Source organism: Micrococcus terreus (assembly GCF_900116905.1).
Classification (GTDB): domain Bacteria; phylum Actinomycetota; class Actinomycetes; order Actinomycetales; family Micrococcaceae; genus Citricoccus; species Citricoccus terreus.
Genome location: NZ_FPCG01000008.1, coordinates 1 through 175,683 on the forward strand (window position 1 = coordinate 1; position 175,683 = coordinate 175,683).

The following is a 175,683-nucleotide window of genomic DNA, read 5'->3' on the forward strand; positions in this document are numbered from 1 at the left end:
TCGAGCACTACAACAATGAACGCCGTCACAGCGCACTAGGAGGCCGCCCACCCGCCAGCCGGCTGCCACCAACCTGATGGCCGGGTACATCTAGGCGTGATGACTGCGCGGTACTGTCGTGCGCAGGACCCGGTCATCTCCGATCGGGCCAGCGGGCGGCGAGGGTTGAACATGGATGCATCACATCAGGACAACGCAGGTGGCGGTCCGGCTCCGTCCGGGGCGGAATTCTCAGGCCTCGACCGTGAGCTGATGCTGCAGGTCGCCCGGTACCTGGAGCATGCCAACCAGCTGGCCGGGGCCGCTGAAGGACGACGACGGCGCACTCCCCTGGGACAGGTCGTCTCGGATCATCTGGGCGTGGACGCCGAGACCGTGCCCGTCACCCAGGACTCCTTCCCCGAGCACCGCCTCGCCGATGCCGACATCGCCCTGAACAAGCTGGCGGAGGACTCCGGCGGAACCCTGATCGGGGTCCAGGGAAGCGATCGCGTGCACCACGCCTTCAGCGACCTGGTCAGCAGTCCACACCACCCCTTCGAGCCAGGGCCGGTGGACTACTCCTCGCGTCCCACAGGGCCGGACAGCACCCGGCAGGTGGTCACCTTCGGCATCTGGCTGCTCGCCGTGGACGGGGTCCCCAGCGCCGTGCTGCTGCGCGGTGCGCGGCCGGAGTCGGGCCGGATGGCCGCCGAGCTGGAAGTGCTCTCGCCCTCGGCGGGGGCATCGACGGCCCTGTTGCAGCGCGTGCGTGCGTTGATGACCGAGCACAGCGTCCTGCGCGGCCAGGTCCTCTCCTTCGCGATGAGCGACTACGGAGCGACGGCGGGCGCCACCCTGCTTCCACGGCCAGAGATCTCCCGCGATGACGTGGTGCTGCCAACAGGGGTGATGGACCAGATCACCGCGCATGTAGTGGGGATCGGCGAACAACGTCAGGCCCTGCGCGCAGCTGGACAGCATCTCAAGCGCGGCGTGCTCCTTTACGGCCCTCCGGGCACCGGCAAGACCTTGACCGTGCGCCACCTGGTCTCGGTCACGCCCGGCGTCACGGTGGTCCTGCTGACCGGCTCGACTATCCAGCTCGTCACCGAAGCGGCCAGCCTGGCCCGTGCGCTCCAACCCAGCATCGTGGTCCTGGAGGACGTAGACCTGGTCGCCATGGAGCGAGGCCATTCTCCGCAGCCGTTGCTGTTCGAGGTGCTGGATGCGCTGGACGGTCTTGACGGCGATGCCGATGTGACGTTCCTGATGACCACCAACCGGGTCGAGGTCCTGGAGCGGGCGTTGGTTCAGCGTCCAGGCCGGGTGGACCTGGCCGTGGAGATCCCCCTGCCTGCTCGCGCCGAGCGTCGACGACTGGTGGAGCTCTATGCGGGCGAGTTGCCCTTCTCCGCCGATGCCCTCGACGCCGTAGCCGGCCAGAGTGAGGGAACCACCGGAACCTTCGCCAAGGAGCTGGTGCGCCGAGCTGTCCTACGGGCGGCCCTGCGAGACGGTGCCGATCCTGTGCCAACGGACGAGGACCTGAAGTCTGCTCTGGACGAGCTGAACTCGGCCCAACACACCCTCACTCGACGCCTGCTCTCCGGCTCCCCCGAGCCAGATGATGCCCACGACGACATCACGCAGTATGGCGGCGGCTATGACTTCGGCTTCGTCGCCGGCGGTCCGATGCCTCGTGACATGCCCTACAGCAGCACAGTGTCCTTCGTCGGGGACGATTCCAGCCAGGAGCAGTGGTCCGACCAAGCCGACGAGGGATGGAACGACGACTCCCGAGCCTGAGGTCACCGGCCAGGCACTCTGGATATTCCGTCCTGAGCGTGAACAATGGGTGCATGGAACATCACGCACCTGCCAACCCCACTGACCATCCGGCACCGCTGCAGATCCGCGATGAGTCCATCAAGCTCGGCCAGGCACTGAAGCTGGCCAACCTGGTGGAGGACGGCGCCGATGCGCGCGCGGTCATCGACGCCGGGCTGGTGCACGTCAACGGCACCCCGCAGATGCGCCGCGGCCATCAGCTGCGCCACGGTGACGTGGTGGACTACTCCGGCGAGGCGTTCAAGATCGTCTCTGCCCTGCAGCAGTGACCGGCGTGGCCTGACCGGCCGGTCATCACCTGACCATGTAGTCCAGGTACTCACCGACGTGCCGTAGCTCCTGCGGCCCGATCCCGTGGCCGATGCCTGCGTAGAGCACCTTGGTCAGGTCCACATGCTGGGTCACCCAGGCGTGCGTGTACTCGATCTTCTCAGGGGAGATCACCGGGTCCTCCTGGTCACGGCCCCAGAACATCTTTGGCTGGGCCTGGGCCACAGCTGCGTCATCGAAGAACCCTGCCAGCGGACCGGTCCCCCGCTGTGCCGGCTCCAGGCCCGCATCGGGGTCGATGGCGAATCCTGACAGCCCCACGGTGCAGGCGTAGGCGGTGGGGTCCAGACGCATCAGCGAGGTCGCCATGGACATGCCCATGGAGAACCCCAGGAGCGAGACGCTGGAGAACTTGGGCGCCTGGTCCAACACCCACGCCCGGAGGTCTTCGATCGACGCCCGCACCTGCAGCGGATCCGCCATCAGGGTCTGCGTCACCGGGAACCAGGTGTATCCGCCGTAGTCCAGTGCCATGGGCGCCCGCACAGAGGCGACGGTGAACTTGGACGGCAGCTCCGGAACGATCCCAAACAGGTCGTTCTCATCGGCACCGAGACCGTGCAGCATCACCAGCAGGTGGCTGCCCTCACGCTCCTCCTCCGGGCGGGACCAGCGGACAGTGGGCTCTCGGTGTGCTTCAGGGCTCGATGTCATGCACACCAGCCTAGTGATCCGTTCACCATGGTGGGTCTGGGTGGTCGGCCCAGTACTGGTTGCGGGTCAGCTCCGGCTCAGCACCGGTCCTCGAGCTGGCCTGCCTGGACCGGGCGGTGGGGCTGGTGTCTTCGAACCAGGGGACCCCGTGGCGCATATGGATCCGGTACTGGTCATGGTGCACCGCCTGGTGGTGGTGCTCGCACAGCAGCACCCCGTTCTCCACCGTGGTCGGACCCCCATGCTCATAGTGCTGAACATGATGGACCTGACAGCAGGTCGCCGGCTGCCCACACCCCGGGGCAGCACATCCCCGGTCCCGGGCGATGATCGCCCTGCGCAACGGGGCCGGGAACACCCTGCGGGCCGGCCCGGCATCCACGATCTGACCCTGAGCACCCAGCACCACCGGCAGGATCTTGGCGTCACAGGCCCACGCCCTGATGACCCTGGGGTCGATCGGACCCGTGAACCCCGCCGTGGACACCAAAGACCCCCGTAAGTCCACCCCACCCGGCGGTGGCTTCCCCGGAGGCTCATACCCCGGCTCACCTGGCCGCAGCAGCTCCGTCGGGACCTCAGGTTGTGGTGGCGGGTCCGGGTGGTCCAGGATCCGCCCGGCCAGGGTGTCGTAGTCGATCACCGCCATCACCTGCGGGGCATACCCACCGGTGTCCGGCAACCCCGAATCCCTCACGCGCAGCGCCGCGGTCAGGGCGGTGATCACCGCATCGACCTGACGACGATTCCGCTCCTCCGCCCGCTCCACCCACGGTGCCACACCAGCACAGAACACCTCGTCCTCGTCCTCTGATGCGCCGCTGGCATCAGCAGCAGGAACAGCCTGGCCGTTGTGGTTCTCGTGGGCCTCGTGGCCACGGGCCTGCTGGGCGCGCTGGGCCTGGTCGAACAGACTGAACAGGTCCTGGCCCCGCCCGGACGTGTTGGCAGCGCTCTCGGCCCCCTCCGGGGACGATTCACTCCTACCCCGCTGGTTCTTCCTGGCCCGAGGGTTGGCACCAGCCGAGGCCACGGTCTTGAAGATCTCATGCTGGGACTGAGTCAGGAACAGGTGCCACAGGAACAACCCGTTCTCCTCACGCACGAACCGGGCCGCACGACCCTGATCCACCACCCCAGCCGGTGGCTCACCGGTGGTCCGCTCCAACGCGTCCTTGAACCTCACCAGCCAGCGCTTGCAGACTTGGACCATCACCCCCGGCGGCTCCCGACGCGCCCGACCCATCAACTCCACCTCACCAGAGGAAACCTTCTCCAGCACCCACTCCTTCGGTGCCCGCGCCGCCGCCGCGGCACGACGGGCATCCCCCAGAGTCCGGGTGATCACATCCACCACCACCGGATCCACAGCACCGGACCACAATGCACCAGAGACCTCACCCAGAGTGGTGGTGTTCGGTGTGCCGTCTGCTGCCGGTGCAGGAGCCAAGTGTTGAGCCGCCCTGTTCTCCCGATCCCGGGTCTGACGCGCCGGAGTATGCAACGTCTTCTCCACGAAATCAGCCGAGGACCGGAACCCGGTCTTGCCCTGCGGCAACCCCAACCACCGGCGCCGGGCCTGAGGATCCTCAAACACCCGGGCCGTATGCCCCGCCACCGCCGTCGCCGCACCCTCCACCACCCGCACCAGAGCAGCCACCTGTTCCTGCACCACCGGCAACGTCACCGCCTCCGCGGACGAGACCACCTCGGAAGGAGTGACCGGATCCAACGACTCCACAAAGTCCGGGCGCGCCAGGCGCCCCGTCAACTCTCGAGTCAGGTGTTGAGTCAGCGACAGCAGCTCACCCAGACACAGAGCAGAGGCATCGACATGCTGAGCCGAAGGCAGCACACCTGCCACCTCATCCACCACCGCTGCCACGACCACCACCTCCTCCAGCTGCTCCGAGCAATACCCGTTCTTCTCGTACTGATATTCGACCAGACCCCACGGACACCTTAAGGTCCACCCCGCCAACTGGGGACGAGAACGCCGAGCGTGTCACCTGTGCAGGGCTGGCCCCTCGACCGATCCCAGGAGTACCTGAGACGGCCCTTCCCTTCTCCCCTGACTCAGCTAGGGTGGTGTGCCGTGCCACAGTCTGAACAGCCCCCGCAGCCCGCCCTCACCGCCGATCACCCTGACCAGGGACCCCACCCGTGGCGCCGCTATGTGGCCCTGGGCGACTCCTTCACCGAGGGCATCGGTGACCCGGATCCTCGCCACCCCGGCTATCACCGCGGCTGGGCGGACCGGGTGGCCCAGGAGCTGGCACGGCAGGTCCCGACGACGGCCGGCGCCACCCCGGAGCAGCGCCAGTTCGCGTATGCGAACCTCGCGGTGCGCGGCAAGCTGATCGACCAGATCGCCGCCGACCAGACTGAGCCGGCGGTCGCCCTGAACCCGGACCTGATCTCGCTGTGTGCCGGCGGCAATGACGTCATCCGCCCCAGTGGCGACCCGGACCGCACCGCCGAGAAGCTCGACGAGCTGGTCGGCCGCCTGGCTGTCACCGGCGCCACGATCGTCCTGTTCAACGGGGCAGACATCCGTGACACCCCGGTGATGGGCAAGATCCGCGGCCGCGTGGCGATCTTCAACGAGAACATCAGGGTGGTCGCCCGCCGGCATGACGCCGTGGTCGCGGACATGTGGGCGCTGCGTGAGCTGACCCGCCCGGAGATGTGGGATGCCGACCGCCTGCACTTCTCCAGCATCGGCCACCACACGATCGCCCGGATGGTCCTGGACACCCTGAACGTGCCCCACGCCCTGAACCCCGCCGTGCCGGCACCGGTCGAGCCCCGCACCTGGCGGCAGGCCCGCGCCGAGGATGCCCGGTGGGCGCGCGAGCATCTGGGCCCGTGGGTGCTGCGTCGCCTGCGCGGCCAGTCCTCCGGGGACGGCCGCGCGGCCAAACGTCCGGAGGCTGGTCCCATCACCGATCTGGTCGAGGCGAACTTCGGTCAGTCGATGCCGTTGGGCACCGGACCGGACGGGGACTGACCACTCACGAAGCCACCGGACCGGAGGACCCCTACAGCTCCAACGTCTGCACGAGTTCTGGGTAGACCTGTTCCAGGTCGGTCAGGAAGCCGTCATGCCCGATCGGTGAGTTGATCAGGTGCAGGGGAACGTCTCGCCCCTCTGCCCGGCTGGCGGAACCGGTCAGCTGCCGCGCCAGCTCCTGGGACTGCTCGGGCCAGTACAGCCGGTCCGAGTCGACCGCGGCCACGAAGGCGCGCGCGGTGACCCCAGCGAGCGCCGCGCCCTCTCCGCCCCGCCCCCGGCCGACGTCGTGACTCATCAGGGCCTCGGTGAGCACCAGGTAGCTGTTGGCGTCGAACCGCCTGGCCAGCTTGCCGGCCTGGTGGTCCAGGTAGGACTCCACCTGGTAGCGCCCCCCGCGGGCCACGGGCGCCCCGAAGGGGTCCTCACCGGGCTGAGGGGACCGCCCGAATCGGCCCTGCAGCTCAGCCTCCGAGCGGTAGGTGATGTGCGCGATCCGCCGGGCGATGCCCAGGCCGCCCTCCGGCGCGGGGCCTCCGTAGTAGTCCCCGCCGGCGAAATGCGGGTCCAGGCGGATGGCGGCGGTCTGGGACTGGGCGAAGGCGATCTGCTCGGCGGTGGAGTGCGCCCCACAGGCGATCACCGCCACTCCGGCCACCCGGTCCGGGAACGTGGCGGCCCACTCCAGCGCCCGGGCGCCGCCCATGGATCCCCCGACGACGGCATGGAACCTCTCGATGCCCAGGACATCGGCCAGCAGGGCCTCCGCGCGCACCGAGTCGCGGATGGTGGTGAAGGGGAAGCGTGAGCCCCAGGGGCTCCCGTCAGGATCCAACGACGACGGCCCGGTGGTCCCATAGCAGCCGCCCAGCATGTTGGGGGCCAGGACGAACCACTTCTCCGTGTCCAGGGGGCGTCCCGGACCGACCAGTCCTTCCCACCACCCCGGCTCCGGGTCCGCCGCGGTGGCGGCCACGTGGGTGGACCCGGTGAGGGCGTGCAGGATCAGCACCGCGTTGGAGCGGTCCGCGTTCAGGGTGCCCCAGGTCTCGTAGGCGATCTCCACGTTCGGCAGCCGTCCGCCGGTCTCGAACTCGAAGGGGCCGATGCTGTGCGTGCGCAGGGCGCTCTCCGGCACGGGCGGGCCGTCCTTCACGGGCGTGCTGCGCGTCAGGGTGTCCGTCATGGCGCTCCCGTTCCTCAGGCTCCGGCCCCGGAACCCGCCGCGGCGAACCCACGGTCCAGGTCGGCCAGGATGTCCTGGATGCTCTCCAGGCCCACCGAGAGCCGGACCAGCCCGGGGGTGACTCCGGCGGCGCGCTGTTCGGCCTCGGTCAGCTGGGAATGGGTGGTGGAGGCCGGGTGGATGACCAGGGAGCGGACATCGCCCACATTGGCCACATGGTGGTGCAGGGTCAGCGCGTCCACGAACCGCGCACCGGCCTCGCGGCCCCCCTCGATCTCGAAGGACAGCACCGCCCCGGTCCCGTTCGGCAGGTAGGTCTGGGCCCGCTCGTGCCAGCGGCTGGAGGCCAGCCCCGGGTAGGTCACCCCGCTGGCCTGGGGGTGGTCCTCCAGGTACTGGGCCACGCGCTGGGCGTTGGCCACATGCCGTTCCATGCGCAGGCTCAGCGTCTCCAGACCGAGGTTGATCAGGAAGGCGTTGAAGGGGCTGATGGTGCTGCCGTAGTCGCGCAGCAGCTGCACGCGGGCCTTGAGGATGAAGGACAGGTTCGCCCCGAAGGCGCTGCCCACGCCCAGGTCCCGGGCGAAGACCAGCCCATTGTAGGACTCGTCGGGCTGGTTGAACCCGGGGAACCGGTCCGGGTGCTGGGCGTAGTCGAAGCTGCCGCCGTCCACCAGCACCCCGCCCATGGCAGCGGCGTGTCCTCCGAGGTACTTGGTGGCCGAATGGACCACGATGTCCGCGCCGTGCTCGAACGGGCGCACCAGGTAGGGCGTGGTCAGCGTGGAGTCCACGGCCAGCGGCACCCCGGCCTCGTGGGCCACCTGAGCCACGCCGGCGATGTCCAGCACGTCTCCACGGGGGTTGCCCAGCACCTCACCGAAGAGCAGCTTGGTGTTCTCCTGGACGGCGCCGCGCCACTCGTCCAGGTCGTCCGGGTCCTGGATGAACGTGGTGCTGATCCCGATCTTGGCCAGCGTGTGCTTGAACAGGTTCTGGGTGCCTCCGTACAGGGAGGCCGAGGCCACCACATGATCACCCGCACCGGCCACGTTGAGCACGGCGAAGGTGCTGGCGGACTGGCCGGAGGCGAGCAGCAGGGCGCCGACCCCACCCTCGAGTGCGGCGATCTTGTCCTCCACTGCGCCGGTGGTGGGATTGCCGATCCGGGTGTAGATCGGCCCCAGGTCCTGCAGGGCGAAGCGGTCCGCCGCGGTCTGGGCCGAGGGGAAGTCGAAGGAGGTGGTCTGGAAGATCGGCAGCGCCGTGGCCCCGGTGGTGGGGTCGGAGTGCGCGCCAGCGTGGACCTGACGGGTCTCGAAGCCCCAGCTCTCGGGCCCTGCAGTCTGCGCGGTCTCTGCAGTCTCTGCAGCCTGCTGCTCGGGGGTGTGCTCCTGGGTCATGGTGACTCCTGATCTCTCAGGGCCTGTCCGCCAGCTGCGGTTACCGCCCCTGGATCAGTCCGCGTCCGAGGATCACCCGGAGCGCGCTGTGGAGCGGCTCACCGGCAGCCAGGGCGTGGGCCCGCGCTTGCCTGCACCGTTGTGGTGCCTGCCTGGTCCTCACCCGGGGCACCCCACCGCGAGTTGGAGGGTTGCCGGCCAGCGAGCCGGGGCTTGACGCTGACACTCATGACCTGCCCTCAGTGTGCCAGATCCACCCGGTCCGGATCACCCCGTGGAGCCCATGCGACACACTGTGACGCAGCTCGCAAAGTTAGGTGACCCTAAGTCGTCGCCTCCCCCTGAAAGTGGGACGATGAACACATGATGCGCCTGGACCACGTCTCGTACGCCGCCGGACCGGAAGGCCTGACGGGCACCGTCGCCCGAGTGGCCGATGCCCTGGGCATTGAACGCGTCAAGGGCGGCATCCACCCCCGCTTCGGCACCCGCAATGCGATCTTCCCCCTGGCCAACCGCCAGTACCTGGAGGTCGTGGAGGTGCTGGACCACCCCGCTTCGGAGAAGGCGGCGTTCGGCCAGGCCGTGCGTGCCCGCTCGGAGATGGGCGGCGGCTGGATGGGCTGGGTCGTCGCCGTGGACGACCTCTCCCCGTTCGAGCAGCGCCTGGAGCGCAACGCCGTGCCGGGCAACCGCAAGTTCCCGGACGGCCGGGAGCTGACCTGGCAGCAGATCGGACTCAAGGGCCTGATCGCCGATCCCCAGGTCCCCTTCATCATCAAGTGGGATGAGGGCACCGCGGATCTGCATCCCTCCTTGGCGGCCCCCGCAGAGGCCGCCCTGAAGACCGTGACCATCGGCGGCTCCCGCGATCGGGTCCGCTCCTGGCTGGGCCTGGAGAACTCCGATCAGCTCGTCGAGGACCTGGACATCGAGTACGTGGCCCCCTCCGGCACCCCGGGCATCATGTCCGTGAGCTTCGAGACGCCGAAGGGCACCATCACCCTGTGAGTCCCTGCCGGTCCGGTGCCAGTTCAGGTGCCGAACCAGCCCAGCTGTGCCAGCAGCGGGTATCCGACGAACCCGGCCACGTCCAACAGCAGGTGGGCCACCACGAGCGGCATCACCCTGCGGTACTTCAGGTAGAAGACGGCGAAGACCAGTCCCATGACCAGGTTGCCGATTCCCGGGCCCAGACCTTGATACAGGTGGTAGCTGGCGCGCACCAATGAGGAGATCACGACGACGGCCCACGGGTTCACCGGCCAGAAGGCACCGGAGGTGCCCGCCGAGTGAACGCCTGAGCGCAGCCGCTGCAGGTAGGACAGGCGGTCGATCAGCCAGGCCACCACGATCACCTCCTCCAGCAGGGAGTGGCGCAGGGCGGAGAGGATCAGCACCGGCGTGGTCCACCAGTGCTCGTTCATGGCACTGCCCACCACGGCGGTGGTCACACCTGCCGAGCGCCCCACCGCATAGACCAGCAGCGTGCCCAGCCCCATGGCCAGGAACAGCAGGGCGCCCCAGCCAAGATCGCGTGCGGGCCGGCGCAGGTCCAGTCCGAAGGTCCGGAAGGGGTTGCGCCCGTGGATCCAGAGCAGGTGGAAGACCAGCAGGACCGGGACCAGGGCGAAGCCGATCCCCAGCAGCTGATAGGTCAGATCGAACAGGGGCCGGGGAGCCAGGGGCGGGTTGAGCGTGGTGACCTGGTCCCGGAGCGGTGCACGGGTGATCTTCTCGATCAGGTCCACGATCGCGTAGACGCCCGAACGGCCCAGGGACAGGGCCAGCACGATCCCGATCTCCCAGCCCACGGCGCGTGCGGACGGAGCAGGCAGGGCTCGGACCGGCTGGCCGGGCAGGTGCCCGGCGGACTGTTCGGAAGATGCATGACGGTGGTGGCTCACCCGGACAGTGTAGGAGCAGGCCCTGACAAGAGAGGACAGGACGAGACAGGACGTGGGGCTACGGTGGGGGCATGGCCTCTGCACCGACCCCCGCTGACCTGGAGCTGGCCGTCCGCACCGCTGCCCGGCCCCTCCCCTGGCTCTCCGCCGAGGCCCGCGATCGACTGGCCCGAGTGGACTGGTCCGAGGGCACCGTGGAGGAGGGCGGACAGTTCCACCGCGTGCTGGTGGTCCCCGGCCAGGGCGTGCTGCGGATGACCCGGAGCCCCCAGGCCGCCGGGCTGCTCCCGCGGCGCGTGGCTCTGCTGGAGGCGCTGGCCGCCCAGGACCTGGCCATCTCCCTCCCCCGCGCCCTGACCGAGGTGACCTCGAATGAGAAGGGGACGGCCGCCGTCGTGCAGGACTATGTCCCGGGGACCGCACACCCGCCGCATTCCGGTGACCCCCGCGTGCTGCGGGAGCTGTGTGAGCGCCTGGCCCGCGTGGACGTGGAGCCGCTGCGCCCGCATCTGGCCGAGGCGTTCTCCTTCCGCGGTCCGTGGACCCCGGAGAAGTCGGCGGCGGTGCGGTTGCTGCCGGATGTGCTCGGCGAGCGCTGGCCGGACTGGTTCGAGGCCACTCTGCCTGGCTCCTGGGGTAGCACGGTGGACGCGCTGACGGATGCCGCACGGCGCTGGACCGCAGAGCCGGTGGTGGAGCCGTCCCTGGTGCACGGAGATCTGGCCGGGCACAACATGCACTGGGCGCCCGTGGGGAGCCCGGCGGTGCGGCAGCTGGTGGAACGGGAGGGACCGGACGTGCGGCGACTGGGCCTGGCGGCGGGCGGTCGGGACGAGGCGAGTGGTCAGGGCGAGGCCTCCGGCTGGGTGCTGCTGGGCATCCTGGACTGGGACCTGGCCTGCGTGTGGGACCCGGCGCTGAACCCGGCGTACCTCTCACTCTGGCACGGCGAGGAGAAGCTCGAGGCGATCGCTCGGGATGCGTTCGAAGCCCAGCGAGGACGCGTGTGGCTGGGCGTGATGGCGCTGGAGTCGCTGTACGACGCCTCCCTGCGTGAGGGCACTCCGAGTCCGGCGAACTGGGGGAAGCTGCTGCGCAAGACCCTGCCGAGGATCGGCCGGGCCATGGACGCCCTGCGCTGAAAGTGGAACCTTCAACTACACTGGTGAGCAACCTCACTTCTACTGACGAGTACCCCCCCCCCGGTCGCCCGTCACCCGCTGTCATCGCGCCTGCTGTGAGGTCATCGCATCTGAGAGGACCTCATCATGGCCGCCCGCCTGAACGCGCCCTTCGCGTCGCTCGCCTCTGCCGCACTGGCGGCGTCGATCACCGTGGGGATGGCTCCGCCCGCTCTCGCTCTGGCTTCGGTCTCCATCACCGCGCCCGTGGTGTCCGCCGTCCCGGCCACCGTCACCTCCACCCCCGGCTGGACCACGAAGAACGTGAACCTGCGCACCGGCCCCTCCACCAGCTACACCTCCCTGGCCACGATCCCTGCCGGCACCCCCATCACCATCCACTCCACCCGCTCCGGCGTCTGGAACCGCGTCACCACACCCCGCGGCGACGGCTGGATGTCCTCCAACCTCTTCACCACCACCCCACCGGCCACCGTCACCTCCACCCCCGGCTGGACCACGACGAACGTGAACCTGCGCACAGGCCCCTCCACCAGCTACACCTCCCTGGCCACGATCCCTGCCGGCACCCCCATCACCATCCACTCCACCCGCTCCGGCGTCTGGAACCGCGTCACCACACCCCGCGGCGACGGCTGGATGTCCTCCAACCTCTTCACGACCACCCCACCGGCCACACTGCGTCCTGCCGCGCCGAGCACCACCCCGGTCGCCAACCTCACGGGCGCACGCTTCTCCGCCGCGGGCATGACCTCGACGTACCACGTCCGGACCCAGGGCATCGACTACTCCAAGCCGGTCGGAGCACTGTTCTACTTCGACGGCGACTACTACGGCAGAGCGGCCTCCATCACCGAGAATCCCACGAGCCAGGACTTCACCGCCCTGGCAGCCGAGGCCAACCGGCGCAATCTGGTCTTCATCGCCCCGGTCACCCCGTCATCCGCCACCTCGGCCAACGGCTACACCTGGTGGGAACGGGTGAATCAGAACGGCGACTGGCAGCGCGCCTTCGCCCGGGACATCCTGGGCAGGAACCCCTCGATCAGCCCCGACCGGATCCACTTGATGGGATACTCCGGAGGCGCCGAATTCATCTCCGGTGAGCTGTCCAAGGACCGCCCTGAGACCTGGATGCGCACCGGCTCGGCGATCATGGTCGCCGGCGGCGGCCACTTCAACGGGCCGATCCCCTCCACCACCCCGTCCGCAACATTCCGTCAGAGCGTGAACCTGCGCTGGTACGCGGGTTCGCTGGACGTGGCCGGACAGACCAATCCACCCACCTGGTCGGCCCTCAGCGCGGCACAGAAGGGGTCCGCTGCCTACCGCGCCGCAGGATTCTCCCGTGCCCGGCTGGTCACCCTGCAGGGACTGGGCCATCACGACTACGTGCTGCACAGCATCATGGCCCAGCACTTCAACGCGATCGGGGTCCAGCGCCTGCGCTGATCAGTCTGAACGCCGGACTCGGGTCTCAGCGCGCGAGCGGGAACCGTCGCGGGTCCAGCGCCTGAGCCGCCCATGCCGGGCACCAGTCCCCCACGGCACCGTCCACCAGCAGGTCGGTGGCCACGCGGGCCAGTGCCGAACAGGTCTGGAAGCCGTAGCCGGACTGACCGGCCAGCCAGAACAGCCCGGGCACCTCTGGGTCCGGTCCCACTACGGGCACGCCGTCCGGGGATTCGGTGCGCAGCCCGGTCCACGCGCGCTGAACGGGACCGATCTGCAGTGTGGTGTCCTGGCGGATCAGCTCGATCACCGCCTCCACCTCGGCCAAGATCGGCTGGGCGTCCTCCGCAGGCGAGGGGACCGCCTCAGACGGGGAGATCAGCAGGTGCTCCCCTTCAGGCCGGTAGTAGTACGCCTCATCAGCTCGGTCCAGCAGCGGATGCTCCGGCGCGAGTGGCTCCGCCAGGGTCACGACGGCGGCCGTTCGCCTCAGCGGGGTCAGCTCCAGGGGCGCTGCGCCCGCCAGGGAGGCCACGTGGTCCGCCCAGGCGCCGGCCGCGTTGACCACGACGCGTGCGTGGATCCGCTCGGTGCCGGTCTCGGTCTGCACGCTCACCTCGAACCCGTCTCCCGCAGGACGCGGCTCGATCCCGGTCACCCGTGCACCGGTCCGCAGCTGTGCGCCGGCGGACCGGGCCCGTTCGGCGTGCCAGTGGATCAGCCGTGGGGCGTTGCTGCGCACGGCGGTGGTGTCCAGTCCGGCGGCCTCGAACCGTTCGATCCGCAGCTCCGGCGCCAGCTGAGCCAGCTCGTCCAGGCTGATCCGCCGCATGGCCTCTGAGGCTCCTGCAGCGACCTGCTCCTCGGTCCCAGCCATCAGGAACCCACTGGGCCAGACCACGGGATGCGCCAGCTCTGCCTGAGTCCGGTCCAGTTCCTCCAGTGTGAGCCGCGTCAGCTCGCGCACGGCATCGGGTCCGTAGGAGGGGATCAGCTGCTGGGCGGAACGCCCGGAGGTGTGGTGGGCCAGGATGGGTTCGGCCTCGAGCAGCAGCACGTCGGCCCGCTCATGGGCTGCCCGCTCACGCTCAGCCAGGTGCGCGGCCAGACTCACCCCGGCCACGCCTCCACCGATGATCAGGTGCTCCACCCTGGTCGTGCTCACGCCCGGGCCTCGATCACTCCGCACCTTCCCGTGCCGCCATGAACGCCTGCACGCAGGCCTGGATGTCCTCCTCGGTGTGCGCCGCGGAGAGCTGGACCCGGATCCGGGCCTGTCCCTTGGGCACCACCGGGTAGCTGAATGCGGTCACGTACACGCCTTGGTCCAGCATGCGGTCGGCCACCCGGGCGGCCTCCACGGCATCGCCGAACATGACCGGGATGATGGCGTGCTCGCCGTCCAGCAGCTCGAAGCCCTCCTCGGTCATCCGGCGGCGGAACAGGGCGGCGTTGGACTCCAGCTGCGCGCGCAGGTCCGCCGAGCCCTCCAGCAGGTCCAGAGCGGTCAGCGTGGCGGCCACGATCGAGGGGGCCAGCGAGTTGGAGAACAGGTACGGCCGAGCCCGCTGCCGCAGCATCGCCACGATCTCCGCCCGTCCGGACACATAACCGCCGGAGGCACCGCCCAAGGCCTTGCCGAAGGTGCCGGTGTAGATGTCCACCCGGTCCGTGACACCCGCATGCTCCGGCGTGCCCGCTCCGGTCTGCCCCATGAATCCCACCGCGTGGGAGTCGTCCACCATCACCAGGGCCCCGAACTCCTCGGCGAGATCGCAGATCTCCTGCAACGGCGCGAGGTAGCCGTCCATGGAGAACACGCCATCGGTGACGATGACCACCCGACGTGCCCCGCCGCCGTCGTGCAGGGCCTTGGTCTTCTCCAGCTGGGCCCGCAGGTCGGCCATGTCCCGGTTGGCATAGCGGAACCGGGCCGCCTTGGAGAGCCGGATGCCGTCGATGATCGAGGCGTGGTTCAGGGCGTCGGAGACGATGGCGTCCTCAGGGCCGAACAGGGACTCGAAGACACCCCCGTTGGCGTCGAAACAGGAGGAGAACAGGATGGTGTCCTCGGTGCCCAGGAACTCGGAGAGCCGGCGCTCCAGCTCCAGGTGGGTGTCCTGGGTGCCGCAGATGAACCGCACGGAGGCCATGCCGAAGCCGCGCTCGTCCAGGGCACGCTTGGCGGACTCGATCAGCCGGGGGTCATCGGCCAGGCCGAGGTAGTTGTTGGCGCAGAAGTTCAGCACGTCCCGGCTCTCCCCGTCCACGGGTCCGGCCTGGATGCGGTTGGACTGTGGGGAGTCGATCCGACGCTCGCGCTTGGTCAGGCCGTCGGCCTCGATCTGCGCCAGTTCGGCGACCAGCTGGTCCTTCACGGTGTACATCAGATGTTCCTCCAGTCCAGGACGACCTTGCCGGTGCTGCCGGACCGGGCCGTCTCGAATGCCCGCTCCCAGTCCGGGGCGGGGATGACGTCGGTGACCACTCCGGCCACGTGTTCGCGCAGTGTGGGGTTCGAGGAGAGCATGGCGCTCATGGCGTACCAGGTCTCGAACATCTCCCGGCCGTAGATCCCCTTGATGGTCAGCATGTGGGTGACCACCTTGGTCCAGTCCACCTCGATGGGCTGATCCGGCAGGCCCAGCAGGGCGATCTTGCCGCCGTGGTTCATGTTGTCGATCATCTCGCGCAGAGCGCTGGGCCGGCCGGACATCTCCAGCCCCACGTCGAAGCCCTCCAGCATGCCCAGCTGCCGCTGCGCCTCGGAGATCCGGGTGGTGGAGACGTCCACGGCCAGGTCGGCGCCGATCGCCCGGGCCAGTTCGAGCCGTTCGGCGGAGACATCGGTGATGGCGATCTTGCGCGCACCGGCATGACGGGCCACAGCGATGGCCATCAGCCCAATCGGACCGGCACCGGTGATCAGCACGTCCTCGCCGACCAGTGGGAAGGACAGGGCGGTGTGCACGGCATTGCCGAAGGGGTCGAAGATCGCGCCGAGCTCGGCGGTGATGCTCGGATCCTGGTGCACCCACACATTGGACTCGGGGATGACCACGTACTCGGCGAACGCGCCGTCCCGCTGCACGCCCACGGAACGGGTGTTGATGCACATCTGGCGGCGCCCGGCCCGGCAGTTCCGGCACATCCCGCACACCACATGACCCTCGCCGGAGACCTTGTCCCCCACCTTCACGTGGGTGGCGAGGTAGCCGACCTCCACGACCTCCCCGTAGAACTCGTGGCCCGGGATCATCGGGGCCTGGATCATCGCCTGCGCGGCGGCGTCATAGGACTCGATGTGCAGGTCGGTGCCGCAGATGCCGGTGGTGTGCACGCGGATCTTCACGTCGTGCGGGCCGCACTCGGGCTCCGGGCGGTCGGTGAACTCGAAGCCGGCGTGGGGGCCGGACTTGTACAGGGCCTTCATGGGGCGGCGGTGCCTCTCCGCAGGGGCACCGCCGGGGTGGTGCGGCGCCGGGATACAGGGAACGACGACGGCCAGGCAGGTGTGTGCCCGACCGTCGCCTTCACTGTAACCGCCTTCACAGACGCGCTACGAGTCAAGGACCTCGAGCATGCGTCCTCCGGCGCGGCGCAGGTCCTCCGGACGGTGAAGGTCCAGATAGATCAGGGCATAGTGCACGGCCCAGCCACGAGCACGGGTCCAGAGGGCCTGGTCGTCCTCAGCAGTCAGCCCTCGAGCCTGCCCGTACGCCGCCCGGAACCGTTCCCGTCCAGCACTGGTGAAGTGGTCCCAGGACTGCCCCAGATCAGAGGCGGGGTCTCCGACGCAGAGGTCACCGAAGTCCACCAGCTGGGGGCTGCCTGGGCCCTCATCCTGAGGGGCCGCGGTCAGCACGGTGTTCCGCGGGTGGGGATCGCCGTGCAGCCACCGGGGCGGTCCTTCGTGCGGTCTCGCGTCCAACGCCTGCTGGATCAGGTCACCCAGGTGTCCCACCTGTCGTTCTCCCAGCTCGGCGGTCCGGTCCCGGAGTCGCTCCCGCACCCGGTCCAGGACGGTCTCGATCCCCTGGCCCCGCCCCACGGGACTCACCGGGGCTCCCGCAGCTCCGGGCACATGCAGGGCGGCCAGCGTCCTCGCGAACGGCTCGGCATAGGCGTCTCTGGTCTGCGTGAGCAGCTCCCCTGCGGATCGGCCGGCCGTCCACGGCACCACCGCCCAGCGGTACGGATAACCGGGGCCGTCCGGGCTCGTGGCCAGGGGCACCCCGGTCCACACGGCAGCCGGCACCCGCACACCGGTCTGCAGCCCCAGCACTGGAAGCCACTGGATCTCCTGCCCCAGCAGTCGCTCCCCCATCTCGTGTCGAGGCAGGCGCAGGGCCAGCTCATCACCGAGGCGGACCATGGTGTTGTCCCATCCCTGGACGATCTCTCCGACCTTCAGCTCCCCCAGGTCCGGATGCTGCTCCTGAAGCAGCCTCCGGACCAGCGTCGGGGTGATGACCGGTTCACTGCCCACTGCTGGGCCTCCGGGATCCGCCGACCAGGTTCTCGGCGGCGCGGATGACGCCCTCGATCGGCCCGGCCGACCACGGTGCACGGCGTACCCCGGTCCGCCACAGCAGCGCGACCATCACAGCTCCCAGCATCAGCGTGCCCAACACGAGCCAGGAATCGTCGTACCGCCCGCTGACCTGCCACGGCCCCGGATGGCGTGCCACCCACCCCAGGAACGCCGTGTGGGCCACGTACAGGGACAGCGTCATGGACCCGGGCACGGCCAGCAGCCGAGTCAGCCCGAGCGGCAGCAGCGGCACCACAGCGGCGCACCCGGCCACCACCGCCACCACGAGCGCAGTGTTGAACACCACCTCCGCCTGCTCACCGGTGTAAGGCACCAGGAAGCTGCCACGCTCCCACCGGATCCACACCATCACGACGACGGCCACAACAGTTCCCGCTGCGCAGACCACCAGGGCGCGGGGCCGGGAGGCCTTCCCACCGCGTCCGCGGGTGAGGCTGTCGAGGACCAGGCTGCCCACCAACGCCCAGAGCAGCAGGCTGGGCAGTCGGTAGTACGGCCCGGCGGCCAGATCCTGGATGCCACTCGCCAGCGCAGGATCAAGCCCCGACTGTGTCAGGGACAGCACCAGTCGGCCGGCTCCCCAGGTCGACTGCAGCAGCGGGGCAACTGCCATCAGGAGGGCGGCGAGGCCCGCTCGGACCATCCAGGGCAGTCCTGCCAGCAGCGCTGCAAGCAGCGTGACGACAGCCAGAAATCCCAGGATGTCCACCACGCCGGCACCGAACTGGACGTTGAGCAGTGTCAGTGCCACCAGCACGGCACCGCGCCACAGCGACCTCAGCAGTGCTGGGCCGAGACCGGTCCTCCCTGCCTCCAGCCGCGCCGAGACCCCGATGAGCGCGGCGAACAGTGCCGCGGTCAAGTGCTCGGTGAGGTTCAGGACCCCGGCCGGGCCACCGGACGGCGCCGTGTGGGCGACGAACATGGAGAACAGGGCCACGCCGCGAGCGGCATCGATCCACTCGATGCGCTCACGGCGCGGCCCTGTACGGGTGCTGCCCATGTCAGCGGGCGGCTGTTGCCGAGGTCACTCCTGGACGCCCAGCTGCTCCAGGACGATCTCGCGCACACGCGCGGCATCGGCCTGGCCTCGGGTGGCCTTCATGACCGGGCCGATCAGTGCGCCGACGGCCTGCAGCTTGCCGCCCTTGATCTTCTCCACCACACCGGGGTTCTGCTCGATCGCCTCCTGGACGGCGGTGGTGAGGGCGCCGTCGTCGGAGACCACGGCCAGGCCCTTGGCCTCGACGATCTGACGAGGCGTGCCCTCCCCGGCGGCGACGAACCCGAGCACCTGCTTGGCGATCTTGTCGTTGATCGTCTTCTCACCGATCAGCGTCTCGATCTCCACCACGTGCTCCGGAGTCACGCCCAGGTCGGCGATGTCCTTCTCGGCGACGTTGGCCAGGCGGGCGATCTCACCCATCCACCACTTGCGGGCGGCGGACGCGGTGGCGCCGGCCTCCACGGTCGCAGCGATCTCCTCGGTCACACCGGCGTTGACCACATCGCGGAACTCCTCATCAGAGTATCCCCACTCGGCCTTCAGGCGCTTGCGGCGCTCGGCGGGAGGCTCGGGCAGCTCGGCGCGCAGTCGCTCGATCCACTCGGGCGTGGTGTGGACCGGCACCAGGTCCGGCTCCGGGAAGTACCGGTAGTCGTCGGCATCGGACTTGGGACGACCCGAGGTGGTGGTGCGGGTGTCCTCGTGCCAGTGACGGGTCTCCTGGACGATGCTGCCGCCGGACTGCAGCACGGCGGCCTGACGCTGGATCTCGAAGGTGACCGCGTGGGCCACGGCCCGCGTGGAGTTCACGTTCTTGGTCTCGGTGCGGGTGCCGAAGGTGGTGGAGCCCTTGGGCATCAGCGAGACGTTGGCGTCGCAGCGGACGTTGCCGCGCTCCATCCGGGCGTCGGAGATGTCCAGGTTCTTCACGATGTCCCGGATGGCGGTCACGTAGGCGCGAGCCAGCTCCGGGGCACGTTCACCGGCGCCGACGATCGGCTTGGTGACGATCTCCACCAGGGGCACACCGGCGCGGTTGTAGTCCACCAGGGAGTAGGCGGCGTCCTGGATGCGGCCGGAGGCACCGCCCACGTGGGTGAGCTTGCCGGCGTCCTCCTCCATGTGGGCGCGTTCGATCTCCACGCGGAAGACGGTCCCATCCTCCAGCTCCACGTCCAGCCAGCCGTCGAAGGCGATCGGCTCGTCGTACTGGGAGGTCTGGAAGTTCTTCGGGGTGTCCGGGTAGAAGTAGTTCTTCCGCGCGAACCGGCAGGTCTCGGCGATCTGGCAGTTCAGGGCCAGGCCGAGCTTGATGGAGTACTCCACGGCCTCGCCGTTGACCACCGGCAGGACGCCGGGCAGGCCCAGGCACACCGGGGAGACGTTGGTGTTCGGCACGTCTCCGAAGGCGTTGGGCGCCGGGGAGAACATCTTGGTCTTGGTGTTCAGCTCCACGTGCACCTCGAACCCCAGGACGGGGTCGAAGGCGGCCATGGCCTCGTCGAAGCTGAGCACTTCGTCGGTGACGGCTGCCATCAGCGATCTCCTCCTGCGGTCTGAGAGTGGTCGGTGGCGGCGAGGCGTTCGCTCTGCTGCCAGATCGGTCCGCCCCACTGCTGCTCGAGGCGGGACTCCAGGGCTGCTGCGGCGCGGTACATCACGGCGTCCCCGCGCACGGGCGCCAGGAACTGCACGCCCACCGGCAGGCCCTCGGAGAGGCCACCGGGCACCGAGATGCCCGGGATGCCGGCCAGGTTCGCCGGGATGGTGGCCACGTCGTTGAGGTACATGGCGAGTGGATCGTCCAGCTTCTCGCCGAAGGCGAAGGCGGTGGTCGGCGAGGTGGGTGAGATCAGCACGTCCACCTGATCGAACGCGGCCTCCAGGTCACGCTGGATCAGGGTGCGCACCTTCTGGGCCGAACCGTAGTAGGCGTCGTAGTAGCCGGCGGAGAGAGCGTAGGTGCCCAGGATGATGCGGCGCTTGACCTCTTCGCCGAAGCCAGCCGCGCGCGTGGCGCCCATGACCTGCTCGATGGTGCCGCCGCCGTCGGGAACCACCCGGTTGCCGTAGCGCACGCCATCGAACTTGGCCAGGTTGGAGGAGACCTCCGAGGGCATGATCAGGTAGTAGGCGCCCAGGGCGTAGCCGAAGTGCGGGCAGGAGACCTCCTGGACCACCGCACCGGCATCCTCCAGGACCTTCACGGCCTCCTGGAAGCGCTCCAGCACGCCGGCCTGGTAGCCCTCGCCCTGCAGCTCCTTGACGATGCCGATCCGCAGGCCGGTGATGTCCTGCTGCTGGGCCGCGGTGAGCAGGCCCTCCAGCGGCTTGGGCAGAGAGGTGGAGTCGCGGGGGTCGTGTCCGCCGATCAGCTCCTGCAGGGCGGCGGAGTCCTGGACGGTGCGGGTCACGGGTCCCACCTGGTCCAGGGAGGAGGCCATGGCGATCACGCCGTAGCGGGAGACGCCGCCGTAAGTGGGCTTGGCGCCGACCGTCCCGGTGACGGCACCGGGCTGGCGGATGGAGCCGCCGGTGTCGGTGCCCAGGGCCAACGGGGCCATGAACGCCGCCACGGCAGCGGCTGAGCCGCCTCCGGAGCCACCGGGGATCCGTGCCGGGTCCCAGGGGTTCAGGGTGTTGCCGAAGGCGGAGTGCTCGGTGGAGGAGCCCATGGCGAACTCATCCAGGTTGGTCTTGCCCAGGATCGGCAGCCGGGCCGTGCGGATCTTCTCCACCACGGTGGCGTCGTAGGGGCTCATCCAGCCCTCGAGCATCTTCGAGCCCGCCGTGGTGGGCTGTCCGATGGTGACGATCAGGTCCTTGACGGCGATCGGCACACCGGCCAGCGGGTGCAGGGCATCGGCCTCGAGTCCGCCTGCGGCGCGGATGGCGTCCACCTCGGCGGCCACGGCCAGTGCCTCGTCCGTGTTGACGTGGAGGAAGGCATGGATGCCGCTCTCTCCCCCGTCCACATCGGCGATCCGGTCCAGGTGCGCCTGGGTCAGCTCCACTGAGGTGATGGTGCCGGCCCGCAGCAGATCGGCCATCTGCAGGGCGGAGAGCCGGATCAGCTGGTCAGGGGTGTAGTTCTGCTCAGTCATGTCTGCTCCGCTCACTCGCCGTCCAGGATGGCCGGGACCTTGAACTGTCCGTCCTCGGCATCGGGGGCCATGGCCAGGGCCTGCTCCTGGGTGAGCATCCCGTGGGGGGTGTCCTCGCGGAACACGTTGTTCAACGGGATGGGGTGCGAGGTGGCCGGCACGTCCTGCGAGGCGACCTCGCTGACGGAGGCGATGGCGTCGACGATGACATCGAGCTCACCGGCCATCCGGTCCAGCTCCTCACCGTCCATCTGGATGTGGGCGAGCCGCGCCAGGTGGGCGACGTCCTCACGGGTGATGGCAGACATAGATCTCCTGTGGTCTCCTGCTGCGGATGGTGTGGTTCGGTGACTCAGTCTAGTGCCGGTGGGTCACACCGGACGCCGGTAGACCGGGAAGCACTTGTCCGGTTGACCGGGGGTGAGGGTCATGATCTCGGAGAGGCACCAGTCGCGCTCCGGGGTGCGCACGAATCCCTCGGACTCGTAGAGCCGGTGGGCTCCCAGCATGGTCTCCATGGTGGTGAGCACGACGGCGGAGATCGCCTCGTGCGCCTCGGCGCGGGCGATCACGGTGCGCACCAGGGCGCGGGCCACTCCCTTGCGGTGGTGATCCGGGTGGACGGCGAGCATCCTGAACTCCAGCTCCCCGTCCTGGGCGAGCTCGGACATCTCCATGCCGGGCAGGCTCAGGACCACGGATCCGGCCACCACGGGGGTGCCGTCCGGTCCGGGGACCTCGGCGACCAGCACCCGGGCAGCGGCCGCACGCGTGGCCACATCGGCCAGGTTCTCCAGGTAGTGGTCGCCCTCCTGCAGGTGTCCGCCGTCGATGTAGGCGCGGACGGTGAGCTCACCGATCGCCCCGAAATCCGCCTCCACGGCGTCACGGACGGTGACGTGTCCATGCTGCAGGATCGGCTCGGTGGGACGGGGGCCGTGCAGGTCGATGGGTGTGCTGTTCATGCTCTCTCGGCGGGAGTGGCGGTGCGGATGGTCTCCACGGCGGCGGCAGTGTCGGTGGCGACCACGTGGCCGGCGGAGGTGACGAGGGTGGGGACAGTCTCGTTGCCGTCGTTGTAGCTGCGCAGGCGTTCAGCGGCCTCCGGCTCATCCCAGATGTTCACCCAGTACGGGCTGTTGCGCAGTTCAGGTCCCAGGGCTCGGATCAGTGCGCCGCAGTAGGGGCAGCCGGGCCGCCAGAAGACGACGGCTCCGCCCTGGGCGAGATGGGCGTCCACCCCGGCAACGGGGCGGGATTGGATGGTGGCGTCCACGAAGTACCTCACGGTGAAGAAGATGAACAGTGCCGCGATCAGCCAGCTGACCCAGTCACCCTGCAGGATGGCCCGGGCGAGGAACAGCAGCGCCCCGGCCGCGAACGCCATGGGGAGCAGGGCTGGAACCTTCAGCACCCGTCGCATCACCCCAGTCTGTCACGCGGTGGCCCCACACCCGCACGCCCCACCCCCTCGGATCACGTGCGCAGAAGTTCGTGCGACACGCCGTGCCGGAGCCGAGTTGGCGTGATCGTGATCAGGGGTTGGGAGGGATGAGGGGCGGCAGCAGGGACAGGTCGATGTCCCCGGCCACGGACCAGTCGGGGTGCTCGTTGCCGTTGGGGTGGGCCGGACGGTGCACGGACACCCCGGCCTCCTCGGCGATCAGCGCTCCCCCGGCCCAGTCGTACTCCATGGTCCCGATCTCCGCATAGGCGTCCAGGGTGCCGTCCGCCACCATGCACAGGTCCAGGGCCGCCGAGCCGATCCTGCGCACGTCCCCGAACGCCGGCATGATCTGGGCCAGCACCCTCTGCTGGAAGGCGCGGCGCTCGGCGTCATACCCGAAGCCGGTGCCCAGCAGCCGTCCGGAGCGGCCGAGCACGGGACCGGCGAGTCGCACCGGCTCCAGGGGCTCACCCTCCTCTCCGGTCACCCCCAGTGAGGGGTCCAGCGCGGTGAAGGCACCCTGACCGGCGCTGGCCCACCAGATCCGACCCAGCACGGGCGCGACGACGGCACTCGCCAGCCAGCGCCGCTCACCGGTGTCCTCGGCCGGGCCTTCCACGGCGACGGAGGTGCAGAACTGCGGGATGCCCCGGATGAAGTTCGTGGTCCCGTCCAGCGGGTCGATCGCCCACCGGTACCCGGAGGGGTGCTCGGGGGCGGTGTGCCCGTACTCCTCGCCGCTGATCTCATCGTGCGGACGGTAGCCGGTGATGACCTGGCGGACGGCGTCCTCGGCCCGGCGGTCATAGTCGGTGACCCAGTCGGAGCCGGAGGTCTTGGTCTCAGCTCTCAGTTCGTCCCGGGTGGCCGGGACCAGGGTGACCGGACGCTGGGCCAGCACGGCGGCTCCGGCCTTCGCGGCGCTCTTGGCCACCACCAGCAGCCCACTGAGCGTGCTCATGAGGTCTCCTCCTGCACCTCAGGCGAGGCGCCGTCGTCGGGAAGGTCTTCGTCTGTGCGGCCGCTGACCGCCTCGGCCCCGCCGGCCAGCAGAGCCTGGAACCCGGCCTCGTCCAGCACCGGGACGCCCAGGGACTCGGCCTTGTCCAGCTTGGAGCCGGCGTTCTCCCCGGCCACCACGAAGTCCGTCTTCTTGGACACCGAGCCCGAGGCCTTGCCGCCGCGCAGGATGATGGCCTCCTTGGCGGAGTCGCGGCTGAAGCCCTCCAGCGAGCCCGTGACCACCACGGTCAGGCCCTCCAGGGTGCGGGGCATGTCCGGGTCCTGCTCGTCCTCCATCACCACACCGGCCGTGCGCCAGCGCTCCACGATCTGCCGGTGCCAGTCCTCGGCGAACCACTCGATGACGGCGTCGGCGATGATCGGGCCCACACCGTCCACATCCGCCAGGCGGGTGCGCGCGACCTCGGTGTCCTCCTGGGTGACCAGCTGGACCAGGGCGTCCATGGATCCGAACGCGGTGGCCAGCGAGCGCGCGGCGGTGGGACCCACGTGCCGGATGGACAGGGCTACGAGCACCCGCCAGAGCGGCTGGGTCTTGGCCTTGTGCAGCTCCTGGAACAGGCGCCGGGTGTTGGCGGTGGGCTCGGAGGGCTTCTTGGCGGTGCCCTGGGTCCAGAAGTAGGGCTTGAGCTCCCACTGCCCCGAGGGGACGAGCTTCCCGGTCTCCGGGTCCTTGGTGCGCTTCTCCCGCCAGACCTGGACCGCGGCGAGACGGGCCTGCAGCTCGTTGAGCTCCTCAGGGGTGTGGGGAGCCTTGGGGTCCTTCTCCTCCGCATCGGCCAGGTCGAACACCTGAGCGTCAGAGGTGATCACGCCGGGGCCCTCCGGCTGGACGCGTCCGCCGTTCTCAGCAGGGTCCGGGCCGGGGCCGTTGGTCAGCCAGGTGGCCGCCTCCTCGCCCAGGGCCTCGACGTCGAAGGCACCGCGGGAGGCCAGGTGCTCCACGCGTCCGGTCAGCTGTGCGGGGCAGGACTGGGCGTTGGGGCAGCGCAGGTCCACGTCGCCCTCCTTGGCCGGGGCCAGTTCGGTGCCGCAGGAGGGGCAGTGGGTGGGCATGACGAACTCGCGCAGCTCGTCTGCCCCCAGCGGGCCGTCTCCGGTCACGGTCTTCTTGCCCTCGCGCAGGGGCAGCACCGGCCCCACGACCTCGGGGATCACGTCCCCGGCCTTGCGCAGGACCACGGTGTCCCCGATCAGCACGTTCTTGAGCTTGACCACGTCCTGGTTGTGCAGGGTGGCCATGGAGACGGTGGATCCGGCCACCACCACGGGCTCCATCACCGCGTAGGGGGTGACCCGGCCGGTGCGGCCCACGTTGACCTCGATGGAGAGCAGCTTGGTGTGGACCTCCTCCGGCGGGTACTTGTAGGCGGCGGCCCAGCGTGGGACGCGGGAGGTGTGGCCCAGGGCGCGCTGCAGGGCGAAGGAGTCGACCTTGACCACGATCCCGTCGATCTCGTGGACCAGCCCGTGGCGCTGCTGCCCGTACTGCTCGATGTACTCCAGGATCCCAGGCTTCGTGGCGGTGCCCTCGAGCGCGGTGAGCAGGGAGGTGTAGGGGCTGACGGGCAGGCCCCAGGAGGCGAGCAGCTCGTAGGTGGCGTGCTGGCTCTGGGCGTCCAGTCCGGTGTGCGCGCCGATGCCGTGCACGAACATCTTCAGCGGACGCTTGGCGGTCTCCGCGGGGTCCTTCTGGCGCAGGGATCCGGCGGCGGAGTTGCGGGGGTTGGCGAATGGGGCCAGCCCGGCCTCCACCCGCTGTTCGTTGAACGCCCGGAAGTCGGCGGTGGAGATGTAGACCTCGCCGCGCACCTCCATCTCCTCCGGCCAGCCCGAGCCGCTCAGCTGCTGCGGGATGTCCCCGATGGTCATCACATTGTGCGTGACGTCCTCACCGGTGGTGCCGTCACCGCGAGTGGCCGCGCGGACCAGCCTGCCCTCGCGGTAGAGCAGGTTCACGGCCAGTCCGTCGATCTTGACCTCGGCCAGCCACTGCGGGGTGGTTCCGGGCGCGATGTTCTCGATCGAGGCGGCGGTGCGCTGGTACCAGGTGCGCAGCTCCTCCACGGAGAACACGTCCTCCAGGGAGTACATCCGGGCCAGGTGGGTCACGGGCGCGAAGGCCTCGGACACTTCACCGCCGACCTCCTGGGTGGGAGAGTCGTTGGCGACGATCTCCGGGTGCATCGCCTCCAGATCCTCGAGCCGCCGGTACAGGGCGTCGTACTCGGCGTCGGAGATCTCCGGGGCGTCGTTCTGGTAGTACGCCGTGCGGTGACGGCGCACCTCATCCACGAGGTGCTCGTACTCCTCCCGCAGGGACCCGGTGGGGATCTCCTCGGCATCCGGCTGGAGGTCCGGGTCCACGGCAGGGTCGACGGCGGCCGGTGCGTTCTTCGAGTCAGCGCGAGTCTGGTCTGTGGTCACCCGGTCAGCCTAGTGCTGGGCCCGGACACGGGAGGAGTCGCCGGGGCCCTCCGGTGAGCAGAACCATCCGTTCCCCTGCGAGAGTCCACGCGCTACCGTTCAGCACAAGAGGTGGACCGCCCACACTCGGACAGGAGTCCTCCAGTGGAGCTCAACACCGTGGGGATCATCGTGCTGGCGATCTGGGCGGCAGGGATCGTCTGCGGGCTGATCGCCGTCCGTCGGTTCGGCCCAGCCTGGCGCGGCCCTCTGATGCTTGCCGCCGCTCACGGTCAACGTGGGGCTGAATATCCGGGGTTGCGAGGCCGATGAACCCCCGATTCTCGGCCACACGTTAGAGGGCGAGGGCGAGGGGAGGCCAAGGGCAGGGACAATGGCGGGGACTGCCCGCCCGGTCCAGTCAGACCCAGCGCACCCCGGGCCCCTCAGTCCTCTTCGTCCACCTGCTGGTCCAGCAGGGGCAGGTCCTCCGGAGTGATCAGGTGTGAGGTCACGGCGTGCTCCACCAGGCGGGCCCGGCGATTGGTGGCCAGTTTGCCGCCGCCTCCGCGCAGCCCGGCCACACCCACACGGTCGAGTTTGTCGCAGACATTGTCCAGCTTCCGGTTGAACCGGGTGATCGGCCAGCCCAGACGTTTGGCGGCATCGGCCGAGGATGGAACAGTGGAGAACCCGGTGCCGCCACGGCGAAGGATCGGTTCGGCCAGGGCCACGATCACCGCCTTCTGGGACGGGGTGAACACCACGGGCCCGATGGTGGTCTCCCCCACCGCGTCACTGCCGCCGCCCTGCTGCAGGAAGGACGGGGTCTTCAGATGCACCGAGAACTCATACGTGGTGGGGCCTGCGGTGAAGACCACGTTCAGCTGACCGAACACCAGCGGGATCCGGGACCCGGGCGAGACCCAGGCCTGCATGCCGCCGGAGGAGTCGGCCACGGTCGCCGAGATCATCGAGCCGACATTGGAGAGCCACCAGATCCCGCCGAGCTCCTGGATCTCCATGAACCGCCGGTGCAGGTACGGGTTGTCGTCGATCTCCAGATCGCCCTCACGCCCGATCGTGAAGGTGGACCCCGGTTCGACCTCGTACCACTCCCCGCAGAAGTCGATGGAGAGCTGGCCGGCAGCCTGCTCCGGTCTCGTCTGCTCTGTCATGGACGTTCCCCCGCCTCTCGTTCTGTCCTGTGCACCATCTAGTCCACGCAGCCCACGGCCGGCTCCGACTGCTTGCCGTTGGACCGCACCACCACCACCTCGACGCAGGTGCGGTCATCCTCCAGCACGGGCGTGGTGGCAGTGGGCTCCTCCACCCCGGTGATCCGTCCCTTGCCGGTGGCGGTGGTGGTGCGCCACAGGTAGGTGTCGCCCTCGCGCTGCTCCGGATTCTCCCAGGTGAACACGGCCTCGTCCCCGGAGACCTCAGCGGTGATCCCCGCGGCGGGCTGGACGGGCTTCTCCGGTTCGGGCAGCGGCAGGGCCGGAGTTTCACTGATCAGACCGCCCTCCGGCGAACGGTCCGGCCCAGACCCGCCCAGGGTGTTGGCCAGCCAGATCGCGGCCACCACGCCCAGCACGAGCACCACCACCGAGGCGATCACCCCCACTCGGTTCTCCGCAAACCAGGCCTGGGCGCCGCCGGTCTTCTGCCGCACCTCGACCCGCTGGGCGGTGACGCCCGAGGTCTCCCAGGTGCCGTCGTCGGGAACTCGCTGCGCGGGACGCGACCGGGACCGCGAGCCGGCCAGGGCACCGCCGACCCGTCCACCCATGATGGTGGGGTCGTCATCCGGTCCGCCCGGAGGCTGCGGCGTCCAGGGCTGCGCAGGTCCGCGGGAGGGACGCATGACAGTGGCGTCGTCCGCGTGCGTGTCCAGCTCCGTGCCCGCCCCGGGAGGCGACGACGGCGGCAGCGGCGGGAAGCGATGGGAGCCTCCGGTGGCGCCCTGCTCGGGATCGATGGAGACGATCTGCCGGACCCGAGTGGCGTCCCCGCCCAGGTCCTCAGCCTCGTCCTCGGCCTCCAGGGCACCGGACTCGTCCATCACCTCGAAGGGAGTGACGGACAGGCCCAGCTCGGTCTGCACCCGCTGCAGGGCCAGGGCCAGGGCGTGCGCGGAGGGGAAGCGCGAGGTGGGCGTCTTGGCCATGGTGGTGGCCAGCACCTGTTCCAGGGAGGCCGGCACGTCCGCCCGGTTCAGCGGAGGCAGCGGGTCTTTCCCGATCCGGGCGATCAGCGCCTTCTGCGAGTTGTCCGCCCCCGGCCGCACGAACGGAGACCGCCCGGCCAGCAGCGTGTATAGGGTGGCGCCCAGGGACCACACGTCCATGGCCACCCCGTCCGGGGAGTCCGAGGTGAAGGCCTCCGGGGCGGACCACGGAATGGACATGCCGGCGTCCTCGTCCAAGGCGTCCGTGGTGCCGGAGATGCCGAAGTCGGTCAGGGCCGGACGGTTGTAGTCCGTGGTGAGCACGTTGGCCGGCTTGATGTCCCGGTGCACGATCCCGGCGCGGTGGGCCGACTCCACTGCGGAGGCCACCTGGATCCCGATCGCCAGGACCTCGTCCACGCCCAGCCGGGAGCGGCGGTAGCGCACATCCAGCGAGGGGCGCGAGCAGTACTCCATGGCCAGGTAGGAGTGCCCGTCCTCGGTGATGTCCGCCTCGTAGATCGTCACGATGTACGGGTGCGAGGAGAGCTGGGCCATCAGGTTGGCCTCGGACTCGAAGGAGCGGCGGGCCCGTTCGGTCTTCAGCCCGGAGAGCAGCACCTTGATGGCCACCTTGCGGCGCGGACGGTCCTGCTCATACAGGTACACGTCCGAGAATCCGCCCGATCCCAGCAGGGAGACGTACTTGTACCCCGGGATGTGCGGCGGCGGTGCGGGAGGTCTCTTGGAGCTCATCGGCGGCTCACCACAGGCCTTCGAAGCGCGCGGACACGCCGTCGCCCAGGTCCGCGATGTCCCCGTCCAGCAGCATGATCTGCTCACCCTGGCCCAGGCGGCGCGGCGGGCGACCCTCCCGGATCAGCACGGTGCCGTTGGTGGCCTTGAGGTCCTTGAGCTGGACATGCCAGCCCTCCAGGACGACCTCGCAGTGGTTGCGGGAGATGTCCCCGTGGGGGCTGCGCACCTGGATCATCCGCGGCATGGTGCCCGGACCCACCCGGTGGGCCTGCGGCTGACGTCCGATCACCACGGGACGGTCCAGCTCGATCACCTCTCCGGTGGACATGCGCATCCGCCCCAGGGAGGGCCGGCGCACCTGCGCGGCCTCTCCGTCCAGGGTCTGTCCGCACACCGCGCACTGGCTGGTGGTGGGCGGGTTGGCATGCCCTTCCGAGCAGGAGCGCGCGAGCACCATGGGCCCGGTGGCGGGCGGGGCGGGTGCCGCTTGGGCAGGGGGCAAAGGGGCAGTCCCGACGTCAGCCAGGTCACCGAGGTCTGACTTCATCACGGTGTGCCCGTCATGGTCGGCCTCGTCCAGACCGTCCGAGCCCTGGGGACCCGGGGGCATGGCGGGTGACGCCGGTGGTGCGGACGGAGCGGGCGGGACGGATGCCGAGCCGGGGCTCATCACGGTGTCGGCGTCGTCCGGGTCTTGGGATGGGGCCGGGGCCGGTGCGGGGACACTGAGCACGGTGTCCTGATCGTCGGCGTCCTGATCATCAGCGTCCTCGCCCGGGGCTGCACCGTTCTCGCCACCGGCGCCGGTCTCGGAGGTGTCCCCGGAGCCGTCGTGGTCGGGGCGGACCGTCTGGTCGAGATCGGCGGGCATCTCCAGCAGTTCGGGGACCTGGGTGGCTGCATCGTCCGGGTCCTCAGTCTGACCTGGTGCCGGGTCGAGCTGGGTGGCCTGGCGGGCGGCGGCCAGCCACGGCACGGAGTCGATCAGCTCCTGCGGCCCGGGGACCGTGGTGCGCGAGGCCTCCTGCTGCGCCTGCTGCCCGGCGGGCGAGATCACCGTGTGCTCGTCGTCGGGGTCGTCCTGAGCCTCCGGAGCCGAGACCTCGCCTGGACCGTCTGGAGCGTCTAGGTCGTCGCTGTCGTCGCTGTCGTCGCTGTCGTCGCGATCATCCTGGGCGGGCTCATCCTCGGGATCGACCGGCGCCACGGCGGTGTCCGCGTCCCGGAGAGTGGACGTCTCATCGGCCTGCTCGTCAGCGGACTCGCGGCTGTCAGCGGAGTCCTCGACGGGCTCCTCAGCGATCTCCGCGTCATCGCCAGCCTCCGGTGCCGGTGTGGTCTCCGGTTCAGCCGCTGGCTCGAGCTCCACCTCCACCGGTTCCGGCGCCGACTCCGGTTCCACGTCCGGCTCCGGTTCCAGAACCGGTTCTGAGTCCGGCTCGGACTCCGCCTCGGACTCCGCCTCCTCTGCCGGCGCGGACTCGGTCTCGGATTCCGGGGCCGGCTCCGGATCGCGCTGCGGCGGGGCCGGCTCGGACACGAGCAGGGGGGCGGTGGCCGGAGCCCGCGTCCCCACTCCCCCGCTCACGCCGCCCACCGCCTCAGCCGCGGGCTGTGCAGACGGTGCGTGGCCGTCGTCGGGAAGGTCTGCCTCCAGGGCGCTCAGACGCACCGCGCCCTGCAGCAGCGGGAGGGTCTCGGAGTGGAACTCGTCCTCGTCCACGGCGAACCGCAGTGCCGTGACGCCGCCGAGCATCCGCTCGTTCCAGGTGGCCACACCGGTGCCCCGCAGGGTCTGCTCGGTGCCGTCGGCCAGGGTCACCTGCAGGCTGACCGGACCGCGCAGGATCGAGTGGACCTCACCGCCGCGGAAGGCCACCAGTGCGAAGGAGGGCAGACCGGTCAGGTCCAGGCGCCCGGAGAGGATCGTGGCCAGCAGCCGGTCCACACCTGGCGTCTCTGCCATCAGGTCCCAGACGATCGCGGCCGTCTCCTCGCTGGCGTCCGCAGGGAGGGCCACCAGGCAGTCGCCCCGCACCATGCCCAGCCAGGGTCCGGCCGAGTAGCGGATCAGGGTGGAGTCGCTCATGAGGGGGCCTCCGTGGGCGTGCTGGTCGGTGCGACCTCATGGTCGCGGGGTCGAGTGGTGCCACGTTCCTCGCCATCGCGCGGGGAGGTGTCATTCCGATCCGACTCGGCGGCAGAGTCCTCCACATCCACCACGACGACGGTGATGTTGTCCCGGCCGCCCCCGCGCAGGGCCAGGCCGATCAGCCCGTCCACCGCATCCTGGGCGGTGTGACGGGATTGCAGCTCCTGCCGGATCCGCTCGTCCTCCACCTCGGTGGTGAGTCCGTCCGAGCAGATCATCAGGCGGTCCCCGTCATGCACCGGGAGCATCCAGAAGTCCGCGTCCGGGGCCTCCCCGGTGCCCAGGGCACGCGTGATGACATGGCGCCGAGGGTGGTGCTGGGCCTCGGCCTGGGAGATGTACCCGCGGTCCACCATCTCCTGGACCTCAGAATGATCCACGCTGACCTGGCTGAACTCGTCCTCGGAGAGGCGGTAGACCCGCGAGTCCCCCACGTTGAAGACCATCCAGTACAGGCCCTGGTGCTCCCTGACGATCGCCACTCCGGCCAGGGTGGTCCCGGCACGGGCCCCGGAGGCCTCCCGGATCGCCTCATCGGCGCGCACCATCAGGTGCTGCAGGTCCTCGGCCGTGAGGTCGTCCTGGACCTCCTTCACACCAGCGGCCAGGGTCTCCACGCAGATGCGGCTGGCGACCTCACCGGCCTCGTGTCCGCCCATGCCGTCCGCCACGGCGAAGAGGTTCCCCGTCACCACCAGGGAGTCCTCGTTGAGCTGACGGCGCAGCCCACGGTGCGAGCCGAACCCGTAGTTCAGCCGGAAGGGACGCGGTGCCGCTGCTTCGCCTGTCATGCAGCAGCCACCGTGAAGTGGCGGTCACCGAAGTGCACCGTGGCCCCAGGGGCGGCCAGGACCGGCTGTCCCGGTTCGAGCCGCTGACGCTCGCCGCCCTTCGGGGTGAGAGCCGATCCGTTGGTGGAATTGCGGTCCGTGACCCAGACACCGGAGGAGTCCACGGTCAGGTGCAGATGGGTCTTGGACACCGAACGCCCCATGTCCGCGAAGGGGATCAGCTCATCGACGGTCTCCCCGGCTGCTCCGGCGGGGTTGCGTCCCACCAGCACGACCCCGGAGATCGTATGGACCTGTCCGTCGTCGAAGGTCAGCTTCATGGCGCGCGGCCGGGCGACCTCGCTGCGCAGCTGGGTGCTTCCCATCTCACGGTCCGGATCCGCGTCGACGGGATCGGCCGCGCCGCCCACCATCACGACCTGCCCGTCCTGGAAGCCGGTGGAGCTCCCGGACCGGGCCGGAGCATCCTGGGACGGCTGCGGTGGGGCGGCGACCGGGTTCTGCGGAGCAGCCGGGGCCGGCGTGGATGCAGGGGCCGGCTGGGCCGCCGGGCGCCCGGGGACCGCCGTGATGGGTCCGTCGGCCACAGCGGCATTGAACTCGGGCCAGCGTGATCCGGCCGGCACCGCCTCCGTGCCGGTGTCCGGGTGGCCGGGCTGCCCCGGCTGGAGCATGCCGCCGGGAGCGAACGTGGATGGGCCGAACAGCCCGCCGGTGGTCAGCGGGTTCCGTCCGGCCTTCACGTCCACCACGAGCGTGTGTGCGACCTTGTCGTGCCAGCCCTGGCGCTGATGATGCGGGTCCCAGATGTTGGAGATCATCATCAGGATCGATCCCACCACCGGGACCAGGCCGCTCAGAGCGATGATCAGCCCGCGCAGGAAGATCGCGCCCCAACCGGCCGGCATTCCGTCCTCCGAGGTGGTGCGGATGCCCATGATCAGGTTGCCGGGGGTCTTCCCGGCGGTGGCCTCCCAGCCCCACAGCCACACGGTGTAGGCCAGCGAGACCACGGAGGCGCCCAACAGGGCCATCCAGAAGGTGAAGAGGGCGTCGTCCTGGGCGCTGCCGGCGGTCTCCAGCACCTCCGGCAGGGTGATGCCGGTGGCCAGGCCCACGGCCAGCGCGGGTACGATCCGGTCGATCAGCCAGGCCGCCAGTCGTTTCCCGGCCGTGGCGTTGACCAGATTGAGCGTCTTCTGCACGGTGTCCTGTCCCGTCCTGTTCCTGGTGCTGCGATCGTCGAAAGTGGTGCGGCTGGGTCAGTCCCGGCCGGAGGTGTCCGGTCCAGTCGCCGTGTCCGTGGCCTGCTGGTCCACTGTACGGACCTCCGAGCCGCCTCCGCCACGCCGTGTGGCTCGGGCGGCACGTTCCAGGGCACGGCGCTGCTCGCGGGCCTCGGCTCGGCTCTGCCGTGCAGCGTCCCGCTCGCGCCGGCGCTGGGCCTGCTTGAGCTGGCGCCGGTGCTTGGCCTCCACCATGAGTGAGCGCGGCGAGTACTTGGCCCGGAGCCGTCTCCAGCCGGACACCGATCCGCGCATGTCCTGCACCTGGGACTCCACCATGGTCCAGTAGTCGGCGACCTGCGCCTCGGTCGGCTCGTCCGGACCGAACACGGCTGCGTCGGCCCGCCGGGCCAGCAGCGTGGTGCCGGCAGCCGCCGGGAAGGTGCTGCTCAGCGCCCCGGCGTGCTCCTTCCGGGTGCCGGAGCGCAGGGGCTCGGCGCCCAGATCGGTGGCGTAGCTCATCACCTCGGACCAACCGCCGGAGACCTGGTCGGACGGGGTCTGGGCCTGGCGGCGGCGCTTGCGGCGGCGCAGTTTGAGCCAGGCGATGATCAGCAGCGGGATCAACAGGATCAGCAGCGGGATCAGCGAGTAGATGATCGCCCGGATCAGTTCGCCCCAGATCTCCCAGAAGTCCCGTTCACGCTGTTCTGCATCCTGGGGCTCCGGCGCGGTGTCCGGGGGCAGGTCGGCCTGCTCCTGCGGCGGGGGCGGGGGCTGCAGCACCTGAGGCTTGGGTGTGGACTTGGGCTCCTGCTGGGGCGGCGTGGGCTCGTTGTCCTTGTCCGGGGTGGGGTCCAGCGGCACCCATCCGATGTTCCCGAAGTGGACCTCCACCCAGGCGTGCACGTCCTTGCCCTTGATCTGCACCGGGCCGCCGTCGGCCGGCAGGTTCTCGGGGTAGAAGCCCATCACCACGCGTGCGGGGATGTCCAGGGACCGGGCCATCAGGGCCATCGCCACGGCGTACTGTTCGTCGTCGCCGATCATCTGTTCGGCATCGAGCAGCGCCGAGATCCGGCCCGCGTAGTGCCCGGAGAGCGAGGTGACCTCTCCCTCACGTCCATTGGAGAAGGCACCGGACTCGTGCAGCGTGGAAGCCAGTCCGCTGACCCGTTCCCAGGGCTGCTGGCGGTCGCCCACCAGTTCCTGGGCGCGTTCGGGGACGATCTGCGGGACGTTGAGCAGCTCGGGCATCACGATCCGCCCGAAGTCCTGCCCCTCGAGCTCACCGGAGTCGATCTGCACAGGGAAGACCACATCGGCCACGTACGAGTCCCCCTCCTGCAGCGGGATCGTGGACAGCGCGGTCTCGTTCTCGTCGTTGTAGTACAGGCTGCGGGAGAGCTGGTCGGCTCGAGGACCGGAGGCCTCCAGGCCGCGCAGCCGCCCGCCGCCGGGCAGCCAGACGCCCTCGTAGCCTTCGATCGTCACCTCCAGGGTGCCGGCCTGCCGGTGCTCGGGCAGGTTCTCGTCGGTCCCGGTGAGCCGGGAGGCGTCTCCCACGGGCGAGAAGTTGCCTCCGGCCATCGGATTCACGTTGTAGACCATGCCGTCGTAGGCGTCCAGAGCCGCCAGGCGCACTCGTTGGCCCTCACCCAGTCCGTCCACGGTGAACAGCACGGTCTCGTGCTCGTCCTTGACGTACTGACGGAACTTCATCAGCGGGCTGGGGTAGTCGAAGAGCTCGATCGGCGGCTCCACCACATCGCGCAGCACCCGCCGGTCCTCGGCCTGGGTGAGCAGAGGTGCGGCCGCCGCAGTCAGCAGGGTGGCCACGGCCAGCACCGCCGCTCCCATGCCCACGCGGCGCAGCAGCAGCCGGCGTGCCGACTCCGGGCTGGAGACGGTGGCGGTGTCCTCCTGGACGCGGGTGCCCCGGGTGCGCATCATGTGCCGCCGCCAGGCCAGCCAGGCCACGGTGGCCATGACCAGCACGGTGCCCCGCAGCAGCGGCATGGGGGCGTCCTTGGTGCCGAACATGATCCCGACCACGAACATCACGGTGATCGGCAGCACGGTCCAGTACGGCTGTTTCACCCGCCAGGCCAGCAGGCCGGCCACCAGGGCGGTCACCAGACCGGACAGATAGGGAGCCACCAGCATTCCGCCGTGCACCCCCACCGGGGCGGCCACGGTCAGGATGTCCTTCCAGGTGGTCACCGGCCCCAGGGCCAGCACCTGCAGGGCTGGCAGGGAGGGGAGGAATCCTGCTGCGGCCTCGAGAGGCGCAGCCAGGGCCGAGCCGAAGAGCAGGTACCCGACGACGGTCAGGCCGGCGGTGAGCCAGGCGTTCAGCCGCCAGTGAGCCGAGGCCACGGCGATGGCCAGTCCCAGCACGATCCCGCCGAGGCCGGCGACGAGGTACCGGATGTCGCCACCGAACGTGGCGTGGAAGCCCAGCAGGCCCAGGGTGAGCAGCACCAGCAGGACGGCGGCGTCCATGCCCACATGGGACCAGGGCTGGCGCAGTCCGCTCTCTCTGCGCGCCATCATGCTGCCGCCTTCCTCAGGGCCAGGCCCAGGTCCTGCAGGTCCCCGACCGAGACGACGGTCAGGTCCCCGATGTTCGCGCGGGAGGTCTCCACACCGTGGGCACACCGGATGGCGAAGGCACGCACTCCGGGAGGCACGTGGTTGGTGGCCTTGCGCAGATCCGTGGCGGTGGGCTGGTCTCCGGTGATCAGGAAGAACACGGAGGCGTTGGGCACGTTGTCAGCGGTGGACCGGGCCACGTCGATGCTGGTCTCCCGCAGGACCTTGCCCTCCACCCGGGTCAGGTCATCGAGCATGTTCCGTCCCGTCTCGGTGTGCACCGGCCCGGCGTGGGTGCGGATGGAGAGGTTGCGTTGCTCCTTGAAGGCCTCCAGTCCGATCGAGGCGGCCACGGACACGGCGAGCTCGAAGTCGTGGTCGGTGGCGTACTCCGCGGTGTTGGTGGACAGGGCGATCGCCAGGTGGGCCCGGCGGGTCTCCTCGAACTGGCGGACCATGAGCTTGTTCGTGCGGGCCACGGTCTTCCAGTGGATGTGACGGCGGTCGTCCCCGGGAACGTAGTCCCGCAGGGCGTGGAAGGAGACGTCGGCACTGGAGAGGTCCTTGGTGGGCAGGCCCTCGAGATCGCGGATGAACCCGGCCGAGGAGCCCTGCAGGGCCACCGTGCGGGGGTGCACATAGAGGTCTTCAGGATCGGTCCACTCCAGCTGGCGGCGCAGCAGCCCGAGCGGATCCTGCCGCACCGAACGGACCGGCCCGACGACGATGACCGCGCGCCGGTGCGTCGGGATCGTGAACAGGTCCTCGTGCGTGGCCGCTGCACGCATGCGGGGCAGCTGGAACACCGCGGTGGCCCGGCCCACGGGCAGCTCCATGGCGGCTGGCATCAGGGTGCGGTCGGAGGAATTGGTGACTTCGATCCCGCCCACGGCGCGGTCTCCCACGGCCACGCGGGTCCGGGCCAAGTCCAGGCGCACCTGGTAGGCCGAACGGCCCAGGATGAACCCGATGCCCATCAGCAGCAGCAGCACGCCCATGAATCCGGCGATGCGTGCCTCGACCCATCCCAGGGCCAGCCCGGCGATCCAGGCGCAGACGGTGATGACGATGACCAGCCAGCCGAGCGGGCTGATGATGGACAGCGCCGGGCGCCCGGTGGCCCTCCACCAGCCCTGGGTCGATTCCCGTGCCGGTGCGGTGGCCACGCTCCCCCACTCGGAGAACTCTCGCCAGAGCTGTTTGGGGTGGGTGCGCACGCGGGCTGCCCGGCGCTCACCCGAACGCTGGCTGCGGTTGGTCGAGTCCGATGTGGGCCGCTGTGCCGGATCCGGGGTCGGACCGGGTCCAGGCGCGGCCGTGCCGGGTGCGGACTGTTCAGTGGACATGGATGCGCTGATCCTCAGGACTCAGTGGTTCCGGCGGAGGCCGGCGCCGCGGAACGCTGCTGCGGTGCAGGGACCTGGGCGAGGACTCGAGTGATCACCGCAGGCGCGGTGGCGCCGGCGAACTCGGCCTCCGGGTCCAGCACGAGTCGGTGGGTCCACACATGCGGGACCAGGTCCTTGACGTCGTCGGGAAGCACATAGTTCCGCCCCTGGGAGGCGGCCCAGACCTTGGCGGCGCGCACCATGGCCATGGCACCGCGCACCGAGACGCCGAGGCGGGTCTCATCGGCCTCACGGGTCTTCTCCGCCAGTTCGGCGATGTAGTCCAGCACCGCTCCGTCCACGTGGACCGTGGTCCCCAGATCGATCATGTCCCGCACCGCCTGAGTGGTGATGATGGGGCTGAGCGCACCGGAGCGGTCCTTGGTGGCGGCACCGGAGAGCAGCTCGACCGTGGAGCTGCGGTCCGGGTAGCCGATCGAGGTCTTGATCAGGAAACGGTCCAGCTGAGCCTCGGGCAGCTTGTAGGTGCCCGCCTGCTCGATGGGGTTCTGGGTGGCGATGACCATGAAGGGACGCTCGTTGGCGTGGGTGATGCCGTCCACGGTGACCCGGCCCTCCTCCATGACCTCGAGCAATGCCGACTGGGTCTTGGGTGAGGCACGGTTGATCTCATCGGCCAGGACGATGTTGGCGAAGATCGGGCCCTTGTGGAACTCGAACTCCTGGGTCTTCTGGTCGTAGATCGTCACACCGGTCACGTCCGAGGGCAGCAGGTCAGGGGTGAACTGGATGCGGGAGTGAGTCCCCTTGACGGTGGCCGCCAGCGACCGGGCGAGCATGGTCTTGCCGGTGCCCGGTGCATCCTCGAGCAGCACGTGGCCGTCGGTGAGCATGGAGGTGAGCACCAGGGCGATCACGTTCTCCTTGCCCAGGATGGCCTGGCCGACGTTGTCCGAGATCTTCTCGAACGTCCCGGCGAACCATTCGGCCTGTTCGGTGGTCATGGTCATGGTGCGATGTCCCTCTGTTCGTGCTGTTCGTGGTCAAGGTCGAGTGGGGGTCGTGTCAGCGCGGCGGCGCGGTCGTCCTGGTCACCAGGGGCTGCGGATCTCGTTGGACTTCACGCCGTTGATGACCACCCAGAGCCGATCAACGTAGTCGCCTTCGATCATGCAGCCGGTGGAACCGGAGAACGAACCATTGGAGCCCACCCGGATGCTATTGGCGGTGGAGAAGCGGTAGTCCTGGTTCGGGTACCTCCAGGAGTTGTGGTACCAGCATTCGACCGTATAGGTCCCCGGGTCCATGTTCTGCACGGTCGCGTTGATCACCGAGCAGCCCAGGTCACCTGAGCACTGGCCCGGACGATCGATCGGGGCACCCCGGGAGATCCGCACGCTCGGCGGAGTGGGCGGCGGCGGGGCCGGGTCGGAGGTGGCGCTGGCTGTCCAGGACCGGGTCTGCCCGGCGCTGTCCTTGGCGGTGACCGTGATGGTGCGCTGGGTGTCGTGCCCCACCTTCACCGACTGAGAGCCGTCATTCGGCGTGCTGGAACCGTTGACGGAGACCGAGAGTGTCACCGGACGGCCGTTCGCATAGGCGTCGGCACTCGAGTTCCAGGAAAAGTCGACCTTCTCCTTCCCGCCGGTCGCCCGCACGTTGGCGGCGTCCCGCAGGGGCCCGTAGGCACTGTCCTGGTTGGACACCGCCGAGGGGTCGCCGGCACCGGCGGCGTTGATCGCCCGGACCCTCACCGTGACGTTGGTGCCGTTGCCGCCCACGTTCACGCTGGCCCCAGACCCTCCTGGGAAGGCTTGCCAGGACCCGCCGCTGACCGAGTACTGGTACCCGGTGATGGGTGAGCCGTTGGCCGAGCCTGCGGTGAAGTCCACCGTGAGCTCGTTGTTGCGTCCGGTGGCCGTCAGCTTCGGTGTCCCCGGTGCCTTCGGCCGGCCGTAGGGCGTGACCGCGGTGGAGCGTGCCGAGGCCTCCGAGGAGCCGACGCGGTTGGTGGCGATCACGGCGAAGGAGTACGCCGAAGTCGTCTTCAGATCGGTGACCTGCTGGGAGGTCCCGCTGATGCCGCGGATCGTGCGCACCAGGGTGCCTCCCTCGAAGACCTGAAGGTCGTACCCGGTGATGGTGGCGCCGTTGGCGTTCGGTACCGTCCAGCTGACATTGGCCACGCCACCGTTCACCGCGGACTCAGCACGGGAGGCCGAGGGCGCCAGCGGGCGCATGGGCTTGCCGGCAGGGGTCACGGACGAGGACCAGCCGGAGAACTCCGACGGGCGGTCAGCATCGTTCACGGCCTGCACCCGGAACTGGTAGGCCGTGCCGTTGACCAGACCGTCCCAGCTCAGTGAGGTGCCGCCGGTCTGCCGCTGGGTGATCCCGTTCGGCGGGGCCGGGGAGATCTCCACCGTATAGGCGGTGATGGGTGAGCCGCGGTTCACCGGCGGGGTCCAGGTCAGGTCCACCTTCCGGTCTCCGTCGGTACCCCGCGGCGGCGCGGGCTGCTCCGGCTCCACATCCGGACGGGCTGGCGCCGAGGCCGCAGAGGGCTCGGATTCGCCGACGTCGTTGGTGGCGGTGACGGTGAAGGTGTACTCGGTGTTGTTGGTCAGCCCGCTGATGGTGCAGGTGGTGGCCGGGCACGCCTGGTTCACCCCGGAAGCCTTGACGGTGTAGCCGGTGATGGGTGATCCGTTGTTCGCCGGGGCATCCCAGGTCAGCACGACCTGACCGTCCGAGACGGACTCCACGCGAGGCACACCCGGGGCATCCGGGCGACCCTTCACGTTCAGGGTGACCATGCCGGTGACATCACGGGCCGGATCCATGGAGGCATCGCCCACTGTGTACTGCACGCGCATCTGACCGACATAGTCCTCACCCGGGGTGATGACCAGGCTGGACCCGGAGACCTCGGCCACGCCCTGTCCTTCGGCCATGTCCGCCGCGAGCAGCCGCAGCGGACCGACGTCCTCGAAGAAGTTGCGATCGTTGGCCAGCACATCGACCGTCACCGGCTCACCCTGGCGGGCCTCCGCCACGGTGTCCGGATTGGCGATCGTCAGCGGACGGTCCGAGGCGTTGACGGTGACCGTCACCTGGGCGTTGACCGGATCGGACTTGCCGTCGGTCACGGAGACCGGCAGGTTGCCGCGGCTGCCCTTGGGCGTGTCGGCATCGGCCTGAACGGTCAGGATCGAGCCCTCCAGCGAGGCGCTCACCCCCTCCAGCTCCTGCTCTCCGAGGGCGAACTCGAGCAGCTCGTTGTCACCGGGATCGGGGTCGTTGGCGGCCTGGCGCAGATCCAGCCGGGCGGGATCGCCGCCGGCCGAGACCTCGAGGGTGTTGGACTGCAGGGTCGGGGGCTTGTTCTCCTCGGGACGCGGCAGCACGCGGATGGGCTGGGTCAGCACGGACTTGAGCCCCTCGGGGTCGTCCGGCCCGCTGCCGTCGGTGACCTCGAAGGTGACGGAGGCGGCACCGGCGTAGTCATCGGCGGAGGTGAACGTGAGCTCGGTGGCCGAACCGACCAGGGATCCCTGCGACTGCGGGGAGGAGGTGACCCGAGACTCATCGGTGATCCGGGGCGAGCGCCCGTCCCGGACCACGACCAGATCAGACAGCGCCATGGTCAGGGTCTCCCCCGCCATGATCTCCAGGGGCGTGTCCGAGGCCAGGGCCGGACGAGCCTCTCCCGCACCGGGAACCACCACGAAGCCGTAGGTTCTCAGATCGTCCACGTCGGTGAGCTGGTAGGTGATCACCTGCGGGTTGGAGGTCACCGGCACCACCAGCTGGCGATCATCGGTCAGCTCCACGCCGTCCGGTGCGTCCGGCAGGGAGACCTGCAGGTCCTCCACGGTGCCGTCCGGGTCCTCGTCGTTCTTGAGGATCTCCACGGTGACCTCATCACGGTCCACGGTCTCCTGGAAGGACACCCGGTCGTCGCGGGCGATCGGCGCGCGCAGCGGCGCCTCGGGGTCGGACTCCACGGTCAGTGTGGCCGTGTCCTGTCCACCTCGGCCATCGGTGATCTTGTAGGTGACCGAGACGAAGCCGGGCTCGGCGGGAGCGGTGAGCAGGATGCGGCCGTCCACCAGGGCGGCGTCGGAGCCCTCAGAGGCCTCCAGCCAGTCCACGAAGCTGAGCTCGTCGCCATCGGCGTCGGTGTCGTTGGAGAGCACGTCCACCGCCACGGGGCGGTCCGGGCGGACGCGGATGGAGTCGTTGACGGCCACCGGCGGGGTGTTGCGTGAGGAGACCGGTGCGATGCCCACCTGGATGGTGCCCACAGCACGGGCGCCCAGCCGGTCCTCGACCACATAGCTGAACGAGTCCGTCCCGGAGCTGCCCTCGGAGGCGGAGTACTCGATGGAGTCGGCGGTGACCTTGGCGGTGCCCTGCGTGGGCGGGGTCTCCAGCTGGACCAGGGAGACGGAGTCCCCGTCCGGGTCGATCCCGTTCAGCGGGATCGGGACCGCCACGGTGTTGCCGGCAAACACGCGGGCCTCCACGCGTTCGGGGGCCGGCGGGGAGTTGTTCTCCAGGTCCTCCGGCTGGATGTGGAACGTCACCCGGGCCGAGGCCTCCTGCCCGTCCGGACCGGAGACGGTGTACACCGCGGAGACGGTCTTGGCCTCCTGTCCGGCGCGGAAGCGGATGGTGTCGTCGGCCACGGAGATCAGGCCGTCCTCCGCGTCCACGGTCTCGGCCAGCTCCGGCTCCAGGGTCAGCTCGGCCCCATTGGGATGGACGTCGTTCTCCAGGACAGGAACCGTCACCACATCACCGGCACGGACCACGGCGGTGTCCGGGTTGGGACGGGGCGGCTCCAGCTTCTCGGGGGCGGGGATCGGAATCACCGTCACCTCGCCCACCGAGGTCGCCGACCCGTTGGTGACCGTGTAGGTGAAGGTCAACGGCTCGCGCAGACCCTGCTGATCGGTGACCCGGATCAAGGCATTGCGTTCCACGGCCACGGTCACCGGGGACTCCTCCGGCAGGCTCACCTGCTGCACCACCAGCACGCCTCCAGCGGGATCGGAGTCGTTGCCCAGGACATTGACGAGCACGTCCTCGTTGGCCGGCAGCAGAGCGACGTCCCGCACGGCCACGGGGGCGCCGGTGTTCTTCTCCGGGTCCTTGACGTCCACCCGGACCAGCCCGGGAGCCGAGGCCGGGCCGTTGGTGGCCACGTACTTCAGGTAGTGGGTCTTCTCCTGGTCTCCCCGGAAGGTGACCGTGCCGGTGTCGGCGTTCAGGGAGACGTCGGCGTCATTGGGCTGGTCCACGTGGGCCAGCCGCAGGGAGGTGCCGGTGGGGTCGAAGTCGTTGGTGAGCGGGGAGAACTGGGCCTCCTCTCCCACGTTGACCGTCACGTGGTCGGTGGCCGTCACCGGTGGAGCGGAGCCGCGCGGCAGCACCTCGACCATGACGCGCCCGGTGGTGGACTCGCGCCGGTCTGAGACGGAGACCTCCAGCTCCTTCATCCCCGTGGTCTTCCCGACGTCCTCGAAGGTGAGGACGCCGTCCGGGCGGACACGGACCACGTCGCCGTCCTCGGACGTGGCGCCGAGCAGCTGAAGGTCGTCCCCATCCGGGTCACGCCAGTCCGTGAGGATGTTCTGGGAGACCTCGGTGCCGGCCTGGACCCGCAGGGTGGTGACCCGTTCCTGCTTCGGCGGGGTGTTCTCGTCCTCGGGCACCACGCGCAGGTTGACCCGTGCGTCGTCGGTGCCGGTGCGTCCGTCATCGGCACGGTAGGTGAAGCTGGCCCGCCCCGTGGCGTCGTCGGGGACCACGATCTGGAAACCGGTGCCGTCATAGATGGGCTGGACGGTGCCCAGCTCAGGCTGGTCCCCGCGCAGCGTGGCGGTGAGCAGGTCGCCGTCCGGGTCCACGTCGTTGAACAGCACGGGCAGCGCGGTGGTGCGCCCGGCCCGCACGCCGAAGCTGTCATCCCGGGCGATCGGCTTCTGGTTCTCCTCCTGACGGTCAGGCAGCTCGATGGCGTCGGTGACCTCGTCGGACTCCTCTTCCTCCTGCTCGCCCTCGCCCTTGGGCGGTTCCAGATCGGCCCAGTTGTTCACGATCTTCATCGCGTCCTGCACCAGCCAGGTGTTGCCCTCGTTGATGTCGTTGAGCACCACCACGTCCCGGTTCACCCGGAACACCAGCTGGGCTTCGGCAGGCAGCTCGGGGATCTGCTCGGTGGTGTCCTGGGAGTCGTCGTCGCAGTCCCGCAGATAGGTCCCGGATCCGGTCCACGCCGAGTGCGTGCAGGAGCCCACGCGCACCGGCTGGACGGGGGTGCCGGTGCTCTCCACCGGAGCGTACTGCGGCTCGCCGCCGCCCAACGGCACCAGGGCGTTCTTGTTCGCCAGGGAGATCACGGCCGAGTCGGCATCCGGACCGGGGGCCTGCAGCCTGCCTTCAGCCGGGTCGACGACGGCCGAGGAGTTCCCCTCGGAGGTCACCACGGTGCCACTGGCCGGATCGAAGACCACCGCGGTGTCCCCCACAGCGGTGATCTGCGGTTCGGTCAGGCCCTGAAGCCCGTCCACCTCGGTGTCGGCGATCTGACGGAACCCGGCAGGATCCTCACTCCCATCCTCACCGGATGCCGAGCCGTCCTGCTCAGGCGAGGAGCCGTCGTCGGGAGATCCGCCGTCTCCCACCTGCTCGGTGCCCTCCTGCTGACGCTCCTCATCGGTGAGGGGGCGGAAGCCGAGGATCCGGTTGCCGTCCAGATCGGCCACCCAGACGGAGTCGTCCCGGCCGACGGCAGAGATGACCCGTCCCTCGCCCTCGAAGATCGGCTCGGCGCCTTCGGCCGCCAGGCTGCCCAGAGCACTGGACTCGGCGGCGTAGACCCGTCCCTGGCCGGTGTCCGAGACAGCGACCATGGACTCGCCAAAGGAGAAGCTTCCGTTGGTGGGGAGCATGTTCTCGTCCGTGAGCTCGAACGCGGCTGGGTCCACGGTGGTGAGGGCGGCCTGCTCGAGGTTGCGGAGGTAGACCTGGCTGCCGTGCTGGGCGAGGTCGTACTCCGTCATGGTGGTGGTGACGCCGCCGTCCAGGGTCCCCGACTGATAGTTCAGATGGGCGACCTTGTTCTCCTGGGCGTTGACCACCCACACGCCGCCGTCATTGAGGTCCACGTCGGCGGTCTGGAAACCGGGGTACAGGACAGCACCGGTGACGGCAAGCGCCGACGCACCCACGAAGGCCGTGGTCTTGACGGTCCCGGACCGTCCTGCGAACAGACGTGCACTCAACGTATGCCCCTCGTTTCCCCTGGATTCCCGTCCTGGCCGCAGGAGACGCACGGGGATCCATCCGTGTGCAGGTCAGGACGAACACTCCGGCTGAGACGCGCCGGATCTTCGCTCCCAGTGTACCCAGGGCTGAGTCAGGCTGAGGCCGAGCGGTATGGGGAGTTCTCCCCTGCCACAGGACGGCAGTGGCGCCGATCAGGTGTCACTGCCACCCGGCGTTGGCATAGACCGCCATGCCTCCGCCCCAGGGGTCCTCCACCCCGAACGGCAACGGACCGGAGATGAAGTCGCCACCGCTGGGCTCCGTGCCAATCGAGCTGCCCGTGCAGATGGTCCCTGTGAACCGGCCTCGGCTGTCCGATGTGAACGAACTGGTCGTGTAGTACTGACTCCTCCCTGGGAAGCAGTCGAACAGGTAGCTGGTATTCGGCGGGGCGTTCTCCACGGTCAGCACTGAGCTGGTGGCCGTCACATCCCACCGGGCGCGAGGACCTGCCGGCGCGGTGGGTGTCGGCGTGGGCGTGGGGGCCGGCGCTGTCGTCGGTGGTGGCGGAGCCGGCGCTGTCGTCGGTGGTGGCGGAGCCGGTGCAGTGGTGGGCGGCGGAGGTGGCGGAGCCGGTGCAGTGGTGGGCGGCGGTGGCGGCGGAGGGGTGGGCGTGGGAGCCGGAACAGCGCGGGCCACTCCATCTCCGGTGAACGTGCGGCAGGGGGTGTCCTGCGCGCACACCGTGATCGCCAGCGTGTGCGTACCGCCGTTGGGGGAACTGACCGTGGTGGACCCGGAGTTCGCCACGGTCCGGCCGTCGGCAGTGACCTTGATGGAGGTGATCGGGCGCCCGTTGGCGTAGTCGGAGGTACGGGAGTTCCATCGGAAGGCCACCGCTCCGGTCTGCGTGGTGGAGCTGATGTTGGAGGCATCCCGAATCGGCCCGTAGGCGGTGTCCGTGGTGACTGCGGCAGATGGTTCCCCGGCTCCGATGGTGTTCAGGGCCCGCACCTGCAGTCGATAGGCGGTGCCGTTGGCTGGAACGGTGATCGCCGAGCCGCTGGCCCCGAGGGCCTGCCAACCACCGCCGTTGAGTGAGTACTGGTATCCGCTGATCCGGCTTCCGTTGGCGGCGGCTGCCGCGTAGCTGACCGTCAGCTGACGGTCCGTACCTGTGGCACGGGTGCTGACACCGGTGACAGCCTGGGGTCGACCGAACGGGGTCACCACGGCGGACCGTCCTGAGGCTGGGGAGGTCCCCACCCGGTTGGTGGCACGGACGGTGAAGGAGTAGCTGCCTCCGGGGTCCAGTCCGGTGAAACGCAGGGAGGTCGTGGCTCCTGTCACCGTGCGGGAGTCAGCCGTGGTCTGCCCCTGGTAGGCAGTGACCACATAGGACTCGATCGCCGCCCCGTGGGTCTCCGGCATGGTCCAGTCCACCTGGACCGCCCCGCCGTCCACCACGGAGGTGATGTGGGTGGCCGTGGGTGCAGCCGGGGCGGCCGGTGCGCCCGCCGGTGCCACAGCCGCAGAGAACGGCCCCCAGTCGGAGGGGTCGTCGGCATCGTTGATGGCCTGCAGCCTGAACTGATAGCGCACGCCGTTCTGCAGTCCGTCCCAGCGCAGTGCTGTGGACGGTCCGGTGGTGCGGACGGTGCCACCCCCCGGTGCCGCAGGCGAGATCTGCACTCGGTAACCGGTGATGGGGCTGCCTGGGTTCTCCGGTGGCGTCCAGGACAGGTTCACGACGGCGTCACCTGGGTCAGTCGCGGGCGCTGCGGGAGCCAGGGGGCGTACGTCTGGGGTGATGGGGGCCGACGGTGCCGACGGGTCGGATTCACCGATCGCGTTGACGGCAGTGGCGGTGAAGCGATGCTGCACTCCGTTGCTCAGTCCGGTGACCGTGCAGCTGGTGGCGGGACACTGGATGGTCCGATCTGAGGCCACCTCACGCAGCAGGTAGTGGGTGATGGGCGAGCCCTGGTCGCTGGGGGCAGACCAGCTGAGGACCGCGGTGCCGTCGTTGACGCCGTCGGCTTGGGGTACCCCGGGTATGCCGGGCACGCCGGCCACCACCACGGTGATGACCGCAGTGGAGGATCGCGCCGGGTCCCCGGAGGCGTCGCGGATCTCATAGGTGGCCCGCAGCCGCCCGGAGAAGCCTGCTGCAGGGGTGATGGCCACCTGGTCCCCCTGGACCGTGGCAGTGCCCTGGCCGGCCACCACACTGGTGGTCATCAGGCGCAGGGGCTCGTCATCCCCGGCGGGATTGATGTCGTTGGCCAGCACGTCCACCAGGACCTGCTGTCCGGCACGGGCGTCCTCCACCAGGTCGTCCACCGCTTCAGGCGGGTCCACCTCGTCGCGGATCACCGTCACCTCCACCGTGACCGGGACCGGCTCGGCGGACCCGTCCGAGACGCTGAGGCCGATCTCCTCGGTGTGGCCGGCAGACGTGTCCGGCCCGGCGCTCACCAGCAGCAGCGCGCCGGACAGGTCCGCCTGGATCTGGTCCCCGGGTTCCTCGACCCGGAAGGACAGCTCGTCCCCGTCCGGGTCCTCGGCCAGGCGTGAGAGGTCCACGGAGGTCGGCTCGGCGCCGGCGGTCACCTCGACGGCCGTGGAGCGCACTCGAGGCGGCGAGTTCTGCTCGGGACGAGGCAGCACGGTGATCGGCAGGGTCAGGGTGGAGGTCAGCCCCGTGGGGTCCTCGGCGCTGGAGCCGTCGGTGATCACCATGTTCACCGACGCCGAACCCCAGTAGTCCGCCGGTGCGGAGAAGGTCACTGCTGTGGCCGAGCCGATCTGGACCGAGGCGGTCGAGGGTGAGGCGATCACCGCGTCGTCCCGCAGCAGCCGCGGCTGGCGCCCTTCGCGGACTCCCACCAATGCTGTCAGGTCCAAGGCCAGCGATTCCCCGGCCATCACCTCGCGCGGTGTGCTGTCCAGCAGCCACGGCGGCGTGGACGAGGTTCCCGGAACGGTGATGAAGGCCGTGGCCGTTTCGCCGTCCGGATCCGTCACGCGGTACGGGATGATCTGCGGCGCATCGGTCAGCTGGATCTGGACCTGACCGGTGTCCGTGACGGAGGCGGTGGAGGCGACCCCTGAAACGGACGGGACGCTCACGGTCAGATCCTCCACAGAGCCGTCCGGGTCCTCATCATTGGCCGACACCGAGACGTCCACTGCCGTCTGACCGCGGGCCTGGTCCATGCTGATGTGGTCGTCGCGGGCGATGGGCGGCATCAGCGCAGCCTCGGGATCCACCCGCACGGACAGGGTCCCCGTGTCCGTGGCGCCCAGCGGATCGGCGATCGTGTAGCGGATGTTGAGATGGCCGGGCTGATCCGGCGCGGTGACAGCCAGGCGCCCGTCTCGCAGCTCGACCTGCACGGCGGGATCCTGGCTGGAGAATCCGCCCTCGACCAGGGCGACGGGATCCCCGTCCGGATCGGCGTCATTGCGGAGCACATCCACGGTGAACGTTCGCGCAGGTCGCACGGTGAGGGAGTCGTCCACTGCCGTGGGCGGGGTGTTGCTGGTGGGCGGCTGAGCTATGCCCACAGAGACCGTTCCCACGGACTGTGCACCCAGACGGTCCTCGGCCAGGTAGGTGAAGCTGTCCGTGCCGGTGGCCCCCTCCGAGGCGGTGTAGACCAGCTGGCCGGCATCGATCTGGACGGTGCCCTGGGCCGGCGTTCCCTCCAGGCCCGTCAGGGACACCCAGTCCCCGTCCGGATCAGTGCCTTGCAGTCGCACCGGGATCCTGACCGTCTGCCCGGCCAGCACCCGAGAGGTCACCTCCGGCAGCACGGGCGGGGAGTTGGTCTCCCGGTCCATGGGGACCACGGTGAACTGCACGCGTGCTGAGGCCTGCTGGCCATCCGGCCCGGTCACCGTGTAGGCCACCGACGTCCGTCCGGGTCGCTCCGAGGCCAGGAAAGCCACGCGACCGTCAGACACGGTGGCGAATCCATGCTCCTCAGGCACGGTCTCGGCCAGCTCCGGCTCCAGGGCCAGCTCAGCCCCCTGGGGGTGGAGGTCGTTGGCGAGCACGTCCACGCTGACCATGTCCCCCACTCGCACCACGGCGGTGTCCGCCACGGCGATCGGGGGCTGGAGGGTCTCGGGCTCTGGCAACGGGATGACGGTGATCTCGCCCCGCGTGGTGCCCTGGGCGTTGGCCACGCTGTAGTGGAGCGTCAGCGGAGCGCTGCGGGCGCCCGTGTCCACCACTCGCACGACGGAGTACCCCTCGACGGAGGCCTTGACGAGTGGCCGTGAACCGTCAGCGGTGGCGGGGACCTGGACGCCGTGGACCACCAGCACGCCTCCCCCCGGATCGGTGTCGTTGGCAGTGACGTCCACCAGGGTCTGTCCACCAGCCGGCAGCAGCGCGATGTCCCGCACGGCGATCGGCAGTCCCTCGCTGCCGTCCTGGCCCATGACATCCACTCGGATCAGTCCGGGTGTGGAGTCAGCCTCGTTGGCCGCCACATAGTCCAGGTAGTACGTCCCCGGCGTGCGTGAGGCGAAACTGACGGTCCCGGCCTCGGTGTTGAACTGGCTCTGGGTGTTCGGCGCCGTGCCCACGTAGGCCAGACGCAGGGTTCCACCGAGCGGGTCTTCATCGTTGGCCAGGGGGCGGATGACGGTCTCCTGGCCGGCCACGGCCACCACGTGGTCGGCCACGGTCACCGGTGGTGTGGCCAGGCCGTCGATCACCTTCACCTGCACGGTGCCCTGGGCTGTCTCTCGCCCGTCGGTGACGGTGATCGCGACCGTTCGCGTGCCCGTGACCCCCTGTCCGTCCTGGAAGGTCAGCTGGCCGTCCGGTCGGATCCGGACGCTGTCCGGGTCCTCGGCCACGGCATCGACGAGCCGGACGTCGTCTCCGTCCGGATCCAGCCAGTCCGTGATGACCTGGCCGGTGACGGACTGTCCCGCCCGGACGGTCAGGGTGGGCACCCGGAGCTGTTCGGGCTCTCGGTTGATCTCGTCCGGCACCACTCGCACCGTGACGGTGGCGCTGTCCTTGCCGCCCCGACCGTCATCGGCGGTGTACTCGAAGCTCGAGTCGCCGGTGGCGTCATCGGGGACCACCAGCTGGAACGCCACTCCGTCGTGGGTGCGTTGGACCTCGCCGACGCTGGGCTGGGGCCCGGTCACGGACACCGTGAGCACATCCCCATCCGGATCGGAGTCGTTCAGCAGCGTCTGGAGCGGGACGGTGCGGCCGGCGCGCACACCGAACTCGTCGCCCACGGCGACGGGGTCCCTGTTCTCCTCCCGCCGCTCGGGCGGAGCGGTGTCGCGGGTGATCTCCTCGGATTCCTCCGTGTCCCGCTCATCCTCGGACGACGGCGGTTCCAGATCCTCCCAGTTGGTCACCATGCGCATGTCCTGGGTGACGATCCACGAGGTGCCCTCCTGGACGTCGTTCAGGACCACAGCCGTGCGATTGGTGCGGAAGACCAGCTCGGCGTCAGTGGAGAGTCGGGGCACGGCTTGGAGGACGTCGTCCGTCTCATCCGGGCAGTCGCGCAGGTACGTGCCTGTGGCGGCTGACGCCGCATGGACGCACTCGCCCACCACCACGGGCTCGGCAGCGGAGGTCCGCGAGCCGGACTGGGACTGGGCCTGGGCGGGATCGGTCAGGTCGGTGGCCTGGATCTGACCGCGATCCAGCGAGACTGTCAGGTGAGTGCGCGGTCCTGTCAGGGCCACCTCCGGCCTCTCGGGGCCCGGAGCCTGGAGACGGGCTCCGCGCAGGGACTGGTCCTCCACAGATCCCCCGGGCCAGACCAGGGTGCCCCGTGAGGGGTCGAGCACGACGGCGGTCCCGCCCACCGCGGTCAGCTGCGGCTCGTCGAGGTCCGCGACTCCAGCGAGGGGCTCCGGCTCGGAGGCGACCAGGTCAGCGGCGGGCGAGTCTTCTCCGCCCGACGGGGCGAGGCGGTGCAGGGTCTGCTGCTCCACGTCCACGGCCAGCACCACTCCGTCCACCGTGGTGGTGGCCAGCACGGGACCGTCGACATTCAGCAGCGGCTCGACGCCGTCCACCTCCGGCACCGGATCCGCCCGCATCCCGAAGACCTCACCGGTCTGGGGGTTCGTGGCCGAGAGGGTTCCCCCGCCCAGCCGGAAGCCGTGGGTGGCCGGCAGGATGGCCTGTTCGGCCAACACCATGCCCGCCGGGTCCACGCGGGCCAGTACGCCGGAGGCCGGCTCGAGCAGCAGGACCTGTTCCTGGTCCTGGTGAAGTTCGTAGTCGGTGAACGGGGAGGCCAGTCCTCCGTCCAAGGTGCCGGACTGCACGTTGAGGTGGCCCACCGAGTCGTCCTGGGCAGAGGTCACCCACACACCGCCGTCATGCAGGTCCACCGTGGTGCTCTCGAATCCGGGGTACAGCACCGCCCCGGTCACCACCAGGCCGCTGACCGCAGTGAAGGTCGCGCTGGTACGCCAGGGACGTCGTCGGGATGCGCCCGGTCGCTGACCGGATGCCGCCTGTGTCCGTGGTGCCCTGCTCACGTTGCCGTACTCCCCTGCACTGGTCGCGCCCCTACGCGGTTGACCGCAGTGTAGCCGCGCCAGGTGACGTCACCGTGACGTGTGACACCGTGATGGCGGCTCAGTCCAGGACTAGGCCCTCCCCGCTGCCGCTCATCAGGATGGAGGGCCGGATCTCGCCGAAGCCACGGACCAGCCGTGGGGGCTGCGGGATGAGGATGAACCGCTCGTCATCGCCCAGGGCGGCGGCCGTCAGGGCGTCCACCAGGACGGTGCCGGGATCGGCCAGCGAGGTCAGGCGGGAGGCCAGGTTCACGGTGGGGCCGTAGATGTCCCCGAGCCGGGAGAGCACCCGGCCCCACACCAGGGAGACGCGGGCCGAGGGCAGCACCGGATCCTCGGACATGGCCCGGGCCAGGGCCAAGGAGATCTGGGCACCGGCCTCCGGGGTCTCGGCGTTGAAGAGCACCTCGTCGCCGATGGTCTTGACCAGGCGTCCGCCGCCGATCGAGATGATCTCGGCGCACTTGTTCTCGAAGCGCTGGACCATCTGGGCCAGGGTGCGCTCGTTCATCTGACGGGACAGGGAGGTGTAGGAGACCATGTCCGCGAAGCCGACGGCGCGGGCCAGGGGCAGCGGTGCGTCATCCTCGGTGCCGTCGCGCAGGTGGTCTGAGGCGGCCAGGCCGGCCTCCACCCGCACGGCCAGGCGCTGCAGTGCGGAGTTGAGCTGACGGCGGTAGGAGTAGGCCATGACCTGTTCGAGGGGCTCGACGATGCTGTTGAGCATCTGTACCACCTCGCGCCGGGCCTGGGGGTCGGTCATGCCCTGGCTGCTGATCTTGTCCTCCACCAGGGCCTCGATCTGCCAGACCACCATGCGGTCGGTCATCTGCCCGATCGAGCGGGTCAGGGAGATCGCGGTCTCCTCGTTGAGCACCCCCTGGCGGACGAGGTCGATCATGGTGTCCATGGCGGCCACGTCCTGGTCGTTGAACACCTTCTCCCCCTCCGGCACGTTGGGGAAGCCCAGGGCACGCCAGAGCTTGCGGGCGGAGACCATGGAGACGCCGAGCTCGGCGGCCATCTCACGCCGGTCCAGGGAGCGCGGTCCGCCCAGCAGCTCCTCGTCCAGCACGCGGATGGCCTGGGTCCAGGTGGCCCGTTCGGCGCCGGTCAAGGGGACGGGGTCGGTGGAGTCCGTGGTGTCGGCGGGATCGACCAGGGCGCCCAGGGACTCGTCGGCATCGGCCGGGCCGGCACTGACGGCGGGGATGGTGCCGGTGGCGATGTCCCCTACGGGCAGGTCCACGGGCACCTCCATGGGGAGGTCCAGCGGCAGCGTGCGCGGTCCGGTGGTGAACCCGTCCGGTCCGGGCTCGATCTCGGCCTCGGGCCAGTGCTCGGGATCGTGGTGCTCGTCTCGAGGCGTTCCACCGGTCATCGGGCGCTGGTCCATGTGGCCTCCTGTCGGTACGGTCCGGCGGCTCGGGCGGGGTCAGCCGTGCCGTGCGGCGGTGCGCCGTAGGGCTGGGCCTGCTGCGCGATCTGCCGGCGCAGGGTCCCCAGTTCAGCCAGGATCAGGGCGCGGAACCGTTCAGCCTCGGGCATCTCTGTGAGCACCCATCGAGTCCCGGTGGCGTGGTCCAGGAGCAGGTCCCCGGATCCGGCCCGGCGCTGCCCGCGGCGCTGCCGCACGCTCACATCCGCCAGGGAGAGCAGGTGCACGGTGCGCTCACGGGACCGTCCCCATCCGGCCCGCTGGATCACCCGGTGGGTGGTCAGCAGGGTCTTTCGCGTCAGCCACCGCACGAGTGGACGGACGGTGCCCAGCAGCAGGGCCAGGCCGGCCAGCGCCCACACCAGGGTCACCAGCCAGGGCCGGGCCTCGATCAGCGCCGGCTGTTCATGCGGACGGGCCAGCAGCCCCTGCAGGTACCCGGTGGCGGCGGCGACCAGCAGCATCCGGACCATGGGCAGGGTCAGGGCACGCGGATGGGATCGAGTGCGCACCCGCACCTGCTCCCCCGGGGCCAGCTTGACCGCCACGTCTCCTCCTGAGTGCTCCTGCCGCGTCCACCTGCCGTGTCATGCCAGGTCACCGGCCGCTTCAGCGCGGCCGCAGATGCACGACGTCGGCCGCCGAGATCTCCACTCGCCTCACCTCAGCGGGGCGCGAGGGTGCAGAGTCAGCGGACTCCTCCATCATTCCATGCTCGGGCTGTGCGTGACCTGCGCGCTCGCTGGTCGGTGCGTGACCGTCGTCGGGATGCGCTGTGCCCTGCCCCGTCTCCAGCAGCAGGGTGCCGCCCGCCCCCAGCCCGACGGCACGGCCGGTGAGGGTGGATCCGTCTGGCTGCTCGGCTCGGACCTGTTGGCCGAGAGTGGCGAGTCGGTCGGCGATGTGGCGGACGGCGGGGTGGGATCCGTCCACGGGCTCGGGCTCGTGGGCGAGGCCGTCCTGCAGCGTGTCCACAGCGGCCACCACGGCGTCGCGCAGACGCTGGGCCAGGGTGGGGCGGTCCAGGGTGGCGGCATCGGCCCACCAGTGGGTCAGATCGGCGGCGGTGGGCACGGGCGGTCCGGCGGGGCCGAAGTCCAGGTTCAGGCCGATGCCCAGCACGAGTCCGGAGCGGTCCGGCACCACGGTGGCCAGGATGCCGCTGACCTTGCGGCCGTCCTCCACCAGGACGTCATTGGGCCACTTGATCTGCGCCGGGACGCCCTGTTCACGCAGCAGATCGGTGAGGGTGGCCGCCGCGGCAAGGGTGATCCAGCTCCAGTGCGCCGGTGCGACTGTGGGACGCAGGAGCACCGAGAGGGCCAGAGCGCTGCCGGCGGGGGCCATCCACGTCCGGCCGAGCCGACCGCGGCCAGAGCGCTGGTCCGCTGTGGCCGCTGCTGCCCCGTGGGGCCACGTCTGGGGGTCCTGGGCAGCGCCGTCCAGCACCACCTGTTGCGTGGAGTCGGTGTGCTCGAGCCAGGTCAGACTGGAGTCCGGAGTCGTGTTGCTCTGCGCGTCGGTCATGTCCTCAGGTATACCCCTCGCCGCGGACCCCCAGAGGCCTGGGGGATCTCGACGGGCAGTCTGGCTGCGCCGCGCTGTGATTCCGGCGAGGACCGCAGCTCCGTCCCCGAAGGTCAGGCGTGGCGGTGGATGCACTCGGAGGCTCGGATCAACAGGGCCTGCAACGGAAGCCGGCCGAGGGAGATCAGCTGGAACTTCCAGGGGCGGTGGCGCCAGCGGCGGGCCATCACCAGATTGCCCGGGAAGACCGCCAGGAACAGCAGGGTGGCCACGCGCCCGCCGAGACGCCGGGTGGCCGGCACGGCCAGGAGTGCAGCCGTGCCCAGCTCGGCCACTCCGGAGGCGTAGGTGTAGGTGCGCGGTGAGCCCGGCAGCTTCCGCGGGATCAGCCCGTCGAAGGGGCGGGGCTTGGCGAAATGGAGTACCCCCATGCCGGTGAGAAAGGTGGACATGACGCGGGCCGAGGCGTGGGCGCGGCGCTGCTGTGAAGTCTGCATCACCTGATCCTGCCCTACCCCTGAGAATCCACCGAACTTTGTGCGGTTCCTACAAGCGCGGTCCCTGCCTGCCTCAGTAGAGTAATCTTCTGCGTGCGGATCTGCGCGCCGAAGCCTGCGCGACCTTGTGCGAACCATCCAAAAGCACCGCCGCCTCCCGCGGCGGATCGGAGGATCCATGACCCCCTCACCCCAGGAGCTGTCCGGAGAACCCGGCCTGCCGTCGTCGGGAAGGTCTGAGACGTCCGCGCCTGCCGGGCCGGACCTGACCACCACCGCCGGAAAGCTCGAGGATCTGCGCAACCGGCTGGCCGAGTCAGCCCTGCCCTCCGGCCAGGACGCCGTGGACCGTCAGCACGCCCGGGGCAAGCACACCGCCCGCGAGCGGATCGAGATGCTGGTGGACGAGAACTCCTTCGTGGAGTTCGACGCCCTGGCCGTGCACCGCACCTCGGCGTTCGGCATGGACCGCAAGCGCCCCCTCGGGGACGGTGTGGTCTCCGGCTACGGCACCGTGGACGGGCGCCTGGTGGCCGTGTACTCGCAGGACTTCACCGTGTACGGCGGTTCGCTGAGCAAGGTCAACGGCGAGAAGATCGTCAAGGTCCAGGAGTTCGCCGCCCGCAACGGCTGCCCGGTGATCGGGATCAACGACGGCGGCGGCGCGCGCATCCAGGAGGGTGTGTCCTCGCTGGCCATGTTCGCCGACATCTTCCGGAACAACGTGATGGCCTCCGGCGTGGTCCCGCAGATCTCCCTGATCATGGGTCCCTGCGCCGGCGGCGCCGCCTACTCCCCCGCGCTGACGGACTTCATCGTCATGGTGGACCAGACCTCCCACATGTTCATCACCGGCCCGGACGTGATCAAGACCGTCACCGGCGAGGACGTGGACATGGAGACCCTGGGCGGAGCGCGGCAGCACAACGCCTCCACCGGCACCGCCTCCTACCTCGCCGCCAATGAAGAGGACGCGATCGAGTACGTGCGGGAGCTGCTGGAGTTCCTGCCGGCCAACAACCTCGCCGAGGCCCCGATCGAGCCGTTCGTGGAGGAGCTGGAGGTGCTGGACGAGGACCTCGAACTGGACACCTTGATCCCGGACTCGGCGAACCAGCCCTATGACATGCTCACCGTGATCGAGCGCCTGGTGGACGAGGGCCATTTCCTGCAGACCCAGGAGCTCTACGCCCCCAACGTGATCACCGGGCTGGGCCGGATCGAGGGCCGGACCGTGGGCGTGGTGGCCAACCAGCCGCTGCAGTTCGCCGGGACCCTGGACATCGCCGCCTCGGAGAAGGCCGCCCGGTTCGTGCGGTTCTGCGACGCCTTCAACATCCCGATCATCACCCTGGTGGACGTGCCCGGCTTCCTGCCCGGCACCGATCAGGAGTTCTCCGGCATCATCCGCCGCGGGGCCAAGCTGATCTACGCCTACGCCGAGGCCACCGTGCCCAAGCTGACCGTGATCACCCGCAAGGCCTACGGCGGCGCGTACATCGTGATGGGCTCCAAGAAGCTCGGTGCCGACCTGAACCTGGCCTGGCCCACCGCGCAGATCGGCGTGATGGGTGCCCAGGGCGCGGTGAACATCCTGTACCGCCGCGACCTTAAAGCCACCGAGGAGGCCGGCGGCGACGTGGATGCCCGCCGCGCCGAGATCGTCCAGGACTACGAGGCCGAGCTGCTCAACCCCTACCAGGCGGCCGAACTGGGGTACGTGGATGCGGTCATCCCCCCGTCGGAGACCCGCGTCCAGCTGGTCCGCGCCCTGCGGGCCACCTTCCACAAGCGCGAGGCCCGCCCCGCCAAGAAGCACGGGAACATGCCGCTGTGACGGCTGCCCAGCACCGACCCGAAGGAACCGAGACCATGACCGCAGTCACCGAGACCACCGCTGCCGAGGCATGCGAACTGATGATCCGAGGGAACCTGACCCCGGAGGAGACCGCCGCGCTGACCGCGATCGTGCAGGCCGCCGTCGTGGAGGCCCAGCAGGCGGGCGGTGAGGACACCTCCGCCGTGGACCGCACCCTCGACCGCCGCCGTCGCCTGGGCCTGTGGGACCGCCCGGGCTCGGGGTCGTGGAAGAACTCCGCCGGCTGGAACTGAGCTCCTGACCCGGGCGGGTGACCGCTGGGCGTGCTGCTGACCCAGGGTTTCTGAGCTGCACTGATCGGCGCTACGTGGGTCTCGGTTGCACGTATTGCCGAGAGGCGAAACCGTGATGCACAGTTCGACGGTTTCGACCCCGGAACTGGTCAAGTGGTGCAACAGCCCCTCGGATTCCGTCACACGGTGCAGCAGGGATCAGCGTCCTCCCAGCGCCCTCCGCGCCGGACTCCCGTCCTGCACAGGAGTCCGGCGCTCTCGGCTGATCAACAGGATGCCCGCCCGCCCATGCGACCTCACGCCCCGCAGGGTCTGCTGGGGGCATGGCACCACGTTCGTCCCCACTGCTGTCCCCCGTCTTCACACTCGATGAGGCCCGTGCCCACGGACTGACCGACTACGACCTCTACCGTGCTGGCTTGGAATCCCCGAAGCCCGGCCTGCGGATGGCTGCCGGGCATCAACCGGACCCGTTGCAGGTGGCCGGCAAACTGGCCACGCGCGACCCCTCCCTCATCCTGACCCACCAGACCGCCGCGCACCTCTGGGGACTCTGGCTGCCCTCCTCCATGCGGGAGCCCACCATTCACCTGGCACGGAGGCGTGGTCACGGCGGGATTCCGCGGGTCGACGGCACCACCGGCCACCTCACCGCCGCGCAGGACCAGGACCTCCGCATGATCCGCGGCGTGGCCATCACCTCTCCTGCCTGGACCTGGACCGACCTGGCCTCAGAACGTCTCACGCTCCGAGAACTGGTGGCGGCGGGAGACTCCCTGCTCCAACGCCCCGATGGGCCACCCCGCTCTGGACGCCACGAGGGGATGAACCCGTTGTCCACCCTGGCCGAGATGCGCGAGCTGGTGGGGCGGCGTCCAGGAATCTGCGGCGCACCCCTGCTTCGCGAGGCACTGGAGCTCGTCCGCACCGGAGTGGATTCGTCGCCGGAGTCGTGGGTGCGGACCGGTCTGCTGGACGAAGGATGGCCCGAGCCCGAAGTGAATCCTCTGCTCTCATTCGAGGACGGGTGGTCTGTTCGCCCGGATCTGGCCTACCGCCAGTGGCGGATCGCCATCCAGTACGAGGGCCAGCACCATTTCACCGAGGCTCAGCAGTACGCCTCGGACATCCACCGGGACGATCGGCTGTCACAACGAGGCTGGGAGACCATTCGCCTCTCCTCCCGTGTGCTGACGCCGGTGGGGTGGGGCGAGTTCACCGACGGACTGCGTCGCGCCGTCCAGCGGCAGACCCGGTGAAGCAGCTCTGGTGGGGCCGCCCCCGCGAGCACAGGTGGAACTCCTGCGGATTCAGCGGGACCCTGTCACGCCGTTGGACTTTTCGCTGAGCTGCGTTGCACACCTCGGCGAGATCAGCCTCAGTTCCCGCCATGTCATGCAACATTGACTGCGCTGGCGCCGAACATCGCATCACAGAGGACCACCTCGACGATGTGTGCAGCAGGGAATCGACGTTCCGCGATCAAGAGCGTCCGCACGAACCCTAGGATGGCCACCATGACTTCTACCGAGCGTCCTGACCAGGAAGCGGCCCTCACCCCGGCCTTCCCCTCCACCCGTGAGCCGTCACAGATCGATGCGCTGGCGAACCAGTACGTCAAGGACGTGCTCGCCCTGGACCCGGAGATGGCCACCTCCATGGGCCTGCCCGGGCACGAGACCGAGTACGGGGATTACTCCCCCGCCGGGGTGCAGGCCAAGGACGAGCTGAATCGCCGCCTGCTGGCTGACCTGGACTCCGCCGAGCCGCAGGACGACGTGGACCGGGTGACTGTGGCGGCCATGCGAGAGCGCATCGGTCTGGAGCGCGAGATCGTGGCCACCGGCCGCACCGAGCTGAACAACATCGCCTCCGCCGCCCAGGGCATCCGCGCCGTGTTCGACCTGATGCCCACGGACACCGCCGAGCAGTGGGAGCACATCGCCGGCCGGCTGAAGAACCTGCCCGCGGCCCTCACCGGGTACCGCGAGTCGCTGGAGGCCTCGCGCCAGGCCGGCCTGGCCCCTGCCCAGCGCCAGGTGGACATCGTGATCGAGCAGGCCCGTGCCCACGGCGAGCACCACGGATTCTTCCCCGGCCTGGTGGAGCGAGCCGCGGGGGCCGGCGTCGTGCCCTCCTCCCTGATGACCGAGCTGGAGGCCAACGCCATCAGCGCAGGTCATGCCTACAAGGAGTTCGCAGACTGGCTGCAGGACGATCTGCGCCCGCACGCACCGGAACAGGACGCCGTGGGCCGCGAGCGCTACGCCCTGGCCTCTCGCGAGTTCCTGGGCGCCACGATCGACCTGGAGGAGACCTACGAGTGGGGTCTGGAGGAGCTGCGCCGGATCGTGGCCGCCCAGCAGACCGATGCGGAGGCCATCCAGCCCGGAGCCAGCATCGAGGAGGCCCGTCAGATCCTGAACCAGGACCCGGCCCGCCGCCTCGAGGGCACGGATGCGCTGCGCACCTGGATGCAGGGCAAGTCGGACATGGCCCTGACCGCCATGCAGGAGTACTTCCACATCCCCGCGCCCATGGACCGCGTGGAGTGCATGATCGCCCCCACCCAGGAGGGCGGCGTGTACTACACGGCTCCGTCCGAGGACTTCTCCCGCCCGGGCCGGATGTGGTGGTCCGTGCCGGCGGGCGAGGACTCGTTCACCACTTGGGGCGAGACCACCACGGTCTTCCATGAGGGCGTGCCGGGCCACCACCTGCAGATCGCCACCGCCATGCTCAACCCTGATCTGAACGACTGGCGCCGCCACCTGTGCTGGACCTCCGGCCACGGTGAGGGCTGGGCCCTGTACGCCGAGCGGCTGATGGAGGAGTTCGGCTTCCTGCAGGATCCGGGCGACCACCTGGGCATGCTGGACGGCCAACGGATGCGCGCGGCCCGCGTGGTGTTCGACATCGGCGTGCACTGCGGCTTCCGTGCCCCGCAGGAGTACGGCGGCGAGGTCTGGACCCCCGAGTCCGGCTTCGCGTTCCTGCAGCAGCACCTCAACGACTCCCCCGGCCAGGTCCGCTTCGAGTTCCTCCGCTACCTGGGCTGGCCCGGACAGGCGCCGTCCTACAAGATCGGGCAGCGCCACTGGGAGCAGATCCGCGCCGACCACCAGCGCCGTGCCGCTGACGCCGGCCAGGACTTCGACCTCAAAGCCTTCCACACGCGCGCACTGCTGCTGGGCTCCATGGGCCTGGACACCCTGCGCGAGGCCATGGCCTGAGGCGGCGGTTCCAGCATGGTCAGCAGTGAGGCATTCCCGACGCCGGCTCCCTCACCGTCCAGCGCACCGCGCCTGATCCTGGCCTCGGCATCGCCGGCACGGGCCAGGATCCTTCAGGCGGCAGGCATCCCGTTCACCGTGCTGGTCTCGGACGTGGACGAGGATGCCGTGGCCGCACGGCACCCCGAGGCCACCCCGGAGCAGACGGCGCTGCTGCTGGCCCAGGCCAAGGCGCGGGATGTGGCGCAGCGCTCGGTTGCGGCTGATGCTCTGGTGGTGGGCTGCGATTCCGTGTTCGAGCTGGACGGGGTGCCTTACGGCAAGCCCTGGGAGCCCGAGGTCGCTGTGGAGCGGTGGCTGATGCAGTCAGGCCGGTCCGGGGTGCTGCACACCGGACACTGGGTGGTGGACACGCGCAGCGACTCCCAGGCCGGCGGGACCAGTTCGGCCACGGTCACCTTCGCCCCGGTGGACGAGGACCAGATCCGTGCCTACGTGGCGACCCAGGAGCCGCTGCAGTGCGCGGGAGCGTTCACCATCGACGGCCGGGGTGCGGCGTTCATCGAGTCTGTCCAGGGCGATCCGAACGCGGTGATCGGCCTGTCCGTGTCCGCTCTGAGGTCTGTGCTGGGCCAGCTCGGGGTGGATCTGACGGCCTACTGGGGCTTTGGAGGAAACCTACAACCCTGAGGGCGCGGCGCGGGGATGTGCCGCGGTTTCCTGTAGGAATCCCACCGAGGGGATAGTGTCGGCACGTTGAGTTCCGTTCCGAAGGAGTCCCTCCCGCATGACCGAGTCGACACACCCGTCCTCCCCCGCCGCCCGCCCGTTCTCCCGGGTGCTGGTGGCCAACCGCGGAGAGATCGCCGTCCGGGTCATCCGGGCCGCCCATGACGAGGGCCTGACGGCCGTCGCCGTGTATGCCGAACCGGACCGGGACGCACTGCATGTGCGGATGGCCGATGAGGCCATCTCCCTGGGCGGCTCCACCGCCGGGGACTCCTACCTGGTGATCGAGAAGATCATCGAGGCCGCTCGCACCGCTGAGGCCGATGCCGTCCACCCGGGATACGGATTCCTCTCGGAGAACGCCGACTTCGCCCGTGCCGTGGAGGCGGCGGGCCTGGTCTGGATCGGACCTCCCGCCGAGGCGATCGAGCAGCTCGGGGACAAGGTCTCTGCGCGCCACCTGGCCCAGAAGGTCGGCGCTCCCCTGGTGCCGGGCACGGCAGATCCGGTCACCAGTGCAGATGAGGTCCTGGCCTTCGCTGACGAGCACGGTCTGCCCCTGGCCATCAAGGCCGCCCACGGTGGCGGTGGCCGCGGCATCAAGGTGGTCCGCGAACGCGAGGACATCACCGAGCTGTACGAATCCGCCGTGCGTGAGGCCACGGCCGCGTTCGGCCGTGGAGAGTGCTTCGTGGAGCGCTTCCTGGACGCCCCGCGCCACGTGGAGACTCAGTGCCTGGCCGATGCCGCCGGCAACGTGGTGGTGGTCTCCACGCGTGACTGCTCCCTGCAGCGCCGGAACCAGAAGCTCGTGGAGGAGGCACCGGCCCCGTTCCTGACCGCCGAGCAGCAGGAGCGTCTGTACAGCTCCTCGAAGGCGATCCTGCGTGAGGCCGGGTACCGCGGTGCGGGCACCTGCGAGTTCCTGGTGGGCGTGGACGGGACCATCTCGTTCCTGGAGGTCAACACCCGTCTGCAGGTGGAGCATCCGGTCTCCGAGGAGGTCACCGGGCTGGACCTGGTGCGGGAGCAGTTCCGGATCGCCCGCGGCGAGGAGCTGGGCTACGGGGACCCCGAGGTCCGCGGCCACTCCTTCGAGTTCCGGATCAACGGCGAGGACCCGGGCCGCGGCTTCATGCCTGCCCCTGGCACCCTGAGCACGTTCCGCCTGCCCGCCGGCCCCGGCGTGCGCGTGGACACCGGCGTGGAGGAGGGCGAGACCATCTCCGGCGCGTTCGACTCCATGGTGGCCAAGGTGATCGTCACCGGCGCCACCCGCGAGCAGGCCCTGCAGCGCTCCCGCCGTGCCCTGGCCGAGATGCAGGTCGAAGGGATGCCCACGGTGCTGCCTTTCCACCGTGCGGTGGTGTCCGATCCCGCGTTCGCCCCGCAGGACGGCAGCGCCTTCACCGTCCACACCCGCTGGATCGAGACCGACTTCCAGAACACTCTGGAGCCCTACCAGGGTGGGATCCCGGCCGCACCGGACGCCCCCACCGCGGAGGAGCGCCGCACCATGACCGTGGAGGTCAACGGCAAGCGCGTGGAGGTGACCATTCCAGCCATCTTCGGGGCGATCTCCACCTCGGTGACCAATACGGCCAAGCAGGCCGGCCGTCGTCGTGGTGGGCGCGGACGCAGCCGTGGCGGTGCCGCAGCCGCCGCGGCCAACGGGGACACCCTGACCTCGCCCATGCAGGGCACCATCGTCAAGGTGGCCGCCTCCGTGGGCGACACCGTGGCCGAGGGTGACCTGATCGTGGTGCTGGAGGCGATGAAGATGGAGCAGCCGCTGACCGCGCACAAGTCCGGCACCCTCACCGAGCTCAATGCCGAGGCCGGCGCCACGGTGACGGCTGGTGCCGCCATCGCCACCATCGAAGACTGACTCCACCGGCTCGACCGGCGGGGATCTCCGATGCAGCCTTCGTCCCTGCGGTGATCCTGGTTGCACACATCGTCGACTCCTCTGCCTGAGTTGCACGGTTCGTCCTGATCCCCCCTGATCGTGGACACCTCGTGCAACCCATCGCCCCGAGTCGACCAGTGCTGCAACAGGGTTCTCCAGCGCCACCGGCCGGGGATCGACCGCCCGCCCAGGCCAGCCCTTCGGCCTCCGCATGTCCACTATGTGGAACGAGTGGATCCGCATCGTGGACCGCGGTTTACGATCAATCGTCGCTTCGCACACGAACGACGACTGAACGATCCTGACCTGGAGGGATGCCCCCGATGAGCACTGACCTGTCCACGCCGAGCACGGACGGCCGCCGTCCGGACGGGCGCCGCATCAAGGACGACGGCACCGCCGAGCTGGGGGTCCCCCGCTCGCGCATCGTGATCGCCTCGCTCATGGGCACCTCGATCGAGTTCTACGACTTCTACATCTACGCCACCGCCGCGGTCTCGGTGTTCCCGCTGATCTTCTTCGCGCAGGGCGACGACAGTGCGGCGCTGCTGGCCTCCATGGCCACCTTCGGCGCGGCGTTCGTGGCCCGCCCGGTCGGCTCGGTGCTCTTCGGCCACTTCGGGGACCGGATCGGGCGCAAGGCCACCCTGATCGGCTCGCTGCTGACCATGGGCATCGCCACGTTCCTGATCGGCCTGCTGCCCACGTATTACCAGATCGGCCTGTGGGCCCCGGCCATGCTGACCCTGATGCGCTTCTGCCAGGGACTGGGCCTGGGCGGCGAGTGGTCCGGAGCGGCACTGCTGGCCACGGAGACCGCCAAGGAGGGCAAGCGCGCCTGGGCGGCCATGTGGCCCCAGCTGGGCGCCCCCATCGGCTTCCTGCTGGCCAACGGCCTGTTCCTGGCCCTGACCCTGGCCTTCGACCACGACTCCACCAACCCGGACATGGACGGTGCGTTCCTGACCTGGGTCTGGCGCCTGCCGTTCCTGCTCTCCCTGGTGATGGTGGCCATCGGCCTCTACGTGCGCGTGAAGCTGGAGGAGACCCCGGTGTTCCAGCGCGCCGTGGACAATGACGAGCGCGTCAAGGCCCCGCTGGGCGAGGTGTTCCGCCGCAACTGGTGGGAGCTGATCCTGGGCACGTTCATCATGCTGGCCACGTACGTGCTGTTCTACCTGATGACCACCTGGATCCTGTCCTACGCGATCGGCTCTGCCGCCACCGGCGGTCTGGCCGTGCCCTACGCCGACTTCCTGGTCCTGCAGCTGATCGGCATCCTGTTCTTCGCCGCGTTCGTCCCGATCTCCGGCCTGCTCGCGGACCGCTTCGGCCGCCGTCCCACCCTGATGGTCATCACCCTGGGCGTGATCGCCTTCGGCCTGACCTTCGGCACTTGGCTCAACTCGGACTCGATCGGCTCCGGCGAGGGTCTGAACACCTTCCAGATGCTCGCGTTCCTGGCCGTGGGCATGACCCTGATGGGTCTGACCTTCGGCCCCATGTCCGCCGTGCTGCCGGAGCTGTTCCCCACCAACACCCGGTACACCGGCTCCGGCATCTCCTACAACGTGTCCTCCATCCTCGGCGCTGCCCTGACCCCGTTCGTGGCGGCCTGGCTGGTCAAGGAGTACTCGGTGGCGCATGTGGGCTACTACCTGGCCGCCGCCTCGGTGCTGACCCTGATCGCGCTCTGGCTCTCCCCGGAGACCAAGAGCCGTTCGCTGGACTCGGACTCCCGCGTGATCGCCGAGGAGATCTCCACGGAGCCGTGATCCACCCGCTCTGACCGGCCCGGCACGACGACGGCCCGGCACCTTCCAGCATCACGCTGGCCAGGTGCCGGGCCGCTTCGCTGTCAGGACAGCAACCTCGACCTGCTGCCCCTCTACAGGTGCACGTGCAGGCGGCGGGCCGCCTCGGAGATCGATCCGCTGATCGAGGGGTAGACAGTGTAGGTGTTGGCCAGGTCGTCCACATGGAGCTTGTGCACGACCGCCAGCGAGATCGGGAAGATCAGCTCGGAGGCACGCGGGGCCACCACCACCCCGCCGATCACGGTGCCCGAGCCCTTGCGGGAGAAGATCTTCACAAAGCCGTGCGTCACGTTCATCATCTTGGCCCGGGGGTTGGTGTCCAGGTCCAGCTTGATCACATCGGCCTGGTACTTCCCGGAGGCCACCATCGCCTCGGTGATGCCCACGGTGGCGATCTCCGGGGAGGTGAAGATGTTGGAGGAGACCAGGTGCGGCTGGAACGGCTTGACCGCATCTCCCATCAGGTGCGCCACGGCCGTGCGGCCCTGCATGGCGGCCACCGAGGCCAGCGGGAACACGCCCGTGCAGTCGCCGGCGGCGTACACGGTGGGCACGGAGGTGCGGGAGACACCGTCCACCGCGATGTGCCCGGACTCGGTGGTCGTCACCCCAGCGGCCTCCAGCCCCAGGTCCGCGGTGTTGGGGATGCCGCCCACGGCCAGCAGGCAGTGGCTGCCCTCCACCACGTCACCCCCGGAGAGCGTCACCCTCACGCCGTCCTCTGTGCGCTCCACGGACTCGGCGCGGGTCTGGCTGAGCACGTTCACCCCGTTCTGGGCGAACACCTCCTCCAGCACTGCCGCGGCGTCCGGGTCCTCGCCGGGCAGCACGCGGTCGCGGGAGGAGACCAAGGTGACCTTGGCCCCCAGCAGGTTGTAGGCGGAGGCGAACTCCGCGCCGGTCACGCCGGAGCCCACCACGATCATGTGCTCGGGGATGTCGGTGAGCGTGTAGACCTGGGTCCAGTTGAAGATGCGCTCCCCGTCCGGCTGGGCACTGGGCAGCTCACGCGGGCTGGCACCCACGGCCAGCAGCACGGCGGTGGACTCCAGCTCGTAGGGCTCGCCCTCGTCCGGGGTGACCTCCACGGTGGTGGGGCTGAGCATGCGCCCTGTCCCGATCACCACGGTCACCCCGCGGCGCTCCAGTCCACGCCGGATGTCGGCGGACTGCTGGGAGGCCAGCTCGAGCAGCCGCTTGTCCACCTCGCGCATGTTCGCCGAGGGGGTCGCACCGTCCAGGTCCACGCCCAGGGTCGGGGCCTTGACCACGCGGCGCATGGAGTCGGCGGTGGCGATCAGGGTCTTGGAGGGGACCACATCGGTCAGCACGGCGGAGCCGCCCATGCCCTTGGACTCGATCACGGTCACCTCCGCTCCGGCCTTGGCCGCCACCAGGGCAGCCTCGTAGCCGCCGGGGCCGCCGCCGATGATCGTCAGGACAGGACGCTGGAGAATCTGGTTCACACTCACCGGTCCATTCTGACCGATCCGTCCGGCCCGGGCGAACGCAGCCGCCGGTAGGATGACGCCCGTGACTGAGACGAACCAGACCTCCAGCCCCTCCACCGCCTCCGCCCTGCAGGGCGACCACCCCGGTTTCGAGCAGGCCCGCCAGGCCGCCGCCGCGCTCGCGCAGGCCACGGGTGTGGACCGCCACCGGATCGCCGTGGTCCTGGGCTCGGGCTGGGGCGGTGCCGCCGAGCTGATCGGCGAGACGACTGCCACCGTGCCCACCGCCGAGCTGCCGGGCTTCGCCGCTCCCTCGGTCCCGGGGCACAACCCCACGGTGCGCTCGGTCCGCCTCAAGGACGGCTCTCAGGCCCTGGTCTTCGGCTCGCGCACCCACTTCTACGAGCACCGCGACGCCCAGGCCGTGGCCCACACCGTGCGCACCGCAGCGGCGGCCGGGGCCGAGATCGTGGTGCTGACCAACGGCTGCGGCGGCCTGAACCCGGACTGGGCCCCGGGCACTCCGGTCCTGGTGGCCGACCACATCAACCTCACCGGCGCCACTCCCCTGTCCGGCGCCACCTTCGTGGACCTGACCGACCTCTACTCCCCGCGCATCCGCCAGATCGCCCGTGAGGTGGACCCGGAGCTGCCGGAGGGCGTCTACGTCCAGTTCTCCGGCCCGCAGTACGAGACCCCCGCCGAGGTCAACTACGCCCGCACCATCGGCGGTGACCTGGTGGGCATGTCCACCGCGCTGGACGCCATCGCCGCCCGCCACGCCGGACTGGAGGTCTTCGGCATCTCCCTGGTGACCAACGCCGCCGCCGGCATCAGCGGCGATCCGCTCTCCCACGAGGAGGTCGTGGAGGCAGGTCAGGCGGCCGGACCGCGCATCTCGGCCCTGCTGGCCGGCATCATCGAGAAGCTCTGAGTCCGTCTCTGAGCCCAGCACTCCTCTTCCACGGAAAGGACCGAACGGTGACCACCACACCTGCCCCCCCGTCAGAGCTTCCCGACGACGGCCTCCTCCTTCTCCTGGAGCAGGCCGAGGCCTGGGCCCGCCAGGATCCGGACGAGGCCGACCGGGCCACCCTGGAGGCCGAGATCGCGGCGGCACGGGCCGGAGACGCCACCGCCGCTCGAACGCTGGCCAGCCGGTTCTCCGGTCCCCTGGCCTTCGGCACCGCCGGGCTGCGTGCCGCCGAAGGGCCGGGCCCGGCCCGGATGAACCGCGTGGTGGTGCGCCGCACCGCCGCTGGGCTGGCCCGCTACCTGGTGGACCAGGTGCCCTCCGCTGACGGTGCACCCAGGCCGCGTGTCGTCGTCGGGTATGACGCCCGCCGTGGGTCCCGGGGGTTCGCGCTGGACTCTGCCGCCGTGTTCACCGCGGCGGGACTGGAGACCATCCTGCTGCCCGGTCCCCTGCCCACGCCGGTGCTGGCCTTCGCGGTGCGTCATCTGGAGGCGGAGGCCGGAGTGATGGTCACCGCCAGCCACAACCCACCGGAGGACAACGGCTACAAGGTCTATCTGGGCGGCCGCGCCACGGACGAGCACGGGCGGGGCGCCCAGATCGTGGCCCCGGCGGACCGGGAGATCGCGGCGCGAATCGACCATGAGGCCACGGTGGACTCCATCCCGCTGGCCGCCGAGGGCTGGTCGGTGGCCGGGGATGAGCTGCTGGAGGCCTACCGTCAGGCGGCGCTGGGCGTGCTGGATCCCGAGCACACCGCGCACCGGGACCTGCGGATCGTCTTCACCCCGCTGCACGGCTTGGGCGGCGCGGTGTTCCCGGATCTGCTGCAGCTGGCCGGATTCGGCGCACCCACGGCGGTGACGGAGCAGGCCGAGCCGGATCCGGCCTTCCCCACCGTCACCTTCCCCAACCCGGAGGAGCCCGGGGCCATGGACTTGGCCCTGGCCACCGCTGAGCGCGAAGGTGCCGACCTGGTGATCGCCCATGACCCTGATGCCGACCGCTGCGCGCTGGCCGTGCAGGAGCGGGACGGGTCCTGGCGGATGCTGCGCGGGGATGAGACCGGGGTGCTGCTGGGCCATCATCTGATGCAGCGGCTCCAGCAGTCCGGAGCCGCCGCGGCCAACTCCGTGGTGTCCTCGCGGCAGCTGAGCCGGATGGCGCAGGCAGCCGGCGTGGAGCACCAGACCACGCTGACCGGATTCAAGTGGATCTCGCGGGTCCCGGGGCTGGGCTTCGGCTACGAGGAGGCCCTGGGCTACTGCGTGGACCCGGCGAACGTGCGGGACAAGGACGGGGTGACCGCCGCCCTGGTGGCCGCCGAGCTGGCCGCCACCCTGAAGTCCCAGGGCCGGAGCCTGCTGGACCTGTTGGACTCCCTGGCTGTGCAGCACGGACTGTACGCCACCGGGCAGCTGTCCATCCGGGTGGCGGACCTGTCCCTGCTGGACGCCATGATGTCCCGTCTGCGCCAGGCACCGCCGTCCTCGCTGGGCGGTCAGCGGGTGATCGAGTCGGCGGATCTGGCCGAGGGGCACCGAGGTCTGCCGCCCACGGACGGGGTGCTGTACCTGACCGAGGGCGACTCCCGGGTGATCATCCGCCCCTCCGGCACCGAGCCCAAGCTCAAGTGCTACCTGGAGACCGTGCTGCCCGTGGAGGACGCCTCCCGGGTGGCCGAGGCTCGAGTGCAGGCACAGCAGGTGCTGGACCGGGTGACCGCGGACGTGGACCTGGCACTGGGCCGGTAGGCTCTCTGACATGGATCTGAGCACCGCCGAGCTGGCCAAGTACATCGACCACACCCTGCTCAAGCCCCAGGCACGCCGTGAGGACATCCTCGCCCTGTGCCGCGAGGCCGCCCAGGCTCAGGTGATGAGCGTGTGCGTGAACCCCGTGTGGGTCTCCACCGTGCACACCGCCCTGAAGGACACCGGTGTGCTGACCTGCTCGGTGGTCGGCTTCCCGCTGGGCGCCACCACCACCGAGTCCAAGGTGTTCGAGGCCCGCGGTGCCGTGGCGGACGGCGCGGACGAGATCGACATGGTGATCGACATCGCCGCCGCCCTGGAGGGTGACGAGGACGCGCTGGTCGAGGACATCGGCGCCGTGGCCGCCGCCGTCCATGAGGGCGGGGCCATCCTGAAGGTCATCATCGAGACCTGCCTGCTGGACGAGGCCGCCAAGGAGCTGGCCTGCCGCGCCTCAGTGACCGCCGGCGCGGACTTCGTCAAGACCTCCACCGGCTTCTCCACCGGGGGCGCCACCGTGGAGGACATCGCCCTGATGCGCCGCGTGGTCGGCCCGGACCTGGGGGTCAAGGCCTCCGGCGGGGTCCGCTCCCGTCAGGACGCCCTGGCCATGATCGAGGCCGGCGCCACGCGCATCGGCGCCAGCTCGGCCCTTGCTATCCTGGGTACCGAGTAAGTCATCCGCGTCATCAGCTTTTCGTCGCACCACCTGTCACAGGCCTGAGGAGTCCCCATGATCGAGAACGGCAGAGTCAAGAACCACTCCGGAGAGGGTGCCTTCTGGGGCAACCTGATCGCCTGGGCTGTCAGCTTCATCGCGTTCGTCGCCTCCCTGTACGCCATGGGCTTCTGGTCCCTGGAGTCCGTGTGGATCCCGGGCGTGATCGCCATGGTGCTGGCCGTGGTGGCCTTCATCATCCCCAAGGAGATCCTGGGCCGGGGTGACAGCGTGGACGAGGAGCGCATCCATGCCCGTCACACCGCTGTGCAGCACCACAGCCACTGACCCTCGGGGACCACGGAGCCACCATCCCCACCCCCGAAGCACAGCTTCAGCACACAGGACGTCCACCCCGGTTACGCAACACCGGCGTGGACGTCCTTCGTGTGTTCTCCATCGCCGCCGTGGTCCTGGGCCACGCCTACGGACCCAGGATCGAGGGAACCCAGTTCCTGGAGATCTGGCGGATGCCGCTGTTCTTCTTCCTGACCGGCTACTTCTGGACCTCGGGACGCACCTTCGCCTTTGAGGTCCGGTACCGATGGACCACGCTGGGCATCCCCTATCTGCTGTGGGCCGTGCTGATGAGCGTGGCCGCCTGGTTCTGGACCCTGGACGCCCCTGAGGAGCTGACCGGTCTGCTGCAGGCCGGCTGGTACGGCGGTGCGGACCAGCCCCCGCCGTGGTGGGCGTTCTGGTTCATCTCGGTGCTGTTCTTCGTGACCGTGCTGCGCCGGTTCCTGGAGCGGTTCCCGGACTGGGTGGGCTGGGTGGTGGCCCTGGCGGGACTGGGACTGGCCGAGCTGCCGGACTCACTGCTGGGCCGCACTCCCCTGGGCATCGGCCTGGCCCTGCCGTGTCTGTTCTTCGTGCTGTGCGGGGAGCTGTTCCGTACCCGCATCCAGCCACGGATCCCTCGGTTCCGGGCACTGATCGGCGCCCTGGTGGTGGCCGCCGGACTGGGTGCGGTGTGGCTGGGCCTGGAGCCGATGAACATCAAGTTCTCCGGGTTCGGCCTGTTCCTGCTCTCGCCTCTCGTCGGCGCGCTGATGGCCGCCGGCATGGTGCTGCTGTTCAGCACCGTGGTGGACCGTGTCACCCGCCCCGTGGCCGCACTGGTGACCCCGCTGGTCCGCACGGGCACCGTGGTGGTCCTCTTCCACGGCTGGCTGCTGGAGACCCTGGTCCACCAGGGCATCCTGGAGGACGACCACAAGTTCTGGATCACCCTGCTCACCAGCTGGGCTGTGGGTCTGGTGATCGTGTTCAGCCCGTTGGCCCCGTGGCTGGCCGGCGTGCCCGAGCCCCGCTGGATGGACCGCTGGCGCGGCCGTCAGCCCAGCGCCCCCGCCTGATCGCGCGGGAGGCGACCGTCCGTCGTCGGGAAGTGCAGGCCCATCTGCCCGCCCAGGCTGCTCAGGCTGTGGGGTCCTCGCTGTAGATGGCACGGACCACCTGGGCTGCCCACTCCAGCAGGGGCAGATCGGTGAGGTCCTTGCCGCCCACGGGTGCGGTCTTGGGGCGCGGGATGAGCACGGCGTTCAGGGCCGGCTTGACCTGGGCACCCTTGTACATCCGCTGCAGGCGCATCACGCGGGACTCGGGAAGATCGGCGGCGGGGGCGAACTTGATGGCCGGTCCCATCAGCATCACCTCGGTGACACCGGCGGCGCGGGCCACATTGCGGAACCGGGCCACCGCCACCAGGGACAGAGCGGGCTCGGGCAGGGCGCCGTAGCGGTCCTGCAGCTCCTCCACCACGGCGTCCACGGCGGCGTCGTCCGAGGCCTGGGCCAGGTTGCGGTAGGCCTCCAGACGCAGCCGCTCCCCCGGCACGTAGTCGTGGGGCAGGTGGGCGTTGACCGGCAGCTCCACCTTGACCTCGGCCGGACCGGAGTCCGCCTCACCCTTGAAGTCGGCCACGGCCTCACCCACCATGCGCAGATAGAGGTCGAAGCCCACCCCGGCGATGTGCCCGGACTGCTCGCCGCCCAGCAGGTTGCCGGCACCGCGGATCTCCAGGTCCTTCATGGCCAGCTGCATGCCCGAGCCGAGCTCGTTGTGAGCCGCTACGGCCTTGAGGCGCTCCAGGGCGGTCTCGCTCAGCGCCTTCTCCGGGCTGTACAGGAAGTACGCGTAGGCGCGCTCACGGCCACGTCCCACCCGGCCGCGCAGCTGGTGCAGCTGGCTCAGCCCGTAGGCGTCGGCGCGGTCGATGATCAGGGTGTTCGCGTTGGCGATGTCCAGTCCGGTCTCGATGATGGTGGTGGAGACCAGCACATCGAACCGCTTCTCCCAGAAGTCCACCATGATCTGTTCCAGGCGGGACTCGCCCATCTTGCCGTGGGCCACCTCCACCCGGGCCTCCGGCACGAGTTCGCGGAGGTGCGCGGCGACCTTGTCGATCGAGGAGACGCGGTTGTGCACGAAGAACACCTGCCCCTCGCGCATCAGCTCACGGAGGATCGCGGCGGTGACCTGCTGGTCCGTGTTCGGCCCCACGTAGGTCAGCACCGGGTGGCGCTCCTCCGGCGCGGTGGCCAGGGTGGAGGTCTCGCGGATGCCGGTCAGGGACATCTCCAGGGTGCGCGGGATGGGCGTGGCGGACATGGCCAGCACATCCACGTTGGTGCGCAGCTTCTTGAGCGCCTCCTTGTGCTCCACGCCGAAGCGCTGCTCCTCGTCGATCACCACCAGGCCCAGGTCCTTGAACTGCACCCCCTGGGAGAGCAGCCGGTGGGTGCCGATCACCACGTCCACGGAGCCGTCGGCCATCCCGGCCATGATCTCCTTGGACTCCTTGGCGGACTGGAACCGGGAGAGCGCCGCGACCTGCACCGGGAATCCGGCAAACCGCTCGGTGAAGGTCTCGTGGTGCTGCCGGGCCAGCAGGGTGGTGGGCACCAGCACGGCCACCTGTTTCCCGTCCTGCACCGCTTTGAACGCGGCCCGCACGGCCACCTCGGTCTTGCCGAAGCCGACGTCGCCGGAGACCAGCCGGTCCATGGGGACGGTGGCCTCCATGTCCTTCTTGACCTCGTTGACGGTGGTGAGCTGGTCCGGGGTCTCGATGAACGGGAAGGACTCCTCCAGCTCCCGCTGCCACGGGGTGTCCGGGGCGAAGGAGTGTCCCCGGGAGGCCATCCGCGCGGAGTAGAGCCGGATCAGCTCCCCGGCGATCTGCTTGGTGGCGCGCTTGGCCTTGGACTTGGTGTTGGACCAGTCCGAGCCGCCCATCTTGGACAGGCTGGGGGTCTCCCCGCCCACGTAGCGGGAGATCTGGTCCAGCTGGTCGGTGGGGACGAACAGCCGGTCCCCCGGGGCTCCGCGCTTGGACGGGGCGTACTCCAGGACCAGGTACTCCCGGTAGGAGTCGGCGGCGGCACCGCCAGCCGCACCGGCCACCTTGCGCCGCTGCAGCTCCACGAACTTGGCGATGCCGTGCTGGGAGTGGACCACGTAGTCCCCCTCGGTGAGGGAGAGAGGGTCGACGGCGTTGCGCCGCTTGCGTGCCAGGGTGCGAGTCCCTGCCCGGCTGGCCGCAGTGCGGTGACGTCCGAACAGATCCTGTTCGGTGAGCAGGGCGACCTTGGTCTCCGGAGCGGCGAAGCCATGGCCGGCCACCGCGGTGGTGATGACCACCTGACCGGGAGCGGGCTCCTCGGAGACCCGGTCCACACTGACGGCGGTGATGCCGGCCTCCCCGAACAGCTCGGCCAGACGCCGGGCCGGACCAGGACCGTCGGTGACCACCACGCACTGCCAGCCTTCGGAGGTGCGCTGGGAGACATGGGCGATCATCGCCTCCACGTCCGCGGAGAAGCCCTGAGGTTCACGCAGGGCGGTGCGCAGGCTGGAGGCGTCGGCCAGCAGCTCGGTGTCCGCTCCCAGAGAGGTCATCTGCCACCAGCCCTGGTGCCGGGCCAGCGACTGGTTGCGGGTCTCGGCCAGGGTGGCGAAGCCGCCGGCCCCGGACTGCCCCTCGCCGAACACCTGGGCCATGTCCACGGGGGCAGCGCCACCCTGGCCAGCGGTGGCCCAGGCGGCGGTGAGGAACTCCTCGTTGGTGGCCAGAAGGTCATCGGCACGGTGCCGGATCTTCTCCGGCTCCACCAGCACGGTGAGCGAACCCTCCGGCAGCAGGTCCACCAGCGGGACCATGCCGTCGGCCAGGACCGGAGCCAGGGACTCCATGCCCTCCACGGCGATCCCCTCGGCGATCTTCTCCAACATGTCCACGGCGCCGGGCATGGAGGACTGCAGCTCCTGGGCCCGGCGCTGGACGGACTCGGTCAGCAGCAGCTCCCGGCACGGCGGCGCGTAGAGGGCCTGCGGGTGGCCGCTGCCGTCCTCGGTGGTGTCCTGCAGGGAGCGCTGGTCCGCCACGGAGAAGTAGCGCATCTGCTCCACGGTGTCCCCGAAGAACTCGATGCGCAGCGGGTGGTCCTCGGTGGGCGGGAAGACGTCCAGCAGGCCGCCGCGCACGGCGTACTCACCGCGCCGGGAGACCATGTCCACCCGGGAGTAGGCGGCGTCGGCCAGGGCCTGGACCACCTCGTCGAAGTCGCGGTCCTCGTCCACGCGCAGGTGCACCGGCTCCAGGTCTCCCAGTCCCTGCACCAGCGGCTGCAGCACCGAACGGATGGGGGCCGTCACCACGGCCAGCGGCGGCTTCCCGTCGGCACCGGGGTGGACCAGTCGGCGCAGCACGGCCAGGCGGGCACCCACGGTGTCCGAGCGGGGTGAGAGCCGCTCATGCGGCAGGGTCTCCCAGGAGGGCAGGTGGGCCACGGTGTCCGGGTCCATCCAGCAGCCCAGCTCAGCGGCCAGGTCATCGGCTTCGCGCGCGGTGGCGGTGACCAGCAGCAGCACGGAGGGCCGTTCCAGGCCCCGCCCGGCTGCCCCGGCGGAGGAGTCCGGACCGTCTTCCCCTCGGCACGCTCCGGCGAGCAGAGCTGTCATGGCCGGCCGGGCGCCGTCGGGAAGGCTGATCTCCAGGTCCGGGGTGCGGTCGGCACCGGACCGTGCCGCGGAGGTCGCGGCAGCACTGACGGCCCGGTCCTGCAGCAGGACGGGGAACAGCCCGGAGAGGGGACGGGGGGCGGCAGTGCTCACGCAGAGGTTCCTTCAGGAGTGGTGGCGGCAAGGGTGCGCTGGTCGCTGAAGACCTCACGCACCTCATTGACCAGGGCCATGACATCGTCGTATCCGTGGGCGGGGCCGCCGGCGGTCAGGTCGTCCGTGCCGAGCAGGACGGCCGTGGGATAGCCGGACAGTCCCAACGCGGTCACGGTGGCCCCGCCCGGGTCGCGCATGATCATCTGCTGGGGGAACTCATCGAAACCGTGGATGCCCTGTTCAGGCGCGCCGACGGGGACCATGATGCGCAGGGCGATGGGGCCGATGGCTTCGCCCCAGCCACGCAGCTGCTCAATGATGGAGGCGCAGCTGCCACACCCAGGGCTCAGTCGGAAGACGAGCATGGCCTGGCCGTGAGCGAGCACGGCGAGGTCGTGGTACTGCCGGTTCCAGTGCACGGCGGTACTGGGGATCGGGTGGCGCGGCACCTCCTCCTCCACCACCTCACCAGCGAGGGCCTGACCCTCCGCGAAGACGGGCTGCGGCGCAGCGGCGGGTGCCGGGGCCGGGAACGGATCCGTCTCGGCAGGCTGCGGAGCGGACTCACGGCCGATGATCAACGCGGTCCCGGCCAGCAGCAGCGCCACCAGGACCAGCCAGGCCAGATCCGCCCAGGTTCCGGTGGCCAGCCCGGGGGTCTGTGCCCCGTCCAGGACCAGGTGCCGGACGGCCTCGATGACGGCCAGCACGGACAGGATCAGGAACAGGACATTGCGCCCGATCGTGGCAGTGGTGACCGGCCGGGTGGAGGCGGCACCGAAGCAGTGGCAGGCTTCCCCGGTCTGGCGGGCTCCGCGCACCAGGACCAGGAACACCACCATCATCACGACGGCGGCGCCCCCGGCGATGGTCTGCAGCAGGGGCAGGGGCAGGACCAGGGCCACGGCGAGGACGATCTCTGCGAACGGGAACGAGCGGACGATCCATGGCGTGTTCAGCGCGCGAGGGACCTTGAGTCCGTCGAAGGCGGCCTGGGCACTGCCGGGGGTCAGCAGCTTGGCCGCTCCGCTCAACAGGAAGATCAGGGCGAGAGCCCACAGTGCCGGCATCTGGATACCTCGTCCTCGACTGGAAAACATGACGGTCGGCAGGGCGGAACGGGTGCGGTCTCCCCCGGGCCAGGACCGCCTTCCAGCATATAGGCTCAGGGTCAGGCCGTCCCCGTGACGGCAGTGACACCGCGCACGCCCCGGACCGGCTGTGCGCACACCTCGACTGCACTCAGGAGGCAGAGACCATGGCATTCCATGAGACCACCACCATCGCCCACCCGGCAGCGGACGTCAGCGCTGCGCTGCTGGACGAGCTGTTCCACCGTCACATCACCGAGCAGATGGGCGGGGAGGTCGCCGCCTTCGAGAAGCAGGGCACCGATGACGGGCCGGTGACCATCACCATGGTCCGCACGGTCCCGGCGAACCGGCTGCCGGACATGGCCCGCAAGTTCGTGGGAGACAAGCTGCGCGTAGAGCAGGTGGAGGTCTGGTCCGCACCGGCCGAGGACGGCTCCCGCACCGCCCAGATCACCCTGACCGTCCCCACGGCCAAGGTCAGCTCCGAGGTCCAGCAGACGGTGGAGGCCCAGGGCGAGGGCACGCAGATCACCGTGGAGGGCTCGGTCAACTGCCGTATCCCCCTGGTGGGCGGCAAGCTCGCGCAGGCGGCAGAGCCCATGGTCAACAAGGTGCTGGGCAAGCAGGCACAGGGCCTGTCCGCCTGGCTGAGCCGCTGAGGCAGGGCTCCGGATGACTGCCGCCCCGGGAAAGGTCCTGTTCCTGTGCACCGGGAACATCTGCCGGTCCGCGTTCGGTCAGCACCAGCTGGCCAGGACTCTGGATCAGCAAGTGCCCGGTGCCTATGAGGTGACCAGTGCCGGGACGCACATGAACCCTCGGCTGCGTCCACCCCAGCAGATCCTGGATCTCGCGGACGGCACTGTGCTGGAGGCGCTCCAGGCACACGCTCCCACTCAGCTGCAGCCTCGTCTGGCTCAGCAGGCGGATCTGATCTTGGCCGCCACGGAAGAGCATCTGGAGACCGTCCTGCAGGAGACCCCCGCGGCGCTGAACCGGACGTTCACCATCCTGGAGTTCGCCGCGTTGGCCGAGCTGATGGCCGAGCAGGGCACCGTAGTGGAGGGCGACCTGCGGTCTGTGGCCCGCACCGCCGCCCGGATGCGTTCACGGGTCCGGTCCCGCCCGGGATCCCTGGACCTGGCCGACCCCTACGGGGGGCCAGACTCCGGCTATCCCGTCATGGCGGAGCAGCTGAACCCCGCTGTGGAGAGCATCGCCAAGCTCCTGGTGCGCGTCTCTCAGGGCTGAGCGGTTGATCTGACGAGATGTGAGAGGGCGGCTGCCGAAACCGGCAGCCGCCCTCTCACATCTGGTGCAGCACCTGTGTCAGTGCACGGAGTTCTGGGCCGCGGTCAGACCGCCCGTGATCAGCTTCTCCACAGCATCTGCTGCCCGGTCCAGGTGGACGGGGAGCAGCTCACGTTCTTCGGTGCTGAACGGGCGCAGCACGTAGTCTGCGGCATCCATCCGACCTGGCGGACGTCCGACGCCCACCCGCACCCGGTGGTAGTCCTTGGTGCCCAGGGTCTGGGAGATGGACTTGAGTCCGTTGTGGCCGCCCTCTCCCCCACCGATCTTGAGCTTGAGGGTGTCGAAGGGGATGTCCAGCTCGTCATGGACCACCACGACGGCCGCCGGGTCCACAGAGTAGAACGCGGCCAGTGCCGCGGTGGGCCGGCCGGAGACATTCATGTAGGTGGCCGGCTTGGCCAGGACGACCCGTGGGCCACCGGGAGAGAGCCTCCCGGTGGCCACGGCGGCACCGGCCTTGTGGGCGGTGAATCCGCTGCCGACCCTGCCGGCGAGCTCGTCCACCACCATCTGTCCGATGTTGTGACGGGTGCGTGCATACTGCGGACCTGGATTGCCCAGGCCCACGATCAGCCACGTCTGCGGCGTGGAGAAGCTCGCAGAAGTCGCACCCGTGGTCATCAGTCCTCGGACTTCTCGGCGTCGCCCTCAGGGGCCTCTGCCTCAGCGGTCTCTGCCTCAGCGCCCTCCTCGGCCTCCGGCTCCTCGCCCAGGTCCTGGACGATCGGCTCGGAGACGGTGGCGATGACGTAGTCGTCCTCCAGCTGCAGGGTGGTGCCGGCAGGCAGCTGCACGTCCTTGCCGTAGACGTGGTCGCCGACCTCGCGGCCCTCAATGTTGATGGTGACGAACTCGGGCAGGTGGGTGGCCTCGGCCTCGACCGGTACGGTGGCCTCCTCGAGGTTGAACGCGGCGCCGTGAGCGGCCTCGCCCTCCACGTGCACGGTGACGTCCACAATGACCTTCTCGCCGCGGCGGACCTCGATCAGATCGAGGTGATCCACGGTCTGCTTCAGCGGGTTGCGCTGGATGTCCTTGGGCAGCACCATGTGCTCCTCGCCGTCGGAGACCACGGTCAGCAGGGCGTTGGGGTTGCGGACGGCCAGGGAGGTCTCCTGGGCCGGCATCAGCAGGTGCACGGGCTCGGCACCGTGGCCGTAGACCACAGCGGGGATGAAGCCGTCGCGGCGGGCCTGGCGGGATGCGCCCTTACCGAAGTCGGTGCGCTTGGTGACCTGGATCTTGATCTTGTCGCTCATGAGTCCTCCTGAACTGTCTCGGGCCGCCGGTCCGCAGGGTGCAGTGGGCGGGCTTTCCAGGCAGAAGGGCTGATACAGACACGGCCTCAGATGGGAGTCCCACGGAGACGGTGGAGCGTCAGCGGCCTCGTCGATCACGGAGCGGTGTGCTCCCTCGCCTGGGCAACGCGGACCATCATAGCACTGCAGTGCTAGGTGTTCTGCCTCGGGAGGTTGGTGACAGTCGGCGTGGGTGATTGACGTAGGAGAGCCTTCCCTGAATCGGTGGATGTGGACGCAAACACCAATGGAAGGGAAGGCTCTCATGTCCCACCGTAACGCCCCGTTGACTCCTGAAGGACGTCGTCGCCTGTGCCAGCGAGTTGATGCTGGCCGTCCGATCTGTCACGTCGCCGCTGAAGTTGGCATCGCCCGACAGACTCTGGGCAAGTGGTATGCCCGTTGGAGTTGAGTCCCGCATAGTGGTGTAACGCTCGGTGGCCCGATGCGTCGTCTCAGACGTGGACGCGGCCACCGTGTGATCCTTCGAGTCAACCTCTCACAGAATCCTCGAATGGAGTCATCACGATGACCGCTCCTCATATTCTCGACCCTGCCGGCCTGCTCGGCGAAGCCCTGTCCGAAGCGTCGCCGGACATGATGCGCCATCTGCTGCAGACGATGATCAACACCCTGCTCTCCGCTGTCGCCGATGCGGTGATTGGCGCCGAATGGGGCAAGCCCAGCTCCTCCCGCACGGCACAGCGCAACGGGTATCGCCACCGGGACCTGGACACCCGAGTTGGCACCCTGGATGTGGCCATCCCCAAGCTCAGATCGGGCACGTACTTCCCGGACTGGCTAATTGAACGCAGGAAGAGAGCGGCGTCGGCGCTGATCACCGTGGTAGCGGACTGCTACCTGGCCGGGGTCTCGACCCGACGGATGGCTCCCCCGCTGCACGCTTCGCGATAATCGCAGCGGGCGGTACCCCCAAGCTGGTCAACACCCTGGGCATCAACGCCCTATCGAAATCCCAGGTGAGCCGGATGGCCACCGAACTGGACGAACAGGTCGAGTCCTTCCGGCACCGGCCCCTGGGCCAGGCCGGCCCGTTCACTTCTCACTGCCGCCGATGCGCTGACCATGAAAGTCCGCGAGGGCGGCCGGGTCGTCAACGCCGTGGTCTTGCTGGCCACCGGGGTCAACGGCGATGGCCGCCGCGAGGTCCTCGGCCTGCGGGTGGCCACCAGTGAGACCGGGGCGGCGTGGAATGAGTTCTTCGCCGATCTGGTCGCCCGCGGCCTGGCCGGGGTCCGCCTGGTCACCTCCGACGCCCACACCGGGTTGAAAGATGCGATCGCGGCGAACCTGCCCGGGGCGGTGTGGCAGCGCTGTCGCACCCACTACGCGGCGAACCTGATGGCCACCACCCCGAAGAACATGTGGCCGGCTGTCAAGGCCATGCTGCACAGCGTGTACGACCAGCCCGACGCCACAGCGGTCAACGCCCAATTCGACCGGATCATCGATGACGTCACCGAGAAGTTGCCGGCCGTGGCCGAGCATCTCGACGCCGCGCGGGCGGACATCCTGGCCTTCACCACGTTCCCCAAGGACGTCTGGACCCAGATCTGGTCCAACAACCCGGCCGAACGGCTCAACCGAGAGATCCGCCGCCGCACCGACTCCGTAGGCATCTTCCCCAACCGGGCAGCGATAGTGCGCCTGGTCGGGGCGGTGCTGGCCGAGCAGGCCGGCAGGGTCGAGAATATGAGGAGCGGTCATCGTGATGACTCCATTCGAGGATTCTGTGGAAGGTTGACTCGAAGGATCACACGGTGGCCGCGTCCACGTCTGAGACGACGCATCGGGCCACCGAGCGTTGCACCACTATGCGGGACTCAACTCTGCGGCATCGTCTCAGGCGGCACCCGACCGAGGCACGTCACCCACTCGGGCAATGACCGGTTAGGAGTACCCACGACGGTCAGTTCCGGCGGTGTCTGAGCGATGCGACGAGCTCGTGCGACAGCTTCGACGACATCGTCACCGGCCTTGCGCTCCCAATTGCTCGCCACAAGCAGAATGCGACGGTGACTGCGAGGAGGTCGTGCAACGTATTCCCGTGGCTCCATTCGCGGACCGAATGGAATGACATGAACATCACTGGGATTCGCTCCTGCGGCAACAGTCCCGTCAGCTGCCCAGGAAGTGCTGACTACATGAGCGGCCACTGTGCGGGCCAGGCGTCTGTCCACTGCACGAGCCTGAACAGTGGACAGAGGGTGAAGCCCCGTCGTCTCGGGGTAGAAGTCATGCACGAGATCGAACGTCGCGTCGGATACGTGGATCACCGGTGCGGGTGACTGCATGAGCGCCACATCGACGGAAGCCACGGCAGCCAACACGACGTCTGGCTTCTCTGCCTTGACACGAGCGTCCGCCCTCGCTGCACGGCGCTTGGCAGTGGACACTCCCAACTGTGCGCGGTAGTTCCCGCCGAGATGAGGACCCAGTGCACGTTCCAAAGAACGATCGATGAGGGCAGGGCGGACATCGGCGGAAGACCACGGAATGAGACGCAACCCCGGCAGAGCGGAGAGTGATCGGAACTGTCGATGGATCATGCCCGACCAGGCTGCGGGATCGTCATGCCGCCAAGGGCTCAGGAACGCCACGGTCAAGGGACGAATCTTCTCCACCGTGTCAAACTGCCGTTGCACGTCCGCCCCCTTCGGCAGAGGTCAGGAGCAGGCCAGCCCCCAATACCAGGGCACCGGTGACGGTGATGAACACCTCGCCCAGCTGCGAGGCACAGACGAGAAAGATGAGTGTCGAGGCTTCGACGGCCACTCGTGAAGGAGTCCGGACAGCGTGGCGGAAAGGTCTCATGCCAAGGACGACGTAGGCGGACAGCACGATGACCAGAAATGGCCAGCCTCCTTCAGCCAACAGTCCCCAGAACGAATTGTGGAAGAACCATGTCGCCTCGTCCAGGTGGACGTGTGCCTCGCCGAGCCCCCGCCCATACCAGGGTGCCTCTGCCGCCTTCTCCCAGGATGCTGTTTGAATGCGCTCGCGCAGCAGATCGCTCCCCAAGCGGTCATCAAAGTACCCACCCAGACGCGGCAGTGACTCAGACAGCCAATAGACACCGAGTCCGAGACCGATAGCCAGAATCCAGCGGACAGTCAATCCCAGCCGAGGTGAGACGATCATCCAGATCAAGGCGCAGGCCAGACCCGCCAAACTGGTTCGAGAACCAGTGAGGGCCGTGCCCCCGAAGGCGAAGGCGAAGAGAAGCACTTGATGGCGCCGACTCGTTGTCGTCGCGATCAAGAGGACAGGAATCACGGCGTAGTACAACCCCGCAACGTTCTTGTCTCCTAGGATGCCCGTCAGGACACCGCCATAGGTGTCCGGGGCCAGGCCGGCGTAGAACAACGGGATGTTGATGACCAGTGCTGTGATCATTCCGTGCAGTGCACCCCGCAGATCGAGTCGCCCACTGGCGAATGACCCTGCCAGACACATGAGGACCGCGATCCGGAAGATCCTCCTCACCCAATCTTCATCGTCAATGCCGTTGACAGTCGACGACACGGCAAGGAACGTCAGCAGGCCAAAGGCCAAGACTGCCAGGACCCCGAAGTTGGCCAAGGACCGTCGTGGACGTCGGAATCCTGCCAACAGAACAAGAGCAAGGCCTGCGGCCTCGGCAATGGGCAGACGAAAGGCCCCGGCGCCCACACTGATGCCGTCCACGACCAGCAGGGCACCGAGCAAGACGTCGAGGATTCGACTGGAGGACGTGTCCAGGAGCGGATGAGCCTTCTGCGCCTCCCGACGGGTCAGCACCGGGACAAGGCCGACAGCACGCATGCGTTGTGCTTGATCTGCCTCGTTCACATCTGGTCCTTAATCCGGTTGAGCGCCTCTGACGACACACTCTAGTTCCCGTCACACTCGAAGTCCCTCGGCTTCTCCGAGCGTCGACCTCGCGAGCCGCCGGTTGCCCAGTAGGGTGGCCTCTGGGGACCGCCGTCACATATGGAGTGACCGTCCTGGCGAAAGAATGGGGAATTCGATGACTGTTCTGGATTTAGTCAAGCTGTTGCGGGCGAATCTCGTACTGCTTGCCGTGTCCACCCTGGTGGGCATTTTGGCAGGATGGGGCCTGTCCCTGGCGCAGAAACCGCTCTACACCTCCGAGTCCACCGGCTTCGTGGTGGTCGACGCCCAGGGAGATGGTCAGACTGGGGCCCCATCTCAGGTGCTGTCGGGCAGTGATCTTGCCCAAGAACGCGCACAGTCCTATCTTCCGCTGATCCACAGTCGTGCTGTGCAGGAGGAAATTCTCCACGTCACCGGTCAACCTGTTGAGCAGGGCAGGCTCAGTGCGCGCGTGGAGCCCAACTCGAATCTCATCACGGTGGCGGCGACCGCGACCGACCCCCAGGCGGCGGCAGACCTGGCCAATTCAGCACTCCAGGCCACGGCTGCCGTCGCCAACCGACTTGAGGGTGGATCCGTAGTCCGGGTGGAGGCACTGGAGGATGCGCTGGTCCCGTCAGCGCCTTCAACCCCCAACACTCTGCGCAATGTGGTCTACGGAGCTGGCATCGGACTGTTGGCCGGTCTGGTCGTGGCATTCCTGCGGCGCCTTCTCGACGTGAATATCCGAACGACCACAGACGTGCAGAAGTCGGCTGGTGCGGGGCTGCTGGGCACGTTGCCCAAAGACGAGAGCTTCACCGGCACCGCAGCGGGAATTGAAAACGGTTCGCCCCGAGCGCTGGAGGCGGTGCGCCAACTGCGGACCAACTTGAAGTTCGTCAGTATCGACAATCCGCCTCGCACGATCTCGTTCACCAGTGCCAATCCTGGTGAAGGCAAGTCGACCGTCGTCTCGTCGCTGGGGTTGGCCCTGACAGCAGCGGGAGACCGTGTCATGATCATCGATGCCGACCTTCGTCGTCCGCGACAGCACACGCTGTTCGATGTCGACGGACGTGTCGGCCTCTCGGAGGTCTTGGCGGGACAGGTGGGTCTCGAGGACGCGTTACTGGAAGTCGGCGATGACGGGCTGAAGCTCCTGCCTGCGGGGCGAACACCCCCTAACCCTTCCGAGCTGCTTGGTTCAGCGCGCATGAAAACCCTTCTGGAACAAGTTTCTCGGGACCACCTCGTGATCGTCGATGCCCCTCCTGTCCTGCCTGTGACGGACTCCACCCTGCTCGCTACCTCGGTGGACGGCACCGTCCTCGTGGTGAAGCACGCCAAGACACGGCGCGAACATGTCGAAGTCGCACGTGACATGCTGGGCAAGGTGCAGGCGAACGTCATCGGCGTCGTCCTCAACGGAACTCCGGCGAAGGGTGTGGGGTCCGATTACTACGGCGGGGGGTACGGCGCGACCCATCAGGCGTACGATGCCTACTTGGATGCGTCACGCCAGGCGCGCGGTGGTCCACGGCTGCTGAAGAATCGGCGTCCGGGCCGCCGCGCGCGCGACTGATCACACCGCAACGTAGGTATGGCAAAGGCCCGGGGAGATCTCCCCGGGCCTTCGCCATATGCCTTCTCAGCTACAGATCACGGCTGCTGTCTCTGCGTCTCGGTTGCGGCGACCTCAGGCGAGGCGGTCGGTGAGGCCGGGGCAGTTGTTTCTGCTGCTGAGGCCGGGGCGGCAGTCTCAGTGGTGGCGGGAGCTGCCGCCTGGCTGGACTCAGCGCCAGGCACGGCTTCAGGAGTCACCGGTGTGGACTCCTGAGCGGCAGGGGCATCGGATTCGGTGGAACCACTGCCAGGCAAAACAGTCTCGCACTTCGGCGGAGTGGAGTCGAAGGCGACCCGGACTGTCTTTTCATCCTTTCGTCCGGTCTCGGCCCCGGTTCCCAGGAACGTACCAACCGCAGTACCAGACTCGTTGGCGCTGTTGCCCGTGTCATCGACGACATAGAAGTAGGTCTCAGATTCGCCCACGGGAATGCACACGGTGTCTGGGGCAAGGACACCACCCTTGTGCGGGGGCTTAGAGTACCACTCCGGATCACCATCTTTTCGACCGCTGTCGAAGGTGACAATACCCGAGACGATTTGGACACACACTTCTTCAGTGGCGACGTTGGTGAGCGTCAGCGGGAACATGTAGGCATGCTTGACGCCTTTGACCTTTTCGCCTGGGTACTTGCAGACATTGTCCGTGGACACGGTGTACAGCGGCGACACCGTCGCAGCAGGTGCAGCCGATGCAAAGGCAATCGCGGGCACGGTCCAAGCCATACCGCCAGCAACGGCACGGCGCGAGATGGTCTTCTTGTTGTTCTCTGTCATTTTGACCCCAGAGTCTCCTGATCGACTGGACTCCCGGTGGAGGATGTCACCGAGATCTCCCCTGAAAAGACAGCCTGAAGGACGATTCTCCAGCTGAGCAGACGAACAAGGGCAAGCCCAGGTGAACGTCGCGCCAAGTTCAACGTACCCTACCGATGTGACAAACATCAAATGCTGAACGTTACCTGAGAGTAGGCGAAATGCCCGACAAATATGCGGATAGATTAGCCCGCATATCTCCCGGAGAAATGCCCAGATCCTTGATCATGTGTATGTCCAGCGCACTGTTCGAGGGGCGCGGTGCCTGCCCCGGCTTGTCCTGGGTGTAGTCGGCTGTACTGATGGGGCTGACCCGGTCAGGGTCGTGTCTGGTGTCCTCATAGACCCAGCGGGCAATCTCGTACCAAGAGACCACGGGACCATCGCTGGTGTAGTGGTATGTGCCGGAGGGAGCGTCGCCGAGGACCATCTGCAGCAGGGCTGAGGCCAGGTCGCTGGCGAAGGTGAGTCGGCCGTGTTGGTCATCGACGACGGTGGGGTCCACGCCGTTGGCGGCCAGGCGGGCCATGGTGGCCACGAAGTTGTTGCCCTCGCCGATGACCCAGCTGGTGCGCACGATCCAATGGCGTCTCAGAGCACGGACGGCGGATTCTCCGGCGGCCTTGGACTGCCCGTAGACACTGACCGGGGCCACGGCTGCCTCGACCGGGTACTCCTGGCCCAGTGGCAGGGTGCCGTCGAAGACGTAGTCGGTGGAGACGTGGGCCAGCGGGACGCCGGCGTGCTGGCAGGCCGCGGCCAGCGCGCTCACGCCAGTGGAGTTGACTGCCCAGGCCAGGGTCCGCCCTTCAGGGATCTGGGCGGCGTCGACCTGGGTGTGTGCGGCGGCGTTGATGACCGCTCGCGCTCCGCGCAGTGACTTCAGGGGCCAGCCGCTGGGCTCGGCGAGGTCCCACGTGGAGCGGTCGTAGGCCTGGTAGGGGATCTGCTGGCTGTCGCACTGGGCGGTGAGGGCTCGTCCGAGCTGGCCGTTGGCGCCCAGGATGATCACCGGCGCCGGGTCCATGGGGGTGACGGCGTCCAGGTAGGGGTGGTTGCGGTCCTTCTCGGAGAGCACCACCTGGTCCAGGGGAATCGGCCAGTCGATGGCCACCGTGGGGTCGGCCAGGTTCAGGAAGGTGTAGAGCTGCTGAGCGTCGGCAGACCAGTGGTCATTGACCAGGTAGGTGTAGGCGGTGTTCTCCTCCAGGGTCTGGAAGGAGTTGCCCACCCCCCGGGGGACGAACACGGCCTGGCCCGGGGTGATCTCGGTGGTGAAGACGGTGCCGAAGTTCTCTCCGGCGCGCAGGTCCACCCAGGCTCCGAAGATCTTTCCGGTGGCCACGGAGACGTACTTGTCCCAGGGTTCGGCGTGGATCCCCCGGGTGGTTCCCACCGAGGCGTTGAAGGAGATGTTGTTCTGCACGGGCCCGAAGTCCGGCAGCCCGGCGGCCACCATCTTCTCCCGCTGCCAGTTCTCCTTGAACCAGCCCCGGGCATCCCCGTGCACCGGCAGCTGGACCAGCAGCAGTCCCGGGATCTGCGTGGTGGTGATGGTCAGTTCTGCAGCAGCCATGGTCTGGGCGATCCCTTACTGTCCGGTGCGGGCGTACTTGGCTTCTGTGGCCTGCTTCTGGGGTCGCCACCAGTCCTGGTTCTCCTGGTACCAGGCGATGGTCGCGGCCAGGCCGTCCCGGAAGGAGGTGTACTTGGGGGTCCATCCCAGCTCGGTCATCGCGGCCGGGTCGATCGCGTAGCGCAGATCGTGCCCTGAACGGTCGTTGACATGGTCGTAGGCATCGGTGGGCTGGCCCATCAGTTCCAGGATCAGCTCGACGACGGACTTGTTGTCCTTCTCCCCGTCTGCACCGATCAGATAGGTCCGCCCGATCTGACCGGATTCCAGGATCGCCAGCACCGCCGAGGAATGGTCCTCAGCATGGATCCAGTCCCGCACGTTCAGTCCCGCTCCGTAGAGCTTGGGACGGACCCCGTCGATCACATTGGTGATCTGCCGGGGGATGAACTTCTCCACATGCTGGAAGGGTCCGTAGTTGTTGGAGCAGTTGGACACGGTGGCCGCCACCCCGAAGGAGCGCACCCAGGCCCGCACCAGATGATCCGAACCGGCCTTGGAGGCCGAGTACGGGCTGGAGGGGTTGTATGCGGTGGTGGGGGTGAACCTGGCCGGATCATCCAGCTCCAGATCCCCGTACACCTCATCGGTGGAGACGTGATGGAACCTCACCCCGTGGGCCCGCACCGCCTCCAACAGCGTGTAGGTGCCCACGATGTTGGTCTGGATGAACGGGGAGGGGTCATTCAGGGAGTTGTCGTTATGGGACTCAGCAGCGTAGTGCACCACGGCATCCGCCTCGGATACGAGCTCATCGACCAGGGGCGCATCACAGATGTCACCCTGGACGAAGCGCAGCCGGGACTGGTCCAGTCCCGCCAGAGAGGCACGGTTCCCGGCATAGGTGAGCTTGTCCAGCACCGTCACCCGGTGCTGGGTCTGGCGCAGCACGTGATGGACGAAGTTGGACCCGATGAAACCGGCTCCGCCGGTGACCAGAAGATCTTTCACCTCTCCAGCCTAAACCGCATACGACTAGGCTGAACCTCATGAAGGGCATCATCCTGGCCGGGGGCACCGGTTCGCGTCTGCATCCGATCACCTGGGGCATCTCCAAGCAGCTGGTCCCGGTCTATGACAAGCCGATGATCTACTACCCTCTCTCCACACTGCTGCTGGCCGGGATCCGTGAGATCCTGATCATCACCACCCCGCATGACGCCGAGCAGTTCCAGCGTCTGCTCGGCGACGGCTCCAGGTTCGGAGTCGACCTGAGCTACCTCCAGCAGCCCTCCCCAGATGGCCTGGCCCAGGCCTTCACCCTCGGCGCCGAGCACATCGGCACGGACAAGGTCGCCCTGGTGCTCGGTGACAACATCTTCTACGGCCCCGGCATGGGCACCCAGCTCACCCGCCACACTGACGTGAACGGCGCCACCGTCTTCGGCTACTGGGTGGCCGACCCCACTGCCTACGGCGTGGTCGAGTTCAATGATGCCGGCAAGGCCATCAGCCTGGAGGAGAAGCCAGCCCAGCCACGGAGCAACTACGCCGTGCCAGGCCTGTACTTCTACGACAACGACGTCATCGAGATCGCCCGGAACCTGAAGCCCTCAGCCCGCGGAGAGCTGGAGATCACCGACGTCAACCGCACCTACCTTCAAGCCGGGACCCTGAACGTGGAAGTGTTCCCCCGCGGCACCGCCTGGCTGGACACCGGCACCTTCACCGACCTCAACGACGCCTCCAACTTCATCCGCACCGTGGAGAACCGCCAGGGCCTGAAGGTCGGCGCACCGGAGGAGATCGCCTGGCGCCAAGGATTCCTCACCGACGACCAGCTGCGCGAACGCGCCGAGCCTCTCGTCAAGAGCGGCTACGGCCAGTACCTCCTCGACCTGTTGCAGCGCTGAGCTGACGACCAGACCGCGGGTGATCAGCCACGCAGCTGCTCCACCTCGCGGTGGATCTGCTCAGCGAAGCGGTGCTCGGCGAACTGATCAGCGTGAGCCCGGATGGCCTCGCTGTCCCAGCTGCGTGCCATGGCGCGCTGAATGCCATCGGCGACTGAGCCGGCGTCGTGCGCGTCGATGAAGACCCCATTCACGCCCTCCTGGATGCTGTCCAGATACCCTCCGGCGCGCAGGGCGATGGTGGGCAGACCCCAGGAGGACGCCTCCAGGGGCGTGATCCCGAAGTCTTCGAAGCTGGCGGCCACCAACGCAGTGGCGTTCGCATACGCCCACCGCAGCTGGGCCTCGGAGAGGTCACGGGCGAAGTGCACGTTCGGGCCGGCCATGGCCTCCAGCCGCTGCTGCTCCGGACCGCGTCCCACCACGAGCAGTCGGTGACCGGTCTGCTCGGCGGCGCGGATGACCTGGTCCACGTTCTTGTAGGGCATCAGCCGGGAGACCACCAGCAGGTACCCCTGGCTGTCGGCCAGATGGTCCAGTCCACGGATCGGTTCTCGCTCTCCAGAGGTGTCCACCGAGTGCGGCGGGAACACCACGTCGACCTCGTCCATCCCGTAGACCGACCGGATGCGCTCCCCCACCACAGTGGAGTTGCCCAGGTACCGCTCACGGCGCTGGGCCGCTCGGTGGTCCCAGCGGCGCAGGAAGGGCTTCATGGCGGTGACGATGATTCCCTTGGGGGACCTCCACCACGGCCCGCCCAGGTACTGCTCGGTCAGGTACACCCACCGCGCCGGGGTGTGGCAGTAGACGAGGGTCCGCCCGGAGAAGCGGAAGCCATGCGCCCAGCCGGAGGAGGAGACCACAGCGATCTTCCCCGGGACCTGCAGCAGGGAGGAGGCCACGGGCAGCAGCGGGAGCGCCTTGCGGTGGTCCTTGCGGAAGGCGGCGATGCGGTTGAGCGGGGTGGTGATGACGGTGGCGTCCCGGAACTCCGGGAACGTGCCGTCCGGGTCGTGCAGGGTGGTGTAGATCGGCGCGTCCGGGTACATCCGGTGCAGGGCCAGCACCACGCGCTCGGCTCCCCCACGCTGCGTGAGGTAGTCGTGGGCGATGACGATCTCCGGCTCGGTCATCAGAATCTTCCCTGGATGCGCTCGGGGTGCTGGATGCCGGTCCGCCCCGCGGCTTCCACTCCTAGCGCGATGGCCTTGCGCGCTACGGATGTGGGCAGGACCTTGGCCAGACGGTCGACGACAGCTCCGTAGCGTTGGTACGTGTTCTCACCGGAGACTGCAGCCAGACCTCGGACGGCCAGATTCCAGGGGCCTCGACCAGGCGTGCCCTCCATCAGCGGTCGAGCCTCGGGAAACTTCTGCAGGAACCGTTCGCGTGCGGCTCCGGAATGCAGGGCGCGACGGGCACGGATGGCCGTGGTGGTGGCAGCGACGTGGTGGTCGGTAGTCAGCTCCGGGTGGATTCGCACCGGGATGCCAGCGCGGTGGAGCCGGTATCCGTAGTCCACGTCCTCCCAACCGTAACGGCGGTAGCCCTCGTCATAAGGCCCGATCAGCTCCCAGGTGTCGCGAGTGACGGAGACGTTGCCGGCCCAGTAGCGCCACTGAATATCCACCGGTGATGCCAATGCAGACGCACTGTGTAGACGATCCGCGTCGCGCCCGTAAGCGTGAGCATACGGAGTATTCGGGAGGACGTTTCTGTAGAGTCCAATTGCGCCCGCCGGACCGTCAGCATGCGCGGCTCGGTGCAAAGCGATGAAGTCACGTGCCGGTTCGAGATCGTCATCGCATCGAATCAGCACACGTCCTTGGGCTGCATCGTGGCCGGCATTGAGGGCCGCGGAGCGACCTCGGTTCTCACCAAAATCGATCACTCGGAGTGAGGGAACCAAAGACCGCATCTCCTGTCCGGCCAGGAGTTCAGCGCTTCCATCGATATCGCCGTCGACTACGACGATGACCTCGAAGTCTTGGTCATTCTGCTGAGAGAGGGCATTCAGGAGGACAGGTAATCGGAAAGCCCCACCACGAGAAGGGACAATGACCGAAGTTCCTAGGCGGGTGGGTTCAGCCTCAGGATCGACCTGGAGAAAGTTCTTCGTGCTCATTGACAGTCACTTCCTGTTTGGGAAAAAGATAAACCCAACTGCGCTAGCAAAGACTTGATACGAACTCGGCCTGCCTCTGGCGACCACTTCTGCTGCCACCGCGCGTGCTGACGTTCCACCAGGTCTGTGAGGTCCAGGTCCTCCACCGTCCGGATCACGCGTGCCAGGTCCTGTGCGTCCCCCGGCTCCGCGATCAGCGGATGGTCAGTGCCAACGACCTCGGGCAGTGCCCCAGCGCGCGTGACGATCACCGGCACGCCGGCGGCCATCGCCTCGGCGGCCACCAGCCCGAAAGGCTCCTGCCATGTCGACGGGCAGACCAGCACGTCGATGGAGGAGAGGAAGGCATAGGTCTCCTGCCATCCCAGCAGTGTCACGGTGTCGCCGGCCTCGTCCAGCGCACGGCCGATCCGAGCGGCTTCCTCGTCCTCGACGAATCGTGGCTCCCCTGCCACACGCACGGTGTACCTGCCGGGGTCCTGAGATTCCAGCAGGGAGAGCGCGTCCAGCAGGACATGGATGCCCTTGTCCTTGGACAGGCGACCGATGAATCCGAGGGTCAGCCCGGTGTCCGGCTCTCGGAGATGCTCTGGTGAACCGTCCGATGAAGCACCGGCCGGTCCCCCGACCCAGTTGTCCAGGACACGAGCACCGCGAATGCGCGTGGCCATGAACGGCGACGGCACGAGAGTCATCCGTGCACCGGCACGCGCCAGGGCTGTGGCCACCCGCTGAAGGGCGGACTGCGGCTCCTGGTGGAGGTGGACGATCCTATGACGCACAGCAGTCAGTGCCGCTGCCGGGAGGAGGCCGTTGCACCACACCAGACCGGGCGGACGCCGCAGGGCCCACCGTCGGAGTCCCAGGGCATAGGCCTTGCGGTCCTCACCGGGTATCCGGGTCACGGAGAAGCCGTCCGATTCCAACCGGTCGGCCACCTCAGAGGGGGACGCGGGGGCCACGACGGATACGTCCTGGCCTTCCGCACGCAGCGCAGCTGCGATGTGGTGGAGCATGACCTCTCCCCCGCCCACGGCTCCCTGGTTGGCGATCAGGTGGATCACGGAATCATGGTTGGCAGTGTGCCGTGTCATGGCACCCTGTCCAGACGCTGTTCATTGGTTCCTAGACTCATCAGCCCTTGAATCTGTTCGAGGCGACGCTTCTCCATCGACCGCACAACCAATGTGGTTCCCAGAGCAAGCGCACCGACGATGGTGATGAATACTTCACCGAGTTTGAGCGCACAGAACAAGATCGCAACGGTTGCAGATTCGCAGGCGATGATCGCTGGCGTTCGGGGCAGACGACTGAAGGGTCGAAAGGCGATCATGACGTAGATGGCGACAATGGCAATGACCAGGATCCAACCGCCTTCTGTCGCCAGTGCCCGATACGAGTCGTGATAGAAGAACTGCTGCTCGCCTTGAAGCAGAACTGTCGATTCACTGGCACCAAGTCCCCATGGCAACGCTTCGTCGGTTTTCACACGGGCGGCCTCGTCGATTCGAGCGCGCAGGTGGTCCGTTCCGTCTCGATCTTCGAAGATCAACGAACGCGCGAAATTGTCCTCCAGCCAGGTGAAGACCCAGAAGTACAGGCCCAACACCGCACCCCGAATCACTGGACCTCGGCGCGGAGTGAGAACCATCCACAACACGGCCAAACCGAATGCCGTGAGACTGGTTCGTGAGCCCGTCAGAGAAAGAAGACCGAACCCCAGCAGCAATACCGTCGGCACCATCCACTGGCGTTTGAGGAAAGGGACCACCAGGAGCGGAATGATGGCGTGCATCAACCCGGCGACGTTCTTGTCCCCAGTGAAACCTGTCAGAACGCCACCATAGGTATCCGGCGCTATCCCCAGGTAGAAGAGTCCTGCATTGACGGCCAGACCACCTGCCATACCCATCACGACGGATCTTGCACCGAGCCGCCCCCAGGCAAGACAGGTGACGAAGAGAATCAGCAGGACGATACGGGTGACCCGGCGAGTCCAGTCCACATCAGGCATCTCCGATGCGATCACCATGGACCCCACCGCCACCACAGCGAGCGGTACGAGATACGCGAAAGGAGCCTGCCGATATCGTGACTGGCCCACGAGCGAGAGGGCAATCAGCCCGATCATGATGATCTCAGGCAACGGGAGATTCATTGGAGTACCCGGAAGGGCCACTCCATCAGCGATCAGGAACGCTCCCAACAGGACCTGCAGCCAGCTGATCGGCTGTTCGACCTTGAAGTGGGCGAACACGGACTGGCGATGTTGATCTCGCGTGCGAGCAGCTGCGCGTAGCCGGGTGATGGCCGTCGTCATGGGGTCTGTCCTGTTCCTGCAGTGGACAGATGCCGCCGGTAGACCTCGGCGATGCCTCGAGTCATCTGCTCCACCGTGGTCAGCTGCGCGTCCGCGCTCTCTCCCGCAGCCTCTCTCAGCGTGGTGAGGCGCTCCAGGATGGACGGGGGCGTCGGGTCGGTCACCAGCGACTGGGGGCCGACGATCTCACGGTTGCCCCCCACGTCCGTGGCCACCACATCGAGACCGGCCGCCACAGCGTCCAGCAGGGTGTAGCTCAGGTTCTCCCAGGCTGAGAGCTGCACGACGACGTCATGGTCACGCATGGCCTCCCACGGATCCACGAACCCCGGGAAGCGGACGGAGTCTGCCACCCCGAGATCTGAGGCCAGATCCTTCAGCGCCTGCGCCTCAGGACCCGTCCCGGCGACAGTGAGCGTGGCGCGCGCGTCGCGGTCCAGCAGAGCGGGCATGGTGCGCAGCAGTGCATCGATCCGCTTCTCCGGGGAGAGACGAGACAGGCTCAGCAGCCGAAGGCCCTCCCCCAGCGCACGGCGCTCAGGCGCCCCGACGACGTCCCGGACGGCCTCGATGTCCACGCCGTTGGGGATGACGGTCACCGGGCAGGACGGAGCCCACCTCCGTGACATGACCTCGCGGGTGGAGTTCGAGACGGCGATGACCTCGTCCGCACGGCGCAGGCGAGCGTGGTGGACGGCGGCCGTCATCTTCGCCTTCACCGGACTGCGGTGATAGACCGAGGCGTCGGCGGCGATGCCGTGCTCCGTGGAGATCAGGGTGACCGAGCGGTCGGCTGCCAGCACCCCGGCGGCGATGATGTCCGCGTAGGCCAGATGGGTGTGCACCACCGCCGGACGCAAAGTGCGCACCGCCCTGCGGAGCGTGCGCGCGGAGGCGACCGGGCCGGCGTCGGGACCGAAGGCTCCGGTGAGGACCGGAGCACCGATCTGACGCAGACGCTCGGCCAGGGGGCCCTCCGGGCACAGGACGACCAGACGGTGCCCGGGGATTCCCGCGCGTGCCGTGTCCACCACGTGTCGAGCCACCCCGCCGAAGTCGCCGACGGGGATGACCCACAGGGCCAGGGGTGGAGGGGTCACAGCCACTGCTCGAGCCGATCCAGTGCAGTCCAGAAGCCCTCTCCGTTGTTGATGTGCCCCTGCCAGATCTCCGGGATGAACGGTGCTCCGGGGACCAGACGGTCCAGCTGTTCGGCCAGGGCCGGCCAGTCCACGTCTCCCTCGCCGACCTGCACGCCCTCACCGTCCACGCCGGTGGCGTCCACCAGGTGCAGGTGGATGGTGTGGGGTGCCAGCAGCTCCACGGTCTCCGAGAACGGGATGTTCAGGAAGGTGGCGGCCAGTTTGGTGTGGGAGATGTCCAAGCAGAGATCGGTGCCGGTGGAGCGGGCGAACTCTGCGGTGTCCCGGGGGTCCAGGAACAGGTTGTGGTACTGCTGACCGCCCATCAGCCAGGGGAACGGGGGCAGGGTCTGCGCGGCGATCCGCACTCCGCTGGAGTCCAGGCGCTTCAGGGCCTCGGCGATGCGCTCGTACTTCGGCGTGCGCTCTTCCGGGGAGATGTGACGGTCCGTGGTGAAGCCGCCCATGGTGACCACCATGATCGGCTCCTGCTCGGAGGGGAACCACCTGGTCAGCTGGCGGGTGATGTCGATGGTGCGCTGGACCTCGGCGATGGACCGCTCCCAGTGCTCCTGGTCCTGGGAGGCCAGGTCCACCAGGAAGTCACCGGCGAACAGGTCCGGCAGGTGGGTGGTGAACCCCATGGGCAGCGGCTGGGAGAAGACCGAGTCGACGTCGATCTCCAGGTCCTTGTAGGAGAAGTGGAACTCCAGGAAGTCCGGAGTGCAGTCCTTCGTCAGTGCCTCGACGTCGTGGTAGCGCACGGGCAGGCCCCAGGGCCGGTTGAACTGGAACTGCCGTCCCGTGGGAACGGTCTCCTTGAGGTCGCCCTCGAAGAAGAAGTCGCCCTCAGCCATCGCCCGGCGGACGGTGCGACCCACCAGCTGGGGCAGGGCGTTGGGCTGCAGGCCACGGCCCGGGCTCTTCACGGCCACATCAGACTCACTGATCACCGCACCGATCTCCAGCGGGCCGGCCGCCACCAAGGACTTGGCCAGGTTGATCCGGTTCATCGCCTCACCGGTGGAGACCACCCGCTCCGCCGAGGTGCCCAAGGACTCCTCCACCTCGCGGATCTGCTGCACCATGGCCGCGAACTCATCCGGCAGCAGCGAGACCTTGTGGTCATTGCCCTCCAGGGAACGGTCCACGGTCAGGTGCTTCTCGATGATCCGGGCACCACGGGCCACGGCGGCGACCGGGACGTGGATCCCACGCTCGTGACCGGAGTACCCCACGGGAGCCTGAGCGATCTCCTCCAAGCGGTCCATGTAGGCCAGGTTCACGTCCTTGAACGGCGCCGGATAGGTGGACTGGCAGTGCAGCATGGCGAAGGGGACGCCCAGAGAGCGCACCAGTTCGGCGGTCTCCCGGATCTCCTCCTCCCGGCTCATGCCGGTGGAGAGGATCAGGGGACGGCCGTGCCGGCCGGCCTCCCGCAGCAGGTCATGGTTGGTCAGGTCAGCCGAGGCGATCTTGAATGCGGGGATCCCGTAGTCCACCAGGGCCTGGACAGAGGGAAGGTCCCACGGAGTGCACATGACCTCGATGCCGCGGTCCCGGGCATGGTCGAAGAGTTGGAACAGCTCCTGAGCCGGCAGGGAGTACTTGGCCAGCAGGTCCAGGGTGTACTGGGCGCCCAGGTCCTCGCCGCCGCTGGCCGATCCGGACTGGCGGTAGAGGGCGTCCATGTCCCGCAGCTGGAACTTCACGCAGTCAGCACCGGCATCGGCAGCGGCATCCACGAGCCGACGGCCCAGTTCGAGGTCACCCTGATGGTTGTTGCCGATCTCGGCAATGATGAAGGAAGGCTGATTCTCACCGATCCGGTGGTCGCCGATCCTCAGTTCAGAGGCACGGTTGATGGCCAGTGCCGTCAGGCGGCCCCGATCATCCAGCAGCGGCAGGTGCGAGGCGCCTGCGGGGAGCAGCTCAAGGATCTCCTCGGTGGTGGATCCCAACGGCGCCGAGGCCACCGAGGTGTTGGCGACCTGCGCCGAGGCGACCTCCAGGTCAGCGTCGGGGTTCGCCACGATCCACCGCCGGAAGTCGCCGTCGGACAGCGATCCCTTGAGCAGACCGTTGCTGTCCACGCAGAAGACGATGCGCTCACGGTTCTCGGTCATCTTGCGCAGCGCGACGAGCACGGAATCGTCCGCGAAGACGAGGTAGGGCGACAGGTGCCGTTCGATGATCATGGAATCAGTCCTTCTGCCGGTGGGGGATGGATGCTGACGCAGCCCGGTGTTTCTCCATCTGCAGCTCAGCGAGTTGGAAGTCCAGTTCGGTGTCGATGTCCACGCCCTCCAGTTCATGGAGAATGAACAGTCCGATCGCTCCCCCGAGACGGTTGTGGTGACGATCGTAGACATCGGGCCTGGTCAGGTACAGAGACCCGTTCTCTCGGTACCGGAGGTCCGAGCGCGTCATGTCCTGACGGCGCTTGCGGTGGTCAACGTCATAGGAGGCCCGAGGCGCGGCGTTCTCAGAGTCGCCGTGCTGCCAGATGAACGGTGGAGTGGGGACCACGCCAACCAGCGAATCCACGCCGGTCTCACGGAACTGCCGCACGGCCCGATCCAGGGTGTCCGGCAGCCGCAGTGGGCTGGTCGCCTGGAGCAGCATGACGCCCTCCGGCTCTCCATGGTGCGTGCGGAAATGCTCCAACGCGTGCTCGACGACGGGTTCGGTGGCGGTGGTGTCCAGGGCGAGCTCTGCGGGCCTCAGGAACGGCACGTCCGCGCCGTGCTCGCGGGACACCTGGGCGATCTCCTCTGAGTCGGTGGAGACCATCACGTGCAGGTCCTCCTGCGCATTCAGGGCCGACTCGATGGTCCACGCCACCAGGGGTTTGCCACCGAGATCTCTGATGTTCTTGCCCGGCACTCCCTTGGAGCCGCCGCGGACGGGAATGATGCAGAGGATGCTCACGGAGTCTCCGTTCCGAAGAGGTGGTCGGCAATGGAACGCGCTGGTGCAGTCGCGGGCAGCTCTGGTGGCCTGGTCGGAGCGGGCGCCGGCTCGTGTGGTGTCCACCGGGACAGGCCGTATCGGTCCCAGAATCCTTCCAGCCAGGCAGGAGGATCACGGTGCACCGCCCAGGCGTCTCGCCCTGCATATGCGGCCTCCAGCACACCGGTGGAGAACACCGCTGCCACCGGGCCTCGCGTCTGCTTCAGGGGTCGGCCAGATCGGTCTATCCGTACCCCCCGCTTCTCCCACCATGCGTGCATCATGCGAGACAACCGATCGGTCTCCGCAGGATGGGGACGGTAGACGGCCCCAGTGGCCCGGCAGTACTCCAGGGCGGCACGGGCGAAGTCGCCTCGAGAGAGTTCAGCTCCATGCAACTGTCCCAGGAAGACACCCGGGGCATCATGCGGACTCACCGTCTCTGGCTCACTGGATGTCCTGTCGACGGCGTTCCAGAGGATCTGGAGGCCCACAGTTCTCGTCTGGACGTCCGGGCGGCCAGTCGTCCACCATGCCGCGTCCTGGTCGGTGTACGCCATCAGTTCACAGTCAGCGGGCAACGGCGGTGCTTGGTGAGCCAAGAGCCCATGTTGAGCGACGACGAATCGGGCTCCTGTCTGCAGTGCCCAGTGGCGTGCGAGTCGGCCCGATCCGAGATAGTCGCCCACAGCAAGGACCTGTGCAAGGTCGACCAACGCCACCGGGGGCAGGCCTGGCGCGTCAGCCACCTCCTCGCGCTTGATGTGCTCGCCGAGTCCGGGAAGCTCTGGGTGGTCTGGCGAGGGGACCAGATATCCGATGCCGCTGAGCCCCGGACGAGCTGCCATGGGCTCCACCAAGGCAGACAGCTGAGTTGGACCGAAGGATTCCAACGCCACCAGGGTATGGATCGGCTCTCCACCCGTGACCAGCCATCGTGTGCCCTGGCTGGCAGGACGCAGCCTGGACTTGATCCTGCGCGCCCACGGTTGCTGGGACCGTTGCCACTGATGCCAGGCAGGCAGGTCATGTGGCTGCCGGAACAGCGGTCCCCCGTCAGGCAGCGTCATCGGTCCCACCAGCGGTCTGCGGTCTGAGCGCGATGGGCAAAGGTGTGCTCCTGTTCCGAACGACGCTGACCGGCCTCACGGATCTGTTCGCCCCACGCAGGTTCGCTGATGACGCGACGGCTGAGCTCGATCAGCTCCTCCGTGCCCTCGAACACCAACACCTCATGCCCTGGTTCGTAGAACTCCGCCACGTCTGGGCGGTCGATGAGCTGCAGACCACCCATTCCCGGCACCTCGAAGGTGCGCATCGCCAGGCCCGCCTGGAGTCCGTGGATGTTGATCGCCGCAGCAGCTTCGGCCTGCACTCGATAGGCATCCTCCAACGGGATGTCTCGCTCAGCGGGCACTCGAGGACGGGCCACTTCCCACGTCCGAAGCCGGTCCACCGGGTGGTGGCTCCACTGACGCCCGTAGGCCCGCACCGGCAGGCCAGCATCCACGAGCGCCTCCATCAGATCCACCCGATTGGGATAGCGGGATCCCACGAAGACGATCTCACCGGAGCGGCGCATCGTCGGTGCAGTCAGATTCGGGTCAAAGCCGTTGGGCAGATAGTGGGCGTTGACACCATGAGCGCTGAGCTCTGCCGCCCCCGACCGTGCGTAGCTGATCACCGGTCCCACACTTCTCAGGAACTCCATGCTGTAGTCGTGCCGATGGAGGTCGTCGTAGAGCCACAGCATCACAGGAATGCCGAGCGCAAGAGCCGCCTCCCAGAATGCCTGTCCCAGGGAGTCACCTTTGATGACCAGCAGGCGGTCCGGACGAGCCTCCGTCAAGGCCCTGAGGGCCCTGGCCGTGTCCCATCGGCGCCGCTCACCGGTGCGGTCCACCCCCACCTTCTCCGGAAGCTCCAGGGCCACCTTGTTGCGCAGCTTCATGGGCACCGTCGAGTAGTGGTCATAGCAGTGTGTGACGACCTCGTATCCGATCTGCTCGAAGCCAGCCGCGATCGAGCGATGGTACCCATGGAAGACAGGCGAGACCAGAAGCAGTCGAGGTCGGCGCGCGGTCATCGGAGCAACCCCAGTTCCTGGCGCAGCACGGCGCGCGCATCCACATCGGTGCCCCTCAGCTGACGGACCGTGTTCACGGCGAAATTCACACCGGTGGCCGCCAAGAGAGACCCCTTCAGGACCCGAGGGTGACCCCATTTGCGGGCATAGTGGGCCCGGGAGTCCACCAGCCAGCGCCGTCTCCTGGCAGGGTCCGAAGAGCCGCCTCCGGCATGGACGACGCGGATCTGTGGAATGACGACGGAGGGGACTCCGAGCTCGCGCAGGCGTCGCTGCAGGTCGACCTCTTCGCTGTTCATGTGGAAGTCCTCATCGAACCCACCCACCTCCTGCACCTGGTCCAGAGGCAGGAGCATCACCGCCCCCATGACCCAGTCCACGGCGACGGGGTGGTCTGACGCGGCTGCCACGACGTCATGTCCCACAGCCTCGTGGAGCTGGGGCAGGTGACGGAAGCGGGCCAGCGGAGTGAGCCATTCCACGGTCTGGTGCAGGATCGTGGGGAAATGCCGTCCCGACCACTGGGGTGTCCCGTCCTCGTTCACGACCTGCGGGCTGACGACTGCCGGCTGCCACGGCTGCGCGCCGGCGACGAGAGCCTCGATGTCCTGTCCCGTGATCTCCACGTCGGAGTTCAGGACCAAGGCCAAGGGTGTATGGACCTGGTCCAGACCGGTGTTGACAGCTGAGCCGAAGCCCCCGTTCTCCGGCCGACGGGCCACGGTGACCGCAAGCCCGGGATCACCCTCGACCGGGAGGGAAGGAAAGGGGACTGGTGACGCATCGTCCACGACGATGATCTCGGCCAGGCAGGGCGGCGGGTCGGTGCGCAGCTGCGCGATGAGGCGGAGAGTGTCCCCGGGGTCTCCGTAGAACGGAATGACAGCGGTCACCGAGGGCACACAGAAGACAGTCCCCTCCATTGTCGACGATCGTCCTCGGGTGTCCATGGCCCCTTTCCTGGTGCACCGATGCACTGCGCACCGTCCGGCGAGGCCGGTGCGCCATGCAGGTCCATGCTATCTAACCGGTCATCGCCCCGATTCCGCTGACCTGGCAGGATGGAAGCAGCCTCGCTCAGGACGACGCGATGGCGCGTGGCCGTGACACGCGCGGAACCACTCGATGGAGGGACACAGAGATGCAGACTTCCCCGACGGTCGTTCTCCGTCCGGTGACCAGGCCATGACATCTGTCCCGAGAGAAGACATCCTGCTGTCGACGGGCCTGGGGACCACCCTCGCCCGCGGCCTCTCGCGTGAGGAGGCCGTCGAAGTGCGCCAGGCCTGGGCCGGCTGTCTGGCTGAGCCGGATCGCGCCGAGCCGTCCGGCCAGACCCCGACGGCTGAGCTCGCCCGGGGAGCGCACGGCTGGCTGCTGCATCACGAGCATCTGGTCTACACCGCCACGCAATCCGCGATCACCGCCGGCATCGGGACGCACCTGTTGCTCCACGGGGCATCCCTGGCCGATCCTGAGGGCAGGGCCATCGCCTTGGCGGCCGCCTCGGGGACGGGCAAGTCCACCGCCACCCGAACGCTGGCACGGCACCTGGGCTACGTCACGGACGAGACGGTCATCGTCCATCCGGTGACCCGAGTCGTGACGCCGTTCGCCAAGCCCCTGTCCCTCTTCGTGGACTCGGATACCCGCCCCAAGACCCAGTTCTCACCGCGGGAGCTCGGACTGCTCTCGGCTCCCCAAGACCTGAGGCTGCACGCTCTGGCGGTCCTGGACCGGGTCCGCGAACCGTCTGAGCGCATCACGGCCACCGCTTCCCGGTTGAGCCTGCTGGACGCCCTGGAGCTGATCATCCCGCAGACCTCCTCGCTGGCACAGCTGGATCGCGGGCTGGTGCAGCTGGCCGGGCTTCTGGATCAGCTGGGCGGCGCCGTGCGTCTGCACTACAGCGAGGCCGAGGATCTGCTTCCTCTGGTCAAGGAGCTGCTGGACGCGCCGAACATCCCGGCCCTGGACAGACGCATCTGGCGTCCCGCTGACCCGTCTCTGCTGACGCCGGCACCGGGCCCAGAGGTCTCAGAGGTCCCGGCGGGCCTCTACCGACGGTCCCCGCTCTCTGATGCCCTGGTGGTGGAGGAGGGCACGTCGCTCGCCGTGCTGCAGGAGACCTCCTACCACGTCGTCTCCGGGCTCGGCCCCGTGCTGTGGGAACTGCTGGCGGACTGGGTCAGCGAAGAGGACCTCGTGGGCTCGCTCCTGCAGACCGGTGACGCCCCGGCGGATGCCGCAGACCGCATCCATGGTGCACTGACGGCCCTGTGCTACGAAGGACTGGCGGTTCGGTCCGACGCGCAACGGTGACACCACGGGCCGACACCATGAGGGTGCCGGCCCGCGGTGGAGCGTGATTCGATCGATCAGGCGTTGCCGTCGAACAGGCTGGTGACCGAGCCGTCCTCGAAGACCTCACGGATCGCACGGGCGATCAACGGGGCGATGGAGAGCACCGTCAGGGAGTCGAAGCGCTTTCCGGCCGGGATCGGCAGGGTGTTGGTCACCACGATCTCCCGGGCGCCGCACTCAGCCAGTCGCTGCGCGGCGGGGTCGGAGAACACGGCGTGGGTGGCGGCGATGATCACGTCCTTGGCACCGGCCTCCTTCAGCACGCGCACAGCGCCGGCGATGGTGCCGCCGGTGTCGATCATGTCGTCGATCAGCACGCAGGTGCGGCCCTCGACCTGACCTACGACCTGCTTGGACACAGCCTGGTTCGGCACGGTCAAGTCACGGGACTTGTGCACGAACGCCAGCGGAGCCCCACCCAGGCGCTCGGCCCATTGCTCGGCCACCCGCACGCGGCCGGTGTCCGGGGAGACCACGGTGATCTCGTCCGTGGAGACCCGGGAGCGGATGTAGTCGGCCAGCAGCGGCACGGCGAACAGGTGGTCCACCGGGCCATCGAAGAAGCCCTGGATCTGGGCGGTGTGCAGGTCCACGCTCATGATCCGGTCGGCGCCAGCGGTGCGCAGCAGGTCGGCCACCAGGCGGGCAGAGATCGGCTCGCGGCCACGGCCCTTCTTGTCCTGACGGGCGTAGGGGTAGAACGGAGCCACCGCAGTGATCCGCTTGGCCGAGGCGCGCTTGAACGAGTCGATCATCAGCAGCTGTTCCATCAGCCAGTTGTTCAACGGCGCGGGGTGAGCCTGGATGACGAAGATGTCCTTGCCGCGCACGGACTCGCCGGAGCGCACGTAGATCTCCCCGTTGGCGAAGTCGTAGGCGCTCATGGGCAGCAGCTCGGTGCCCAGCTCGTCGGCCACCTCCTGGGCCAGCTCGGGGTGGGCCCGGCCGGAGGCCAGGACCAGGGTCTTCTCGCCGTGCAGGGTGATCTCATTCATCGGTGTGGTGTCCTCTGGTGCTCGGGTCTGCTGTGTCTGGAGGGGGCTGGAAGGTGAGGTGGAAGCGGGTCAGGACCGGCCGTCGTCGGGCTGGCCGTTCTCGGCGGCCTGACGGGACCGGGCGGCGGCCTCGGCGGCGGGGGAACCCGGACGCTTCTGCTCCGTCCATCCCTCCGCGTTGCGCTGCGGGGCCACGGTCAGGGCCAGGGAACCGGCGGGGACGTCCTTGCGGACCACGGCTCCGGCACCGGTGTAGGCGCCGTCGCCCACGGTCACGGGGGCGATGAACACGGTGTTGGAGCTGGTGCGGACGTGGTCGCCGATCACGGTGCGGTGCTTGTTGACGCCGTCGTAGTTGGCGGTGATGTTGCCGCAGCCGATGTTGGTGAACTCGCCGATCTCCGCGTCCCCGGCGTAGCCCAGGTGGGAGAGCTTGGAACCGCGGCCGATGGTCACGTTCTTGGTCTCGTAGAACGCTCCGATCTTGCCCTGCTCTCCCAGCACGGTGCCGGGGCGGATGTAGGCGAAGGGCCCGACGGCGGCTCCCTCGCCGATGCGTGCCCCGGCCGCCTGGGTGCGGGTGACCTTCGCTCCAGCGCCCACGTGGGTGTCCACCAGGGTGGTGTCCGGGCCGATCACGGCGTCCTCGCTGATGTGGGTGGTGCCCTGCAGGTGGGTGTTGGGCAGGATGGTGGTGTCCTGCTCCAGGGTGACGGTGGAGTCGATCCAGGTGGTGGCCGGGTCCACGATGGTGGTGCCCGCGCGCATGTGCCGTTCCAGGGTGCGGCGGTTCATCTCGGCGCCGAGGGCCTGCAGCTGGACGCGGTCGTTGGCGCCCTCCACCTGCCAGCGGTCCTGGGTGGCCACGGCGGCCACGCGGCCACCGGCGGCGCGGGCCAGGCCGAGCACGTCGGTCAGGTACATCTCCCCCTGGGCGTTGTCCGTGGTGACCTGGGACAGCGCGGAGACCAGGGTGGCGCCGTCGAAGGCGTAGATCCCGGAGTTGACCTCGTTGATCAGGCGCTGTTCCTCCGTGGCGTCCTTGTGCTCCACGATCCCGGCCACGGAGCCGTCCGCCTCACGCAGGATGCGGCCGTAGCCGGTGGGGTCCTCCAGCAGCGCGGTCAGCACGGTGACGGCGTTGCCGTCCTGCTGGTGGGTGGCGACCAGTTCACGCAGCAGTTCGGAGGTGAGCAGCGGGACATCGCCGTAGGTGACCACCACGGTCCCCCCCACCGACTGCTCGGCCTGCTGCAGCGCTTCCAGCCCGGCCTGCACGGCACGGCCGGTGCCCGGGACCTCATCCTGGTCCGCGACCAGCAGCCGCCACTGGTGCTGCTCGGCCAGCTCGTCCAGATGGGCGGCCACCTTGTCCCGCTGGTGCCGGACCACGGCCACCAGGTGCTGGGGATCCAGGCCGTTCGCCGCGGCGAGCGCATGGCCCACCATGGAGGTCCCGCCGATCGGGTGCATGATCTTGGGGGTCTTGGACTTCATCCGCGTGCCAGCGCCGGCTGCGAGGACGATGACGGCTGCCGGTGCAGAAGTGGCGTCGGACAAGTTCGACCCTCCCGGTCTTGAGGTGGCGTGAGTGTTCAGTGACCGGCTGACGCCGTCACCAACCAGTCCAGTGTAGACCGCTGACGCCACGGCCCGGAGGGGACTGGAACCTGGCTCACAGGAGTTCCGCCCATAGGATTCGAACCTATACTGCACAGCTCCAAAGGCTGGCGTGCTGCCGTTACACCAGGGCGGATCGGTCCACCATTGTTCCACAGCCGGTACGGCGTCTCAGTCACCGTGCCAGGGGGCCGCTGGTCAGCGATAGCGTGCCAGTCTCTCTGGGACCACTCCTGTCGGCACTGTCCGAAGTGCGCGCCGGACAGCACGTTTAGCCACCGGCCTTGCCTTCCACCATGCTCTGCGCGCCATGAGTTCGGCCTGGGGAATCGGGTTCCGCACCCGCACGCTCAACCGATCGAGGATCTCCTCCGGCACCAGTTCGTGGCCCAGACCGAGTCTCTCCGCGAACAGGATGACGCCCATGGTCTTGTCGGGGTATCCCGCGAAGTGGCAGATGAACGCGTCCTGCGGGGAGGTCTCATAGTGATGCGGCCGGGCGTTCAGTTCGCGGTAGCCGACCACTCGTGTCCGCTCCCAGAGGTCGGGCGCCTCATACTTCAGTACCCACGTCATGACATCCTGGTCGCCGCCGGTGAACGTCCCATCGGCTGCAGAATCCCAGCGCTCCTCCACCGCAGGGACCTTGATCTCACGCATCAGCGCAAGGAGGCGTTCAGACTCCGTGCCGCGTCGAAGGGCGAACACGCCTGTGTTGATGGTGGACCAGAAGCCGTTGGGCTCCTCGGGCCCCTCAGCGATCACCAGGAAGTCCCCCTCCTCTTCTGCTCGAAGAATGAACTCGCGGAGAGCATCTGAGGTGAAGTCCGTGAAGTAGCAGTCATCGTCGACCCAGACGATCCAGTCGTACCGCGGCAGGACCCGTTCGATCGCATTGATCTTGTAATAGAACTTGTTGACGATGCCCTCACCGATCCCGCACTCCAGTCGGTAGTCAAGATCATGGGTCCGGGCATAGGCTGCGTGATTCACATAAGAGCGGTAGCGGATCTCGTCGCCGCCGGAGACGATGCAGATATCGGGCATGGAGATCCTCCCACAGACCTGTCAGACGACCTTGTCAGCCGCCACTGTGGCCGATACTACGGGAGTCAGACCAGTGCAGACGCAGCCCTCCGGCAGTCGGGACCCTAGAGTGTTCGGGTGGCACATCTCCTCGGCGCTGAAGCCCTGCACCTCGAATACCCCACCCGCACTGTCTTCGACTCCGTGACCATCGGGGTGGATGAAGGCGACCGGATCGGGATCGTCGGCCGCAATGGCGACGGCAAGTCCAGCCTGCTCGGCATGCTCGCGGGCACCGTCGAGCCTGACTCGGGCCGCGTCACCCGCCGCGGCGGGGTGCGGTTCGGCGTCCTGGACCAGACCGACTCCCTGGTGCCGGAGCAGACCGTGGGACAGGCCGTCGTCGGGGACCGTGCGGAGCACGAATGGGCCGGTGACCCGCGCGTGCGCGACGTGATCGGCGGACTGGTCTCGGACATTCCCTGGGACGCGCAGATCGCCAGCCTCAGCGGTGGCCAGCGTCGCCGCGTGGCCCTGGCCGCGCTGCTGGTGGAGGACTGGGATCTGATCGCCCTGGACGAGCCCACCAACCATCTGGACGTGGAGGGCATCACCTGGCTGGCCGGGCACCTGAACCGTCGGTGGAGCGCGAACTCAGGCGGACTGCTGGTGGTCACCCACGACCGCTGGTTCCTGGACGCTGTCTGCACCACCACCTGGGAGGTGCACGATCGGATCGTCGAGCCCTTCGAGGGCGGCTATGCGGCCTATGTGCTGCAGCGCGTGGAGCGTGACCGTCAGGCAGCGGTGGTGGAGCAGAAGCGGCAGAACCTGATGAAGAAGGAGCTGGCCTGGCTGCGCCGCGGCGCTCCCGCGCGGACCTCCAAGCCCAAGTTCCGCATCGAGGCCGCCAATCAGCTGATCAGTGACGTCCCTCCCCCACGCAATCCGTTGGAGCTCAAGCGCCTGGCCACAGCGCGCCTGGGCAAGGACGTCATCGACGTCCTGGACGCCTCGGTCGCCTTCCCCACTCCCGACGGCGGCTCGCGCACCATCCTGAAGGACGTCACCTGGCGCATCGCCCCGGCCGAGCGCACGGGGATCCTGGGTGCCAACGGAGCCGGCAAGTCCACCCTGCTGAATCTGGTGGCGGGACTGATCGAGCCCACGCAGGGCCGCGTCAAGCGCGGCAAGACGGTCAAGCTGGCGGTGCTGGACCAGCAGTTCTCCCAGCTGGCGGAGATCGAGGGCGACCGGGTGCGTGAGGTGCTGGCACGGCAGAAGACCACCGTGGAGGTGGAGGGCAAGGAGATGACGCCGGCCCAGCTGCTGGAGCGTCTGGGCTTCTCCCGGGAGCATCTCTCCGCCCGGGTCGGCGATCTCTCCGGTGGCCAGCGCAGGCGGCTGCAGCTGCTGCTGGTGCTGCTGGACGAGCCGAACGTGATGATCCTGGACGAGCCCACCAACGATCTGGACATCGAGATGCTCTCGGTGATGGAGGACCTGCTGGACTCCTGGCCCGGGACGCTGCTGGTGGTCTCCCACGACCGGTACCTGCTGGAGCGGGTGACGGACCAGCAGTATGCGGTGCTCAACGGCCGGTTCCAGCATCTGCCGGGAGGCGTGGACCAGTACCTGGACCTGGCGCACGCTGCTGATACCGGAGCCGGAGCCGGAAGCTCTCCGCTGGCGGCACAGGAGCCGTCCTCGGCCGCGACGTCGGCATCGTCCGGGTCCGGCTCAGGGCTGAGCGGTGCGGAGCGCCGTGCCGCGCAAAAGGAGCTGACCGCCACCGAGCGCAGGATGGAGAAGCTGAGCTCTGAGGTGGATCGACTCCACGAGAAGATCGCCGCCCATGATCAGTCCGACTTCGAAGGGCTCGCCGTGATCACCCAGGAACTGAACGCCGTGGAGGTCGAACTGGCCGAACTCGAAGAACGGTGGCTGGAGCTCTCGGAGCTGGTGGGGTGAGCTCCCGCGTATCCTGAAGTCGTTGCGCAGGTTTCATTCAACGAAAACGTAAGGGGAAGACGGCACGTGCGGTGGAAGAAGCACCTGCGGGAGTTGCAGGCCCGGGCACTGGCGGTCATTAGAACCGGGCCGAATTCGGTCCTGTGGACCAACGACGGTATGCGTGGGGGGAATCTTCTTTACTACTGGTTGCACGCGTTCGCAGAAACTACTGCAGGCCGCCCGACAAGAGTCCTTTACCAGGTGACCATGGATCCCTGGCTCCGCATGTTTCCTGCACTTGAGGACCTGACTATCGATCAACATCAGCTTGGGCTGAGGGATCGGCGTAGGGCGTTCTGGGATCCGGATGTTCGTCCCTCTGCAGCATCTGGAACCTTGGGATCTTTCATTGAGAAAACAATCCTTTCGTCTCCGTCATTCACCGATCGACTGCACCAGTGGTCTTCCTTCCTCGACACCTCAACGGCTGTCTTGAACATCCGGCGAGGAGATTATCTTGACGCCCGTTATTTCGAGGAGTATGCAATGCACGTGCCCGACTATTTCGGTCAGGCTGAACGCGTACTTTCGGAGCACTCAGATTCACAAAGTGCGCTTTTCGTCTCTGACGACATCTCTTGGTGCCATTCCCACAAAGGAGAGTTGACGACTCTCACCTTCGCAGAAGCCGCTCCCGACCGCTTCGACATGTTCGACGACCTAGCTGCCTTGGCCGCAACTGGCATCGTCGTGCTATCCAATTCCACCTTCGCCTACTGGGGAGGGCTCATCGGCGATCTCCTTTCACCAGATCGACTCGTAGTAGCGCCTCGATTCCATTCTCGTCTGCCGAACGGCTATCTTGAATGGCCACACCCGCAGCACTGGGTGCTCGTCGACAATCGGTTCCGTTCGGACGTGAAATCACCATGACGGGTCATCTGGTGCACTACGGCTCACATCCCGAGGTGTCTGTGATTGTTCCTGCATTTAATGCAGCCAAGACCCTGCGCCAACAGTTGCTCGCACTGACCGACCAGATCGATGCTCCATCCACAGAGATTCTGGTGGTGGACAATGGATCCACCGATTCAACAGTCGAGGTCGTCCACGGCTTCATCCAAGAGCTCAACTCGGGCAGCCGTGCCGGACTGCGGCTAGTTTCCGCGCCAGAACGCACTGGCGCGTCACATGCTCGCAACGTCGGCGCTTCGCTTGCCCTGGCTAAGAAGTTTGCGTTTTGTGATTCCGACGATGTCGTCTCCCAATACTGGCTTCGAGATATTGCAGAAGCCCTTGACACAGTCGCCGTGATTTCTGGCGCCGCTATCCCCATCCGCGACGCAGATTTCGTTGCGTCCGATCTTCTCACCCTTCGCCGCCTGATGGGCGATCGGCCGGATCGGCAGAACCTGGAAGTCAAGAGGGGCCAGATTTTTCCAATTCTCATGGGAGGCAACTTCGCAGTTACCCGAGAGGTCTACCGAAGGCTGGGCGGTTTCGACGAGAGCTTTCCATCAGCCGCAGAGGATAACGACCTCGGAATTCGTGCCAACGCACTCCTGGGCTACTCCGCTTATAGCACGGCCATGCGTATTGCCTACCGCACCAGGACTGCGCCGTCGGCCCGGCGACGACTCGCGTACACAACAGGCCGTGCACACGTACAGTTGTGCGTGCGTCACGGCCTCATCAGGTCATCCGAGCTAGTTCCAGCACCACAGCTGACTAAAGTGGTCCTCAGAACAGCTGCCGCGTTCGCGCGTGGTGTGCTCCGCCCTCGCTCCGCTGACTGGCCAGCGATCCAGGAACGATGGGCTCTGGTCGCTGGTCTCATCTCAGGAACCCTGTCCTATCGTGTCGGTCTTCCAGAAGCCGTCAAGCTAGCGTCCGCACGCCCGCCCCAGAGGAGCATCGGCCATGACTGATCTGCGCTCAATACAGAATGACCATGACTCTGCGGCGGATATGAGGCCGACGGCTGATGTCACGGTCATCGTCGTCGCTTACTCACACGCACAGTTCATCGAGGAGTGCTTGGACAATATCCGCGCCCAGACGACTCCCCCGCGCCGCGTTCTCATTGCGGATGACGCCTCCCCTGATGCAACCGACACAGTCATTCGGGAGTATCTAGAACAGCACCCGGGGTGGGCTGAGTATCACCCGAATGCTGAGAATCGTGGGCTGAATCCGACGCTAAACGCCATGCTGGCCATCACACACACGCAGTACGTAACGTACATCGCCGCCGACGACTTCATGTATCCACATCGGATCGAGGAACATGTGAAGTTGATGGAATCCGACCCCTGTGCAGTACTGGCCTATAGCGACGCGGCTGTGGTCGATGAGCACTCAAATCTACTATCGGAGTCTTCCCAGGATGAATTTCCTTGGCCTGAGGATGAATGGAATCGCAGGTACCCGTTCGAAGAACTACTCAGTACAAATTGGATGCCAGCTGCGTCCCTCTTCCTCAGAACCGATCGGTTGAAGGCCCTTGGCTCTTACCATGACCATCTCTTCTATGAGGATTTCGAGCTGCTCGTCCGGCTGTCGAAGCAGGCTCCGTTCGCGTTCACTGAAGAACCCCTCGTCGCTGTGCGTCGACTCTCTACGAGCCTGGGCGCAATCGGGTTTCGCGGCGATAGCCCTCGTTTCATCACGGCTCTGGACACGGCATTACGTCACTACGAGGGGACATCAAAGGAGATTCAACGCACGGCGTTCGAGAAGCGCTGGGCTCTGGCGAAACGGGCCATCGCCACAGACATGCCCCGTCGCAATGCTATGCAGCTTCTCTGGCACTCTCGCCGGGGTGCCTCATCGCCTGCGGCCTTCGTCAAGCATATGGTTCGGGCCGTCTGGACTGTGTGGAGGCCTCCTGCCTGATTGAGACCCCGAGGGGTAGCACATCAATACAGCCGTCACAGAAGTCTGGCACCCGGATACGGACCGTGCACGGGTACGGCGGCGATCCCGGTGCGGTCCTGGATGCGTCCGGCCAGCTGCATGGAGTCCTCGGCCGAGCGCGCCACGAACATGATCGTCGGACCCGATCCGGAGACCTGGCCGGCCAGCGCGCCCTCCTCCATGCCGATCTCGATCATCTCCGAGAGTTCCGGCACCATGGTCGTCGCGGGGACCTGGAGATCGTTGGACATCAGCAGCGCCACGGACTCAGCATGTCCTGCCACCAGTGCCTGGATCAGCTCCGGCGACACGTCCGGTGCGGTCTCGGGTGTATCCAGGACACCATCGGCGCGCAACGTGTCCAGGGTGGTGTAGACCTGGGGGGTGGAGAGGCCCTGCGACGCGGGCACCAGCACCAGGTGCAGGGGATCTCTAGAGAGCAACGGCGTGAGTTCATCGCCGACGCCTCGGCCCACTGCCGCACCACCGGTCACAGCGAACGGCACATCAGCACCGAGGGGAGCACCGATGCGGGCCAGTTCGTCGCGAGAGAGCCCGGCTTCCCACAGACCGGCACAGGCCGCCAAGGCCGCGGCGGCGTCTGCTGACCCGCCGCCCATCCCCCCGGCGACCGGGACCTGTTTGGTGATCTCCAGATGGACTCCGTGCGTCTCTGCATCCAGTCCGAGGTGGTCACGAAGAAGCCGAGAAGCTCTCACCGCCAGGTTTGTCTCGTCCAGAGGGATGGTGTCAGGGTCGGCGAAGGCACTGGAGGCGTCGGAGATCGAGACGGTGATCAGGCCGTCGGCCCGGTGTGTGGCGGTGACCTCCTCGACCATCGATACAGCCAAGAACAAGGTCGCCAGCGGGTGGTACCCGTCCTCACGTGGCTCGCCCACGGCCAGTGATAGGTTCACCTTGCCAGGAGCCTGGGCAGTGGCATGCCCGAACAATTGGGCCGACGACGTGTAGGCGCTCACGAGGTGCTCTCCTGGTTATGCGGGTCCGGCCGATGTTGAGCGATCCGAGCAAAGTCCTCGATGCCCAAGACCTCTCCGCGGGCCTTGGGATCGACGCCGGCCGCCACCAGGGCGGCCTCCGCCCCTGCGGCGGATCCGGCCCATCCGGCCAACGCGGCACGAAGTGTCTTCCGGCGTTGAGCGAAGGCCGCGTCCACCACGGCGAACACCTCTTGGCGGGAGGCCGAAGTGACTGGTGGCTCCCGGCGGGTGAATGCCACGAGCCCGGAGTGGATCTTGGGTGCTGGCCAGAAGACGTTCATACCGATGGTCCCTGCCTTGCGCACTTGCGAGTACCAGGCAGCTTTGGCCGAGGGCACGCCGTAGGTCTTGGAGCCGGGGGCTGCCGCCAAGCGGTCAGCTACTTCGTCCTGGACCATCACCAGACCCTGCTTCAGGGACGGCAGCTCGGCCAGCAGGTGGAGCAGCACGGGCACCGCGACGTTGTATGGCAGATTGGCCACCAACGCAGTGGGAGACAGCTCTGTGGTTGAAGGCCGCACCTCAGCAAGGTCTTGTTCGGACACTGCCATGGCGTCTGCGGTCAGGACACTGAACCCGTCCACCGAGCCCGGACGGAACTCCTCCACGGTCTGCGGGAGACGCGCCGCGGGACCCGGGTCGATCTCCACAGCGGTCACCGCAGCGGCGGCATCCAACAGCCCGAGGGTCAGAGAACCCAGCCCTGGTCCGACCTCAAGGACATGGTCGTCTGCAGAGAGGTCAGCCGCCGCCACGATGCGCCGAATGGTGTTGGGATCGATCACGTAGTTCTGCCCCAAGGTCTTGGTGGGACGCAGATCGATCTCGGCTGCGATGCGGCGGATGTCCGCCGCGCTCAGCAGGGGGGCAGGAGTCTCAGGCACGCCTGTCATCCTACGTGGGGGGACAGACGAGTCTCCGATGCCTCAGAACTCCCCGTACACCCGCGTGGTGTTCTCCATGATCTGTGCTGCCATCTCCTCCGCGTCCAGTCCACGCACCTCGGCCAGGTGCCGCAGCGTCAGCGGCATCAGGTATGGGGCGTTGGGCCGTCCTCGGTGGGGGTGGGGTGTCAGGAAGGGCGCATCCGTCTCGACCAGGATCAGCTCCGGACGGGCCACTCTCAGCGCCTCGCGGAGCTCATCGTTGGCCTTGAAGGTCACCGGCCCGGCGAAGGACATGTACCACCCGTGCTCGTTGCAGATCCGGGCCAGCTCCGGCCCCCCGGAGAAGCAGTGGAACACCACGTGCTCGGGCAGCTCGGGGGCGGACAGCAGCAGCTCGACCACGTCATCGTGGGCGTCCCGGTCATGGATCTGCAGGGCCTTGCACAGCCGCACGGCCAGATCCAGGTGCCAGCGGAAGGACTCCTTCTGCACGTCCACGCCCTCGGGGCCAGTCCGGAAGTAGTCCAGCCCGGTCTCCCCCACCGCACGCACACGCGGGTGGTCAGCCAGCCGCTCGATCTCCGCCAGCGCCTCCTCCAGCCCACCGCGCTCAGCCAGCCGGGCGGCGTCATTGGGGTGGATGGCGACCGCCCCGAGCAGGCGAGGCTCGGCCTCGATCGCCTCGATGGTGAACCTGGCCGCCTCCACATTGCAGCCCACCTGGACCGCTCCGATCACCCCGACGGCGGCGGCCGCGTCCATCGCCTGCGTCACCGTGACCTTCACCAGACCATCGCGGAAGTCCAGGTGGGTGTGGTTGTCGACCACGGGAACCGGGAGCGGCTCCGGGGCAGGCGGGTACTCCAGGCGGCGACGGCGGCCTGACTTCTCCTCGGTGGCCGCGCGCTGAGGTCCGTCCTCGTCCGTAGACACGCCGTTGACCTCCGGCAGGTAGGCCGCCGGGACGGCTGAGTCGACGCGCTGGTGATCTGAAGTGCTCATGGTTTCCACTGTAGAACGGCGGCGATGCACCTATAGAGTGAACGGAACGCCCGCCCTCAGGAGGATCTGTGGACCACCCGCCCATCCAGCCCGGCACGGCGGCGTTCAGCGCCATCACCGCAGAGATCACGCGCGCCATGAACTCAGTGGTGGACGGCAAACAGGATGCTGTGCGCACCGCCCTGCGGGTGCTGCTGGCCGGTGGCCATCTGCTGATCGAGGACGTCCCCGGGGTGGGCAAGACCCTGCTGGCTCGGGCCCTGGCCAAGACGGTGGGCGGCTCGGTGAACCGCATCCAGTTCACTCCTGACCTGCTGCCGTCGGACATCACCGGTGTCTCGGTGTTCCACCAGGAACGGCATGCCTTCGAGTTCAGGCCGGGACCGGTCTTCGCGCACATCGTCATCGGAGACGAGATCAATCGCGCGTCGGCCAAGACCCAGTCCGCTCTGCTCGAGTGCATGGAGGAGCACCAGGTGACCGTGGACGGGACCACCCACCGGCTGCAGGAGCCCTTCATGGTGGTGGCCACGCAGAACCCGGCTGAATCCGAGGGGACCTACCCCTTGCCGGAGGCCCAGCGTGACCGGTTCATGGCTCGCATCACCATGGGCTATCCGGACAGTGCAGCTGAAGTCGCCATGCTCAAGCACCACATGGATCCTCTGGCAGAGCACTCGCCCCTGCAGCTGCTCCGGCAGGTCACCTCTCCAGACCAGGTGCTCCGCATGGTGGAGGCCGTGGCTCAGGTGCACGTCTCTGATGCCGTGGCGCAGTATGTGGTGGCACTGGGCAGGGCCACTCGTGAGCACCCGGAGGTCCGCGTCGGCGCCAGTCCGCGTTCCCTGCTCCAGCTGCTGCGTGCGGCCAAGGCCGAGGCCGCCCTGTCTGAACGGGATTACGTCACCCCGGAGGACGTGGTCACGGTGTCGGTCTCGGTCCTGGCCCACCGGCTGATCCTGCAACGGCGCAGCGGCGCCGACGAGGACCATGCCGAGAGGATCGTGGCCCAAGCCCTGCACATGGTTCCGGCTCCCACCCCGAACGCCCAGCGTTGACGGTCAGCCCTGTTCATCCATGACCGCCGCCTCGAATCCCCCCTCCGATCTGTGGTCCAGACTGCGTGCCAGCGCCCCGCGTCCCACGCTGCGCGGCGCGGCGGTGGCCGCCGTCGGCCTTCTCCTGGTGATCGCAGGTCCAGTGCTGGGACGGCGTGAGGCTGTGTCCATCGGTCTCTTCCTCCTGACAGCCTCAGCGCTCTCCCTGATCCTGTTGGCGTTGCGTTCAGCACTGAGCCGCGAGGCGGCTCACCACCGTGTGCTGATCCCGGACTCGGCCGCCGTCGGTGAACGGGTCCAGGTCAGATTCCTCTCAGCCGGCGGAGAGCAGCACGGGGGCCTCTCCCCCGTCGATCAGCTTCCGCCAACGCTGACGCGACGCTCGCAGCCGACCCGCCAGGCGGACGGCCCCGCGCCCGGGTACACCCTCATGGCCGGGCAGAGAGGCGTGTTCTCCGTGGGTCCGGCCACGGAACTGAGGAAGGGACCGCTGGGTCTGGCGCGCGGCCGCATCCTCCGTGCAGGCGTCTCACGGCTGAGGGTCCTGCCCCAGCTTCATGACGAGCAGGTCCTGGAAGAGCTGTTCCGCACCGGCCTGGGCGACGACCGATCGGCTGACCTGTTCGGTGTCCGCGGCTCGGCTGACGACCTGCTGGTGCGCGAGCACCGCCCCCGCGATCCGCTCTCTCGCATCCATTGGGGTGCCACCGCTCGGACCCGGCAGCTCATGGTCCGTCAGGAGGAGAGCACCGAGGACCCCCGGGCGGTGGTGGTCCTGGACCGCCGCGGGCGGTCCTACCCCCAGGGGCATCACACCGTGGACGCCGGGGACGGCACCAGCTGGATCACCGCTCCGCAGTTCGAAGAGGCTGTTCGGTTGGCGGCCTCCCTCCACCACGTGTTGGAACGCTCCGGTCAGGACGTGACGCTGCTCGACCACGAAGGCACCGTCCTGTCCTCGGACCTGGCGGATGTGCAGCTGGCACCCAGCACCCGTGAGGCCTCATGGATGGAGCGCCTGCCGCGGGGCACCACCACGGTGTTCGCCGTCCTGGGAGCCGGAGCCGATGCCGACCTCCCCCACCTTCGGCACCTGCCGGGCGTCACCCAGCGCACCGCGCTGCTGATGGGGCCCTCGTCCGCTCTCGAAGGCTGGCACCAGGCTGGGTGGGCGACTGTGGATGCGTCCGAAGGTGCACGGTGACCGCGCTGCGCTGGGCCAGCTCCCTGAGCGGAGGTCTGTTCGTGGCCGTCATGGTCATCGCTGCCACGGCCTCGCTGGACCATGTCTTCTCCGACGCCTGGCTGCCCGGCGTGGCCTTCCCCACGGTGATCGCATTGATCGTGGCCGAGGTGGTGAGAGGACTGGGCGGACGCCTCTGGCTGCCCGTGCTGGCCGGTGCCGCTGCGGGGGCCGTGACCGCTGTCCGGACCTGGTGGTCGGGCACCCTCGCAGGTGATCTGATCCCCACCCGGGACACGGTCTCTGCACTGCTGGCTGATCTGGAGCGGACCCAGCACACCGTCCGGGTCGAGCAGAGTCCCATCGAGCCGCACCTGCACGTCTTGGCGATCCTGTCCTTGGTCGTCCTGCTCATCGCCCTGATCGTCGAGCTGATCGCCCTGGGTCTGCGCAGCCCTGCAGTGGCCGGGGTGCCCGCCCTGGGGATCATCGCTGCGGGGGCAGTCCTCTCCGGTGAGATGACGCCGTTGCCTGCTCTCCTCTTGGCCGCCGCGGCCTGGCTCGGCCTGCTCGTGGCCGGGGACCACGCCTCGTTGCACCGCAGCGTCTCCAGCCCAGCTTCGCGCGGGCAGCCCGAGGACACCGGGGCCCCCTTGGGCCCGCTTCCCCCACGCCCGCCGCTGCGCGACCGGCTCACCTCGTTGACCGGAGCCGTCCTGGCGGGGGTCACCGCCCTGGCCGTGCTCGCGATGGGAGCCACACAGCTGGCCCCGATCACCACAGGCCTGGCACCCGAGGGCCACCGATTCCTGATCCAGGACGGTCCCGTCGACCCAGCCTCCGATCTCGGCGAGGCCCTGCGCCAGGGGTCAGGCCCGGTGGGCATCGAGTACCGGTCCAGCACCGGTCTGGGTGTCTACCTGCGCACGGCGGTCATCCATGATGTCACCGCTTCCCAGTGGGTTCCCCGAGAGACCGCAGGTGGAATGCCGCCCAATGGCACGGTGTTCACTCCCAGCGGCAGGAATCTGCGGAACATGGGTCCGACGGTCGGAATCCAGTACCCACCTGAGCTGGAGGAGGCCGTGATGCGCCCCTCGGAACAGTCAGTGGACATCGCGTTGACGCAGTACCGGGGCTCCTGGCTTCCGCTGGCTGACCAGCCCGTCGGCCAGACCGGCGTGCTGGCTGAGCAGGGCTGGGAATCGTACCCCCGCGCCTCCACGGTCCAGCGCAGCTCGAACCCCGCCGTGGACGCCCAGTACCGGTCTCGGTACTGGACGCTGCCTCTGTCCGCAGGGGAGATCTCCGAGCTCTCCGCGGGCTTCGGCATACCTCCGCCTGAGGCCTACCTCGGGCTGGAGGCCCCCGACGAATCGGCGGTGGGAACGCTGGTCTCTGATCCAGAGCTGGAGGGCGGCGAGATCCACCGCCTCGCCCAGGAGATCGCCGCTGAGGCCACCAGCCCCATTGAGATCGGACAGCTGCTCCAAGAGCACTTCCAGTCCGGCACGTACCGGTACTCAGAGACCGCCCCGGTGGACGAGGGGTACGACGGCACCGGGATCGAGATCACCGAGCAGTTCCTGCAGGCCCAGTCCGGCTACTGCATCCACTTCGCCTCAGCCATGGCCCTGATGGCCCGCTCCCTCGACGTGCCGGCCCGCATTGTGGTCGGCTACGCGCCCACCGGCGCAGACGCTGACGGTGTGCACCGCGTGGAGGCCGGATCAGCACACGCCTGGCCGGAGCTGTACATTTACGGTCTGGGATGGGTCCCTTTCGAACCGACTCCCACCGTGGGACGCGCCCCCACCTACACCCAGTCCGACTCCGGGCCCGCGCCGGAGGAGGTGCCCACCCCTACATCGGCACCGGCCCCAGCCTCAGAGCCCACACCCACGCAGACCTCTGCCGCACTGGATCCAGGATCCGATGCCGGAGACACGCCTGGGCCCGGCGTCGACACCCGAGCGGTGCTCACGGTGCTGATCATCGTGATCGGTGTGGCCGCAGTCGCCCTCCTGGCCCTGGCCCCTCACCTGGTCAGATCACGACGACGGCGCCGCAGGCTGGGCAGGCCCGCCTCGCCCTCCGCGGTGGACCGGTCCGCGGTCATCGCCTCCTGGCAGGAGGTCGAAGACACGGCCCTGGACCTGGGATGGGCACGCCATGGCCACGAGTCCGAGGAGGCCTTCGCCCGCCGCGTGAGCCGGGATGTGGGATCGGCCATGGGTCCTGGGTCGCAGACAGATCTGCTGCACCAGTTGGCCGTGGCCGCGCAGTGGGCGCGCTATGCGTCCGTGGACTCGCTTGCTCCCCCGGCTGCCGATGACGCTTCCAGTCACGCGGCCGCCGTCGTGGACCTTCTGGAATCCTCTGCGGAGTCTGCGTCAAGGCGCCGGGCCTGGTGGCTGCCGAAGTCCATGCTGAGACAGTGACAGACACCGCAGACCCGACCTCCTTTGAGGGGGGGAAGCGACTACGCGCTGAACACCGCCTTCTGAATATGATCCATCCGCCGTTGTGTCGTCACCTCGAACGAGTTGTCGGCAACCAAGTTAAGACCACGTTCTCTTGTATCTGCAAGCACCTCAGGATCGCCGATGATTCTGCGAAGTTCGGTTAGAAGTGCATCTACGTCTCGCTTCTTCACCGTCCACCCGATGTCGTGCTCCTCAACTAGTGGCGTCAAGGTTTCGTTATCAAAGCCAAGAATTGGTGCGCCACTACCCAATGATTCAAAGTACGTGCAGGAGGGATCTCCCTGCACATGCGGCATCACCATGACATCGATTCCTTCTTGGACAGCTGGCAGCCACTCAGTTCGAAAGTTCTTAAAGCCCTCGAAGTAGACATTGTCACCTGCTTCAGCTCGGAGGCGGTTCTCGAGCGCTCCTGCACCGAAAACGTACAACTCCACTGGGAGACCAGCTTCGGCAGCCCGGTTGGCAAGCTCGACTGCGAACTCGGGCCCCTTTATCGAGATCAAACGACCTGAAAAACCCAGCCGGAGCGGACGTGACCCATCCCACGGAGATACCGAACGAGCGGCTGAGATGTCACGGGACAGAACTCGGTGGTCTTGGAAAACCAATGGCTCGTTCACGAGGCCCCCATAGGACTTCATAGAAGCCGGGCCGTTGAACTGCGCCGACAGCGCGTGACGAAGGAGCCCACGCAGACGTTTCTCCATGCGGATCAACCCCAATGAGGCTCGCATCAATGAGATTCCGCGCAAGTGCGACCTGTTGATTCCGTGACGAATGCTCATAGTTTGCTCGCTAGTCAATACCACCGGTGTTCTCAGGTGCCTGACGAAGTCCATCTTCGGTGAGTGAAGTGCGGTGACGACATCAAGGTTCAAGTCTTCCACCGCTTCTACCGTCAAAGGTGTCATGACAATCTCGAACGGCAACTGAGACGCAGATACGAGCGTGGAATCAACCGACACTGCCGCAGAGGTCTCCCCTTCGGGCGCGACGACGACGATGGATCCGTCCCAGACTTCGGCCGCCGCGATCAATCCACTCAGGGCCCTGTCCTCGATCGCGTACTCTTCCCCATGCCGAACAATAGGAGCTGGGAGGACATGCCCCATTCTCAGTGTCATCATTCAAGCGTAATCGCTCATCCTCTGTCTCAATCTTCTGGCTCTAGCACAAGACGGGCCCGGCCTCCTCAGAGGAGACCGGGCCCGGTGCTCAGGGCGTCCGTGGACGCCGGGGGTTACTTCTTGGCCGCGTAGGGATCGGCGATCCCGATGTACTGCACGGTGGTGTACTCCTCGATGCCCTCAGCTCCACCTTCGCGCCCCAGACCGGACTGCTTCACTCCGCCGAAGGGGGCTGCGGCGTTGGAGATGACACCGGCGTTGAAGCCCACCATGCCGAACTCGATCTGCTCAGAGACCCGGAACATGCGGTTGACGTCGCGGGTGTAGAGGTAGGAGGCCAGACCGTACTCGGAGGCGTTGGCCAGCTCGATGGCCTCCTCCTCGGTGGAGAAGGTGGTCACCGGCGCCACCGGGCCGAAGATCTCCTGGCCCAGGATCGGGCAGTCATTGGGGACCTTCAGGACGGTGGGCTGGTAGAAGTAGCCCTCGCCCTCCATCTTGTCGCCACCCACGGCCACCTCTGCACCGGCTTGCACTGCCTCGGTCACCAGGGCGTGCACGTCGTCTCGGGCTCCGCCGTCGATCAGCGGGCCGACGGTGGCATCAGGCTCGGTGCCGCGGGCGGGCTTCTGTGCCTTCATGGCCTCGGCGAACTTGGCGGTGAACTCCTCGGCCACGGACTCGTGGACCAGGAAGCGGTTGGCGGCGGTGCAGGCCTCACCCATGTTGCGCATCTTGGCGGCGAGGGCGCCCTCCACAGCGGCATCCAGTTCAGCGTCCTCGAACACCAGGAACGGAGCATTGCCGCCCAGTTCCATGGAGGTCCGCAGCACGTTCTCGGCGGCATCGGCCATCAACCGGCGACCCACCGGAGTGGATCCGGTGAAGGAGACCTTGCGCAGACGACGGTCCTTCATCAGCGGCCCGGAGATGGCCGAGGCGGAGGAACCGGCCACCACGTTCAGCACGCCGGCAGGCAGGCCCGCCTCCTGCATGACCTGAGCGAAGAGCAGGGAGGTCAGCGGGGTCAGCTTGGCCGGCTTGAGCACCATGGTGCAGCCAGCGGCCACTGCAGGGGCGACCTTGCGGGTGGCCATGGCCAGCGGGAAGTTCCACGGAGTGATCAGCAGGGCAGGGCCGACCGGCTTGTGCTGGACCAAGATCTTGTTCTTGCCCTCCGGGGTGGTCAGGTAGCGCCCGTAGTGACGCACCGTCTCCTCGGAGAACCAGCGCAGGAACTCAGCACCGTAGGTGACCTCGCCACGGGCCTCGGCCAGCGGCTTGCCCATCTCCAGGGTCATCAGCAGGGCGAAGTCATCGGCCCGCTCGATCACCAGGTCGAAGGCCCGGCGCAGGATCTCAGCACGCTCACGCGGAGCCGTCAGCGCCCAGTCCTTCTGCGCAGCGGCAGCGGCGTCCAGAGCGGCCATGGCGTCATCGGTGTTGGCATCCTGGATGCTCAACAGCACCTTGCCGGTGGCCGGGTCCTCCACATCCAAGGTCTTGCCGGAGGAGGCATCACGCCACTCCCCGTTGATCAACAGTCCAGTCGGGATGGACTTCAGCAGCTCCTGCTCGCGCTCAGCGGTGACAGTCATGGGAACCTCTTTCCGGTCAGGTCGATCCAGTTCAGATTACTGACCAACGTAGTGGTGATCGGAAAGTAGGAGCAATGCGACAGGGCACTAAAGAAGTCCGCCTGTCCTGTGCATCCGCACCTCGTCTTTCAAGCGGGAGCCTTCGTTGGTGGAATCAAGCACCCCTGCACTGTTGAATGGGGGCATGAGCACAGCGGCACCAACATGGAGTGGGAAAAGAGTCGGCCTGGTCGCCGTAGGTGACCCACGTGACGCGAACGTTTGGTCCGGCACACCTGCAGGATTGCTGTCAGGTCTAACTCAGCTTGGGGCCAGCGTAGTGCCGATTAATGCTGCGCCACCGACGAAATTAGGAAATATTTGGGCTCGAATATGTGCGGGGGAAACGGCACCCACGCTGGAAAAGCTTGTCCAGGAGACGCGTCATTCGACAGAGTACGGACGAATTTACTCTGCAATGGCGCAACTTCGTTTGCCCAAGAATGTTGACGCTGTTCTCCAGCTGGGCACGGGGTATAGAGTCCGCCATGCCAACGTCGGCACCTTCGAGGACATGACTGTCCCTCAAGCTGTTCGGTACGGATGGGGACCGTTCGCTACCCTCCCGTCCAACATCACCGCAGGACGCCTAGCTCGCCAGAAGGAAGCACACGGATCAGCCCGGATTTGCTTCGCAGCGACGAGTTGGGCTGCTCAGTCGATAGTTGATGAATGCAACGTCCATCCAAACAAGGTCCATGTAGCAGGACTTGGGATCAACAGAACTCCCTCACATCCACAAGACCGGGACTGGTCTACTCCACACTTTCTCTTTGTAGGGAATGACTGGGAGCGTAAGAACGGTCAAAGTGTCGTTGACGCGTTTCAAATTGTGCAGAAATCGCATCCCCTTGCTCAGTTGAGTTTGGTAGGTGAGAACCAGCCTCGCATCTCACACCCGGGAGTGCATCAGTTCGGGCCTCTTCCGCTAAACGACGAACAGGCGCAGAACACCCTGAAGGATCTGTTCAGACGAGCTACTTGCCTCGTCCTTCCAAGCAGGCTGGAACCTGCCGGACTCGTGTACGCCGAGGCGGGAAGCTTTGGCGTTCCCTCAATTGGAACGACTATCGGTGGAGCAGGGGACATGATTGGCCCGGGAGGAATCCTGGTCAATCCCTTCAATACCCGAGACTTGACAGACGCCATGTTCACGATGAGCCGTCCAGCAGTCGTTCAGAACTACGGAGTTCTTGCCGAGAAACATTCCGCGAATTTAACTTGGAAATCAGTAGCAGAAACAATCCTTCAGAATCTGTTGCCGCCGAGTCACAGGCATTCATTCAAGGTTTGAATGGCCACGCTGTCTTGACCAAACCATATGAACTTGGTGTATGGCACGAAATCCACCTCACCAGACACGTCATCAACACCCCCTAGGGACACAATTACACACTGTTTGCTGTCATCGAATAGTCCTGCCCAGAATCCATGGGCTTCCCGACTATCGTCGGATACGACATTCGACTGAGAGTTGAATCCGACCCAGGCAAAGCCAGCGTCGATGTGACGAGCGGGCGTCGAATCGGACACGAGGCCTTGCGCGGTTGCCCAAATCGCAGCACTACTTGCCCATGCATTGGTGGCAATAAGTGCGGAAACTATTGCAAGGCCCAGCTGGCCGGCAAGAACAAGGCCAAATCTTCTTCGATGCAGATGCACACCTCTCAAGAGGAGTATTGCCAAAGGTGCCAAAAGTGGGTACAAGTACCTCTCGAACATGCCCTGACCAATTGCTGTCTGAGCGAAAATTCCCACCGCGTATATTCCGATGAACACCAGCAGGAGTACCGAAGCTGGGACGAACGGACGTGCTCTGATTTCCGTAACGCGTGAGGCAACGACTGCAGCACTAACTACCGACACACCCGCAAGGCCGGCCATGACTGCACTCGGAATCACATCTCTGGTTCCGTGAAACATGGCCACGTAGGCACCGCTACTGGACAAGTAGTTGCCCAGGAGTAGCCCGTCTCCGAACCGGATCAACACAAGAACTCCTGCAGCAGCCGCAACCGCACTAGCGATCCAACCAGCCCGACTAGCTGGTAGACGGGCTGAACCCCAGATTAGAGGAGCGCAGATCAGAAGCAATGTGCACCAAGCCATAATATTCGAGCTAATAGCATAATTGAATGCCAGGGAAACTTCAGGTGGATCATCGGAAGGAATGCTTCTGCGCCAAACCTCGAATCCGACGAAAGAGATCACGCAAACCACAGCCGCAACTGATAGCAGAAGGCGCTTCTCACGACGCTTCGCCCACCCAACAATGACGACCGCGGCAAGCGCGGCCAGCGCCTGCTCCCGGATCGTCACGCCCCACAAACCAAAACCGGTGGACATCCATAGATTCACAGCGCGCCCATAAGTTATGAACCGCACACCAAAGAACAGGCTTCCAGCCACGGCTGCCATCATCGGCACATCTGTCATATATGATGTCGCAAGTAATGCGAAGCCCGGCGCGAGTACGACTGTCGAAGATACGAGTAGACTGCCAATTCGAGGCAGAAATTCTCTCGCAGTTGCATAAGTGAATCCAACCACCAAGCCTGCGCACACAACAACGAATAGGTGCTGGGCTGTTATAGAGCCTGCAACTATACCCAATGGAATCATCATTCCAACCATGGATGCCCTGTTGAATCCGACCAAGTGAAATTGACCTGATTCAGCGAACTGTTGAGCAATCCGGCTGTGCGCCCAGGAATCATTATGTGGGATCCACGCGGCGCCCGCATATATTGCAACCACTAGGGGTAACAGGGCCCCCACCCCGATTAATGACACCAGCCAAAGAAGGTCCCTGTGTGACCACTGAGGTACGAATATGTTCCTCTCTTCTGCAACTCCCGCTGGACGTCGATTGACGTGCCGACTCATCTCGAGATGTTCCTCCCTCAGGGCCACTCGCGGGTGACTTTTGCCCGCGGTGATTCGCGACTAGCACCTCCATATGCGCTTATGCGCTGCCTCAATCGTGCTGCACCATGAATCACTGCGGTGGTGCTGACCCGTAGACTGATCGAGTCAAACCACAGAGACATCGACATCTGGCTGAGGATTTCAGAAGGCGCAAGAGGAGATATATGCCGAACGTTACAGCCAGCACTTCTCGAAATAAACGACGACACGGATTGGGCCTGTTGCTCAATCGCCGCACTCGCGCACGCCTAATCCTTGCTTTCATCGGCTCAGGAATCGTCGCCTCCACCGAGATCGTCGCCCTCGCCGTGGTGGTCCCCATCATGTCCATCATGGCTGGCGAGGAACCGACCTTGGGACCCTTGGGTCCGGCGAACGAGTTCTTCGGCATTACTTCTGAGCAGACCGCCATCTGGCTGGCGGCGATCCTCTTCGGCGCGTATCTGATCAAGGGCATCGTGGGATTGGGATACCGGTGGTGGGTCGGAGGCTTCCTGGCACGGCAACAGGTCGACACCTCCTCCAAGCTCTTCAGCTACTTCCTTCGAGCGGACTACTCACTCCATCTGCGTCGCACGCAGGGTGACTTCATCCGCAGAATGAACGATGCGGTCAACGCCACCTACTCGGGCGTAATCATGGGCGTCGTCTCCATTGCCACCGAGTCCTTGACCGTTCTGGCGATTCTGGCAGCCCTCCTGATCGCTGACCCCATCCCTGCCCTGGGCATGCTGCTGTATTTCGGCGTCACCTCGTTGATCCTGTACAGCTTCACCAAGCGCTATGCACATGCCACAGGCCTCAAGCTGCTGTCCTCCGCTGAGCAGATCTTCAACTTCGCTGTGCAGCCTTTGGCCAACATCAAAGATGTCAAGCTCCGTGACAACTCTGCGGTGTTCGTGGAGAAGTACCGCGGTGCCCGCTGGATCTCTGCCCACGCCGGACGTGTCTCCGCGTTCCTGACGGAGCTTCCCAAGTTCGTCCTGGAGATCCTCTTCATCGGCGGTGTGGCGTTGCTGACGGTGTTCCTGTTCGCCTCGCAGAACTCCGGCGCCGCTGTAGCAACCTTGGCGCTGTTCGCCGTCGCAGGATTCCGTCTGCTCCCGTCGCTCACGCGGCTGATGGCCTCAGTCAATCTGGCCAGGGTGAACCTCCCCAGCCTGGACATGGTGGTGGACGAGTTCATCACCATGGACAAGAAACTCGTAGTGCGGACTTCAGCTCCAGAGCCCATCACCTTGACCTCAGACATCACGCTGCAGGACGTGGACTTCCACTACGAAGGCAGTGAGCACGCTGTCCTGTCTGACATCTCCGTGACCATTCCCGTGGGCACCTCCATGGGAATCGTCGGCACCAGTGGCGCCGGCAAGTCCACTCTGGTCGATCTCATCATGGGGTTCCATCGTCCGAGTGGTGGCGTGGTCACGGCCGACGGTGCGGATATCCATGCGAACATCCGCGGGTGGCAGCAGCTGATCGGCCTGGTTCCCCAGGACGTGCACACCCTGAGCGCCACGGTCCTGGAGAACATAACCTTCCTGGACGACCATCCGGATCGTGACCGAGCCGTCCTGGCCGCCGAGCGCGCGCAGCTCGCGCCGGTCATCGAGAACCTCCCGCAGGGATACGAGACCCCGATCGGGCCCGGCGGAACCGGGCTCAGCGGTGGGCAGCGGCAGCGCCTCGGACTGGCCCGTGCCCTCTACCGCGACCCGTCGCTGCTCGTTCTGGACGAGGCCACGTCAGCGCTGGACAACGAGACCGAGCACCATGTCACCCAGGCAATCCAGAACCTCAGCGGTGAGACCACTGTCCTGGTCATCGCCCACCGCCTGTCCACGGTTCGCCACTGCGACCGCATTGCCTTCATGGAGAACGGGCGGATCGTGGCCTACGGGACCTTCGACGAGGTGGTCTCCCAGAGCCCGTCTTTCGCGCGGCTGGTCGAGTTGGCAAGTCTGTCCAAGGACGACGAACTCTGACCCTCAGCCGTTCTTCCGCCCCGCCACCACCGCGTTGTACAGCTCCTTCTTGTTGGCCCCGCGGGCCGCCGCCACCGTGGCCACGGCGTCCTTGAGACGTGTCCCGGAGGCCACCAGCACCTCCACGTCCTGCACCTGTCCGGTCACGTCCGTGTCCGGTGCGGCGGTGTGCCCCTCGGTCACGATCACGATCTCGCCGCGCACCTCGCCCTCCCCCGCCCAGCTGCACAGCTCCTCCAGGCTGCCTCGCCGGACCTCTTCGTAGAGCTTGGTCAGCTCGCGAGCCACGCACGCGCGCCGGTCAGCCCCGAAGGCCTCCCGCAGCGCCTCGAGCGACGAGGCCAGCCGCCGGGGCGATTCGAAGAACACCAGCGTCCGGGCCTCCCGCGCCAGCTCCCCCAGCAGCCGCGCCCGCTCTCCGTCCTTGCGCGGCAGGAACCCCTCGAAGGCGAACCGGTCCGTGGGCAGGCCGGACAGGGCCAGCGCCGTGGTCACCGCGCTGGCCCCGGGCGCACACGTCACGGGCACCCCGGCCTCAGCGGCCGCACTGACCACGCGGTAGCCCGGGTCAGAGACCAGCGGCATGCCGGCATCCGTCACGACGACGACCAGGTCACCGGAGCGGGCGGCCTCCAGCAGGTCCTGGGTGGACTCGCGCTCGTTGTGCTCATGGTGGCTGACCACCCTGCCGGTGATCTTCACTCCCAGCCCCTGGGCCAGGTGGTGTGCCCGGCGGGTGTCCTCGGCGGCCACGATGTCCGCGGTGGCCAACAGCTGCTTGAGCCGATCGGTGGCATCGGCCAGGTTCCCCAGCGGGGTGGCCGCCAGCACGATCTGTCCGCCGCCGTCAGGACGCTCCACGCTCTGTGCACTCATGCCCTTCATGCTGGCACAGCCCGTACCATGACAGGGTGCGCCCGCCCGAGACCTCCACCGTGCTGACCCCGGCCCAGGCGTACACCGAGACCACGCTGCGGCTCCGGCTGCTCGGCGAGCGCTTCCACCCCGGCCACTGGGGCTGGATCGTCCCCCTGGTGGTCACCGTGGTCGCGGGGATCCTGAGGTTCACCCGCCTGGACCACCCCGACTCCCTGATCTTCGACGAGACCTACTACGTCAAGGACGCCTTCACCCTCCTGCAGGCCGGATACGAGCTGAACTGGCCGGACGACGCCAATGAGGCCTTCGCCGCCGGAACCGCCTCCCCGGAGGACACCGCCGAGTACGTGGTCCACCCTCCCTTGGGCAAGTGGCTGATCGCGCTGGGCATGGCCGCTTTCGGGACCGACCACGGCTTCGGCTGGCGCTTCTCGGCGGCGCTGGCCGGCACCCTGTCCGTCCTGCTCACCGCCCTGATCGCCCAGCGGATGTTCCGCTCGGTGTTCCTGGGCGGTGTGGCCGGGATCCTGTTGGCCGTGGAAGGTCACCACCTGGTGCTCTCCCGCACCGGCCTGCTGGACATCTTCCTCTCCTTCTTCGTCCTCGCAGCGTTCGGCGCGCTGCTGATGGACCGGCACCACGGCCGATCCCACCTGGCCACACGCCTGGCCGCCGCGGCCGAGCGCGGAGGCGGGGTGCCGTCGTCGGGAATGCTGGCCTGGGGCCCCTGGTTGGGGTGGCGGCCCTGGCGCCTGCTGGCCGGGATCCTGCTGGGGGCCGCCTGCGGCGTGAAGCTCTCCGGGCTGGCGTTCATGGCCGTGTTCGGGCTGATGACCGTGCTGTGGGACATGAACGCGCGCCGTGTGGCCGGGATCCGGAACTGGCTGGCCGCTGGGGTGGTCAAGGACGGGCTGTTCGCGTTCGTGGCGGTCGTGGTGGTGGGCGCCATGGCCTATCTGGCCACCTGGACCGGCTGGCTGCTCACCCAGGGCGGCTACAACCGCCAGTGGCACACCACCCACCCGCCGCAGCAGTGGTGGGAGCACCTGCTCCCCGGGCCGCTGCGCTCCCTGGCCGACTACCACCTGCAGTCCACGAGATTCCACGGCGGCCTGGCCAGCCCCCACGACTACGCCTCCAACGCCTGGACCTGGCCCTTCATGGGCCGGCCCACCTCCTTCTACTACGAAGGGCACGACGACGGCTCCGGCACCTGCGGGGCGACGACCTGTTCCGAGGCCATCACCGACCTGGCCAACCCGATCATCTGGTGGGCCGGACTGCTGGCGTTCCTGGTGCTCGTGCTGGTGTGGCTGGGCCGGCGCGACTGGCGGGCCGGTGCGCTGCTGGGCGCCTACGCCGCCGGACAGCTGGTGTGGTCCCTCTGGCCGGACCGCACCATGTTCTTCTTCTACACCGTGGCCTACGCCCCGTTCCTGGTGCTGGCCGTGACCATGGTGCTCGGGCTGCTGATGCGCCTGGGCGGAGAGCCGATGCGCCGGCGCAACACCGTGCTGGTGCTGCTGTTCGTGGCTGGTGCCGTGGCCCTGAGCGCGTTCTTCATGCCGGTGTGGACCGGTGAACAGATCCCCTATGAACACTGGCGCATGCGGATGTGGATGAACAGCTGGATCTGAGTGGGGCGATACGCTGGAGGAGATCATCCCACCGCCAGACCAGCGCAGTGCACTGCGTGGAGAGTTGAGCCCGTTCCATGAAGGAAACCAGCACCGAGCAGGCGGCGCAGCTGCCAGCAGACTCGAACATCACCGACCTGGTCCTGCAGGCAGCTGCTGCAGATCCGCACGCCGCCGCCTATGCGGTGCGCAACGGCGCCGGCGGCTGGCTGGACGTGTCCTACACGGCGTTCCTGGACCAGGTGCGCGCGGTGGCCAAGGGGCTGATCGCCCACGGCGTGACCCCGCACTCGCGCGTGGGCATCATGGCACCCACCAGCTATGAATGGGCGGTGATCGACCAGGCCACCTGGTTCGCCGGGGCCGTCTCCGTGCCGATCTACGAGACCTCATCTCCCCACCAGGTTCAGCACGTGCTCACCGACTCCCAGACGCGGGTGGTCTTCACCTCCGCCGAGAAGCAGTCCACCGCCGTGCGCAGGGCCGCCGAGGCCATGGGCGCAGACGGTGAGGGCGTGACGGTGGTCCCCCTGACCGCGGACGGCCTGGCGGAGCTGGTGCAATACGGCGAGCAGGTCAGCGACGAGCAGCTCGAGGCCGCGCGCAGCACCCCGGTGCTGTCCGACACCGCCTCCCTGGTCTACACCTCCGGGACCACCGGACGGCCCAAGGGCACCCGGATCACCCACGGCAACTTCGCCGAGGGAGCGGTCAACATCCTGCCGTTCGCCTCCGAGATCGTGGGCATGGAGGACTCCCGCACCCTGATGTTCCTCCCTCTGGCCCACGTGCTCGCCCACGCCGTCCAGGTGATCTGCCTGGTCGGACGCATCCAGATCGCCCACGCCTCGGACCTGAAGACCCTGACCGCAGACCTGGCCTCCTTCCACCCGACCTGGCTGCTGGCCGTGCCACGCGTATTCGAGAAGCTGGACGCCGGGGCCCTGGAGAACGCACGGCAGGGCGGCAAGGAGAAGATCTTCACCGCCGCCCGCACCACCGCGATCCAGTACTCCGAGGCCCTGGATGCCCAGTCACGGGGAGAGGGATCCGGCCCCGGGATGGCCCTGCGCGCCAAGCACGCCCTGTTCAACAAGCTCGTCTACCCCAAGATCCGGGGCATCCTGGGCGGCAGCGCCCGGTTCACCGTCTCCGGTGCGAGCCCGCTGAACCCTGAGCTGGCGCATTTCTTCCGCGGCGCCGGGCTGGGCATGCAGGAGGGCTACGGTCTGACCGAGACCACCGCCCCGGCCACCCTGAACATCCCCGGCATGACCCGGGTGGGCTCCGTGGGCCTGCCGATCCCCGGCACCACGGTGCGGATCGCCGATGACGGCGAGGTCTGGGTCAAGGGGATCACCGTGTTCTCCGGGTACCACAACCTGCCCGAGGAGACCGAGGCCTCGTTCGAGGACGGCTACTTCAAGACCGGTGACATCGGGGAGCTGGACGAGGACGGCTTCCTGTACATCACCGGCCGGAAGAAGGAGGTCATCGTCACTGCCGGCGGCAAGAACGTGTACCCCACTCCCCTGGAGGAGACCATCCGGTCCTCCAGCGTGGTCTCCCAGGTGGTCGTCGTCGGGGACAACCGACCCTTCGTGGGCGCCCTGGTGACCCTGGACCCGGACGGACTGGCCACCTGGTGCAAGAACTGCGGCCGTGAGGGTCTGACCCTGGATCAGGCCGCCCAGGACGAACATGTCCGCGCCGAGGTGCAGAAGTCCGTGGACGCCGCCAACGCCCATGTCTCCCAGGCAGAGTCCGTGCGCAAGTTCGTCATCCTCGACAGCGAGCTCACCGAGGAGTCCGGTCACCTCACCCCGTCCCTGAAGCTGCAGCGCAAGAAGGTCATGGACGACTACTCCGCCGCCATCGAGGAGCTGTACCGGCGCTGAGGTCAGGCCTGAAGGAACAGAAGAGGCCGCGGCATGCAATGCATGCCACGGCCTCTTTATGTCGGAAGCTGGGAACCCTTACTCCGCGGCCTCGGCCCAGTAGGCGCGGCGGCGGACCAGGTCGTTCTGAGCTTCGCGGGAGTCGATCCGGCGGCGGCGGGTGGGCCACGTCGCGATCAGGGTGATCAGCGCGGTCAGCACCACAATCCCGGCCACAGCGATGCCGGCTTCGATCCAGAACTGGTTCGGATACAGGCGGATCAGCGTGTCCGAGGCAGCGAAGGTCCACGTTCCGTCCGCGAAGAACAGCGAGTGGAAGCCGGCGAAGAATGCCTGCCAGCCCACCACGGCGAGCACGGCCAGAGCGATCATCAGCACCAGCAGCCACAGCGAGCCGGCGAACAGCGCCCGCCGGATACCGCCCTTGGCGTTGCGCGCCAGCGAGACCATGAACAGCACACACAGCACCGCCAGGACCAACCCCACAGCCATGGTCACCAGCATGACGACCTTCACGTCGGTCATGTGAGAGACCTCAGACTCGGTGAACAGCGGACCACCCGCCGCCTGCAGATCACCCAGGTACCGCGAGGGCGCGGCGTTGAACAGATAGTCCATCCCATAGGAGCCGTAGGTCACCCGGTCCTGCGTGGAGAACCCGTACGAATCTGCCGGGAAGCCGGGGCGGTGGTACTCCAGCCACAGGAACACCGGCGAGGCCACCAGTCGCACCGCGCCGATCAGCAGCACGATCGGCGCGAAGATCGCCAGCAGCACCTGTAGCACCCGCGGACCCGCGGGGGTGCCTTCCAGGGCCTCGTCCCGAGCGGCGGCGCGGGCCTCAGCATCGCGGAATTCCCGACGACGGTCCTCACGGCCCCAGCCCGCCGCGGCGGTCCCAGCGCCGGCAGCGGTGGCACCGGCCAGTCCTGCGCTCGCCCCGACGGGGGTGGGCTCATCGGACGGCTGCGCCTCCGGCGCGACGGCATACCCGGACACGGCCGTCACCGGTTCGCGGTCCTGTCCACGACGGTCAACGTCGTCGGACTCATCCTGCAGAAACCTTGGGGTCTCCTGCTCCGCGTTCCGCTCGTCGCCGGCCACCATGGCGTCCAGTTCGGAGCGGTCCAGTGCCGTGGTGGAATGGGTGCCCGCATCCGGGCGGTAGATGGTCTCGGTGGGGTTCTCCCCCACCGCGTCCGTCCCGTGCTCGGCGCCGTCATCCTCGACGTAGGCGCCGTAGTCCAATCCGGACTCGAACTCGTTGGAGCCAGCCATCGAATCGTGGGATCCGTGCTCCTCGGGGGTGTTCCGTGCCATGGTCCTGCCTCTGTACGAAGGGGGAAGTCGTCGCTGTCGACCCTACTGCCGGGGCACGTCGGATTCACGGTGCCCCACCGTTCAGGTGCCTAGGCAGCGATACGGGTGGCGCCGGCGTCGTGGGATTCCAGGTCTCCAGTGGCGCCAGCCTGGACCGCGCGGCGGCCCAGGATCAGGGTGTAGGCCCAGTACCCGGCAAGCACCAGCAGGCCGATGCCCAACCGGACCGGGTGGGGCAGGTTCGAGGGGGTGACGAAGGCCTCCACCACACCGGAGACCGCCAACACCAGCACCAGTCCCCCGGCCACCGTGATCAGTGCGCGGCCCTCGGCGGCCACCGCATCCAGGCGAGGTCGGCGGCCCGGTGCGACCCAGGCCCAGAAGATCCGCAGCCCGGCGGCTCCGGCGATGAAGATGGCTGTGAGCTCCATGAAGCCGTGCGGGAGAATGTAGAGGAAGAAGGTATCCAGCTCGCCCTGGGAGGCCATCACTCCCCCGGCGATCCCCACGCCCTGCGCGTTGGCGAACAGCACATACGGCACGAAGATGCCCGTGATGCCGAATGCCACCTCCTGCGCCGCGATCCAGGCGTTGTTGGTCCACACCTGTCCCGCGAACGAGGCGGCGGGGTTCTCTGAGTAGTAGCCCGTGAAGCGCTCCTCCACGTACTCGCGGATCTCCGCCTCACTGCCCAGCGACGCCAGCACGCCCGGCTGTCCCACCACCCAGTAGCCGAACGCGGTGCCCACCAGGCAGAAGAGCACCCCCAGGATCACCGTCAGCCACCGGATCCGGTAGAACGCCGCCGGGAGCTGCTCCAGGAAGAACCGGGACAGGGCGGCCGAGGGATTGACCGGCGCCCCCGTGATCCGGGTGCGGGCGCGGGCGATCGTCATGGACAGAGCGGCCGACGTGGGGCCGTCCGGATCGTGGACCTGCACCACGGACAGGTGCACGGAGGCGATCCCGTAGAGCTCGAGCAGCTCATCGGCCTCGTCCGCCTGGAGTCGGCGGCGCCGGCTCAGGGCATCCAGACGCTCCCACAGGGGGCGGTGCACGGCGGCATAGGCATCCAGGTCCACGCCCTCAGCGTAGTGGGTCCGGTCCGACCCCTAGGATGACTGGCATGAGCGTCCACAGCATGGTCACCGGCGAAGCGGTGGTGCTGAACCTGCGGCCGGCGCCGGTGGTGATGCGCGCGGCAGCCGCCCTGATCGACGCCATCGTCCTGGTGATCGCCCTGTTCGTGCTGCTGCTCTACCTAGTGGGTCCTGCCCTGGACCGGATGGATCCTGCGGCAGCGCAGGCCACGCTGCTGACCTCCGTCATCGCCGTGGTGGTGGGCGCACCACTGCTCTGGGAGACGTTCAGCCACGGCCGCTCGCTGGGCAAGCTGGCCCTCGGGCTCCAGGTGATGAGGGACGACGGCGGCGCGATCCAGTTCCGTCACGCCGCCCTGCGCGCCCTCACCGGGTTCCTGGAGCTGTGGATGACCGCCAGCGCACTCGCCCTGCTGGTGAGCATGTTCAACGCCCGGGGCAAGCGCCTGGGAGACATGGCCGCCGGCACCACGGTGCTGCTGGTCCGCCAGAGCCGGCGCCGTCCCGAGCTGCCGCCCCTGCCCGAACGACTCGGCCCGTGGTCTCAGGTCGCCGACCTCGGCCGACTGCCGGATGACCTGGCCCTGGCCGTCACCCGCTTCCTGCGTCAGGCACCCCAGATGACCCCAGCGCACCGGGAGATGACAGCGCAGCGTCTGGTGGCCGCCGTCGGGCCCTATGTCACGCCCGGCCCGCCGCCGGGGATCCACCCCGAGGAGTTCCTGGTGGGGGTGATCGCCGAACGGCGGGACCGGGACCATCAGATCCTCACAGCCCGGCGCGCACGATCCGACCGGGCGGCCGAACGGATCCGCGCGCTGCAGCTCTAGAGATCAGTACCGGTAGTGGTCCGGCTTGTACGGCCCGGCCACGTCCACACCCAGGTACTCGGCCTGCTCCTTGGACAGCTCGGTCAGCCGCACGCCCAGGGCGTCCAGGTGCAGCCGCGCGACCTTCTCATCCAGAACCTTGGGCAGCGTGTAGACCTGCTTCTCATAGGCCTGGCCGGTCAGCGCACCGGCGCCCTGCTCCCCGTCCTGCCCGCGCACGCCGAACAGCTCGATCTGGGCCATCACCTGGTTGGTGAAGGAGGCGCTCATCACGAAGGACGGGTGCCCGGTGGCGTTGCCCAGGTTCAGCAGACGGCCCTCGGAGAGCACGATGATCGACCGCTCGGACTCCTGCCCGGAATCGAACACCCACTCGTGCACCTGCGGCTTGATCTCCACCTTCTGCACGCCCGGGATCCGGCCCAGGCCGGCCATGTCGATCTCGTTGTCGAAGTGGCCCACATTGCCCACGATGGCCTTGTCCTTCATGGCGACCATGTCCTGGGCCATGATGATGTCCTTGCCACCGGTGGTGGTGATGAAGATGTCACCGACCGAGAGCACGTCCTGCAGCTCGGCCACCTGGTAGCCGTCCATGGCGGCCTGCAGCGCGCAGATCGGGTCGATCTCGGTCACGATCACCCGGGCGCCCTGGCCGCGCAGCGCCTCAGCGGCACCCTTGCCCACGTCCCCGTAGCCGCACACCACCGCGACCTTGCCGCCGATCAGCACGTCCGTGGCGCGCATGATGCCGTCCGGCAGGGAGTGGCGGATGCCGTACTTGTTGTCGAACTTGGACTTGGTGACGGCATCGTTGACGTTGACCGCCGGAAAGAGCAGCTGCCCGGCCTCGGCCAGCTGGTAGAGACGGTGCACACCCGTGGTGGTCTCCTCCGAGACGCCCTGGATGGACTCGGCGATCCGGGTGAAGTGCTGCGGACGCTCGGCCAGGGAGCGGCGCAGGGTGTCCAGGATGATCCGGTACTCCTCCGGGTCCTCCTCCGTGGCCGAGGGCACGGCGCCGGCCGCCTCGAACTCCACGCCCTTGTGCACCAGCAGGGTCGCATCCCCGCCGTCGTCCAGGATCATGGTGGGAGCGGTCTCCGGACCCCAGTCCAGGATCTGCGAGGCCGTCCACCAGTAGTCCGGCAGGGTCTCGTTCTTCCACGCGAACACGGGCACGCCGGCCGGGTTCTCCGGGGTTCCCTCTCCCACGACGACGGCCGCCGCGGCTTCGTCCTGCGTGGAGAAGATGTTGCAGGAAGCCCAGCGGACCTCGGCACCCAGGGCGGTCAGGGTCTCAATCAGCACCGCCGTCTGGACGGTCATGTGCAGCGACCCGGCGATGCGCGCGCCCTTCAGCGGCTGGGAGGCTCCGTACTCCTCCCGCAGGGACATCAGCCCGGGCATCTCGTGCTCGGCCAGGCGGATCTGATGGCGTCCGGCCTCGGCCAGGGACAGGTCCTTCACCGCGAAGTCGAAGGCGGCCCCGGGGACGGTCACCCGGTTGGCGTAGGCCGGGTCCGTGGCGGGGGTGGTCTGCTGGTTCTGCTGCGCAGCGGGCGTGGCGGTGTCAGGGGTTCCTGCGGGGTTCTGGGTCATCCCCCCAGCGTAGTCGTCAAGCCCCTGTCGGCTCACGCCGGGCTACGCCTCGGGACGTGAGTCCGGTCCTCCGCCGCCTGATCCCAGTCGCCTGCGCCCGCGTCCTGCACAGGTGACCGGTTGGATGTTCTTCTCCCCGTTTCCGTGATGTGGTCCTTATCGTGTCCGTGCCGCGTGGTCGAATATATGTACGAGGACGGCGGGGTTCTTGGGAGATCAGCAGTGAGTCACCGGGGAGGAGGTGGATCGGATGGCAGTCACGGTGGACGAGGCCAACGCGGGCGAGGCTAACGCGGCCGAGGCTAACGCGGCCGAGTCGGGAGCAGTACGATCTGCCGGCCCGGGGCTGGTCGCGGTCCAGCCTGCGGCTCCAGTGTCAGGCGCCTCGGCTGTGTCGGTGGATACCTCGGGGCTGGGGTTGGGTGAGCTGATCGAGCTGGCACAGACGGTGGCTCAAGACCTGGCTGGCCGGTTGTGCGCTGCAGAGCTGACCGAGCAGCTGGCCCCGGTGACTGAAGTCTCCTCCACGGGTTCAGCCTCCCTCGCCGAGGGCTCGGCCTGCGGGGTTTCCGTCAGCGCTCTCGCCGGAACAGCCCTGAGCACTGCCGGTGGCCCCACCGCGGGTCTGGCATCGGGACCCTGGCCCGTGACGTTGGCCCAGGTCCAGTCCGGGGTGGGGCGTCTGGCCCGGGTGGTGGAGCTGGCTCAGACCGCGGTGGCCGGGGTGACCGACCGGGTGCTGCAGGACCCGAAGGCTCGGCACCGTCTGCTGGGACTGCCGCAGGGCAAGACTGCGTTCCGCAATGCCGCCGAGTTCCTGGAGAAGACCCAACAGACCCCCCGGCGGGAGACCCACCAGCGCGTGGACCGAGCCGCCCACCACTTGACCCCACCCACCGACCAGACCCCAGACGGCACTGCTGTCCCGGCCTCACTGCCACAGGTAACCGGAGCACTGCGTGATACGTCCTTGGACCCGGCCGTGGTGGATGCGATCACCCGGACACTGACCTCCGCGCGTGCTGCTGCGGTGCGGGCCGGAGCAGACCGGGCCCTGGTGGATCGGCTGATCACCCAGGGCCAGGCCCGGCTGATGGGCCAGGCCCGGGGTGCTGCCCCGTCGGCGGTGAGCCGGGCCTGTGCCCGGTGGCGGACCGAGTTCGACCAGCTCATCACCGAATCCGGTGCCCGAGCCACCCAAGCGGTGGTGCATCAGGGCCGGTCGGCGAAGTACGTGCGCGAAGAGAACGGACTGTTCCTCTGGCAGCTCTGGCTCACCCAGGCCCAACACGAGATCATCCAGACCGTCACCAGCGCTGGCACCAACCCCCGCGCCCCCAAGAACCGGCAGCGCGATCACGGAACCGGGGCCCGGGAACTCGATCCGATGGTTCCTGCCCCGAATCAGAGGACAGCCAGGGCCTGTTCGACCTCACCGCCCCCACCGGTGCAGCTGATCAAGCAGGGCAGGGCGCAGAGGGTGAAGACGACCCAGTTGGTGCCGGGTTCTTCTACCCGGGGATGCTGCGGGCCGAGGAGCGTCAGCGTCAGCAGGTCGATGCGATCATCGCCGCCCTGGGCGCGGCCCTGCAGATGACCGAGGCCGGCGCGCTCTCCAACACCGGCGGAGCCCGACCCCAGGTGATGGTCCACATCGACTACCAGACCCTCACCGGAGAACTGGCCGCCCACCCGAATCTGCCCCCACCCCCACCGATACCGGAGCACCTGGCTGATCAACACCCACCCGGGGTGCTGCGCGGACCGGTCGTCTCGGCCGGGACGTTCACCGGGCCGATCGACCCCCGGGTCATCCGAGCCTGGGCCTGTGATGCAGACCTGATACCCGTCGTGCTGGGAGGTGCCGGTGAAGTGTTGGACATCGGACGAGCCCAGAGACCCTTCCCGCCCGGGATCCGCAAGGCCATCATCGCCCGTGACCACGGCTGCGCCGCCCCCGGCTGTTGGAGCCCAGCGGCCTGGTGCCAGATCCACCACATCCGATTCTGGAAGAAACACGAAGGGCCCACCTCCGTGGAGAACGGGGTCCTGCTGTGCTCCCACCACCACCAAGCCCTGCACCACGACCAACTCACCGTCCAGATGACAGACGGCATCCCCCGCGTCCAGGACACCAGCGCGTCACAGCAGACCCAGGAACACCAACCCGTCCCCGCACGCAACCTGCACTGGCACGACCAATGAACCAGGGGACAACTGCGCCAAGAGAAGGGGAAAGATCTACTTCGCCTCGGGGTCCTTCAGCAGGCGCAGCGGGGGGCGGCCGGGGCGGGCGGGACCGTCCACACCCAGCGGTTCGGGGCGCTCACTTCGAGCGGTGGAGCCGCCCTGAGCTCCGGAGGTCCGCTCTGGTGTGGCCGGCGCATCGTCCTGGGGGCTGCGCACGGAGCGATCCACCGAGCTGCCACGCGACTCGGTGCGCTCGGGCTGCCGCTGGTCCGCCTCCGGCGCGCGGAACTGCCCGTGGGTGCGGGACTGCAGCGGTGCCTGCACGGCATGGGCCACCGCCAGCAGGTCATCGGGCTCAGCGGGCCGGTACTCCCCCGGCGGCAGCTCCAGACGCAGCAGCTCCCAGCCCTTGGGGGCGGTCATCGACTGCGCATGGCGGCGGCACAGATCGTAGGTGTGCGGCTCGGCCAGGCGAGACAGGGGCCCCAGCACCACCGTGGAATCGGCATAGTTGTACGTCAGAGTGGCCACGGCAGAGCCCTGGCAGCTGGTCTTGGAGCACGTACGGTTCGATCCCACGGCAGACCACCCTACCCCCGCCGCTCCGATTGCCCCAGGTGCACACACCGCCCAGCCCGAGGTCTAGCATCGGGGCATGGACTCTCAGGATCGGATGCCGTCTGCGGCGCGCAGCCGCCCGGTCCGTCGCCGCCGCCGAGACCGACATGGACGGGGACTGCGCGGACCGCTGCTGCCGCCCGCCGCCCCCGCGCGGCGCACCCCCGGCGAACGGTTCGAGGACCTGGTGGCCGATGCCGTGGAACGCCTGGCGCCCCGGGTGGGCCCAGCTGTGGAGCAGACCAGATTCCGCACCGCCATGATCCCCGACCGTCTCGATCAGCGGATCAGCGCTCTGCAGACCTGGGGATCCGGCGCCGTGGACGATCCCCTGGGCGACTCGACCCGGGACCCGGACGGCACACCCGTGATCACCCTGTACCGCAGACCCCTGGAGGCACGCGCCGGCGGAGCCGGGACCTCACCGGACCACGGGCTGCTCGCCGAACTGGTCTATGCCACCCTGGTGGAGCAGTGGGCCGCCCTGACCGGAGTGGACCCGGCCTCCATCGACCCGGACCAGCAGGACTGAGCCCCGCGCCGTCCGAACAGTCACGGACGCACGCGCACCGGGATGCCTGCAGCCTGCTCCGGCTCAGCCCCGACCGGGACGGCCGAGATCCCCTGCGCAGAGCGCTGGGTGAGGCCAGCGTGGACCGAGCCGGCCGTCGTCGTGATGACCAGACCGGCCACCCGCTGACCGTCTTCGGCCAGCTCCCGCACGTCCAGGCGGACCTGACGCCCGGCGGCGACCTCCTGCTCGTGAGGCTGCCCCACCGAGCCGTCAGCATGCACCGCGGTCAGCTCCACCGCACCACCGTCCGGAGCGGCCAGCACCAGGTGACTGCGTGCGTGCGAGGGCAGGGCGACCATCTGCTCCAGCCCCAGCGGGGCCGCGGCGGGCATGGTCGCCCGGTCCACGGGCTGGGCGTCGCCGCCCTCAGGCAGCTCGGCCTCCATGGTGTCCAGACCGCGGGCAGAGGCCACCACCGGGCCATCGGCGGAGACCGTGACGGTGTACTCGCCGCGGGGCACCCCTGCCAGCGGCACCCGCACCGCAGAACCCGGAGCGAGGTCCACCTCCGCCGTCTCGGGCAGGTCCACCTCGCCGTCCGGACCGATCACACTCACCTCGGCCCGGGTGGGCCCGGAGGTCACCGGTGCGGCGATCAGCAGCGAGGGACCCGCAGCCGGATCGGAAAGCTCCTCCAGCACGGTGGCACTGGGGATCCTCACCCCGGGGACCACGGCTGTGGCGGACGGCTCCGCGCCCGGCTGGATCAGCTCCACTCCCGCAGGGGTGACCCCGTCGAGCCGGTGCTGCTGGATGCCGGCCGTCACCGCTCCGCCCGAGGCCATCACCCGCACGGCCACATGCTCCTGATCCGGCGCCAACCCCGCCAGGACCACCGAGGTGCTCTCCCCCGGCGCCAGCACGATCCCCCGCGCCCCCGGAGCCTCCACCGGCCCGTCCGCACCCAGCAGGTCCAGATCCACGGTGGAGGCCGTGGTGGACGGGTTGACCAGGGTCAGCACCGAGGTGGTGCCCAGCGTGGTGCTGGCCCCCGTCAACCAGTGACGGTGCGCGGGCGCCTGACAGTCGGCCGCCGCCAGTCCCGCCAGGTCCCCGTCCTGCGCGGTGTACCCGGTCACCGCGGACGCCAACGCCGCCTGACCGCCCAGCGGCTCCACGGTGGTGAGCTGGCCGGCCGCCAAGTCCCTTCCGCCCGGCACCGAGTGCACCGAGGCCTGCTGGACCGGCACGCCGTCCTGCCCTGCCGTGGCCGGGGCACCCTGTTGGAGGTCCACGGGCTGGGCCGGGGTGAGCCGTTCACCCTCAGATCCCGGCTCCGCACCGACCGGAGAGACCACGGCGCCAGGGACACGACCGGCCAGATCCGAGAGCAGCAGGACACGGGAGGTCCACTCCGCACTCGTGGAGACGGGGCTGAACTCGGTGTCCGTGCCCGCGGCGGCTCCCTCCGGCAGACGCGGCGCCGGCGGACAGACCATACTCGCCGCAGAGGCGGTCAGACGGGCAGGGTGGGCGGCGCCATCCACCTCCGGCATCACGGCAGGAGAGATGCTCCCGACGACGGCCACACCGCCCACCAGCACCATGGCGCCGGCGCCTGCGGCCGCGGCCAGGGCACGGCCGCGCCAGCGGCGCGACCGGCGGTGCGCCTTCAGGACGGCCTCCCGACGCTGGGCGCGCTCGGCGGCGGCCTCTGCGGCGTCCACCGCCTCCTCCGGCGCCGTCCGCTCGGACCCTCCAGGATGTTCCGGGGTGCTGCTCATCGGACCTCCTCCGCATCCTGGTCATGATCGGGATCGACGGTGCCCACCGCGGCATCTGGCTCCACGCCGGGCCCGCTGCCCTGCACAGAGGCGCGGGAGGTGAGCGGGGCACGCCCCCTGCGGGCCGGCGTCGGGATGGCCAACAAGGCGGCGAAGCCCACCAGCAGCGCCGCCACCCACCAGAGCCAGGCCGGGACACCGGACTCGTACCAGACGGTCAGCTCGCCGCCGGTGGCGGGCAGCTCGAACCGCTGCGCCCACGCCGACGCGGACGTCCCCTCACCCGTGGCCGGGAGAGCGGTGAGCGGACGGCCGTCCAGGGTGGCCCGCCAGCCCGGATCGGCGCGCTCGGCCAGGACCACGGATCGGGGGGCATCAGCGGCCGGCACCGTGCTCTGCACGCGCCCCTCCGCCTGCGCGAGCAGCAGCTGGACCTGGCCCTCAGCGTCCTCCACGCGCGCCCGGGAGGTGAAGAAGCCCTGACGGTCCTCGACCCCCAGCACTCCCGCCGCCTCCGGTCCGCCGTCCTGGGCCGGGGTGGCCCGCCAGAGCCAGCCGGAGTCAGTCAGGCCCACACTCGAGAGCCCGGGGACGGCGTCGATGGCGGCCGCCGTGGACGCCTCTCCCCCCTCAGGGTCGCGCAGGACCACGAAGGCCGCCCCGAAGGACTCCAGGGCCGGACGCGGATCCTCGGCGCTGCCGGAGGTCAGCTGGACGGCCAGGCTGCGCAGGGCCTCGTCGGCCGGGTCGGGCCGAGCCTGCCGGGGTGCGGTGAGGGGGCCTGTGAGCGTGCGTGTGGTGACGGCACCGGAGAGGTGGTCCAGGGTGGTGCCCGATCCGCTCACCAGACCCACCGCCAGCCCCTCCTCGGTCCGCTCGAGCACCAGGGTGCGGGTGGACAGACGGCTCAGCCCCTGGTCAGCGGCCGTGGCAGGAACGGTCCGCTGCCGCTCCCCGCGCACCACCGTGCTGAAACCGACGTCCTCGTGGGTGCCCTGTGCGACCCCGGCCGCAGGAGCCGTGCCGGCCAGGCGGGGGCTCAGCCACAGGGTGGAGGTCAGGGCCACCGAGACCACGGCCAGACCGGCCAGCACCCCGACGACGGCCCTGGCCAGGGTGCCCGCCTCACGCAGGGTATGCACGCCGGCCTGGGCGGCCAGGAGCAGTCCGAGCAGCACCACCGAGGTGAACACGGCGATGCCGACGGTGACGGTCTGCCCGGCGGCGTCCAGGGACGTCACCAGCAGGGGGGCCGACCAGGCGCCCAGCAGCCCCAGCACGGTGATCACGGCACCGGTGCGGGCCACCCGCCCGGGCCGGCCCGGCGAGAAGAGACCGAGGCCGGCGAGCAGCAGCACGGGCACCCCGATCACCAGCGCGGCGATCAGCGTCCACGGCAGGTTCGGGTCCAGCCCCCCGGCCCAGGGCAGTGCGGCCAGGTCGGCTTCCGGGGTGAGTGCCAGGGGGAAGCCGAGCAGCTGCTGCCAGACGGGAGCGGGGTCGGCGGCCAACGGGACACCTGGATCAGCGAGCAGCGCCCGCGGAGTGGAGTGGTGCACCCACAGGGCCGGCAGCCACAGGGCCAGAGTGGGCAGCGGTGTCCACCACAGGGTCCGGCCCCGGCTGCGGGTGATCATGGCCACCAGGAGGAGGCCGGCCAGCAGGACGGGCAGCAGCACGGGTGCCGCGGCGGTCAGGACGGCCAGCAGCAGGGCCGTCCATCCGGATGCGGTCCAGGAGATCACGCCGCGGCGGCCCGGCCGTGGCCTGCGATCCACCGGTGTGCCCTCCGGGTCCAGACGATGCTGGGCGGCCGCCCCCACTGCGCGCAGCACGGCCACGCCCAGCCATGGAAGCAGCACGTGGACCAGCACCGCACCGATCCGTCCCTGCCCGGTGGCCACCAGCAGGGCCGGGGAGCACCCCCACAGCAGGGCCATCAGCAGGCGACCGCCTCGGCTGCGTGCCACGCTGCCGGCCAGCGCCCACGCGCCGGCGGCCGCCAGCGGCATGGCCATCAGGATCAGCCAGAGCAGCACCGCCGAACCGTGTCCGGTGGATCCCGCCACCGCCATGAGCAGTCCGAACGGGCCGGCCTGTCCGGGGCCGCCCAGTCCGGCGGTGGACCAGCCGTTCACCGCGTGGTGCCACAGCACGGATGCCTGCTCGCTCAGCGGCAGCAGGGCGCCTCCGGTGGCGGTCTCAGCACCGAGCAGCCCCCACCAGCCCACCAGCGAGAGCCCCCCGAGCAGCACCAGCGCAACCACCAGGCCCAGGCCCACCCAGTTGCGCTCCGGTGTGGCCAGCGCGGTGAAGTCGTCGTGGTCCCCGGTCGGCTGGTGCTCATCAGTGGTGCTGCCGGTGCCGTCGCCGATCACCTCCTCGGGACTGTCCAGGTCCAGCAGTCCCCGCCGATGCGCGCGCACCTCGCGGCGGGTGGCCTTCAGGGGACCCACCACGGACCGGGAGACGGTCCGGGAGGCGCGTGCCCGTCGTCGGGACCTGGCCAGGGCCAGAGGCCGGAGCAGCGTGCGCAGGGTGCCGGTCAGCCGGGCCGTCCCCACCTCCGGCTCCTTGGCCAGCAGGGATCCCAGGAAGGCGCCGACCGCGGTGATCAGGCTCCACAGCCAGAGGACCGGGACAGCCAGGGCGGGGGCGTGCTTGAGCCGCAGCCACACGGCGGCCTCGCGCAGCTCCGCCTCTGCCCGGCGCCGGGTTCGCGACTCATCCGGGTCGGTGTCCGCCGGCTGCTGGTGGATCCGCGCACCGGGGACCACCACCACGCGGTGCCCGGCCAGACGGCTGCGCCAGCACAGGTCGGTGGCGGCCGCGCGCTCGGGCGTGTGCGGGTCCAGGCCGTCCAGCATGGCCCACACGTCCTGGCGCACGAGCATGCCCGGGAGCGGGACGGCCAGGACGTCGCTGCGGGCATCATGCTGTCCCTGGTCCAGCTCACCGGGCTCCAGCAGGGTGATCGGCTGGGCCGAGGCAGTGACCGTGGTGCCCACCGAGACCAGGTGCCGCGGGTGCTCGGCGTCCACCACCGTGCAGCCGGCCACGGTCACGGACGGGGAGGTCTCCACCGTGCGCAGCAACTGGTCCAGGGCGGAGGGATCCGCGTGGCTGTCACTGCGCAGCAGCCAGATCCACTGCTGATCCGCCGGTGCACCGTCCGCGCGGTCTGCGAGCGCGCGGGTCAGGTCTGCGGTCAGCGGTTCCTGCGTCTCGGTCAGCTCCAGCGGGATGGAGGCGTCCCGGGCCAGGGTGCGCAGCTGCTCCTTCAGCTCACCGGTGAGGGACCCGGGGCGGGCATGCACCACCACGCGCCGCGGTGGGGACGTCTGCAGCACAGCGGAGCGGACGGCGTGGGCCGTCCGCTCCGGGAACTCGTCCACGACCACCAGGACCGTGACGTGCTGTTCGTGCTGGGTGTCGATCAGCTCGACCGCTTCCGCAGCCGGCGCCTCTCCCGCTCGGAGAGGCCGCCCCAGATGCCGAACCGTTCATCGTTGGAGAGGGCGTACTCCAGGCACTCGCTGCGCACGGTGCAGGAGGCACAGACCTTCTTGGCGTCACGGGTGGAGCCGCCCTTCTCCGGGAAGAAGGCCTCTGGGTCGGTCTGGGCGCACAGGGCGTCCACCTGCCAGGCCAGCTCGCCTTCGACCTCCAGGGGATCGGCCAGACCGGGCAGTCCCAGCCAGACGCCGCTCTGGGAGTCGGAGCCGCGGCGCTCACGGTCGGTGCGCGGGGTCTCCGTGCCCGGATGCAGGGCGGTGACAGTGGCCTCGGCCTGTTCGTCGGAGTCGGTGTCCTCGTGGGCGGTCAGGAAGGCGGCGGCCAGGTCATCCAGGGATCCGGTCTCCTGGAGCCGGCGCGAGGCATCCGGATCCGCCGGGTCAACGAACCAGTCAGCTGGTACGCCTCGACGTGGAGGTGCTGCGTCGGCAACGTGTCCGTGCCGGAGGTCCTCCAGCCGTTGTGCGTTGTCCATGTTCTGGGTCCTTCCCCATGCTGCGTTGCGTCCCGGATCCGGATCTCGGGGTACCGGGTACGGCGGGATTGCCGGGCGCATCCTGCAGCCGACGCCGTCCCCGCCGCCTGCGATGCCTTCTCATGGCGCGGCGGAGGGCAGTTGCGTCGGTGGGTCGGACGAGGGGAAGCGCCTGGGTCACCGAGACCGTTCTCTGCCACTAATTACATGGGTGTAAGTACCCTTTCGTCAAGTGCGGCGGGGGTTCTGCAGACCTGTGCTCGGGCCGAACTGAGCACGACACGCCGAGTCGTCCGCTCCGCAGATTCGGCGTGTTGCCGACGGTCCCTGATGTGACAGTCTGGACCCATGGTCTGCCTCGGTTCGCTCAGCTTCTCCGGCCCCGATCCCCGCCCTCTGATCGACCGCCTCGAGGCCTCGCCGCGACCGGCGGTGGTGCAGTATCCGGGTGCCGCCGACGCCGAGGGACGGATCGAGCTCTCCGGCCGCGTGCTGGTGAACTGGGCCGCCAAGACCGCGAATCTGTTGGACGTGGAAGGGCTGAGCAGCGGCTCCCGGATGGCGGTGGACCTGCCCGCCGCGTGGAAGTCACTGGCCGTGTCCTTGGGGGCGCTGTGGTCCGGCGCCGAGCTGACCCTGATCCGCTCCGTTCCGGACTCCCCGGACGCCGTGCCCACCGATGCCGTCCTCACCGACCGGCCCGAGCAGTGGGTCGATCATCCCGGGGTGCTGATCGCCGTCTCGTCCGGCGCCACGGACACCGAGTTCAGCGGCGATCTGCCTGCCCACGCCGTGGACCTCTCCGCCGAGGTGCGCCAGCAGGCCGACCAGTTCCTGCTCCCGGCACCGGACCTCTCCCCGGCCACGCTTCCAGCGCTGGCCCAGGATGAGCGTCCCGACGACGGCTCCGTCACCTCGGCCAGTGCATGGATCGTCGAGCAGTCCCGCGGGACGGCTGTCGCGGCGGGTGGACGACGGCTCGACGCCGCCCTGCTGCTGACCGCCATCACCGCCTGGGACACCCTGCGCCCGGTGGTCCTGGTCCCCGCGGAGTCACTGTCCGAGCTGGACGAGACCAGCACCCAGGCCCTCACCGACGAAGGCCTCACCGCCTGACTCCAGATCACGTGCGCAGAAGGTGTTGAGACACGCCGAGCCGACACCCACGTGGCGTGATCATGATCAGGCGAGCGGGGCCGGCCGGGTGGGCTGGTCAGTGCGGGAGCACCGCCCTGCGCAGCTGGGTCAGCGGCCGGGCTCGGCCGGGGTGCGAGCGGACGGGGCCTCGGCGTCCTGACCCACGGGATCAGCACGGCGTTCGCGCACCACCGGCAGCTGTCCGGTGAGCAGCTCGCGGTCGTGGGCGAAGGCCGGGTCGGCGTCCATCTCCTCGGTGAACACCCAGAAGCGGTAGGCGAAGAAGCGGAAGACCGTGCCGAAGAACAGGCCGATCACGTTGCCGGCGATGAACAGGCTGGTGGAGTCGGTCAGGCCCATCCAGTACTGGGCGATGAACACGCAGCCGGCCTGGATGCCCAGCCCGATCGCGTTCATCACCAGGAACAGGACCAGCTCCCGGACCACGTTGTTCTGCCTGCGGTGCCGGAAGGTCCAGAAGCGGTTGGCCACCCAGGAGAAGATCGTCGCCACCACGCCGGCCACGATCTTGGCCTTGACGGGGCTGCCCTCCAGGGGGCCGTTGAGCATCCAGATGAAGACGGCGGAGTCGATCACGAAGGCCGCCGCGCCCACGGTGCCGAATTTGGCGACCTCCCGCCAGAGCATGCGCACCAGCGCCATCAGACGCTGCCAGAGGTTGCTGAGCATGAGTGTGGGGTCGGCTCCTTGTGAGGGACTGTGACCCGCACACTCTAGACCGCCCAGCCTCCGATTCGCTGGACGTTCAGGCGTCATACAGCGTGCGGTCCCCCACACCCAGCTGGGGTCGATACCCTGAACGAGTGACTTTCCCGGTACTTGGAGTGGTCGGCGGCGGACAGCTGGCCCGGATGATGGCCCCGCCCGCAACCGCCTTGGGCATTCGACTGCGCGTGCTCGCGGAGGGCCCGGACGTGTCCGCGGTGACGGCAGCTGACCATGAGGTCGGCGACTACCGCGATCTGGCGGCCCTGCGCGCGTTCGCGGCGACGGTGGACGTGGTGACCTTCGACCACGAGCACGTCCCCGCCGAGCACCTGCGCACCCTGCAGGCCGAGGGCGTGGTCCTGCACCCCGGCCCCGATGCCCTGCAGTACGCCCAGGACAAGCTGCTGATGCGTCAGGCCTGCGAGCGCCTGGGCCTGCCCAACCCGGAGTGGGCGGCGGTGTCCTCCGTCAGCGAGCTGACCGCCTTCGGCGAGCGCATCGGCTGGCCGGTGGTGCTCAAGACCCCGCGCGGCGGGTACGACGGCAAGGGCGTGCGCGTGGTCCGCACCCCGGAGCAGGCCGCCGCGTGCACCGACTGGTTCGAGCTGGACTTCGAGGCACTGCTGGTGGAGCAGATGGTCCCGTTCACCCGCGAGCTCTCCGCGCAGGTGGCCCGCACCCCGTCCGGGCAGACGGCTGTCTACCCGGTGGTCGAGTCCCTCCAGACCGAGGGCGTGTGTGACCTGGTCACGGCCCCCGCACCAGGATTGAGCCCGACGACGGCCAGCGCGGCTCAGCAGGCAGCGGTCACCTTGGCCGAGGGGCTGGGGGTGACGGGCATGCTGGCCGTGGAGCTCTTCGAGACCCCGGGCACTGGTCCGGGGTTCATGGTCAACGAGCTGGCCATGCGTCCGCACAACTCCGGGCACTGGTCCATGGACGGTGCGGTCACCGGTCAGTTCGAACAGCATGTGCGTGCGGTGCTGGATCTGCCCCTGGGCTCCACGGACCCGGTGGGTGCGTACACGGTGATGAAGAACTACCTGGGCGGTGCGAACCAGGACCTGTACTCCGCCTTCCCGGAGGCCCTGCGCGCCCACCCGGAGGCCAAGGTCCACGCCTACGGCAAGTCCGTGCGCCCGGGACGCAAGATCGGCCACGTCAACGTGGTGGCCCCCCGCCCCGAGGACCTGGACGCCGCCCGCGCGGCCGCCGAGGGAGCCGCAGCCATCATCCGGGACGGGTCCTCCGCCACCCGCCCTGAGCCCGCCCAGCCCGCCCAGCCAGCCCAGACCCAGGAATCCTGATGACCACTCCCCCGTCCTCACCCGTCACCCCCATCGCCCCGGGCACCACCCAGCCCGCCGCCCCGGCGAGCGCAGGCACCCAGGCGCGAGTCGCCGTCGTGATGGGGTCTGACTCGGACTGGCCGGTCATGCAGGCCGCCGCGGACGCGCTGGAGGAGTTCGGCATCCCGTATCTGGTGGATGTGGTCTCGGCTCACCGCATGCCGCACGAGATGGTCGAGTTCGGGGCCACCGCGCAGGAGCGGGGCATCCGGGTGATCATCGCCGGTGCGGGCGGGGCTGCCCACCTGCCGGGCATGCTGGCCTCCACCACGCCGCTGCCGGTGATCGGGGTGCCGGTCCCGTTGAAGACCCTGGACGGGATGGACTCGCTGCTCTCGATCGTGCAGATGCCCGCGGGCGTGCCGGTGGCCACCGTCTCGATCGGCGGGGCCCGCAACGCCGGGCTGCTGGCCGTGCGGATGCTGGCCACGGGCGACACCCCGGAGGCCGAGACCCTGCGCACCCGGCTGACCGAGTTCGCCGCGGACCTGCGGGACACCGCCGCAGGAAAGGGGGCCGCCCTGAGCGCGTCTCTCAGCCAGGACTCAGGTCGATCGAACTACACTGGAGCGCTCTGAGGCTCGGGCGCCGCGCCCAGCCGGAATGACGGTATGACTTCCCCTTCGCAGCTGGATCCCACCCCGCCCTCGCCCGTGCGCACCCCGGAACGGCTCTCCGCTCCGGACCGCACCAAGCGAGCGCTGATGCTGCTCGGTCTCACCCTGGTGCTGCCCGGCGCGGCCCAGGTGGTCGCCGGGGACCGCCGTCTGGGCCGGTTGGCCCTGCGGGTCACCCTGACCGTGTGGGCGCTGCTCGTCCTGGGCGTGCTGCTCGCCCTGTTCTTCAACCGGCCGCTGCTCTGGCTGGCCTCGAACACGGTGGTTCAGCTGGTGGCCGTGGTGGTGCTGGCGGCGCTGGCCGTGGGCTGGCTGATCCTGTGGGTGGACACCTTCGGGATCATCCGCTGGAACCTGCTGGCGCCCGGGATGAAACGGGTGGTCGGCGCCCTGACGGTGGGGCTGATGCTGCTGACCGGCGGCGTGCTGGGCTACGGGTCCTACGCGGTGAACACCGCCCGGAACTCCCTGGGCAACATCTTCGCCGTCCGCCCGGCGATCGACCCCGTGGACGGGCGCTACAACTTCCTGGTGATGGGCGGGGACGCCGGTGAGGGACGTGAGGGTCTGCGGCCGGACTCCATCCACGTGGCCTCGATCGACGCCGACTCCGGCCAGGTGGTCATGTTCTCCATCCCCCGGAACATGCAGAACGCGCCGTTCACCGAGGACTCCCCCCTGTGGCAGGTCTACCCGGACGGGTACAGCTGCGGGGACGCGTGCATCATCAACGCGCTGTACATGGACGTGACGAACCAGCACGCCGGTCTCTACCCCGGCGCGGCGGACCCGGGCGCCGAGGCGATGAAGGACGCCGCCGGCGGGATCCTGGGTCTGGAGATCCAGGGGTACGCCCTGGTGGACATGGACGGGTTCGCCCAGCTGATCGACGCCATGGGCGGTGTCTCGGTGACCACCGGCGGGTACACCCCCTACCGCGGTGTGCGCCCGGACGGCCAGTGGGGCAACGTCTGGTGGGCGCCGGGCGAGTACACGTTCAACGGCGCCGACGCCCTGGGCTACGCCCGCTCTCGCCTGCACACCAACGACTACGCCCGCATCGCCCGCCAGCAGTGCGTGCAGTCGGCCATGCTGGCCCAGTTCAACCCCCAGACCCTGCTGACCCGCTTCGAAGGGATCATGCGGGCCGGCGAGCAGATCGTGGAGACGGACCTGCCCGGCCAGCAGCTGGGCACCTTCGTCTCCCTGGCCGCCCAGTCCCGCAGCCATCCCATGGAGCGGATGACCATCGGCCCGCCGGACTTCGAGGGCGACCGGTTCACCACCTTCCCGGACTACGAGCTGATCCACTCCCGCGTGGACCAGAAGCTCGCCGAGTCCGCCCAGGCCGCAGCCTCCTCCGGCCCGTACGGCCCGCAGGCCCTGCCGCTGCTCACCCGCTTCGCCCAGCTGCCGGCGGCGTCCACCCCCTCGGCCACCCCCGGCACCCCGCAGAGCGAGTGGCCGGCACCGCCCACCCAGCCGGACGGCTCCCCCATCACCCCGGAGTACCTGCAGTGGGCCGAGGACACCGGCCAGGTGGGACTGCTGGAGCAGGCCGCCGCCACGAACCACCTGTGCGCCCCCGGCCGATAGGCTGGGATCCATGTTCGCTCTGCGCTGTCCCGTCCGTGACTACTCCTGGGGTTCGAGCACCCTGCTCGCCGACCTCGAAGGTCGCACCCCCACGGGTCGCCCGGAGGCTGAGGTGTGGATGGGCGCGCATCCCGGTGCCCCCTCCCTGGCAGTCCTTCCCGACGACGGCACGCAGGTTCCGCTGGACGCCCTCCTGGCGCAGGACCCGGCAGGTCTGCTCGGCTCCGCCGAGCGGTTCGGACGGCTCCCGTTTCTGGTGAAGCTGCTGGCCGCAGGACAGCCCCTGTCCATCCAGGCCCACCCCACCCTGGAGCAGGCCCGCGCCGGGTACGCCGCCGAGGAGCAGGCCGGAGTCCCGGCCGATGCCCCGCACCGGAACTACAAGGACGACAACCACAAGCCGGAGATGGTCGTGGCCCTGACCCCGTTCTCCGCCCTGTGCGGATTCCGGGACACCGAGGCCTCGGCACGGTCCTTCGAACGGCTGGCCCAGGTGCTGACCGAGTACGGGGACGGGGCCACCTCACCGGAGGCCGCCTCAGCCGCCCACCTGAGCCTGAAGCTCTACGGCGGGCGACTGCAGGAGGTCTTCTCCGCCCTGCTGGACCCCAGCGGCGGGTGGGCCGGAGGCGACTGGGTGGAGGCCGCCGTCGGGGCCCTGAACCATGCCCCGGACGTGCTGGAGGATGACCTGAACCTGGCCACCGCCGTGGGGATCGCCGAGCACTTCCCGGGCGATCCCGGGGTGATGGTCTCCCTGCTGCTGCACCGCGTGGACCTGGCCCCCGGTCAGGCGATCTTCCTGCCCGCCGGGAACGTGCATGCCTACCTGCACGGACTGGGCGTGGAGGTGATGGCCGCCTCGGACAATGTCCTGCGCGGCGGTCTGACCGGCAAGCACGTGGACGTGCCGGAGCTGGAGCGCGTGGTGGTGTTCGAGCCGATGCCCGTGCCGTATCTGAACAGCTCCTCCGGCGCGGAGGGACACCAGCGGTTCGCCCCGCCGGTGGAGGAGTTCGAGGTGGAGCGCCTGGACCTGCCAGCTGCCGAGGGGCGTGCGCTGACCGCCCACGGCCCGGTGATCGCGGTGTGCGTGGCCGGTTCCGTTCAGGTGCGCTCGTCAGGACAGGACGGTCAGGCCGCGCAGACACTGACCCTGGCTCCGGGTGAGTCCGTGTTCCTGGGGGCGGATGACGCCCAGGCCACTGTGCACGCTGTTGCGGGTGACGAACACGAAGGGACCGCCACGGTGTTCTCCGTGACGGTCCCCGCGCTCAGCTGATCAGCTCAGCCGCAGTGCTGCAGGCTGGGCTCAGTCGTCCAGCCACTTGCGCCACTTGCGCACCTGGTGCTCGGCCTCCACGATCCGCACGGTGCCGGACTTGGAGCGCATCACCATGGACTGGGTGATCACGCGGTCGTTGTCGTAGCGCACGCCGCGCAGCAGGTCACCGTCGGTGATGCCAGTGGCGGCGAAGTAGCAGTTGTCGGACTTGACCAGGTCGTTGGTGGACAGCACGGCGTCCAGGTCGTGGCCGGCGTCGATCGCACGCTGACGCTCGGCGTCGTCCACGGGAGCCAGGCGGCCTTGGATGATGCCGCCGGTGGCCTTGATGGCGCAGGCGGTGACGATCCCCTCCGGGGTGCCGCCGATCCCCAGCAGCATGTCCACATCGGTGCCGGGACGGGCCGCTGCGATGCCGCCGGCCACGTCACCGTCCATGATGAACTTCACGCGGGCGCCGGCCTCACGGATCTCCTGGACCAGCTTCTCGTGGCGAGGACGCTCCAGCACGCAGACATTGAGCTGGCTGGCCGGCTTGTTCAGCGCCTTGGAGACCAGGTGGATGTTCTGCTTGACCGGCAGACGCAGGTCCACGAAGTCCGCGGCCTCCGGGCCCACCACCATCTTGTCCATGTAGAACACGGCCGAGGGGTCGAACATGGCCCCGCGCTCCGCGACGGCGAACACCGAGAGGGCGTTGTTGTAACCCAGGGCGGTCAGCCGGGTGCCGTCGATCGGGTCCACGGCCACGTCCACCTCGGGGCCGGTGCCGTCGCCGACGTTCTCCCCGTTGTAGAGCATGGGCGCCTCGTCCTTCTCGCCCTCGCCGATCACCACCACGCCGTTCATCTGGACGGTGTCCATGAACTCGCGCATGGCGTCCACGGCGGCGCCGTCGGCGGTGTTCTTGTCCCCGTAGCCCACCCAGTGGCCGGCGGCGATGGCCGCCGCCTCGGTCACGCGGACCAGCTCCATGGCCAGGTTGCGGTCCGGCTCGGTCCCGGAGACCGCCAGGTCCGGGCTGATGGAGGTGTGCTGGCCGCGTGCCCGCTGTGCGGACGGTGCGGATGCTGTCTGCGCCGGAACGCCCTTGTTCTCGGACTGCTCTGAAGTCACCGTGTCTCTCCGTCTGTGGTGTTGAGGGTGGTGGAGGACCTGCTCACGTCCTGTTCCACCATCCTAGTGCGCTGCACAGTGGCAGAATGGGGCCGTGACGACTTCCAGCACCACCACTCCCCCCGCGCCCAAGCCGCAGCTCACCGAGAAGCAGGCGAAGCGGGCGGGGCAGTCGGCGATGGCCATGGTGCTCTCGGTCCTGGCCACGCTGGCCGTGGCGCTGATGGTCTACTTCCTGAACCCCGGCAGCACCGCCGAGACCTACGAGCGCCCGGTGGATGTGGATGCCGTGGCCACTCAGGCCACCGCCGGTCTGGACTACACCGCGCTCTCCCCTGAGGTCCCCGAGGGCTGGCGCGCCACCTACGCCCGGCTGCGCAGCGGCGGTGCGGACCAGGTGCCGGCCTGGGAGGCCGGGTACGTGACCGGCCAGGAGGAGTTCGTGGGCCTGACCCAGACCGATCAGTCCAACCCCACCTGGCTGAGCCAGACCGTCAAGGGCGCCCCGAACGCCGGTCAGGTCTCCGTGGACGGCATCGCCTGGGCACTGCACGAGCCGGCGGAGGGCGACCGACACCTGGTGGGCGAGCTGGAGGGGACCACCGTGGTGATCTCCGGGTCCGGTGAGCTCTCCGACCTGGAGGCGATGGCCACCGCCCTGCAGGCCGCCTCCGAGGGAGCCGCTCAGTGAGCCCCACCCCGCTGCAGCAGCTGGCCCGGTCTGAGCGCCCCACCCCGGACGACGTCTGGAAGCTGCTGCGCGAGGGCAACCAGCGCTTCGTGGACGGGGTCTCCGACCACCCCAACCAGGACGCCGCACGCCGGGCCTCCCTGGCCGGTGGACAGCACCCGGTTGCCGTGATCTTCGGCTGCTCGGATTCCCGCCTGGCCGCTGAGATCATCTTCGACGTCGGCCTGGGCGATGTGTTCGTCATCCGCACCGCCGGGCAGGTGATCGACGACGCCGTGCTGGGCTCCCTGGAGTACTCGGTGGACGTGCTGGACATCCCGCTGATCGTGGTCCTGGGCCATGACAGCTGCGGTGCGGTGACCGCGGCGGTGGAGTCCTACGCCTCCGGCCAGATGCCCCCGGGCTTCATCCGCTCGCTGGTGGAGCGCATCACCCCGTCCGTGATCGCCGCCCGGCGCTCCGGGGTGAAGGATGTGGACGGGACCGTGGCCGAGCATGTGGGCCAGACCTGCGACCGGATCGTGGAGTCCTCCCGCGCGCTCAGCGCCGCCGTGGAGCAGGGCCGCACCGCGGTGATCGGGGTGACCTACTCCCTGGCCGGCGGTTCCGGCAAGGCCGTACACGCCATCGGCGAGGTCACCGACCCTGACCTGCCGCGCTGACCCGACGCAGCACTCGCCACCGCCGGACGGTCAGGACCAGCAGCACCATCGCGCAGAGGGCCAGCAGCGCCCCGGAGGCCAGGAACATGAAGCCGGCACCGATGTTGGTCTCGGTGGTGATCATCCAGCAGTACCCCAGCGCGCGCACCAGGCACAGCACCACCCCGACGACGCCCAGCCAGAATGCCGACCTCCACCGGTCCCAGCGGGCGGCCAGCGTCACCACCACGGATCCCACGGCCGCGGCGCCGAGGGTGAGCCAGGTGTACACCCTGGCCTGGACCCAGTCGGTCTCCTCGAAGGGGATCATCGGCTGCACGATGTCCCGGATGAACGGGAGGACCACCAGCAGCACCGCCAGCAGGGCCCACCGCACGCTCGTCATCCCCGGATGATGCCATGGGTCCGGGCCGCTGCCACGGCCTCCGTGCGGGTGGCCACGCCCAGCTTGGTGAAGATGTGGTTCAGGTGGGTCTTCACGGTGGCCTGGGAGATGAACAGCTCCGCGGCCAGCTGCTGATTGGTCCGCCCGGTGACCAGCAGCTCCAGGATCTGGACCTCACGCGGACTCAGCGCCTCGGCCAGTCCGCGCGTGCCGCCCAGAGCTCGGCGGGCGATCTCCGCCGGCAGCACCGTCATCCCCTGAGCGGCCTTGACCACCGCGTCCCGCAGATCGGCGGCGGAGGCGTCCTTGAGCAGGTAGCCCACGGCACCGGCCTGCAGGGCTGACTGCACATCGGCAGAACTGCTGTAGGTGGTCACCATCAGGACCGGGAGCCGCGGATGCCGCTGTGCCAGCTGGCGGGTGGTCTCGATCCCGGACGGCCCTCCGCCCAGCTCGATGTCCATCACCACCACGTCCGGCCCCTCGCCCAGACCCACCTGCCGGTCCACGGCCGCGAGCGCCTGCGCCGAGTCCTCCGCCTCGGCCACCACGCTGATCCCGCCGCCGGACTCGAGCACGGCACGCAGTCCGGCCCGCACCACCGGGTGGTCGTCCACCAGCACCACGCGCAGCATCACCGACTCCTCGGTCATCCCACAGCCCCCTCTCTCGGCAGGCTCAGCGCCACCACGGTGCCGGACCCATCGGGCAGGGCATCCTCGACCGCCAGGGTGCCGCCACGCTCGACGGCGCGCTGTCTCATCGTCTCAATCCCGAAACCCGCCGGCCGACCGCCTCGGCCCCGGCCGTCGTCGTGGATGTCCAGGGTGCAGCCGTCCTGGTGGAGGGTGAAGGTGACCACGCACCGGGTGGCCTGCGCGTGCAACAGGACGTTGGACAGGGCCGACTGCGCCACGCGGCGGACCACCGTGGCGGACGCTGTGCCCAGGTCCGCGTGCTCATCCGGCACCACCCCGTGGAAGCTCACCTTCAGCACGGCTCCGGACTGCCGGGCGGTGGACTGGGTGGCCGCGCACAGTGACTCCAGGTCCTGCACCAGCTCGCCCACCGGGGTCGCTTCCGCGCGGTCCGCGGCGTCCTGGCCCACCAGGGCCCGGGCCTGGCCCAGGCTGTGGGCGGCGGTGCGTTCCATCTGTGCCAGCTGCCCGGCGATCGGCTCGGCTGGCTGCTGCTCCAGGGCCGCGCGGGAGAGCAGCACCACGGAGGCCAGTCCCTGGGCCACGGTGTCATGCACCTCGCGGGCCCACCGGTGGCGTTCGCGCAGCGCGCCGGCGTGGCGTTCGGCGGCGGCCAGGTCCGCGCGGGCGGCCTGCAGCTCGGCGATGATCCGCTGCTGGCGCTGGGCCTCGTCGTAGAAGAGCGCGTAGGCGGCGGACATGACCACGGCCACCAGGGCGCCGATCACCGGCCCGATGACCGCGCCCACATCCAGTCCGTCCCGGTGCACGGCGTAGGCCACCAGGACCACGGCGGTCAGTCCCACCACGCAGGCCAGCGCCGCGGGGACGGACCGGCGCCCCACCACGTGCAGGTGCAGGAAGAACAGCGGGAAGACCAGCCAGGCGAAGTCCACGTAGGTGATGACCAGTCCGAGCCAGAGCACGGTGACGGTGACCAGCCAGGGCAGTTGCCAGCGCACCACGATCTGATCTCGTGCGCCGCCGATCCCGGTCCAGCCGCCCTCGCTGCGCCGTTTCTCCACGAACGTCCCGGCCACGTACACCCCGGCGAAGACCGCCGCCAGGACCCCGGCCAGGGTGAGCCGGCCCCAGTCCCCCGCGCCGTGGGATGCCTGCCAGCACCGGGCCAGGCCCAGCACCAGCAGCGCGGCCACCGTGACGTGCAGGGCCACGCGCATGGAGCCCAGCAGCACCTGGATCCGGCGGCTGGGCTGCAGCTGGGCGGCATCTGCCGCAGTGAGGACCTCTCCCATGGGTGCAGAGTAACGCGCCTGCCGCCCCGCCGCACCGGCGCCGGTCCATCCTTCGGTTGATTCACGATCCTCACCCTGGCCGATGTCCACCGCCCCCGTTCGCAGGAGGCTGGAGGGCATGACCCCGATCCTCACCACACCCTTCCTCTCCGTGCGCGACGTCCGCTTCGCCCGCGGCCGCTACGCCCTGATGGGTGCGGTGGTCGCGCTGATCTGCCTGCTGCTGGTCTTCCTGACCGGGCTGACCAACGGGCTGGCGCACCAGAACATCTCCGCGGTGACCGCCTGGAAGAACGCCGGCGAGTATCAGCAGGTCTCCGTGGTGTTCGGGGCCCCGCACGCCGAGTCCGCCGAGGACGTGGAGGTCTCCTTCACCTCCTCCCAGACCAGTGCGGATCAGCTCCAGTCCTGGGCCGAGTCCCCCTCAGTGGATTGGGCCGAGCCGGTGGGCATCAGCCAGTCCCGCGCGGACAGCGGGACGTCTGCAGCCGCCGTGGCGATGATCGCCGTGGAGCCGGGCAGCCGGCTGCTGCCCGCTGACGCGGACCTTCCCGACGATGGCCTCACCGGTCTGCTGGTCAGCGCACCGGCCGCGGAGGACCTGGGGGTGCAGGCCGGCGACGGGCTCACCGTCAACGGGCGGGAGCTGAGCGTGCAGGCCGTGGTGGAGGGTGAGTACTACTCGCACATCCCCGTGATGTGGCTGCCGCTGGAGCAGTGGCGCACGGCCACCCACGCGGAGGAGGGCACCGCCACCGCGCTGGTGGTGGGTACGGGGACAGACGTTTCCGAAGACGAGCTCGCCGCCCTGGCCGCTGACACCGCCACCGCCGTCACGGATGTGAACGGGGCCCTGTCCGCCCTGCCGGCCTACTCCTCGGAGAACGGGTCCCTGGTGATGATGCAGGCCTTCCTCTACGGCATCTCCGCCCTGGTGATCGCCGCGTTCATGGCGGTGTTCACCGTGCAGCGGACCCGGGACATCGCGGTGCTCAAGGCACTGGGGGCCACCAACCGCTGGGTGATCACCGACGGTCTGCTCCAGGCGGGGATCGTGCTGCTGGTGGGCGCCGCCCTGGGGACCGCCCTGGGCACGGCCGGCGCCGTGTTCGCCGCGCAGGCCGTCCCCGTCCAGGTGGACTGGGTGACCGCCGCCCTGCCGTTCGGACTGACCGTGGTCCTGGGGATGCTCGCCGCGGCGGTGGCCGTCTGGCGCACCACCCGGGTGGACCCGCTGTTGGCCCTCGGCGGCAGCTGATCCCACAACCTCCCGAAAGGACCCCTCATGCTCACTCTCGAGAACCTCACCCTGGCCTACCCGGACGGTGAATCCGGCACCCTGCTCGCCCTGGACTCTGTGGACCTCACCGTCCCGGACGGCCAGATGGTCGCCCTGGTGGGCCCCTCCGGCTCGGGCAAGTCCAGCCTGTTGGCCGTGGCCGGGGCCCTGGTCACCCCCACGTCCGGAACCGTGACCATCGATGACCGTCCGGTCACCGGTGCCTCCGCCGCCGAGCGCACCCGTATCCGGAGGGAGGACGTCGGCCTGGTGTTCCAGCAGCCCCATCTGCTGCCCTCGCTCACAGCCCTGGAGCAGCTGCAGCTCTCCGAGGCCCTGAGCGGAACCCGGCCCCGTGACTCCCGCAGCGCCGCGCGGGAGGCCCTGGCCGCCGTCGGGATGGAGCGGGCCGCGGACCGCAGGCCCCACCAGCTCTCCGGCGGCATGCGCCAGCGGGTGAACATCGCCCGCGCCCTGATGGGCCGGCCCGCGGTGATGCTGGTGGACGAGCCCACCGCCGCGCTGGACCAGGACCGCTCGGCGGAGGTGATGGATCTGCTGGCCCGGCTGACCCATGAGCGGGGCCTGGCCACCGTGGTGGTGACCCATGATCTGGAGTCCGTCCCGGTGGCCGACCGGGCAGTGCACATGAGGGATGGCCGGGTGAGCGAACACTAGACTGAGACGCATGAGCGATCAGTCTTCTTCCGACCAGCAGTTCCGCATCGAGCACGACACCATGGGCGAGGTCAAGGTCCCCGTGGACGCCCTGTACCGTGCCCAGACCCAGCGCGCCGTGGAGAACTTCCCGATCTCCGGCAAGACGCTGGAGCCGAACCACATCCACGCCCTGGCCCAGATCAAGAAGGCCGCCGCGAAGGCCAACGCCGAGCTGGGGGTGCTCGACGAGGAGCGCGCCCAGGCGATCGTGGCCGCCGCGGACGAGGTCATCTCCGGTGCCCATGACGGCCACTACCCGATCGACGTCTTCCAGACCGGCTCCGGCACGTCCTCGAACATGAACACCAACGAGGTCCTGGCAACCCTGGCCACCCGCCGCCTGAAGGACGCCGGCTCGGAGAACGAGGTCCACCCCAACGACCACGTCAACGCCTCCCAGTCCTCTAACGACGTCTTCCCCACCTCGGTGCACGTGGCCGTCACCGGTGCGCTGATCAACGACCTCAAGCCCGCCCTGGACCGCCTGGCCTCCTCGCTGGAGAAGAAGGCCGAAGAGTTCGCGTCCGTGGTCAAGTCCGGCCGCACCCACCTGATGGACGCCACCCCGGTGACCCTGGGCCAGGAGTTCGGCGGGTACGCCGCCCAGGTCCGCTACGGGATCGAGCGTGTGGATGCCTCCCTGCCGCGCGTGGCCGAGGTCCCGCTGGGCGGCACCGCCGTGGGCACCGGCATCAACACCCCGAAGGGCTTCTCCGCCCGCGTGATCGAGCTGCTCGCCGAGGAGACCGGCCTGCCGATCACCGAGGCCCGCAACCACTTCGAGGCCCAGGCCAACCGCGACGGCCTGGTGGAGGCCTCAGGCCAGCTGCGCAACATCGCGTACTCGCTGATGAAGATCAACAACGACCTGCGCTGGATGGGCTCGGGCCCGAACACCGGTCTGGGCGAGATCTTCATCCCCGATCTGCAGCCGGGCTCCTCGATCATGCCGGGCAAGGTCAACCCGGTGATCTGCGAGGCCGCCATCATGGTCTGCGCCCAGGTGATCGGCAATGACACCACCGTGGCCCTGTCCTCCACCAACGGCGCGTTCGAGCTGAACGTGGGCATCCCGGTGATGGCCGCCAACCTGCTGGAGTCCATCCGCCTGCTGGCCAACACCTCCACGGTGATGGCGGACAAGATGATCGACGGCATCGAGGCCAATGAGGAGCGCTGCTCGTTCCTGGCCGGCGCCTCCCCGTCCATCGTGACCCCGCTGAACAAGGTGATCGGCTACGAGGCCGCCGCCAAGATCGCCAAGCACTCCGTCGCCCAGAAGATGACCGTGCGTGAGGCCGTGATCGACCTCGGCTACGTGGAGCGCGGCGAGGTCACCGAGGCCCAGCTGGACGAGGCCCTGGACACCATGTCCATGACCCACCCCAACTGATCGGTTCCGCGCCCAGCAGTCCCGACGGCGGCCCCGGCACCTTCCCCGCGGAAGGTCCCGGGGCCTCGTGCCCTCCAGGTGTGAGCCGCCCGGCAAGTTCAGCGCACCTCCACCGAGGCGGTCCGCCCTTCAGACACACCACGAGCCGGACACCGCCCTGGGTGTCCGGCTCATGGTGTGTCTCGGTCAGGAGGAGGAGTGCTTCAGATCTTGTGGTGGAAGATGCCTGTGACTTCCTTGCCTGCTTCCTCGTCGACAGCAGGCTCCGAGGGCTCTTCGTTCTCGACCGCCCCTGCGGCAGCAGGGCTCTGGGGGGTCGGAGTCTCGGCCTGAGGCGTCGTCTGGGTCTGCTCCGGTTGCGGAGCGGCCGCGGCACCGGCGGCCGCAGTGTCTGCCGCGGCCGACTCAGGGGAGACGTCTGGGGTTCCGGCAGAAGAAGTAGTGCTCATGAAACGTATCCTTTCGCCGAGGGAGAGGGGACGTGGCATCGTTCTCCCAGGCCAACTGGTGAGTGTCTGTGTTCAGGGATGAGAAGCCTAGAAGACCAGAGTCCGGCGGAAGGTGATCTCTTTCCCGTTCACGGTGACAGTGCGACGCAGGTAGACAGCATCGCCGTTCCCGCACGACCGCCACGCGATCCTGGACGTCGTGAAGCTGGGAGCTGTCACGGCCTCCCACCGCTCGGGGCCGGCAGGGCCACCGCCCCCGGTGTACACCCCCCCGTTGGTGGCCCATTGGAACTGGCCGTTGTACGTGCTGCGGTAGGCGTTGTATGTCTGCCCGGAGATCGTGACCTGTCCTTCGTACACGGGGGCGCTCCAGGCCCTATTGCCGCTGGTCCAGGTGAGTATGCCCCAAGACGTAGGGAAGTAGAAAACCAGTTGGGCGTTCGACGGAGGCTGCTGCTGATTGGAGAAGACCCAGAGGCCGCCGTTCGGGTACGCCCCGGCGCTGGAAATGCTGATCCGGGCGGCGTTGCAGTCCCGCGTGACGCGGACCCACCCGTTCAGCGCGTTCGCCGGAATGGGATCCGACGGGGACACCGCGAAGGACGGTGCAGCCGTGGCCAGGGCCACGACTGGGACGGACCAGGCTGCGCCAGCCACTACGCGGCGACGCGACAGACCAGACGAAGCAGCCTGGCGCTCCTCTACAGATTCACGGTGCATACTGATGACCCCAACTCAATCGACTTCTGCTTGGAAAGTTGCCACCCGGAGGCGCGATGACACCGGGTATATGTGAGACAGCTCCCAGTTCTTCCCATACTCTCACATGAGAATTTCTGCTACAAGGTGATCAAGATCTCGCAGAGCGTTGCTCTGCCCGGCCTCAGACCCCGCCCAGAAGCACCGCGACCCACGCACCGAGCATCATCGGCGGACCGAAGGGCAGCCGGGTGGAACCGGTCGCCCGCCTGGAGAGCACCATCACCAGAGCCACCAAGCCGCCGATCACGAAGCCCAGGAAGACCGCCTGCGCCCAGGCCTCCCAGCCCAGCCACCCGGTGTAGAGCCCGAGCCCGGCCGCCAGCTTCACATCGCCCAGCCCCAGGCCGCCGCGACTGCCCAGGTGGAGCATCAGCATCAGGACGGGATAGCCGATCAGCGCCACCGCGGACGGCACCAGCCGAGCCCCGCCGTCCAGCGCGGAGGCACTCCACAAGGTCGCGGCGCCGCCGGCCACCAGGGCAGCCGTCCAGCGGTTCGGCAGCCGGTGCTCGCGCAGGTCCACCCGGACCAGCACCACGGCGCACACCAGCAGATGGACCAGCCCCGCGCCCACCAGCAGCGCCCAGAGCACCTCTCCACTTCTCCAGGCGTCGATCAGCAGTGCGGGCATGGCACCAGGCTACGGCGGCCGCGGTCCGGGCGTCCGCGCCCGTCCCTAGACTGTGGACATGTCCTCGTCCCCGTCAGACACCGCGCCAGACACCGCCCAGCCGTCCCCGCGGCGGAGCGGGCTGCTGCCGCCCTGGTTCCCCGCTCCCGAGCCCGCGGACCTGCACGGCTGGTGGCCGCTGTTCGGGCTCCGGGCCGAGACCGAGCGTCTAGTCCTGCGCCCCGTGGCGGACGCTGACCTTCCGGCCCTGCTGGCCGCCGTGCAGCGCGGCATCCACCCCACCGGGCAGAACCCCTTCGGCGAGGTCCCCTGGTCCCAGGCCCCGGCCCAGGACGTCTGGCGGCAGACCCTGCAGCACATCTGGCGCACCCGCGCCGCCACCGGCCCCCGCACCTGGACCGTGCAGTGCGGCGTGTGGGACCGCCTCGGCGATCCGGACGGCCCCTGCGGCGGACCGGACGGGGAGCTGATCGGCCTGCAGGACGTCAGCGCGCAGAACTTCCACCTCACCCGCACGGTGGAGACCGGGTCCTGGCTGCGGCATGACGTCCAGGGGCAGGGGCTCGGCCGCCAGGCCCGTACCGTCGGCCTGGTCCTGGCCTTCGACCACTTGGGCGCCCTCGCCGCGGAGACCAGCTGCGCCTCCTGGAACCAGGCCTCCCAGCGGGTCAGCACCTCCCTGGGGTACCGCTTCAACGGCGCCCACGTGCGCGCCTGGGGCCGCGAGCCGGAGACCGTGCTGCACTTCCGCCTCACCCCGGAGGAGTTCCTCCGCCCGCAGACCCCGGTGTCCGTCACGGGCATCGCCCCCGTCCAGGCCTTCCTCGGGATCCCCGCGGTCCCGACGCCGGCCCCGGCACCTTCAGGAGAGACCTCAGCATGACCTGGCGAGACGACATGGGCCTGACCGGCCCCGCCCAGCCGGCCACCCGACCCACCGGCGGCCTGTTCGGCCGACGGTCCGTGCAGACGGTCCCGGACCGGCGCCCGTCCGCCCTGGCCCGGGCCAAGCCGGTGCTCGGACTGGTGGTGGTGATGTGGGTGCTGGAGATCCTGGACATCGTTCTGCGCGGAGCGCTGGATCGGTTCGGCATCCGCCCCCTGGAAACCGAGGGGCTCGTGGGCGTGCTGGCCTCTCCACTGCTGCACGGCTCCATCCCCCACCTGATCTCCAACACCGGCGCCCTGTTGGTCCTGGGATCCCTCATCGCCTGGATCACTGGACGATGGTGGCTGATCACCGCCGGGATCTGGGTCCTCTCCGGACTGGGGACCTGGCTGATCGGCGGTCCGGGCACCCTGCACATCGGGGCGTCCGGCGTGGTCTACGGCTATGCGGCCTTCCTGGTGACCTACGCGATCCTCTCGCGCCGGCTGGCCGCCCTGCTGGCCGCCGTCGTGACCGTGGCGCTGTACGGGGGGATCGTGTTCGGGCTGCTCCCGGTCAATCCGCACATCTCCTGGCAGGGCCATCTGATGGGCGCCGCGGCCGGGATCCTGGTGGCGTTCCTGGACACCCGGCAGGCCCGTCAGGACCGCCGAGAACGGGCGATGGACCGCCTCAGGTGACTCGTGAGTAGGATCACGGTCAAGAGTTCACGTTCTCCCTTGTCATCCGAAGACGGGGGGCTTATGCTGGAGTCGTTCATCAGCGGCCGTCGCGCCGATCATGGACAGCTGAGCTCCATGGCTCCGATCCCGTTTCAGGGGGCCATGGCTCGGCGGACTGGCCGGGATCCCCTCATCCCCCCTCCACGGGGACTCGGCCCTCCGCCCACAGGGGCCGCTGCATCGCAGCGGCCTCTGTCTCGTTAACCAGCCCCCTGCTCCGGCTAGAGCACGTCCTCCAGCAGCTCCGTGACCAGCGCGGCGATCGGCGAGCGCTCCGGACGGGTCAGGGTGACGTGGCCGAACAGCGGCTGTCCCTTGAGGGTCTCCACCACGGCTGCGATGCCGTCATGCCGGCCCACCCGCAGGTTGTCACGCTGGGCCACGTCATGGGTGAGCACGATCTTGGAGTTCTGGCCCATCCGGCTCATCACCGTCAGCAGGGTGTTCTTCTCCAGGGACTGCGCCTCGTCCACGATCACCCAGGAGTCGTGCAGGGACCGGCCTCGGATGTGGGTCAGGGGCAGCACCTCGAGCATGCCGCGGTCCAGGACCTCCTCCATCACCTCGGTGGAGACCAGCGCACCCAGGGTGTCGAACACGGCCTGGCCCCAGGGGTTCATCTTCTCCGACTCGGAACCGGGCAGGTAGCCCAGCTCCTGACCGCCCACGGCGAACAGGGGGCGGAACACCACGACCTTGCGGTGCTCCTGACGCTCCAGCACGGCCTCGAGCCCGGCGCACAGGGCCAGTGCGGACTTGCCGGTGCCGGCCCGGCCGCCCAGGGAGACGATCCCCACCTCCGGGTCCAGCAGCAGGTCGATCGCCAGGCGTTGCTCCGCCGAGCGCCCGTGCAGCCCGAACACGTCGCGGTCTCCGCGGACCAGCTGGGTGGTGCCGTCCCGGCCCACCCGGCCGAGCGCCGAGCCGCGAGGCGAGGTGATGATCAGACCGGTGTTGACGGGAACGTCCGCCGTGGCGCTCAAGGTGACGGGGCCGCCGTCGTACAGGTCATTGACGTCCTCCTCCGAGGCGGAGATGCTCACCGTCCCGGTCCAGCCGGAGCCCTTCACCAGCTCATTGCGGTACTCATCGGCCTGCAGGCCCATGGCCGAGGCCTTCACGCGCATGGGCAGGTCCTTGGAGACCACCGTGACGTCCCGCCCCTCCAACGCGAAGTTCTGGGCCACGGCCAGGATCCGGGAATCGTTGTCCCCGGAGCGGAAGCCATGGGGCAGGACCTCGGTGGAGATGTGGTTCAGCTCCACGCGCAGGCTGCCACCCTCGGAACCGAGCGGCACCGGACGGTTCAGCGAGCCGTGCTCCACCCGCAGCTCGTCCAGCAGGCGCAGGGCCTTGCGGGCGTAGTAGCCCAGCTCCGGGTCGTTGCGCTTGGCCTCCAGCTCGGAGATCACCACGATCGGCAGGATGACCTCGTGCTCGGCGAACCGCAGCAGGGCACGCGGATCGGAGAGCAGCACGGAGGTGTCCAGGACGTAGGTCCGCTCCCCCGTGCTCTGCCGGGTGTGATGGTCGCCGACCGCACCGGGGGTGACGGCGGGCTCGGGGCTCAGGGCGGTGCTCAGATGCTCCACAGGGACTCCAGACCGGGGCGCACGCCCCGCTGATCGAGGGGGTGGGATGGGACGGTCCGGCCCGAGGACCGGAGCGGCCCTCCGCAGTGCTGCCTGTGGTGGGGCATACGGCCTGGCCTTTCCGATCAATCCGCAGGAGGTGCGAAGCCGGGAGCGGCCGCGTCCTGCTGTTGACTGATGGCACCCACGGTAGACCGGACAGGTCTGCGGGTGGCCCGTGACACTCGACGGGACGGTAAACGTTGTGTGACGATCAGGAGCCGAAGCGCCGTTGACGCGAGGCGTAGTCGCGCAGGGCACGCATGAAGTCCACGCGGCGGAAGTCCGGCCAGAGGGCCTCACAGAAGTAGAACTCGGAGTAGGCCGACTGCCACATCAGGAACCCGGAGAGGCGCTGCTCGCCGGAAGTGCGGATCACCAGGTCCGGGTCCGGCTGGCCGCGCGTGTACAGCCGGTCGGAGATCTGCTCCACGGAGAGGTCCTGGGCCACCTCGGCGGCCGAGCGCCCAGCGGTGTCGGCTTCGGTGAGCAGCTCGCGGACCGCATCCACGATCTCTCGGCGGCCGCCGTAGCCCACGGCCACGTTCACGTGCACGCCGTCCACGTCCCTGGTGCGCTCAGCCAGTTCGGCGACCTGGGCGGCCAGGGCCGGCGGGAGCAGTTCGGCGGCTCCCACCGCCTGCACGCGGACCCGGTGTCCGTTCTCCAGTCCCTCGCCCAGCCGGTCCAGGGTCCCGCAGATGATCTGCACCAGCCGATCCAGCTCCTCCGGGGAGCGGTTGAGGTTGTCCGTGGAGAGCATGTACAGGGTCACGACCTTGATCCCCAGTTCATCGCACCAGCCCAGGAACTCCAGGATCTTGTCCGCCCCGGCCTGATGGCCGTCCGCCGTGGTGGCACCTGCGGCCTTGGCCCACCGACGGTTGCCGTCCAGCACCACGCCGATGTGCCCGGGCAGCCGTGCGGTGTCCAGGTCACCGGCCAGGCGACCCTCGTAGAACCGGTAGAGGATCCGGCGAGGCACGGCCGGGACCAGCTCGGCCAGCTGCTCCAGGCGCTCCAGCCGTTGGCCTCGGTTCGTCCGGTCACCACTCACGGCGGCTCACCTCTTTCGGATGCTGCTCGAACAGGTCCACACTGATGCTGCAGTCCACGGTACCGCCCCACCTCACAGGCACACCCCGTCCCACCCCGCGTCCCGCCCTGTGGCGGCGGCCACAGCGCCGCTACTGAGGGGTAACCCCAGGTCTAGAGTTGACCCCATGAATCAGACCACCCCGCGCCGCTGGCGGATGGAACGGATCACCGATCGTGACCATCCGGAGTTCAAGCCACGACTGCGCGGCTGGATCCACGCGGTGATGGCTCCCCTGGCGCTGGCCGCCGGGATCGTGCTGGTCGTCTTCGCCCAGGGCACGGCGCTGACCTGGGCCACCGTGGTCTACGCCATCACCGGCCTGCTGCTGTTCTCGGTCTCGGCCACCTACCACCTGGTGCAGTGGGACCCGAAGGTCGCCCTGGTGCTCAAGCGGCTGGACCACACCAACATCATGCTGGTCATCGCCGGCACCTACACGCCGCTGGCGGTGGCCCTGCTGCCCCCGGAGAAGTCCACGCTGCTGCTGATCCTGGTCTGGGCCGGAGCCCTGGGTGGGGTGGCCTTCCGCCTGATCTGGACCAACGCGCCACGCTGGCTCTACACTCCCGTCTACATGCTGCTGGGGCTGGCCGCGCTGCTGTACATCGGAGACTTCTTCGCCGCCGACCCCACCGCCGCCGTCCTGGTCTGCGTGGGCGGGGCCTGCTACATCATCGGCGCGGTGTTCTATGCGCTCAAGCGGCCGAACATCCACCGCGAGTGGTTCGGCTTCCACGAGCTCTTCCACGCGTTCACGGTGGGCGGATTCGTCTGCCACTACATCGCCATCATGGTGGCGGTCCTGCGCACCTCAGCCCTGACCTGAACGGCCCGGCCGGTCCAGGGTCAGTCGCGGCCGGAGTCCGGACCCTGGGGCTGCTGGGTGGGCTGATCCAGGTACCCGGGGTACTTCTGACGCAGCCGCTCCTGTGGGTCCGGGACATCGCTGTCCGGGTTGCGGCGGATCTCCTCCGGCAGGTGGCTCTGGTACCGCTCCACCAGCATCTCCTCGGCGGTCTCCGAGCGGTGCTTGACGCGGCGGACCGAGCGGATCATCAGCCGGATCACGATGATCGCCATGGCCACCATCAGCGCGGTGAACAGGAACCCCTCGATCCCGGGGGTCACCTCGGTCTGGTCCAGCCCGGGGCGCAGCGTGGGCTCGGGAATGGCCGGCTCAGGGGTGCTGGCAGGGGCCGGCGTCGCCGCGAAGAGCGCAGAGGACAGAGCGTGGAGAGGTGAGGTCACAGCAGTCCAGTCTATCCGACCCGCGCTCAGCGCAGGCCGGTGAAGAGATCGGTCTCCGGCAGGGTGGTCTCCACCCGGGAGTCGATCAGCACGTAGTCCTCCCACGGCCAGGTCCGGCGCAGCAGGGTGTTCGGCGCGGCGAAGAACGGCCCGTCCGGGTCCACCTGGGTGCGGTGGGCGCGCAGCGCGGCATCCCGCTTCTCCAGGTAGTCGCCCACGTGGATCTGCGTGGTGACCTCGTGCTGGGTGGGCCGCCAGGAGCCGGGCTCCGGTTCGTGATCCTCGTTCAACAGCCGCTCGTACCAGGTGATCCGGCTGGCGAAGGGCGACTCCTCCCCTGCGTCCAGGAACGCCTGGTGCAGGGCACGGTACTTGCTGGGGTTGAAGGCGCGGTCGTAGTACAGCTTGGACGGGGTCCAGGGCTCACCGGTGCCGGGATAGCGCTCAGGGTCCCCGGCTGCGCGGTAGGCCTCCACGGTGATCTCGTGGGCCTTGATGTGGTCCGGGTGCGGGTAGCCGCCGATCTCGTCGTAGCTGATCACCACGTGGGGCTGGAACTCGCGGATCAGCCGGACCAGGGGCGCGGTGGCCTGCTCCAACGGCAGCGAGGCGAAGCAGCCGAAGGGCAGCGGGGGCAGCGGATCGCCCTCGGGCAGACCGGAGTCCATGAACCCCAGCCACCGGTGCTCGATCCCCAGGGCAGCACCGGCCTCCTCCATCTCGGCCCGGCGCACCCCGGTGAGGTCACGGTCCAGGCGGATGGTGTCCCCGTACCCGGGGTTGAGCAGGTCCCCCTGCTCGCCGCCGGTGCAGGTGGCCACCATGACCTCGGCGCCGGCCTCCTCATAGGCGGCCATCATGGCCGCACCCTTGGAGGACTCATCGTCCGGGTGGGCGTGCACGGCCAGCAGGCGCAGCCCGTGCGAGGCGGGGACGCCGGCGGCCACGGTCTCAGCGCGCGACTCCTCGGACTCCGGCGTGCCGTAGTCCTCGTGTCCCACGGGGACGCCGAACTCGGCTCCGCCCTGTTCAGGGGTTGCGCTGCTCATGGATGCTGGGCCCTTTCTGACCGCCGGTAGCATGGGGATGATGCCTGAATCACTCGACTCCTCGCCGCCCCCTCTGCCGCAGGACAGCCTAGCCAACCGCTATGGCCGTGCCCAAAGCACCCGTGCCCCCAGCGGGACTGGACGCCGCCGTGGAACGTGGCTGGCCGTCGTCGGGCTGGTCCTGGCCGTGGCCGCCGCCGCCTGGTTCACCTTCTCCGACACCGCGCGGAACCTGACCTGGAAGGACGTGGGGTTCCGGATCGAGTCCCCCACTCAGGCGCAGGTGACCTTCCAGCTGACCAAGGATCCGGAGGACACCGTGGCCTGCGCCGTGCAGGTGCTCAACGAGCAGTACGCGGTGGTCGGGTTCCACACCGTGACGGTGGGTCCGGCCGAGGACGGCCAGGTCCAGACCCCCTCGGATGAGACGCAGTACTACGACGTGGACCTGCGCACCGATGCCGAGGGCGTCAGCGGCGGTGTGGAGTCCTGCTGGATCGAGGAGCCCACCGCCTGAGGTGTCATCCGTTACACTGGATGGCATTGGACTTCGCCCCGCTGAGGGAGCCGCCGAACGTCTGCTGACGATTCGCCCGGCCGCCCCGGCGGGGTTCTTGCATGGCCACCCTCAGGGCTGCATCCGGCAGCACGGTGTCCGGCAGGAGCAGCACGGCGGCTGACTCAGCCGCCCGAGCACACCCCGAAGGAGATGCACGTGCCCACGAGCAACACCGACTCTGCCCCCTGGCTGACCCAGGAAGCCTACGACCGCCTGAAGAAGGAGCTCGACGAGCGCTCCGGTCCGGGCCGCGCCGAGATCATCGACCGGATCGAGCAGGCCCGTGAGGAGGGCGACCTCAAGGAGAACGGCGGATACCACGCCGCGCGTGAGGAGCAGTCCAAGAACGAGGGCCGCATCCAGGAGCTGACCCACCTGCTCGAGACCGCCCGCGTGGGTGATGCCCCCAAGGACGACGGCATCGTGGAGTCCGGCATGGTCGTGGAGGCCAAGATCGCCGGGGACAAGACCACCTTCCTGTTCGGCAACCGCGAGATCGCCGACGACGAGGACGACCTCGAGGTCTACTCCGAGCGCTCCCCGCTGGGTGAGGCCATCCACGGCGTCAAGGCCGGCGAGTCCGTGACCTACACCGCGCCGAACGGCAAGGACATCACGGTCGAGATCATCAAGGCCACTCCGTACAAGGCCTGACCCACCAGACCCGCTCGCACCGGGACTGATGAGGACATCACGACGGCGGCCCACCGGTTGGATCCGGTGGGCCGCCGTTGTGCTGTGGTCAGGCGTGCAGAGAGGACGAGGGGCTCAGGGGCGGACGACGGGCTGATAGCCGGCCGAGCGCAGGCGGCCCAGGACCTCTTCGGAGTGCTCGGCCCCGCGGGTCTCCATGTCGATGGTGATGAACACGTCTCCCATGCCCAGGGAGCCGCCGATCCGGGTGTGGTCCACGCGGGTGACGTTGGCATCGGTCTCGGCGATGATCCGGGAGATGGTGGAGAGCTCGCCGGGACGGTCCCGCAGGGCGATGCGCACGGTGAGGAACCGGCCGGCGGCGGAGAGGCCGGACTGGATGACCTTGAGCATCAGCATGGGATCGATGTTGCCTCCGGAGAGCACCGCCACGGTCCGCTCGGAGGAAATGCCCAGCTCCTCCAGCTTGCCCTCCAGCAGGGCCGCCACGCCGACCGCGCCGGCGGGCTCGACCACCATCTTGGAACGTTCGAGCAGGAAGACCAGGGCGTTGGCGATCGCGTCCTCGGAGACGGTGACCACCCCGTCCACCAGTTCGCGGATGATCTGGAACGGGAGCTGTCCGGGACGTCCCACGGCGATGCCGTCGGCGATGGTGGAGACGTGGGTCAGCGGGACCACGGCGTCCGCGGCCAGGGAGGGCGGATAGGCGGCGGCGTTCTCGGCCTGGACGCCGATGATCCGGATCTGACGGCCCGTGCGGCGGGCCATCTCCTTCACGGCCACGGCCACGCCGGCCAGCAGTCCGCCACCGCCGATCCCCATGATGATGGTGTCCACCTCGGGGTCCTTCTCCAGGATCTCCAGGCCGATGGTGCCCTGCCCGGCCACGATGTCCTCATGGTCGAAGGGGTGGATGACCACGGCCCCGGTCTCCTCGGAGTACCGCTGGGCGGCGGCCAGGGCCTCGTCCACATTGTTGCCCAGCAGCACCACTTCGGCACCGTGGTCCCGGGTGGCCTGCAGCTTGGGCAGCGCCACCCCCAGGGGCATGTAGATCCGGGCCTTCATCCCCAGTTTGGCGGCGGCCAGGGCCACTCCCTGCGCGTGATTGCCGGCCGAGGCGGCCACCACGCCCCGGGCCCGTTCCTCCGGGCTCAGGCGGGCCATGCGCACATAGGCACCGCGGACCTTGAAGGACCCGGCGCGCTGGAGGTTCTCGCACTTCAGGTGCACGGTGGATCCGGTGATCCGTCCCAGGGCCCGGGAGTGGTCCAGCGGGGTGGGGACGATGACCCCGTCCAGCAGCTCCCGGGCGCGCTCGATCTCCTCCAGGCTCACCGGAAGGGTGTTCGACTGCTCGGTCTCTGAGGCGTTGCTGGTCACCGGTCTCCTCCGTCCTGATCCGGCTCAGTGCCGGACTGCTGCGTCTGCGTATTCTCCCCCGATCCGGGCTCGGTGACGGGCGTGTTGCGTGAGCGGCGCCAGGGGATGAGTCGGCGGCGAGGCCGGGCGGAGGGGGATCCGGTGCGCACGGCCACACGGCGCACGGCGCCGTCGATCGTCTCGTAGGCCTTGCCCCACGGGCCCTCCAGCTCGGCCGCGCGTTCGGCCAGCGTGGGCTCCGGCGGCGGTTGGATCACCGGGTCCGGGCGGTCAGCCTCCCAGGGCTTGCTCTGCAGGTACTTGACGGTGGCGTTGATGAAGGCGAGCACGGGCACGGCGAAGATGGCTCCGACCAGTCCGAGCACTGCGGTTCCTCCGGCCACGGCCAGGAACACGGCCAGCGGATGCAGGCTGACCGCCCGGCCCATCACCAGGGGCTGGAGGATGTTGCCCTCGATCTGCTGGACGAGCAGGACCACACCGAGCATCAGCAGGGCGTTGACCCAGTCATTGGCCACCAGGGCCAGCAGCACGGCGATGCCACCGGTCAGCACCGCGCCGACCAGCGGGATGAACGAGCCCAGGAACACCAGGACGGCCAGGGGGAACGCCAATGGCACGCCCAGCAGCCAGGCGCCGGCTCCGATGCCCACGGCGTCCACGAAGGCCACGAAGATCTGCACGCGCACATAGGAGCCCAACGAGGTCCACCCGGCGCGGCCGGCACCGTCGATGGCCCGGCGGTGGCGCTGTGGGACGAACTTGAGCAGGAAGGTCCAGATCCGGTTGCCGTCCAGCAGGAAGAAGATCAGGGCGAAGATGGCCAGCACGGTGCCGGCGGCGATGTTGCCTGCGGTGGAGCCGAACCCGAGGGCGCCGCTGAGGATGGCCTGGCTGTTGTTGCGCACGGTGCCGGCCAGGTCGGAGATGACATCGTTCCACTGGTCGGTGGTCACGCCCATGGAGGCCAGCCAGCCGATGATCCCCTCGAACCCGACGACGATCTGGTCCCGCATGTCGGCGAAGCCCACGGCCAGCTGCTGGCCAGCCAGGTAGAACAGTCCCAGCACGGCGGCGATCAGCCCGAGGATGCACGCCGCGACCGCCAGGCCGTTAGGAACGTGCAGCTGGCGCATCCGGCGGTGGACCGGGGCCAACAGGGTGGCCAGCAGGGCGGCGACCAGGAGCGGGATGACCAGGATGGAGACGTGGCTGAGCAGCCAGATGGCCATGCTCACGGCGATCAGCACCACGATCAGCCGCCAGGACCAGGCAGCGGCCACGGTCAGCCCGTAGGGAACGTCCAGGGCGACGCGGTCGCTGACCTGGAGGTCGGTGAGGGACTCACTGTCCAGTTCCGGGGCCGGCTGAGCCTGCTCTGGCGGTGGGGTGGACATGGGTCCCTCCTGGGTCAGGCCAGCCGCCCGGTGATCCCCCAGGTGGCCGACAGCGTCTGGTCGGTCTCCAACCACACCAGCCCATCGCCTGAGTTCAGGGCGTCAGCCGGTGCGGTCATCGGTTCGAGCGCCACCGCTCGGTGCCGACCGGGATAGCGGTCGGTGATGAACACATGCACGTAGCGGTAGGCGGTCTCGGACCACAGCTCCACCGTACGCCCGTCCGGGGCTGTCAGGATGCAGCGCACGCGCCCGTCCTGATCAGGTGTCAGGTCGGTGTAGGCGGCGTCCAGCAGCCGCTCCCCCACCGGGGCTCCCTGACGGAAGTCGTCCTCGGTGTCCTCGACCGCTCGGCTGCCCACCGGGATGAGCTGCTCATCGGCGATGATCTGGGTGGCACCGGGCACGGTGAGGGTGAGCTCCTCGGAGGGCACCTCGCCCAGCCGCAGGAAGGGGTGGGCGCCGAAGGCGACCGGAGCTGACCGCTCCGAATGATTGATGAGGGACTGGGTGACCTGCAGGCCGCCGTCGGGGTCCAGGTGGTAGTCCACCTGATGGGTGAGACGGAACGGATACCCGTGCTGGGGGTGGATCTGCCCGCGCAGCACCACTCGGTCCTGGCTGTGCAGGACCGGGGTGAGGCCGGTGTTGCGCAGCAGTCCGTGGCTGGCATTGCCGCGGGAGGGCTCGGTGAGGTCCAGCTGTTGGGGCTGCCCGTCCAGGTGCCAGAGCCCGTCCCGGACGCGGTTGGGCCAGGGCGAGAGCTGGATGCCGTTGGCCGAGGGGGCGATCTCGTCCGGACCGTAGGTCTCGATCAGGGCGGTGCCGTGGAGCTCGTAGACGCGGAGGGCGCCGGCCAGGGCGGTGATGACGGCGCGGGCTCCGGCGCGGTGGATCTCGTACTGAACGCCGGTGGCCGCCGACCCCTCGGACGAGGGATCGACGGCCACCGGGAGGTGATCTGCGGTCACGAGGTCAGTCGTTGCCGCGCAGGATCGCCAGGATACGCAGGATCTCGACGTACAGCCAGACCAGGGTCACGGTCAGGCCGAACGCGGCGCTCCAGGAGTACTTCTTCGGAGCACCGGCGCGCACGCCCTGCTCGATGGCGGTGAAGTCCATGACCAGGGAGAAGGCGGCCAGGAAGACGGCGACCAGGCCGATGGCCACGCCCATCCAGCCCGACCGCAGGCCGAACATGGAGTCGGTGACGCCGAAGAGCATCAGGAACAGGTTCACCAGCGAGAACAGCGCGTAGCCGACCATGGCGATCATGAAAATGCGCATGGCCTTGGGGGTGGCGCGGACCTTGCCGGAGGCGTACAGGGCCAGGGTCACGGCGAACACGCACAGGGTGCCGAGCACGGCCTGGGAGGCGATGCCGGGCCACATCTGCTCGAAGACCTGGGAGATGCCGCCCAGGAACAGACCCTCGGCTGCGGCGTAGAGCAGGATCAGGGCCGGCGAGGGCTCACGCTTGAAGGCGTTGACCAGACCGAGCACGAGGCCGACGATGGCGCCGGGCAGCATCAGGGCGGGCATCATCCAGCCGACGACGGCGGTGATCAGCACCACGCCCAGGGTCATCACGGTCTTGGCGATGACGTCGTTGTAGCTCATCCGGCCGGTGTCCACCGGGCCGGCGGCGGGCTGCTGGTACATCTCGTTGAGCTGCTCGGCGGAGTAGCCCTGCGGAGCCTGCTGGCCATACTGGGGCTGACCGAACTGGCCCTGCTGGCCCGGCTGGGTCTGGGTCTGCTGCCCACCGGAGTACCACCCCGGCTGCTGCTGGCCGGAGTGCATCTGCTCCTGGAAGGTCTTGGTGTTGAAGACAGGGTTGGCCACTGGCCATCTCCTCTACTGGTCGCGTCTGGTCCGTCTGACTTGGAAGTCCACCCGTTGGACCGGGCCGGAGGCTGTGACCCAGTCTATAGGCCGAACCTGCATCGACGCTGGGTGGGATGACACGGTCCGCCCACGGCGTAGTGCGGCCCGCCCAGCCCGTTCCTCAGGCGGGGCGGCCGGTGGTGAGCTGAGCGACCAGTTCCGGCCCCAGACGCTGGCGCAGTGCTGAGTCGGCTCGCGTGCCCGTGGCGTCCAGCACGGTGCTGAAGAAGCACCGTGCCGCGGCGGCCAGGATGACGTCGAAGGCCCCCTGTTCGGTCAGACCTGCCCCAAGGACGGCGTCGATGTCAGCCTGGGTGAGGTCAGGAGCGCCACGTGCCACCCGCGCGGCGAAGACGGTGATCATCTCGTCCCGGGTGGATCCGTCGGCGACCTCGCCGGCATCGGCCGCCGCAAGGAGGCGGATCAGGCCAGGCTCGTCGACGTGCCGTTCCAGGAGGACGCTCCCATGGGCGAGGCTGCAGTAGGTGCTGCGCAGGGCCCTGGCCGCCCCGAGGGTGGCGACCTCGTAGTCCCGCTCGTCCATGGAGGCGGTGATCGCCGCGACCAGCCCCCGCCAGGCGGCGTACACAGCAGGACGGCTGGCGAAGGCGCGCTCGTAGTTCGGAAGCGTGGCATCCAGGGAGGAGGTGCTGGGGAGCAGACCCATGGCCTGAACGGTACGCGCGGTCGCGCTGCCGTGTCATCGATCGGCGGACTGGCTGGCGTGCCCCCGGTGGGACTCGAAACCTTTCGAGACTGTGGCCAGGCAGCGAAAACCGCGGAATCTCGCGGAAGTTCATATCCGTGCATCACGCAAAGTTAGGTGGGTTTACGAGCGAATGTTGCCACGATGTTGCCATCGTGGGAGGTTCCCCGTCGCTTAGGGCCGGCAGGGAGATCACGCCAATAAACTGTGTCTTGGTCTTGTCGGCGAAGAACTCCTCATCGACAGCGGGGCCGGTGGCCTCGATGACCGGCTCGTCGGTCGGGGTGGGAGCGGTCAGGGAGACGCCCGATGGCCTCATCCGTGGCCTCGGTGGCGAACTGGCCGCCGAGAGAGCCGCCCCTGGGCTGGTGGGAACGGGAGATGGAGTCGGTCATGCCCGGATGTGTACGGGTTTAGTCCTATGCGCGGGGCAGCTGGCGGTAAAAGTAGAAGGCTGGTGCGGCATCGAGGGCGCCGACCCATGTCCGGCCACGGAACTGCGGAAGGGGCTGCCCTTGGTCCAGTACTTTAAACCCGGCCGCAGTGTAGAAAGACTGCAAATGCTGCACATCGTGCTCATCCGTCACACAGCCGAAGATCACCCGGGTGCCGCGAGCAGACAGCTCGGCATCCACCGCGGACAGGAGGCGTGTACCGAGCCCCTGGCCCCGGTGGTCCGCGGCGACGGTGATTAGATCCAGCTGGTACACGTCATCCAGGACAGGCCCGTAGTCCACTCCGTTCGGCAACTTGCCACCCATCATGACCGACCCTGCCGCGATCATCGGCCGGTTGGCCAAGGCCGCCGCGACCACTCGCCCCTCACTCTCACGGATAAACGGGATGACTGGGCGGTACAGGTCGTCGTGTGCCACCACGGGCACCGCGTTCTCCGCGATGTCCGCGATGTCCGCGAAGTGCAAGCCAAAGAACTCTTGCACCTCAGCTCGTTCCGGGTCCGTCCGGGCCATCGTGGTCTCCACCTGAGTCCACCATCCTTTCGATAGGCGTCACTTTCGAGCCTATGACCGGTGGGTGCCGCGGACCATCCGCACGCATGCCCTGATGGGAGCCCTAACTCACCCTGCCCACCCCTGACCCCTGATTGGACGTGACCATCCCCTTGCAGGCGCTGTACGCAGTGTTCGCAGCAGTCCACCTCAAGATCGCCGACGTCACGTAAGGCCCTCCGGACTCCATTGTGTGACGCCCTGATTGTGGTCTCCGCAGCGTTCCGTACACATAGATTCCCTGAGCCTCACTGAGAACCGTGTGTGCGGAACTGCGGTCCTCAGAGGAGAGTTTGGGTTCAGTCCTCGTGGGCGGCCCAGAGGACCGCGTCTAGATCGGACAAACGCCAGCTGCGGGTGTTCGCGGCGTGGAACATGACCTCGCGCAGATGGTCGTAGCCCTGCCTCTCAATCCCGGCCCGGGTCGCGGCCAACCGGATGCGGGAGTCCACGGCGGTGGCCTCGGTGATCCCGCACAGGATGTCGAAGTAGTCGAGGGTCTTGGGCCCGATGTTGCGGATCCGGCGGAGCTGGGCCCGCAACGGTGCGCGGGTGTGCTCGTCTTCGAGGGCTTCACGCAGCTGGTCGGTGGTGTCGATACCGTGGTCGGCGAACACCGTGGCGGTCTCGGCCATCTGGACCAATCGGGTCGGTGAGGACCAGTCGATGACCTTGCCCAAGCCGGCTAGGCCGGTGTTCAGGGACCAGTCGAAGGTGCTGGTATCCCCGTCACCGGCAAGCCGGCGAAACCCTGTGGTGGTCACAGCCTTGGGCCACGCCTCGATGATCTTGGCGACGCGCGGGGCGACCGTGGACCCGTACTTGTTGCGCCTCTGCAGGGCAGAGTCAACGATGAGCCCGCCCATGTGCTCCTGTCCGCGGTTCACCTGCACGGCGCCGTTCAGGCCCTGTGCGTCCATGTAGGACAGCAACAGCTGGGCATCGACGGTGACCTGCGTGTTCTCGCTCATGGGTCCAACCTATCTTCCCTGGGGTTGTGAATCGCCCTGGGTTTCTTGGAGACTCCTGACCTTGGAAACGAGGATGGGGTTATGCCGAAGGACATCTCGAAGGATCAGCCGACCACGCGTCGGTACAGCGCGGAGGAGAAAGCCGCAGCGGTGCGGATGGTGCGCACGCTGCGCGCCGAGCTAGGTACCACCCAGGGCACCGTGAAACGAGTCGCCGAGCAACTGGGATATGGCACTGAATCGGTGCGGACCTGGGTCAAGCAGGCTGACATCGATGAGGGCCATACCCCGGGCGTCACCACCGACGAGGCCGCGAGGGTGCTGGCTTTGGAGCAGGAGAATCGCGAGTTGCGCCGGGCCAACGAGATTCTCAAGAGGGCTGCTTCTTTCTTCGGGGCGGAGCTCG

At 68.5% G+C, this 175,683-nt stretch carries 139 protein-coding genes, 1 tRNA gene, 2 pseudogenes and 1 riboswitch; of the genes and pseudogenes, 57 read left to right on the plus strand and 85 right to left on the minus strand.

Annotated elements, in window-relative coordinates; genetic code table 11:
• Nucleotides 1-171: 171 nt before the first annotated feature.
• Nucleotides 172-1,788 carry an AAA family ATPase gene (locus BM355_RS09805; protein ID WP_245760729.1) on the plus strand — a complete coding sequence of 539 codons (1,617 nt, stop codon included), beginning with the start codon at nt 172-174 and terminating at the stop codon, nt 1,786-1,788.
• 53 nt (nt 1,789-1,841) lie between these two features.
• A complete protein-coding gene (locus BM355_RS09810) occupies nt 1,842-2,099 on the plus strand; it encodes an RNA-binding S4 domain-containing protein (protein ID WP_091697906.1) in 258 nt (85 codons plus the stop codon).
• A gap of 25 nt (nt 2,100-2,124) precedes the next feature.
• Here the strand turns inward: BM355_RS09810 and BM355_RS09815 are convergent, their stop codons facing one another.
• Together BM355_RS09815 and BM355_RS14820 are read right to left on the minus strand one after the other, a co-directional pair.
• Nucleotides 2,125-2,814 carry an alpha/beta hydrolase gene (locus BM355_RS09815; protein WP_091697908.1) on the minus strand — a complete coding sequence of 230 codons (690 nt, stop codon included), beginning with the start codon at nt 2,812-2,814 and terminating at the stop codon, nt 2,125-2,127.
• Nucleotides 2,815-2,836: 22 nt separating this feature from the next.
• Nucleotides 2,837-4,795, minus strand: a complete 1,959-nt coding sequence (locus tag BM355_RS14820; RefSeq protein WP_143109470.1) for an HNH endonuclease signature motif containing protein — start codon at nt 4,793-4,795, stop codon at nt 2,837-2,839.
• A gap of 114 nt (nt 4,796-4,909) precedes the next feature.
• Between BM355_RS14820 and BM355_RS09825 the strand changes: the two genes are divergently transcribed.
• A complete protein-coding gene (locus tag BM355_RS09825; RefSeq protein WP_091697913.1) occupies nt 4,910-5,824 on the plus strand; it encodes an SGNH/GDSL hydrolase family protein in 915 nt (304 codons plus the stop codon).
• A 31-nt stretch (nt 5,825-5,855) separates the two neighbouring features.
• On the opposite strand, the gene metX is transcribed toward BM355_RS09825, so the two are convergent.
• Nucleotides 5,856-7,013 (minus strand): homoserine O-acetyltransferase MetX, encoded by a 1,158-nt coding sequence (gene metX / locus BM355_RS09830; protein WP_091697916.1) that lies wholly within the window; start codon nt 7,011-7,013, stop codon nt 5,856-5,858.
• Between the two features lie 14 nt (nt 7,014-7,027).
• The gene (locus tag BM355_RS09835) at nt 7,028-8,416 is read right to left on the minus strand and encodes a bifunctional o-acetylhomoserine/o-acetylserine sulfhydrylase (protein ID WP_091697919.1); all 1,389 of its coding nucleotides are present in this window, start codon (nt 8,414-8,416) and stop codon (nt 7,028-7,030) included.
• Between the two features lie 118 nt (nt 8,417-8,534).
• Nucleotides 8,535-8,650: riboswitch (SAM riboswitch) on the minus strand.
• Nucleotides 8,651-8,779: 129 nt separating this feature from the next.
• On the opposite strand from BM355_RS09835, the gene BM355_RS09840 reads away from it, so the two are divergent.
• The gene (locus BM355_RS09840; RefSeq protein ID WP_091697921.1) at nt 8,780-9,427 is read left to right on the plus strand and encodes a VOC family protein; all 648 of its coding nucleotides are present in this window, start codon (nt 8,780-8,782) and stop codon (nt 9,425-9,427) included.
• A 23-nt stretch (nt 9,428-9,450) separates the two neighbouring features.
• Here BM355_RS09840 and BM355_RS09845 read toward each other — a convergent pair whose 3' ends face one another.
• Complete coding sequence (locus tag BM355_RS09845) at nt 9,451-10,323, minus strand: CPBP family intramembrane glutamic endopeptidase (RefSeq protein ID WP_245760730.1); 873 nt, start codon at nt 10,321-10,323, stop codon at nt 9,451-9,453.
• A gap of 71 nt (nt 10,324-10,394) precedes the next feature.
• Here BM355_RS09845 and BM355_RS09850 point away from each other — a divergent pair, with 71 nt between their 5' ends.
• Both BM355_RS09850 and BM355_RS09855 read left to right on the plus strand, forming a co-directional pair.
• Complete coding sequence (locus tag BM355_RS09850; protein WP_091697924.1) at nt 10,395-11,465, plus strand: phosphotransferase family protein; 1,071 nt, start codon at nt 10,395-10,397, stop codon at nt 11,463-11,465.
• Nucleotides 11,466-11,591: 126 nt separating this feature from the next.
• Nucleotides 11,592-12,917, plus strand: coding sequence for an SH3 domain-containing protein (locus BM355_RS09855; RefSeq protein ID WP_091697927.1), 1,326 nt, complete (start codon nt 11,592-11,594; stop codon nt 12,915-12,917).
• Nucleotides 12,918-12,942: 25 nt separating this feature from the next.
• Here the strand turns inward: BM355_RS09855 and BM355_RS09860 are convergent, their stop codons facing one another.
• The 12 genes from BM355_RS09860 to ligA form a co-directional block, all read right to left on the minus strand.
• Nucleotides 12,943-14,082: an NAD(P)/FAD-dependent oxidoreductase gene (locus BM355_RS09860; RefSeq protein WP_091697929.1), complete on the minus strand. Its 1,140-nt coding sequence runs from the start codon at nt 14,080-14,082 to the stop codon at nt 12,943-12,945.
• A 13-nt stretch (nt 14,083-14,095) separates the two neighbouring features.
• A complete protein-coding gene (locus tag BM355_RS09865; RefSeq protein ID WP_091697931.1) occupies nt 14,096-15,304 on the minus strand; it encodes a glycine C-acetyltransferase in 1,209 nt (402 codons plus the stop codon).
• A complete protein-coding gene (gene tdh / locus BM355_RS09870; protein WP_091697934.1) occupies nt 15,304-16,350 on the minus strand; it encodes an L-threonine 3-dehydrogenase in 1,047 nt (348 codons plus the stop codon). The genes BM355_RS09865 and tdh overlap by 1 nt, the downstream gene beginning before the upstream one ends.
• Nucleotides 16,351-16,476: 126 nt before the next feature.
• Complete coding sequence (locus BM355_RS09875) at nt 16,477-17,406, minus strand: phosphotransferase (protein WP_091697937.1); 930 nt, start codon at nt 17,404-17,406, stop codon at nt 16,477-16,479.
• Nucleotides 17,396-18,475, minus strand: a complete 1,080-nt coding sequence (locus tag BM355_RS09880; protein WP_091697940.1) for a heparan-alpha-glucosaminide N-acetyltransferase domain-containing protein — start codon at nt 18,473-18,475, stop codon at nt 17,396-17,398. The genes BM355_RS09875 and BM355_RS09880 overlap by 11 nt, the downstream gene beginning before the upstream one ends.
• A 24-nt stretch (nt 18,476-18,499) precedes the next feature.
• On the minus strand, nt 18,500-20,014 hold the full coding sequence (gatB, locus tag BM355_RS09885) for an Asp-tRNA(Asn)/Glu-tRNA(Gln) amidotransferase subunit GatB (protein WP_091697943.1): 1,515 nt from the start codon (nt 20,012-20,014) through the stop codon (nt 18,500-18,502).
• Nucleotides 20,014-21,582: an Asp-tRNA(Asn)/Glu-tRNA(Gln) amidotransferase subunit GatA gene (gene gatA / locus BM355_RS09890; RefSeq protein WP_091698181.1), complete on the minus strand. Its 1,569-nt coding sequence runs from the start codon at nt 21,580-21,582 to the stop codon at nt 20,014-20,016. The genes gatB and gatA overlap by 1 nt, the downstream gene beginning before the upstream one ends.
• 11 nt (nt 21,583-21,593) lie before the next feature.
• A complete protein-coding gene (gene gatC / locus BM355_RS09895) occupies nt 21,594-21,890 on the minus strand; it encodes an Asp-tRNA(Asn)/Glu-tRNA(Gln) amidotransferase subunit GatC (RefSeq protein WP_091697945.1) in 297 nt (98 codons plus the stop codon).
• A gap of 63 nt (nt 21,891-21,953) precedes the next feature.
• The gene (locus tag BM355_RS09900; RefSeq protein WP_091697947.1) at nt 21,954-22,547 is read right to left on the minus strand and encodes a GNAT family N-acetyltransferase; all 594 of its coding nucleotides are present in this window, start codon (nt 22,545-22,547) and stop codon (nt 21,954-21,956) included.
• Nucleotides 22,544-23,005: a glutaredoxin domain-containing protein gene (locus BM355_RS09905; RefSeq protein ID WP_245760731.1), complete on the minus strand. Its 462-nt coding sequence runs from the start codon at nt 23,003-23,005 to the stop codon at nt 22,544-22,546. Before BM355_RS09905 ends, BM355_RS09900 begins: the two co-directional genes overlap by 4 nt.
• A gap of 112 nt (nt 23,006-23,117) precedes the next feature.
• On the minus strand, nt 23,118-23,990 hold the full coding sequence (locus tag BM355_RS09910) for an inositol monophosphatase family protein (RefSeq protein ID WP_091697949.1): 873 nt from the start codon (nt 23,988-23,990) through the stop codon (nt 23,118-23,120).
• Nucleotides 23,987-26,419, minus strand: a complete 2,433-nt coding sequence (gene ligA, locus BM355_RS09915; protein ID WP_091698185.1) for an NAD-dependent DNA ligase LigA — start codon at nt 26,417-26,419, stop codon at nt 23,987-23,989. Before ligA ends, BM355_RS09910 begins: the two co-directional genes overlap by 4 nt.
• Before the next feature lie 204 nt (nt 26,420-26,623).
• On the opposite strand from ligA, the gene BM355_RS14335 reads away from it, so the two are divergent.
• A complete protein-coding gene (locus BM355_RS14335; RefSeq protein WP_177227915.1) occupies nt 26,624-26,791 on the plus strand; it encodes a hypothetical protein in 168 nt (55 codons plus the stop codon).
• 113 nt (nt 26,792-26,904) lie between these two features.
• Here the strand turns inward: BM355_RS14335 and BM355_RS09920 are convergent, their stop codons facing one another.
• The 14 genes from BM355_RS09920 to BM355_RS09985 all read right to left on the minus strand — a co-directional run bounded on the left by BM355_RS09920 (nt 26,905) and on the right by BM355_RS09985 (nt 54,819).
• Entirely contained in the window at nt 26,905-27,636 is a 732-nt protein-coding gene (locus BM355_RS09920; protein ID WP_091697952.1) for an FHA domain-containing protein, read from the minus strand.
• 38 nt (nt 27,637-27,674) lie between these two features.
• Entirely contained in the window at nt 27,675-29,384 is a 1,710-nt protein-coding gene (locus tag BM355_RS09925; RefSeq protein WP_091697955.1) for a serine/threonine-protein kinase, read from the minus strand.
• Nucleotides 29,385-29,391: 7 nt separating this feature from the next.
• Nucleotides 29,392-31,476 (minus strand): FHA domain-containing protein, encoded by a 2,085-nt coding sequence (locus BM355_RS09930; protein ID WP_091697958.1) that lies wholly within the window; start codon nt 31,474-31,476, stop codon nt 29,392-29,394.
• Nucleotides 31,473-32,330, minus strand: a complete 858-nt coding sequence (locus BM355_RS09935) for a PP2C family protein-serine/threonine phosphatase (RefSeq protein ID WP_091697960.1) — start codon at nt 32,328-32,330, stop codon at nt 31,473-31,475. Before BM355_RS09935 ends, BM355_RS09930 begins: the two co-directional genes overlap by 4 nt.
• On the minus strand, nt 32,327-33,535 hold the full coding sequence (locus tag BM355_RS09940) for an RDD family protein (RefSeq protein WP_091697962.1): 1,209 nt from the start codon (nt 33,533-33,535) through the stop codon (nt 32,327-32,329). The genes BM355_RS09935 and BM355_RS09940 overlap by 4 nt, the downstream gene beginning before the upstream one ends.
• Nucleotides 33,536-33,592: 57 nt before the next feature.
• A complete protein-coding gene (locus BM355_RS09945; protein ID WP_091697964.1) occupies nt 33,593-36,112 on the minus strand; it encodes a transglutaminase-like domain-containing protein in 2,520 nt (839 codons plus the stop codon).
• Nucleotides 36,109-37,497, minus strand: a complete 1,389-nt coding sequence (locus BM355_RS09950) for a DUF58 domain-containing protein (RefSeq protein WP_091697965.1) — start codon at nt 37,495-37,497, stop codon at nt 36,109-36,111. Before BM355_RS09950 ends, BM355_RS09945 begins: the two co-directional genes overlap by 4 nt.
• A gap of 14 nt (nt 37,498-37,511) precedes the next feature.
• Nucleotides 37,512-38,510 (minus strand): AAA family ATPase, encoded by a 999-nt coding sequence (locus BM355_RS09955; protein WP_091697967.1) that lies wholly within the window; start codon nt 38,508-38,510, stop codon nt 37,512-37,514.
• An 81-nt stretch (nt 38,511-38,591) separates the two neighbouring features.
• Nucleotides 38,592-44,792 carry an Ig-like domain-containing protein gene (locus BM355_RS09960; protein ID WP_245760732.1) on the minus strand — a complete coding sequence of 2,067 codons (6,201 nt, stop codon included), beginning with the start codon at nt 44,790-44,792 and terminating at the stop codon, nt 38,592-38,594.
• 202 nt (nt 44,793-44,994) lie between these two features.
• Nucleotides 44,995-51,315, minus strand: coding sequence for an Ig-like domain-containing protein (locus BM355_RS09965; protein WP_143109471.1), 6,321 nt, complete (start codon nt 51,313-51,315; stop codon nt 44,995-44,997).
• A gap of 100 nt (nt 51,316-51,415) precedes the next feature.
• Nucleotides 51,416-52,753, minus strand: coding sequence for an adenylate/guanylate cyclase domain-containing protein (locus tag BM355_RS09970; protein WP_245760733.1), 1,338 nt, complete (start codon nt 52,751-52,753; stop codon nt 51,416-51,418).
• Complete coding sequence (locus BM355_RS09975) at nt 52,735-53,343, minus strand: PH domain-containing protein (protein WP_091697971.1); 609 nt, start codon at nt 53,341-53,343, stop codon at nt 52,735-52,737. Before BM355_RS09975 ends, BM355_RS09970 begins: the two co-directional genes overlap by 19 nt.
• Nucleotides 53,344-53,404: 61 nt before the next feature.
• Nucleotides 53,405-54,322 (minus strand): biotin--[acetyl-CoA-carboxylase] ligase, encoded by a 918-nt coding sequence (locus BM355_RS09980; RefSeq protein WP_091697973.1) that lies wholly within the window; start codon nt 54,320-54,322, stop codon nt 53,405-53,407.
• A 113-nt stretch (nt 54,323-54,435) separates the two neighbouring features.
• Nucleotides 54,436-54,819, minus strand: a complete 384-nt coding sequence (locus tag BM355_RS09985; protein ID WP_177227916.1) for a DoxX family protein — start codon at nt 54,817-54,819, stop codon at nt 54,436-54,438.
• Nucleotides 54,820-54,997: 178 nt separating this feature from the next.
• Between BM355_RS09985 and BM355_RS09990 the strand changes: the two genes are divergently transcribed.
• The 7 genes from BM355_RS09990 (at nt 54,998) to BM355_RS10020 (ending at nt 64,577) form a co-directional block, all read left to right on the plus strand.
• The gene (locus tag BM355_RS09990; protein ID WP_091697975.1) at nt 54,998-56,656 is read left to right on the plus strand and encodes an acyl-CoA carboxylase subunit beta; all 1,659 of its coding nucleotides are present in this window, start codon (nt 54,998-55,000) and stop codon (nt 56,654-56,656) included.
• A gap of 35 nt (nt 56,657-56,691) precedes the next feature.
• Complete coding sequence (locus BM355_RS09995; protein ID WP_091697976.1) at nt 56,692-56,931, plus strand: acyl-CoA carboxylase epsilon subunit; 240 nt, start codon at nt 56,692-56,694, stop codon at nt 56,929-56,931.
• A gap of 323 nt (nt 56,932-57,254) precedes the next feature.
• A complete protein-coding gene (locus BM355_RS10000) occupies nt 57,255-58,190 on the plus strand; it encodes a hypothetical protein (RefSeq protein ID WP_091697979.1) in 936 nt (311 codons plus the stop codon).
• Between the two features lie 258 nt (nt 58,191-58,448).
• On the plus strand, nt 58,449-60,164 hold the full coding sequence (locus tag BM355_RS10005; protein ID WP_091698196.1) for a DUF885 domain-containing protein: 1,716 nt from the start codon (nt 58,449-58,451) through the stop codon (nt 60,162-60,164).
• A 15-nt stretch (nt 60,165-60,179) separates the two neighbouring features.
• Nucleotides 60,180-60,854 carry a Maf family protein gene (locus BM355_RS10010; RefSeq protein WP_091697981.1) on the plus strand — a complete coding sequence of 225 codons (675 nt, stop codon included), beginning with the start codon at nt 60,180-60,182 and terminating at the stop codon, nt 60,852-60,854.
• Nucleotides 60,855-60,951: 97 nt separating this feature from the next.
• Nucleotides 60,952-62,781: an acetyl/propionyl/methylcrotonyl-CoA carboxylase subunit alpha gene (locus tag BM355_RS10015; protein WP_091697983.1), complete on the plus strand. Its 1,830-nt coding sequence runs from the start codon at nt 60,952-60,954 to the stop codon at nt 62,779-62,781.
• 344 nt (nt 62,782-63,125) lie between these two features.
• Nucleotides 63,126-64,577 (plus strand): MFS transporter, encoded by a 1,452-nt coding sequence (locus BM355_RS10020; RefSeq protein ID WP_091697986.1) that lies wholly within the window; start codon nt 63,126-63,128, stop codon nt 64,575-64,577.
• Nucleotides 64,578-64,690: 113 nt separating this feature from the next.
• On the opposite strand, the gene BM355_RS10025 is transcribed toward BM355_RS10020, so the two are convergent.
• A complete protein-coding gene (locus BM355_RS10025) occupies nt 64,691-66,091 on the minus strand; it encodes an NAD(P)H-quinone dehydrogenase (RefSeq protein WP_091698199.1) in 1,401 nt (466 codons plus the stop codon).
• A gap of 52 nt (nt 66,092-66,143) precedes the next feature.
• Between BM355_RS10025 and BM355_RS10030 the strand changes: the two genes are divergently transcribed.
• From BM355_RS10030 to BM355_RS10050, 5 genes are all read left to right on the plus strand, one after another.
• Complete coding sequence (locus tag BM355_RS10030) at nt 66,144-67,004, plus strand: purine-nucleoside phosphorylase (protein WP_091697989.1); 861 nt, start codon at nt 66,144-66,146, stop codon at nt 67,002-67,004.
• Between the two features lie 47 nt (nt 67,005-67,051).
• Nucleotides 67,052-68,800, plus strand: a complete 1,749-nt coding sequence (locus BM355_RS10035; RefSeq protein WP_091697992.1) for a phospho-sugar mutase — start codon at nt 67,052-67,054, stop codon at nt 68,798-68,800.
• A 10-nt stretch (nt 68,801-68,810) separates the two neighbouring features.
• The gene (gene deoC, locus BM355_RS10040; protein ID WP_091697995.1) at nt 68,811-69,476 is read left to right on the plus strand and encodes a deoxyribose-phosphate aldolase; all 666 of its coding nucleotides are present in this window, start codon (nt 68,811-68,813) and stop codon (nt 69,474-69,476) included.
• Nucleotides 69,477-69,533: 57 nt separating this feature from the next.
• Entirely contained in the window at nt 69,534-69,806 is a 273-nt protein-coding gene (locus BM355_RS10045; protein WP_091697997.1) for a hypothetical protein, read from the plus strand.
• Between the two features lie 86 nt (nt 69,807-69,892).
• A complete protein-coding gene (locus BM355_RS10050; protein WP_091698000.1) occupies nt 69,893-70,876 on the plus strand; it encodes an acyltransferase family protein in 984 nt (327 codons plus the stop codon).
• Nucleotides 70,877-70,937: 61 nt separating this feature from the next.
• On the opposite strand, the gene mfd is transcribed toward BM355_RS10050, so the two are convergent.
• On the minus strand, nt 70,938-74,636 hold the full coding sequence (gene mfd / locus BM355_RS10055; RefSeq protein WP_091698002.1) for a transcription-repair coupling factor: 3,699 nt from the start codon (nt 74,634-74,636) through the stop codon (nt 70,938-70,940).
• The gene (locus BM355_RS10060; protein ID WP_091698004.1) at nt 74,633-75,709 is read right to left on the minus strand and encodes a MauE/DoxX family redox-associated membrane protein; all 1,077 of its coding nucleotides are present in this window, start codon (nt 75,707-75,709) and stop codon (nt 74,633-74,635) included. Before BM355_RS10060 ends, mfd begins: the two co-directional genes overlap by 4 nt.
• A 188-nt stretch (nt 75,710-75,897) precedes the next feature.
• On the opposite strand from BM355_RS10060, the gene BM355_RS10065 reads away from it, so the two are divergent.
• Both BM355_RS10065 and BM355_RS10070 read left to right on the plus strand, forming a co-directional pair.
• Nucleotides 75,898-76,392, plus strand: coding sequence for a DUF2505 domain-containing protein (locus BM355_RS10065; RefSeq protein ID WP_091698006.1), 495 nt, complete (start codon nt 75,898-75,900; stop codon nt 76,390-76,392).
• 13 nt (nt 76,393-76,405) lie between these two features.
• Complete coding sequence (locus tag BM355_RS10070; protein ID WP_091698008.1) at nt 76,406-76,984, plus strand: arsenate reductase/protein-tyrosine-phosphatase family protein; 579 nt, start codon at nt 76,406-76,408, stop codon at nt 76,982-76,984.
• Nucleotides 76,985-77,062: 78 nt separating this feature from the next.
• Here the strand turns inward: BM355_RS10070 and pth are convergent, their stop codons facing one another.
• Together pth and BM355_RS10080 are read right to left on the minus strand one after the other, a co-directional pair.
• Complete coding sequence (gene pth, locus BM355_RS10075) at nt 77,063-77,668, minus strand: aminoacyl-tRNA hydrolase (RefSeq protein ID WP_091698011.1); 606 nt, start codon at nt 77,666-77,668, stop codon at nt 77,063-77,065.
• Nucleotides 77,668-78,306: a 50S ribosomal protein L25/general stress protein Ctc gene (locus BM355_RS10080; protein ID WP_091698013.1), complete on the minus strand. Its 639-nt coding sequence runs from the start codon at nt 78,304-78,306 to the stop codon at nt 77,668-77,670. Before BM355_RS10080 ends, pth begins: the two co-directional genes overlap by 1 nt.
• A 304-nt stretch (nt 78,307-78,610) precedes the next feature.
• Between BM355_RS10080 and BM355_RS10085 the strand changes: the two are divergent.
• Nucleotides 78,611-78,751, plus strand: a pseudogene (locus BM355_RS10085) (IS481 family transposase); the annotation flags it as partial.
• Between the two features lie 122 nt (nt 78,752-78,873).
• Nucleotides 78,874-80,040: pseudogene (locus BM355_RS10090) on the plus strand (IS256 family transposase); the annotation flags it as partial.
• 954 nt (nt 80,041-80,994) lie between these two features.
• Here BM355_RS10090 and BM355_RS10095 read toward each other — a convergent pair.
• On the minus strand, nt 80,995-82,197 hold the full coding sequence (locus BM355_RS10095) for an O-antigen ligase family protein (protein WP_143109472.1): 1,203 nt from the start codon (nt 82,195-82,197) through the stop codon (nt 80,995-80,997).
• A gap of 178 nt (nt 82,198-82,375) precedes the next feature.
• Between BM355_RS10095 and BM355_RS10100 the strand changes: the two genes are divergently transcribed.
• Nucleotides 82,376-83,806 (plus strand): tyrosine-protein kinase domain-containing protein, encoded by a 1,431-nt coding sequence (locus BM355_RS10100; RefSeq protein ID WP_091698017.1) that lies wholly within the window; start codon nt 82,376-82,378, stop codon nt 83,804-83,806.
• Nucleotides 83,807-83,883: 77 nt separating this feature from the next.
• Here BM355_RS10100 and BM355_RS14145 read toward each other — a convergent pair whose 3' ends face one another.
• The 3 genes from BM355_RS14145 to rfbB all read right to left on the minus strand — a co-directional run bounded on the left by BM355_RS14145 (nt 83,884) and on the right by rfbB (nt 87,250).
• Entirely contained in the window at nt 83,884-84,624 is a 741-nt protein-coding gene (locus BM355_RS14145) for a hypothetical protein (protein WP_143109473.1), read from the minus strand.
• Between the two features lie 181 nt (nt 84,625-84,805).
• Nucleotides 84,806-86,239 (minus strand): sugar nucleotide-binding protein, encoded by a 1,434-nt coding sequence (locus tag BM355_RS10105; RefSeq protein ID WP_091698020.1) that lies wholly within the window; start codon nt 86,237-86,239, stop codon nt 84,806-84,808.
• A 15-nt stretch (nt 86,240-86,254) separates the two neighbouring features.
• Nucleotides 86,255-87,250 (minus strand): dTDP-glucose 4,6-dehydratase, encoded by a 996-nt coding sequence (gene rfbB / locus BM355_RS10110; protein ID WP_091698023.1) that lies wholly within the window; start codon nt 87,248-87,250, stop codon nt 86,255-86,257.
• 38 nt (nt 87,251-87,288) lie between these two features.
• Here rfbB and rfbA point away from each other — a divergent pair, with 38 nt between their 5' ends.
• Nucleotides 87,289-88,152: a glucose-1-phosphate thymidylyltransferase RfbA gene (rfbA, locus tag BM355_RS10115; RefSeq protein ID WP_091698026.1), complete on the plus strand. Its 864-nt coding sequence runs from the start codon at nt 87,289-87,291 to the stop codon at nt 88,150-88,152.
• Nucleotides 88,153-88,175: 23 nt separating this feature from the next.
• On the opposite strand, the gene BM355_RS10120 is transcribed toward rfbA, so the two are convergent.
• The 9 genes from BM355_RS10120 to BM355_RS10160 form a co-directional block, all read right to left on the minus strand.
• Nucleotides 88,176-89,288 carry a glycosyltransferase gene (locus tag BM355_RS10120; RefSeq protein ID WP_091698029.1) on the minus strand — a complete coding sequence of 371 codons (1,113 nt, stop codon included), beginning with the start codon at nt 89,286-89,288 and terminating at the stop codon, nt 88,176-88,178.
• Complete coding sequence (locus tag BM355_RS10125; protein WP_091698032.1) at nt 89,288-90,280, minus strand: glycosyltransferase family 2 protein; 993 nt, start codon at nt 90,278-90,280, stop codon at nt 89,288-89,290. Before BM355_RS10125 ends, BM355_RS10120 begins: the two co-directional genes overlap by 1 nt.
• The gene (locus BM355_RS10130) at nt 90,277-91,374 is read right to left on the minus strand and encodes a glycosyltransferase family 4 protein (protein ID WP_091698034.1); all 1,098 of its coding nucleotides are present in this window, start codon (nt 91,372-91,374) and stop codon (nt 90,277-90,279) included. The genes BM355_RS10125 and BM355_RS10130 overlap by 4 nt, the downstream gene beginning before the upstream one ends.
• Entirely contained in the window at nt 91,371-92,600 is a 1,230-nt protein-coding gene (locus BM355_RS10135) for a hypothetical protein (protein ID WP_091698036.1), read from the minus strand. Before BM355_RS10135 ends, BM355_RS10130 begins: the two co-directional genes overlap by 4 nt.
• Nucleotides 92,597-93,700, minus strand: a complete 1,104-nt coding sequence (locus tag BM355_RS10140; RefSeq protein ID WP_245760734.1) for a glycosyltransferase family 4 protein — start codon at nt 93,698-93,700, stop codon at nt 92,597-92,599. Before BM355_RS10140 ends, BM355_RS10135 begins: the two co-directional genes overlap by 4 nt.
• Nucleotides 93,697-95,940 carry an N-acetylneuraminate synthase family protein gene (locus tag BM355_RS10145; protein ID WP_091698043.1) on the minus strand — a complete coding sequence of 748 codons (2,244 nt, stop codon included), beginning with the start codon at nt 95,938-95,940 and terminating at the stop codon, nt 93,697-93,699. The genes BM355_RS10140 and BM355_RS10145 overlap by 4 nt, the downstream gene beginning before the upstream one ends.
• Before the next feature lie 4 nt (nt 95,941-95,944).
• Entirely contained in the window at nt 95,945-96,673 is a 729-nt protein-coding gene (locus BM355_RS10150; RefSeq protein WP_091698046.1) for an acylneuraminate cytidylyltransferase family protein, read from the minus strand.
• Between the two features lie 1,087 nt (nt 96,674-97,760).
• Nucleotides 97,761-98,780 (minus strand): CgeB family protein, encoded by a 1,020-nt coding sequence (locus BM355_RS10155; protein ID WP_091698048.1) that lies wholly within the window; start codon nt 98,778-98,780, stop codon nt 97,761-97,763.
• Entirely contained in the window at nt 98,777-99,673 is an 897-nt protein-coding gene (locus BM355_RS10160; RefSeq protein ID WP_245760735.1) for a glycosyltransferase family 2 protein, read from the minus strand. Before BM355_RS10160 ends, BM355_RS10155 begins: the two co-directional genes overlap by 4 nt.
• A gap of 292 nt (nt 99,674-99,965) precedes the next feature.
• On the opposite strand from BM355_RS10160, the gene BM355_RS10165 reads away from it, so the two are divergent.
• Nucleotides 99,966-101,102: an ATP-binding cassette domain-containing protein gene (locus BM355_RS10165; protein WP_143109474.1), complete on the plus strand. Its 1,137-nt coding sequence runs from the start codon at nt 99,966-99,968 to the stop codon at nt 101,100-101,102.
• 56 nt (nt 101,103-101,158) lie between these two features.
• Here BM355_RS10165 and BM355_RS10170 read toward each other — a convergent pair whose 3' ends face one another.
• The 4 genes from BM355_RS10170 to BM355_RS10185 all read right to left on the minus strand — a co-directional run bounded on the left by BM355_RS10170 (nt 101,159) and on the right by BM355_RS10185 (nt 104,806).
• Nucleotides 101,159-102,139 (minus strand): ribose-phosphate diphosphokinase, encoded by a 981-nt coding sequence (locus BM355_RS10170; protein WP_091698055.1) that lies wholly within the window; start codon nt 102,137-102,139, stop codon nt 101,159-101,161.
• 69 nt (nt 102,140-102,208) lie between these two features.
• A complete protein-coding gene (gene glmU / locus BM355_RS10175; protein WP_091698057.1) occupies nt 102,209-103,699 on the minus strand; it encodes a bifunctional UDP-N-acetylglucosamine diphosphorylase/glucosamine-1-phosphate N-acetyltransferase GlmU in 1,491 nt (496 codons plus the stop codon).
• Nucleotides 103,700-103,823: 124 nt separating this feature from the next.
• Nucleotides 103,824-103,895: transfer RNA gene (locus BM355_RS10180), tRNA-Gln, on the minus strand.
• Nucleotides 103,896-103,957: 62 nt separating this feature from the next.
• Nucleotides 103,958-104,806, minus strand: coding sequence for a glycosyltransferase family protein (locus BM355_RS10185; RefSeq protein WP_091698059.1), 849 nt, complete (start codon nt 104,804-104,806; stop codon nt 103,958-103,960).
• A gap of 117 nt (nt 104,807-104,923) precedes the next feature.
• Here BM355_RS10185 and BM355_RS10190 point away from each other — a divergent pair, with 117 nt between their 5' ends.
• The 4 genes from BM355_RS10190 to BM355_RS10200 all read left to right on the plus strand — a co-directional run bounded on the left by BM355_RS10190 (nt 104,924) and on the right by BM355_RS10200 (nt 109,633).
• Nucleotides 104,924-106,756, plus strand: coding sequence for an ABC-F family ATP-binding cassette domain-containing protein (locus tag BM355_RS10190; protein ID WP_091698061.1), 1,833 nt, complete (start codon nt 104,924-104,926; stop codon nt 106,754-106,756).
• A 66-nt stretch (nt 106,757-106,822) separates the two neighbouring features.
• The gene (locus BM355_RS14150; protein ID WP_143109475.1) at nt 106,823-107,671 is read left to right on the plus strand and encodes an alpha-1,2-fucosyltransferase; all 849 of its coding nucleotides are present in this window, start codon (nt 106,823-106,825) and stop codon (nt 107,669-107,671) included.
• On the plus strand, nt 107,605-108,666 hold the full coding sequence (locus tag BM355_RS10195) for a glycosyltransferase family 2 protein (protein ID WP_091698064.1): 1,062 nt from the start codon (nt 107,605-107,607) through the stop codon (nt 108,664-108,666). Before BM355_RS14150 ends, BM355_RS10195 begins: the two co-directional genes overlap by 67 nt.
• The gene (locus BM355_RS10200; protein ID WP_245760736.1) at nt 108,659-109,633 is read left to right on the plus strand and encodes a glycosyltransferase family 2 protein; all 975 of its coding nucleotides are present in this window, start codon (nt 108,659-108,661) and stop codon (nt 109,631-109,633) included. Before BM355_RS10195 ends, BM355_RS10200 begins: the two co-directional genes overlap by 8 nt.
• Nucleotides 109,634-109,668: 35 nt before the next feature.
• Here the strand turns inward: BM355_RS10200 and BM355_RS10205 are convergent, their stop codons facing one another.
• The 3 genes from BM355_RS10205 to BM355_RS10215 are packed head-to-tail and all read right to left on the minus strand — an operon-like array spanning nt 109,669 to nt 112,544.
• Nucleotides 109,669-110,634 carry a 4-(cytidine 5'-diphospho)-2-C-methyl-D-erythritol kinase gene (locus BM355_RS10205; RefSeq protein ID WP_091698066.1) on the minus strand — a complete coding sequence of 322 codons (966 nt, stop codon included), beginning with the start codon at nt 110,632-110,634 and terminating at the stop codon, nt 109,669-109,671.
• Entirely contained in the window at nt 110,631-111,539 is a 909-nt protein-coding gene (gene rsmA / locus BM355_RS10210) for a 16S rRNA (adenine(1518)-N(6)/adenine(1519)-N(6))-dimethyltransferase RsmA (RefSeq protein WP_425435622.1), read from the minus strand. The genes BM355_RS10205 and rsmA overlap by 4 nt, the downstream gene beginning before the upstream one ends.
• A gap of 42 nt (nt 111,540-111,581) precedes the next feature.
• Complete coding sequence (locus BM355_RS10215) at nt 111,582-112,544, minus strand: TatD family hydrolase (protein ID WP_091698071.1); 963 nt, start codon at nt 112,542-112,544, stop codon at nt 111,582-111,584.
• Nucleotides 112,545-112,681: 137 nt separating this feature from the next.
• On the opposite strand from BM355_RS10215, the gene BM355_RS10220 reads away from it, so the two are divergent.
• The 3 genes from BM355_RS10220 to BM355_RS10230 are packed head-to-tail and all read left to right on the plus strand — an operon-like array spanning nt 112,682 to nt 117,226.
• Nucleotides 112,682-113,602 (plus strand): AAA family ATPase, encoded by a 921-nt coding sequence (locus tag BM355_RS10220; protein ID WP_091698204.1) that lies wholly within the window; start codon nt 112,682-112,684, stop codon nt 113,600-113,602.
• Nucleotides 113,603-113,621: 19 nt separating this feature from the next.
• Nucleotides 113,622-114,806, plus strand: a complete 1,185-nt coding sequence (locus BM355_RS10225) for a DUF58 domain-containing protein (protein ID WP_143109476.1) — start codon at nt 113,622-113,624, stop codon at nt 114,804-114,806.
• Nucleotides 114,803-117,226, plus strand: a complete 2,424-nt coding sequence (locus BM355_RS10230) for a transglutaminase TgpA family protein (protein WP_143109477.1) — start codon at nt 114,803-114,805, stop codon at nt 117,224-117,226. Before BM355_RS10225 ends, BM355_RS10230 begins: the two co-directional genes overlap by 4 nt.
• Before the next feature lie 41 nt (nt 117,227-117,267).
• On the opposite strand, the gene BM355_RS10235 is transcribed toward BM355_RS10230, so the two are convergent.
• Both BM355_RS10235 and BM355_RS10240 read right to left on the minus strand, forming a co-directional pair.
• Complete coding sequence (locus BM355_RS10235; protein ID WP_177227919.1) at nt 117,268-118,398, minus strand: glycosyltransferase; 1,131 nt, start codon at nt 118,396-118,398, stop codon at nt 117,268-117,270.
• 116 nt (nt 118,399-118,514) lie between these two features.
• Nucleotides 118,515-119,999, minus strand: coding sequence for an NAD-dependent succinate-semialdehyde dehydrogenase (locus BM355_RS10240; RefSeq protein ID WP_091698079.1), 1,485 nt, complete (start codon nt 119,997-119,999; stop codon nt 118,515-118,517).
• Between the two features lie 184 nt (nt 120,000-120,183).
• Here BM355_RS10240 and BM355_RS10245 point away from each other — a divergent pair, with 184 nt between their 5' ends.
• Nucleotides 120,184-121,332, plus strand: coding sequence for a glycosyltransferase family 4 protein (locus BM355_RS10245; protein WP_091698081.1), 1,149 nt, complete (start codon nt 120,184-120,186; stop codon nt 121,330-121,332).
• Here BM355_RS10245 and BM355_RS14155 read toward each other — a convergent pair.
• Complete coding sequence (locus tag BM355_RS14155) at nt 121,308-122,474, minus strand: hypothetical protein (RefSeq protein ID WP_143109478.1); 1,167 nt, start codon at nt 122,472-122,474, stop codon at nt 121,308-121,310. The two genes, BM355_RS10245 and BM355_RS14155, sit on opposite strands and share 25 nt — an antisense overlap.
• A 656-nt stretch (nt 122,475-123,130) precedes the next feature.
• Here BM355_RS14155 and BM355_RS10250 point away from each other — a divergent pair.
• Nucleotides 123,131-124,951, plus strand: a complete 1,821-nt coding sequence (locus BM355_RS10250) for an ABC transporter ATP-binding protein (protein WP_091698083.1) — start codon at nt 123,131-123,133, stop codon at nt 124,949-124,951.
• Between the two features lie 3 nt (nt 124,952-124,954).
• On the opposite strand, the gene rsmI is transcribed toward BM355_RS10250, so the two are convergent.
• Nucleotides 124,955-125,827, minus strand: coding sequence for a 16S rRNA (cytidine(1402)-2'-O)-methyltransferase (rsmI, locus tag BM355_RS10255; RefSeq protein WP_091698086.1), 873 nt, complete (start codon nt 125,825-125,827; stop codon nt 124,955-124,957).
• Nucleotides 125,828-125,862: 35 nt separating this feature from the next.
• Between rsmI and BM355_RS10260 the strand changes: the two genes are divergently transcribed.
• Together BM355_RS10260 and BM355_RS10265 are read left to right on the plus strand one after the other, a co-directional pair.
• Nucleotides 125,863-127,467, plus strand: coding sequence for a dolichyl-phosphate-mannose--protein mannosyltransferase (locus BM355_RS10260; protein ID WP_091698088.1), 1,605 nt, complete (start codon nt 125,863-125,865; stop codon nt 127,465-127,467).
• Between the two features lie 77 nt (nt 127,468-127,544).
• A complete protein-coding gene (locus BM355_RS10265) occupies nt 127,545-129,365 on the plus strand; it encodes an AMP-dependent synthetase/ligase (protein WP_091698091.1) in 1,821 nt (606 codons plus the stop codon).
• 78 nt (nt 129,366-129,443) lie between these two features.
• On the opposite strand, the gene BM355_RS10270 is transcribed toward BM355_RS10265, so the two are convergent.
• The gene (locus BM355_RS10270) at nt 129,444-130,685 is read right to left on the minus strand and encodes a TIGR01906 family membrane protein (protein WP_245760738.1); all 1,242 of its coding nucleotides are present in this window, start codon (nt 130,683-130,685) and stop codon (nt 129,444-129,446) included.
• An 89-nt stretch (nt 130,686-130,774) separates the two neighbouring features.
• Nucleotides 130,775-131,767, minus strand: coding sequence for a stage II sporulation protein M (locus BM355_RS10275; RefSeq protein ID WP_177227920.1), 993 nt, complete (start codon nt 131,765-131,767; stop codon nt 130,775-130,777).
• A gap of 44 nt (nt 131,768-131,811) precedes the next feature.
• Here BM355_RS10275 and BM355_RS10280 point away from each other — a divergent pair, with 44 nt between their 5' ends.
• Nucleotides 131,812-132,615: an RDD family protein gene (locus tag BM355_RS10280; RefSeq protein ID WP_177227921.1), complete on the plus strand. Its 804-nt coding sequence runs from the start codon at nt 131,812-131,814 to the stop codon at nt 132,613-132,615.
• A gap of 3 nt (nt 132,616-132,618) precedes the next feature.
• Here BM355_RS10280 and ahcY read toward each other — a convergent pair whose 3' ends face one another.
• Nucleotides 132,619-134,217 carry an adenosylhomocysteinase gene (ahcY, locus tag BM355_RS10285; RefSeq protein ID WP_091698096.1) on the minus strand — a complete coding sequence of 533 codons (1,599 nt, stop codon included), beginning with the start codon at nt 134,215-134,217 and terminating at the stop codon, nt 132,619-132,621.
• 397 nt (nt 134,218-134,614) lie between these two features.
• Here ahcY and BM355_RS10290 point away from each other — a divergent pair, with 397 nt between their 5' ends.
• The gene (locus BM355_RS10290) at nt 134,615-135,814 is read left to right on the plus strand and encodes a hypothetical protein (RefSeq protein WP_143109479.1); all 1,200 of its coding nucleotides are present in this window, start codon (nt 134,615-134,617) and stop codon (nt 135,812-135,814) included.
• A complete protein-coding gene (locus BM355_RS10295) occupies nt 135,739-136,422 on the plus strand; it encodes an HNH endonuclease signature motif containing protein (RefSeq protein WP_091698101.1) in 684 nt (227 codons plus the stop codon). Before BM355_RS10290 ends, BM355_RS10295 begins: the two co-directional genes overlap by 76 nt.
• A 36-nt stretch (nt 136,423-136,458) precedes the next feature.
• Here BM355_RS10295 and BM355_RS10300 read toward each other — a convergent pair whose 3' ends face one another.
• A complete protein-coding gene (locus BM355_RS10300; RefSeq protein ID WP_375544964.1) occupies nt 136,459-136,938 on the minus strand; it encodes a DUF3499 family protein in 480 nt (159 codons plus the stop codon).
• Nucleotides 136,939-137,062: 124 nt separating this feature from the next.
• Here BM355_RS10300 and BM355_RS10305 point away from each other — a divergent pair, with 124 nt between their 5' ends.
• A complete protein-coding gene (locus tag BM355_RS10305; RefSeq protein WP_218154332.1) occupies nt 137,063-137,557 on the plus strand; it encodes a metallopeptidase family protein in 495 nt (164 codons plus the stop codon).
• Nucleotides 137,558-137,577: 20 nt separating this feature from the next.
• Here BM355_RS10305 and BM355_RS14340 read toward each other — a convergent pair whose 3' ends face one another.
• Genes BM355_RS14340 through BM355_RS14670 form a run of 3 tightly spaced genes read right to left on the minus strand, consistent with a single transcriptional unit; the run spans nt 137,578 to nt 143,314 of the window.
• Nucleotides 137,578-139,323, minus strand: coding sequence for a DUF5719 family protein (locus tag BM355_RS14340; protein ID WP_091698109.1), 1,746 nt, complete (start codon nt 139,321-139,323; stop codon nt 137,578-137,580).
• Entirely contained in the window at nt 139,320-142,724 is a 3,405-nt protein-coding gene (locus tag BM355_RS10315; RefSeq protein ID WP_091698112.1) for a glycosyltransferase, read from the minus strand. The genes BM355_RS14340 and BM355_RS10315 overlap by 4 nt, the downstream gene beginning before the upstream one ends.
• 35 nt (nt 142,725-142,759) lie before the next feature.
• Complete coding sequence (locus BM355_RS14670) at nt 142,760-143,314, minus strand: WhiB family transcriptional regulator (protein ID WP_091698114.1); 555 nt, start codon at nt 143,312-143,314, stop codon at nt 142,760-142,762.
• 348 nt (nt 143,315-143,662) lie between these two features.
• On the opposite strand from BM355_RS14670, the gene BM355_RS10325 reads away from it, so the two are divergent.
• Nucleotides 143,663-144,430, plus strand: a complete 768-nt coding sequence (locus BM355_RS10325) for a TIGR03089 family protein (RefSeq protein WP_091698116.1) — start codon at nt 143,663-143,665, stop codon at nt 144,428-144,430.
• A 129-nt stretch (nt 144,431-144,559) separates the two neighbouring features.
• Here BM355_RS10325 and BM355_RS10330 read toward each other — a convergent pair whose 3' ends face one another.
• Nucleotides 144,560-145,141, minus strand: a complete 582-nt coding sequence (locus BM355_RS10330; protein WP_091698119.1) for a GtrA family protein — start codon at nt 145,139-145,141, stop codon at nt 144,560-144,562.
• A 134-nt stretch (nt 145,142-145,275) separates the two neighbouring features.
• On the opposite strand from BM355_RS10330, the gene BM355_RS10335 reads away from it, so the two are divergent.
• From BM355_RS10335 to manA, 4 genes are read left to right on the plus strand one after another with little or no spacing between them, the layout of a single operon-like run.
• On the plus strand, nt 145,276-146,487 hold the full coding sequence (locus BM355_RS10335; protein ID WP_091698122.1) for a 5-(carboxyamino)imidazole ribonucleotide synthase: 1,212 nt from the start codon (nt 145,276-145,278) through the stop codon (nt 146,485-146,487).
• Nucleotides 146,487-147,107 (plus strand): 5-(carboxyamino)imidazole ribonucleotide mutase, encoded by a 621-nt coding sequence (gene purE / locus BM355_RS10340; protein ID WP_091698124.1) that lies wholly within the window; start codon nt 146,487-146,489, stop codon nt 147,105-147,107. The genes BM355_RS10335 and purE overlap by 1 nt, the downstream gene beginning before the upstream one ends.
• Before the next feature lie 33 nt (nt 147,108-147,140).
• A complete protein-coding gene (locus tag BM355_RS10345; protein ID WP_091698126.1) occupies nt 147,141-148,742 on the plus strand; it encodes an LCP family protein in 1,602 nt (533 codons plus the stop codon).
• 10 nt (nt 148,743-148,752) lie between these two features.
• On the plus strand, nt 148,753-150,024 hold the full coding sequence (gene manA, locus BM355_RS10350; protein WP_091698129.1) for a mannose-6-phosphate isomerase, class I: 1,272 nt from the start codon (nt 148,753-148,755) through the stop codon (nt 150,022-150,024).
• 30 nt (nt 150,025-150,054) lie between these two features.
• Here the strand turns inward: manA and glpX are convergent, their stop codons facing one another.
• Entirely contained in the window at nt 150,055-151,002 is a 948-nt protein-coding gene (glpX, locus tag BM355_RS10355) for a class II fructose-bisphosphatase (RefSeq protein WP_091698214.1), read from the minus strand.
• Between the two features lie 235 nt (nt 151,003-151,237).
• On the opposite strand from glpX, the gene BM355_RS10360 reads away from it, so the two are divergent.
• Both BM355_RS10360 and BM355_RS10365 read left to right on the plus strand, forming a co-directional pair.
• A complete protein-coding gene (locus BM355_RS10360; RefSeq protein WP_091698131.1) occupies nt 151,238-151,834 on the plus strand; it encodes a DUF4245 domain-containing protein in 597 nt (198 codons plus the stop codon).
• On the plus strand, nt 151,831-152,496 hold the full coding sequence (locus BM355_RS10365; RefSeq protein ID WP_245760739.1) for a carbonic anhydrase: 666 nt from the start codon (nt 151,831-151,833) through the stop codon (nt 152,494-152,496). Before BM355_RS10360 ends, BM355_RS10365 begins: the two co-directional genes overlap by 4 nt.
• On the opposite strand, the gene BM355_RS10370 is transcribed toward BM355_RS10365, so the two are convergent.
• The 3 genes from BM355_RS10370 to BM355_RS10380 are packed head-to-tail and all read right to left on the minus strand — an operon-like array spanning nt 152,471 to nt 154,955.
• Entirely contained in the window at nt 152,471-152,881 is a 411-nt protein-coding gene (locus BM355_RS10370) for a hypothetical protein (RefSeq protein WP_143109481.1), read from the minus strand. The genes BM355_RS10365 and BM355_RS10370 overlap by 26 nt on opposite strands.
• Nucleotides 152,878-153,534, minus strand: a complete 657-nt coding sequence (locus BM355_RS10375) for a response regulator transcription factor (protein ID WP_091698135.1) — start codon at nt 153,532-153,534, stop codon at nt 152,878-152,880. The genes BM355_RS10370 and BM355_RS10375 overlap by 4 nt, the downstream gene beginning before the upstream one ends.
• Nucleotides 153,531-154,955: a sensor histidine kinase gene (locus tag BM355_RS10380; protein WP_091698137.1), complete on the minus strand. Its 1,425-nt coding sequence runs from the start codon at nt 154,953-154,955 to the stop codon at nt 153,531-153,533. The genes BM355_RS10375 and BM355_RS10380 overlap by 4 nt, the downstream gene beginning before the upstream one ends.
• Here BM355_RS10380 and BM355_RS10385 point away from each other — a divergent pair.
• Genes BM355_RS10385 through BM355_RS10395 form a run of 3 tightly spaced genes read left to right on the plus strand, consistent with a single transcriptional unit; the run spans nt 154,954 to nt 158,227 of the window.
• Nucleotides 154,954-156,093, plus strand: a complete 1,140-nt coding sequence (locus BM355_RS10385; RefSeq protein WP_091698140.1) for an ABC transporter permease — start codon at nt 154,954-154,956, stop codon at nt 156,091-156,093. The two genes, BM355_RS10380 and BM355_RS10385, sit on opposite strands and share 2 nt — an antisense overlap.
• A 27-nt stretch (nt 156,094-156,120) precedes the next feature.
• Nucleotides 156,121-156,792, plus strand: coding sequence for an ABC transporter ATP-binding protein (locus BM355_RS10390; RefSeq protein ID WP_091698142.1), 672 nt, complete (start codon nt 156,121-156,123; stop codon nt 156,790-156,792).
• 10 nt (nt 156,793-156,802) lie between these two features.
• Entirely contained in the window at nt 156,803-158,227 is a 1,425-nt protein-coding gene (locus BM355_RS10395; protein WP_091698144.1) for a class II fumarate hydratase, read from the plus strand.
• A 203-nt stretch (nt 158,228-158,430) separates the two neighbouring features.
• On the opposite strand, the gene BM355_RS10400 is transcribed toward BM355_RS10395, so the two are convergent.
• Together BM355_RS10400 and BM355_RS10410 are read right to left on the minus strand one after the other, a co-directional pair.
• A complete protein-coding gene (locus tag BM355_RS10400; RefSeq protein ID WP_091698146.1) occupies nt 158,431-158,676 on the minus strand; it encodes a hypothetical protein in 246 nt (81 codons plus the stop codon).
• Between the two features lie 883 nt (nt 158,677-159,559).
• The gene (locus BM355_RS10410; RefSeq protein ID WP_091698152.1) at nt 159,560-160,069 is read right to left on the minus strand and encodes a prepilin peptidase; all 510 of its coding nucleotides are present in this window, start codon (nt 160,067-160,069) and stop codon (nt 159,560-159,562) included.
• A gap of 58 nt (nt 160,070-160,127) precedes the next feature.
• On the opposite strand from BM355_RS10410, the gene BM355_RS10415 reads away from it, so the two are divergent.
• Together BM355_RS10415 and BM355_RS10420 are read left to right on the plus strand one after the other, a co-directional pair.
• Nucleotides 160,128-160,952 carry a GNAT family N-acetyltransferase gene (locus BM355_RS10415; protein WP_091698154.1) on the plus strand — a complete coding sequence of 275 codons (825 nt, stop codon included), beginning with the start codon at nt 160,128-160,130 and terminating at the stop codon, nt 160,950-160,952.
• Nucleotides 160,949-161,638, plus strand: coding sequence for a rhomboid family intramembrane serine protease (locus BM355_RS10420; RefSeq protein ID WP_245760740.1), 690 nt, complete (start codon nt 160,949-160,951; stop codon nt 161,636-161,638). Before BM355_RS10415 ends, BM355_RS10420 begins: the two co-directional genes overlap by 4 nt.
• A 263-nt stretch (nt 161,639-161,901) precedes the next feature.
• On the opposite strand, the gene phoH2 is transcribed toward BM355_RS10420, so the two are convergent.
• Together phoH2 and BM355_RS10430 are read right to left on the minus strand one after the other, a co-directional pair.
• On the minus strand, nt 161,902-163,170 hold the full coding sequence (gene phoH2, locus BM355_RS10425) for an RNA 5'-3' helicase PhoH2 (protein ID WP_245760746.1): 1,269 nt from the start codon (nt 163,168-163,170) through the stop codon (nt 161,902-161,904).
• A gap of 355 nt (nt 163,171-163,525) precedes the next feature.
• Nucleotides 163,526-164,296, minus strand: coding sequence for an isoprenyl transferase (locus BM355_RS10430; protein WP_091698225.1), 771 nt, complete (start codon nt 164,294-164,296; stop codon nt 163,526-163,528).
• A gap of 238 nt (nt 164,297-164,534) precedes the next feature.
• Between BM355_RS10430 and trhA the strand changes: the two genes are divergently transcribed.
• Entirely contained in the window at nt 164,535-165,236 is a 702-nt protein-coding gene (gene trhA / locus BM355_RS10435; RefSeq protein ID WP_091698156.1) for a PAQR family membrane homeostasis protein TrhA, read from the plus strand.
• A 20-nt stretch (nt 165,237-165,256) separates the two neighbouring features.
• On the opposite strand, the gene BM355_RS10440 is transcribed toward trhA, so the two are convergent.
• Together BM355_RS10440 and mca are read right to left on the minus strand one after the other, a co-directional pair.
• Nucleotides 165,257-165,658, minus strand: coding sequence for a hypothetical protein (locus tag BM355_RS10440; RefSeq protein ID WP_091698158.1), 402 nt, complete (start codon nt 165,656-165,658; stop codon nt 165,257-165,259).
• A gap of 26 nt (nt 165,659-165,684) precedes the next feature.
• A complete protein-coding gene (mca, locus tag BM355_RS10445) occupies nt 165,685-166,605 on the minus strand; it encodes a mycothiol conjugate amidase Mca (RefSeq protein WP_423794394.1) in 921 nt (306 codons plus the stop codon).
• A 142-nt stretch (nt 166,606-166,747) separates the two neighbouring features.
• Between mca and BM355_RS10450 the strand changes: the two genes are divergently transcribed.
• Together BM355_RS10450 and greA are read left to right on the plus strand one after the other, a co-directional pair.
• The gene (locus BM355_RS10450) at nt 166,748-167,224 is read left to right on the plus strand and encodes a DUF4307 domain-containing protein (protein ID WP_091698228.1); all 477 of its coding nucleotides are present in this window, start codon (nt 166,748-166,750) and stop codon (nt 167,222-167,224) included.
• 192 nt (nt 167,225-167,416) lie between these two features.
• On the plus strand, nt 167,417-167,920 hold the full coding sequence (greA, locus tag BM355_RS10455) for a transcription elongation factor GreA (protein WP_425435623.1): 504 nt from the start codon (nt 167,417-167,419) through the stop codon (nt 167,918-167,920).
• Nucleotides 167,921-168,034: 114 nt separating this feature from the next.
• On the opposite strand, the gene ilvA is transcribed toward greA, so the two are convergent.
• The 7 genes from ilvA to BM355_RS10490 all read right to left on the minus strand — a co-directional run bounded on the left by ilvA (nt 168,035) and on the right by BM355_RS10490 (nt 175,277).
• The gene (gene ilvA, locus BM355_RS10460; protein WP_091698163.1) at nt 168,035-169,306 is read right to left on the minus strand and encodes a threonine ammonia-lyase; all 1,272 of its coding nucleotides are present in this window, start codon (nt 169,304-169,306) and stop codon (nt 168,035-168,037) included.
• Nucleotides 169,303-170,703 (minus strand): AI-2E family transporter, encoded by a 1,401-nt coding sequence (locus BM355_RS10465; protein ID WP_091698165.1) that lies wholly within the window; start codon nt 170,701-170,703, stop codon nt 169,303-169,305. Before BM355_RS10465 ends, ilvA begins: the two co-directional genes overlap by 4 nt.
• 14 nt (nt 170,704-170,717) lie before the next feature.
• Nucleotides 170,718-171,674: an aldose 1-epimerase family protein gene (locus BM355_RS10470; protein ID WP_245760741.1), complete on the minus strand. Its 957-nt coding sequence runs from the start codon at nt 171,672-171,674 to the stop codon at nt 170,718-170,720.
• Nucleotides 171,675-171,678: 4 nt separating this feature from the next.
• Nucleotides 171,679-172,506: a Bax inhibitor-1/YccA family protein gene (locus tag BM355_RS10475; protein ID WP_375544965.1), complete on the minus strand. Its 828-nt coding sequence runs from the start codon at nt 172,504-172,506 to the stop codon at nt 171,679-171,681.
• Between the two features lie 205 nt (nt 172,507-172,711).
• Nucleotides 172,712-173,257: a carboxymuconolactone decarboxylase family protein gene (locus BM355_RS10480; RefSeq protein WP_091698169.1), complete on the minus strand. Its 546-nt coding sequence runs from the start codon at nt 173,255-173,257 to the stop codon at nt 172,712-172,714.
• Nucleotides 173,258-173,715: 458 nt separating this feature from the next.
• Complete coding sequence (locus BM355_RS10485; protein ID WP_091698172.1) at nt 173,716-174,279, minus strand: GNAT family N-acetyltransferase; 564 nt, start codon at nt 174,277-174,279, stop codon at nt 173,716-173,718.
• Nucleotides 174,280-174,605: 326 nt separating this feature from the next.
• Entirely contained in the window at nt 174,606-175,277 is a 672-nt protein-coding gene (locus BM355_RS10490) for a hypothetical protein (RefSeq protein WP_091698175.1), read from the minus strand.
• Nucleotides 175,278-175,358: 81 nt separating this feature from the next.
• Between BM355_RS10490 and BM355_RS10495 the strand changes: the two genes are divergently transcribed.
• A partial coding sequence (locus tag BM355_RS10495) for a transposase (protein WP_143109482.1) occupies nt 175,359-175,683 on the plus strand: 325 nt, incomplete at its 3' end.

Bases quoted from the DNA above. Each gene is read 5' to 3' on its own strand.
- BM355_RS14340 (WP_091698109.1), bottom strand. From the start codon at position 139,323: ATGAGCAGCACCCCGGAACATCCTGGAGGGTCCGAGCGGACGGCGCCG.
- BM355_RS10010 (WP_091697981.1), top strand. From the start codon at position 60,180: ATGGTCAGCAGTGAGGCATTCCCGACGCCGGCTCCCTCACCGTCCAGC.
- BM355_RS09865 (WP_091697931.1), bottom strand. From the start codon at position 15,304: ATGTACACCGTGAAGGACCAGCTGGTCGCCGAACTGGCGCAGATCGAG.
- BM355_RS10155 (WP_091698048.1), bottom strand. From the start codon at position 98,780: ATGACCGCGCGCCGACCTCGACTGCTTCTGGTCTCGCCTGTCTTCCAT.
- BM355_RS10250 (WP_091698083.1), top strand. From the start codon at position 123,131: ATGCCGAACGTTACAGCCAGCACTTCTCGAAATAAACGACGACACGGA.
- BM355_RS09805 (WP_245760729.1), top strand. From the start codon at position 172: ATGGATGCATCACATCAGGACAACGCAGGTGGCGGTCCGGCTCCGTCC.
- BM355_RS10105 (WP_091698020.1), bottom strand. From the start codon at position 86,239: ATGGCTGCTGCAGAACTGACCATCACCACCACGCAGATCCCGGGACTG.
- BM355_RS10135 (WP_091698036.1), bottom strand. From the start codon at position 92,600: ATGACGACGGCCATCACCCGGCTACGCGCAGCTGCTCGCACGCGAGAT.
- BM355_RS09905 (WP_245760731.1), bottom strand. From the start codon at position 23,005: ATGCGACGGGTGCTGAAGGTTCCAGCCCTGCTCCCCATGGCGTTCGCG.
- ahcY (WP_091698096.1), bottom strand. From the start codon at position 134,217: ATGACCCAGAACCCCGCAGGAACCCCTGACACCGCCACGCCCGCTGCG.
- tdh (WP_091697934.1), bottom strand. From the start codon at position 16,350: ATGAAGGCCCTGTACAAGTCCGGCCCCCACGCCGGCTTCGAGTTCACC.
- BM355_RS10390 (WP_091698142.1), top strand. From the start codon at position 156,121: ATGCTCACTCTCGAGAACCTCACCCTGGCCTACCCGGACGGTGAATCC.
- BM355_RS10100 (WP_091698017.1), top strand. From the start codon at position 82,376: ATGACTGTTCTGGATTTAGTCAAGCTGTTGCGGGCGAATCTCGTACTG.
- BM355_RS10185 (WP_091698059.1), bottom strand. From the start codon at position 104,806: ATGCCCGATATCTGCATCGTCTCCGGCGGCGACGAGATCCGCTACCGC.
- BM355_RS10005 (WP_091698196.1), top strand. From the start codon at position 58,449: ATGACTTCTACCGAGCGTCCTGACCAGGAAGCGGCCCTCACCCCGGCC.
- BM355_RS09935 (WP_091697960.1), bottom strand. From the start codon at position 32,330: ATGACAGGCGAAGCAGCGGCACCGCGTCCCTTCCGGCTGAACTACGGG.
- BM355_RS10270 (WP_245760738.1), bottom strand. From the start codon at position 130,685: ATGGCACGGAACACCCCCGAGGAGCACGGATCCCACGATTCGATGGCT.
- BM355_RS10410 (WP_091698152.1), bottom strand. From the start codon at position 160,069: ATGCCCGCACTGCTGATCGACGCCTGGAGAAGTGGAGAGGTGCTCTGG.
- BM355_RS09985 (WP_177227916.1), bottom strand. From the start codon at position 54,819: ATGCAGACTTCACAGCAGCGCCGCGCCCACGCCTCGGCCCGCGTCATG.
- BM355_RS14670 (WP_091698114.1), bottom strand. From the start codon at position 143,314: ATGGACAACGCACAACGGCTGGAGGACCTCCGGCACGGACACGTTGCC.
- BM355_RS09930 (WP_091697958.1), bottom strand. From the start codon at position 31,476: ATGAGCGACTCCACCCTGATCCGCTACTCGGCCGGACCCTGGCTGGGC.
- BM355_RS10130 (WP_091698034.1), bottom strand. From the start codon at position 91,374: ATGACACGGCACACTGCCAACCATGATTCCGTGATCCACCTGATCGCC.
- BM355_RS09970 (WP_245760733.1), bottom strand. From the start codon at position 52,753: ATGGACCAGCGCCCGATGACCGGTGGAACGCCTCGAGACGAGCACCAC.
- rfbA (WP_091698026.1), top strand. From the start codon at position 87,289: ATGAAGGGCATCATCCTGGCCGGGGGCACCGGTTCGCGTCTGCATCCG.
- rsmI (WP_091698086.1), bottom strand. From the start codon at position 125,827: ATGAGTGCACAGAGCGTGGAGCGTCCTGACGGCGGCGGACAGATCGTG.
- greA (WP_425435623.1), top strand. From the start codon at position 167,417: ATGCACGTGCCCACGAGCAACACCGACTCTGCCCCCTGGCTGACCCAG.
- BM355_RS10295 (WP_091698101.1), top strand. From the start codon at position 135,739: ATGCTGCGGGCCGAGGAGCGTCAGCGTCAGCAGGTCGATGCGATCATC.
- BM355_RS09815 (WP_091697908.1), bottom strand. From the start codon at position 2,814: ATGACATCGAGCCCTGAAGCACACCGAGAGCCCACTGTCCGCTGGTCC.
- BM355_RS14155 (WP_143109478.1), bottom strand. From the start codon at position 122,474: ATGACAGATGTGCCGATGATGGCAGCCGTGGCTGGAAGCCTGTTCTTT.
- BM355_RS10420 (WP_245760740.1), top strand. From the start codon at position 160,949: ATGACCTGGCGAGACGACATGGGCCTGACCGGCCCCGCCCAGCCGGCC.
- BM355_RS10280 (WP_177227921.1), top strand. From the start codon at position 131,812: ATGAGCGTCCACAGCATGGTCACCGGCGAAGCGGTGGTGCTGAACCTG.
- BM355_RS09835 (WP_091697919.1), bottom strand. From the start codon at position 8,416: ATGACCCAGGAGCACACCCCCGAGCAGCAGGCTGCAGAGACTGCAGAG.
- BM355_RS09925 (WP_091697955.1), bottom strand. From the start codon at position 29,384: ATGAGCTCCAAGAGACCTCCCGCACCGCCGCCGCACATCCCGGGGTAC.
- trhA (WP_091698156.1), top strand. From the start codon at position 164,535: ATGAATCAGACCACCCCGCGCCGCTGGCGGATGGAACGGATCACCGAT.
- BM355_RS10325 (WP_091698116.1), top strand. From the start codon at position 143,663: ATGGTCTGCCTCGGTTCGCTCAGCTTCTCCGGCCCCGATCCCCGCCCT.
- BM355_RS09950 (WP_091697965.1), bottom strand. From the start codon at position 37,497: ATGTCCACTGAACAGTCCGCACCCGGCACGGCCGCGCCTGGACCCGGT.
- BM355_RS09945 (WP_091697964.1), bottom strand. From the start codon at position 36,112: ATGATGGCGCGCAGAGAGAGCGGACTGCGCCAGCCCTGGTCCCATGTG.
- BM355_RS10015 (WP_091697983.1), top strand. From the start codon at position 60,952: ATGACCGAGTCGACACACCCGTCCTCCCCCGCCGCCCGCCCGTTCTCC.
- BM355_RS09855 (WP_091697927.1), top strand. From the start codon at position 11,592: ATGGCCGCCCGCCTGAACGCGCCCTTCGCGTCGCTCGCCTCTGCCGCA.
- BM355_RS10080 (WP_091698013.1), bottom strand. From the start codon at position 78,306: ATGAGCGACAAGATCAAGATCCAGGTCACCAAGCGCACCGACTTCGGT.
- BM355_RS10145 (WP_091698043.1), bottom strand. From the start codon at position 95,940: ATGATCATCGAACGGCACCTGTCGCCCTACCTCGTCTTCGCGGACGAT.
- BM355_RS10070 (WP_091698008.1), top strand. From the start codon at position 76,406: ATGACTGCCGCCCCGGGAAAGGTCCTGTTCCTGTGCACCGGGAACATC.
- BM355_RS09910 (WP_091697949.1), bottom strand. From the start codon at position 23,990: ATGAGCACGCTCAGTGGGCTGCTGGTGGTGGCCAAGAGCGCCGCGAAG.
- BM355_RS10385 (WP_091698140.1), top strand. From the start codon at position 154,954: ATGACCCCGATCCTCACCACACCCTTCCTCTCCGTGCGCGACGTCCGC.
- BM355_RS09995 (WP_091697976.1), top strand. From the start codon at position 56,692: ATGACCGCAGTCACCGAGACCACCGCTGCCGAGGCATGCGAACTGATG.
- BM355_RS10020 (WP_091697986.1), top strand. From the start codon at position 63,126: ATGAGCACTGACCTGTCCACGCCGAGCACGGACGGCCGCCGTCCGGAC.
- BM355_RS10240 (WP_091698079.1), bottom strand. From the start codon at position 119,999: ATGACTGTCACCGCTGAGCGCGAGCAGGAGCTGCTGAAGTCCATCCCG.
- BM355_RS09850 (WP_091697924.1), top strand. From the start codon at position 10,395: ATGGCCTCTGCACCGACCCCCGCTGACCTGGAGCTGGCCGTCCGCACC.
- gatA (WP_091698181.1), bottom strand. From the start codon at position 21,582: ATGACTGAGCAGAACTACACCCCTGACCAGCTGATCCGGCTCTCCGCC.
- BM355_RS10265 (WP_091698091.1), top strand. From the start codon at position 127,545: ATGAAGGAAACCAGCACCGAGCAGGCGGCGCAGCTGCCAGCAGACTCG.
- pth (WP_091698011.1), bottom strand. From the start codon at position 77,668: ATGACCACGGGTGCGACTTCTGCGAGCTTCTCCACGCCGCAGACGTGG.
- BM355_RS09980 (WP_091697973.1), bottom strand. From the start codon at position 54,322: ATGACCGACGCGCAGAGCAACACGACTCCGGACTCCAGTCTGACCTGG.
- manA (WP_091698129.1), top strand. From the start codon at position 148,753: ATGTTCGCTCTGCGCTGTCCCGTCCGTGACTACTCCTGGGGTTCGAGC.
- metX (WP_091697916.1), bottom strand. From the start codon at position 7,013: ATGACGGACACCCTGACGCGCAGCACGCCCGTGAAGGACGGCCCGCCC.
- BM355_RS10045 (WP_091697997.1), top strand. From the start codon at position 69,534: ATGATCGAGAACGGCAGAGTCAAGAACCACTCCGGAGAGGGTGCCTTC.
- BM355_RS10215 (WP_091698071.1), bottom strand. From the start codon at position 112,544: ATGAGCACTTCAGATCACCAGCGCGTCGACTCAGCCGTCCCGGCGGCC.
- gatC (WP_091697945.1), bottom strand. From the start codon at position 21,890: ATGTCTGCCATCACCCGTGAGGACGTCGCCCACCTGGCGCGGCTCGCC.
- BM355_RS09840 (WP_091697921.1), top strand. From the start codon at position 8,780: ATGATGCGCCTGGACCACGTCTCGTACGCCGCCGGACCGGAAGGCCTG.
- BM355_RS10415 (WP_091698154.1), top strand. From the start codon at position 160,128: ATGTCCTCGTCCCCGTCAGACACCGCGCCAGACACCGCCCAGCCGTCC.
- BM355_RS14145 (WP_143109473.1), bottom strand. From the start codon at position 84,624: ATGACAGAGAACAACAAGAAGACCATCTCGCGCCGTGCCGTTGCTGGC.
- purE (WP_091698124.1), top strand. From the start codon at position 146,487: ATGACCACTCCCCCGTCCTCACCCGTCACCCCCATCGCCCCGGGCACC.
- BM355_RS10060 (WP_091698004.1), bottom strand. From the start codon at position 75,709: ATGCCGGCACTGTGGGCTCTCGCCCTGATCTTCCTGTTGAGCGGAGCG.
- BM355_RS10490 (WP_091698175.1), bottom strand. From the start codon at position 175,277: ATGAGCGAGAACACGCAGGTCACCGTCGATGCCCAGCTGTTGCTGTCC.
- BM355_RS10345 (WP_091698126.1), top strand. From the start codon at position 147,141: ATGACTTCCCCTTCGCAGCTGGATCCCACCCCGCCCTCGCCCGTGCGC.
- BM355_RS10395 (WP_091698144.1), top strand. From the start codon at position 156,803: ATGAGCGATCAGTCTTCTTCCGACCAGCAGTTCCGCATCGAGCACGAC.
- BM355_RS10305 (WP_218154332.1), top strand. From the start codon at position 137,063: ATGGACTCTCAGGATCGGATGCCGTCTGCGGCGCGCAGCCGCCCGGTC.
- BM355_RS10480 (WP_091698169.1), bottom strand. From the start codon at position 173,257: ATGGGTCTGCTCCCCAGCACCTCCTCCCTGGATGCCACGCTTCCGAAC.
- BM355_RS10170 (WP_091698055.1), bottom strand. From the start codon at position 102,139: ATGAATGAGATCACCCTGCACGGCGAGAAGACCCTGGTCCTGGCCTCC.
- BM355_RS10475 (WP_375544965.1), bottom strand. From the start codon at position 172,506: ATGCACTCCGGCCAGCAGCAGCCGGGGTGGTACTCCGGTGGGCAGCAG.
- BM355_RS10450 (WP_091698228.1), top strand. From the start codon at position 166,748: ATGCCTGAATCACTCGACTCCTCGCCGCCCCCTCTGCCGCAGGACAGC.
- BM355_RS10030 (WP_091697989.1), top strand. From the start codon at position 66,144: ATGACGCCCGTGACTGAGACGAACCAGACCTCCAGCCCCTCCACCGCC.
- BM355_RS09955 (WP_091697967.1), bottom strand. From the start codon at position 38,510: ATGACCATGACCACCGAACAGGCCGAATGGTTCGCCGGGACGTTCGAG.
- glpX (WP_091698214.1), bottom strand. From the start codon at position 151,002: ATGGAGCTGGTCCGCGTGACCGAGGCGGCGGCCATCGCCGCCGGCCAC.
- BM355_RS10225 (WP_143109476.1), top strand. From the start codon at position 113,622: ATGACCGCCGCCTCGAATCCCCCCTCCGATCTGTGGTCCAGACTGCGT.
- BM355_RS10195 (WP_091698064.1), top strand. From the start codon at position 107,605: ATGGCCACACCCGCAGCACTGGGTGCTCGTCGACAATCGGTTCCGTTC.
- BM355_RS10120 (WP_091698029.1), bottom strand. From the start codon at position 89,288: ATGACCGAGCCGGAGATCGTCATCGCCCACGACTACCTCACGCAGCGT.
- BM355_RS10200 (WP_245760736.1), top strand. From the start codon at position 108,659: ATGACTGATCTGCGCTCAATACAGAATGACCATGACTCTGCGGCGGAT.
- BM355_RS10065 (WP_091698006.1), top strand. From the start codon at position 75,898: ATGGCATTCCATGAGACCACCACCATCGCCCACCCGGCAGCGGACGTC.
- BM355_RS10465 (WP_091698165.1), bottom strand. From the start codon at position 170,703: ATGTCCACCCCACCGCCAGAGCAGGCTCAGCCGGCCCCGGAACTGGAC.
- BM355_RS09810 (WP_091697906.1), top strand. From the start codon at position 1,842: ATGGAACATCACGCACCTGCCAACCCCACTGACCATCCGGCACCGCTG.
- BM355_RS10245 (WP_091698081.1), top strand. From the start codon at position 120,184: ATGAGCACAGCGGCACCAACATGGAGTGGGAAAAGAGTCGGCCTGGTC.
- BM355_RS09880 (WP_091697940.1), bottom strand. From the start codon at position 18,475: ATGGGCAGCACCCGTACAGGGCCGCGCCGTGAGCGCATCGAGTGGATC.
- BM355_RS10380 (WP_091698137.1), bottom strand. From the start codon at position 154,955: ATGCCCTCCAGCCTCCTGCGAACGGGGGCGGTGGACATCGGCCAGGGT.
- BM355_RS10375 (WP_091698135.1), bottom strand. From the start codon at position 153,534: ATGACCGAGGAGTCGGTGATGCTGCGCGTGGTGCTGGTGGACGACCAC.
- BM355_RS09900 (WP_091697947.1), bottom strand. From the start codon at position 22,547: ATGAACAGCACACCCATCGACCTGCACGGCCCCCGTCCCACCGAGCCG.
- BM355_RS10165 (WP_143109474.1), top strand. From the start codon at position 99,966: ATGACATCTGTCCCGAGAGAAGACATCCTGCTGTCGACGGGCCTGGGG.
- BM355_RS10125 (WP_091698032.1), bottom strand. From the start codon at position 90,280: ATGAGCACGAAGAACTTTCTCCAGGTCGATCCTGAGGCTGAACCCACC.
- BM355_RS10370 (WP_143109481.1), bottom strand. From the start codon at position 152,881: ATGACGAGCGTGCGGTGGGCCCTGCTGGCGGTGCTGCTGGTGGTCCTC.
- BM355_RS10000 (WP_091697979.1), top strand. From the start codon at position 57,255: ATGGCACCACGTTCGTCCCCACTGCTGTCCCCCGTCTTCACACTCGAT.
- BM355_RS10400 (WP_091698146.1), bottom strand. From the start codon at position 158,676: ATGAGCACTACTTCTTCTGCCGGAACCCCAGACGTCTCCCCTGAGTCG.
- BM355_RS09920 (WP_091697952.1), bottom strand. From the start codon at position 27,636: ATGACAGAGCAGACGAGACCGGAGCAGGCTGCCGGCCAGCTCTCCATC.
- BM355_RS10330 (WP_091698119.1), bottom strand. From the start codon at position 145,141: ATGCTCAGCAACCTCTGGCAGCGTCTGATGGCGCTGGTGCGCATGCTC.
- deoC (WP_091697995.1), top strand. From the start codon at position 68,811: ATGGATCTGAGCACCGCCGAGCTGGCCAAGTACATCGACCACACCCTG.
- BM355_RS10235 (WP_177227919.1), bottom strand. From the start codon at position 118,398: ATGACACTGAGAATGGGGCATGTCCTCCCAGCTCCTATTGTTCGGCAT.
- BM355_RS09990 (WP_091697975.1), top strand. From the start codon at position 54,998: ATGACCCCCTCACCCCAGGAGCTGTCCGGAGAACCCGGCCTGCCGTCG.
- BM355_RS10220 (WP_091698204.1), top strand. From the start codon at position 112,682: ATGAACTCAGTGGTGGACGGCAAACAGGATGCTGTGCGCACCGCCCTG.
- gatB (WP_091697943.1), bottom strand. From the start codon at position 20,014: ATGGCAGCCGTCACCGACGAAGTGCTCAGCTTCGACGAGGCCATGGCC.